The sequence below is a fragment of the Cryobacterium sp. AP27 genome, from assembly GCF_056680495.1.
In genome coordinates this window covers 173,015-399,969 of the sequence record NZ_CM155285.1, presented here as the reverse complement: position 1 = coordinate 399,969, position 226,955 = coordinate 173,015, and the positions used below count along the sequence as shown (strand labels likewise).

Annotated in this window: 215 protein-coding genes, 2 tRNA genes, 2 pseudogenes and 1 riboswitch (1 of these 220 cut by a window edge); of the genes and pseudogenes, 71 read left to right on the top strand and 148 right to left on the bottom strand. The window is 66.2% G+C overall.

Features of this window, described 5'->3' with window-relative positions; translation table 11 throughout:
• A protein-coding gene (locus tag AC1MB9_RS01910) for a C40 family peptidase (RefSeq protein ID WP_479963355.1) crosses the window boundary here: on the bottom strand, positions 1-350 show its 5' portion. The gene continues 340 nt to the left of window position 1, outside the view; the window shows 350 of its 690 coding nt (coding positions 1-350); it begins with the start codon at positions 348-350; the stop codon falls past the left edge of the window.
• Positions 351-787: 437 nt separating this feature from the next.
• Positions 788-1,495, bottom strand: coding sequence for an iron-dependent transcriptional repressor DtxR (locus AC1MB9_RS01905; RefSeq protein WP_479963354.1), 708 nt, complete (start codon positions 1,493-1,495; stop codon positions 788-790).
• A gap of 86 nt (positions 1,496-1,581) precedes the next feature.
• Here AC1MB9_RS01905 and serC point away from each other — a divergent pair, with 86 nt between their 5' ends.
• Both serC and AC1MB9_RS01895 read left to right on the top strand, forming a co-directional pair.
• Positions 1,582-2,700, top strand: a complete 1,119-nt coding sequence (gene serC, locus AC1MB9_RS01900) for a phosphoserine transaminase (RefSeq protein ID WP_479963353.1) — start codon at positions 1,582-1,584, stop codon at positions 2,698-2,700.
• Positions 2,701-2,720: 20 nt separating this feature from the next.
• Positions 2,721-2,957 (top strand): DUF2530 domain-containing protein, encoded by a 237-nt coding sequence (locus tag AC1MB9_RS01895; RefSeq protein WP_479963352.1) that lies wholly within the window; start codon positions 2,721-2,723, stop codon positions 2,955-2,957.
• A gap of 97 nt (positions 2,958-3,054) precedes the next feature.
• On the opposite strand, the gene AC1MB9_RS01890 is transcribed toward AC1MB9_RS01895, so the two are convergent.
• A complete protein-coding gene (locus tag AC1MB9_RS01890) occupies positions 3,055-3,585 on the bottom strand; it encodes a DUF3027 domain-containing protein (RefSeq protein ID WP_479963351.1) in 531 nt (176 codons plus the stop codon).
• Positions 3,578-3,958: a cold-shock protein gene (locus AC1MB9_RS01885; RefSeq protein ID WP_479963350.1), complete on the bottom strand. Its 381-nt coding sequence runs from the start codon at positions 3,956-3,958 to the stop codon at positions 3,578-3,580. The genes AC1MB9_RS01890 and AC1MB9_RS01885 overlap by 8 nt, the downstream gene beginning before the upstream one ends.
• 103 nt (positions 3,959-4,061) lie before the next feature.
• Here AC1MB9_RS01885 and AC1MB9_RS01880 point away from each other — a divergent pair, with 103 nt between their 5' ends.
• From AC1MB9_RS01880 to AC1MB9_RS01870, 3 genes are read left to right on the top strand one after another with little or no spacing between them, the layout of a single operon-like run.
• Positions 4,062-4,334: a hypothetical protein gene (locus AC1MB9_RS01880; protein WP_479963349.1), complete on the top strand. Its 273-nt coding sequence runs from the start codon at positions 4,062-4,064 to the stop codon at positions 4,332-4,334.
• Positions 4,335-4,338: 4 nt separating this feature from the next.
• A complete protein-coding gene (locus tag AC1MB9_RS01875; protein WP_479963348.1) occupies positions 4,339-6,255 on the top strand; it encodes a helicase-associated domain-containing protein in 1,917 nt (638 codons plus the stop codon).
• A 41-nt stretch (positions 6,256-6,296) separates the two neighbouring features.
• Positions 6,297-7,943: a DNA repair helicase XPB gene (locus tag AC1MB9_RS01870; protein WP_479963347.1), complete on the top strand. Its 1,647-nt coding sequence runs from the start codon at positions 6,297-6,299 to the stop codon at positions 7,941-7,943.
• Positions 7,944-7,955: 12 nt separating this feature from the next.
• Here AC1MB9_RS01870 and AC1MB9_RS01865 read toward each other — a convergent pair whose 3' ends face one another.
• Together AC1MB9_RS01865 and folP are read right to left on the bottom strand one after the other, a co-directional pair.
• Entirely contained in the window at positions 7,956-8,687 is a 732-nt protein-coding gene (locus AC1MB9_RS01865) for a pyrimidine reductase family protein (RefSeq protein WP_479963346.1), read from the bottom strand.
• Positions 8,684-9,589 (bottom strand): dihydropteroate synthase, encoded by a 906-nt coding sequence (gene folP, locus AC1MB9_RS01860; protein WP_479963345.1) that lies wholly within the window; start codon positions 9,587-9,589, stop codon positions 8,684-8,686. The genes AC1MB9_RS01865 and folP overlap by 4 nt, the downstream gene beginning before the upstream one ends.
• A gap of 184 nt (positions 9,590-9,773) precedes the next feature.
• Between folP and AC1MB9_RS01855 the strand changes: the two genes are divergently transcribed.
• From AC1MB9_RS01855 to AC1MB9_RS01845, 3 genes are all read left to right on the top strand, one after another.
• Positions 9,774-10,466, top strand: coding sequence for a response regulator transcription factor (locus AC1MB9_RS01855; RefSeq protein WP_092112483.1), 693 nt, complete (start codon positions 9,774-9,776; stop codon positions 10,464-10,466).
• Positions 10,467-10,498: 32 nt separating this feature from the next.
• Positions 10,499-12,187: a sensor histidine kinase gene (locus AC1MB9_RS01850; RefSeq protein WP_479963344.1), complete on the top strand. Its 1,689-nt coding sequence runs from the start codon at positions 10,499-10,501 to the stop codon at positions 12,185-12,187.
• A gap of 117 nt (positions 12,188-12,304) precedes the next feature.
• Complete coding sequence (locus tag AC1MB9_RS01845) at positions 12,305-12,595, top strand: WXG100 family type VII secretion target (RefSeq protein ID WP_479963343.1); 291 nt, start codon at positions 12,305-12,307, stop codon at positions 12,593-12,595.
• A gap of 13 nt (positions 12,596-12,608) precedes the next feature.
• Here AC1MB9_RS01845 and AC1MB9_RS01840 read toward each other — a convergent pair whose 3' ends face one another.
• Positions 12,609-13,814: an ROK family protein gene (locus AC1MB9_RS01840; protein WP_479963342.1), complete on the bottom strand. Its 1,206-nt coding sequence runs from the start codon at positions 13,812-13,814 to the stop codon at positions 12,609-12,611.
• A gap of 108 nt (positions 13,815-13,922) precedes the next feature.
• Between AC1MB9_RS01840 and AC1MB9_RS01835 the strand changes: the two genes are divergently transcribed.
• Positions 13,923-15,617, top strand: a complete 1,695-nt coding sequence (locus tag AC1MB9_RS01835; RefSeq protein ID WP_479963341.1) for a glycoside hydrolase family 13 protein — start codon at positions 13,923-13,925, stop codon at positions 15,615-15,617.
• Between the two features lie 293 nt (positions 15,618-15,910).
• Here AC1MB9_RS01835 and groL read toward each other — a convergent pair whose 3' ends face one another.
• The 5 genes from groL to AC1MB9_RS01810 all read right to left on the bottom strand — a co-directional run bounded on the left by groL (position 15,911) and on the right by AC1MB9_RS01810 (position 20,128).
• On the bottom strand, positions 15,911-17,530 hold the full coding sequence (gene groL, locus AC1MB9_RS01830) for a chaperonin GroEL (RefSeq protein WP_479963340.1): 1,620 nt from the start codon (positions 17,528-17,530) through the stop codon (positions 15,911-15,913).
• A gap of 130 nt (positions 17,531-17,660) precedes the next feature.
• The gene (locus AC1MB9_RS01825; RefSeq protein WP_479963339.1) at positions 17,661-18,713 is read right to left on the bottom strand and encodes a DUF3048 domain-containing protein; all 1,053 of its coding nucleotides are present in this window, start codon (positions 18,711-18,713) and stop codon (positions 17,661-17,663) included.
• A 68-nt stretch (positions 18,714-18,781) separates the two neighbouring features.
• Positions 18,782-18,985 (bottom strand): cold-shock protein, encoded by a 204-nt coding sequence (locus AC1MB9_RS01820; RefSeq protein WP_479963338.1) that lies wholly within the window; start codon positions 18,983-18,985, stop codon positions 18,782-18,784.
• Positions 18,986-19,209: 224 nt separating this feature from the next.
• Positions 19,210-19,803, bottom strand: coding sequence for a LytR C-terminal domain-containing protein (locus AC1MB9_RS01815; protein ID WP_479963337.1), 594 nt, complete (start codon positions 19,801-19,803; stop codon positions 19,210-19,212).
• Positions 19,804-19,840: 37 nt separating this feature from the next.
• Positions 19,841-20,128 (bottom strand): DUF3263 domain-containing protein, encoded by a 288-nt coding sequence (locus AC1MB9_RS01810; protein WP_479963336.1) that lies wholly within the window; start codon positions 20,126-20,128, stop codon positions 19,841-19,843.
• A gap of 222 nt (positions 20,129-20,350) precedes the next feature.
• Between AC1MB9_RS01810 and msrB the strand changes: the two genes are divergently transcribed.
• The 3 genes from msrB to AC1MB9_RS01795 all read left to right on the top strand — a co-directional run bounded on the left by msrB (position 20,351) and on the right by AC1MB9_RS01795 (position 21,602).
• Positions 20,351-20,752 carry a peptide-methionine (R)-S-oxide reductase MsrB gene (gene msrB / locus AC1MB9_RS01805; protein WP_479963335.1) on the top strand — a complete coding sequence of 134 codons (402 nt, stop codon included), beginning with the start codon at positions 20,351-20,353 and terminating at the stop codon, positions 20,750-20,752.
• Positions 20,753-20,754: 2 nt separating this feature from the next.
• Positions 20,755-21,345, top strand: a complete 591-nt coding sequence (locus tag AC1MB9_RS01800; RefSeq protein ID WP_479963334.1) for a nitroreductase family protein — start codon at positions 20,755-20,757, stop codon at positions 21,343-21,345.
• An 80-nt stretch (positions 21,346-21,425) separates the two neighbouring features.
• A complete protein-coding gene (locus AC1MB9_RS01795; RefSeq protein WP_479963333.1) occupies positions 21,426-21,602 on the top strand; it encodes a hypothetical protein in 177 nt (58 codons plus the stop codon).
• Here the strand turns inward: AC1MB9_RS01795 and AC1MB9_RS01790 are convergent.
• Genes AC1MB9_RS01790 through AC1MB9_RS01780 form a run of 3 tightly spaced genes read right to left on the bottom strand, consistent with a single transcriptional unit; the run spans position 21,599 to position 24,652 of the window.
• Complete coding sequence (locus AC1MB9_RS01790) at positions 21,599-22,606, bottom strand: DMT family transporter (RefSeq protein ID WP_479963332.1); 1,008 nt, start codon at positions 22,604-22,606, stop codon at positions 21,599-21,601. The two genes, AC1MB9_RS01795 and AC1MB9_RS01790, sit on opposite strands and share 4 nt — an antisense overlap.
• 42 nt (positions 22,607-22,648) lie before the next feature.
• A complete protein-coding gene (ctlX, locus tag AC1MB9_RS01785) occupies positions 22,649-23,611 on the bottom strand; it encodes a citrulline utilization hydrolase CtlX (protein WP_479963331.1) in 963 nt (320 codons plus the stop codon).
• A gap of 9 nt (positions 23,612-23,620) precedes the next feature.
• Positions 23,621-24,652, bottom strand: coding sequence for an ornithine cyclodeaminase (locus AC1MB9_RS01780; protein WP_479963330.1), 1,032 nt, complete (start codon positions 24,650-24,652; stop codon positions 23,621-23,623).
• Between the two features lie 124 nt (positions 24,653-24,776).
• Here AC1MB9_RS01780 and AC1MB9_RS01775 point away from each other — a divergent pair, with 124 nt between their 5' ends.
• Positions 24,777-25,208 (top strand): Lrp/AsnC family transcriptional regulator, encoded by a 432-nt coding sequence (locus AC1MB9_RS01775; RefSeq protein ID WP_479963329.1) that lies wholly within the window; start codon positions 24,777-24,779, stop codon positions 25,206-25,208.
• Positions 25,209-25,250: 42 nt separating this feature from the next.
• On the opposite strand, the gene AC1MB9_RS01770 is transcribed toward AC1MB9_RS01775, so the two are convergent.
• Positions 25,251-28,082, bottom strand: a complete 2,832-nt coding sequence (locus AC1MB9_RS01770; RefSeq protein ID WP_479964563.1) for a putative bifunctional diguanylate cyclase/phosphodiesterase — start codon at positions 28,080-28,082, stop codon at positions 25,251-25,253.
• Positions 28,083-28,243: 161 nt separating this feature from the next.
• On the opposite strand from AC1MB9_RS01770, the gene AC1MB9_RS01765 reads away from it, so the two are divergent.
• The 12 genes from AC1MB9_RS01765 to AC1MB9_RS01710 all read left to right on the top strand — a co-directional run bounded on the left by AC1MB9_RS01765 (position 28,244) and on the right by AC1MB9_RS01710 (position 52,829).
• Complete coding sequence (locus tag AC1MB9_RS01765) at positions 28,244-28,999, top strand: potassium channel family protein (RefSeq protein WP_479963328.1); 756 nt, start codon at positions 28,244-28,246, stop codon at positions 28,997-28,999.
• A 117-nt stretch (positions 29,000-29,116) separates the two neighbouring features.
• Positions 29,117-36,571, top strand: coding sequence for an SdrD B-like domain-containing protein (locus AC1MB9_RS01760; RefSeq protein WP_479963327.1), 7,455 nt, complete (start codon positions 29,117-29,119; stop codon positions 36,569-36,571).
• Entirely contained in the window at positions 36,568-37,959 is a 1,392-nt protein-coding gene (locus AC1MB9_RS01755) for a multicopper oxidase domain-containing protein (RefSeq protein ID WP_479963326.1), read from the top strand. The genes AC1MB9_RS01760 and AC1MB9_RS01755 overlap by 4 nt, the downstream gene beginning before the upstream one ends.
• A gap of 23 nt (positions 37,960-37,982) precedes the next feature.
• Positions 37,983-39,332 (top strand): multicopper oxidase domain-containing protein, encoded by a 1,350-nt coding sequence (locus tag AC1MB9_RS01750; protein ID WP_479963325.1) that lies wholly within the window; start codon positions 37,983-37,985, stop codon positions 39,330-39,332.
• Between the two features lie 19 nt (positions 39,333-39,351).
• Positions 39,352-42,345, top strand: coding sequence for a multicopper oxidase domain-containing protein (locus AC1MB9_RS01745; protein WP_479963324.1), 2,994 nt, complete (start codon positions 39,352-39,354; stop codon positions 42,343-42,345).
• A 54-nt stretch (positions 42,346-42,399) separates the two neighbouring features.
• Positions 42,400-42,900, top strand: coding sequence for a hypothetical protein (locus AC1MB9_RS01740; RefSeq protein ID WP_479963323.1), 501 nt, complete (start codon positions 42,400-42,402; stop codon positions 42,898-42,900).
• A gap of 29 nt (positions 42,901-42,929) precedes the next feature.
• Positions 42,930-44,786, top strand: a complete 1,857-nt coding sequence (locus AC1MB9_RS01735; RefSeq protein WP_479963322.1) for a copper resistance CopC/CopD family protein — start codon at positions 42,930-42,932, stop codon at positions 44,784-44,786.
• A gap of 14 nt (positions 44,787-44,800) precedes the next feature.
• Positions 44,801-47,821 (top strand): S8 family serine peptidase, encoded by a 3,021-nt coding sequence (locus AC1MB9_RS01730; RefSeq protein WP_479963321.1) that lies wholly within the window; start codon positions 44,801-44,803, stop codon positions 47,819-47,821.
• Positions 47,822-47,951: 130 nt separating this feature from the next.
• Positions 47,952-48,665, top strand: a complete 714-nt coding sequence (locus AC1MB9_RS01725; RefSeq protein WP_479963320.1) for a response regulator — start codon at positions 47,952-47,954, stop codon at positions 48,663-48,665.
• A 16-nt stretch (positions 48,666-48,681) separates the two neighbouring features.
• Positions 48,682-50,115, top strand: a complete 1,434-nt coding sequence (locus AC1MB9_RS01720) for a sensor histidine kinase (RefSeq protein WP_479963319.1) — start codon at positions 48,682-48,684, stop codon at positions 50,113-50,115.
• A gap of 9 nt (positions 50,116-50,124) precedes the next feature.
• Positions 50,125-51,501 carry an FAD-binding oxidoreductase gene (locus tag AC1MB9_RS01715; RefSeq protein WP_479963318.1) on the top strand — a complete coding sequence of 459 codons (1,377 nt, stop codon included), beginning with the start codon at positions 50,125-50,127 and terminating at the stop codon, positions 51,499-51,501.
• Positions 51,498-52,829 carry a class I SAM-dependent methyltransferase gene (locus AC1MB9_RS01710; protein ID WP_479963317.1) on the top strand — a complete coding sequence of 444 codons (1,332 nt, stop codon included), beginning with the start codon at positions 51,498-51,500 and terminating at the stop codon, positions 52,827-52,829. Before AC1MB9_RS01715 ends, AC1MB9_RS01710 begins: the two co-directional genes overlap by 4 nt.
• A gap of 33 nt (positions 52,830-52,862) precedes the next feature.
• Here the strand turns inward: AC1MB9_RS01710 and AC1MB9_RS01705 are convergent.
• Positions 52,863-52,935 (bottom strand) — tRNA-Thr (locus AC1MB9_RS01705).
• An 88-nt stretch (positions 52,936-53,023) separates the two neighbouring features.
• Positions 53,024-53,932: a DsbA family protein gene (locus tag AC1MB9_RS01700; protein WP_479963316.1), complete on the bottom strand. Its 909-nt coding sequence runs from the start codon at positions 53,930-53,932 to the stop codon at positions 53,024-53,026.
• 254 nt (positions 53,933-54,186) lie between these two features.
• Between AC1MB9_RS01700 and AC1MB9_RS01695 the strand changes: the two genes are divergently transcribed.
• Both AC1MB9_RS01695 and AC1MB9_RS01690 read left to right on the top strand, forming a co-directional pair.
• Positions 54,187-55,284, top strand: a complete 1,098-nt coding sequence (locus tag AC1MB9_RS01695) for an ABC transporter ATP-binding protein (RefSeq protein ID WP_479963315.1) — start codon at positions 54,187-54,189, stop codon at positions 55,282-55,284.
• Positions 55,285-55,393: 109 nt separating this feature from the next.
• Entirely contained in the window at positions 55,394-56,737 is a 1,344-nt protein-coding gene (locus AC1MB9_RS01690) for a DUF4032 domain-containing protein (protein ID WP_479963314.1), read from the top strand.
• 87 nt (positions 56,738-56,824) lie between these two features.
• Here AC1MB9_RS01690 and rlmB read toward each other — a convergent pair whose 3' ends face one another.
• From rlmB to AC1MB9_RS01670, 4 genes are all read right to left on the bottom strand, one after another.
• The gene (gene rlmB, locus AC1MB9_RS01685) at positions 56,825-57,958 is read right to left on the bottom strand and encodes a 23S rRNA (guanosine(2251)-2'-O)-methyltransferase RlmB (RefSeq protein WP_479963313.1); all 1,134 of its coding nucleotides are present in this window, start codon (positions 57,956-57,958) and stop codon (positions 56,825-56,827) included.
• Positions 57,958-59,373 carry a cysteine--tRNA ligase gene (gene cysS / locus AC1MB9_RS01680; protein WP_479963312.1) on the bottom strand — a complete coding sequence of 472 codons (1,416 nt, stop codon included), beginning with the start codon at positions 59,371-59,373 and terminating at the stop codon, positions 57,958-57,960. The genes rlmB and cysS overlap by 1 nt, the downstream gene beginning before the upstream one ends.
• Positions 59,370-60,608, bottom strand: a complete 1,239-nt coding sequence (gene ispD / locus AC1MB9_RS01675; RefSeq protein ID WP_479963311.1) for a 2-C-methyl-D-erythritol 4-phosphate cytidylyltransferase — start codon at positions 60,606-60,608, stop codon at positions 59,370-59,372. Before ispD ends, cysS begins: the two co-directional genes overlap by 4 nt.
• A 126-nt stretch (positions 60,609-60,734) precedes the next feature.
• Positions 60,735-61,217 carry a CarD family transcriptional regulator gene (locus AC1MB9_RS01670; protein ID WP_479963310.1) on the bottom strand — a complete coding sequence of 161 codons (483 nt, stop codon included), beginning with the start codon at positions 61,215-61,217 and terminating at the stop codon, positions 60,735-60,737.
• Between the two features lie 178 nt (positions 61,218-61,395).
• Here AC1MB9_RS01670 and AC1MB9_RS01665 point away from each other — a divergent pair, with 178 nt between their 5' ends.
• Positions 61,396-61,947, top strand: coding sequence for a hypothetical protein (locus tag AC1MB9_RS01665; protein ID WP_479963309.1), 552 nt, complete (start codon positions 61,396-61,398; stop codon positions 61,945-61,947).
• Positions 61,948-62,590: 643 nt separating this feature from the next.
• Here AC1MB9_RS01665 and AC1MB9_RS01660 read toward each other — a convergent pair.
• A complete protein-coding gene (locus AC1MB9_RS01660) occupies positions 62,591-63,274 on the bottom strand; it encodes a response regulator (protein ID WP_479963308.1) in 684 nt (227 codons plus the stop codon).
• Between the two features lie 13 nt (positions 63,275-63,287).
• On the bottom strand, positions 63,288-64,457 hold the full coding sequence (locus AC1MB9_RS01655; RefSeq protein WP_479963307.1) for a sensor histidine kinase: 1,170 nt from the start codon (positions 64,455-64,457) through the stop codon (positions 63,288-63,290).
• A 181-nt stretch (positions 64,458-64,638) separates the two neighbouring features.
• On the opposite strand from AC1MB9_RS01655, the gene phoU reads away from it, so the two are divergent.
• Positions 64,639-65,295 (top strand): phosphate signaling complex protein PhoU, encoded by a 657-nt coding sequence (gene phoU, locus AC1MB9_RS01650; protein ID WP_479963306.1) that lies wholly within the window; start codon positions 64,639-64,641, stop codon positions 65,293-65,295.
• Between the two features lie 77 nt (positions 65,296-65,372).
• Here the strand turns inward: phoU and AC1MB9_RS01645 are convergent, their stop codons facing one another.
• The 4 genes from AC1MB9_RS01645 to AC1MB9_RS01630 form a co-directional block, all read right to left on the bottom strand.
• A complete protein-coding gene (locus tag AC1MB9_RS01645; protein ID WP_479963305.1) occupies positions 65,373-66,122 on the bottom strand; it encodes a phosphoglyceromutase in 750 nt (249 codons plus the stop codon).
• A gap of 35 nt (positions 66,123-66,157) precedes the next feature.
• Entirely contained in the window at positions 66,158-67,372 is a 1,215-nt protein-coding gene (gene ygfZ / locus AC1MB9_RS01640) for a CAF17-like 4Fe-4S cluster assembly/insertion protein YgfZ (protein ID WP_479963304.1), read from the bottom strand.
• Between the two features lie 92 nt (positions 67,373-67,464).
• Positions 67,465-68,079, bottom strand: coding sequence for a heme-binding beta-barrel domain-containing protein (locus AC1MB9_RS01635; RefSeq protein ID WP_479963303.1), 615 nt, complete (start codon positions 68,077-68,079; stop codon positions 67,465-67,467).
• 167 nt (positions 68,080-68,246) lie between these two features.
• Positions 68,247-68,510: a hypothetical protein gene (locus tag AC1MB9_RS01630; protein ID WP_479963302.1), complete on the bottom strand. Its 264-nt coding sequence runs from the start codon at positions 68,508-68,510 to the stop codon at positions 68,247-68,249.
• Positions 68,511-68,584: 74 nt separating this feature from the next.
• On the opposite strand from AC1MB9_RS01630, the gene AC1MB9_RS01625 reads away from it, so the two are divergent.
• The 8 genes from AC1MB9_RS01625 to pstB all read left to right on the top strand — a co-directional run bounded on the left by AC1MB9_RS01625 (position 68,585) and on the right by pstB (position 77,503).
• Positions 68,585-69,274, top strand: coding sequence for a response regulator transcription factor (locus tag AC1MB9_RS01625; RefSeq protein ID WP_479963301.1), 690 nt, complete (start codon positions 68,585-68,587; stop codon positions 69,272-69,274).
• Positions 69,249-70,133, top strand: coding sequence for a mycothiol synthase (gene mshD / locus AC1MB9_RS01620; protein ID WP_479963300.1), 885 nt, complete (start codon positions 69,249-69,251; stop codon positions 70,131-70,133). Before AC1MB9_RS01625 ends, mshD begins: the two co-directional genes overlap by 26 nt.
• Positions 70,134-70,189: 56 nt before the next feature.
• The gene (locus AC1MB9_RS01615) at positions 70,190-72,364 is read left to right on the top strand and encodes an RNA degradosome polyphosphate kinase (RefSeq protein WP_479963299.1); all 2,175 of its coding nucleotides are present in this window, start codon (positions 70,190-70,192) and stop codon (positions 72,362-72,364) included.
• Entirely contained in the window at positions 72,361-73,296 is a 936-nt protein-coding gene (locus AC1MB9_RS01610) for an NUDIX hydrolase (RefSeq protein ID WP_479963298.1), read from the top strand. The genes AC1MB9_RS01615 and AC1MB9_RS01610 overlap by 4 nt, the downstream gene beginning before the upstream one ends.
• A 138-nt stretch (positions 73,297-73,434) precedes the next feature.
• Positions 73,435-74,523, top strand: coding sequence for a phosphate ABC transporter substrate-binding protein PstS (pstS, locus tag AC1MB9_RS01605; protein WP_479963297.1), 1,089 nt, complete (start codon positions 73,435-73,437; stop codon positions 74,521-74,523).
• A 135-nt stretch (positions 74,524-74,658) separates the two neighbouring features.
• Positions 74,659-75,603 carry a phosphate ABC transporter permease subunit PstC gene (gene pstC / locus AC1MB9_RS01600; protein ID WP_479963296.1) on the top strand — a complete coding sequence of 315 codons (945 nt, stop codon included), beginning with the start codon at positions 74,659-74,661 and terminating at the stop codon, positions 75,601-75,603.
• Positions 75,603-76,691, top strand: coding sequence for a phosphate ABC transporter permease PstA (gene pstA, locus AC1MB9_RS01595; protein ID WP_479963295.1), 1,089 nt, complete (start codon positions 75,603-75,605; stop codon positions 76,689-76,691). The genes pstC and pstA overlap by 1 nt, the downstream gene beginning before the upstream one ends.
• A gap of 32 nt (positions 76,692-76,723) precedes the next feature.
• Positions 76,724-77,503, top strand: a complete 780-nt coding sequence (gene pstB, locus AC1MB9_RS01590) for a phosphate ABC transporter ATP-binding protein PstB (RefSeq protein ID WP_479963294.1) — start codon at positions 76,724-76,726, stop codon at positions 77,501-77,503.
• Between the two features lie 33 nt (positions 77,504-77,536).
• On the opposite strand, the gene AC1MB9_RS01585 is transcribed toward pstB, so the two are convergent.
• From AC1MB9_RS01585 to AC1MB9_RS01570, 4 genes are all read right to left on the bottom strand, one after another.
• The gene (locus AC1MB9_RS01585) at positions 77,537-78,424 is read right to left on the bottom strand and encodes an aminodeoxychorismate lyase (RefSeq protein ID WP_479963293.1); all 888 of its coding nucleotides are present in this window, start codon (positions 78,422-78,424) and stop codon (positions 77,537-77,539) included.
• A gap of 48 nt (positions 78,425-78,472) precedes the next feature.
• Positions 78,473-79,327 (bottom strand): anti-sigma factor, encoded by an 855-nt coding sequence (locus tag AC1MB9_RS01580; RefSeq protein WP_479963292.1) that lies wholly within the window; start codon positions 79,325-79,327, stop codon positions 78,473-78,475.
• The gene (locus AC1MB9_RS01575; protein ID WP_479963291.1) at positions 79,324-79,908 is read right to left on the bottom strand and encodes a sigma-70 family RNA polymerase sigma factor; all 585 of its coding nucleotides are present in this window, start codon (positions 79,906-79,908) and stop codon (positions 79,324-79,326) included. The genes AC1MB9_RS01580 and AC1MB9_RS01575 overlap by 4 nt, the downstream gene beginning before the upstream one ends.
• 279 nt (positions 79,909-80,187) lie before the next feature.
• Complete coding sequence (locus tag AC1MB9_RS01570) at positions 80,188-80,817, bottom strand: DNA-directed RNA polymerase subunit beta (protein WP_479963290.1); 630 nt, start codon at positions 80,815-80,817, stop codon at positions 80,188-80,190.
• Between the two features lie 147 nt (positions 80,818-80,964).
• Between AC1MB9_RS01570 and AC1MB9_RS01565 the strand changes: the two genes are divergently transcribed.
• Positions 80,965-81,037, top strand: a tRNA-Lys gene (locus tag AC1MB9_RS01565).
• Positions 81,038-81,156: 119 nt separating this feature from the next.
• Positions 81,157-82,824 (top strand): AMP-binding protein, encoded by a 1,668-nt coding sequence (locus tag AC1MB9_RS01560; protein WP_479963289.1) that lies wholly within the window; start codon positions 81,157-81,159, stop codon positions 82,822-82,824.
• On the opposite strand, the gene AC1MB9_RS01555 is transcribed toward AC1MB9_RS01560, so the two are convergent.
• From AC1MB9_RS01555 to AC1MB9_RS01545, 3 genes are read right to left on the bottom strand one after another with little or no spacing between them, the layout of a single operon-like run.
• Positions 82,821-84,119, bottom strand: coding sequence for a DUF445 domain-containing protein (locus AC1MB9_RS01555; RefSeq protein WP_479963288.1), 1,299 nt, complete (start codon positions 84,117-84,119; stop codon positions 82,821-82,823). The genes AC1MB9_RS01560 and AC1MB9_RS01555 overlap by 4 nt on opposite strands.
• Before the next feature lie 4 nt (positions 84,120-84,123).
• On the bottom strand, positions 84,124-85,086 hold the full coding sequence (locus AC1MB9_RS01550; RefSeq protein WP_479963287.1) for an aldose 1-epimerase family protein: 963 nt from the start codon (positions 85,084-85,086) through the stop codon (positions 84,124-84,126).
• A gap of 9 nt (positions 85,087-85,095) precedes the next feature.
• Positions 85,096-85,917, bottom strand: coding sequence for a DeoR/GlpR family DNA-binding transcription regulator (locus tag AC1MB9_RS01545; protein WP_479963286.1), 822 nt, complete (start codon positions 85,915-85,917; stop codon positions 85,096-85,098).
• An 84-nt stretch (positions 85,918-86,001) separates the two neighbouring features.
• On the opposite strand from AC1MB9_RS01545, the gene galT reads away from it, so the two are divergent.
• Both galT and galK read left to right on the top strand, forming a co-directional pair.
• On the top strand, positions 86,002-87,171 hold the full coding sequence (gene galT / locus AC1MB9_RS01540) for a galactose-1-phosphate uridylyltransferase (RefSeq protein WP_479963285.1): 1,170 nt from the start codon (positions 86,002-86,004) through the stop codon (positions 87,169-87,171).
• A 1-nt stretch (position 87,172) separates the two neighbouring features.
• On the top strand, positions 87,173-88,333 hold the full coding sequence (gene galK / locus AC1MB9_RS01535) for a galactokinase (protein WP_479963284.1): 1,161 nt from the start codon (positions 87,173-87,175) through the stop codon (positions 88,331-88,333).
• Between the two features lie 56 nt (positions 88,334-88,389).
• On the opposite strand, the gene AC1MB9_RS01530 is transcribed toward galK, so the two are convergent.
• Positions 88,390-89,883, bottom strand: a complete 1,494-nt coding sequence (locus tag AC1MB9_RS01530) for an HNH endonuclease signature motif containing protein (RefSeq protein ID WP_479963283.1) — start codon at positions 89,881-89,883, stop codon at positions 88,390-88,392.
• Positions 89,884-89,966: 83 nt separating this feature from the next.
• A complete protein-coding gene (locus AC1MB9_RS01525; RefSeq protein WP_479963282.1) occupies positions 89,967-91,244 on the bottom strand; it encodes an alpha-hydroxy acid oxidase in 1,278 nt (425 codons plus the stop codon).
• Between the two features lie 121 nt (positions 91,245-91,365).
• Between AC1MB9_RS01525 and AC1MB9_RS01520 the strand changes: the two genes are divergently transcribed.
• Positions 91,366-93,003 carry a PucR family transcriptional regulator gene (locus AC1MB9_RS01520; protein ID WP_479964562.1) on the top strand — a complete coding sequence of 546 codons (1,638 nt, stop codon included), beginning with the start codon at positions 91,366-91,368 and terminating at the stop codon, positions 93,001-93,003.
• Between the two features lie 5 nt (positions 93,004-93,008).
• On the opposite strand, the gene AC1MB9_RS01515 is transcribed toward AC1MB9_RS01520, so the two are convergent.
• Entirely contained in the window at positions 93,009-93,905 is an 897-nt protein-coding gene (locus AC1MB9_RS01515; RefSeq protein ID WP_479963281.1) for an ABC transporter substrate-binding protein, read from the bottom strand.
• Positions 93,906-94,029: 124 nt separating this feature from the next.
• On the bottom strand, positions 94,030-94,506 hold the full coding sequence (locus tag AC1MB9_RS01510) for a YbaK/EbsC family protein (RefSeq protein WP_479963280.1): 477 nt from the start codon (positions 94,504-94,506) through the stop codon (positions 94,030-94,032).
• Between the two features lie 37 nt (positions 94,507-94,543).
• On the opposite strand from AC1MB9_RS01510, the gene AC1MB9_RS01505 reads away from it, so the two are divergent.
• Positions 94,544-95,083, top strand: coding sequence for a gamma carbonic anhydrase family protein (locus AC1MB9_RS01505; RefSeq protein WP_479963279.1), 540 nt, complete (start codon positions 94,544-94,546; stop codon positions 95,081-95,083).
• 72 nt (positions 95,084-95,155) lie between these two features.
• Here the strand turns inward: AC1MB9_RS01505 and AC1MB9_RS01500 are convergent, their stop codons facing one another.
• From AC1MB9_RS01500 to AC1MB9_RS01460, 9 genes are all read right to left on the bottom strand, one after another.
• Positions 95,156-96,040, bottom strand: coding sequence for a bifunctional methylenetetrahydrofolate dehydrogenase/methenyltetrahydrofolate cyclohydrolase (locus tag AC1MB9_RS01500; RefSeq protein ID WP_479964561.1), 885 nt, complete (start codon positions 96,038-96,040; stop codon positions 95,156-95,158).
• Between the two features lie 123 nt (positions 96,041-96,163).
• Positions 96,164-97,438 (bottom strand): serine hydroxymethyltransferase, encoded by a 1,275-nt coding sequence (glyA, locus tag AC1MB9_RS01495; protein ID WP_479964560.1) that lies wholly within the window; start codon positions 97,436-97,438, stop codon positions 96,164-96,166.
• A gap of 45 nt (positions 97,439-97,483) precedes the next feature.
• Positions 97,484-97,572, bottom strand: a riboswitch (ZMP/ZTP riboswitch).
• 39 nt (positions 97,573-97,611) lie between these two features.
• On the bottom strand, positions 97,612-97,995 hold the full coding sequence (mnhG, locus tag AC1MB9_RS01490) for a monovalent cation/H(+) antiporter subunit G (protein ID WP_479963278.1): 384 nt from the start codon (positions 97,993-97,995) through the stop codon (positions 97,612-97,614).
• Positions 97,992-98,258, bottom strand: a complete 267-nt coding sequence (locus AC1MB9_RS01485) for an MrpF/PhaF family protein (protein ID WP_479963277.1) — start codon at positions 98,256-98,258, stop codon at positions 97,992-97,994. Before AC1MB9_RS01485 ends, mnhG begins: the two co-directional genes overlap by 4 nt.
• Positions 98,255-98,848: a Na+/H+ antiporter subunit E gene (locus AC1MB9_RS01480; RefSeq protein ID WP_479963276.1), complete on the bottom strand. Its 594-nt coding sequence runs from the start codon at positions 98,846-98,848 to the stop codon at positions 98,255-98,257. The genes AC1MB9_RS01485 and AC1MB9_RS01480 overlap by 4 nt, the downstream gene beginning before the upstream one ends.
• On the bottom strand, positions 98,845-100,404 hold the full coding sequence (locus AC1MB9_RS01475) for a Na+/H+ antiporter subunit D (protein WP_479963275.1): 1,560 nt from the start codon (positions 100,402-100,404) through the stop codon (positions 98,845-98,847). The genes AC1MB9_RS01480 and AC1MB9_RS01475 overlap by 4 nt, the downstream gene beginning before the upstream one ends.
• Positions 100,401-100,904 (bottom strand): sodium:proton antiporter, encoded by a 504-nt coding sequence (locus AC1MB9_RS01470; protein ID WP_479963274.1) that lies wholly within the window; start codon positions 100,902-100,904, stop codon positions 100,401-100,403. The genes AC1MB9_RS01475 and AC1MB9_RS01470 overlap by 4 nt, the downstream gene beginning before the upstream one ends.
• Positions 100,901-103,885, bottom strand: a complete 2,985-nt coding sequence (locus AC1MB9_RS01465) for a Na+/H+ antiporter subunit A (RefSeq protein ID WP_479963273.1) — start codon at positions 103,883-103,885, stop codon at positions 100,901-100,903. Before AC1MB9_RS01465 ends, AC1MB9_RS01470 begins: the two co-directional genes overlap by 4 nt.
• Positions 103,886-103,973: 88 nt before the next feature.
• The gene (locus AC1MB9_RS01460; protein ID WP_479963272.1) at positions 103,974-105,248 is read right to left on the bottom strand and encodes an MFS transporter; all 1,275 of its coding nucleotides are present in this window, start codon (positions 105,246-105,248) and stop codon (positions 103,974-103,976) included.
• Between the two features lie 184 nt (positions 105,249-105,432).
• Here AC1MB9_RS01460 and purU point away from each other — a divergent pair, with 184 nt between their 5' ends.
• The 3 genes from purU to AC1MB9_RS01445 are packed head-to-tail and all read left to right on the top strand — an operon-like array spanning position 105,433 to position 107,639.
• Positions 105,433-106,323 (top strand): formyltetrahydrofolate deformylase, encoded by an 891-nt coding sequence (gene purU / locus AC1MB9_RS01455; protein WP_479963271.1) that lies wholly within the window; start codon positions 105,433-105,435, stop codon positions 106,321-106,323.
• Positions 106,324-106,380: 57 nt separating this feature from the next.
• Complete coding sequence (locus AC1MB9_RS01450; protein ID WP_479963270.1) at positions 106,381-106,740, top strand: YrdB family protein; 360 nt, start codon at positions 106,381-106,383, stop codon at positions 106,738-106,740.
• Positions 106,741-106,745: 5 nt separating this feature from the next.
• Positions 106,746-107,639, top strand: a complete 894-nt coding sequence (locus AC1MB9_RS01445) for an amidohydrolase family protein (RefSeq protein ID WP_479963269.1) — start codon at positions 106,746-106,748, stop codon at positions 107,637-107,639.
• Here AC1MB9_RS01445 and AC1MB9_RS01440 read toward each other — a convergent pair.
• The 4 genes from AC1MB9_RS01440 to AC1MB9_RS01425 form a co-directional block, all read right to left on the bottom strand.
• Positions 107,614-108,846 carry an MFS transporter gene (locus AC1MB9_RS01440; protein ID WP_479963268.1) on the bottom strand — a complete coding sequence of 411 codons (1,233 nt, stop codon included), beginning with the start codon at positions 108,844-108,846 and terminating at the stop codon, positions 107,614-107,616. The two genes, AC1MB9_RS01445 and AC1MB9_RS01440, sit on opposite strands and share 26 nt — an antisense overlap.
• 108 nt (positions 108,847-108,954) lie before the next feature.
• Complete coding sequence (locus tag AC1MB9_RS01435) at positions 108,955-112,614, bottom strand: S8 family serine peptidase (protein ID WP_479963267.1); 3,660 nt, start codon at positions 112,612-112,614, stop codon at positions 108,955-108,957.
• A gap of 154 nt (positions 112,615-112,768) precedes the next feature.
• Complete coding sequence (locus AC1MB9_RS01430) at positions 112,769-114,625, bottom strand: heavy metal translocating P-type ATPase (protein ID WP_479963266.1); 1,857 nt, start codon at positions 114,623-114,625, stop codon at positions 112,769-112,771.
• 111 nt (positions 114,626-114,736) lie between these two features.
• Complete coding sequence (locus AC1MB9_RS01425; protein ID WP_479963265.1) at positions 114,737-115,951, bottom strand: NADP-dependent isocitrate dehydrogenase; 1,215 nt, start codon at positions 115,949-115,951, stop codon at positions 114,737-114,739.
• A 170-nt stretch (positions 115,952-116,121) separates the two neighbouring features.
• Here AC1MB9_RS01425 and AC1MB9_RS01420 point away from each other — a divergent pair, with 170 nt between their 5' ends.
• Together AC1MB9_RS01420 and AC1MB9_RS01415 are read left to right on the top strand one after the other, a co-directional pair.
• Positions 116,122-116,574 carry a GNAT family N-acetyltransferase gene (locus AC1MB9_RS01420; protein ID WP_479963264.1) on the top strand — a complete coding sequence of 151 codons (453 nt, stop codon included), beginning with the start codon at positions 116,122-116,124 and terminating at the stop codon, positions 116,572-116,574.
• A gap of 13 nt (positions 116,575-116,587) precedes the next feature.
• Complete coding sequence (locus AC1MB9_RS01415) at positions 116,588-116,908, top strand: MGMT family protein (RefSeq protein WP_479963263.1); 321 nt, start codon at positions 116,588-116,590, stop codon at positions 116,906-116,908.
• A gap of 13 nt (positions 116,909-116,921) precedes the next feature.
• Here the strand turns inward: AC1MB9_RS01415 and AC1MB9_RS01410 are convergent, their stop codons facing one another.
• Together AC1MB9_RS01410 and AC1MB9_RS01405 are read right to left on the bottom strand one after the other, a co-directional pair.
• The gene (locus tag AC1MB9_RS01410) at positions 116,922-118,727 is read right to left on the bottom strand and encodes an ABC transporter ATP-binding protein (protein ID WP_479963262.1); all 1,806 of its coding nucleotides are present in this window, start codon (positions 118,725-118,727) and stop codon (positions 116,922-116,924) included.
• Positions 118,724-120,568, bottom strand: a complete 1,845-nt coding sequence (locus AC1MB9_RS01405) for an ABC transporter ATP-binding protein (protein WP_479963261.1) — start codon at positions 120,566-120,568, stop codon at positions 118,724-118,726. Before AC1MB9_RS01405 ends, AC1MB9_RS01410 begins: the two co-directional genes overlap by 4 nt.
• 508 nt (positions 120,569-121,076) lie before the next feature.
• Between AC1MB9_RS01405 and AC1MB9_RS01400 the strand changes: the two genes are divergently transcribed.
• Positions 121,077-121,766 carry a DedA family protein gene (locus AC1MB9_RS01400; protein WP_479963260.1) on the top strand — a complete coding sequence of 230 codons (690 nt, stop codon included), beginning with the start codon at positions 121,077-121,079 and terminating at the stop codon, positions 121,764-121,766.
• 18 nt (positions 121,767-121,784) lie between these two features.
• Here the strand turns inward: AC1MB9_RS01400 and AC1MB9_RS01395 are convergent, their stop codons facing one another.
• From AC1MB9_RS01395 to sucC, 7 genes are all read right to left on the bottom strand, one after another.
• Positions 121,785-122,681: an SCO6745 family protein gene (locus AC1MB9_RS01395; protein ID WP_479963259.1), complete on the bottom strand. Its 897-nt coding sequence runs from the start codon at positions 122,679-122,681 to the stop codon at positions 121,785-121,787.
• A 223-nt stretch (positions 122,682-122,904) separates the two neighbouring features.
• Positions 122,905-123,984 (bottom strand): Glu/Leu/Phe/Val dehydrogenase dimerization domain-containing protein, encoded by a 1,080-nt coding sequence (locus tag AC1MB9_RS01390; protein WP_479963258.1) that lies wholly within the window; start codon positions 123,982-123,984, stop codon positions 122,905-122,907.
• Between the two features lie 117 nt (positions 123,985-124,101).
• Positions 124,102-125,808: a bifunctional phosphoribosylaminoimidazolecarboxamide formyltransferase/IMP cyclohydrolase gene (gene purH, locus AC1MB9_RS01385; RefSeq protein ID WP_479963257.1), complete on the bottom strand. Its 1,707-nt coding sequence runs from the start codon at positions 125,806-125,808 to the stop codon at positions 124,102-124,104.
• The gene (purN, locus tag AC1MB9_RS01380) at positions 125,805-126,398 is read right to left on the bottom strand and encodes a phosphoribosylglycinamide formyltransferase (RefSeq protein WP_479963256.1); all 594 of its coding nucleotides are present in this window, start codon (positions 126,396-126,398) and stop codon (positions 125,805-125,807) included. Before purN ends, purH begins: the two co-directional genes overlap by 4 nt.
• Before the next feature lie 68 nt (positions 126,399-126,466).
• Complete coding sequence (locus AC1MB9_RS01375; protein WP_479963255.1) at positions 126,467-127,813, bottom strand: cell division protein PerM; 1,347 nt, start codon at positions 127,811-127,813, stop codon at positions 126,467-126,469.
• 142 nt (positions 127,814-127,955) lie between these two features.
• Positions 127,956-128,855: a succinate--CoA ligase subunit alpha gene (gene sucD, locus AC1MB9_RS01370; protein WP_479963254.1), complete on the bottom strand. Its 900-nt coding sequence runs from the start codon at positions 128,853-128,855 to the stop codon at positions 127,956-127,958.
• A gap of 12 nt (positions 128,856-128,867) precedes the next feature.
• The gene (sucC, locus tag AC1MB9_RS01365; protein ID WP_479963253.1) at positions 128,868-130,037 is read right to left on the bottom strand and encodes an ADP-forming succinate--CoA ligase subunit beta; all 1,170 of its coding nucleotides are present in this window, start codon (positions 130,035-130,037) and stop codon (positions 128,868-128,870) included.
• A 235-nt stretch (positions 130,038-130,272) separates the two neighbouring features.
• On the opposite strand from sucC, the gene AC1MB9_RS01360 reads away from it, so the two are divergent.
• A complete protein-coding gene (locus AC1MB9_RS01360; protein WP_479963252.1) occupies positions 130,273-130,983 on the top strand; it encodes a VIT1/CCC1 transporter family protein in 711 nt (236 codons plus the stop codon).
• 18 nt (positions 130,984-131,001) lie between these two features.
• Entirely contained in the window at positions 131,002-131,364 is a 363-nt protein-coding gene (locus tag AC1MB9_RS01355) for a DUF3054 domain-containing protein (RefSeq protein WP_479963251.1), read from the top strand.
• 80 nt (positions 131,365-131,444) lie between these two features.
• Here the strand turns inward: AC1MB9_RS01355 and AC1MB9_RS01350 are convergent, their stop codons facing one another.
• Positions 131,445-131,594 (bottom strand): hypothetical protein, encoded by a 150-nt coding sequence (locus AC1MB9_RS01350; RefSeq protein WP_479963250.1) that lies wholly within the window; start codon positions 131,592-131,594, stop codon positions 131,445-131,447.
• Between the two features lie 176 nt (positions 131,595-131,770).
• Between AC1MB9_RS01350 and AC1MB9_RS01345 the strand changes: the two are divergent.
• Positions 131,771-132,019, top strand: a pseudogene (locus AC1MB9_RS01345) (MarR family transcriptional regulator); the annotation flags it as partial.
• On the opposite strand, the gene AC1MB9_RS01340 reads toward AC1MB9_RS01345, so the two are convergent.
• The 5 genes from AC1MB9_RS01340 to AC1MB9_RS01320 form a co-directional block, all read right to left on the bottom strand.
• Positions 131,917-133,677: a ferredoxin reductase family protein gene (locus AC1MB9_RS01340; RefSeq protein ID WP_479963249.1), complete on the bottom strand. Its 1,761-nt coding sequence runs from the start codon at positions 133,675-133,677 to the stop codon at positions 131,917-131,919. The pseudogene AC1MB9_RS01345 and the gene AC1MB9_RS01340 sit on opposite strands and share 103 nt — an antisense overlap.
• Before the next feature lie 96 nt (positions 133,678-133,773).
• Positions 133,774-133,932, bottom strand: a complete 159-nt coding sequence (locus AC1MB9_RS01335; RefSeq protein ID WP_479963248.1) for a hypothetical protein — start codon at positions 133,930-133,932, stop codon at positions 133,774-133,776.
• Between the two features lie 107 nt (positions 133,933-134,039).
• On the bottom strand, positions 134,040-135,137 hold the full coding sequence (locus tag AC1MB9_RS01330) for an FUSC family protein (protein ID WP_479963247.1): 1,098 nt from the start codon (positions 135,135-135,137) through the stop codon (positions 134,040-134,042).
• Positions 135,138-135,139: 2 nt separating this feature from the next.
• Positions 135,140-137,608, bottom strand: coding sequence for an ATP-dependent helicase (locus tag AC1MB9_RS01325; protein ID WP_479963246.1), 2,469 nt, complete (start codon positions 137,606-137,608; stop codon positions 135,140-135,142).
• A gap of 96 nt (positions 137,609-137,704) precedes the next feature.
• Positions 137,705-138,706, bottom strand: a complete 1,002-nt coding sequence (locus AC1MB9_RS01320) for a glycerophosphodiester phosphodiesterase family protein (protein ID WP_479963245.1) — start codon at positions 138,704-138,706, stop codon at positions 137,705-137,707.
• Positions 138,707-138,742: 36 nt separating this feature from the next.
• Here AC1MB9_RS01320 and AC1MB9_RS01315 point away from each other — a divergent pair, with 36 nt between their 5' ends.
• Together AC1MB9_RS01315 and AC1MB9_RS01310 are read left to right on the top strand one after the other, a co-directional pair.
• The gene (locus AC1MB9_RS01315; RefSeq protein WP_479963244.1) at positions 138,743-139,252 is read left to right on the top strand and encodes a hypothetical protein; all 510 of its coding nucleotides are present in this window, start codon (positions 138,743-138,745) and stop codon (positions 139,250-139,252) included.
• 101 nt (positions 139,253-139,353) lie between these two features.
• Entirely contained in the window at positions 139,354-140,133 is a 780-nt protein-coding gene (locus AC1MB9_RS01310) for a Bax inhibitor-1/YccA family protein (RefSeq protein ID WP_479963243.1), read from the top strand.
• 67 nt (positions 140,134-140,200) lie between these two features.
• On the opposite strand, the gene AC1MB9_RS01305 is transcribed toward AC1MB9_RS01310, so the two are convergent.
• From AC1MB9_RS01305 to AC1MB9_RS01295, 3 genes are all read right to left on the bottom strand, one after another.
• Positions 140,201-141,706: an APC family permease gene (locus AC1MB9_RS01305; protein WP_479963242.1), complete on the bottom strand. Its 1,506-nt coding sequence runs from the start codon at positions 141,704-141,706 to the stop codon at positions 140,201-140,203.
• A 130-nt stretch (positions 141,707-141,836) separates the two neighbouring features.
• A complete protein-coding gene (locus AC1MB9_RS01300; RefSeq protein ID WP_479963241.1) occupies positions 141,837-142,799 on the bottom strand; it encodes an AraC-like ligand-binding domain-containing protein in 963 nt (320 codons plus the stop codon).
• 109 nt (positions 142,800-142,908) lie between these two features.
• Positions 142,909-143,505 carry a TetR/AcrR family transcriptional regulator gene (locus AC1MB9_RS01295; protein ID WP_479963240.1) on the bottom strand — a complete coding sequence of 199 codons (597 nt, stop codon included), beginning with the start codon at positions 143,503-143,505 and terminating at the stop codon, positions 142,909-142,911.
• A gap of 134 nt (positions 143,506-143,639) precedes the next feature.
• On the opposite strand from AC1MB9_RS01295, the gene AC1MB9_RS01290 reads away from it, so the two are divergent.
• Entirely contained in the window at positions 143,640-145,574 is a 1,935-nt protein-coding gene (locus tag AC1MB9_RS01290) for a primary-amine oxidase (protein ID WP_479963239.1), read from the top strand.
• A gap of 31 nt (positions 145,575-145,605) precedes the next feature.
• Positions 145,606-146,232: a DUF5134 domain-containing protein gene (locus AC1MB9_RS01285; RefSeq protein ID WP_479963238.1), complete on the top strand. Its 627-nt coding sequence runs from the start codon at positions 145,606-145,608 to the stop codon at positions 146,230-146,232.
• 70 nt (positions 146,233-146,302) lie between these two features.
• Here AC1MB9_RS01285 and AC1MB9_RS01280 read toward each other — a convergent pair whose 3' ends face one another.
• Positions 146,303-147,712 carry an aldehyde dehydrogenase family protein gene (locus AC1MB9_RS01280; protein WP_479963237.1) on the bottom strand — a complete coding sequence of 470 codons (1,410 nt, stop codon included), beginning with the start codon at positions 147,710-147,712 and terminating at the stop codon, positions 146,303-146,305.
• 167 nt (positions 147,713-147,879) lie between these two features.
• Here AC1MB9_RS01280 and AC1MB9_RS01275 point away from each other — a divergent pair, with 167 nt between their 5' ends.
• Positions 147,880-148,035 (top strand): hypothetical protein, encoded by a 156-nt coding sequence (locus AC1MB9_RS01275; protein ID WP_479963236.1) that lies wholly within the window; start codon positions 147,880-147,882, stop codon positions 148,033-148,035.
• A gap of 107 nt (positions 148,036-148,142) precedes the next feature.
• Here AC1MB9_RS01275 and guaA read toward each other — a convergent pair whose 3' ends face one another.
• From guaA to guaB, 8 genes are all read right to left on the bottom strand, one after another.
• Positions 148,143-149,762: a glutamine-hydrolyzing GMP synthase gene (gene guaA / locus AC1MB9_RS01270; protein ID WP_479963235.1), complete on the bottom strand. Its 1,620-nt coding sequence runs from the start codon at positions 149,760-149,762 to the stop codon at positions 148,143-148,145.
• Positions 149,759-150,211, bottom strand: coding sequence for a DUF3817 domain-containing protein (locus tag AC1MB9_RS01265; protein ID WP_479963234.1), 453 nt, complete (start codon positions 150,209-150,211; stop codon positions 149,759-149,761). The genes guaA and AC1MB9_RS01265 overlap by 4 nt, the downstream gene beginning before the upstream one ends.
• 9 nt (positions 150,212-150,220) lie before the next feature.
• The gene (locus AC1MB9_RS01260) at positions 150,221-151,003 is read right to left on the bottom strand and encodes an SURF1 family protein (protein WP_479963233.1); all 783 of its coding nucleotides are present in this window, start codon (positions 151,001-151,003) and stop codon (positions 150,221-150,223) included.
• A gap of 5 nt (positions 151,004-151,008) precedes the next feature.
• On the bottom strand, positions 151,009-152,493 hold the full coding sequence (locus AC1MB9_RS01255; protein WP_479963232.1) for a cation:proton antiporter: 1,485 nt from the start codon (positions 152,491-152,493) through the stop codon (positions 151,009-151,011).
• Positions 152,494-152,496: 3 nt separating this feature from the next.
• Complete coding sequence (locus AC1MB9_RS01250) at positions 152,497-153,024, bottom strand: cation:proton antiporter regulatory subunit (RefSeq protein ID WP_479963231.1); 528 nt, start codon at positions 153,022-153,024, stop codon at positions 152,497-152,499.
• Positions 153,025-153,362: 338 nt separating this feature from the next.
• Positions 153,363-155,111 carry a glycerol-3-phosphate dehydrogenase/oxidase gene (locus AC1MB9_RS01245; RefSeq protein ID WP_479963230.1) on the bottom strand — a complete coding sequence of 583 codons (1,749 nt, stop codon included), beginning with the start codon at positions 155,109-155,111 and terminating at the stop codon, positions 153,363-153,365.
• A gap of 49 nt (positions 155,112-155,160) precedes the next feature.
• A complete protein-coding gene (locus AC1MB9_RS01240) occupies positions 155,161-156,279 on the bottom strand; it encodes a GuaB3 family IMP dehydrogenase-related protein (protein ID WP_479964559.1) in 1,119 nt (372 codons plus the stop codon).
• 84 nt (positions 156,280-156,363) lie between these two features.
• On the bottom strand, positions 156,364-157,866 hold the full coding sequence (gene guaB, locus AC1MB9_RS01235; RefSeq protein ID WP_479963229.1) for an IMP dehydrogenase: 1,503 nt from the start codon (positions 157,864-157,866) through the stop codon (positions 156,364-156,366).
• 268 nt (positions 157,867-158,134) lie between these two features.
• Between guaB and AC1MB9_RS01230 the strand changes: the two genes are divergently transcribed.
• From AC1MB9_RS01230 to AC1MB9_RS01215, 4 genes are read left to right on the top strand one after another with little or no spacing between them, the layout of a single operon-like run.
• Positions 158,135-159,436 (top strand): branched-chain amino acid ABC transporter permease, encoded by a 1,302-nt coding sequence (locus AC1MB9_RS01230; RefSeq protein ID WP_479963228.1) that lies wholly within the window; start codon positions 158,135-158,137, stop codon positions 159,434-159,436.
• 12 nt (positions 159,437-159,448) lie between these two features.
• Positions 159,449-160,429: a branched-chain amino acid ABC transporter permease gene (locus AC1MB9_RS01225; protein WP_479964558.1), complete on the top strand. Its 981-nt coding sequence runs from the start codon at positions 159,449-159,451 to the stop codon at positions 160,427-160,429.
• A gap of 40 nt (positions 160,430-160,469) precedes the next feature.
• Entirely contained in the window at positions 160,470-161,366 is an 897-nt protein-coding gene (locus AC1MB9_RS01220; RefSeq protein ID WP_479964557.1) for an ABC transporter ATP-binding protein, read from the top strand.
• Positions 161,353-162,120: an ABC transporter ATP-binding protein gene (locus AC1MB9_RS01215; RefSeq protein WP_479963227.1), complete on the top strand. Its 768-nt coding sequence runs from the start codon at positions 161,353-161,355 to the stop codon at positions 162,118-162,120. Before AC1MB9_RS01220 ends, AC1MB9_RS01215 begins: the two co-directional genes overlap by 14 nt.
• 243 nt (positions 162,121-162,363) lie before the next feature.
• Here the strand turns inward: AC1MB9_RS01215 and AC1MB9_RS01210 are convergent, their stop codons facing one another.
• The 4 genes from AC1MB9_RS01210 to groES all read right to left on the bottom strand — a co-directional run bounded on the left by AC1MB9_RS01210 (position 162,364) and on the right by groES (position 165,940).
• A complete protein-coding gene (locus tag AC1MB9_RS01210; protein ID WP_479963226.1) occupies positions 162,364-163,662 on the bottom strand; it encodes an ABC transporter substrate-binding protein in 1,299 nt (432 codons plus the stop codon).
• A gap of 130 nt (positions 163,663-163,792) precedes the next feature.
• Positions 163,793-164,503, bottom strand: coding sequence for an ABC transporter substrate-binding protein (locus AC1MB9_RS01205; protein ID WP_479963225.1), 711 nt, complete (start codon positions 164,501-164,503; stop codon positions 163,793-163,795).
• A 41-nt stretch (positions 164,504-164,544) separates the two neighbouring features.
• The gene (gene rarD, locus AC1MB9_RS01200; protein WP_479963224.1) at positions 164,545-165,507 is read right to left on the bottom strand and encodes an EamA family transporter RarD; all 963 of its coding nucleotides are present in this window, start codon (positions 165,505-165,507) and stop codon (positions 164,545-164,547) included.
• A gap of 136 nt (positions 165,508-165,643) precedes the next feature.
• Complete coding sequence (groES, locus tag AC1MB9_RS01195) at positions 165,644-165,940, bottom strand: co-chaperone GroES (protein ID WP_035840685.1); 297 nt, start codon at positions 165,938-165,940, stop codon at positions 165,644-165,646.
• Positions 165,941-166,070: 130 nt separating this feature from the next.
• On the opposite strand from groES, the gene AC1MB9_RS01190 reads away from it, so the two are divergent.
• Positions 166,071-167,273 carry a class I SAM-dependent methyltransferase gene (locus AC1MB9_RS01190; protein ID WP_479963223.1) on the top strand — a complete coding sequence of 401 codons (1,203 nt, stop codon included), beginning with the start codon at positions 166,071-166,073 and terminating at the stop codon, positions 167,271-167,273.
• A 108-nt stretch (positions 167,274-167,381) separates the two neighbouring features.
• Here AC1MB9_RS01190 and AC1MB9_RS01185 read toward each other — a convergent pair whose 3' ends face one another.
• The 10 genes from AC1MB9_RS01185 to glmS all read right to left on the bottom strand — a co-directional run bounded on the left by AC1MB9_RS01185 (position 167,382) and on the right by glmS (position 174,733).
• The gene (locus AC1MB9_RS01185) at positions 167,382-167,783 is read right to left on the bottom strand and encodes a hypothetical protein (protein ID WP_479963222.1); all 402 of its coding nucleotides are present in this window, start codon (positions 167,781-167,783) and stop codon (positions 167,382-167,384) included.
• A gap of 62 nt (positions 167,784-167,845) precedes the next feature.
• Positions 167,846-168,400 carry a hypothetical protein gene (locus tag AC1MB9_RS01180; RefSeq protein ID WP_479963221.1) on the bottom strand — a complete coding sequence of 185 codons (555 nt, stop codon included), beginning with the start codon at positions 168,398-168,400 and terminating at the stop codon, positions 167,846-167,848.
• Between the two features lie 76 nt (positions 168,401-168,476).
• On the bottom strand, positions 168,477-168,860 hold the full coding sequence (locus AC1MB9_RS01175) for a DUF4190 domain-containing protein (protein WP_479963220.1): 384 nt from the start codon (positions 168,858-168,860) through the stop codon (positions 168,477-168,479).
• A gap of 85 nt (positions 168,861-168,945) precedes the next feature.
• Positions 168,946-170,013: a tRNA (adenosine(37)-N6)-threonylcarbamoyltransferase complex transferase subunit TsaD gene (gene tsaD / locus AC1MB9_RS01170; RefSeq protein ID WP_479963219.1), complete on the bottom strand. Its 1,068-nt coding sequence runs from the start codon at positions 170,011-170,013 to the stop codon at positions 168,946-168,948.
• Position 170,014: 1 nt separating this feature from the next.
• A complete protein-coding gene (gene rimI, locus AC1MB9_RS01165; protein WP_479963218.1) occupies positions 170,015-170,521 on the bottom strand; it encodes a ribosomal protein S18-alanine N-acetyltransferase in 507 nt (168 codons plus the stop codon).
• On the bottom strand, positions 170,522-171,154 hold the full coding sequence (gene tsaB, locus AC1MB9_RS01160; RefSeq protein ID WP_479963217.1) for a tRNA (adenosine(37)-N6)-threonylcarbamoyltransferase complex dimerization subunit type 1 TsaB: 633 nt from the start codon (positions 171,152-171,154) through the stop codon (positions 170,522-170,524). It lies immediately after the preceding gene.
• A gap of 9 nt (positions 171,155-171,163) precedes the next feature.
• Positions 171,164-171,994 carry a sulfite exporter TauE/SafE family protein gene (locus tag AC1MB9_RS01155; protein WP_479963216.1) on the bottom strand — a complete coding sequence of 277 codons (831 nt, stop codon included), beginning with the start codon at positions 171,992-171,994 and terminating at the stop codon, positions 171,164-171,166.
• Between the two features lie 9 nt (positions 171,995-172,003).
• Positions 172,004-172,513: a tRNA (adenosine(37)-N6)-threonylcarbamoyltransferase complex ATPase subunit type 1 TsaE gene (gene tsaE, locus AC1MB9_RS01150; RefSeq protein WP_479963215.1), complete on the bottom strand. Its 510-nt coding sequence runs from the start codon at positions 172,511-172,513 to the stop codon at positions 172,004-172,006.
• A complete protein-coding gene (locus AC1MB9_RS01145; RefSeq protein ID WP_479963214.1) occupies positions 172,510-172,863 on the bottom strand; it encodes a holo-ACP synthase in 354 nt (117 codons plus the stop codon). The genes tsaE and AC1MB9_RS01145 overlap by 4 nt, the downstream gene beginning before the upstream one ends.
• A 19-nt stretch (positions 172,864-172,882) precedes the next feature.
• Positions 172,883-174,733 (bottom strand): glutamine--fructose-6-phosphate transaminase (isomerizing), encoded by a 1,851-nt coding sequence (glmS, locus tag AC1MB9_RS01140; protein WP_479963213.1) that lies wholly within the window; start codon positions 174,731-174,733, stop codon positions 172,883-172,885.
• A gap of 33 nt (positions 174,734-174,766) precedes the next feature.
• Between glmS and coaA the strand changes: the two genes are divergently transcribed.
• Entirely contained in the window at positions 174,767-175,723 is a 957-nt protein-coding gene (coaA, locus tag AC1MB9_RS01135) for a type I pantothenate kinase (protein WP_479963212.1), read from the top strand.
• Positions 175,724-175,772: 49 nt separating this feature from the next.
• On the opposite strand, the gene AC1MB9_RS01130 is transcribed toward coaA, so the two are convergent.
• The 8 genes from AC1MB9_RS01130 to idi are packed head-to-tail and all read right to left on the bottom strand — an operon-like array spanning position 175,773 to position 183,565.
• A complete protein-coding gene (locus AC1MB9_RS01130) occupies positions 175,773-177,941 on the bottom strand; it encodes an MMPL family transporter (protein ID WP_479963211.1) in 2,169 nt (722 codons plus the stop codon).
• Positions 177,942-177,948: 7 nt separating this feature from the next.
• Complete coding sequence (locus tag AC1MB9_RS01125) at positions 177,949-178,833, bottom strand: prenyltransferase (RefSeq protein WP_479963210.1); 885 nt, start codon at positions 178,831-178,833, stop codon at positions 177,949-177,951.
• Positions 178,823-179,152, bottom strand: a complete 330-nt coding sequence (locus tag AC1MB9_RS01120; protein WP_479963209.1) for a lycopene cyclase domain-containing protein — start codon at positions 179,150-179,152, stop codon at positions 178,823-178,825. Before AC1MB9_RS01120 ends, AC1MB9_RS01125 begins: the two co-directional genes overlap by 11 nt.
• Positions 179,149-179,478 (bottom strand): lycopene cyclase domain-containing protein, encoded by a 330-nt coding sequence (locus AC1MB9_RS01115; RefSeq protein WP_479963208.1) that lies wholly within the window; start codon positions 179,476-179,478, stop codon positions 179,149-179,151. Before AC1MB9_RS01115 ends, AC1MB9_RS01120 begins: the two co-directional genes overlap by 4 nt.
• Positions 179,475-181,043, bottom strand: a complete 1,569-nt coding sequence (gene crtI / locus AC1MB9_RS01110; protein ID WP_479963207.1) for a phytoene desaturase family protein — start codon at positions 181,041-181,043, stop codon at positions 179,475-179,477. The genes AC1MB9_RS01115 and crtI overlap by 4 nt, the downstream gene beginning before the upstream one ends.
• A gap of 4 nt (positions 181,044-181,047) precedes the next feature.
• Positions 181,048-181,935: a phytoene/squalene synthase family protein gene (locus tag AC1MB9_RS01105; protein WP_479963206.1), complete on the bottom strand. Its 888-nt coding sequence runs from the start codon at positions 181,933-181,935 to the stop codon at positions 181,048-181,050.
• Positions 181,932-183,002, bottom strand: a complete 1,071-nt coding sequence (locus AC1MB9_RS01100) for a polyprenyl synthetase family protein (RefSeq protein WP_479963205.1) — start codon at positions 183,000-183,002, stop codon at positions 181,932-181,934. The genes AC1MB9_RS01105 and AC1MB9_RS01100 overlap by 4 nt, the downstream gene beginning before the upstream one ends.
• On the bottom strand, positions 183,002-183,565 hold the full coding sequence (gene idi / locus AC1MB9_RS01095; protein ID WP_479963204.1) for an isopentenyl-diphosphate Delta-isomerase: 564 nt from the start codon (positions 183,563-183,565) through the stop codon (positions 183,002-183,004). Before idi ends, AC1MB9_RS01100 begins: the two co-directional genes overlap by 1 nt.
• Before the next feature lie 78 nt (positions 183,566-183,643).
• On the opposite strand from idi, the gene AC1MB9_RS01090 reads away from it, so the two are divergent.
• The gene (locus AC1MB9_RS01090; RefSeq protein WP_479963203.1) at positions 183,644-184,261 is read left to right on the top strand and encodes a MarR family winged helix-turn-helix transcriptional regulator; all 618 of its coding nucleotides are present in this window, start codon (positions 183,644-183,646) and stop codon (positions 184,259-184,261) included.
• Here AC1MB9_RS01090 and AC1MB9_RS01085 read toward each other — a convergent pair.
• The gene (locus tag AC1MB9_RS01085; RefSeq protein WP_479964556.1) at positions 184,258-185,454 is read right to left on the bottom strand and encodes a sensor histidine kinase; all 1,197 of its coding nucleotides are present in this window, start codon (positions 185,452-185,454) and stop codon (positions 184,258-184,260) included. The two genes, AC1MB9_RS01090 and AC1MB9_RS01085, sit on opposite strands and share 4 nt — an antisense overlap.
• The gene (locus AC1MB9_RS01080; protein WP_479963202.1) at positions 185,454-186,125 is read right to left on the bottom strand and encodes a response regulator transcription factor; all 672 of its coding nucleotides are present in this window, start codon (positions 186,123-186,125) and stop codon (positions 185,454-185,456) included. The genes AC1MB9_RS01085 and AC1MB9_RS01080 overlap by 1 nt, the downstream gene beginning before the upstream one ends.
• 97 nt (positions 186,126-186,222) lie before the next feature.
• Between AC1MB9_RS01080 and AC1MB9_RS01075 the strand changes: the two genes are divergently transcribed.
• Genes AC1MB9_RS01075 through AC1MB9_RS01065 form a run of 3 tightly spaced genes read left to right on the top strand, consistent with a single transcriptional unit; the run spans position 186,223 to position 188,785 of the window.
• Positions 186,223-187,635 carry a ferredoxin reductase family protein gene (locus tag AC1MB9_RS01075; RefSeq protein ID WP_479963201.1) on the top strand — a complete coding sequence of 471 codons (1,413 nt, stop codon included), beginning with the start codon at positions 186,223-186,225 and terminating at the stop codon, positions 187,633-187,635.
• Positions 187,632-188,048 carry an FMN-binding protein gene (locus AC1MB9_RS01070; protein WP_479963200.1) on the top strand — a complete coding sequence of 139 codons (417 nt, stop codon included), beginning with the start codon at positions 187,632-187,634 and terminating at the stop codon, positions 188,046-188,048. The genes AC1MB9_RS01075 and AC1MB9_RS01070 overlap by 4 nt, the downstream gene beginning before the upstream one ends.
• A gap of 2 nt (positions 188,049-188,050) precedes the next feature.
• A complete protein-coding gene (locus AC1MB9_RS01065) occupies positions 188,051-188,785 on the top strand; it encodes an FAD:protein FMN transferase (RefSeq protein WP_479963199.1) in 735 nt (244 codons plus the stop codon).
• 7 nt (positions 188,786-188,792) lie between these two features.
• On the opposite strand, the gene AC1MB9_RS01060 is transcribed toward AC1MB9_RS01065, so the two are convergent.
• The 6 genes from AC1MB9_RS01060 to truA all read right to left on the bottom strand — a co-directional run bounded on the left by AC1MB9_RS01060 (position 188,793) and on the right by truA (position 194,256).
• A complete protein-coding gene (locus tag AC1MB9_RS01060) occupies positions 188,793-189,794 on the bottom strand; it encodes an acetamidase/formamidase family protein (protein ID WP_479963198.1) in 1,002 nt (333 codons plus the stop codon).
• A 38-nt stretch (positions 189,795-189,832) separates the two neighbouring features.
• Positions 189,833-190,594, bottom strand: a complete 762-nt coding sequence (locus AC1MB9_RS01055; RefSeq protein WP_479963197.1) for an SDR family NAD(P)-dependent oxidoreductase — start codon at positions 190,592-190,594, stop codon at positions 189,833-189,835.
• Positions 190,595-190,801: 207 nt separating this feature from the next.
• The gene (gene glmM / locus AC1MB9_RS01050) at positions 190,802-192,163 is read right to left on the bottom strand and encodes a phosphoglucosamine mutase (RefSeq protein WP_479963196.1); all 1,362 of its coding nucleotides are present in this window, start codon (positions 192,161-192,163) and stop codon (positions 190,802-190,804) included.
• A gap of 25 nt (positions 192,164-192,188) precedes the next feature.
• Entirely contained in the window at positions 192,189-192,674 is a 486-nt protein-coding gene (rpsI, locus tag AC1MB9_RS01045; RefSeq protein WP_134172593.1) for a 30S ribosomal protein S9, read from the bottom strand.
• A 48-nt stretch (positions 192,675-192,722) separates the two neighbouring features.
• Positions 192,723-193,169, bottom strand: a complete 447-nt coding sequence (gene rplM, locus AC1MB9_RS01040) for a 50S ribosomal protein L13 (protein WP_479963195.1) — start codon at positions 193,167-193,169, stop codon at positions 192,723-192,725.
• A gap of 172 nt (positions 193,170-193,341) precedes the next feature.
• On the bottom strand, positions 193,342-194,256 hold the full coding sequence (gene truA / locus AC1MB9_RS01035) for a tRNA pseudouridine(38-40) synthase TruA (RefSeq protein ID WP_479963194.1): 915 nt from the start codon (positions 194,254-194,256) through the stop codon (positions 193,342-193,344).
• A 76-nt stretch (positions 194,257-194,332) separates the two neighbouring features.
• On the opposite strand from truA, the gene AC1MB9_RS01030 reads away from it, so the two are divergent.
• The 3 genes from AC1MB9_RS01030 to AC1MB9_RS01020 all read left to right on the top strand — a co-directional run bounded on the left by AC1MB9_RS01030 (position 194,333) and on the right by AC1MB9_RS01020 (position 197,272).
• Positions 194,333-196,225 carry an acyltransferase family protein gene (locus AC1MB9_RS01030; RefSeq protein WP_479963193.1) on the top strand — a complete coding sequence of 631 codons (1,893 nt, stop codon included), beginning with the start codon at positions 194,333-194,335 and terminating at the stop codon, positions 196,223-196,225.
• A 143-nt stretch (positions 196,226-196,368) separates the two neighbouring features.
• Entirely contained in the window at positions 196,369-196,971 is a 603-nt protein-coding gene (locus tag AC1MB9_RS01025) for a hypothetical protein (protein ID WP_479963192.1), read from the top strand.
• Positions 196,958-197,272 carry a winged helix-turn-helix domain-containing protein gene (locus tag AC1MB9_RS01020; RefSeq protein WP_479963191.1) on the top strand — a complete coding sequence of 105 codons (315 nt, stop codon included), beginning with the start codon at positions 196,958-196,960 and terminating at the stop codon, positions 197,270-197,272. Before AC1MB9_RS01025 ends, AC1MB9_RS01020 begins: the two co-directional genes overlap by 14 nt.
• Before the next feature lie 52 nt (positions 197,273-197,324).
• Here AC1MB9_RS01020 and AC1MB9_RS01015 read toward each other — a convergent pair whose 3' ends face one another.
• From AC1MB9_RS01015 to AC1MB9_RS00950, 14 genes and pseudogenes are all read right to left on the bottom strand, one after another.
• Positions 197,325-198,365 carry a GNAT family N-acetyltransferase gene (locus AC1MB9_RS01015; RefSeq protein WP_479963190.1) on the bottom strand — a complete coding sequence of 347 codons (1,041 nt, stop codon included), beginning with the start codon at positions 198,363-198,365 and terminating at the stop codon, positions 197,325-197,327.
• An 85-nt stretch (positions 198,366-198,450) separates the two neighbouring features.
• Positions 198,451-199,479, bottom strand: coding sequence for a GNAT family N-acetyltransferase (locus AC1MB9_RS01010; protein WP_479963189.1), 1,029 nt, complete (start codon positions 199,477-199,479; stop codon positions 198,451-198,453).
• A gap of 78 nt (positions 199,480-199,557) precedes the next feature.
• On the bottom strand, positions 199,558-200,079 hold the full coding sequence (rplQ, locus tag AC1MB9_RS01005; protein ID WP_479963188.1) for a 50S ribosomal protein L17: 522 nt from the start codon (positions 200,077-200,079) through the stop codon (positions 199,558-199,560).
• Between the two features lie 49 nt (positions 200,080-200,128).
• A complete protein-coding gene (locus tag AC1MB9_RS01000; protein ID WP_479963187.1) occupies positions 200,129-201,118 on the bottom strand; it encodes a DNA-directed RNA polymerase subunit alpha in 990 nt (329 codons plus the stop codon).
• A gap of 159 nt (positions 201,119-201,277) precedes the next feature.
• Entirely contained in the window at positions 201,278-201,676 is a 399-nt protein-coding gene (rpsK, locus tag AC1MB9_RS00995; protein ID WP_092107270.1) for a 30S ribosomal protein S11, read from the bottom strand.
• Between the two features lie 45 nt (positions 201,677-201,721).
• Entirely contained in the window at positions 201,722-202,096 is a 375-nt protein-coding gene (gene rpsM / locus AC1MB9_RS00990) for a 30S ribosomal protein S13 (protein WP_479963186.1), read from the bottom strand.
• A 146-nt stretch (positions 202,097-202,242) separates the two neighbouring features.
• Entirely contained in the window at positions 202,243-202,356 is a 114-nt protein-coding gene (rpmJ, locus tag AC1MB9_RS00985; RefSeq protein WP_035880836.1) for a 50S ribosomal protein L36, read from the bottom strand.
• Positions 202,357-202,447: 91 nt separating this feature from the next.
• Positions 202,448-202,669 carry a translation initiation factor IF-1 gene (gene infA / locus AC1MB9_RS00980; protein WP_035834638.1) on the bottom strand — a complete coding sequence of 74 codons (222 nt, stop codon included), beginning with the start codon at positions 202,667-202,669 and terminating at the stop codon, positions 202,448-202,450.
• A 130-nt stretch (positions 202,670-202,799) separates the two neighbouring features.
• Entirely contained in the window at positions 202,800-203,948 is a 1,149-nt protein-coding gene (locus AC1MB9_RS00975) for a mannitol-1-phosphate 5-dehydrogenase (protein WP_479963185.1), read from the bottom strand.
• A complete protein-coding gene (locus AC1MB9_RS00970) occupies positions 203,945-204,382 on the bottom strand; it encodes a PTS mannitol transporter subunit IIA (RefSeq protein ID WP_479963184.1) in 438 nt (145 codons plus the stop codon). Before AC1MB9_RS00970 ends, AC1MB9_RS00975 begins: the two co-directional genes overlap by 4 nt.
• Positions 204,379-205,857: a PTS mannitol transporter subunit IIBC gene (locus tag AC1MB9_RS00965; protein WP_479963183.1), complete on the bottom strand. Its 1,479-nt coding sequence runs from the start codon at positions 205,855-205,857 to the stop codon at positions 204,379-204,381. Before AC1MB9_RS00965 ends, AC1MB9_RS00970 begins: the two co-directional genes overlap by 4 nt.
• A complete protein-coding gene (ptsP, locus tag AC1MB9_RS00960; RefSeq protein ID WP_479963182.1) occupies positions 205,854-207,602 on the bottom strand; it encodes a phosphoenolpyruvate--protein phosphotransferase in 1,749 nt (582 codons plus the stop codon). The genes AC1MB9_RS00965 and ptsP overlap by 4 nt, the downstream gene beginning before the upstream one ends.
• 8 nt (positions 207,603-207,610) lie before the next feature.
• Positions 207,611-207,877 (bottom strand): HPr family phosphocarrier protein, encoded by a 267-nt coding sequence (locus tag AC1MB9_RS00955; RefSeq protein WP_479964555.1) that lies wholly within the window; start codon positions 207,875-207,877, stop codon positions 207,611-207,613.
• A 129-nt stretch (positions 207,878-208,006) separates the two neighbouring features.
• Positions 208,007-208,201, bottom strand: a pseudogene (locus AC1MB9_RS00950) (PTS sugar transporter subunit IIB); the annotation flags it as partial.
• A gap of 225 nt (positions 208,202-208,426) precedes the next feature.
• Between AC1MB9_RS00950 and AC1MB9_RS00945 the strand changes: the two are divergent.
• A complete protein-coding gene (locus AC1MB9_RS00945; protein ID WP_479963181.1) occupies positions 208,427-210,358 on the top strand; it encodes a BglG family transcription antiterminator in 1,932 nt (643 codons plus the stop codon).
• Between the two features lie 9 nt (positions 210,359-210,367).
• On the opposite strand, the gene map is transcribed toward AC1MB9_RS00945, so the two are convergent.
• From map to AC1MB9_RS00820, 25 genes are all read right to left on the bottom strand, one after another.
• Positions 210,368-211,198 (bottom strand): type I methionyl aminopeptidase, encoded by an 831-nt coding sequence (map, locus tag AC1MB9_RS00940; protein WP_479963180.1) that lies wholly within the window; start codon positions 211,196-211,198, stop codon positions 210,368-210,370.
• Between the two features lie 35 nt (positions 211,199-211,233).
• The gene (locus AC1MB9_RS00935) at positions 211,234-211,830 is read right to left on the bottom strand and encodes an adenylate kinase (RefSeq protein WP_479963179.1); all 597 of its coding nucleotides are present in this window, start codon (positions 211,828-211,830) and stop codon (positions 211,234-211,236) included.
• Positions 211,827-213,149, bottom strand: coding sequence for a preprotein translocase subunit SecY (secY, locus tag AC1MB9_RS00930; protein WP_479963178.1), 1,323 nt, complete (start codon positions 213,147-213,149; stop codon positions 211,827-211,829). Before secY ends, AC1MB9_RS00935 begins: the two co-directional genes overlap by 4 nt.
• A gap of 115 nt (positions 213,150-213,264) precedes the next feature.
• A complete protein-coding gene (gene rplO / locus AC1MB9_RS00925) occupies positions 213,265-213,837 on the bottom strand; it encodes a 50S ribosomal protein L15 (RefSeq protein ID WP_479963177.1) in 573 nt (190 codons plus the stop codon).
• A complete protein-coding gene (rpmD, locus tag AC1MB9_RS00920; protein ID WP_174775401.1) occupies positions 213,837-214,019 on the bottom strand; it encodes a 50S ribosomal protein L30 in 183 nt (60 codons plus the stop codon). The genes rplO and rpmD overlap by 1 nt, the downstream gene beginning before the upstream one ends.
• Positions 214,019-214,726 carry a 30S ribosomal protein S5 gene (gene rpsE, locus AC1MB9_RS00915; RefSeq protein ID WP_479963176.1) on the bottom strand — a complete coding sequence of 236 codons (708 nt, stop codon included), beginning with the start codon at positions 214,724-214,726 and terminating at the stop codon, positions 214,019-214,021. The genes rpmD and rpsE overlap by 1 nt, the downstream gene beginning before the upstream one ends.
• On the bottom strand, positions 214,723-215,094 hold the full coding sequence (gene rplR / locus AC1MB9_RS00910; protein WP_134172609.1) for a 50S ribosomal protein L18: 372 nt from the start codon (positions 215,092-215,094) through the stop codon (positions 214,723-214,725). The genes rpsE and rplR overlap by 4 nt, the downstream gene beginning before the upstream one ends.
• Before the next feature lie 3 nt (positions 215,095-215,097).
• A complete protein-coding gene (gene rplF / locus AC1MB9_RS00905; protein WP_479963175.1) occupies positions 215,098-215,634 on the bottom strand; it encodes a 50S ribosomal protein L6 in 537 nt (178 codons plus the stop codon).
• Positions 215,635-215,640: 6 nt separating this feature from the next.
• Positions 215,641-216,039 (bottom strand): 30S ribosomal protein S8, encoded by a 399-nt coding sequence (rpsH, locus tag AC1MB9_RS00900; RefSeq protein ID WP_479963174.1) that lies wholly within the window; start codon positions 216,037-216,039, stop codon positions 215,641-215,643.
• A 191-nt stretch (positions 216,040-216,230) separates the two neighbouring features.
• Positions 216,231-216,833, bottom strand: coding sequence for a 50S ribosomal protein L5 (gene rplE, locus AC1MB9_RS00895; RefSeq protein WP_479963173.1), 603 nt, complete (start codon positions 216,831-216,833; stop codon positions 216,231-216,233).
• Positions 216,833-217,192, bottom strand: coding sequence for a 50S ribosomal protein L24 (gene rplX / locus AC1MB9_RS00890; RefSeq protein ID WP_479963172.1), 360 nt, complete (start codon positions 217,190-217,192; stop codon positions 216,833-216,835). The genes rplE and rplX overlap by 1 nt, the downstream gene beginning before the upstream one ends.
• A 2-nt stretch (positions 217,193-217,194) precedes the next feature.
• Complete coding sequence (gene rplN / locus AC1MB9_RS00885) at positions 217,195-217,563, bottom strand: 50S ribosomal protein L14 (protein WP_479963171.1); 369 nt, start codon at positions 217,561-217,563, stop codon at positions 217,195-217,197.
• A gap of 34 nt (positions 217,564-217,597) precedes the next feature.
• Complete coding sequence (rpsQ, locus tag AC1MB9_RS00880; protein ID WP_479963170.1) at positions 217,598-217,897, bottom strand: 30S ribosomal protein S17; 300 nt, start codon at positions 217,895-217,897, stop codon at positions 217,598-217,600.
• A gap of 2 nt (positions 217,898-217,899) precedes the next feature.
• A complete protein-coding gene (gene rpmC, locus AC1MB9_RS00875) occupies positions 217,900-218,244 on the bottom strand; it encodes a 50S ribosomal protein L29 (protein WP_479963169.1) in 345 nt (114 codons plus the stop codon).
• The gene (gene rplP / locus AC1MB9_RS00870; protein WP_479963168.1) at positions 218,244-218,663 is read right to left on the bottom strand and encodes a 50S ribosomal protein L16; all 420 of its coding nucleotides are present in this window, start codon (positions 218,661-218,663) and stop codon (positions 218,244-218,246) included. Before rplP ends, rpmC begins: the two co-directional genes overlap by 1 nt.
• The gene (gene rpsC / locus AC1MB9_RS00865; protein WP_479963167.1) at positions 218,663-219,445 is read right to left on the bottom strand and encodes a 30S ribosomal protein S3; all 783 of its coding nucleotides are present in this window, start codon (positions 219,443-219,445) and stop codon (positions 218,663-218,665) included. Before rpsC ends, rplP begins: the two co-directional genes overlap by 1 nt.
• Positions 219,445-219,810, bottom strand: a complete 366-nt coding sequence (gene rplV, locus AC1MB9_RS00860; RefSeq protein ID WP_035834614.1) for a 50S ribosomal protein L22 — start codon at positions 219,808-219,810, stop codon at positions 219,445-219,447. The genes rpsC and rplV overlap by 1 nt, the downstream gene beginning before the upstream one ends.
• 26 nt (positions 219,811-219,836) lie before the next feature.
• On the bottom strand, positions 219,837-220,118 hold the full coding sequence (rpsS, locus tag AC1MB9_RS00855; protein WP_035834613.1) for a 30S ribosomal protein S19: 282 nt from the start codon (positions 220,116-220,118) through the stop codon (positions 219,837-219,839).
• Positions 220,119-220,127: 9 nt separating this feature from the next.
• Positions 220,128-220,967 carry a 50S ribosomal protein L2 gene (gene rplB, locus AC1MB9_RS00850; RefSeq protein ID WP_479963166.1) on the bottom strand — a complete coding sequence of 280 codons (840 nt, stop codon included), beginning with the start codon at positions 220,965-220,967 and terminating at the stop codon, positions 220,128-220,130.
• Positions 220,968-220,991: 24 nt separating this feature from the next.
• Positions 220,992-221,294, bottom strand: a complete 303-nt coding sequence (gene rplW, locus AC1MB9_RS00845) for a 50S ribosomal protein L23 (RefSeq protein WP_479963165.1) — start codon at positions 221,292-221,294, stop codon at positions 220,992-220,994.
• Positions 221,294-221,944, bottom strand: coding sequence for a 50S ribosomal protein L4 (rplD, locus tag AC1MB9_RS00840; protein WP_479963164.1), 651 nt, complete (start codon positions 221,942-221,944; stop codon positions 221,294-221,296). Before rplD ends, rplW begins: the two co-directional genes overlap by 1 nt.
• Before the next feature lie 5 nt (positions 221,945-221,949).
• Positions 221,950-222,609 (bottom strand): 50S ribosomal protein L3, encoded by a 660-nt coding sequence (rplC, locus tag AC1MB9_RS00835; protein ID WP_479963163.1) that lies wholly within the window; start codon positions 222,607-222,609, stop codon positions 221,950-221,952.
• A gap of 8 nt (positions 222,610-222,617) precedes the next feature.
• A complete protein-coding gene (gene rpsJ, locus AC1MB9_RS00830) occupies positions 222,618-222,926 on the bottom strand; it encodes a 30S ribosomal protein S10 (protein ID WP_035834607.1) in 309 nt (102 codons plus the stop codon).
• Positions 222,927-223,375: 449 nt separating this feature from the next.
• Positions 223,376-225,157: a DUF4012 domain-containing protein gene (locus AC1MB9_RS00825; protein WP_479963162.1), complete on the bottom strand. Its 1,782-nt coding sequence runs from the start codon at positions 225,155-225,157 to the stop codon at positions 223,376-223,378.
• Positions 225,158-225,383: 226 nt separating this feature from the next.
• Positions 225,384-226,874 carry a sugar transferase gene (locus tag AC1MB9_RS00820; protein WP_479963161.1) on the bottom strand — a complete coding sequence of 497 codons (1,491 nt, stop codon included), beginning with the start codon at positions 226,872-226,874 and terminating at the stop codon, positions 225,384-225,386.
• Positions 226,875-226,955: the final 81 nt, after the last annotated feature.

The following is a 226,955-nucleotide window of genomic DNA, read 5'->3' as shown; positions in this document are numbered from 1 at the left end:
GCGGGGTGGTTCGGGCTGGCGAGGTAGTCGGCCGCTGACGGGCCGGTGTAGGCGCTCGCATACGTCACACGCTGCGAGGCGACCTCGATGCGACGGGCCTCCGCGGCCGCGGCCGCAACGACGGCAGCCTCGGCTGCCGCGGCAGCCGCGATTTCCTCGGGGGTCGTGGCAGAGAACCCCTCGCGGGCGACGGTCACGGTGTTGGCCTGGGCGTCGACCTCAACGGCCTGGGCGCCCGACTTGGTGGCCTGAGTCGACGCGGTCGATTCGAAGGTGGCGTCCCGTGAGCCGGGAGCGAAGGCATAGGCGGGCAGGGCCATCGTGGCGACGAGGCCAGAGGCGAGAGTCATGATGACGATGTTGCTGAGGCCACCACGGCGTGAGCGCTTCGGGGCGGCACGGCGGGCGGCGTTCTGCGGGCTGACCGACGTTTCCACTTGTGCCAGGGAATCGGATGTCGGTTTGGTCCCACGCCGGAGCCTTCTCATTCCGAATGCAGTCAAAGTTATCCTCCGACGCCTTGACAACACTAGGTAGTTGCCCCGTCCACTTCGCTCGTCGCGGGTGTGTTCCGCGGCAAGAGACGGGTAGCTGGCGTCTTGCCGAGGGTCCTTCGACCTTCGTCTGGTCTGTGGGACAGCTACGAGATTACGTGACAGCGGTTGGTTTGTCACTCTGAACGACGCTTTTCTAACGAATTGGTAACGAACTCTCAGGTCGAAACCAACGCCCGGCGCACTGTCGGCGCGGCACGGACTCTCCGTCTAGGGGCGCTGGATCGCTGTGATCACGCGAGAGTTACCGGTGTTGTGACGAAGACATGACCGGCAACATCGTTGGGCAATTCGAGGCCGTTTCCGTAACCTTCAACCTTCACCAGAACGTACGACCCGGCGGCCGAAAATTGGGCCGTCGCGCCGGGGAGCACCCCGGACTGTTTGAGCTGCAGCAGAAGCTCCGGGTCGAACTGCACGGGTTCACCGAGGCGACGGATGACCGCGCTCACCGGCTCTGGCGAGCCCGCCACGAGTGTGAGCAGGTTCGTGACGCCGGCCATGAATGCCACTGCCGGCGAATCGCCGAACTCGTCAAGGCCCGGAATCGGGTTGCCGTATGGAGATTCGGTGGGGTGCCCGAGGATCTCGAGGATCTTGCGCTCCACCTGCTCGCTCATCACGTGTTCCCAGCGGCAGGCCTCGTCGTGCACGAACTCCCACTCCAAACCGATCACGTCGCTCAGCAGCCGCTCGGCCAGCCGGTGCTTGCGCATCACATGGACGGCTTTGCTGCGTCCCGCAATGGTGAGCTCGAGGTGGCGATCCCCGGACACGACGACCAGGCCATCGCGTTCCATTCGCGCCACGGTCTGCGAAACGGTGGGGCCGGAGTGACCGAGGCGCTCCGAAATCCGGGCGCGGAGTGGCACGATCTGCTCTTCCTCCAGGTCAAGAATCGTGCGGAGGTACATCTCGGTGGTATCAATCAAGTCAGTCATCCGCAGCCTCTCTTTGGGCCGCTGCACGGCCTTGCCTTCGACGTAACAAGACTACCCGCCGCCGGCGGTGCAACTAGAATCGCCGTATGCCGGACCTGATGATTCCCACTGAACTGCTGCCCCTTGACGGACGATTCGGCTGCGGCCCATCGAAAATCCGTCGCGAACAACTCGATCACCTGATTGGATTCGCGACCGGAATTCTCGGAACGAGCCACCGTCAGCCCCCCGTGAAAGAGCTTGTCGGCCGCGTGCGCGCGGGCCTCGCCGAGCTCTTCGATATTCCTGAAGGCTACGAAGTCGTGCTCGGCAACGGCGGTTCCACCGCGTTCTGGGATTCCGCCGTCTTCTCGCTGATCGAGAAGCGCAGCCAGCACCTGGTGTTCGGCGAATTCGGCGGAAAGTTCGCCAAGGCCGCCGCCGCGCCCTTCCTCGACGCCCCCGACGTGGTGTCCGCAGAGCCCGGTTCTCGCAGTGAAGTCGCGCCACTGGACGGCATTGACGTGTACGCGTGGCCGCAGAACGAGACATCGACCGGTGTGATGGCCCCGGTCACCCGTGTCGTCGCGGACGAAGGCGCCCTCACCGTGATCGACGCCACGAGCGGCGCGGCCGGCATCGATTTCGCGGCCGACCAGGCGGATGTCTATTACTTCGCGCCGCAGAAAAACCTCGCCTCCGACGGTGGCCTGTGGCTGGCCCTCTTCTCCCCCGCCGCACTCGAACGCGTCGAGCGCATCCATGCGAGCGGACGTTACATCCCGGAGTTCCTCAGTCTCAAGAACGCGATCGATAATTCCCGTCTCAACCAGACCCTGAACACACCAGCCCTCAGCACCCTGCTGCTTCTGGAGAGCCAGATCGACTGGATCAACGAGAGCGGCGGACTGCCCTGGGCATCCGCGCGAACGCGGGAATCGTCATCCATCCTCTACGACTGGGCCGACAGCGTCGACTATGCGACTCCCTTCGTGACCGACAGGGCGCACCGCTCGCAGGTCGTCGCAACGATCGACTTCGACGACTCCGTCGACGCCTCGGCCATCAGCCGTACTCTGCGCGCCAACGGCATTCTCGACACCGAGCCGTACCGCAAGCTCGGCCGCAACCAACTGCGCGTGGGCACCTTCACGGCCATCGACCCGAACGATGTTCGTCGGCTCGTGCAGTCCATCGAGCACGTTGTCGGACACCTCGGCGACTAGACAGAGACAGGAGCAGGCCGATGCGATTGTGGTTGAAAGACAGCGAACGCCGGCCTGATCCCCTGCCCGCCAGAGCGGATGCCCGCGCCGCGCTGCTCACCGGCACCGTTGCGTGGCTGCTCGCCCTCGCGGCCGCCCTGATCTGGCGCGACCAGATCACCGAGGCCGGCCGGGCCTGGTGGGTCTGGTGCGCCGTGATCGGCGTGGCGCTGGGCCTTCTCGCCCTGTTGTGGGTGCAGCTGCGGCGGCGCCGCTAGCTCGTCGGTCGGGCGGCACCGCACGCAACCTCGGACATTCTCGCGACACGCCGCATCCCCACGCTGGAGCCGCGGCGTGCCGCATTTAGGTCCGAGGTCAGTGGTCCTCGGTGTCGAAGTCGACGCCGTCCAGGTGATCGTCGTCGAGGTGGTCTGCCTCGTCGTGTTCACCCTCGTCTGATTCCTCATCGTCGGCGTCGTCGTCATCCGATTCGTCGTCATCCGACTCGTCGGCCGTGTCGTCGTCGGAATCTCCCTCGCCGTCAATCAGGCGGTCGGACCACGGGACCCAGTCCGGCGCGGTCAGCGCGTACTCGCCGGGCATCAGCTCGGTCTCCAGCACGGTCGCCGCGGCGTTCTCGTCGATGCGCGCGAGTGACACGGTCCAGTGCCATCCCGGGTAGCCGCTCAGCGTGCAATCGAAGTGCAGCGAAACGACGCGCTCGCCCTCGACCTTGTGCCCGAGCAGTTCGCCGATCGACTCGGCAGGGGTGATCTCCTGCAGCGCCGTACGGGCCAGCTCGACGGCACCGAGAAGCACGTCATCGGCAACGATTGCCGGAGGCGTGGTGCTGTCGGACTGGGCGCGCTCACTCGTCACGGGCAGGGTGGCATCGTCATCAGGCATCCAGTTCTTCTGCAACTTTCCGCAGCATTGCTGCAATCTTGTGGCTGTGCGAGCTTTCCGGATAGCGGCCGCGGCGCAGATTGGCGCCGATCCCGTCCAGCATCTTCACGAGGTCTTCAACAATGATGGCCATGTCGTCGGCCGGTTTGCGATTGATTTTGGAGAGGCTCTGGGGTGCCTCGATCACGCGAACGGAGAGCGCCTGGGCGCCGCGCTTTCCATCGGCAATGCCGAACTCCAGTTTCGTGCCGGCTTTCACCGTCACGCCGGAGGGCAGTGCAGAAGCGTGGAGAAAGACCTCGTGGCCGTCATCAGAAGTGATGAAGCCGAAACCCTTTTCCTCGTCGTAGAACTTGACCTTGCCGGTGGGCATCTGGACCTCGCTGGAGTTAGGGGTGTGTGGGGCGCGCGAAACCGCGCTAGGTGCGGGTCCAGCATATTCCGTTCCAGCTGGTCGCGCCCCGTATCCTTAGAGTGTGACCAATCAAAATTCAGCCTCCACCGGCCGGCTCGAGCGCATCTTGGCGTACATGGTCGCGGGGGTGGTGGGACTCTCGATCTTGTCGTTCATTGCGATCATCGCCGGCACGGCCGCCGGCGCCGGCGCGGATGACGGCTTCAGCAAGGGCCTCTGGCCGTTCCTGTTCGTTCTTCCGCTGTACGGTCTGCCGGTCGCCTTTCTGTTGACCATCGGTCTCATCCTGTTCGTCGGCATGCGTCGCCGCCGCGAGTCCCGGGCAAACGAGTAATCGGATGCTGTCACTCGCCACCCGCCTGCGTGCCCTCGACGACACCACCCTTCGCCGTGCCCTCGAGGTGCGCCGGGTGACTCCGGCGGGCATCCGCGATTTCTTTGACCTTGCCGACGCCCTGCTGGAACCGGGCGCGGTGCAGAAAACCCTCGCTCATCTGGATCGCGCCACGCTCGCCGTCCTCGCCGGCGCCGGCGAGCTCGTTCGGGCCGGCACCGTCGAAGCCGCCCGGCTGAGCGCCATCGACCCCGCCGCGGCCTCGACCGGCACCGTTCCCGCGCCAACGCTCAGCGAGGTCACCGCGCACCTCTGCGACCTGAGCGGCACCGTCGTATCTGCCGAGCAGGTGGCCGCCCGGGCCGCCGAACTCGATGCCATGCTCCTGTGTCGCATCGTCGACGGTCGGCTAAGCCCCTACGACGCCGTCTCGACCCAGCTCCTCGCCTGGCCGACTCAGGGCCTGCCCAGCGCTGTCCAACTGGCATCCGTACCGGCCCCCGTCGATCTCGCCCCGGCCGAGGGGTTCGACATCGCGTTCGCCAACCAGCTCGCCGCCGAGCGCGCCTTCGCGTGCGTGTCCTCCATCGCGGAACTCGTCAGCGAACTGGCCAGGGACCCGGCCAGGGAACTCAGCCGCGGCGGTCTCGGACTGCCCGACACCAAGCGCCTGGCCCTGGTGATGAGTGTCGAGGTGGAGAACGTCCCCATTCTCGTGAGTATCGCGGCCCGAGCCGACCTGATCGCCCACTCCGACGGTTACTGGATGGAAACCGAGACCGGGGAGTCGTGGCTGCTCAGCGCCACCTCCGAGCGCTGGGCCTCCCTCGCGCAGGCCTGGCTCCAGAACGTGCCGAACTCCGTGCGGGACATCCTCCCTCGAGAAGCGGGGGTCGTGTGGGGCGCCGGGTTACGCGGCTTCGTCGATTGGCTGTATCCGGCCGGTGGCGAGTGGATGGCCACCCAGGTCGCCCAGTTCGCCCGCGACGCCGAAATCCTCGGACTCACGGTGCAGGAGGCGACCAGCCGCGCCGGCGCGCACGTGCTCGGCCGCGACCTCGAATCGGCGACCGCCACCATGACCGAATCCCTGCCCTCCGAGGTGGGCGCCGTGTACCTGCAGCACGATCTCTCGATTGTGGCGCCCGGTCCCCTCGCCCCCTCGATCGACGCGCGGCTTCGCTGCCTCGCCGATGTAGAAGGACGGGAGCTGGCGTCGAGTTACCGCATCACCGCGGCATCCGTGAACCGGGCCCTCGCCGCGGGCGAGAATGCGGAGACGCTGCTGACGTTCCTCGGCGCCATTTCTCTCACCGGCATTCCGCAGCCGGTTCAGTACCTGATCGAGGAATCGGCCGCACGGTACGGTCGCGTTCGTGTCGGCAGCCTGCCCACCGGGGCCGCCCCCCTGCACAGCTACGTGTCCTCCCACGATGCCGCGCTCCTGGGAACCATCGCGGTCGACCAGACTCTCTCCGCGCTGGGGCTCGAACGTGACGGCGACCGGCTCATCTCCCGTTTCGCCGCCGACCTCATTTTCTGGGCGCTCAGCGACGCCCGCTACCCGGTGGCGGCCGAAAATGCCGCGGGCGAGATCGTTCACTTGCGCCGTCACCAGATGGCCCGCGTCGTCCCGCAGACACCGGTCGACCCGGCCCAGACCCTGGTCGACAAGCTTCGCGCGAGCGACGGGGGCGAAGTGATGGCGGCGGATGCCTGGCTCGCCCGTCAACTGGATACCGCCATCCGCTCCAAGGCCACGGTGACGGTGAGCATCAGCATGCCCGGCGGCGTTGTCGTGGACTATTTGCTGGAGCCGGCGAGCGTGGGCGGCGGACGCTTTCGGGCGCGCGACCGCCGTGCTGACATTGAGCGCACCCTGCCGATCTCGAGCATTATCAGCATCACTCCTGCACCGTAGCTGTACGGCTTCGACGCCCAACGGGCGTAGGCTTGCTGGCTATGTCTGATGGCCCACTGATCGTCCAAAGTGACCGCACGGTTTTGCTCGAGGTCGCGCACCCTTTCGCGGAGGATGCGCGGCACGATCTCGCCGTTTTCGCTGAACTCGAACGCGCCCCGGAGCACATTCACACCTACCGCATAACCCGGCTCGGTCTGTGGAACGCCCGAGCCGCGGGGCACGATGCCTCGGATATGCTCGCCACGCTCGAGAAGTATTCAAAATTCGCGATCCCGCAAACAGTGGCGGTGGACATCACCGAAACCGTCGGTCGCTACGGTCGCCTCGTGATCGAACGGGACGGCGAGGGCAGCCTCGTGCTGCAGAGCAACGACCAGGCCGTGCTCACCGAAATCGCCGGCGCCAAGCGCATCGCGCCGCTGCTGATCGGCCACCCGTCCACCGACACCTACCTGGTGGAGCCATGGGCGCGCGGGCAGCTCAAGCAGGAGCTGGTGAAGCTCGGCTGGCCCGCCGAAGACCTCGCCGGTTACACGCCTGGAACCCCGCATGAGATCGCCCTGCTCGAAGACGGGTGGGCGCTGCGCGACTACCAGAACAAGGCCGTGTCGAGCTTCTTCGACGGTGGCTCCGGCGTCGTCGTGCTGCCCTGCGGCGCCGGCAAGACACTGGTGGGCGCCGGGGCCATGGCCACCGCCAAGACCAACACGCTCATCCTCGTGACCAACACGGTGTCGGCGCGCCAGTGGCGCGATGAGCTGCTCAAACGCACGACGCTGACCGCGGATGAGATCGGCGAGTACTCGGGGCAGGTGAAAGAGGTCAAGCCGGTCACCATCGCCACCTATCAGATCCTGACCGCCAAGCGGAAGGGCGAGTACGCGCACCTCGAATTGCTGGACGCCATGGACTGGGGCCTCGTGATCTACGACGAGGTGCACCTGTTGCCGGCGCCGGTCTTCAAACTCACCGCCGAGCTGCAGGCCCGTCGTCGACTCGGGCTCACGGCCACCCTCGTACGCGAAGACGGCCGGGAAGGCGACGTGTTCTCGCTGATCGGGCCCAAACGCTTCGACGCGCCGTGGAAGGAGATCGAGGCCCAGGGCTTCATCTCGCCCGCCTCCTGCTTCGAGGTGCGCATCGACCTGCCCCAATCCGAACGGCTCACCTACGCCGCCGCGGCCGATGATGAGCGTTATCGCCTCGCCGCCACGGCGCCGGCCAAACTCGGCGTGGTGCAGGCACTTATCGCCAGGCACGAGGGCGAACGCATCCTCGTGATCGGGCAGTACCTCGACCAGATCGAAGAACTCGCGGCGGTCCTGGACGCGCCGCAGCTCACCGGGGCGACGCCGGTCGACGAACGCGAGCGGCTGTACCAGGCCTTCCGCGTGGGCGAGGTGAAGGTGCTCGTCGTGTCGAAGGTCGCGAACTTCTCCGTCGACCTGCCCGAGGCGACCGTGGCCATCCAGGTGTCGGGTTCTTATGGGTCGCGCCAGGAAGAGGCCCAACGCCTCGGACGGTTGTTGCGTCCTAAGGAGTCGGGTCTTTCTGCGAATTTCTACACGCTCGTCGCCCGCGACACCGTGGACCAGGACTTCGCGCAGAACCGCCAGCGGTTCCTCGCCGAGCAGGGCTACAGCTACACGATCCTCGACTCGCAAAGCCTCCAGGCCGCCGTCTGAGGCTCCTCCGGGCTACTGGGCGGGCGGCGCCGCCCGGTGCCGGCGCACGTAGCGCAGGAAGACCATGTCCCCCGCGGTGAACACATGCCACAACGTCATGGTCCGGCTGGCCTGGGCGTGGCCGTTCGAAATGCGACCGGCGGAGCCGCCCTCCAGCACGGGGCTCACGCTCAGGCACATTTCATCCACGCAGTCGGCCTCGAGTAGCGCACCGAACAGGCTCGGCCCGCCCTCGCACAGGATCTGCGGGTAGCCGCGCACCGACAGAGCGAGCACCATCGCCACCGGGTCGACGGCGTCCTCGCCGCACACGAGCACATCGGCAACGCGGCTGAGGGCGTTCCGGGCGCGCACGGGCGACTGGGCGTGGGTCACGACGAGGGGGCGCACGACCGCATCGGTGAAAATCGGATGCCTCGGGTCCAGATCGAGCCGTCCTGACACGATCGCGATGGGCGGTTGCGGTGCGAGGCCGTGTTCGAGGCGCCAGGCGGCATCCGCCGGTGGCAGGCGCACCCCGCCGTAGCCCTCGGCGCGGACGGTGCCGGCGCCCACCAGGATCACGTCGGTGAGCATGCGGAGGGTGTCGAAAACGAGTTTGTCGTCGGCGTTGTTGAGGCCACCGCTCAGTCCGTCGTGGGTGGACGCGCCATCGATGCTCGCGATGAAATTGACGCGCACGAGCGGCACGCGCCGGTCGGCGACCCGGTGACGCTGGATGAGCTCCGGGCGGGAGAGAATCACTGGTTGTGCCGCAGGTAGGCGGGCCGACGAAAGCCGAGAATGGCCTCCGTCATCCGAGCGGCGTCGACGGCGGCGGTCACGTTGTGCATGCGCACGATGCGCGCCCCCTGCAGGATGCACGCAACCATGGCGGCGAGGGAACCCTCCACGCGATCCCCGCGCTCACGGTCGAGCGTCTCGCCGACGAAGTCCTTGTTGGACACGGCCACGAGGGTGGGCAGTCCGAGTGCGGCAACCTCGTGCAGGCGTCGGGTGATCTCGAGCGAGTGCAGCGTGTTCTTGTTCAGGTCGTGGCCCGGATCGACCACGAGGCGTTCTGTCGGCACGCCGTTGGCCACGGCCCGCTCGACCCTGGCCTGCAGAAAATCGACGACGTCGTGCACGACGTCGTCGTAGGTGGGCGAGGGGAACTGTGTCCGTGGGGCGGCCAGGCTGTGTGTGATCACCAGTGTCGCGTCGCTGTCCGCGACGACGCGGGCCATGGCCGGGTCGTGGAGTCCCGTCGTGTCGTTGATCACATGAGCGCCGGCGCGCAGCGCGGCCAGAGCGACCGTCGGGTGGAAGGTGTCGACGGAAATCACCGTCCCGGTGCCACGCAGCGCTTCAACGACCGGAACGACGCGGCTGATCTCCTCCGCAATCGGCACCGCCGGGCCCGGGGCGAATTTGGCTCCTCCGATGTCGACCCAGTCTGCGCCGTCGTCGATGGCCTTCAGCGCGGCGGCAACGGAGGCGTCGAGGGCGAACGTTGCCCCGCGGTCGTAAAACGAATCGGGTGTGCGGTTGATCACGGCCATGACCGCCACCTCCCGGGAGAAGTCGAAGAGGCGCCCGTTCATCCGGCGCCGCGGCTCGTCGATCTTCGGCAGACGCAGTCCTGTCGCGGTTGTATCGGCGCTCATCGGCTGGCCTCCAGTGTTATTTGTGCCGGTCACGTGTGGCGTCGATCAGCCACCGTCGGGCGACAAAATCGTACCGTGCCATGTTCTCATTCGCGACGGTCCCGAGAACGGCCGTGGTGCGGGCAATCGACCACACACCGTCTACTCACAGGAATCCTTCAGCTAACGCGCAGAGAATGGGGTCATGACTGATGGCCCTCGCATTCTTATTGTTGATGACGAACCGAACATCCGCGACCTGCTCACGACCAGCCTGCGCTTCGCCGGCTTCGCCGTGCGTGCCGTCGGCAACGGCGCCCAGGCGATTTCTGCCGTACTGGAGGAAGAGCCCGACCTCATCATTCTCGACGTGATGTTGCCCGACATGAACGGATTCGGCGTGACGAAACGCCTTCGCAGCGCCGGATACACGGCTCCGATCCTCTTCCTCACCGCGAAGGACGACACGGAAGACAAGATCACCGGCCTCACCGTCGGTGGCGACGACTACGTGACCAAGCCCTTCAGCCTCGACGAGATCGTCGCACGCATCAAGGCGATTCTGCGCCGCACGATGCACGCCGATGAGGACGCCGTCATCCGCGCCGGAGAGCTCACGATGGACCAGGACACGCACGAGGTGCTCGTGGGAACCGAAGCGATTGAGCTGAGCCCCACCGAATTCAAACTGCTGCGTTACCTCATGCTCAACCCGAACCGGGTGCTGTCGAAGGCGCAGATCCTCGATCATGTGTGGGAATACGACTTCAACGGTGATGCCGGAATCGTGGAGTCGTACATCTCCTACCTGCGCCGAAAGGTCGACGTGCACTCGAGCGAGCCACTCATCCAGACCAAGCGCGGCTTCGGATACATGCTCAAGGCGGCCAAGGCGTAGTCCCAGACTTCGTTCTCTAGACTGGAGCTCTCATGCATCAGTCATTGTCCGAACGTTGGAGCCGCACCTCGCTGCGATCCAAGATCACGGGCGTGACCGTGCTCATGCTCACGCTCGGTCTGCTTGTTTCGGGCATCGGCACCATGGCGATGCTGCAGCAGCACGTTGTGGCGCAGGTTGACACCCAGTTGCGCGCCGAAATTCAGACGACGCTCACGTCGTCGTCGTCGTCGGCACTGTCCGAGGGCGGCGCCGAGCTGGTGCCCTCCAGCTATTACGCCGCCCTATACGACGCCGACGGGCGGCTGCTCACACGCACATGGCGAGAGCACGACCACGCCGACCTACCCGTCGTGGGCATGCCGCTCAACCTGGCGCAAACCGCCAAGCTCGACGGACGCACGCAGACCCTGTACGACGCGTCGCACGACACGTCCTTTCTGGCGGTCGCCGTTCCCGTGGTGATCTCACCCAACGGAACCTACGGCACGCTCCTGATGGCCGTGTCCCTGAGGCCCACCGAGAACACCATGGCCACCTACCTCACGATCTTCCTGGGCTTCGGCGCCGGCGTTGTGCTCATCGGGGCCATGCTCACGCGTCTGCTCGTCACGACCACCTTCGCCCCACTGCGCGAAGTTGAGCGCACCGCCGCGGCCATCGCTGACGGTGATTTCAGCCAGCGGCTCGGCGGCGCCACGCCGAACACCGAGGTCGGTCGCCTCAACCGTTCCCTCAACACCATGCTGAATCGCATCGACCGGGCCTTCAAGGACCGTGCCCGCACGATCGATCAGATGCGCCGGTTCGTCGGCGATGCCAGCCATGAGCTGCGTACGCCGCTCGTCTCCGTGCGCGGATACGCCGAGCTCTACAGGATGGGCGCCCTTCAGACGCCCGACGATGTGGCGCAGGCCATGCAGCGAATCGAGAAGGAAGCCATCCGCATGGGCGGCCTCGTCGAAGACCTGCTGGAACTGGCGCGACTGGACGAGACCAAGCCGCTCGCCCTCGCGCCGGTCGACCTGGTTCCGCTCGCCCGCGATGCGGCCCTCGACGCCATGGCCTCCGCCCCGGCGCGCCAGGTCACCGTGGTGACACCGGCGCCGGTCACGATCGCGTCCCCGGAATCCGCAGCCGCAACGTCGTCCGAGCCGTCAACGGCCGGCGTCGCCGACAGCGACACCGCCCACACCACGGGAGCGCTCTCGTTCGCGTCGACGCTGGCACGGCTGCGTACCCGAAAGCCCCGTCGAACGGATGCCCCCGTGCCGCTCGTTGAGGAGGCAGTCGACACGACCGCCGCCGCGGGTGAGATGCCCGCGATCGTCATGGCGGAGGAAAACAAGATCCGCCAGGTGATCACCAACCTGATGGGCAACGCGATGCGTTTCACCGCCGCCGACGGCCCGATCGAACTCGAAGTGTCGGTTGACCCCGTGAACCAGCGCGCATCCATTTCGGTCATCGACCACGGCGAAGGAATCCCCCCACAGGTTCGCGAGAAGATCTTCCAACGATTCTGGCGCGCCGACTCGTCGAGAGCGAGAGAGACCGGCGGCAGCGGGCTCGGCCTCGCGATCGTGGCGGCAATCGTCGCCTCACACAACGGCACCGTTGACATGGTCGAGACCCCGGGCGGCGGCGCGACGTTCCGGGTGTCCCTCCCCCTGGCCGGTAGCCCGAGCGCACCTCAGCTCACAGAGCCCGGCACGGCCTGAGACGACCGGCCCTCCACCGCCCGTGACGGTGGACGGTTGCGCACAAATTACTCGTGCCGCGAGGGGCGGCGGGCATCGTTTCCTATCGTTGAAGCACACCTCAAGGAAAGGAACGTCATGACCAGCTACCAGGTAGACAGCGAGGCACTTGTGTCTGCCGCAAACGCCACCCGCGGCACGATCGGTCGCATCGAGGCCGACGTGATCGGACTGCACGGACAGCTCGTCGGGATCGACGCTGTCTGGTCGGGGCAGGCGTCAGCGGCCTTCCAGGGCGCCGTCGCCAATTGGAAGGCCGTGCAGCAACAGGTCGAAGAATGTCTCTCCGGGCTCAACCAGGCGCTCGGTCTGGCCGGCCAGCAGTATGCCGAGATCGAGCAGGCCAACACCCGGCTCTTCGCGCGATGACCGGGGTCACCGATCAGACGGCCGCAACGTTCAGCTCGAGCGCGTTCGCGTCGACGTAGTCGAGGGCCAGGCGAACGGCACCGACGGCAACGATCGCGTCCCCCAGCGTCGACACGGCCACCCTCGGCGGTGTCGCCGTCCAGCGGGGCAGCTCCCCTTCGATCGCAGCCACGAGCGTGCCGGCGGATGCCGCGACCGCGCCGCCGATGACAACCAGCGTGGGATTGAACATGGTCCCGAACATCGCCACCACCCGGGCCATGCGCAGGGCGATACGGTGCAGAATCGCGCCGGCGACGGCGTCGCCCGCGGCCGCCGCGTGAAACACCATCTCGGCCGTGACGGGGCCGTCCCCGCCTCCCAGCGCCGTCAGGGTGGTCGGGGGCGCCCCACAGGCCACGGCCGCGGTACCCCATAGTCGGGCGAGGCCCGCGATGCCGTCGGCCGTTCCGACTCCGCCAATGAGCTCGAGGCTCCCCACCTCGCCCGCCCCACCGGCGCTCCCGTGCAGGAGCCTCCCGCTCTCCATCAGGCCGGTTCCGATACGCTCACCGGCGAGCATCACGGCCAGGTCGTCGACCCCGGCGCCCACGCCGCACCATCGTTCCGCCAGGGCTGCGAGATTCGCGTCGTTCTCGATCCGCGCCGTCCATCCGAACCGGCTCCACAGTTCCGCCTGCAACCCCATGTCGAAGGCCTCCCAGAACTCCTGGCCGTGGGAGATGACGCCGTCGCGGCTCACCGCCGCGGCAACCCCTACCCCGGCGGCGAGAATCATCCGGTGGGTCAGTCCCGCCGACTCGAGGGCCTCCGACACTGCCCGGTCAATCGTGGCCACGCGTTCGGCAGCGGGCGCCTCGAAGGCGCTGAAGGTCTCCACCGCCTTGCCGAGCCGACATCCCGTGAGGTCGGCCACAAGAACAGTGGTCTTCGCCGCGCCCACATCAATCCCCACGACGGCCCCGGCGCCGTGGTTGAACCGGAAGTGTCGGGCCGGGCGCCCCTTGACACTGTCCGACGTCGAGCGACCACTGCCGACTTCCAGCACCCACCCCAGGCGAATCAGGTCGTCGCAGGCGGCGATCACGGTTGCGCGGGTCAGCCCGGTGTGTGCCATCAGATCCGAGCCGGTCACCACTCCCGCGGCGCGCATGTGGCGGAGGATGACCGTCATGTTCGTGCGCCGCAGCAGTTGGGGACCGGTGGCCGTCAGTTCCATGGAGTCCTTCTTGACGGGCGAAGCCCGTGCTCCGCATAATGAGAGGGCCATATAGATTTAGACTCTATCTCAAAGCCGAGCACGACGCATCACGCAGAGGACTTCGTCATGACCCCCACCGAGCGCGCGCACCTTTCCCGTCCACAAGACGCCGACCGCATGGCCGACCCGAATTGGTGGCGACAGGCGGCGGTCTACCAGATCTATCCGCGCAGCTTCTCCGATTCGAACGGTGACGGCATCGGCGACATGAAGGGCATCACCGCCAAGGTTCCGTATCTCGCGAGCCTCGGCATTGACGCGGTCTGGCTCAGCCCCTTCTACCCCTCGGCACTCGCCGACGGCGGCTACGACGTGGATGACTATCGCGACGTGGATCCGAAACTGGGCACTCTTGCCGATTTCGACGAGATGACGGCGGCCCTGCACGCGAACGGAATCAAACTCATCGCGGACATCGTTCCCAACCACTCCTCGAATCTGCACGAGTGGTTCCAGGAAGCGCTCGCCTCCCCCCGCGGTTCGGCGGCACGCGCCCGGTACATTTTCCGTGAGGGCCGCGGCCCCGGCGGCGATCTGCCCCCCTCCGACTGGACCGGGATGTTCGGCGGAAGCGCGTGGGACCGGATCGAGGAGCCCGACGGCACGCCCGGCCAGTGGTACCTGCACCTCTTCGCCCCCGAACAGCCCGACTGGAACTGGGACAACCGCGAGGTGCGCGACGACTTTCTGAAGACCCTGCGTTTCTGGTCTGACCGCGGCGTCGACGGGTTCCGCGTCGACGTGGCGCATGCCCTCGCGAAGAACCTCACCGAGCCGTTGCCCTCAACCAGCGACCTCACCCTGGAAGGCGAGCAGGTCGACGGCTCGCATCCGTTCTGGGACCGCGATGAGGTGCACGACATTTACACCGAGTGGCGCGCCGTGTTCAACGAGTACACGCCCCCGCGCACCGCTGTTGCCGAGGCATGGGTGCACCCCACTCGCCGTGCGCGTTACGCGAGCACCGGCGGCCTCGGACAGGCATTCAACTTCGACCTGCTGCTGGCCGACTTCGACGCTGCACAATTCCGGGACATCATTACGCTCAATCTCGCGGAGGCCGCGGCGTCCGGCGCCTCGTCCACGTGGGTCTTCTCCAACCACGATGTCGTCCGCCATGCCACCCGCTACGGTCTCCCCATCGGCGATAGCCGTCAGGACGGCAAGGTCTGGGTGCTCTCCGGCGGCGCGGCGCCGGCGCTGGACCGGGATCTCGGAGCTCGCCGCGCCCGTGCGGCCACGCAGCTCATGCTCGCCCTTCCCGGATCCGCCTATCTCTACCAGGGCGAAGAGCTCGGCCTGCACGAAGTCGTCGAGATCCCGGACGCTGACCGTCAGGACCCCGCATTCTTCCGCAACAAGGGCGTTGAGAAGGGCCGCGACGGATGCCGTGTGCCGCTCCCCTGGACCGCCACCGGCGCATCCTTCGGCTTCGGCACCGCAGGAGCGCACCTACCGCAGCCGGCGTGGTTCGCCGATTTCAGCGTGGAGGTGCAGGAGCAGAACCCGGATTCGACGCTGTTCTTCTACCGCCGAGCTCTCGCCCTCCGCCGCGAGCTGCAGGATGAAGAAGACCTCGTGTGGCTCCCGACGGCTAACCCGGACGTGTTGCACTTCGGGCGTCCGGGGGGATGGCACGCGATCACCAACTTCGCCGGAGCGCCCGTCGCGCTGCCCGCGGGCGAGGTGGTGCTCACGAGCGCTCCCCTGCAGGCGGGCCTGCTTCCCGAGAACACCACCGCCTGGGTGATCGCCGACTGACCCGCGCCCACCCTGCCGGCCTGCGCCCACACCCGGCCCCCGCGCCCACACCCGAGGTTCGGGCCCAGCCCCAGCCCCATCCTGCGTGCCGCACCCCGGTGTCGGTCGCTACTTCAGGAGATCCGCTCCCGGGGGCGCCCCACGCCCGCGCCGATCCGCGGCCGGGCGGATGCGCGGCGCCGGATCTCCTGAAGTAGCGACCCCTCGGGCTCGAGCGCCGACACAAAAAATGGGCGCCTCCCGAGGGAGACGCCCATTCTTATCGTGCGGTGCTGCGTGGTGCCGCGGCGGACTTAGAAGTCCATGCCACCGGAGGGGTCGCCGGCCGGAGCCGGGTTCTTCTCGGGCTTGTCGGCGACAACGGCCTCGGTGGTGAGGAACAGACCCGCGATCGACGCTGCGTTGAGCAGCGCGGAGCGGGTGACCTTCACCGGGTCATTGATGCCGGCAGCGAGCATGTCAACGTACTCGCCGGTCGCGGCGTTGAGGCCGAATCCGACGGGCAGGTTGCGTACCTTATCCGCGACAACGCCAGGCTCGAGGCCGGCGTTGAGGGCGATCTGCTTGAGCGGGGCGTCGATGGCGACGCGCACGATGTTCGCGCCCGTTGCCTCGTCGCCGGTCAGCTGAAGCTTCTCGAAGGCGGTCTTGCCGGCCTGGATGAGCGCAACGCCACCACCGGCGACGATGCCCTCTTCGACGGCTGCCTTCGCGTTACGAACGGCGTCCTCGATACGGTGCTTGCGCTCCTTGAGCTCAACCTCCGTCGCGGCGCCGGCCTTGATGACGGCAACGCCGCCGGCAAGCTTGGCGAGACGCTCCTGGAGCTTCTCACGGTCGTAGTCGCTGTCGGTGTTCTCGATCTCGTTGCGGATCTGCTGAACGCGTCCGGCAATTGCCTCGACGTCTCCGGCACCCTCAACGATGGTCGTCTCGTCCTTGGTGATGACGACCTTGCGGGCGTTACCAAGCAGGTCGAGCGTGACGTTCTCGAGCTTGAGGCCGACCTCTTCAGAGATGACCTGTCCACCGGTGAGGATGGCGATGTCCTGAAGCTGGGCCTTGCGACGGTCTCCGAAGCCGGGAGCCTTGACGGCGACCGACTTGAAGATGCCACGGATCTTGTTCACGACGAGCGTGGCCAGAGCCTCGCCGTCGACGTCCTCGGCAATGATGAGGAGCTGCTTGCCGGTCTGGATGACCTTGTCCACGATGGGGAGCAGGTCCTTGATGTTCGAGACCTTGGAGTTGACGATCAGGATGTACGCGTCTTCGAAGACGGCTTCCTGACGGTCGGCGTCGGTCACGAAGTATGCGGAGAGGTAGCCCTTGTCGAAGCGCATGCCCTCGGTGAGCTCAAGCTCGGTGCCGAAGGTGTTCGACTCCTCGACGGTGACAACACCCTCCTTGCCGACCTTGTCGATGGCCTCGGCGATGATCGCGCCGATCTCGGGGTCGCCGGCAGAGATGGATGCGGTTGCCGCGATCTCTTCCTTGGTCTCGACCTCTTTCGCGTTCGCGATGAGCTCGGTGATGACGGCAGCAGTTGCCTTCTCGATGCCGCGCTTGAGGCTGATCGGGTCAGCGCCGGCTGCGACGTTGCGCAGGCCTTCGCGGACGAGAGCCTGGGCGAGCACGGTGGCGGTGGTGGTTCCGTCGCCGGCTACGTCGTCAGTCTTCTTGGCGACCTCCTTGACGAGCTCCGCGCCGATCTTCTCGTACGGGTCGTCGAGCTCGATCTCCTTGGCGATGGAGACGCCGTCGTTGGTGATCGTGGGGGCGCCCCACTTCTTCTCCAGAACGACGTTACGGCCGCGCGGGCCGAGGGTGACCTTGACGGTGTCGGCGAGAATGTTCAGGCCGCGCTCAAGCCCACGACGGGCCTCTTCATTGAATGCAATGATTTTTGCCATATGTGTAACTCGTCCCTCCCGGACGTTCCAAAAACGATGATGGGTTAGCACTCAAACGTGAGAGTGCTAACTAGATTCTGGCACTCTGGGGTCGAGAGTGCAAGCGAACCGGGTGTGGCGAGGGCTCAGCTCACGGCAACAGCTCGAGGGATCCCTGATCGATGGGGACGAGCTCGATCCAGGTATTTCCCGGGGCGAGGCGAATGGTGACCCCGTTGGCATCCACGAAGCGAATGGGATCGTCGCGCGAGTCCTTCACCCAGGTGGCGCTGATGGTCTGTCCCCCGGTCGAAACGGATGCCTCCCCCGAGCCGATCATCATCGTCTTGGGAATGGACCCGTACCGGTGGTCGATCGCCACGCGCAGGGTGAGGACGTTCGTCGACGTGAGCTGCGCGCCGTTTCCGTCCAGGTCGGGTGCACCCTCCTGAGAGCGCAGGTAGGACGCTCCCGCGGCATCCCAGCTCCAACTGGGCGAGCGCACGGTGGAGAATCGCATGTTGATGGCCGAGATGGGGGTGCCGTCCACCATTGCCGAGGAGTCCGCAACGGACGGCGCGTAGCCGAACTGTTGCGGGGGTGCCGGAAGGTCGTTGTGGCGGCTCACCATCTCACTGGCCTCAAGCACCACGTTGTGCGGTGCAGATTTGCTGCTGATTCGCGAGAACAGTCCCGTGGTGTCCTCGTCGAAGCTGGCGTTGAACACGGGCGCGCTGCGGATCATGCCCAGGAAAGCCTGGGCTCCGCCGGAATACGCGGCGATCCCGCCGAAGGGAGACATGATGTCGGGGTCCATCGGACGGATTGACCGCACCGGGCCGATCACGTCGGGGACGTCGGAGTGCCACACGGCCACGTAGCGGGTAATTCCACCCTCGACGAGTTCTTCAAAGACGATATCCGTGCGCTCCAGGCCGATTTGAGGCCGTGCGGCGTCGTGGTTGTCGATCTTGGCCGAGATGGATGGATGCGCGGCCGTCGCGGCGGCCACCTCGGTTCCACGCAATGGGGCGAGCTCAATCGGCGCCGGCTCGACATAGGTTGATTCCCACCCGGACGCGCTCGGAGTGGGTGCGACCGTGGCTGCACTGGAGCACGCGCTGAGGAGCAGCGCCGGAATGATGACCGCGACGATGCGTCCGACTGAGCGGGGACCGGCGGCCGGAATGTTTTTTGCCTTCACCTCGACACACTAACGCCGCCCGACGCTGCGGGCGGCGTTAGTACGGGGTGTGCCCTGGAATAAAACGCTTAGGCCGGACGAACCGATTCGGCCTGGGGCCCCTTGGCCCCGGCGCCGACCTCGAAGCTGACCTGCTGGCCCTCTTCGAGTACCTTGTATCCGCTCATGTCGATGGCAGAGTAGTGAACGAAAACGTCTTGCCCTCCCCCATCGACGGTGATGAAGCCGAAACCCTTTTCAGCGTTAAACCACTTTACGGTTCCGTTCGCCATGTGTTGCTCCTTGGTGCTGTAATTGCGTCGGCGACTGCCCATTGGCCGTACCGGGCCTGCCGCAGAATCTGCGATCGCTTCGCCTGCGCGCCGACCCCTCACTCGACGGGCGTGGTACACGGACAAAACGTTTGACCACCCAGAGCGTAGCGAAGGCACGCCAGAAGAAAAGGGGGTTGACGCGGGGTTCGGCGGCCGGTACGTAGAACGCCTGTTTCTGCGCCCTATGGGATGACGTAGTCGTTTCCGACGACAACGGTCAGGTCGGCGCCGGAGTCGGCGAAATCGTTGGCGAGGAGCGCTTCGGACCCGGGAATCGACTGCACGATTCCGAGCGCGGCTCCCTCGAGCGACGCGTCGGCGTAGTAGACGATGGTGGTCGGCTGATCCTGGGAGTCGGCATTGCCCGTGGTCCCCACGGTCCAGCCGGCCTCCGTCAGCACCTGAGTCGCGGATCCCGCCACGCCGTTGGACGAGGAGCCGTTCAGCACAGCCACAGACAGCTCAGGAGCGACCGTCGCGACCGGTGTCGGCGTCGGAGTCGGAGTCGGAGTCGCTGACTCCGACGGCGTTTCGGACGTCGGCGGTGTTTCGGCGGAGGTCGACGACGGGGTGGTGCCGGGGATGGTGATGTCGAGGCGGTCGTTCAGCGAAAGGATGCCGACGACGCCGGCGCCGATGAGCACGAGCGTCGCGGCCAGCGCCCACCAGAACGCCACCCACCCGCGCCCCTTGCGGCCGGGGGCTCGGTGCGCGCCCACCCGGTGAAGGTCATGCGGAACGTGGTCGAAGCGGTCTTTTGCGTCATGAGTAGGCATCGTGGGTCTGACTCGGTCCTCGGATTGGGGGTACTGACTACTGATCGTATGTGCTGAGGGACCGCCCGGCTCGTGCGGACGCGCGAGCCTCACGCATCCGCTGCAGCCGTTTGATGAGCATCGGGTCGTGGGCAATGGCTCGGGGCGAATCGATCAAGACAGCCAGGAGTTGATAGTAACGGGCCGCTGACAGGGCGAATTCAGCGCGGATGGCTTCTTCCTTGGCCCCGGCACTTCGCCACCATTTCTTCTCGAACGCAAGAATGGCCAGATCTCTCTCGGTCAGTTCCGCCTGGGTGGAAGCGGCTTCACGTGCACCATCCACCTGCTACCTCCGACACGGACCTGCCTCTGTGGCACGGAAAGCGTGCAACACCGCCAATCCTATTCACCGCCGCTGGCCGTTGTCCGAGTTCCCTCGGCCTGCCGCATTTCGGCTGAAAATTCGCCTCGACCTGACGGAATACGGAATTCCACCACCGGTCGGCGAGTTTAGTCTGGGAGTAGAGGCCGCCGGCAGGCGCCTGAGGCAACGAAGGGATTCATCATGGACCACGAGGTCACGAAGTCAGACGCGCAGTGGCGCGAAGAGCTCACTCCTGAGAAGTACGCGGTTCTTCGCGAAGCCGGCACGGAGCGCCCGTGGACCGGTGAATTGCTCGATGAAGCCCGCTCCGGTATTTACACGTGCGGCGCCTGCAACGCCGAACTGTTCAAGAGCGGCACCAAATTCGATTCCGGATGCGGCTGGCCCAGTTTCTACGAGTCCGTGCGCCCGGAAGCTGTTGAGCTCATCGAAGACCGGTCGCTCGGCACCGTGCGCACCGAAGTTCGCTGCGCAGCATGCGGTTCCCACCTCGGACACGTCTTCGATGACGGATTCGGTACCCCCACCGGTGACCGCTATTGCATGAACTCCGTCTCGCTCAACTTCAAGCCCGCCGAATAGCATTGCCCATCGCCGACCCCACGCCGTTGATCGTCGACGGCACGCGTCGCCCCGTGCTTGAGGCCGTGCAAAACCGTCGCTCTCACTCACAGGTGACCGCGATTGCGCCGAGCCACGCCGAGCTGCTGCCGTTCGTCGCCGCGGCCGCGCGAGCGGCCGATCACGCCTCCCTGCGCCCCTGGCGGCTGATCGAGCTGCGTGACGATGCCCGTGACCGTCTCGGACAGGCGTTCGTGGAAGCGGCCGGTCTGACCGGCGATGCGGCGCGCAAGCAGGCGGCCAAGCCGTTGCGGGCCGCCCTTCTGATCGCCGTCGTGGCCTGTCGACGACCGAGTGAGAAGGTCGCGGTTTGGGAGCAGGACGCCGCCGCGGCCGGAGTCGCCCACCTGCTGACCCTGCTGCTCAACGAGGCCGGCTGGGGCGTCATGTGGCGAACCGGCCCCCACACCAGGGCCGAGGCCGTGCACCGCATGCATGGGCTCAGCGAGTCCGAACAGTTGCTCGGCTGGCTCTACGTCGGAGCTGTCCCCGCCGAGTGCAAGCCGGTCCACCGCGCTCCGATCGACGCGAGCGAACACCTCAGTGCGCTGTAGCACCACCCCGCCCGACGCCGGACACACTGGCGTCACCTGAGCGCCTCCGCAGCGTCACTGCGTGATCGTAGCCTGCCGGCGTGAGCGAAAAACGAAACACAATCATGGTTCGGTCCACCGGCGGCCCCGTGCGAGCGGCGCGGCCGCCGACCTCGGCCGCCGACCTCACCCTGCGCGGCCTGTGGCAGCTGGTGGGCGTATACGTGTGGGTGGTTCTGCTGTTCAAGCGGCGGGTACCCGCCCGGCGGTACGACTAGGCCGGCCTCGGGCGGCGGCGGCCGAAGAGCCGCCAGCGAAAGCCGACGATCACCACGGCGGCGAGGGCGAGCATTGATCCGCCGACGGTGGTGACGGTGAGCGGATGCCCCGCCGTGGGCGCAATCACATCGATCGCGAGCGCGCAGAGCAGCTGTCCGGCCACGATGGAAAGTCCGAGGAGGAGCACACCGGTTGTGCGTACGACCATGGTGGCGCCCGCGATGAAAATGCAGCCGATCGCGCCACCAAGGTAGAGCCACGGAGCCGTCGGGAGCGACGTGGGAAAGCCGGCGATGAAACCGTGTACCACCGCGGCGATCACGAGCACGATGGTGCCGGTGAGAAAATTGAGAAACGTGGCGGTGAGGGCGCTGCCGGCCCGGATGCGCACGTGCCCGTTCACGGCCTGCTGCCAGCCCTGTGCGATGCCGGCCGCGAGCGGAAGCCACAGCCACCACAGGGGCACGTCGGTTTTCAGCTGGCCCGACACCGTCCAGGCCACGGCGCACAGGGCAACAACCACCCCAATGATCTTGGTGGCGGTGAGCGGGCGTCGGCCACCGGGCCCGATGCCGAAACGATCCATCAGCAGGCCGCTCACGGTCTGGCCGGCCACGATGGCGACCGTGAAGAGGGCGATTCCGAGCAACGCCGCGGTGAGCCCCTGCGCCAGCACGAAGAACGCGCCGGCGACGCCGCCGGACAGGTGCCACCAGGACAGCTCTGTGGTGCGCACCGCATCCGCGACCTGAACGAGACCCCGTCGACCGGGCGGCCACACCACCATGCCGACACCCAGTATCACCAGCCCCGAGCCGAAGGAGATCACGGCGGCGGAGAACCCGTCTCCAATCCGCAGCCCCAGCTCCCCGTTGACGCGGGACTGCACCGCGTAGAGTGCGCCGATGCCGACGGAGAACAGCACGGCGAGCCACACCGGAAAAGCCGGCCGGGTCGCTGCGACACGATCACTCGGAACGGGGTGCGGCTTGAGCTCTGTCACACGGCCATCCTAGGTGGCCGCGGGCACGACGCTTCCCGTTCGTTAGACGCTGAGCGTGTGCCCCCGTGTTTCGGCGGCGGCTGAAGGGCGCGGAGAGCGCGAATCCAGATGAATACCAGCGATCATGCAGCGCACCGATCCACCCGCACGTTCGATCGTGGGAACAGCGAGGGGAACGACCTGCGTCGACCTTTCGATGGTCGAGAGCTGCTCCGCGGTCAGGGCGGCGAATGCGCGCTGGGACAGCGCGAGGATGCGTCCCTCCGACCCGTGGAGCTCGATGGCATTGCCCACGAAGTCGCGAATCTGCGCCTGGCTGAGGCCGATGACCGCACGACCAGGAGCGGCCAAGCGCGACTCGATTTCCAGCCTGCGGCCGGCCGAGGTGATCATGTCCAGACCGATCAACGCGAAATCCGTGGCAACGCACATCATGACGTTGGTGTGGTAACAGGCCACGCCTGCTTCGTCCACCGCGTCGAAGACCATGGGTTCGTAGCCGAAGTTCGTGCAGAATCTCTCGAGCGCGATCGGGTCGGCCCGGTGCGATCGCGCCACGTAGGCGACCCGGCTCACATGGTCGAGCACCATGGCCCCGGTGCCCTCGAGGTAGATTCCGTCGTGCTCCAGTCCGGAATAATCGATGACATCCTGGACCCGGTAACGCTCCTTGAGCAGCTCGATCACATCCGGCCGGCGTTCGCTGCGTCGATTGGGCGCATACATCGGGTACAGGGCCACGTGCCCACCGGAGTGGGTGGAAAACCAGTTGTTCGGGAAGACACTGTCCGGCGACGCGTCGTGATCGTCGTCGAAGAGGTGCACGGTCACGCCGTGCTCCTGCAGCGTCGCGGCCACCAGCGAGACCTCGTCGTAGGCGCGGCCGGCCATGCCCGTCCCCGGCACGGCGGCGCTCTGAAAGGCATTGTCCGCTTGCGTCTGCGGGTTGGGGTGAAAGTGGTGCGGCCGCACGAGGACGACGGCGCTGGGAGCCTGGGCGGACACGACGCGGCCCTAGACGAGGGCGGGCGTGGCGGCAGTCACGAGTCCGAAGAGGTCCTTCGGGTCCGCGGGGTTGGCGATGAGATCTACCTCGTCGTAGAAGCCCGTGCCGTCGACGGCATCGCGCACGTAGCGCAGCGCCGAGAAATCTTCGATCGCGAAGCCGACGGAATCGAACACGGTGACCTGCTCGTCCGACGTTCGCCCGGCGGAACGTCCTGCCATGACCCGCCACAGCTCGGTGATCGGTGAGTCGGCGTCGAGCTGCTGGATCTCGCCCTCGACGCGAGTCTGCGGCGGGAACTCGACGAAGACGGATGCGCGGCGCAGGATCTCGGCGTCGAGTTCGGTCTTGCCGGGGCAGTCGCCGCCGATGGCGTTCAGGTGCATTCCGGGTTCGATCATGTCATTCGTGACGATGGTGGCGTTGGCCTTGTCGGCCGTGCAGGTGGTGACGATATCGGCTCCGCGAACGGCTTCTCGCGCGCTGCCGGCCACGACGATGTCGAATCCGAGCGGTGCCATGTTGCGCACGAACTTGTCCAGTGCCGCGGGGTCGGTGTCCCAGACGCGGATCTGGGTGATGCCCAGAATCGCGCGGAAGGCCAGGGCCTGGAATTCCGATTGCGTTCCGGCGCCGATGAGGGCCAGCGTGCTGGCATCGCGGCGCGCGAGGAGCTTGGCGACCATGGCGCTGGTCGCGCCGGTCCGCAGCGCGGTCAGCAGCGTCATCTCCGACCAAAACGTCGGGTATCCGTTGGACACGTTCGCAAGCACACCGAAGGCCGTCACGGTCTGGTATCCGCGGCTCGGGTTGAGCGGGTGGCCGTTGACGTACTTGAAGGCGTAGGTGTCACCGTCGCTCGTTGGCATGAGTTCGATCACGCCGGAGTCAGAATGGCTCGGCACGCGCGAGGTCTTGTCGAAGAGTTCCCAGCGCAGAAAGTCGTGTTCCAGGTAGTCGACCATGCCGGTGATGATCGATTCGACGCCCTCCTGGGCGATCCACTTGGTCATGTTTTCCACATCTACGAAGCGCACCATGGGCGCCTCCTTTCCTCGTTACTGCAACGCTATTACCAGGCGATGTGCAGCCACCATGGCTCTTGAGCATCATTTTGCCCAGCAAAACGCGCATTCTAATGAGCCGGGTCATACACTTAGTGTCATGTCGACGCTTGATGATCTGGACCGCCGCCTGCTCGCACTTCTTCGCGTGAACGCGCGGGAATCCGTGGCAAGCCTTGCCCGGCACCTCGACGTGACCCGGTCGACGGTGACCGCACGCCTCGACCGCCTCCAAACCTCGGGAACGGTGGTGGGCTTCTCGGTTCGGGTCAGAGAAGATCGGGACCCGTCCTCCATCCGCGCCATCGCACTCCTCGAAGTTGAGGGCCGAAGCACCGACGCCGTGATTCGCAAACTGCGCGGATTCTCCGAGGTCCACGCCCTGCACACCACAAACGGCGGATGGGATCTGGTGGCGGAACTACGTACCGACACCCTCGGCAACTTCGACGGCCTGCTCGGCCGTATCCGCTCGGTGGACGGCATCGTCAACAGCGAGACCAGCCTGCTGCTCAGCTCGGTGCTGGTCTGATCGGTACGTGTCTGCTCGTGCTCGTGCCGGCGCGACCGCGCGTCAGGGCGCAATGACCGGATCCGGCGCGGGGGCTTCAACCGCGGGCGCCGGGCGACCCAGCAGGTAACCCTGCGCGAGGGAACAGCCGGCTTCGCGCAAGACGTGCAACTGGTCGACAGTCTCCACGCCCTCGGCGATCACGCCGATGTTGAGCTTCTGCGCCAGGGCGAGCAGCGCCTGCACGAGGGCGACGGATGCGGGATCGGGCAGGTCCATGATGAACGATCGGTCGATCTTGATCTGGTCGACGGGCAGCGCCTTGAGCCAGGCAAGGGTGGAGAACCCGGTGCCGAAGTCGTCGAGGGAAATCCGCACCCCGAACTGGCGCAGCTGCGTGAGCCGCTCGATCGTGCCCGGAACGTCGATGAGCGCCCGGCTCTCGATCACCTCCAGAACCAACCGGTCGGGTGACAGCTGACTCCGGCGCAGGGCCGCTCGCACGGTGGGCAGCAGTCGGTCGTCCACGAGGGTCGCGCTCGAGAGGTTGACCGCCACGTGCACGGGGCGGCGACCGTTGTCCGGCCAATTCGCCAGCGCCTCGCAGGCGACTCCGAGCGACCACAGGTCCAGCTCGGCGATCATCCCGGTTTCTTCCGCGAGTGGAAGAAACGCGCCGGGGGCGAGGAGCCCGAGCCGGGGATGCGCCCAGCGGATGAGGGCCTCCACCCCCACAACCTCCCCCGTGTCCGTCACGGACATGTCAACGATCGGCTGGAAGTGCAGTCGCATTTCGTTGCGCTCGAGCGCCGTGGCCAGCTCTTCATGCAGCAGCGGTTCCGGCCCCGTGACCGACACCTCCGTCGACACGGACACCTGATTGCGGCCGAGCCGCTTCGCCGCGTACATGGCCGTATCGGCGGCGACGAGCAGTTGCTCGCCCCGCCCATTGACGCCCGTGTGCAGGGCTACTCCCACGCTCGCCGTTATGCGGAGCCCCTGGCCGGCCAATCGGAAAGGCACATTGAGGCAGTCCACGATTCGTTTCGCCTGGTCGACGGCCCAGGCTTCCCCGGAAACCTCACGAATGACCATGGCGAACTCGTCGCCGCTCAGTCGGCCGATCGTCCCTCCCTCACGGATCTCAACACGCAGTCGCTCGGCGATTTGACGCAGCAACTCGTCCCCCATGCCATGCCCCAGCTTGTCGTTCACGCGCTTGAAGTTGTCGAGATCGCAGAACAGCACCGCCGTGGTCGACTGCGGCCCGCTCTCGGCGAGGGCTTTCTCGAGCGCACCGGTGAACAGCACCCGGTTGGGCAGGCCGGTCAGGGAATCGTGCAGGGACTGGTGCCGCACGGTGGCGAGCAGACGTGCGTTCTCGAGAGCCTTCGCGCCCTGTTGGCTGACTCCTTCAATACGCGCAAGCAGCCCACATTCCCGCTCCAGAGGCACCGGCGTGCACCAGCCGGCGATGGCGATGCCCATGAGCGTGTCGCCGGCGAGGAGTGGCACCGCAATCACGCTCGGCACGCCGATGGCACCGAGGAGACGGGCCAGGGCAGGACTGGCCGCGTCGCTGCTGAGCAGAACCGACTTGTGTTTCGAGAGGATCACGGCGATTTCGGGAGTATCGGCCGCGCGAATCGGCTGCAAAAGAATACTGCGCCCCTCGGCGCCGAGCTGGGAGGTCGCGACGGTTCTCAACACTCCGAGGGCCTGATCCCACATCAGCACCGCGGACAGGTCACAGCCGACAATCTTCGGCAGCGCTGTCGCGATCGCTTCCGATACCTCCTGAACGCTGTCCACCACGGCGAGTTCATGGGCCAGTCCGAGCAGCGCGGATGAGCGGCGGGCCTCACGATTGCTATCCTCCAGCGCCGTGAACAAGTCGAGGGCGGCCGCGGCATGTCCGGCGTAGGCCTCGAAGAGCTCCCGCTCACCGTCCATCGCCTGATGCCCCGGGGCGAACAGCGCAGCAACGAAGCCGTGGCGCTTGCGTGCCGACTCGATGGGAACAAGGACCGCATTGTCGCCGAGGTCGTCCCCGCTCAGGATCCGCTCGGCAAGCCGTTCGGCCTCCTCCGGGGCGATGCCGTGTGATCGCACGACGGGTCGGCCGCTGTCGGCCGGGATCACGAGCAGGTGCGCGGGCGCGAAGACGGCCGAGTCCGCGTGGTCAACGATGCGGGCCAGCATCTCGTCGAGGTCTTCGCTGCCGACCAGGTCGGCCGCGGCGTGCTGCACCTCCTTCACCCGGTGACGAAGGGCACCGAGGGCTTGTTGGGCGGACAAACCCGATTTGCCCGACGACCACCACCAGCGCTCACGCCGCGCCCACGTCACCTCATAGACGCAGGCGGGGAAACCATCCGACTGGCACTCGCGGTGCTCGATCCTGGCTCGCCCGCGCCCGAAGAGCGCGGGTACTGCGGCCAGCAGCCCGCTGGCGTACTGGCAGTCCAACCGGGAATGCGCGTAGCCGTCGTGCAGGCGATACCGGACGACCGCCCGCGACCGTGAGACGTCCACCATTTCCATCGTCGACGTGGTGGTGAACTTGGGCACCATGCCGGGCAGCCGGCGATACGCGGCCGCGGGCGTGGCGAAGGTGGAGAGCAGCTGCAGGAGCACGGACGGAGCACCGCTCGCGGCCGCTGTCGCGCCCAGCTCAAACATGGTGCGCGGGCTATCCAGCACCGTGGTGGTGGCCTCGAAGATGCGGATGCGGGTGGCGTAGCTCACCCAGGATGAGGCCACCAGCAGTTCCTCGGGCGTGCGGTTCACCTCGGCGAGCGCCAAAACATCGTGCACGGCTTGGTCACCGCGATGTGCTCGCACGTACCCGAGCACCAGACTGATCGTGGCACTCGACGTCTCCCGCGGTTCCATCACTGCAATTGTCCTTCGATGCTCGTGTCCGCGGTAAGTGGCGACTAGTCCGTCTCACTCACCATTATCAACGGGTGCGCGCGCAATGATGGGACTTTCCCGGAATGCGTGTCTGGTGCGAAGCGTCGGCACGTCCCGATGCGATCGCCTAGAGTCCTGTAATGACTCAAGAGCGTTGGCAGAAGCATGCCGAATGGCCCCTGTCCATTGCCGCACTGCTCTTTCTGGCGATGTACGCCTGGGAGGTCATTGCAGATCTGAACGGTGCGGCGGCCTCCACCGCCGAATCAATCATCTGGGCCACCTGGGTGATTTTTCTGCTGGATTATCTGGCCAACCTCGCGCTCGCTCCCGAGCGATGGAAATGGTTTCGCGCGCACATTTTCGACCTGCTCGTGGTCGTGCTGCCCATCCTCAGACCGCTCCGCTTGCTGCGACTCGTCCGGCTGTTGAGCATCCTGAAACGAACCGCCGGGGCCGCCGTCCGCGGACAGGTCGTGGTCTACGTCGGCGGAGCGTCAACGTTGCTCGTTTTCGTCGCGGCTCTGACCGTACTGGATGCCGAGCGGTCCGCTCCCGGGTCCAACATCACGGTCTTCGGGGACGCCCTGTGGTGGGCCTTCGTCACGATCACAACAGTGGGCTACGGCGACTTCTCCCCCGTAACGGATGCGGGGCGCCTCATCGCGGCCGGGCTCATGCTCGGGGGAATTGCGCTTCTCGGTGTGGTGACCGCGACCCTCGCCTCGTGGATAGTGGAGCGCGTCGCCCAGCAGGAAGAGGATGCGCAGGTCGCCACCCGCGGTGAGGTCAGGGCGTTGGTCCGCCAAATCGCCGACCTGCAGGATGCCCTCGAACTGCCGGCGCCCTCCGGCGCGACGAAGACCCGCCCGGTTCGGTCGGCGCGGGGGGAATAGCCGGACTCGAAACTCCTGGACCACCCCTAACTTTAGGGACTGAGCATCCCTCACGCGGGGCTTCGTCGACCGGTCGCAGCGGACCACCATTGACTCGTCCAGACGTTGGAGGTCAGCATGCAAGCGACGAGAGACTCATCCGGGGTTCGACTGCCGAAGCGCAAGCTTTGGCAACGGACTGTGCTCGCCGCCGCAGCCATGGCCTTGCCGGTGGCGATGCTCGTCGCCGTGCCCGCGTTACCGGCTCAGGCGGCGACGAGCGACCTGACGCTGAACGTGATCAGCGCCCGCACCGAACCTCTTGCCTTCGCGGGCGCCGGGGTGGTGCAGGGCGCCGCCATCCCGAACTTCACGTACATCATCAACGAGGACAACACCGGATCGACCGCCCAAAGGAGTCCGGCACTCGGCTCGGGATGCGCGGCAGCCGACCCCGGGTACCCGGCCGACTGCGACTGGCCATCCATCAAGGAGGTGCCGCACACCACGAGTCCGATCGTTCGCCAGGGCGACCAGACGGACTTCGTCGGCGGTCTGACCCTGCCGGATGGGCGCTACCTGATCTCCGTGCTCGCCGACGGGTACAAGATCGATGGGGAGCACTTCAGCGTGCCGCTGCCGAACCCGGGTCTGGTCACCGTCGCGCTGCAACCCGACCCGCTGCCCGACTCGACCCTTCGGGCCTTCATCTTCCAGGACAACGCACCGACGAACGGGGCCAACGATCAGGGTGAGCCCGGCCTGTCCGGCTTCGTCGGTCACGTGGCCGATACCTTGGGCGAGCTGCAGACGGATGTGTACGGCAATCCCCTCTGCACCGTCTACGAGGGCGAGGATCCGGATACGCATGTGATCCCTCCCGCCAGCCTGGACGCCGATATGGCGCCGGTGCCGATCGATGGAACCGGCGGTAACTGCGTCAGCGATGCCGACGGCCTCCTGACCATGCCCCACCTCGGCAGCAACCGCTACGCCCTCACGGCTACTCCCCCCGACGGGAAGACCTGGATCCAGACGACGACGCTGGAAGGCAACCACGACTTCGACACCTGGCTCATGGAGGGGAGCACCGGGTATGACACCGAAGCCCTGGTCGCCGGCGAGCCGGTCCCCGGTCCGATCTTCGGCTTCGTCGCGCCCACCAACACCCTGGCCGCCGGCGCGTCCGGGCACATCACGGGCGTCGTCGTCAGCGCCAAGCAGTACACCCCGCCCAAGGGCGGAGACTTCAACTACTGGCTGGGCATGACCGGGAGCAAGATGGGCAAGCCGATCGTCCGGCCATGGCTCTCACTCGCGGACCTGCAGAACGGTGATCAGGCCGTGTGGGTGGGTCAGGGCGACGCAAACGGCGCATTCGACATCTCCGGCGTGCCTGACGGCAACTACACCCTGAGCTGGTGGGACGAGCCGCAGAACTTCTTCCTCAACCTGGTCAACGTGACCGTCAGCAACGGCGAGACGGTGCATATGGGCAACGTGCCTACCAGCGGATGGTGGACCGAGTACGACGGGTACGTCTTCAACGACACCAATCGCAACGGGGTCAAGGACCCAGGCGAGCGGGGCCTGCCCAACTTCACGCTGACCATGCGCAAGCAGGACAACTCCCTGATGGATCGGGGCACGAACGTCGTCACCACCGACAGCACGGGGTACTACAGCTTCGAGAGCGCCTACCCGCTGAGTGAGTGGACCGTCATGGAGAACTACAACGACTCCTTCTACACGACCGGGGTCACCTACCAGGCCGACAACCAGCCGACCCCGACCACCGTCAAGGGTGCCGGCGTCGACGTCAGCGTGCTCAGCATCATCGGCCTCAGCGGCCGGATGGACTGGGGCGTTCACCCCTACGACCCGACCGGGGCCAACGGCATCGATCCCCGCAACGGGGGCATCGTCGGCTCGGTGAGCTACGACACGACCCGCAACGAGCTCGACCCGCAGTACGCCGCCTCGGAGGACTGGCAGCCGGGCGTCGCAGATATTCCGGTTGAGCTGTACGCCACGGTCGACTGCGGCACCACCGCCGACATGGCATGTGGCGGCACCAACGATGCGTTCGAGCTCGCACCAGACGGGTCCCTCGCCACGGGCGACCTGCTGAACACCTACGTCTCGGAACACTGGAGCCGCCCGACCGGGTGCGTGGCCCGTGACGTCGACGGCCTCCCCCTCGTGCACGCGAAAGACAGCCCCGCGAGCTACGACGAGAACGTTCTCGCGCCCACCCAGGAGGGAGGGGGCGAGTGCATCTCAAGCTTCATCCAGGGCGTGCAATTCGGACCCTACCCGACCGATGAGGGTACGCCCGACGTCAACTTCGGTGCGGCCGTTGACGGCAACTACGGCTTCGGTGACGCCTGCACCGGAACGCTCGACGCCACCGACCCGTCCGCCCCGGTGTGCACCGGCGGAACGTTCGAGCCCCTGGGAAGCGGGGACTACCTGGTCCGGCTCGCGATCCCCGAGGACGCCACCGGCGACCCGTTGTACAAGGTGACCGGTGAAGAAGACATCAATATCGGCAACGGTGACCAGATCGTCCCGCAGGTGCCGCCGCCGGCCTGCGCCGGGACGCTCCACACCGTGGACCTGCTCGGTGACTCAACCGACAACTACCCCGAGGTGATCGGCGACAACGACAACGGCGTCCCCACAGGGGTGACCGTGCCGGCCTCGACCCCGGTCGAGAACGCCACCTTCCTCGACATCGGCGGTTCGCCGTACGAAGGTGCTGCGAAGGCGTCCTGCGACACCAAGTTGGTGCGCGTGAACAACGGCAAGTCGATCGTGCCCATGTTCAATATTTTCACCGATGTTCCCGTCCCGTCCCGTCTGCGGGGCCTGATCGTAGACGACATCAACTTCTCCACCGACTCGCGCTCAACGCTGTACGGCGAGAAGACGGGAGTGGCCTTCGCCCCGGTCGGCATCTACGACTTCACCAATCGGCTTGTCACGACCGTCGAGTCCGACTTCAACGGCTCGTACGACGTGCTGCTGCCCTCCACCAACCGCATCAGCTGTCCCACCCCGTCAGGCGTATGCGCCAACATGTACCGCTTCGTGGGCAACGACCCGGGGACCCCCGGCCAGTTGAACGCCAACTACAACCCGCGGTATCGCTCAATAGCGACCGAGTTCGAGGCCTACCCCGGTGTGACCATCCCCACGGACCTTGCCCCGACCCAGGTCGGTGTCTACGTCGGGTCACCGACCACCGGCGTGAACACGGCAGTTGCCTGCACGCTCGACGCGGCGACACCGCAGCTGCTGACCGTCTCGCAGCCGTACGTGACCGCGACAGGAAGCCGCTCGTTCACCATCGCCGGGACCGGCTTCGGGGCCACTCGGGGCGCCGGCCAGGTCACGCTGGGCAACACGACATTGGACGTCACCGCCTGGAACGACACCGCGATTTCCGCCAGCGTGCCTGCCACGACCCCCGTCGGGGCGCAACAGTTGAAGATCACGGCGGGCAACGGCCAGAGCACGGTCAACGGCCTCACCTTCCACGTATTGGGAACCGGGTACAACCCCGCCCGCAGGGAGGTCGGCCCCGGCCACAGCTACCCCACGATTCAGGCCGCGCTCGACGTCGCATTCACCAACAACGGCGACGACCTCGTGATCGTCTACCCGGCACTTCCCACCGCTTCCAACCCCCGCGGGGCCTACTACGAGAACCTGGTGATTGCCTCGCCGGTCAAGCTGCAAGGCGTCGGATCCGGCGGCTTCCAGGGCACCACCTTCCTGCCGGGATCCATCATCGACGCCGGCGCCTTCGGAGGCGACACTGACCTGGCCACGGCCTGGTTCACCAAGGTCGGCGGCCTGACCTGGGACGGCAATCAGGCGGTCAATGACGGCGAAGCCATCTACGTCCTGGCCTCGGCGAACGCCACCACTGCGCCCGGCGCGGCACGTCAATTCACCAGCGGCTTCACCGCATCCATCGACGGCTTCGACATCCGCGGCGGAGATCAGGTGGGCTTCCCGGGCAACATCGACAGCCTCACCGGTGGCCCGACCGGCCTTCCGCCGAACATCACCACGCAGGGCGGGGCGATCTTCGCCAACGCCTACGCGCGGTCCCTGCAGATCACCAACAATGTCGTGCAGAACAACGGAGGCGGCTATGGGACCATCCGTATCGGAACCCCCGACCTGGCCGCACCGAACACCAGCCAGCACAACGAGAACGTCCGGATCGCCAACAACCGAATCATTGCCAACGCCGGCACCAACCTGGCCGGTGGCATCGGCCTCTACGCCGGCTCGGATGGTTACGAGGTGGCCGACAATGACATCTGCGGCAACTTCTCGATGGAGTATGGCGGCGGCCTGAGCGCCTACGGCTTGAGTCCCGGCGGCAAAATCCACCACAACCGGATGTATTTCAATTCCTCGAACGACGAGGGCGGAGCCATCATGATCGCCGGTCAGCTGCCGGCGACGGCCGGCGCCCTCTCGCCTGGCTCCGGTCCGGTTGATATCTACGCCAACCAGATCCAGGCCAACATGGCCAATGACGACGGCGGCGGCATCCGCTTCCTGATGGCGGGCAACTTCCCGATGAATGTCTACAACAACATGATCGTCAACAACGTGTCGACCCACGAGGGCGGCGGTATCGGCATCAACGACACCCCCAACGTGCGGGTCTACAACAACACGATCATGAAGAACCTGACGACGGCGACCGCGGTGACCTCGAACGGCCAACCCGCCCCTGCCGGGCTGTCAACCTCGGCCAACAGCACCCAGCTGCAGGCCACGCTGCCGAGCACCTCGCCGACCTTCAGCAACCCACTTTTGTTCAACAACATCCTCTGGGATAACCGGGCGGGTACCCGAGCCGGCACCACAGTCACAGGAGTCGGCCTGGCCGGCGCCACCGACGTGAACAACTGGGATTTGGGTGTGGCCGACGGAACCGGTGTGCTGGCACCCAGCAACTCGGTCATCCAACAAGACGCCGGAACCCACGCCTATACGACCAGTTCGACGAATAGCTCTGCCGATCCGGCCGTCGTCTCGACCTACGACGTCTCCGTCTCCTTCGCGACCTGGCGTCAGAATCCGGGGTTCGTGGACGCCACGCTGGTGACCCTGGAAGCACCGCCGAACCTCTTGGGTGACTACCGTCTGGCCTCCTGCCCCGCGTCGCCAGCCTGCAACCTCGGCTCGGCCGGTGTCGGCGGCGTGAATGCGCCGGCAACGGACATCGACAACCAGGCTCGTCCGGCCCTGGGAGGCTTCGATAGCGGCGCCGACGAGTTCGGTGCGACCGCACCACCGGCCGGCCAGGACCTGTTCTTCTCCACGGCCGGGAACACCAACCCGCCCGGCGTCGGCGGCACCGCAGACGACGCCGACATCTACAACTGGAACGGCGCCACCTTCACCCGCTCCATCGACGTCACCACCGCGCCCTACAACGTTCCCAACGGTGCCAACGTCGACGGCTTCTCCCGCGTCGACGACACCCACTTCTACGCCTCCTTCACCGGAAACGTCGCCCTGAACGGAATCGGAACAGTGGCCGACGAAGACGTCGTCTACTTCGACGGCACCTCCTGGTCACTGTGGTTCGACGGCAGCGCGCACGGAGTCGGCGGCAACATCGACCTCGGCGCCACCAGCATCGTCGGCAACACCCTGTACTTCTCCACCAACAACAACGCGGTACCTCCGGGTGCAGGTGCAAACGGCAGCGGCGACAACGCCGACGTCTACCGCTGGGACGGCGGCAGCTCCTACACCCGAGTCATGGACGCCACCGCGACACCGTACAACCTGCCCAACAACGGGACGGCCACCGGCCCAACCAACCCCGACGTCGACGGCCTCATCTGGCGCGACGCGACCCACTTCTACCTGTCCTTCAGCAACACGACCACCACCGTTCCCGGCCTGGGCGCCGTGGACGACGAGGACGTGGTCTACTTCGACGGCAGCGCCTGGTCGCTCTACTTCGACGGCGGCGCACAGGGACTGAACACCTCAGCAAACCTCGACCTGGACGCGATCGCGTTCGCCAGCGGAGCCCTGGCCCCGCCACCACCACCGGCCGGCCAGGACCTGTTCTTCTCCACGGCCGGGAACACCAACCCGCCCGGCGTCGGCGGCACCGCAGACGACGCCGACATCTACAACTGGAACGGCGCCACCTTCACCCGCTCCATCGACGTCACCACCGCGCCCTACAACGTTCCCAACGGTGCCAACGTCGACGGCTTCTCCCGCGTCGACGACACCCACTTCTACGCCTCCTTCACCGGAAACGTCGCCCTGAACGGAATCGGAACAGTGGCCGACGAAGACGTCGTCTACTTCGACGGCACCTCCTGGTCACTGTGGTTCGACGGCAGCGCGCACGGAGTCGGCGGCAACATCGACCTCGGCGCCACCAGCATCGTCGGCAACACCCTGTACTTCTCCACCAACAACAACGCGGTACCTCCGGGTGCAGGTGCAAACGGCAGCGGCGACAACGCCGACGTCTACCGCTGGGACGGCGGCAGCTCCTACACCCGAGTCATGGACGCCACCGCGACACCGTACAACCTGCCCAACAACGGGACGGCCACCGGCCCAACCAACCCCGACGTCGACGGCCTCATCTGGCGCGACGCGACCCACTTCTACCTGTCCTTCAGCAACACGACCACCACCGTTCCCGGCCTGGGCGCCGTGGACGACGAGGACGTGGTCTACTTCGACGGCAGCGCCTGGTCGCTCTACTTCGACGGCGGCGCACAGGGACTGAACACCTCAGCAAACCTCGACCTGGACGCGATCGCGTTCGCCAGCGGAGCCCTGGCCCCGCCACCACCACCGGCCGGCCAGGACCTGTTCTTCTCCACGGCCGGGAACACCAACCCGCCCGGCGTCGGCGGCACCGCAGACGACGCCGACATCTACAACTGGAACGGCGCCACCTTCACCCGCTCCATCGACGTCACCACCGCGCCCTACAACGTTCCCAACGGTGCCAACGTCGACGGCTTCGACCGCGTCAACGCCACCCAGTTCTACCTCTCCTTCACCGGCCAGGTGAACGTGCCAGGCATCGGCAACGTACAGGACGAGGACGTCGTCTACTACAACGGCACCTCCTGGTCACTGTTCTTCGACGGCAGCACGCACGGTCTGGGCGGCAACAACAACCTCGACCTCGACGCGATCAACGTCGCCGGGACCACCCTGTACTTCTCCACGCTGGGCAACACGAACCCGCCCGGAGTGACAGGCACCGCCGACGATGCCGACATCTACAGCTGGAACGGCACCGCCTACGCCAGGGTGATCGACGCCAGCACCGCGCCCTACAACCTGCCCGGCAACGCCAACGTCGACGGCTTCGTCCGAATCGATGACACCCACTTCTACCTATCGTTCAGCGCAACGAACACGACCGTACCGGTCCTCGGCGCCGTCCAGGACGAAGACGTCATCTACTACAACGCGGGCGTCTGGTCCGTCTACTTCGATGGCACCGCACACGGGCTCGGTACCAGTGGGAGCCTCCACATCGATGCTTTCGACCTTCCGACCCCATGAACCACTCATCCAGCTCATCCAGCAACGCCACCGACGATCCCAAGGGAGACACGGGAATGATCTTGAACCAGCCCTTCAGCCGGCGTAATCTCCTGAAACTCGCCGGCGGTGCCGTGGCGATCGTCGGCACCGCCGTCTGGGCGGGCACCGTACTGACGCCAGAAGCCGCCGTCGCAGCCCTGGGCGATCCCGACCTCTACCTAGCGGGGACCGACGGGTGGATGTACCTGCCGAAGGAACCGGCCATCCCGCCGTTCCACCCCGACGTCCTCGCGCCGGGTCTGTTGACGACGTACATTTTCGGGTTCCGCAACGTCTCCGGCCTGAGCGACGTGCAGAGGTCGAACCAGAAGAACAAAGCCCAGCACTCCGCTCCGCTGTTCTGGACGAAGCAATTCGACCCGGCCCACCCGGTCGACTTCACGGTGCAGCTGACCAACCTGGGCCTGGCGTTGCGGCCCGACCTGTTCGACGCTCATACCCTCCACTGGCACGGGTTCCGCAACGTGATCCCGTTCTTCGACGGCGAGCCGAGCGGCTCGGTGGCGATACCGACCGGACGTGTCTTCACCTACGTGTACCGGCCGCGCGAGCCCGGGACCTACATGTTCCACTGCCACGTGGAAGATGTTGAGCACGTTCACATGGGCATGACCGGTCTGGTCTTCGTTCGCCCCCTGCAGGACGGCCAGAACATCGGCGGCCACACCAAGTTCATGTACAACGACGGAGACGGTTCGACCGGCTTCGACCGAGAGTTTTCGATGTTCCTCTCTGAGGTGTGGGCCGAGGCGCACTGGGCGGATGCGCACATCCAACTGCCGGAGTGGAGTGATTACCGCGCCGACTTCAGCCTGCTCAACGGGCGGGTCTACCCGGACACCATCGCTCCCAACGCGCCCATCAACGCCGCGGCATCCATCCACGCACTTGCCGTGCAGACCGACGTGAACGGTGATCTGCTCGCCCCTGCGGGTCGCCCTGAGCTGCAATACCAACCGCAGTCCTCGCTCGTGACCTGCAACGCCGGCGAGACGGTCGCGCTGCGGTTCGCCAATCTCGGATTCCGGGAGCAGGCGATGACCCTGGCCGGGATCCGGATGCGCGTGGTCGGCCGCGACGCCACCCCGATGCGCGGGCGCGACGGCACCGATACGTCCTACGAGACCGAGACGATCAACATCGGCCCCGGCGAGAGCTACGATGCGATCTTCACGGCACCGGCGCATACCGGACCTGGTTATGACACCTACATGCTCTACAACCGCAACTACTCCAGGGCGAACAACCTGGCGACGGGCGGGTTCGGCGGCCAGGCCACCGAGATTCGCGTGTATGCGGCGGGCGGCGTAGCCGCGCAGGCCTATCCGAACGACTGGGGGATCTGAGAGCCATGATGAGAGGTAACGCCATGATGCATGGGAAGGCACGCACCCGGGGCTTGAGCCGGGCCGCGCTGCTACTGCTGACACTGATTCTGGTCGGAGCCACGATGACCACCGTCGCCCCGTCGGCGACCGCCGACGCTCCCCCGCGGGTCGGAATCGAATGCACCACCGGCGTCGGCGGCGGTGCCACCAGCCCGATCTTCAACCTGACCACCAAGACCGGATACATCAGCCTTCCCGACGGCAACACCGCATTCATGTGGGGGTACTCCAGCGGGTTCGACTCGTTCCAGCACCCCGGCCCGGTGCTGTGCGTCAACGCCGGCGACACCGTCACGGTGATCTTGCGCAACACCCTGACCGAGGCCGCCTCGATCGTTTTCCCGGGCCAGACCAACGTCCTGGCCAACGGGACGCCGGCCCAACCTCAGCCCACCGGGCCCGGAGCGATCACCTCGCTGACCAATACGGCCGCCGCCGGAGGCGGGACCGTGACGTACAGCTTCGTGGCCGGCAACCCGGGAACGTACCTGTACGAATCTGGGACCAACCCCGAGAAGCAGGTGCGGATGGGACTGTTCGGGGCGCTGATCGTACGCCCGTCGGCCGTGCCGGCGGGCGGAGCCGGTGGCTCGGCCGCGAGCGAGTACGCCTACAACCGGGCGGATAGCCGGTTCAATCCCTCGGAGGAGTTCATGGTTCTCCTGAGCGAGATCGACCCCTACCAGCACCAGGCCGTCGAGAACGGCAAGAGCTTCAACCTGAACAACTACCACCCGCGCTACTGGCTCATCAACGGACGCGGATTCCCCGACAGCATCGCGGACAACGGTGCCAGCTGGCTGCCCGCGCAGCCCTACGGTGCCCTCGCGCAAATCGGCGAGTTTGATCGAAGCGCCGGTGCCGCGGACCAGCCAGGGATGGCCCGCTACCTGAACGTGGGTACCGAGGACTACCCCTTCCACCCGCACGGCAACAACGGCCTGGTCGTGGGCCGGGACGGCCGAGCCCTCGAGGGCCCCACCGGGCAAGACCTGTCGTTCGAGAAGTTCGCCATCAACATCGGGCCGGGCCAGACCTGGGACGTGATCTTCAAATGGTACGACGCAGAGAGTTACTCCCCCTCCAACCCGGTCCCCGTGACGGTGCCGCAGATGGCCAACGAGGAGATCGGAGTCTTTTACAGCGGAAGTCCGTACCTCGGGACCAAGGAGACCCTGCCGCCCGGCATTCAAAGCGTGAACCAGTGCGGGGAGTACTACATCATCTCCCACAACCACGCCCTGTTCCAGATCACGTCCTGGGGCACGAACATGACCGGACCGATCACCTACATGCGGATCGACCCGCCGACGCCCAACAACTGCGGTTGACCAGAAAAGGTAGAGAACCATGACTCACAAGACGAGCATGAAGAAGGCAGCCTCCTCTATCGTGACCGGGCTCTTGGCCGGCGGAGGGCTGGCCGTGCTGGCGGCCCTCCTGCTGCCGGCCACAGCCGCCAGCGGCGCGACCCTGGACTGCACCGCTCCCGGCGACCTGTACACGATTTCCGGAACCACGACGCTGGGGACCCAGTCCGTGAAGGCGTGGGGCTACAGCAGCACCCCGGGCGCCATCCTGAGCCGCCCCGGCGGGCCTACGCTGTGCGTCACCGCCGGCGACACGGTCACGATCACCCTGCACAACACGCTGAACGAGAACACGGCCCTGCTCTTCCAGGGACAGGAGATGGTTCCGGACCGCACCGGCGCAGCACCGGCCGCAACGAAGGCCTACACATTCACGGCCGGTCGGCCCGGCACCTACCTTTACGAAGCGGGGCTGATCCCCAACGGCCAACACCAGGTGGCGATGGGACTCTACGGCGCCCTGATCGTCCGGCCCGCCACGGCCGGACAGGCCTATGACGCGACCACCACGTTTGACGACGAGGCCGTCCTCGTCCTCAGCGAGATCGACCCGACTCTCAACAACGCCACCAACCCCGCGAACTTCGACATGCGCAAGTACGCTCCCCGCTATTCGCTGATCAACGGCAAGACCCACCCGAACACCGACCCCATTGCGGCGACCGCTGCGGGCAACAAGGTCCTGCTGCGGTATGTCAATGCCGGCAACCTGTACCACTCCATGGCGTCGCTCGGCGCCGAACAGAGGGTCATCGCCCTCGACGGCAGCCCGCTGAACCTTGCACGTCACTACGTCGCCGAGACATTCGGCCCGGGGCAGACCGCGGACGCCATCGTCACGACCCCGGCCGCGAATGCCCAGCTGAACCGGGTGGCGATCTACGACAGCAGCCTGCTGCTGCACAACAGCAACATCGCCGGCATCGGCGGGATGCTGACCTTCGTCACGGTCCCCGCCGGCGGTGTCGTCGGATCCGACACCACCGGACCCGTCACCAGTGCCGTCGCCTACGCGACCGGTACCCTGAGCGCCACCATCGACGACACCACCACCGGCGGGGCGAGTATTGGGGGGGCCGAGTACTTCATCGACACCGTCGTCGGCACCGGTCTCGCCATGACGGGCAGCGGCGCGGGCAGCGTGAATGTCACCGCTTCGGTGAGCGTCCCGTCCGGTCAGCACATCGTCTATGTGCGGGGCCAGGACTCCGTCGGCAACCGGGGGGCCTTCAGCTCGGTGCTGGTCTCCGGCGGCGACGCCACCGGTCCCACCACCACGTCCCCGTCGCTGACCCCCGGCGTCACCAATGGTTCGGGCGCCGCGGGAATCGCCCTGCACGCCACCGGGAACGACACGGCCACCGGCGGCTCGAACATCACCGCCGCCGAATACTTCATCGGCGCCGTCGGCGCCGACGCCTCGGGCGCACCGATGACGGTCAACGTCGCCGCACCGATCGCCAGCCTGGATGCGACGATCCCCGCCTCGATCGTGAATGACCTGGCGGAAGGCACCCATCTCGTCTCGATCCACAGCAAGGACGCGTCGGGCAGCTGGGGCGCACCGGTCACGATCAACCTGGCCGTCGACAAGACGGCGCCCACCACGTCCGGCGTCTCGGCAGCACCGACCCCGAACAACGGCGCGCTGGCCTTCAACGGCGGCACCCCCGCGGTTCGGGTGACGGTGGCGACCATGTCCGATCCGACGGTGGCCACGGTCAACAGCACTATCAGCTCGGCCGAAGCGTTCATCGACACGGTCACCGCAATCGGCTCAGGCATCACCGTCAGGGCCACCGATGGCACGTACAACAGCGCCTCCGAGGCGGGTTATTTCGACATCCCGTTGGCCACCGTCGCCCAGCTCACGAACGGCGCTCACACGATTTATGTCCACGCCAAGGACACGGCGGGCAACTGGGGCGCCACCGCGACCACGACCCTGCTGATCGACAAGATCAAACCCGTGGTCACCAACGCCAACGCAACACCCAACCCAACCCTCGGCGCCAGCACGGTCAACCTCACCGCGCAAGCGACCGACAACGCAACAGCGATCAACCGCGCCGAGTGGTTCACCGGCACCGACCCCGGTCTCGGCAACGCCTCGGCGATGACCGTCACCGGGACCGGCCCGTGGACCCTGTCCTCACCTCCGATCGACGTCCGCGGCTGGAGCGAGGGCGCGTACACCCTCACCGTGCGAGCGCGTGACGCGGCCGGCAACTGGAGCGCGAACGCATCCACCACACTCCAGGTACGAGGGCCACTGTTCTTCTCAACCCTCGGAAACACCAACCCGCCCGGCGTCACCGGCACAGCCGATGACGCGGACATCTACAACTGGAACGGCGCCACCTTCACCCGCTCCATCGACGTCACCACCGCGCCCTACAACGTTCCCAACGGTGCCAACGTCGACGGCTTCGACCGCGTCAACGCCACCCAGTTCTACCTCTCCTTCACCGGCCAGGTGAACGTGCCAGGCATCGGCAACGTACAGGACGAGGACGTCGTCTACTACAACGGCACCTCCTGGTCACTGTTCTTCGACGGCAGCACGCACGGTCTGGGCGGCAACAACAACCTCGACCTCGACGCGATCAACGTCGCCGGGACCACCCTGTACTTCTCCACGCTGGGCAACACGAACCCGCCCGGAGTGACAGGCACCGCCGACGATGCCGACATCTACAGCTGGAACGGCACCGCCTACGCCAGGGTGATCGACGCCAGCACCGCGCCCTACAACCTGCCCGGCAACGCCAACGTCGACGGCTTCGTCCGAATCGATGACACCCACTTCTACCTATCGTTCAGCGCAACGAACACGACCGTACCGGTCCTCGGCGCCGTCCAGGACGAAGACGTCATCTATTACAACAACGGCACCTGGTCCGTCTACTTCGACGGCACCGCACACGGCCTCACCACCGACAACCTCGACATCGACGCCTTCGATGTCCCGTAATGATCTCCGCGGGGCGGCCTGCTTCAGGCCGCCTCGCGGAAGGAGGTCGACACCATGATCACCGATACCCCGCGCGAGTTGAACACCGAAGCGGTGAAGAAACGGCCCAACCGCGGCAGATGGGTCGCAATCGGGGTGGTTGCCATCCTGCTTCTCGGGGCGGGGACCGCTCGCGCCTGGTGGCCGGATCAGAAGACCGACGTTCGCGCGGGGACCACACTGGTCACGGCCGAGGGTATGGCGGCTCGCTACGGAATCGACGTCAACCTCATCGGGGTGACGGCGGCGGGTGGGCTGATCGAGTTCCGGTATCAGGTCGTCGACCCCGACAAAGCCGACCGGATGGTTCACGACACCGCCCTGCTTCCCATCGTTGTCGTGGAGGACTCCGGGGCGACCATGGTCATCTCCAGGCCCCACCACGGGGCCGATCCCCAGTTGGGGGGAACGTACTTCTTCTTGTTCGCCAACGCCCACAACGCCATTCGTCCCGGATCACAGGTCACCCTGGTGATGGGTGATGTGAGGCTCGAGCACATTGTGGCCCAGGGATGAACCGCCGCCGGCTCCGGGGCGGGAGCCGCGTGACCGCGATCGTGATCGCCGTCTTCGTCGTACTCCTGTCCGGGGCATCGCCGGCGTGGGCCCACGGTGGGCTCGAGCGCTCCGATCCTCCCGCCGGCGGGATGGTCGCCGTGGGCAAATCCGCCCTCACCCTCTGGTTCACGGAAGCCATCGCCGAAAGCGCCAGCACCTTCGATCTGCAAACCTCCGACGGGGTGATCGTGGCCGTGACGACGTCCGTGTCGGCAACGGACCACGGAGGTGTTGTCCAGATCGCAACGCCACCTCTGGCGAAGGCGACCTATCTACTGGACTGGAGAGTACTCTCCACCGAAGACGGTCACACGTCCAGCGGATCGGTGTTATTCGGCGTCGGGACCCGCCCCTCCGGTGTCGCGGCGGAAGCACAGGGAATCCCGGATGCTCCCGGATTGTTGCTGCGCTGGATCGATCTGACGGCGATCATGCTGGTGATCGGGGCACTGGCCGTCTCCGGCCGTGTCTTCGGTTCGATGGGTGAGCTGGGGATCGCTCCCCGTCGGCGCTCGATTGGGATCGGGGCGCGGGCGGCCGGCGTCGCGGTCATCTCGGGGGCAGCCACCCCGTTTCTGCTCATGCAGCGCGACGGGCGCGGGCTCGCAGCCTGGTTCGACGCGACATGGGCCACCCTGACCGGCACGCCATGGGGCCACCTGTGGCTTGCGCGCGAAATCGCGCTCGTGATCGTGGCCGTCGCGCTGTTCGGGGCGGCCCGTTCCAGCGGCGCCGGCCGGAGGGTGATGATCACCGCCGTCGCCCTGGTGGCTGTGGTGTTCCTGGAGTCGTGGGCCGGCCATGCTTCCACGTTGCCCAGCCGGTCCGCGCTGGCCGCAACGGTCTCCGCCGCCCACCTCGCCGCCGCGGGTATCTGGGTCGGCGGCCTCCTCATCCTTGCCGTCTGCCTGATTCCCGTGATGCGGGAGCACCCGGTCCTTCGCGGTCCACTTCTCGCGTCCGCGTGGCGGGCATTCAGCCCGATGGCGGCGACAGCGGCCGTGGTCGTACTGGCGACGGGACTGTACGAAACGGGGCGACACATCCCTGACTTGCGGTCGGTCGGCTCGACCGTCTACGGCACCGCCGCCGCCGGAAAGCTTGGGCTGTTCCTCGTGGCGCTGATCCTGGCGGGTGTCAACATGCTCCTCGTCAACCCTCGTCTGGGAGCGGCGGCGGCACGTCTTCTGGGCCGGCCCGTGGGTTGGACGCCGGTGCCGTTGCCGTTGCCGTTGCGTCGATTCACCACCGTCGCGGTCGCGGAGGTCCTTGTCCTGATGATCGCGATCGGGACCGCGAGTCTGCTCACCTCGGTTCCCACGGCCACGGAGATTGCCACATCGACGAGGCAGACCGCCCTGCACACGGCCACCGTCGATGGTCTTTTCGTCACCTTCGAGCAGGTGGGGGCCGGGGATGATCAGAGCCGGGTGATCGTTCGGGCGCGTTCGATCGTCAAGCTGGAACAGGCACCCGTCCGTGCGGTCTCGATCGCCCTCGTGGGCCCCCCGGGGGCGACAGCGAACATGTCCCTGGAGCGAGTCGAGCCGGGCCGCTATGAAACTGAGACGGCGAATCCGACTCCCGGCGCCTGGACGGCGTCCGTGTCCCTGCAACGGGACGGCCTTCCGGACGCGGTCACGCAGATCGAATGGACCGTGCCCGCCCCGAGTGCCGACGACATCCGCCCCCTGGAGGTCGTCACGACCGGTTTGGCCATCCTGCTGGTGGCCGCACTGCTCGCTGCCGTGGGCGTGGTCCGCCGACGTCGCGAAAGCGTCATGCGGCTAGCGCTGCACCGCCCCGAAATGGCCCTGAGCGGAAAGAGAGAGAGTCAACGATGAGAAGGATCCTCGCCGTGACCGCGTTGGTCGCCCTGCTGGTGGTCGGTCTCGCCCCGGCGGCGTCGGCCCGAACCACCACGCCATCGAAAGCCGGCGGCATGACTTCCGGCGTTCAGTCGATCCTTGCGTCTCTCCCTTCCAGCGAAATGACGACGGTGGTCGTGATCTTGCGCGACCAGACCGACCTGAAACGAGTTCCCGGCGCTACCCGTGCGGCTCGTCTGAAGGGAACGATCCTGGCACTGAGGGCGAAGGCAAACGCCTCTCAGGTGCCGATCCGAGCTGTGTTGCGCGCCCGGGCGGCCCAGGGCAAGGTCGCCGGGACCACACCTCTCTGGGTCATCAACGGCATCTCGGTGACGGCCACCGCAGACGTCATCCGGGACCTGGCGGCGCGCCCGGACGTCGCGAGCGTCACCCCCGAGCAGATCTCCGTGGTCCCTGCGGTGGCGAACCCGGAACCGAGCATCGCCCAGGTCAGCGCCCCGGCCCTGTGGGATCTGGGCTTGACGGGTCAGGGCGTGGTCGTTGCCAGCCTGGACAGCGGCGTTGACGTGTCGCATCCGGACCTCGCCGGCCGTTGGCGGGGCGGCACAGACAGCTGGTACGACCCTTACGGTGAGCATCCCACAACACCGACCGACCTCTCCGGTCACGGTACAGCGACGACCGGCGCAATCGTCGGCGGAGACGCCGGCGGCTCGAATATCGGGATGGCGCCCGGTGCCACGTGGATCGCCGCCAAGATCTTCAACGATCGGGGCCTGGCAACCGCGACGGCGATTCATCAAGCCTTCCAATGGGTGCTCGACCCCGACGGTGATCCGAATACGCCAGACGCTCCCCAGCTCGTCAACGGGTCCTGGTCGATCGGCGCCGGTCCCGGCTGCGACCTGTCGTTCCAGCTCGACCTGCAGGCGTTGCGCGCGGCCGGGATTCTGCCCGTCTTCGCCGCCGGCAACTACGGTTCCGCTGGTTCGACCAGCGTCAGTCCGGCCAACTACCCGGAAGCCGTGGCCGTGGGCGCGGTCACCGGCACCGATGTGGTCTACTCCGCAAGCAGCCGAGGTCCCTCCACCTGCGGGGCGCGCACCCGGGTCTTCCCGGATCTGGTTGCGCCAGGCGTCAACATCCGTACCACCGATCGGTACGGTCTGTACCAGACGGCCTCTGGCACGTCCATGTCCGCTCCGCAGGCCACCGGAGCGCTGGCGCTGCTGCTCGGCGCCGTCCCGGGGCTTTCCGTCGATCAGGCGCAGGCCGCACTCACCGGCACGGCCCTTGATCTCGGCCCCAGCGGTCCGGACCCCGTGTATGGCAACGGCCGGCTCAGCGTGCCGGCCGCCTACCAGTGGATTCTGGCACAACGGGACTTCGGAGTCGACCTCACCCCGGCGGTGTCGAGTTCGGTCGTCGGGGGGAGCACGACCTACGCAGTCCAGGTCATACGGTCGTACGGATTCAGCGGCGACATATCCTTGTCGTTGTCCGGCCTGGGTGCGGCGCAGGCGGACTGGACATTCACCCCATCGGTCCTGACCGGGAGCTCCGGCACGTCCCAACTGATGATCACCACGTCGGCGTCGGTTCCTGTCGGCACGTACGCCCTGACGGTCACCGCCGCCAGCGGCGCCACGAGCCGGACTGCTTCCGCAACGCTGACAACCACGGCAACCAGCGCCGGCGACTTCACCGGGCCGACGACGACGTCCCCGACCCTGACCCCGAGCTCCACCAACGGTGCGACGGACACTGCTCTGCATGCCACCGGTGACGACACCGCTACCGGGGACTCCGCCATCGCGGCGGCCGAGTACTTCACCGATACCCTCGGCGTCGACGGGGCTGGAACGGCGATGAGCGTCGCCTCCGCCGCATCCATCGCCGGCCTGGATGCCACGATCCCGGCGGCGACGGTGAATGCCCTCGTGAATGGGAGTCATACGATTTATGTCCACGCCAAGGACGCGGCGGGCAACTGGGGCGCCACCGCGACCACGGCCCTGCTGATCGACAAGATCAAGCCGGTGGCCGGCGTCGTCAGCGCTGCCCCCAACCCGACCCAGGGTTCCACCTCGGTGAACCTGACCGCGCAGGCGACGGACAACGTCACGGCCATCACCCGCGCCGAGTGGTTCACCGGCACCGACCCCGGTCTCGGCAACGCCACACCGATGACCGTCACCGGGACCGGCCCCTGGAACCTGTCCTCACCTCTGATCGACGTCCGCAACTGGAACGAAGGCACCTACACCCTCACCGTGCGAGCGCGTGACGCAGCCGGCAACTGGAGCGTGAACGCCTCCACCGTGCTCCAGGTGACGGCGCCGCTGGTCTACTCGACGTTCGGGAACGCCAACCCGCCCGGCGTGATAGCCAACGCCGACGACGCCGACATCTACAGCTGGAACGGCACCGCCCACAGCCGGGCAATCGACGTCAGCGTGACGCCCTATGGCCTGCCGGGCAATGCCAACGTCGACGGCTTCGACCGCGTCAACGCCACCCAGTTCTACCTCTCCTTCACCGGCCAGGTGAACGTGCCAGGCATCGGCAACGTACAGGACGAGGACGTCGTCTACTACAACGGCACCTCCTGGTCACTGTTCTTCGACGGCAGCACGCACGGTCTGGGCGGCAACAACAACCTCGACCTCGACGCGATCAACGTCGCCGGGACCACCCTGTACTTCTCCACGCTGGGCAACACGAACCCGCCCGGAGTGACAGGCACCGCCGACGATGCCGACATCTACAGCTGGAACGGCACCGCCTACGCCAGGGTGATCGACGCCAGCACCGCGCCCTACAACCTGCCCGGCAACGCCAACGTCGACGGCTTCGTCCGAATCGATGACACCCACTTCTACCTATCGTTCAGCGCAACGAACACGACCGTACCGGTCCTCGGCGCCGTCCAGGACGAAGACGTCATCTACTACAACGCGGGCGTCTGGTCCGTCTACTTCGACGGCACCGCACACGGGCTCGGTACCACCGGAAGCCTCGACATCGACGCCTTCGATGTCCCGTAGCGACGTCTGTTCGCATTATCTGAGCGCTCGCGGGTCGCCGTGGTGTGTGATGACACAACTGCACCTATCCAGAAAGGCTAATCTCCGACATACTTCGAACATCATCCATGGTCGGACTAGAGGACAGTCAATGGGCGAACCCGAAGTTGCCCCGGACGTCGAAGACCCGAGTGTCACGTCGGAGCTTCCGAGGCGCGCTGTGCGCGTACTGATTATCGATGACCATACAACGTTCACGGAGCTATTGGCCGGGGCGCTGGATCGCGAGCCGGACCTCCGGAGCGTGGGTTTCGCCGGCAACGCCGAGACCGGTTTCGAGCAGGCCATGGCGCTCAGGCCCGACGTCGTGATCATGGATTATCACCTGCCGGACGGCGACGGCATCTCGGCGGCCGTACGCATTCTGGAGCAGGCCCCCGATACCCGGATTGTGCTGTTGACGGGCGACCCGACCCCTGAATCGTTGATGCGGGCCGCTGCGACAGGCATATGCGCTTTTCTGCCCAAGGACGGTTCCCTCGCGGCGCTGCTTGACGCCCTCCGGCACGCACGGATTGGGGCGATGATGGTGCGCCCCTCCCTGGTAGCGCAACTCGGCGAGGTGCATGTGTCCAAGAGGGAGGACGTGTGGAGCCCGTCCCTCACCCAACGCGAACGGGCGGTGCTGCAACTCATGGCGGAGGGCTACGACGTCGGTTCGAACGCGAGGACGCTCGGGATTTCGCAGAACACCTGCCGCGGCTACGTCAAGTCCATACTCGCCAAGCTCGGTGCCCACACGCAGCTGGAAGCCGTGGTCGCGGCGCGCAAGCTCGATCTACTCGACATGAGGCGGGATGCCTAGGCCGGCGGATCGCCCGATGGAGAGACCCAAACACGACCACGCGTCCGAGGAACGGTCCGAAGTCCGGTCCGCCGTCGGTCGATTCCTGCTCGCGGGGTTCGTCGCTCTCGTCCTCGTCGGCACACCCGCAGCGCTGTGGGTCCGCGCCCAGGCCGAGGCCCATGCCCTGAGCAACGTCATCCTCGTGACGCAGCGACTGGCCGACTATGCGCTTGCCCCGATGATCACCGGTCAGCTTCTGGACGGGGAACCGTCGGCACTGCGCATTCTGGACGAGCGACTCGCTCCCTGGGTGGACAAGGGCACAGTGCTGCGCATCAAAGTCTGGGACGCGGACGGCAGAATTGTCTATTCGGATGTATCGGAGTTGATCGGGAAGCGCTATGAGCTCCCGCAAGGAGGGCCGGCGCTTCTGATCGGCGGTCCGGGAGTCAGCGAGATTGGGAACTCGACCGGATCGGAGCATGCGTTCCAGCCTCTGTCCGGCGACATGGTCGAGGTCTACGTGGGGTCGTTCGCCCCCGAGGGAGCTCCCCTCGTCTTCGAGGCCTACTTCGACGACGACATCGTTCGCGAGGAGCAAACCGCCGTTCTGCTCGACATGGCCCCGGCCTTCCTGCTGGCACTGGGGGTGCTTCAGCTTGCCCAGCTGGTACCGGCCGTGCGGCTGGCACGGAGGATCCAGGCCGGCCAGGCGGCAAGGCGACGCCTCCTCCAGCGGACCATCGATGCGTCGGCCCAGGAACGACGTCGGATCGCACGAGATCTGCACGACGACGTCATCCAGGACCTCGCTGGTCTCTCCTACGCGATGGAGTCTGAGATCAGTCGCGGAAACTCGGACCAGCTCCCCTTGTTCACCCGCGCGCTCGGTCTCCTCCAGCAAAACGTTCGCACTTTGCGGGCGATGACCACCGAGTTGTACACGCTCGACCTCGACGGGCTCGGGTTCCCGGTTGCCCTGTCCCGGATCGCCGACCCGCTGCGCGAGCGGGGCATCAACGTGACCCTCACCCTGCCGGAAAAGTATGACCTGAGCCGCGAGGAATCCGCCGTTCTCTACCGGGTGGCCCGGGAGGTGCTGGCCAACATTCTCAAGCACTCCGCTGCGCGCACCGTGGAGTGCACCCTCGTTGCCGACGGAAACCGATCACTGCTGCGCATCAGCGATGACGGACGAGGGTTCGATCAATCAGCGGGGGCTCCGGAGGGACACCTCGGGCTTCGGATGATGAGAGACACCATGCGTGAAGTCGGCGGGGAATTGGACATCAGTGCGCGCCCCGGCGGGGGAACCGTGGTCAGCGCCAGCCTGCCCCGTTCGGAAGCGGCACGGAGCAGACCGGCACGTGCCGGAACACGCCGACCGGCGGGCGACGTCGCAGGAGTGCACGACACCTTCGATATTTGGTCGGGGCCCGCCGATGCGGTCCCCGTGATCGAGGACTAGCTTGGACGCGTGTCCCCTCCCGCGATCGACGCACTGACCGCTCACGCCGCCGGCGTAGAGCGCCTCCTGGCGAGCTACCGGGCGGTCCCGCCGACGGCATCCGTTCGTCTTGCCAAGCCCACCTCGAATCTGTTCCGATCACGTGCCAAGCCGAAAGTCAGGGGCCTCGACACGTCGGGACTGGTGGGCGTCATCGTGGTCGACCGGGAGGCACTGACCGCGGACGTGGACGGCATGTGCACCTACGAGGATCTCGTCGCCACGACGCTCCCCCTCGGGTTGGTGCCGCTCGTGGTGCCGCAGCTGAGGACGATCACCCTCGGCGGCGCGGTCACCGGCCTCGGGATCGAGTCGACGTCCTTCCGAAACGGTATGCCGCACGAGTCGGTGCTGGAGATGGACGTCCTCACGGGGGCGGGAGAGCTGCTCACCGCTTCGCCCACCGAACACGCGGACCTCTACCGCGCCTTCCCCAACTCGTACGGCACCCTCGGCTACGCGGTGCGCCTGCGAATCGAGTTGGAGCCGGTCGAACCGTTCGTTGCGCTCAGGCACCTACGATTCCACTCGCTCACCGACCTGGTCGCTTCGATGGACGGCATCATCAAGACGGGCGTGGCGGACGGTGCCCGCGTGGATTACCTCGACGGTGTGGTGTTCAGCGCCGAGGAAAGCTACCTCTGCGTTGGCACGCAGACCGCGGCACCCGGCCCGGTGAGCGACTACACCGGACAACAGATCTACTACCGCTCCATCCAGCATGGTGACGGTGTCAAGCAGGACCGGCTCACCATTCACGACTACCTGTGGCGGTGGGACACCGACTGGTTTTGGTGCTCAGAAGCGTTCGGTGCGCAGCATCCGCGGATCCGGCGAATCTGGCCGCGCACGCTTCGGCGCAGCAGCGTCTACTCGAAGCTGATGCGCTACGAACAGAGATTCCATATCGGAGACCGCATCGAACGGCTAGGCGGCCGCCCGGCACGCGAACGCGTCGTGCAGGACGTCGAGGTGCCGATCGAAGGGTGCGCGGAATTCCTGGACTGGTTCCTCGCCACCGTGCCGATCGAGCCCATCTGGTTGTGCCCGCTGCGGTTGCGGGGCGACGGATGGCCGCTCTACCCGCTCCGGCCCCAACAGACCTACGTCAACGTCGGGTTCTGGTCCACGGTGCCGGCGGGATCGGCCGAAGGGCAGACAAACCGGCTGATCGAAGGCAAGGTCAGCGACGTCCACGGACACAAGTCGCTCTATTCCGACTCCTACTACTCCCCCACGCAGTTCGCGGAACTCTACGGCGGCGAGGCTTATCGGCGCGTGAAGACACGATATGACCCCGACGCACGTCTCCTCGACCTTTATGAAAAGGCGGTGCAACGACGATGACAACGTTTCAGGAACATTCGCCGGAGAAGGCGGAAACGACGGGTCGGCTGGGGGCACCGGGGAAGCTCTCTCTCGCGGAGATCCTCGAGATCCTTGCCGGCGGGCGCCTCCCGCTCAGGTTCACCGCATACGACGGGAGTTGCGCCGGTCCGCGCGACGCACCCTTCGGCCTGGAGCTGAAGACGCCGCGAGGCACCACCTATCTGGCCACCGGACGCGGCGATTTGGGCATGGCCCGCGCCTACATCGCCGGTGACCTCGAGATCCATGGCGTGCACCCGGGCGACCCCTACGAACTCCTCAAGTCGCTCACCGGCGATCTAATCTTCACGCTGCCAGCGCCTCGAGTGGCCGCCAACATCATCCGCTCCATCGGCATCACGCACCTAGGCCCGATCTCACCGCCGCCGCAGGAGGTGCCGCCACGATGGCGCCGCGTCGCCGGAGGACTGCGGCATGGGAAGACCCGCGACGCCGAAGCAATCCACCACCACTACGACGTGTCGAACACCTTCTACGAGTGGGTACTGGGGCCGTCGATGACATACACCTGCGCGTGCTACCCGCGGCTCGACGCATCACTGGACGAGGCGCAGCAGAACAAGTACCGGCTGGTATTCGAGAAGCTGCGGCTGAAGCCGGGCGATCGTCTGCTCGATGTCGGGTGCGGCTGGGGCGGCATGGTGCGCTACGCCGCCCGTCGCGGCGTCACCGCCACGGGGGTGACGCTGTCGGAACAGCAAGCCGTGTGGGCGCAGGGCAAAATCGCCGACGAAGAACTCGGCGCCCTGGCCGAGGTACGTTTCGGCGACTACCGGGACATCGTGGAGACCGGCTTCGACGCCGTCTCATCGATCGGGCTGCTCGAGCACATCGGGGTGCGCAATTATGCGTCGTACTTCCAATTTCTGCAATCCAGGATGCGCCCCGGCGGGCTGCTGCTGAACCACTGCATCACCCGGCCGGACAACCAGTCCCGGCCCGCGACCCGCGGGTTCATCGACCGCTATGTCTTCCCTGACGGGGAACTCACCGGCTCCGGCCGCATCATCGGTGTGGCACAGGACGTCGGGTTGGAGGTGCTGCATGAGGAGAACCTCCGTCACCACTACGCGTTGACCCTGCGCGACTGGTGCACCAATCTGGTGGAGCACTGGGATGAAGCGGTCGACGACGTCGGGCTGCAGACCGCGAAGGTGTGGGGACTGTATATGGCCGGGTCACGACTTGCCTTCGAGACTGGTGGGATTCAGCTGCATCAGGTGCTGGCGATCAAACCGGATGACGGCAGCGGTGGTCTGCCGCTTCGCCCGTGGTGGACTCCCTGATTCGCGGGAGTCGACCCGGCTGTCGGGAATCTGGGCCGGCCACGAGACTCGAACTCGTAACCCCCACTTTACAAGAGTGGTGCGCTACCAATTGCGCCAGGCCGGCAAGAGGCATTTCAACCTCAAGCATCCATCCTAGCGGCACCGCACCGGGCCACGGACAACCATCGCGTTTCGTCGCCTCGTGGCACCGGTCAGCCGGCGGGGGCCGGCGTGGGTGTCGACGTCGAGTAGCTCTCGCCGACGGACTGCAGCACGAAGGCCGCGAATTCCTTGGGGTCGGTCAGGCTGCCCTGGTATTGCTTGCCGTCCACCAGCACGGTGGGAGTCTCCGCGATGGCGGTGATGGCGGAATCCGGGATCGGCCCGCTCGTGGCCCGATCTGTGGCCGCGATGACCCAGGACTTGTACGTCTCGTCGGTGATGCACGCGTTGATCTTCGACACGGACGTGCTCACACCCGACGCCGTCACAACGTCCTGGAGCTCGGCGTCGCTGCGCCCTACGGTGTTTTCCTCCGGCTGGTCCTCAAAGAGCGCGGAGTTGAAGGCGTAGAAGTCGTCTGGCGAGTAGTTGGCGACGCACGCGGCGGCGTTGGCCGCGCGCAGCGAGTACTGGCTTCCCGCGGAACGGCCGGTGAGAATTGCGATCGGGTGAATCTCGACCGTCGCGGCTCCCGATTCAACCCACTTGGCGATCTGGTCACCGTTCGTCGTCTCGAACTGGCCGCAGAACGGGCACAGGTAGTCCACGTACACCCGAATGTTCGCCACGGTGCCCGTCGCGTCGGGCTCGGAGGCGATGGGCTTCGCGTCGGGCTCGAGGGCGGTGGTCGTGACGGCCGTGAGCCCCTCGCCGAGGAGGAGTCCGTCGCTCGCCATGTTCGCCGGGCCGGGAACGGCCGGACGGATCGAGCCCATGATGACGAGGGCCACAATCACCACAATCCCGATGGCGGCGACACCGATGCCGCCCTGCAGCAGGATCTTGTTGCGGCGGTCTTTCTTCTTCTGCAGGGCGCGCAGCTGCCTGGCTTTGTCTCTGGCCGCGTCACGTCGCTGGTTCTTCGAAGGACGGTTGTCGTTCGTTCCGCCAATAGTCATAAATGCTCGCTCCGCATAGTGAATGTGTGCCCAGTTTCAATGCTGATGCAGTGCAAATAATACGGCCCCGCACTGTGAGTAAACCACAGGGGCGTCGGGCACCACCCCCAAAAGTGGCTGTACCGGCGGCGTCGCGGACGGATATGCCATACTGAAAAGGTTCGGTGGTTTTTTTTGGACCGTCGAATACACAAAAAATCCTATTCACAACGGATCGTCCGGCACGTACCTGCCGGTGAAGGAGATTAAAAACCATGGCTTCAGTGACCTTTGACAAAGCAACCCGCCTGTACCCGGGTTCCACTCGCCCCGCTGTCGATCAGCTTGACCTTGAGGTCGCTGACGGTGAGTTCCTCGTCCTCGTCGGACCGTCAGGTTGCGGAAAGTCCACCTCGCTCCGCATGCTCGCGGGTCTCGAAGAGGTCAACGACGGCAACATCTTCATCGGTGAGCGCAACGTGACGGATGTCCCGCCGAAAGACCGCGACATCGCCATGGTTTTTCAGAACTACGCCCTGTACCCGCACATGACCGTCGCCGAGAACATGGGCTTCGCGCTCAAGATCGCCGGAATCAACAAGGACGAGCGTGCGACTCGGGTTCTCGAGGCCGCCAAGCTGCTCGACCTGGAGGCGTACCTGAGCCGCAAGCCGAAGGCGCTCTCCGGTGGTCAGCGTCAGCGCGTCGCCATGGGTCGTGCCATCGTGCGTCAGCCCCAGGTGTTCCTCATGGATGAGCCCCTGTCCAACCTTGATGCGAAGCTGCGCGTGCAGACCCGCACGCAGATCGCTAGCCTGCAGCGTCGCCTCGGCGTCACCACGGTCTACGTGACCCACGACCAGACGGAGGCGCTCACCATGGGTGACCGTATCGCCGTTCTGAAAGACGGTGTTCTGCAGCAGGTCGGCTCCCCCCGCGACCTGTACGCCAAGCCGCAGAACGTGTTCGTAGCCGGCTTCATCGGCAGCCCGGCGATGAACCTGTTTCTCGCCGACACCGTCGATGGCGGCGTTAAGTTCGGTACCGCCACGATTCCCGTTCAGCGCGAAACCCTTGCCAGCGTTGTCGGCAAGAAGGTCACCGTGGGCATCCGCCCGGAGGACATCCAGATGTCGTCCACGGCCGGCGAGGGCCTGCAGATCGAGGTCGACCTCGTCGAGGAGCTCGGCGCCGACGGGTATCTGTACGGTCACTCCACCATCGAGGGCAAGCGCACCGACATCGTCGCCCGCGTCGACGGTCGCTCGCACCCCTCGGCCGGCGAGACGGTGTACCTCACCGCCACGCCGAACCACCTGCACGTGTTCGACTCCGAGAGCGGCCTGCGCCTCGGTGGCGCCGTAACCGACTAGGCCCGCGCGGCTCGGTCTGAACAGTGGGTCTCGATCGGCTCAGACGGCGCAGGACTGCGCTGTCTGGGCCGGTCGAGGCCCTTTTTTCTCTAAACGTTAGGCTCGTTTCATGAGCGGTTCCCTCAACATCACGTCAGCCATCGCCGACCCGGCCCTTCTGGACTTGCCCTGGCAGCTCCCGCTGGACGCCTGGCCCAACGACGCCATCGCCTCACTGCCCAAGGGCCTCTCCCGCCACCTCGTGCGATTCGCTCACCTCAGCGGCCGTGTCGTGGCCATCAAGGAGACCACGAGCGAGATGGCGCGCGGCGAGTACGACATGCTTCGCAACCTGCAGGGCCTCGAGGTCCCGTGCGTCGAGCCCGTCGCCGTGATCACCAATCGAACGGATGTGGACGGTCAGCCCCTGAACTCCGTGCTGGTCACCCGGCACCTCAAGTTCTCGCTCCCCTACCGTGCCCTCTACTCGCACACCCTGCGCCCGGACACCGCCACGCGACTCATCGATGCTCTCGCCGTGCTGCTCGTGCGGGTGCACATGGTCGGCTTCTTCTGGGGAGACGTCTCGCTCTCCAACACCCTGTTCCGTCGTGACGCCGGAGCATTCGCCGCGTATCTCGTCGACGCCGAAACGGGTCAGCTGTACGTGGGCGGCCTGTCAAACGGGCAGCGCGAGAATGACCTGGAAATTGCGCGAGTCAACATCGCCGGCGAGCTCATGGACCTGGAAGCGGGCGGCCGCGTGGCAGACGAGCTTGACCCGATTCGGGTGAGCAACGGGATCGTCGCCGCCTACCGGTCGCTCTGGAAGGAACTCACCGGATCCGAGTCGTTCGCAAGCACCGAACGTTGGCGCATCATCCAGCGCGTCGAACGCCTCAACGAACTCGGCTTCGATATCGAAGAACTGACGATCAAAACCGATACCGACGGCACGAAGGTGCGCATCCAGCCGAAGGTCGTCGACGCCGGCCACCACCAGCGTCGCCTGCTGCGACTCACCGGGCTCGACGCCGAGGAGAACCAGGCCCGCCGTCTGCTGAACGACCTCGACTCCTACCGCGCGTCCTACAGCAAGGACGAAGCGGACGAGGACATGGTGGCGCACGAGTGGCTGGTGCGCGTCTTCGAACCCGTCGTGCGAGCCATCCCCACCGAGCTCCGCGGAAAACTCGAACGCGCGGAGGTATTTCACCAGATGCTGGACCACCGCTGGTACATGGCGCAGAACCAGTCTCGCGACATTCCCCTGGCCGAGGCCGTGAGTTCCTACGTGCACGACGTGCTGCAGCATCGACGCGACGAGGCCACCGTGATGGACCCGGCCACGGAGTCGATCACGCTGCCTACCCGGGTGATCCGCGCCAACGCCGCACCGGACGACGAGCCTGACGAAGCCGACGATGCCCATACCGATCCCGACGACGCGACCGACTGGAAGCTCAAGGTCTAGCTGCTCCCCGGCGAGGCGGGGCGCACGACGAAGGGGGTGACGGATGCCGCGGCATCCGTCACCCCCTTCGTCGTGCGCCTGCGGGGTCTAGCCCTGCTTCGCGGCCTTGATCGCAGCGCGCAGTCGAGAAACTTCGTACAGGGTGACGCCGACGGCGATACCCGCGTTGAGCGACTCGGTCGCGGCACTGATCGGGATGGAGACGATCGCGTCGCACGTCTCGGTGACGAGGCGGGACAGCCCCTTGCCCTCGCTGCCGACGACGATCACGATCGGACGTTCGGCGAATCCCTGACCGAGCTCGGGAAGCAGAACGTCGCCGTCGCCGTCGAGGCCGAGCACGAACACGCCCTGTTCCTTGAGCGCCTTGAGCGTCTGCGTGAGGTTGCTGGCCATGGCCACGGGCGTGCGCGCCGCGGCGCCGGCCGAGGTCTTCCAGGCCGAAGCTGTCACGCCCACGGAGCGACGTTGCGGCACGATGACACCGTGTCCGCCGAATGCCGCAGTGGAGCGGATGATCGCACCCAGGTTGCGCGGATCGGTGATTCCGTCGAGGGCCACGAATACCGGCTTGTGCCCGCGGCTGATCGTGAGCTGCAACAGCTCCATCGGGTGCGCGTACTCGTAGGCCGGAACCTTGAGTGCGACACCCTGGTGTACGGAGTCGCGTCCGGCCAGCCGGTCGAGCTCGGGCCGCATGACCTCGAGGATGGGGATGTTGCGGCTGGTGGCCATGAGGAGAACCTCTTTGACCCGCTCGTCCATTTCGATGCGGGACGCGATGTACAGCGTGGTCGCGGGGATCTTGGCGCGGAGCGCCTCAACGACCGAGTTGCGGCCGGTCACGATTTCGTGTTCGTCGACCTGCTTGGCACGGCGGGTGGACGCGCCGCCACCACCGGAATTACCGGTGCTGCGCTGTCCGGGCTGCGAGCCCCCGCGGGGGGTCTGCGGCGCGCCGCGACTCGAGCTACGGGCACCGCCGCGCGGTGCGTTTTCGCTGGTCTCCTTGGCCGGACGCGACGCGAACCCGCCGGACGCGGCGAAGCGGTCCTTGGCGGCCTTCTTCTTGCCGGCGGGGTGGTACGGACGGTCTTCGGCCTTGGGCGTGGGCTTCTTGCCCTCCAGCGCCTGGCGGCCCTGGCCGCCGGAGCCGACCTGGCCGCCGCGGCTGCCCTTGCGCACGGACCCGGTACGGGCCTTGCGGTCTGTGTTCTTCATCAGTCAAAACTCCAATGGGCACCCGAGGGTGTGTCTTCGATGGTTATTCCGGCGGCGACGAGTTCGTCCCGGATACGGTCTGCGGCTTGATAGTCGCGGGTTTCCCTGGCGGTTTCGCGATCCTTGAGCAGGCGCTCAACGAGTGCGGTGAGGGCGACCATGGCGGGCTCATCCGTGGCTACCGACCATTCGGTCGACAGGGGATTGATTCCGAGAACTTCGCTCATGGCGAGCACTTCACCACGGGCGGAAGCCGCCGCGTGCAGGTCTTCGGCGTCGAGCGCCGCATTTCCGGCACGCACGGTGTCATGCAACACCCCGAGCGCCTGGGGCACAGCCAGGTCGTCGTCCATGGCCTCGGCGAATTCCACGGGAACGACGAGTGCACCCGAGCCGGCGAATCGCGTGTCGGCGAGACGGCGGTCGGCACGGTCGAGGAAGCTCTCCACTCGCTCGAGCGCGGCCTCCGCCTCCAGCAGGGCTCCGTCGTGATAGTCGATGGTGGAACGGTAGTGAGCGGCACCGAGGTAGTAGCGCACCACAATGGCGCGGGCCTGGTCGAGCAGTTCCGCGGCGTAAATGGAATTGCCGAGCGACTTGCTCATCTTCTGGCCGTTCACGTGCACGAGGCCGTTGTGCATCCAGTAGCTCGCAAACGGGTCACCGGCCGCCGTGGACTGAGCGAGTTCGTTCTCGTGGTGCGGGAAGCGCAGGTCGAGGCCGCCGCCGTGAATGTCGAACGCGGCACCCAGGTAACGCACCGCCATGGCGGAGCATTCGATGTGCCAGCCCGGTCGGCCGGCTCCCCACGGCGAGTCCCAGGCGGCGGACTCGGGTTCGCCGGCCTTGCGGCCCTTCCACAGGGCGAAGTCGCGCGGGTCACGTTTGGCGCGCGGATCGGCGTCCACCGCCGCTTCCATGTCGCCGTGGCCTTGACGGGTGAGGTCGCCGTACCCGTCCCAACTGGCCGTTTCAAAGTACACATCACCGGACTCATCCTTCGCCGGATAGGCGTGGCCGCGGTCGATGAGCCGGGTGATCAGGTTCTGCATCTCCTGGATGCTCGCCGTCGCCCGCGGTTCGTAGGTGGGCGCGAGGATTCCGAGACGTTGGTAGCCGGCGGTGAACTCGAGTTCGTAGCGATAGGCGAGAGCCCACCACTCCTCCCGCGAGCCCTGCACGTTGACCAGGATCTTGTCGTCGATGTCGGTCACGTTGCGAATGAAGGTGACGTCGAGGCCGCGGTAGGTGAGCCAGCGGCGCAATTGGTCGTACACGAGCGCGCTGCGCAGGTGGCCGATGTGCGGGCTGGACTGCACGGTGGGTCCGCACACGTAGATTCCGGCCTTGCCGGCCTCAATGGGAACGAAGTCGCGGAGGGCCTGGGCCTTGGAATCGTAGAGTCGCATGGTCACACGTCCAAGCTTAGGACAGGCCGCATGACGGCCGGCCGAGCGGGCGGGACGAGCGGCAGGAGCAGGGCCGTCGCGGTCGCCGCGATACCCTCGCCGCGACCGGTGAAACCGAGTGCGTCCGTGGTCGTCGCCGCGATGTTCACGGGTGCCCCAAGCAGGCCGGCGAGCAGTGCCTCCGCTTCGGCCCGTCGGGGCGCGAAGCGGGGGCGGTTGCCGATGATCTGCACCGACACGTTGCCGACCGTGAAGCCGGCCTCGGTGACGAGTCGCAGGGTCTCGATGAGGAAGACGTCGCCGTGGGCGCCGGCGAGCCGGGCATCCGCTGTGCCGAAGGTGCCGCCGATGTCGCCGAGGCCTGCTGCGCCGAGCAGGGCATCGCATACGGCGTGCACGGCCACATCGCCGTCGCTGTGACCGGAGAGTCCGCGCTCCCCCGGCCACTCGAGACCGGCGAGCCAGAGTTCTGCGGTGTCGCTGAAGGCGTGCACGTCGAGGCCGGTCCCGATGCGCGGCGCGGCCATGGCAGGTGCGGCGGGCGAGAGCAGCTGCTCCGCGCGGTCGAGGTCGTCGGGGGTGGTGATCTTGAATGCCAGCGGGGAGCCCGCGATCACGCGCACGGCGTGACCCGCGGCGGCGACGAGCGCCGCGTCGTCCGTTGCCTGATCGGTGAGCGTGTCGTGGGCCGCCACGAGAACGGCGCGCGGGAAGCCCTGCGGCGTTTGCACGGCCGACAACTCGGAACGGTCGACGGTGCCCCGAATGGCAGCGGATGCGTCGACGCGTTTGATCGTGTCGATGACGGGCAGTCCGGGGATCGCCCCGTCCGACGTGGCACGCACGGCGGCCACGATGCGGTCGCACAGCGCCGACGGGGTGAGGGCGCGCGCTGCGTCATGCACGAGCACGATTTCGACGTCGTCGCCGAGGGCCGCGAGTCCGCGGTCCACGGATTGCTGACGGGTTGCCCCGCCGGGGACCACCGTGACCGGGCCCCGCGCCGCGCTGGCCGCGGAGGCGTCGGCGGCGACGGCGCGCGCCTCGCCGAGGCGGTCCTCCGGTGCGACCACAATCACCTGAACGGGCTCCGACATGCCCAGGACGCCGAGGAGCGCGTGCTCCAGCAGGGTGCGGCCCAGAAGATGCACGAATGCCTTGGGATGCGAGTGGCCGAGCCGCGTGCCGTTTCCAGCCGCGACGACAATGACCCCGACTGTGGGAGCGGGTGTTTCATTCATGGCGGAGGCTATCTTCTGGGCGGAACGGACGAGTGGACGAGGCGCCGCCGTGAAGCAACGCAAGCGAACGGCGGCACCTTGCGGTACCGCCGTTCCCAGGGGAAAGTACGTTGGAGTTGTAGGGGCTTACGACGCGAGAACCTCGTCGAGAACGGTCGAGGCCTTCTCTTCATCCGTCTTCTCGGCCAGGGCGAGTTCGCTGATCAGAATCTGACGCGCCTTGGCGAGCATGCGCTTTTCCCCGGCCGACAGGCCGCGATCCTGGTCGCGGCGCCACAGGTCACGAACGACCTCCGAAACCTTGATGACGTCACCGGAGGCAAGTTTTTCGAGGTTTGCCTTGTAGCGACGAGACCAGTTCGTGGGTTCTTCGGTGAACGGCGCGCGCAGCACGTCGAAAACCTTGTCGAGCCCCTCACGACCGATGACGTCGCGAACACCAACGAGATCGACGTTCTCGGCCGGCACCTCGATGGTGAGGTCGCCCTGGGTGACGTTGAGCTTGAGATACAACTTTTCTTCACCCTTGATGATGCGCGTCTTGACCTCTGTGATCACTGCGGCACCGTGGTGGGGATAAACGACGGTTTCGCCAACTTCGAAAAGCATAAATGTGTATCCCTTCAGCAACGTATAGGTTACCACATTGAGTAGTGGTAGGGTGCGGTCGGTTTGCCGGAGGGCGCCGTCCGTCCCGTGCCGGGCGCTATCGCCGCTAAGCTGGACACAAAGCGAATTTTGCAGCACCGAGCCCTTCCGCGCGGTCGCTGCCCGTTGTGGAGGTCTTGTGAGTGCGCGCATCGTTGCATCCGTTGTTATAGCGGCCGGCATCCTGATCGGAACGAGCGCCTGCGGCTTTGGTTCCCCCCAGGCCACGCTCATCCAGTACGACCCCAGTGACGGAGTCAGTGGCGATGTCGGCGACGTCGCCATTCGCAACGCCCTGCTGCTCTCCGAAGACGGCGAACGCGCCAGCCTCCTCGTCACCGCGGTCAACGCCGGCGACACCGCCGAGAGCCTCACGGTGCAGTACGAGGCCAACGGTGAAAAGGTGACCGAGCTCGTGACCCTGCGTGCGAACTCCAGCGTCACGATCGGTGCGAAGGACGAGCCGACGGTGACCCTCGAAAACATCGACACGCCTGCCGGCGAACTGTTCCCCGTGTTCTTCCAGTACGGCGAAGAGACCGGCGTACAGCTGCTTCTCCCCGTGCTCACTGGCGAGCAGCCCGAATACCATGGCTTGCTCCCCGCGGCGGTTCCCGGAACGACCGCCACCGCCATTCCCACCGACGCACCCGCCGAAACCGCCACTCCGACGGAGGCACCGGCTCACTAGGCCACAACCGAGCGGCGCCGCCTCTCCTCCTGGCTGCGGCTCTCCCCGGCGCTCATCCTGCCGGGCGCTGCAGGTCCGCAGGCGGGACGACCGCACTGATTACTCGCGCGCCTCGGCTCGCCGCCCGAGTCGCACCGCCGCCCGAGTCGGGCGGCGGTTTCGTCGCTCCGGACGCATTCTGCGCGTCGCTGTGCCCACCGCGTCGCACCCGACCGCAAGAGACCCTCGAATGGGGGTCGAATTCATGTGCACTTCACGGCATACTCGGGAGCATTACGCCACGAGTCGCCGGGAGCGTGCCCGCCCCGGCGAGAGGAGACCACATGCGATTCACCTGTCCGTATTGCCACTCTGCAGCGCGCCTCACTCCCAATCCGGCTCACGATCGGCGGGCGGATGCTCCCCGTTACGTGCTGGACTCCTCCGGGTGCAGTCGCACCGTTGTGGGACGCGCTCCCACGACCTCGCACGGTAGCGATCGGGTGCGGCCCGGCTCCGACCGGAATCAATCCCGCACGCTAGCGGTTCAGGCGCCGAAGCACCCCTCACGACCGCCCGGCGCGACCGTCGTTGGGACGCCCGCTGGTGCCCGATTTGCGTCACCCGTGCGTCAGCCTCAAGGCCGTCCGAACCTCACCAGAGGCTAGGCCTCGAAGCGATACCCCAGCCCACGCACCGTCACGAGCATCGTCGGCTCGGACGGAGTCGCCTCGATGCGCGACCGGATGCGTTTGATGTGCACGTCGAGCGTCTTCGTATCACCGAAATAGTCCGTTCCCCAGACCCTGTCAATGAGCTGCCCGCGAGTGAGCACGCGGCCCGCGTTACGCAGCAGATACTCGAGCAGCTCAAACTCCTTCAACGGCATATTCACGACCTCACCCGATACGGAGACGGTGTGCCGCTCAATGTCCATGCGTACGGTGCCGGCCTCCAGCGTCGATTCGTCCGCGTCGCCGTCCTGCTCCGTGTGCCGACGCATGACCGCCCGGATACGGGCCAGCAGCTCGCGGGTCGAATAGGGCTTCGTGACATAGTCGTCGGCGCCGAGTTCGAGGCCGACCACAACATCGACCTCTGAGTCCTTGGCCGTGACCATGATGATCGGCACCGTGGAGCGCGTGCGGATTTCTCGGCAGACCTCGGTCCCCGGGATCCCCGGAAGCATCAGGTCGAGCAGAATCAGGTCGGTGCCACTGCGGTCGAACTCGGCGATCGCGCTCGGCCCGTCTTCGGCAACCGTGATTTCGTAACCCTCACGTTCAAGCAGAAAACTCAACGGTTCGCTGAGTGCACTTTCGTCTTCGACCAAAAGGATGCGTGTCACTGGGTGTGTCCTATCACTGAGCGTCGTGCGGCGCCGCAGCGACGCCGTGGATGTCGATTGACTTGGCGGCCGCCGGAAGGCGGATGGTGAAGGTGGATCCCCGCCCGGGCTGGGACCAGAGGCGGATATCGCCGCCGTGGTTTTGTACGACGTGCTTCACGATGGACAGCCCCAGGCCGGTGCCGCCGGTGTGCCGCGAACGCGCCTGGTCCACCCGGAAGAAGCGCTCGAAAACGCGATCAACGTCGCTTTCGGCAATTCCGATGCCCTGGTCGGTCACGGTTATTTCGACGACGTTCTTCTGCTTGCGCACGCCGATTCCCACGCGCGATCCCGGTTGAGAATAGTTGACCGCATTGGACACGAGGTTGTGCACCGCCACGATCAGCAGCTTTTCATCTCCGTATACGAAGGCCCCGGACTTCTTGCCGACGGCAATGGTGATGTTCTCGGCCTCGGCCACGACCCGGCTTTGGTCGACCGCCGCCGCGACGATCTCGTCAACATTCAGGCGCTCCGGCGTCGCGAGCGCGTCCTGCGCCTGGAGGCGCGAGAGCTCGATGATCTCCTGCGTGAGCCGAGCCAGTCGGGCCGATTCGGTCGTCAGCCGGTTGGCGAAGCGACGCACCTGGACCGGTTCGTCGGCCGCCTGGTCGAGCGCCTCGGCCAGCAGCCCGACCGATGCAATCGGGGTCTTGAGCTCGTGGCTGATGTTCGCCACGAAGTCGCGACGCACCTCATCCAGTCGGAAGGACTCCGTACGATCCTCCGCCAGGATGAGCACGTACCGCGTCCCGAGACGCGCCACCCGCACGCGATAGCGCAGGCTCGCGTCGCTGAACGGGCCTCTCGAAAGAACGAGATCCTCGGAAATGGGCTCGCCGGTTCGACGCACACGCCGGGCGAGTTCGACGAGTTCCGCATGCACGAGTTGCGCGTTGTAGACGAGGCCCATCGTGAGGGCCGCGGCCGAGGTCTTGACCACATTGTTGGACGGATCGAGCACAATTCCGGCCGATTCCAGCGCGTCCAGCACCTGGTCGATCCCGTCGGGGACCACCGGGTTAACCACCTCGGCTGCCCGTCGACCGTGGTGCTCGGCCAGCTGCAGCAGCGCTACGAACCCCGCACCGACTCCCAGACCCAGTGCCAGAGACAACAGCACCAGCCATGTCGATTGCATATAGCCAGAATACCGGCGTTTCGCGTCCCATCGGCGCAGCATACGACCGGTGGACCCTGTACTTTAGAAGAAGTTCAGCTCCCCGGCGTCTCCTGTTCACCTTGGTGCGGCAGAATCGGCCGGGGCCAATGCGGGTCTAAGCCAGGGGCGCCCGGCGCCTGAGAAAGGACCACACACACCCATGCGTGAAGTATTTCAATCCGAGCTTGCCGAGGTGCAGTCGCGCCTCGTCGAGATCTCCCGCCTCGTCGCGATCTCGATCGACAAGGCCACCCGTTCGTTCAATGAGTCCGACGTAGGTCTCGCCGAAGAGGCCATCAGCGAAGACGAGAAAATCGACGAGCTCACGGTCGAACTCGACGAGCTCGCCATCACCATCCTGGCCCGCCAGCAGCCGGTCGCCCGCGACTTGCGCATCGTCGTGAGCGCATTGCGGATCAGCGCCTCGCTCGAGCGGATGGGCGATCTGTCCACCCACATCGCGCAGCTGGCCCGCTACCGATTCCCGGACAAGGCGATTCCGAAGGGACTGCGGGGCACCTTCGCCGAAATGGGCGCCCTCGACGTGGTCATCGCCAGGATGCTCACCGAACTGCTCACGAGCGAGGACATGAAACTCGCCGAAACCATTCGCAACGAGGACGACAAGGTTGACGCTCTGCACCTGAGCGTCTTCGAGGCCGTGCTGGGCGAAAGCTGGAATGGTCTCGCGGCGGACACCGTGGATGCCACCCTCGCGAGCCGGTACCACGAACGCTTCGCGGACCACGCGGTGTCGATCGCCAAGAAGGTGCAGTACCTCGGCACCGGCGCCTGGCATCAGGACATCAACGCCTGACCCGCGGGTCACGACAACGAAGGCCCCGTCAACTGGTGACGGGGCCTTCGTTGTGCGCGTTCACGCCATGGTCATGGCTATTTTTTGCCCTGCGCCGCGACGGCGGCGGCACCGGCTGCTGCCGCTGCCGGGTCCAGGTATTCGCCGGGGCCGAGCGGCATGAGGTCCTCGCCGAGCTTGTAGACGAGCGGGATGCCGGTGGGAATGTTGAGTTCGGCGATGTCAGCGTCGCTGATTCCGTCGAGGTGCTTCACGAGCGCGCGCAGCGAATTGCCGTGCGCGGTCACCAGAACGGTCTGGCCGGTGCGCAGGTCGGCGGTGATATCGGACTCCCAGTAGGGGAGCATCCGCTCGACGACGTCTTTCAGACACTCGGTGCGGGGCAGGTCGTCGCCGAGACCCGCGTAGCGCGGGTCCCCTGCCTGTGACCACTCGTTGTCGTCGGCCAGCACGGGCGGCGGGGTATCGAAGGAACGGCGCCACAGCATGAACTGTTCCTGGCCGTACGTTGCGAGGGTCTCGGCCTTGTCGAGTCCCTGCAACGCGCCGTAGTGACGCTCGTTGAGTCGCCAGGAGCGCTTCACCGGGATCCAGAGACGATCGGCCTCTTCGAGAGCCAGGTTGGCGGTCTGGATCGCGCGGCTGAGCAGGCTCGTGTGCTGAACATCGGGCAGCAGGTTGGCCTCGGCCAGCAACTGACCGGCACGCTTGGCTTCGGCGGTTCCCTGCTCGCTGAGGCGAACATCCACCCAGCCGGTGAACAGGTTCTCCTGGTTCCAGGTGCTTTGGCCGTGGCGGAGGAGGATGAGGGTATAGGGAGCAGGCATAAACCCACTCTAGCGAGTGGGCGCGGCCACCCCGATCAGTGCTGCGGAGTTCGTCCGCCGAGACGCGGCAGCCGCGGAATTTCCGCGACGGACCCCGCGCTCTGCGGAACGATAATCTCCTGGGCGGCCGAGATTGACACGTCCTGCGACGAGACATAGAGAGTGGATGCCGCGGGAATCATCCGCTTCACCACGGCGAGTGCGATCGGTCCGAGTTCGTGGTGGATGGCGCTGGACGTGATGCTACCCACGACGACCCGTTCCGCGTCCCGTTCCGCGTTCTCGGAGGCGTCGGCGGAGGCGGGACGACGGCGGTCGGCCTGTACCGCGTCCCCATGCGCGGGCAGCACGCCCTCCGAGCCGTCCAGGTGCAGCATGACGAGGCGGCGCGGCGGGTGGCCGAGGTTGTGCACCTTGGCCACGCTCTCCTGTCCGCGGTAGCACCCCTTCGTCAGGTGAACGGCGGTCCGCAGCCAGTCCAACTCGTGGGGAAGGGTCTTCTCATCACCCTCCGTGGCGCGTCGGGGGCGCCACGCGGCGATGCGCAGCGCCTCGAGGGCGATCATGCCGGCCGGGACGATTCCCGTCGACGGCGATTGCGCGTTCAGCGCCGCCGTGAGCGCCGGAAGTGACGCGCGCGCCACGAGCATCTCGGCCCACCGCCAGGACGCCCCGGGGTGCTCGGGGGTTTCGGCGTATTGGTAACCCCCGCGCGTCACGCCGGTCCACGGGTCCGTCCAGACGAGCGGCACGCCGTTCGGTGCGGCGGCCGGCACGGCGAGGCCGGCCAGCAGCGCTGCGGGGTCTTCCGCCATCGTGCCGACCGTGGCGTAGCTCAGGGTGAAGTCCACGATCTGCACCCGCAGCATGAATTTCATCTTATCGAGGAATGCCTGCAGGCCGGGAAGTTCCGCCGCTTCGACCAGAAGCCACGTCTGCACCCCGTCGTCCATGACCCGGATCGCGTATTCCAGGCGTCCGCTGGGATCAAGGAGGAGCGTCTCCGTGGACTCCCCCGCCGCGAGGCTGCGCAGCTCCTGGCTGGCGATGGAGTTGAGCCACGTGAGCCGATCGGGTCCGGAGACGCCCAGCACACCGTGGTGGGACAGATCGACGAGGGCCCGGCCGGCGACGAGCGAACGCTGCTCGATCATGGGATTGCCGTAGTGGGCCGCAACCCCGGCATCGATGCCGTCGGCCTGGACCGCACCGTCCAAGCCGAGAAGGGGGGAAATCGCTGGGCTGGTCATTGCTTCTCAATTCTGCCCGGATTCCGTCGAACCGGGCGGGTACTGCTTATTGGTGCAAGCGCGACGACGGCTGCGGTATTCCGGAGACGTCGTCAGTCGACGCGTCCCAGGCGCCCGGAGGCGTGCGTGCGCAGCTCCTGCCCGAGAGCGGCGATATCCCACGCCCACAAGAGGTGATTGTCAACGAGTCCGTACATCCGGGTGGCGGCGGAGTATGCCTTGGCGCCCTCGGTACGCACGACGGCATCGGTTGCCAGGTCGATGCGCGGGCCTTTCACCTGGCCGAGGTACAGCTCGGCGACTCCGCCGGGGTGCGCGAGCACGACCTCGATGTTGAACCCACCGTCGGCGTTGCGCAGGGACTCCACCGCATCGGTCGTGGAGTAGGGCCGGTCGTCCAGTCCCGGGAGCAGGCCAGGCCCGGGATCGGCAGAGAGCTGTGGGCGACTGAGACGCCAATACCCGGTTTCCGTGGCGAGCGGCATCTGCTCGCCGCTCTCGGAGCCGTCTTCCGGTTCGAGCCAGGTGTACGAGCTGTAGTTCAGGTAGGGCAGGCCATCGTGGCTGAAACTGACGCGGTGCCCGAACGTGCGGCTGACCGAGTCGTCGCCGACCTGATACTCCAGCACGCCGGAACCCTCCCAGACGCCCAGGAGCCAGGACAGGGGAACAAGTTCGGACGGCAAGCCAACCGGAAGTTCACGCATGGAGGCTACCGCTGCCCCCGGAACAGCTTGAAGACAACCAACCCGGACACCCAGGCGATAGACAGGCTGGCGAGTCCAAGGAGACCCAGGAAAAGGAGTTCAAGTGCGAGCAGCGACATGCCCACAGTCTAGCGGTCGATCCCCCGGCCGCCAGCCGTCGTCGCGGGTCAGGACAGGTGCATCACGGCAAAGACGAGGGTTGCGACGCCGAGCACGACGACCGCGCCCACGATACTCGCCGTCACGCGCACGACGTACCCTTCCTTCTGGCCGGTCGCCAGTTGCAGGGAAAGGGTGACGAGGGTGCAGGCGGCCAGGGTGAGCCCGACCCACGAGAGCTTGTCGCCCGGGGGCGCACCGAATCCGGTGAGGGTAGCGCCGACAACGGCAAGTACCCAGACTGCCGCAATAGATATCCAGTGCCCGCTCACCGTTCCATTCTGCCTTGCTCCAGGCCGATTGCGCGCGCAGGGTAGGCTGAACCCACGATATTGGGAGGCCCCGCTTGCAGCTGTTGATCCTGACCTCGGCGGTCAACACCGACGTTCTCCCGGCCCTGGCGCTCTTGTCCCACGGCACCCGCGTGATCCCGGCGTCCGCCGATCAGCTCATCACCGCCCCCGATTCCGACATCATCCTTGTCGATGCACGCGCCAATCTCGCGGCAGCGAAGTCGCTGTGCCAGGTGCTGCGCAGCACCGGGTTGTCCGTTCCCCTGGTGCTCGTGATCACCGAGGGCGGGCTCGCCGCGGTGAGTCCCGACTGGGGCGTCGATGACGTCGTGCTCGACTCCGCCGGTCCGGCCGAGGTTGATGCGCGCATGCGTCTGAACGCGGGGCGTGTGTCTCGCAACGAACCGTCCCCCACCATTCGCGCGGCCGGCGTCGTCATCGACGAGGCAAGCTATTCGGCCAAGGTGCACGGAAAACCGCTCGACCTCACGTACAAGGAATTCGAGCTGCTGAGGTTTCTGGCGGCGCACCCGTCGCGGGTGTTCACCCGCGAACAGCTGCTCAGCGAGGTGTGGGGCTACGACTATTTCGGCGGCACGCGCACGGTCGACGTGCACGTGCGCCGGCTACGTGCGAAGCTCGGCGACCAGGAGTCACTCATCGGTACCGTGCGAAACGTCGGGTACCGGTTCAACGTGCATGAGGACAATGATGAACGTGTACCCAATTCCACTCAATCCTGAGCCCCTGACGCTCGTGCCGGTCGAGGCAGCGGATGCCGCGGGTCTGGCCGCGTTCCAGGCCGTTTCCGCCGCCGCCCGCGCAATCGACGGGTACGAACCGTTCAATGAGCAGACCCTGTTCGATGTGCGTGCCGGCAAGCGCACGGCGTATTCGCTCTCGGCGGGGCAGGTTGTGGGGGCGGCCGTGGCGGGCGCCGGGGAAGTCGACCTGGTGGTCGCGCCGACCGCTCGGCGCCGGGGCTACGGACGCAGTGCCCTCGCTTCGATGTTGGAGACCGTGGACGGCGAGGTGACCGCGTGGTCGCACGGCGATCACCCCGGCGCGCGGGCCCTCGCCGCTCGCTTCGGCTTCGAGGCCGTTCGCACGTTGCTCGAACTGAGGATGCCCCTGGGGCCGCAGCCGCTGCATCCGTCGCCGGAGAATTTCGTGATTGACACGTTTCGACCCGACACCGACGCCGCCGAATGGGTCGCCCTGAACGCGCACGTCTTCGCGGCGCATCCGGAACAGGGCGGCGTCACCCTGGCCGACCTTACTGACCGACAAGCCGAACACTGGTTCTTCGCCCCGGACTTTCTGGTGGCCCGAGACCGGGGCGGTCGCATGGTCGGCTACAACTGGCTCAAGGTCGAGGGCGATGTGGGCGAAATCTACGTTCTGGGCGTTCATCCCGACACCGCCGGCGCCGGCCTCGGACGCGCGCTGATGCTCGCCGGCCTGGCGCGCCTCTCTGCTCGCGGATGCACGACAGCGTCCCTGTATGTGGAGGCGGACAGCGTGGGGCCCGTTCACCTCTACCGGTCCCTCGGATTCACCGACCACACCGTCGACGTGCAGTACCGGCGCCCGCCCGTTTAAGAAGATGTTCACTCGGATCGTCGTTCGGTCGGGGTGGAAGCTGGAAGGATAGTGAAATGGACGGCGAAATAACTCAGGCGGATTCCGGACTCGGCAGCGACTTTGACGATGACTTCGACCCGCTCTTCGGTAAGAACGATCCGGCGCTCCCCAGCGACCGGTACCTCGACCGTGAACTCAGCTGGTTGGCTTTCAACCGGCGAGTTCTCGAACTCGCAGAAGACCCGGCGCTTCCCGTTCTCGAACGCGCCAACTTTCTCGCAATCTTCGCGAGCAATCTCGACGAGTTCTTCATGGTGCGCGTCGCCGGCCTCAAGCGCCGCATCCTCACCGGTCTGGCCGTGCCCACCAACGTGGGACGCGCCGCGACCGACGTTCTGAGCGACATTTCCACCCAGGCCCATGCGCTACAGACCCGCCACGCGCTCGCCTTCCAGGAACTCGTGCGGCCCGCCCTTGCCGAGTCCGGTGTGGACGTCGTCGATTGGCAGAGCCTCGGCGACGACGACCGCCGGTCGCTGCGCACGTACTTCTCCAACCAGATCTTCCCGGTGCTGATGCCCCTCGCCGTCGACCCGGCGCACCCGTTTCCGTATATCTCCGGGCTGTCACTGAACCTCGCGGTGCGCGTGCGCAATTCCAAGACCGGCAAGCAGGAATTCGCCCGGCTCAAGGTGCCGCCCATGTTGCCCCGGTTTGTGCGCGTCGACCGCAACGAATCCGTCGACCGTCTGCGCTTCATCGCCCTGGAAGACCTCATCGCCAACCAGCTCGGCGATCTCTTCCCCGGGATGGAAATACTCGAGCACCACGTCTTCCGTGTCACCCGCAACGAAGACGTCGAGATCGACGAGGACGAGACCGAGAACCTCATCAAGGCACTCGAGAAGGAGCTGCTGAGACGCCGCTTCGGCCCGCCCATCCGACTCGAGGTCACCGAGGACATGGACGAGGTCACCCTCGGTCTGCTGGTGAGGGAACTCGACGTCACGGAGCAGGAGGTCTATCACCTGCCCGCTCCCCTCGACCTCGGCGGGCTCTTCGACCTGCGCATCGACCGCCCCGACCTGCACTTTCCGAAGCACGTGCCCACCACGGCCGCCGCCCTGTTGCCGGCGGAACCCAACGCCGAGCCCGATATCTTCACCGCCATCGCGCATGGAGACGTTCTGCTGCACCACCCCTACGAGTCATTCGCGACGAGCGTGCAGGCCTTCCTGGAGCAGGCCGCCGCCGACCCGAACGTGCTCGCCATCAAGCAGACCCTGTACCGCACGTCCGGTGACAGCCCCATCGTGGAGGCGCTCATCGCCGCCGCGGATTCCGGCAAGCAGGTGCTCGCCCTCGTGGAGATCAAGGCACGCTTCGACGAGCAGGCCAACATCAGTTGGGCGCGCAAACTCGAAAAGGCCGGCGTGCACGTTGTGTACGGCCTGGTCGGCTTGAAGACACACTGCAAGCTCGCGCTCGTCGTGCGCTACGAGAAGGGTGTGTTGCGTCACTACAGCCACATCGGCACGGGAAACTACAACCCCAAGACCAGCCGCATCTACGAGGACCTCGGCCTGCTCACCGCCGACCCCCAGGTGGGCAAAGACCTCACCCGGCTCTTCAACGAGCTCTCGGGATACGCGATTGAGAAGAAGTTCAAGCGCCTTCTCGTCGCACCGCTGCACCTGCGCAAGGCCCTGCTCAAGCACATCGCGACCGAGACCGACAACGCGCTGTCCGGCGCCACCAGCGGCATCCGGATCAAGGTCAACTCCATGGTCGATGAAGACATCATTGACGCCCTGTACCGGGCGAGCCAGGCCGGGGTGCGCGTGGACGTGTGGGTGCGCGGTATCTGCAGCCTCAAACCCAACGTTCCCGGCATGAGCGAGAACATTCGTGTTCGCTCTATTCTCGGCCGTTACCTCGAGCATTCGCGCATCTTCTCCTTCCACAACCTCGGCGACACGCAGGTGTACATCGGCAGCGCCGACATGATGCACCGCAACCTCGACCGGCGGGTGGAGGCGCTGGTGCGCCTCATCGACCCGGCGCATCAGATGGAGATCGACGGTCTCTTCGAACGAGCCATGAGCGACCGCACCTCGTCGTGGTGGCTCGACGACACCGGTCACTGGACCCGGCACGACCGGGATGCTGCCGGCGCACCGCTCAGCGACATGCAAAACCGCCTGATGCAACAGATCAGCCAGCGCAAACGCCAGGGAATCCGTCGATGAGCGCGGCGGAAATCTTTGCCGCCGGCGCCGTGTGCTGGCGCCTCGTCGACGGCCGAATGCATGTGTTGCTGATTCACCGCACCGTGCACGGCGACGTCACCATTCCCAAGGGCAAGGTCGACCCGGGCGAGTCCCTCCCGCGCACGGCGGTGCGGGAGGTGAAGGAAGAAACCGGTCTCGACGTCGCCCTGGGTGTGCCGCTGGGAATCTCCCACTACGCCATGCCCGACGGGCGCACGAAGATCGTGCACTATTGGGCCGCGGAGATCACCCCCGAGGCGATTCAGCGGTCGACGTTCGTGCCCAACGCTGAGGTGGCCGCGATTGAATGGGTCACCATCAAGAAGGCCCGCACATACCTGAGTTACCCCGCCGACGTGGAGATTCTCGAGGCCTTCTCCGCGCTCGTGGATGCCGGCATCACGCGTACCTTCGCCCTGATCGCGCTCCGCCACGGCAAAGCCGTTCCGCGCAGCGGGCTGGGGACGGACAGCAAGCGCCCGCTCACAACCCGCGGCGTGCTTCAGGCGGCGAGCGTCGCCGACATGATCACCGCCTGGGGGCCGCAGCGCATCATTTCCAGCACGGCGACGCGGTGCATCACCACCGTCGCGCCGCTCGCCGCGGCGACCGGCATCACCGCGAAGCAGACCGAGCTGATCAGTCAGGACGCATTCGAATCCGGTGAAGCGGACCTGCGCACGGTGATCGGCAAACGCGTGCGGTCCCGGAAGACCGCCGTGCTGTGCAGCCACGGCCCCGTTCTTCCCGAGATCATGCGCGAAATCGGCCTGGCGACCGGCAGCACCCCACACGCGGAACTGGCCGACGCCGGGAACCTTGACACCGGAGCGTTCTCCATCGTGCATCTGTCCAGCGAAAACCCCAGTGCCGGGATCATCGCGATCGAGAGGCATTCACCGCGGCCCTAGGCGCTTCCCGTTCATCTGCCGTTCACCGGCAGGATGGCCTCCCGTTAATCGTCCTCCCTATATTCGCTTGAGGGTCGGCACCGACCCGCACCGAGCACTGTTCTGATTTGCACCCGATTTGCCCTGAAAGGGATCCCCGTGAACTTTAAGCGTTTTGGCCGACCCGCGGTCATCGCCGTCGTCGCAGCACTCGCCCTGTCCTCCTGCGCAGCAAACGAAGGCGGATCGGCAGACACCGCCTCCGACAGCACCCTCAGCGGCACCATGAACGCCGGAGGCGCCTCCTCCCAGCAGGCCGCCCAGGAAGCGTGGATCGCCACCTTCCAGACGAACAACCCCGACGTCACCATCAACTACGATCCCTCCGGTTCCGGTGCGGGTCGCGAAGCCTTCATCGCCGGCGGCTCCGCCTTCGCCGGGTCTGACTCCTTCCTGAAAGACGACGAGCTCGCCGGGGAATTCGGTTCCTGCGCCGTCGATACCAAGGCCGTCGACCTTCCCGTCTACATCTCGCCGATCGCCGTGATCTTCAATGTTGAGGGCGTCTCCGACCTCAACATGGACGCCGAGACGCTCGCCAAGATCTTCAAGGGCGATATCACCTCGTGGGACGATGCAGCCATCGTCGCCCTCAACCCGGATGCGACCCTGCCGTCCACCGCGATCACCGCGGTTCACCGCTCGGACGACTCCGGAACCACGAAGAACTTCACGGACTACCTGAACCAGAACGCCCCCGACGTGTGGAGCGAATCCGCGGCAGACCCGTTCCCGTACCAGTCGGGTGAGGGCGCCCAGGGCACCTCCGGAGTCGTCAGCGCCGTGACGAACGGCGTCGGCACCATCGGATACGCCGACGCGTCCCAGGCCGGGGACCTCGGCGTTGCCAAGCTCAAGGTCGGCGACTCCTTCGTGCAGTACTCGGCAGAGGCCGCAGCCGAGGTTGTTGCGGGTTCGCCCGCCGTCGACGGTCGCGAAGCCAACGACCTCGCGCTCAACCTCAACCGCAAGACGACGAATGCGGCCGAGTACCCCCTCGTGCTCGTGAGCTACGCCGTGGTCTGCACCGAATATGCTGACCCGGCCGTCGCCGAGCTCGTCAAGGCCTACGTCGGCTTCATGGCAAGCGCCGAGGGACAGGCCGAGGCCGCCGACAAGGCCGGCGCCGCACCGCTGTCCACCGAGCTGCAGGACAAGGTCGCCGCCGTGATCGAGACCATCAAGTAATACCGCTTCACCAGCTGCCCGGCCGGCCCTCGCATTGCATGCGAGGGCCGTGCCGGGCAAACTGAGGTTATCGGCCGAACCAGTCAGCCGCACCTCTTCGACAGGTTCGACCACAGATTCAGGGAGATGTCCGGCATGACGACCGTAGTTGCCGCCACCACGATCAAGGCCAGACAGCGACCCGGCGACCGAATTTTCTCGGGCGCCTCCGTCGTGGCGGGAAGCCTCATTCTCGCCGTGCTCGCCATGGTCGCGCTTTTCCTGCTCTGGCAGAGCCTGCCCGCGTTCACCGCCCCGGCCGAGGAATTCGGCGGCGACATCACCAACTTCTGGCAATACGTCGGACCGTTCGTCTTCGGCACGCTCTGGTCGGCCGCCCTGGCTCTTCTGATGGCCGTTCCCGTCGCCATCGGCATAGCGCTGTTCATCTCGCACTACGCCCCGCGCAAGCTCGCCCAGGGCCTCGGCTACCTGATCGATCTGCTCGCCGCCGTGCCGTCCGTGGTCTTCGGCCTCTGGGGCATCGGCGTGCTCGCGCCCCTCGTGCAGCCCTTCTATGCGACTCTCGTGGACTGGTTGGGCTGGATGGTGCTGTTCGAAGGGCCGGTCTCTGGAACGGGACGAACCATCTTCACGGTGGCGATCGTGCTCGCCGTGATGATCCTGCCCATCATCACCGCCATCTGCCGTGAGATCTTCCTGCAGACTCCCCTCCTGCACGAGGAGGCCGCGTTGGCGCTCGGTGCCACCCGCTGGGAAATGATCAAGATGGCCGTTCTCCCCTTCGGCCGCGCCGGAATCATCTCCGCCGCGATGCTCGGCCTCGGCCGGGCCCTCGGCGAGACCATGGCCGTGGCCATGGTGCTCTCCCCCAGCCCCCAGGTCATCTTCCAGCTGCTCACCTCCCAGAACCCCACGACGATCGCGGCCAACATCGCTCTGAACTTTCCCGAGTCGCACGGCATTGGCGTCAATATTCTTCTCGCCACCGGCCTCGTGCTCTTCGTGGTCACCCTGATCGTGAATATGGCCGCTCGCGTCGTCATCAACCGCCGTAAGGCATTCTCGGGAGCCAACTGATGAGCAACACCACGGCGGCCCGCCCGTTGACCAATTCCCTCACCGCCGGCAAACTGCCGAGGAATTCACCGATGTGGATGCTGCTCGCGAGCTGGCTTGTCGCGGGCCTCTTCTTCGTCGTGCTGAATATCTCCGGTGCCACCGACGGCTTCAACGTGATCGGGACCATCGTCACCGGCGCGATTGTGTACTGCATCGCCATCTATGTCTTCTCCCGGGCCGTCGAGGGCGGCCGCAAGGCCACGGACCGGCTTGTCACGGCCCTGGTGACCGGTGCGTTCGTCATCGCGCTGATCCCGCTCGTCTCCCTCGTCGGCACGACCGTGATCAACGGCCTCCCGGGGGCCCTCACCCCCACCTTCTTCACCTCGTCCCTGCGCAACGTGGTGGGTGAGGGCGGCGGCGCGCTGCACGCCATCATGGGCACGCTCCTGGTCACCGGCAGCGCAACGCTGATCTCGGTACCCATCGGGCTGCTCGCCGCCATCTACCTCGTGGAATACGGTCGTGGTCGACTCGCGAAGGGCATCACGTTCTTCGTCGATGTCATGACCGGCATCCCCTCCATCGTGGCGGGCCTCTTTGCCTTCGCCCTGTTCTCGTTGATCTTCAACGACCCGGGCATCCGCTTCGGTTTCGGCGGCTCGATTGCCCTCGCCGTGCTCATGATCCCCGTGGTGGTGCGTTCGAGTGAAGAGATGCTCAAGCTCGTTCCGAACGAGCTGCGGGAGGCCGCCTTCGCGCTCGGGGTTCCGAAGTGGCTGACCATTCTCAAGGTCGTGCTGCCGACATCCATCGCCGGGATCGTCACCGGAATCATGCTGTCGATCGCCCGGGTCATCGGTGAAACGGCCCCGCTGCTCATCGTCGCCGGCTTCACATCAAGCATGAACTACGATCTGTTCAGCGAGCGGATGATGACCCTCCCGGTCTTCGTGTACACGCAGTACGCGAACCAGGGAGCCGATTTCCAGGCGTACGTCGACCGGGCGTGGGCCGGGGCGCTCACGCTGATCGTAATCGTGATGGTGCTCAACGGTCTGGCTCGCCTGATCGCCAAGATCTTCTCCCCGAAGTTCAGCCGCTAACTTTTTTCTGTACCAAACCGTGAAAGGGACATATGTCCAAGCGCATTGAAGTTGCCGACCTCAACGTTTACTACAGCAATTTTCTGGCCGTCGAGGGCGTCTCGCTCGTCATTGAGCCGCGCACCGTGACCGCCCTGATCGGACCCAGCGGTTGCGGCAAGTCCACGTTCATCCGGACCCTCAACCGCATGCACGAGGTCATCCCCGGCGCCCGTGTGGAGGGTGAGGTGCTGATCGACGGCAACAACCTCTACGGCCCCGGCGTCGACCCGGTGCTGGTGCGCCGGCAGGTGGGCATGGTGTTCCAGCGCCCGAACCCGTTCCCCACCATGTCGATTCAGGACAATGTGCTCGCCGGTGTGAAACTCAACAACCGTCGCATGAGCAAGAGCGACGCCGACGGACTCACCGAGCAGTCGCTGCGCGGAGCCAACCTGTGGAACGAGGTCAAGGACCGGCTCGATCGCCCCGGTTCCGGGCTGTCCGGCGGCCAGCAGCAGCGCCTGTGCATCGCCCGGGCGATCGCCGTGGCGCCCGACGTGATCCTGATGGACGAGCCGTGCTCGGCGCTGGACCCGATCTCCACCCTCGCCATCGAGGACCTGATCGAAGAGATGAAGGCGCAGTACACGATCGTCATCGTGACGCACAACATGCAGCAGGCATCGCGGGTGTCGGACCGCACCGCGTTCTTCAACATCGCCGGTACGGGCAAACCGGGAAAACTCGTGGAGTACGACGACACCACGACGATCTTCTCCAACCCGCGCGAGCAGTCCACCGAAGACTACGTCTCCGGTCGCTTCGGGTAACCGGTCACGGCGCGCGCCAGGGCCCGGCCGTGCCTACGCGGTGCGGCCGAGCAGGTAGGCGTTGATGGCCGCGGTCAGTTCAGCGTCGGTTCGCATCGCCTGCCCGTCCACGGCCGTCACCGCGACGGCGAGACGCACGCTGGAGACGAGCCAGGCGGCATCCGCGTTCCGCAGCTCGCTGAGCGGCACGTCCCGGTATTCGACCTGCTCGCCCCGCGACTGCAGGTAGTCGAAGAGGCTCTGCTGCGTGGTGCCGTGCAGGATGGCGCCGCTCGGGGCCGGCGTGACGTACGTGCCGCCGGTTCGCAGCACAACGCTCGACGTGGGACCCTCCATCACGTAGCCGTCCGTGGTGACAAAGATGGTGTCGTCGGCGCCGCGGCGCCGGGCTTCCCGCAGCGCGGCCATGTTGATGGCGTAGCTGAGCGTTTTCGCGCCCATGAGCAGCCACGGTGCGCGCTCGGCGACGCCCTTCGGATACCCACGGTCCAGGGTGACGACGCGGACGCCGTTCTCCCGCACCTGCCGAAAATCCGTCGCCGTCGTGGCATGCAGCCATGCGGTGGGCGCCGGCCCGGATTCGACACCGCGGCTGAGCACGAATTTGAGGGCGAGTTCGCCCTCGTGTGGAATCCGGGCGACGGCGTAGGCGATTGCGGCGCGCCACTGCGCCGGGTTCGGCACCGGCAGGTCGCAGATCTCGGCGGAGTTGCGCAGGCGGGCGATGTGCGGCTCCACCTCCTGCGGATGCCCGTTGACGACGCTGAGCGTTTCGAAGATGCCGTCGCCGCGTTGCGTGCTGAGCTCCCCGACCCGTAAGGCAGGAGCGGCCGAATCCATCTCGTGGAACGTATCGTCGAAGGAGCTGCGCGGATCGTCGACGGGGACCGGGTCGATCAGCAGGGTGAAGGGAAGACTCATGTTGCGAGCATAATGTGCCTGCCGATCGACCGGCACGATCGGCGTCCGTTAGGAGCTTTGGAACGCCACAATCGGATCCGTCGTCGGCTGCGTGGAGCCGCCGCGAGGCTCCACCGTGATGCCGACCGTGTCGCCGGCGTGCATTGCACCGTCGAGGACCCGCCACGCGGTTCCACTGCCGGTTGAGTCGAACGTTCCCGCCGGGGCCGCGCCGGCCGCGTTGATGTACCAGAGCTGGTAGTCCTGGTCGTTGCCGAGCGCGGGCAGGTCCTGGACCAGCACGGCGGACCGGCCCAGGGAATTCGACCAGACGAGGGTGGCGGAGTGACCGTCCGATGTGGTGGTCGCGGCCCGCTGGGTGTCGGCGGCCGCGGTGATCTGCACCATACCGGCGGCCTGCTGCTCCACGAACTGGTTGTCGTTGAACGCCTGCCCGGCGAACGTGCCACCGACGAACAGCACGACAGCGGCCGCAGCGGCCAGCAATATCTGGGTCGGGCGCTGGAACCACCGCTTCTGGGCGCGTGCGGCTGCCGTGCCGGCGTGCGGCGAAGGCTCGGCAGCGGCAGCGGGACCTTCGGCAGGTTCCTCGGCAGGTGCGGGAATCGTGGGAACGCTTTGCGGCGGAGGTACAGCGGCGGGCGCAGCCGCCACCGGCGCGAGCTGCGGCGTAGACGCGAGCTTCGCCATGATGCTCGACCGCAGCGCGGCCGAGGGCTGCACGGGCTCTGCGGCAAGCCCCAGCGCCGCGGCCGTCTCGCTCAGCTCGTGCGCTTCGGCCCGAGCCGACGCTGATCTCTCGAGGTACGTCTCGACATCGGCCTTCTCGTCAGCGCTGAGCGCGTTCAGGGCGTACGCGCCGGTGAGGTCAGCGGCGTTGTTGTCTTCGCGGGAGCCGGTCATGACGCCACGCCCAGTTCGTCGCGCAACCGGATCAAGCCGTCGCGTAGTCGGGTTTTGACGGTGCCCAGGGGGATCTCAAGCATGCCGGCGACTTCATTGTGCGTGTATCCGCCGTAGTACGCCAGGCTCACCGCCTGTCGCTGCAGCTGCGTCAGTCTCGACATTGCCTTCTCCACCCTTTCATGTTCGATCCGAACCTCTACGGTTTCGGCAACGTGATCGTAGGCAACCGCGAGGTCGCGGATACCGATCTTGGAATCTCGATCACGCCCCGCTTGCGACGACCGAATTCGGTCGACCGCGCGTCGGTGTGCCATGGTCATGATCCAGGTGGATGCTCCACCACGAGTTGCCTCGTACCGCGTCGCCGTCTGCCAAATCTCCAGAAAGATCTCCTGGGTCACTTCTTCCGACTGCGCATGGTCGATCAGGAGGCGCTTGACCAAGCCAAGCACCCGGGGGGCGACCTGGTCATACAGCTCTCCGAATGCCAATTCGTCGCCCAGCGCCACCCGTGCCAGCAGCTCCTCCTTGGTGAGAGGGTCCACCGACGAGTCGTCGAGGTTTAAATCAGTAGTCATAAGACCAAGCATGTCAGGGTCATTCCCTTTCCATGATGAGGGTTCGGTACCGAGTCCCACATGGATTGGTCAGTGACAGGAGAATTGTCGAGGCAAGCGCGCACAGGTGAGGCCGGGCCGCAGAGCACCTCTCGGCGCGAGGCCGCTCGAAGCGGCGAATAATGGAACCCGGGATTACTGCGGCCCGACCAGGTTCCAGTGTAATCCAAATCCACGAAATCCAAAGTGCGTGCCGGCACCGACAGACACCGGTCAGGTTTCGGGCCGGAGTGCGGAGAACTACTCGAGCGACTCGCTGCGCCACAAGCGGGCGCATGCCGAGAATTCCGCCGCGGTCGTCGAAAACCGGAGGGCGCGGGTGGTCAGCTCCGAGGACCGCGCGGATTCGGTCTGCTCGAAGTCATCGGCCACGCTCGTGCATCCGGTGGCGGTCACCCGGCAATACGCGGCCGCTCTCTCCAGCGCCACCGCAAAGTCGCCGGTGAACATACCGCGCAGGATCTCATCGGCGAGCGCGATGATCTCAACCGGGCCGGTGGGGATGGCCGCCCCCGCGACCACGTGATCGATTGTTCGGGCCAGATCGATGCCGCGCTGATAGAGATAGGCCGTTTCTTCCGGGTCCTGGCGGATCAGCAGCCGAATGAGATAGATCCGCCAGAGCGCGCCCGGCAGGCTTCGCGGGGTTGCCCGGGACCACAGTTCGGCGACCGCGTCGATGCCGTTCTCGTCCGTGTAGGAGACCAGCCGCTCGACCGTGGCCGGGTCCGGATCCGAGCGCACCCGGGTGAGCAGGGCCTGGGCGGTCTCATGGGCGACGCGACTGATCGCGGCGGGATCCTCCCCGCCCTGGAACGCCTCGAATTTGCTTCCGGAGAAGTGTGTGGGTTTGTGGAAATTGTCGGCCAAGGGGTCCTCCCGTCTCTGTGCACTCGTATTGTGGCGCAACTTGGCGCCGTGACTGTCCCGCAAATTGGGGCAAAATGGCGCGGAATCGGCCGCTCTCAACGCTACCCAGAAAAGCGCGCCGCAAATCCACGATAGATTGGTGTTTGCGGGCCTCTAGCTCAGTTGGTAGAGCAAAGGACTTTTAATCCTTGGGTCGTCGGTTCGAGCCCGACGGGGCCCACAAATGTATGTGCGGGAGCTGGGCGCGGGAACGATTGGCCGCGACCCAGCCGAACTTGGTACGGTGCACGTTGTCGGCCCCTGATTCACGGCCGTCCACCGTGATCAAAGGAGATCCCCATGCTGTCGTACTCTCAATCTCCCTCGGACCAGGCGCTGCTGGAGTGCACGATAGGCGATCATTTTGAACGCATGGTGCAACGGTTTCCGCAGCGCGACGCCCTCATCGAGGTCGCCAGCGGCCGCCAATGGACGTACTCCGAGCTGAATTCGGTCATCGACCGGTTCGCCCTGGGACTGCTGGCCCTCGGCATCGAGCGCGGCGACCGGGTGGGCATCTGGTCCCCGAATTGCGCCGAGTGGACCGTGATCCAGTACGCGACCGCCAAGATCGGCGCGATTCTCGTGAATGTGAATCCCGCATTCCGAGTTGTCGAGCTGGAGTATGTGATCCGGCAGTGCGGCATGCGCATGCTCATCTCGGCGCCGTCCGACAAGAACAGCGAATACACCAGCATGGCCCGCGACGCCCTCGCGAGCTGTTCGGAATTGCGCGAACTCGTCTTCATCGGCGACGGTGACATCACGGTCCAGTCCGGCGAGTTCGGTTACGCCACCGTGCTCGACGCCGGCCGGGATCTCTCACCGCTCGATCTACGTGACCGTATGGGGGAACTCAGCTCCGCCGACCCGATCAACCTGCAGTACACATCCGGCACGACGGGTTTCCCCAAGGGCGCCACGCTGACCCACCGCAACATCCTGAACAACGCCTTCTTCATCGGTGAGCTGCTTCATTACACGGAGCACGACCGCGTCGTGCTCCCGGTGCCCTTCTACCACTGCTTCGGCATGGTCATCGGCAACCTGAATATATACGCGCATGGCGCCGCGGCGATCATTCCGGGGCGTGGCTTCACCGCATCCGCTGTTCTGCGTGCGGTGCAGGACCACCGCGGAACCTCGCTCTACGGCGTGCCGACCATGTTCATGGCCGAGCTGGCCCTGCCGGACTTCGGCGACTACGACCTGTCGACCCTGCGAACCGGTGTGATGGCCGGATCCACCTGCCCTGTTGCCGTGATGAATCGGGTGATCGACGAGATGAACATGGTGGATGTGGCCATTTGCTACGGCATGACAGAGACCTCCCCCGTGTCGACGATGACCCACAGTGATGACACGATCGAACGCCGCACCAGCACCGTGGGACGCACCATGCCTCACCTGGAGAACAAGATCGTGGATCCGTTGACCGGACATACCCGCGCACGCGGCGAGATCGGCGAGCTGTGCACGCGGGGGTACAGCGTGATCTCCGGGTACTGGAACGAGCCGGAGAAGACGCGGGAGGCCATCGACGGCGAGGGCTGGATCCACACGGGCGACCTCGCGACGATGGACGCCGATGGCTACATCACGGTCGAGGGGCGAATCAAGGACATGGTCATTCGTGGGGGTGAGAACATCTACCCGCGCGAGATCGAGGAGTTCCTGTTTCGGCACCCGTCCATCCGCGACGTGCAGGTGATCGGTGTTCCCGACGAGAAGTACGGCGAAGAGCTGATGGCGTGCATCATCCTCGAGCCGGGTGTCGACGAGTTGACCGCCGCTGAACTCGCCGAGTTCTGCCACGGACGCCTCGCGCACTTCAAGGTGCCCCGCTTCACCGATATTCGCGAGAGTTTTCCGCTGACCGTCTCGGGGAAGGTACGCAAGATCGACATGCGCGACGAGGCTATCGCACGCCTCGCCGTGAGCGTGGAGTCGGAGCAGACGATCGTCTAGAACAGCGCCGACACGGCGCGCGCGATCGCAAAAATGGCGAGCCCGGCGAGCGCCCCCACGATGGTGCCGTTGATGCGGATGAACTGCAGGTCCCGACCCACCTGCAATTCGATTTTCGCGCTCGTCTCCGCCGAGTCCCACCTTGCAACGGTTTCCTCGATGACGCCGGCGATTTCGTGCCCGTAGTTCTGAACGAGCGTCGTGACCGACTCCACGAGCCACCGGTCGATGCGCGCACCGAGGGCGCCGTCGTGCTCCAGCCGCGAGCCGAAATCGACCAGGGTGTCGCGAATCCCGATGCGCACCGCACTCCCGGGCTCCCCCAGCGCCTCGAGCAGTGACGCCTTCACCGACTCCCAGGTCTCCCCCGCGAATTCGCGCAGCCGAGGGCTGTCGAGCAGCGCCATCTTGAGCGTCTCCACCCGCTGGATCATCACCGGCTCGTGCTGCAGGTCGCTCATGATCTCACCCAGGTAGCGGTCGATGGCGTGCCGCACCGGATGCTCCGGCTGAGCCCGCACGCCCTCCACGAAGGCGATCACCTCGCGGTACGCCCGGTCGTCAACGAGTTTGTCGATGAATCCGGGCATCCAGCTGGGCAGCCGAGCGGACACGGCCCGTCCGAAGGCTTCCGGGTGGGCGCGCAGCCACGCGTCGGCGCGGTCGAGGAGCAGGTCGACGCCGGCATGCTGTTGACCGCTGTCGACGAGCCGTTCCCCGACCCGGCCGAGGCTCGGGCCCCATTCGGGCACCATCAGGTGTTCCCGCGCAAGGGACTCGATCAGGTTTTTGATCGCGTCATCGTCGAGCAGTTCGAGGACGCCGCGCGCCCCGGTGGCCAGTTCATCGGTGAACCGCTCCGCGTTGCGCGGCGCCGCGAGCCAGGAGCCGGCGCGGCGGGAAATGCCCACCGATTCAAGTTTTTCCCGAACCACGGATTCAGCGAGAAAGTTCGTCTCGACGAATTCGCCGAGGCTGGCACCGATCTCGTTCTTGCGGGTGGCGATGATGTTGGTGTGCGGAATGCGCAGTCCGAACGGGTAGCGGAACAGCGCCGTGACGGCAAACCAGTCGGCGATGGCGCCGACCATTCCGCCCTCCGCGGCCGCGCGCACGTAGGCCAGCCACGGGTAGAGGTCCTGCAGGGCAAACGACACCGTGAAGATCACCGCCATGAGCACGAGCAGCCCGCCCGCGAGCCGTTTCATGCCGGTGAGCGCTCGGCTGCGTTTCAGGTCCTGCGGCGACAGGCCGACGGCAGCCGCTTCCCGGGCGGCGCGGGTGGTGGTAATCACCGGCTCAGGACGTGAAACCGGCGTGGCGGATGCCCCAGCGCACGCTCCACGTTTCGCCGGGGGCGAGCCAACGCAGGCCCGCGCCCGAGTTGAAGGCGTCGGCCGGTGCGGTCATCGGCTCGATCGCCACGGCCTGCCCGGTCACGGCCGCGTCGCCGCCCTCGGCGTGGGGGCCGCTTCGGGCGGGGAAGGTCCGCGGTGTGAAAACCTGCACGTAGCGCATGTTCTCGTCGCCCCACAGGGTGAGCGAGCGACCATCGGGGGACGTGAGGGAGTGCTCGCCCCGGCCGCCCGGGGTCGGTACGCCGCCGAAGCCGTCGTCGAGGTCAAGATCTCCGACACGCACGCCCTGACGCAGGTCGAAGCGGGTACCGTCCACGGCGGACTCCCCCACGGGATTCAGGCGATCGTCCACGTCAATGTGCGTCTCGGCGGACACCCGCACCACGAGGTCGCTGGTGGGGACGTCGCCGATCTTCAGGTACGGATGTGCGCCGACGGCGACCGGGGCGTCCGCTTCGCCCGTGTTCTGCAGGGTGTGCGTGACCTCCATCCCGTCTTCGACGAGGGCGTAGGTAACCTCCGTCTCCACCTGGAACGGGTAGCCCGACTGCGCGAATATCGTGGCGCCGAGGGTGACGGCCGAACTTGTGCGCGACACCAGGCGGTAGGGAGCAAAGCGCAGCAAACCGTGGATCGCGTTGGACCGTGCCGGCTCCGTGACGGCGAGCTGATGGTGCACGGCGCCCTGCGACCAGACACCATCGCGGATGCGGTTCGGCCAGGGGACGAGCACAATGCCCGCACCCATCGGCGGCTGCACCTCGGGAGGAAAATACTCCACCAAATCTATGCCGCTCACGGCATACGACCGCAGGCCGGCGGCGACCTCGGTGATCGTCGCCCGCGCGCGTCCATTGGGGCCGTCGGCCATCAGTTCGAATTGTGTTCCCGTTGCTGCTCGCATGGGCCTAGCCTATTCCGGCTGCAGCACCTCGAGACCGGCATCGCGCAGCGCGTCGACGGCGACCGGGTCCGCAGCGGCATCGCTGATGAGCATGTCGAAGGCGCTGACGGCCCCCACCAGACCCAGATGCACCTGGCCGAGTTTGGAGCCGTCGGCCACGACGACGGCTCGCTCCGCCGCAGCGAGCATGAGCGTCTTCACGCCCGCCTCGGGGAGATTGATATTCGTCACGCCCCGATCGACGTCGACCCCGTTGCAGCCGATGAAGGCCAGATCGGCGTGCATCTGGCTAAGCACGGTGCCGGCAAGCGGCTCCACAAGCGAGTGCTGCAACGGTCGCAGGCTACCGCCGGTGACGATGACCGTGAAGCGGGGGATGGCCGCCTCCAGCTCCAGCGCGATGCTGAGCCCATTGGTCACAATGACCACGTCCCGCAACTCGGCCCGCTCGCGCAGCGCCCGGGCAATGGCCAACGTGGTGGTGCCCACATCGAGGATCACGCTCTGCCCGTTCCGTACGAGCGAGGCGGCGAGCACCCCGATCTGTTCCTTGGGCACGACAGATGCCGCGAGCGCCTCCTCGAACGAGAACTCGCGTTCCGGGCGACCGGCCGTTCCGGCGCCGACCGCATGCGCCGGTACGGCGCCGCCGTGCACGCGTCGCGCCCACCCCGCGAGCACCAACGCGTCGAGGTCGGCGCGCGCCGTGACCCCGGACACGGTGAAGGCCTCGCGCAGTTCACTCACGCGCACGAAGCCGCGCTCTGCCAGCAGCGTCTGAATCTGCTCGCGACGCTGGTGTGCGGGAGTGGGCTCTCGGGGAACGGTCATGCCCCATCTTCGCGCACTTGTACTTTCTTTTCAATGCGAAAGCACTAGTTTCGCTTGAGCAAATCGGCTAGCGTGGAAAACGCCATGACAATCCCACACACGAGCGCGGAACGCGCAGCCACTCCCTTCGTCGCCGACGAGGCAATCGCCCGGCATCGGCACTCCCTCGCGGACGGCCGCGACCTGATCTATTTCGACGATCCCGGCACGACCCTGCCGCCCGAGCGGTCCGTGGACACGCGCCCGGCGGAAGCACGACCGGCCACCGCGCGCATGCGCCAGGATCCCCTTAGCGGAGAGTGGGTCTCCATCGCGTCGAACCGCCAGAACCGCGTGTTCCTCCCGCCGGCTCACCTCGACCCGCTCGCGCCGTCGACCCCGGAGAACCCCTCGGAGATTCCAGGCAACTACGACGTGGCCGTGTTCGAGAACAAGTCACCGTCGTTTGGCCCGTTGCTCACGGATACCGAGGCCCCCGCCGGACTCGACGACCTCGCCTCGATCGGCCTGGAGCGCAGCCGCACCTCCGTGGGTCGGTGTGAGGTCGTGTGCTTCAGCCCGGAGCACGAGGGATCCTTCGCGAGCCTCTCGGTCACCCGAGCCCGCACCGTAATCGAGGCCTGGGCCGAACGCACGCATTCCCTGTCGAACATGCGCGGAATCGAGCAGGTCTTCCCGTTTGAGAACCGCGGCGAGGAGATCGGCGTGACCCTGCGGCATCCGCACGGCCAGATCTACAGCTACCCCTACGTGACACCGCGCACGCTGCGCGTGATCGATTCCCTCGAACGCTACGGGCCCACGCTCTTCGCCGACATCCTGGCCAGTGAACAGGAATCGGAACGCGTCATCCTGCGCGGCGCGCACTGGACGGCCTTCGTGCCCTTCGCGGCGCGGTGGCCCGTCGAAGTGCACATGCTGCCCAACCGACAGTTGCCGGATTTCGCGGCGACCACCCTGGCCGAGCGCGACGAGCTCGCGGTGATCTACCGCCGCCTGCTGCGCGGGATCGACGCGATCTATTCGACACCCACCCCGTACATTGCAGCGTGGCACCAGGCCCCGGTCCACGCGCACCGGGACGAGATCCGACTCATGCTCCAGGTCACCAGTCCCCGGCGTGCCGAGGACAAACTCAAGTACCTGGCCGGGTCAGAGGCAGCCATGGGCGCCTGGATCGGCGACGTGGCCCCCGAGAACGCCGCCCGCACCATTCGCGCCGCGGTCGACCGCGCCGACGCCGAGGACGCCTGACATGCCCGATCTGCTCCGCTCCACCCGAACCGGCTTCGAGAGTCGGTTCAACCACGCGCCGGACGGCCTCTGGTCTGCCCCGGGCCGGGTTAATCTGATCGGGGAACACACCGACTACAACGACGGCTTCGTTTTTCCCTTCGCGATAGACCGCCGCACCGTGGTGGCGCTGAGCCTGCGCAGCGATCGCCTGATTCGCGTGGCCAGTTCATTCGCGGAGGAAGCCATCGAGCTCTCCCTCGACGAACTGTTCCCGGAGAACCTGCACGGCTGGTCGGCGTACCCCCTCGGCGTCGCCTGGGCGCTCGGCGGCTTCGGCGCCGATCTCACCGCCGTGTCCGGATTCGAGGTCTACATCGACTCCGACGTTCCGATCGGGGCCGGCCTGTCGTCTTCGGCTGCCATCGAGAGTGCGGTCGCTCTGGCCCTCAACGACAGCTGGCGACTCGATCTCGACCGCCCGACGCTCGCCCGCGTGGGGCAGCTCGCCGAGAACCGCGCGGTCGGTGCTCCCACCGGCATCATGGACCAGTCGGCGTCCCTGCTCGGTCAGGCGGATGCGGCGGTCTTCCTCGATTGCCGGAGCCTGCGCTCCGAGGTCATCCCCCTCGGCTTCGACGCGGCCGATCTCGAACTGGTGATAATCGACACCCATGTGAGCCATTCCCACGCCACCGGCGGGTACTCCGCCCGCCGGGCGTCCTGCGAGGCGGGCGCGGCCGCGCTCGGCAAATCGGCGCTGCGCGATGTGTCCGTGACCGACCTCGCCCACGCCGAGAAGATTCTCGACGACGAGACCTACCGCCGGGTTCGTCACATCGTCACGGAGAACGAGCGTGTGCTCGACACGGTGCGCGTGCTGCGCGAGCTGGGGCCGACCGCGATCGGCCCGCTGCTCGACGCCTCCCACGTGTCCATGCGGGACGATTTCGAAATCTCGGTACCCCAACTGGACCTCGCCGTGGTCACCGCCCGTGAGGCCGGCGCCCTGGGCGCACGCATGACCGGCGGCGGCTTCGGGGGTGCCGCCATCGCCCTCACCCCGCGCGCACTCGTCCCGTCCGTCGAGTCCGCCGTGGAGGCGGCCTTTGCCCTGAACGGCTATTCCGCGCCCACGATGTTCCTCGTGCACGCCGCCCAGGGGGCCGTGCGGGAGAGCTAGCGGTATCCGGCCGGCCCGTTGCTGACAGGGCGGCTCGTGCGACGTCGCGCTCGTCGTCAGGCGGGCGATCGCAGTGGTGACCGTGGCTTCATGGGCGACTGGCTGGCCAGCCGGATCGGCGTGCGGGTGGGGTCGGCGGCCGATGGTGGGATCAGCCCGAAGTCCATTCCGGTATCGGTGACGATGCGAGTGATCTGCCACCCGTCGTTGTGCAGTCGGAGGTGGTCGCGGGCGCAGAGCAGGATGCCGTCATCGAGGTCGGTGCGACCGCCGTCGGCGTCCCAGCCGTTGATGTGGTGGGCTTCACAGTGGCTGGGTGGTCGGTGGCAGTCCGGCCACCGGCACCCACCGTCGCGGAGTGCGAGGGCCGCGCGTTGCGCCGTTGTGAAGAGTCGTTGTTCGCGCCCGACGTCGAGCACGGTGCCGTCCCGCCTGAACAGGACGGGCGTGAAGCCGGCGTTGCATATCGACCGGTCGATCGTGGTCGTCGGGATCGCGCCCGGGGTCCCTTCGATGAACCCGTCTGTCAGAACCAGGTGGCCCGAGGCGCCACGCAGGGGTGTCGGTGCCGGAGCATCTGTCGCAGTGACAACGAGCTTCACCGAGGGGCGAATACGGCCGAACAGGGTGCCGGGGTCGGCGGCCGCGGCGACCTTGATCACCTCGATCAGTGCTTCCGCGGCGATCTGGTCCGTGGAGCGGGGGTCGTCGATGATGCGTTGCGCCCGTTCCTTCTCGCCCTTCTCCACGAAACGCGGTCCGCCGGTGCGGGGACCGGTGATCTGCAGCAGGAAGTCTTTGAAGTAGGCTCCGTTTTCCGGGTCCAATTCGAAGGTGCCGTGCAGCATGCCGTCGGGCTTGTCCCACACCCGCAGGTACTGGCGGGCGCGCATCGCGTCGGCGCGCGAGGCGACACCCGCGGCATCAATCGAGTCCCGGCACTGCCGGGCCGCTCTTGCGGCCTGGTCCGCGTGCCCGGTGTGGCACTGGGCGATGAGGGCGATGACCGCGTCGGTGAGCATCGCCTCCGATACCCCGATCGCCGGTTCGCCGAGGCCCCGGCGGATGGCCGTCGCCGATTCGGTGCTGAGCGTTCCGTCGGTGACCGCGGTGCCCAGCGGCGCGAACCACGGCATGTGCACGTCCACCGGCGGCGCGTCCGGGTGTTCAGCAGTGTGAGCCTCGGCCTGCTTCTCGCGTTCCCGAGCGGTTTCGGCTTCGGCGGCCATGGTGCCGGCCTCGATCAGCCGACGGGCATCCGCCTTCGTGCCCCCGCCGCCACCGCCCAGGGACTGCACGTAGTCCTCGGGACTGGGGTAACCCTTCTTCCGGGCGAGGCCCTCGCGGCCGAGCTGCCAGTCGGAGCGGGCGGCGACGTTCGCCGCCGACAGCGCGAGGTACGTGGCGACCTCGCGGGAGAGCCGGGCAACGGCCCGGTGGGTGTTCTCCGACTCATCGTCGGAGAGCTCCGCGAACGACGCCGCGGATATACCCGACCGGGCCAGGGACCCGGTCAGATCAACGAAAACACCGTCAATGGTGGATGTCATAAATAAAGTCTGACAGTAGCCACCGACACTGAGTCGGGGCCGCGCGTGGCCTCGAACTCGTGACCAGTGGCTCGGGGCGTCGGTCAGACCGCCTCGCGCAGCGCCTCGGATTCTGCCGCCCGTGCCTCGGGCGCCGCCGCGTGCAGGTCGCGCACGATCCCGGCGCCGCGCTGCTGCAATTCGGCGATCGAGGACACGCCCACGAGGGTCATCGTGCGACGCAGCTCCTCGCCCAGGATTTCGATCACCCGGCTCACCCCCGGCGAACCGGCGGCGGCGAGCCCGTAAAGGTAAGGCCGCCCGATCGAGCAGGCATCCGCGCCGAGCGCGAGTGCCTTGACGATGTCGCTGCCCCGCCGGATCCCGGAGTCGACGATCAGCTCGAGGCCGTCACCGACCCGCTGGCGCGATTCCTCGAGCACGTCCATCGGGCTGAGCATGTGGTCGAGCTGGCGCCCGCCGTGGTTACTCAGCTGCACCGCATCGAGGCCGATGTCCTGCGCACGGGCCACGTCGTCGGGGTTGACGCACCCCTTGAGGATGATCTTGCCCGGCCACATCTCACGCAGCGTTTCGAGGTCGGCCCAGCCGCGGCTGGCGTCGGAGTGCCCCAGGACCTGCTGCCACACCGAGGGGGTCACGAGCTCCGCATCCGTTCCGGCCGGATCCAGGTTGGGGAAGCGGATGCCATCGGCGCGCAGAAAATTCATCCACCAGCCCGGCCGCGTCGCAATCCCCAGCAGCGAGGAGAGCGTGAGCGCGGGCGGCGCCGTGAAGCCGTTCTTCTGGTCGCGCTCCCGCGAGCCGAGGGCACGGGTGTCAACGCCGACCAGAAGCGCCCGATACCCCGCGGCCGAGCAGCGGTCGAGCTTCGTCTGCTGGTATCCCCTATCCGAGGAGAGACCGATATTGAACCACCGGTCGAGTCCGGGCGATCCGGCGGCAACGCTCTCCATGGATACCGTGCTCAGTCCCGCCAGGCCGTACGGCACGCCGGCCGCCGCGGCAGCCCGGGCCACGGCCAGTTCGCCTTCGGGGTGGAACAAGCGCGTCGCACCGGTCGGGGTGAGTGTCAGGGGCAGGGCGCTGACCCGACCGAGCACGGTGGTCGTGGTGTCCGGCCCCGTCACGGGACCCCACTGCGGCATGAGGCCCCAGCGGTCGAAAGAATCCCGATTGCGACGCAGCGTCACCTCATCTTCCGAACCGCCGTCCAGGTAGTCGAAGATTCCCGGCGGCAGGGCGCGTTTCGCGGCGGTGCGGTATTCGGCCACGTTGTAGGCGGATGCCAGCACCCGGCGGGACCGGGACAGCACCGGCGTCTGCACCTGAACGAGCTGCCTTACCTCACGAAGTTTCACGAAACGCCTTTCTGTGGTGCCCGGTCCCCGGTTGCGGGGGCCCAGGCCCTGCCGTCCAGCCTAGAATCACTCGACGGCACACACTATGTCTGCCTCGACGAAAATGATGGATCGGATTGTGATGAACTACCAAAAGGAGCCGGAACCGGGGACCGTCGGCCTGCCTCTGTTGGCCGAGGTCTGCCGCTCGTTCGGGCCCGACATTCTCAGCCTCGTCGAGCATTCCGCCGATGAGGGCACGCCCGTCGCGGGCTGTGTGCTCTACGACGGGTTCGCGCCCCCGGCAGCGTTTCCCGGCGCCATCGCCCTGGCGGTGGGACTCGACCTCGCCGATGAGCAGCTGCCGGAACGGCTGCGGGACCTCGCGGGCGCCGGGTACCTCGGCCTCGTCTACAAGCAGCACGGTCGCCCGGACGCCGCGTTGCGCAGCATGGCGCGCGCGAGCGGGGTGGCGCTGCTGCGCGCCTCCGACGCGGTGCCATGGGACCAGCTCACCGAGATCCTCGCGGCCGCCGTGATCCCCCATGGAGAGTCGGCGCGCACCCTCGTCGACATTCCCCCGGGCGACCTGTTCGCGCTGGCGAACACGGTCGCGTCTCTGACCGGGGGCGCCGTGGCCATCGCTGACCCGGACCAGACCGTGTTGGCATACTCAACCCTGCCCGGTCAGCCCATCGACGACACCCGGCGCAATTCCATCCTGCAGCTGCACGTGCCGCACTCTCCACAGAATGATGCGGACTACCGGCGCGTGCACGCCGCGAGGGACGTGGTCAGTGTCGCTCCCGGTCCGCAGTCACTCACCCGATCGGCGGCGGCGATCCGAGCCGGCACGATGGTCCTCGGGTCGCTCTGGCTGATCGACGCCCTGGACGACCACGGCCCCCAGACCGCCCGCCTCCTGCTCGAAGCGGCCAACGTGGCGGCCCTGCACCTGTTGCACCGGCGCACCCACGCGGCATCCGGGCGGGATCGCCAGATCAGCCTGGTGCGGCCGCTCCTGTTCGAACCGGATCGCGCCGAGCTGTCTGCCGCGCAGCTGGGCCTCGCGTGCGAGTCGGTGCGGATCGTGGCGCTCACCGCCGGCGGACCGACCGGTTCCGCCCCCGACACGCTGCAGGCCAGTTTGCTCGTCTTCGACACCGTGCGCACGGCGTGCGCCGTGTGGCTGCCGACGGCGGTCTGTGGCCTAGCCGACAACGTGGTGTACATCGTGCTGCCGCAGTCCGAGACGGCCTCCTTCACCTTTCAGCGTGAGGCTATCCTCCGCATCACCCACCACGCCCGCCGGCTGCATGGTCGGCCTGTCCTCGCCGGGTTCGGCCGAACCACGCCGATCGGTGCCGTTCCGGAGTCGCGAGCCGATGCCGAGGCGGTTCTCGCCGCGCTCCTACGCGACGTTGAGGAGGGACGGGTGCGCGTCGACTCGGACGACATCGTCGCCGACCAGCAGTCCCTCGGACCGAGGCTGCAGTTGCGCCAGATCTGCAAGGACCTGCGCGCCGCCGGGCACCTGCCCGGCGCTGACGCGACCCGGATCAGCGATCACGATTCTCGCAGGAAGACCGCGTTCGCGGAGACGATCCGCACCTATTTGGACTGCGACTCGAATGCGATCGAGACGGCTAGGCGGCTCGGTCTGCACGCCAACACGGTGCGGTACCGATTGTCGAGGGTCGAACCGTTGTTCGGTGTTCGTCTCGACGACCCCGACAGCCGCCTTCATCTCTGGTTGCAGCTCTGGGCGCAGGGCAACTAGCGGGATCAGCCCTGGGCCGCGGCGTTGATCGTGATCGTGTCGAGTCCGCCGGCCGCGACGCCCCAGTTGTCGAGGATCGCCTGGTAGCTGCCGTCGTCGACCAAGGACTGCAGTGCCGCCTGCACCGCCTCGGCCATTCCGGAGTCCTTGGCCACGGCGAACCCGTACGGGGCGACCTCAAAGCTCGTGCCGGCCAGCTGCAGCCGACCTTCGAGCTGGTCGATCGCGTAGAGGGTCACCGGCGAATCGGCGCTGAAGGCCACGGCCTGACCGAGCACCACTGCGTTCGCGGCGGTGTCCTGAGTGTCGTACGGCTTCTTGTCAATCGGCGGCAGGCCGGCGGCGACGCAGGCCGCGCTCTTCGCCGGGATTTCCACCGTGTCCTGGTACGTGGTGGCCTGCACGGCAACCGTGAGTCCGCAGGCGTTGTCGGGAACGACATCCGTTCCCGCCGCGGAGGCCCACTGAATCCCGGCCTCGTAGTAGTTGATGAAGTCGACCTGTTTCTCACGCTCCACGTTGTCGGTGAAGCTGGACGCCCCCACGTCGATGCTGCCGCCCTTGATACCCGGGATGATCGACTCGAAGTTGGCGACGGTGAAGTCGGCGGTGAGGCCCAGCTTGGCGGCAACGGCATCGGAGAGGTCGATGGTCCAACCGATGGGCGTTCCGGCATCGTTCTTGTATTCGTTGGGCGCATAGTTGGGGCTCGTCCCGAAGACGAGGCTTCCCGAGGCGCCCACACCGTCGGGCAGCAGTGCAACGGCGGCGGAATCCGCTTCAATCGTCCCGGCCGAACCGCTCGTGGCCGTGCTGGCCGGTGCCGTCGAGTTGTCGACGCACCCGGAGAGCACGAGGACGGCCGCAGCCGCAAGGACCGGAATGGTGAATCGAACGCGCATAGGAGCTTCCTTCGTCAACGGCGGAACTGTGCCTTAGAGCGAGCCTAGGTTTCCCGCAGCACCGCTGCTATGGATTTTTCCACTAAGGCAAGCGGCCGGTCTTGTGAGAATATGCCAAGCACGCTCAGGGTTCGACCGGGACGGCTTCGCCTCCGGTGAGCGTGAGGAGCTCGGCAAACGTCGTGGGGAACACGGTGTGCGCATGTCCGGCCGCCGCCCAGACCACGTCGAACGCGGCAAGGTCTTGATCGACGAGGGTGCGCAGCGGCGACGGATGCCCGACCGGGGCGACCCCGCCGATCACCTGGCCGGTGGCCGCCTTCACCAGCTCCTTCGACGCGCGGCCGATGCTGCCGCCGAGTCGCTCGCCGAGGAACAGGGTATCCACCCGGTGCGCTCCCGAGGTGAGCACGAGCAGCGGCTCGCCGTCGAGGGTGAAGATCAGGGAATTGGCGATCGCCCCGACCGGGATGCCGAGGGCCGCCGCGGCCGCCACCGCGGTCGACGCCGCCTCGTCGAACCAACGGATCTCCGGGTCGACCCCATGCTCGTGGAGCGCGACGCGCACCCGGTCCACGGCGGGATGCTCGGTATTGACCATGATGCCAGCCTAGGCTGCCGACGCTAGGCTGACGCCTATGACTGCCGATCCCGCCGCACGAATCATCCCCCTGCCCGAAGTTCCCGCGCCTCGCGTGGCCGAATCCGCGTTTGTGGCCCCGGGCGCCGTGCTCGTCGGCAACGTCACCCTCGAGGAGAACGCGAGCGTCTGGTACAACTCGGTGCTGCGCGCCGAACAGGAGCCGATCACGATCGGGCCGAACTCGAACCTTCAGGACAATGTTTCCTGCCACGTCGACGCGGGTTATCCACTCACCGTCGGTCGAAACGTGTCGGTGGGGCACGGCGCCGTGCTGCACGGGTGCACGCTCGAGGACGGCGTGCTCGTGGGCATGTCGGCCACCGTGATGAACGGCGCCGTCATCGGCGCCGGATCCCTGGTCGCCGGCGGCGCGGTCGTGCTCGAGGCCGCGATCATTCCGCCCGGATCTCTCGTGGCGGGCGTGCCGGCGAAGGTGCGCCGCGCCTTGACCGAGGAGGAGATCGCCGGGCTGCTGCACAACGCCGAGGCGTACCTGCGGCACACGGAGCTGCACCGGGCGGCCCTCACCCGGTAACCGCATGCCCGCGCCCGACATGGGTGGCCGGTTACCGAAGCGACCACCCATTTCGGGGGCGGTGGGGTTCCGCTAGGAGAGCAGTGTCTCCTCGGCGGCCTTGACGACGTTGCTCAGCAGCATCGCGCGCGTCATCGGCCCCACTCCACGAGGGTTCGGCGACAGGTGCCCGGCGACACTGGCCACACCCGGGTGCACATCTCCGGTCAACCGGCCCTTGCCCGTGACCTCGTCCTGCACCCGCGTGATTCCGACGTCGAGCACGGCGGCTCCCGGCTTGACCCAGTCCGCCTGGATCAGGTGCGGAACACCCACGGCGGCCACGACGATGTCCGCCCGGCGAACCTCGCCGGCCAGGTCGACCGTGCGCGAATGCGTGAGCGTCACGGTGGCGTCGAGCCCCTTGCGGGTGAAGAGGAGGCCGAGCGGGCGACCGACCGTGAGACCGCGTCCCACGACGACGACCTTCTTGCCCACGATGGGTACATCGTAGCGGCGCAGCAGTTCCACAATCCCGGCGGGTGTGCAGGGCAGCGGGGAACGCAGCTCGCCCTCGATGCCGAGCACCAGGCGACCCAGGTTGGTGGGGTGCAGTCCGTCGGCGTCCTTCGACGGGTCGATGAGCTCGAGCATGGCGTTCTCGTTGTGACCGACGGGCAGGGGCAACTGGATGATGTAGCCGGTCACCTCGCGGCTGGCGTTGAGGTCCTTGATCGCCGCGCGCACATCCGCCGACGTCGCCGAACCGGGCAGGTCGATGCGCAAGGATTCGATGCCGACCTCCGCGCAGTCGCGGTGTTTGCCGGCCACGTACGTTTCGGAGCCGGGGTCGTTGCCGACGAGCAGGGTCGCGAGACCCGGTACCACGCCGTGCGATCGCAGCACGGAAATTCGTTCGACAAGCTCTGATTTGATCTGTGACGCGGTTTTGACCCCGTCGAGGGTGATGGCGACCATCTGGGTTCCTTTGTTCATGTGCACATGGTCACGACGACCCGAGCGGAGATTCCGAGCAATTTCGGGCAGCGGATGTCCGCCGTCCCGCCCCCGGGATCTCCGCCGGCGTGCGGCGGGGTGCGGCTACTGCTGGAGGCCGGAGTACAGCGGGAAGGCCTGCGTGAGCGTAGCCACGCGGGCGCGCAGTGCTGCCTTGTCGGCGCCGGGCTTGAGGGCCTCGGCGATGACGTCGGCGACCTCGGTGAACTCCGCGTCGCCGAAGCCGCGCGTGGCCAGGGCGGGGGTGCCGATGCGCAGCCCGCTCGTAACCATCGGCGGGCGCGGGTCGAACGGAACCGCGTTGCGGTTCACGGTGATGCCCACCTCGTGCAGCGCATCTTCGGCCTGCTGGCCGTTGATCTCCGAGTTGCGCAGGTCGGCGAGCACGAGGTGCACGTCGGTGCCTCCCGTGAGAACGTCGACCCCGTGCGCGCGGGTGTCGTCCGCCATCAGGCGGGCGGCGAGGATGCTGGCACCGCGCAGGGTGCGCTCCTGACGTTCCTTGAACTCCGGCTCGGCGGCAAGCTTGAATGCGGTGGCCTTTGCGGCGATCACGTGCATGAGCGGTCCGCCCTGCTGGCCGGGGAACACATTGGAGTTGAGCTTCTTGGCCAGGGCCATGTCGCGGGAGAGGATGAAGCCCGAGCGCGGTCCGGCGAGCGTCTTGTGCACGGTGCTGGAGACCACGTCGGCGTACGGCACGGGCGAGGGGTGCAGGCCAGCGGCGACAAGGCCGGCGAAGTGAGCCATGTCGACCCAGAGCAGCGCGCCGACCTCGTCGGCGATGGCACGGAACGCTTCGAAGTCGAGGTGGCGCGGGTAGGCGGACCAGCCGGCGATGATGACCTTGGGCTTGTGCTCGAGCGCGGCGTCACGTACCGAGTCCATGTCGACGCGGAACGTCTCCTTGTCGACGCCGTACGCAACCGGGTTGTACAACTTGCCGGAGAAGTTGAGCTTCATGCCGTGGGTGAGGTGACCACCGTGTGCGAGCTCGAGGCCGAGGATGGTGTCGCCGGGAGTGGCAATGGCACTCAGCACGGCGGCGTTGGCCGTGGCACCGGAGTGCGGCTGAACGTTGGCGTATGCGGCGCCGAAGAGGCTCTTGGCGCGGTCGATGGCCAGCTGCTCGGCGACATCGACGTACTCGCAGCCGCCGTAGTAGCGGCGTCCGGGGTATCCCTCGGCGTACTTGTTCGTGAGCACGGAGCCCTGCGACTGCAGCACGGAACGAGGCACGAAGTTCTCGCTGGCGATCATCTCGAGGTAGTCGCGCTGGCGACCGAGTTCCTGCTCGAGTACGGCGGCGATTTCCGGGTCAACGACCTCGAGGGGCTCGTTGAACGTGGACGCCAGCACGTTTGAAGAGGTGGATTCAGGCACGGAGTTCTCCTTAATAAGTGGATGTGCGGCCCAGGCGTGCGGCCACTAACCGTGTCAGTCGCTCCCCGATGGTGACCCATCTTCGTGCTACGCCAGTTGCGACAAGCCGAGCATATCAGCACCGCCCGCGAATGGCACCGGGTTGCCGTTCAGTCCGGCGGCGGCTGCCGGACGATGGCGGCTCCCGGGCTGCCGGGTGCTCCGCGGCCCGCGAGCTCATCCACGATCAACAGGTCAGGGCGCAGGTGCTCCGTGCCGTAGGCGGCCCGTCCCACGAGATGGGCGGCCATCGGCGCGGTGAGCGCCTGGAAGAGCACAATGGCCACGATGAGCGTGACCGTTCCCACGTTGAAGTTGTTGACCGCGACGTCGGTCGTGATCGCCATCAGACCGAAAATTTGCGGTTTCGTGGAGGCGTGGATGCGGCTGAAGACGTCGGGAAAGCGCAGCAGCCCGACCCCGGCCGCGAAACACATGAGCGCCCCGGCCAGCACGAGAACGGCGGTCAGCACGTCGTGAAAAGTGTCGCTCATGTGCTGTCCCTCCCCGGAAGGAACCGGGCGACGCTGAGCGAGCCGAGCACGGCGAACAGGGCAAGCACCAGGAGCACGGGAAGGTTGTCGGTGTGGCGGTTGAGCGCCATTTCGGCGCCGAGCGCGCAGATCACGGTCGCCACGAGCACGTCCGACGCGATGACCCGATCGAGTACCGACGGTCCCCGCACGATGCGGTACACGGCGAGCAGGCCGCCGAGGGCGAACAGGATTCCGGCGATGATCGCCACCGTCTGCATCATGAGGCATGTCCCTTCGTTGTGGCCGAGGCATCCGTAGCCAGCGGGATGACCCCGCGCAGGCGATCGAGGTCCTGGCGTGACCCGACGGCACGAATGATGCGTCGTTCGGTCTCGAGCACCGTCCGGCGGAATCGTTCGAGGCCGGCCGCGCTGTGCACGTTGAGCACGTGCAGGTAGAGGGTCGAGTGCTCACGATCGATGTCGACCACGATGGATCCGGGCACAATCGACGTGGAGACGGCGGTCCAGGTGAGAATCAGGTCGCTGCGGCTGCGCAGGTGCACGGCCAGAATGGCGTTGCTGGTGACGAGGCGTGGGGACAATGCGAGCCCGGCCACCTGCACGGATGCGCGCACAATGTCGATGATCAGGCGCACGACGTACGAGAACACGAACCAGGGGTTCAGGCGGTTGCTCAGCTGCACCGGAACCAGGTAGAACGACACGGACACCAGAACCGCAACGCCCGTGCCGGTGACGAAGTTGAGCCAGGAAAACGAACCCCAGAGCAGCATCCACAGCACAATGAGGCCGGCGATCGCGGGCAGCTGGTTGGCGACGCTGACGAGGCGGCCCTTGCGTGGCGTCATGGTGTTCCGTTCGGGAAGACCGCGTTGATGTACGTCGACGGGTCGGTGATGTTCCCCGCGGCGCGCACGCTGACGTCGAACAGCGGGCCCGCAAACACGGTGAGACTCAGGGTCAGCAGCAACATGGCCGTGGTCGTGCCGACCATGAGCGGTGACACGGTCTTCTTCAGCACCGTACCCTCATCCTCCGGATCTTCCTGCAGCGCGGCGAGGGTGGCGGAGGAGTAGGCGAGAACGTCTTTCCGTGGTCGCCAGAACGCCATGTTCCAGGTGCGAGCGAATGCATACAGGGTGAGCAACGATGTCGCGGCACCGGCCGCGATGACGACCCAGATGATCGCGCCGCCCTCCTGCACCCCGGCCTGGAACAACGCGACCTTGCCGAGAAAACCGGAGAACGGCGGGATCCCGCCGAGGTTGATGGCGCCGACAAAGAACAGCACCGCCACAAACGGCGCCGACTTCAGCAGCCCGCCGAGCCGGGACAGCGACGTTGTCCCGCCGACCCGCTCGATCAGTCCCGCGCACAGGAACAACGTCGTCTGCACCGTGATGTGGTGCACCACATAGAAGATTGTCGCCGCGATGGCGAGGGGCGTGCCGATCGCGATACCGAACAGCATGTAGCCGATGTGGCTCACGAGTGTGAAGGAGAGCAGCCGCTTGATATCGGCCTGTGCGAGTGCCCCGAGAATCCCGACGACCATCGTGAGGCCGGCCAACACCATCAGCAGCATCGAGAACGGCTGATCCGGGAAGAGCAGCGTCTGGGTGCGCAGGATGGCGTAGATGCCCACCTTGGTGAGCAGCCCGGCAAACACCGCCGTCACCGGGGCCGGGGCGGTGGGATAGGAGTCCGGCAACCAGAACGACAGGGGGAAAACGGCCGCCTTCACGCTGAAGGCCAACAGCAGAAGCAACCCGAGAATGAGCTGCACGTCGCCGGGCAGGTTCGGCAGCCGTTCGGCGATGAGCGCCAGGGTCACCGTGCCCGTTGCCCCGTAGATCAGCGCGATCGAGCTCAGGAACAGCAGGGACGACACCAGACTCACCACGATGTACGTGACGCCGGCGCGGATGCGTGCTCCGGTGCCCCCGAGGGTCAGCAGGACGTAGCTTGCCGAGAGCAGCATCTCGAATCCCACGTACATGTTGAACAGGTCCCCCGCGATGAACGCGTTGAACAGACCGGCCGACAACACGAGATACGTGGGGTGGAAGATCGACACGGGTGTCTCGGTATGCCCATCGAGCAGCCCCTGGCCCACGGCAAACAGCAGCACACCGAGCAGCATCAACGCCGACACGAGCAGCATGATCGCGGAAAGCCGGTCGACGACGAGCACAATGCCCCAGGGCGCGTTCCAACCGCCGACGTGCACGACCGCGGGGCCCTCGGTGTCCACCAGCACGAGCAGGATGGCGCTGATCGCGGCGACGGCCACGAGAGCCACCACGCTCACCACAATCTGAGGTTCGCGGCGCTTGCCGAGCCCGAGGGCAATGGCCGCGCCGAGCAGCGGGAGCGCCACGATCAGGGGCACGAGCACGTTCATCGGGTCTCCCCCTCGGTGGATGGGGGAACGACGGTCGGCACAGGCGCACCCGAATCGTCGGTGCCGCGCTCGAACTCGTCGAGCGACTCCTGCACGGCATCCTCATCATCCGCGGATGACCGCAGCGCGGCCTCGCTCGTGGCCGGCACGTCGCCCACATGCTCGTCGCCGAGGTTGTCACCCTCGTCGCCGAGGCGGGCAAGCCACCACGAGCGATAGATGAGGGCGAGCAGCAGCGCGGTGATCCCGAAGTTGATGACAATGGCCGTGAGCATGAGCACCTGGGGAACCGGGTCTGCCATCGATTCGTCGAGGCTTGTGCCCGTGACGATGGGGGCGTTTCCCGGGCGGCCGCTCATGATGAACATCAGCAGGTTCGTCGCGTTTCCCGCCAGCAGGAATCCGATCAGCACCCGGGTGAGGCTGCGTTCCAGCATCACGTACACGCCGGAGGCGTACATGAGCGCCATCAGTACGACGAGGGTCAGGGAAGCATTCATGGTCGCCCCTCCCCTGTCGTCGTCACGGGCGCGGTATCCGTTGTCGTCTCACTGGCGACGAGGCCCGAACCGGGAACGGATGTCTGCAGCTCCGGTCCGAGGTCATCGACCTCGCTCTGCCGGTCGACCTCGCTGCCGAGGCTGCGGAGAATATCGTAGACAAGTCCGATCACCACGAGGTAGACGCCGATGTCGAAGAGGGTGGACGTGCCGAACGACAGTGCCCCGAGCACGGGAACCTCGGCCGTGACGTAGGCAGATTCAAGCGGAATACCGCCGAAGAAGAGCGAGACGATGCTCATTCCCGCGGCCAGGATGATGCCGAGGCCGAGGATTTTTCCGGGGTCGATCGGGGCGGCCTCGCCGAGCTCGTAGCGTCCCCCCGCGATGTAGCGCATCACGAGCGCCAGGCCGGCGATGAGCCCCCCGGCGAATCCTCCGCCCGGCTCGTTGTGCCCCGCGAAGAGCAGGTACAGGGAGACGATGATCGCCGGGTGGAACAGTAGGCGCACGAGCACTTCGATCAGGATCGAGCGGTGCTGGGCGGGGATCTTGCGCCCGGCGACCAGGAACGCCTGCCGTGTGACCGCGTGGCTGTCTCCCGGAACCTCGGGGTCGGCGACGACCTGGCGCCGGTTCCGACCGAGCCGCAACCAGCGGGAATCGGCGAGCCGGGGCACCTCCGCATTGCGGCCGGAGACGAACAAGAGGCTGGCCACACCGGTGGCCACGACGATGAGCACCGCGATTTCGCCCATGGTGTCCCACGCCCGGATGTCCACGAGCATCACGTTCACAATGTTGTGGCCGTGGCCTTCTTCCACGGCCAGGCGTGGGAGCTCGAGGGCGATGCTCGGATCCTGCCGTGCACCGAGCGCGACCACGCCGATCGTGCCCATCACGACCCCCACGAGCGCGCCGATGAGTGCCCGGCGTTTGTGATGCCGGGCCCGGTTGTGCTGGGCGATCTGGGTGGGGAGTCGGCGAAGCACGAGCACGAAGATCACCAGGGTGATCGTTTCCACGAGCGCCTGGGTGAGCGCGAGGTCGGGGGCGCCGTGGAACGCGAAGAGCGCCACGAGGCCGAAGCCGGTCACCCCGGCCAGCAGGACCGCGGTCATCCGCTGCCCCACCCGCGCGGCCATCACGGCGGCGATACCCATGATGAGGGCGATGAGCACCTGTCCCGGGTAGTCCCAGAGCACAATCCCGCCGGGCCAGCTGCGGTTCACCGCGGCTGCGAAGCCGAGGGCGAGAACGAACACGGCGAGGATCGTTCCCAGGTATTGCGGCAGTCCCCCGCGCTGCCCCAGGTAGGTCAGTCGGGCCGCGGCACGGTCGACGGCGCGCACCGTGGTGCCGTAGCCGCGGCCGGCGTCGATCCACGGCGGCACGGCGGCCTGCAGTCGGGCCACGCGTCGGCGCCAGCGGAACAGCGCCACACCCAGAGCCAGCACCACGGCGCTCAGCAGCAACGCGGGTTCGAGGCCGTGCCAGAGCGCAAGGTGATATCCCTCGCTCGAGCTGCCGGCACCGGGAACCGTGTTGGCGTATGGCGCGAGCAGGGGGTCGAGGGTGGACGCGAACAGGCCGAGGGCCACGGTCGCCACGGTGAGTACGGCCGGGGCCAGCAGGGTGTCCCACGGGCTCGGCTCGAGCACGGTCGTTTTCACGGTGGGGCGGGTTCCGAATGCGCCCCAGAAGAAGCGGATGCTGTAAGCCACGGTCAGCACGGACCCGACCGCGGTGCCGACGAGCGCGATCCACCCCCACACGTTGCCGCCGACACCCGCGTCGAGGAGCGAGGTGAACACGGCCTCCTTCGCCACGTAGCCGAACAGCGGGGGGATGCCGGACATGGAGGCCACCGCGACGAGCGCGATGAGCGCGAGGACGGGACTGCTGCGTCCCACGCCGGAGAGTCCTCGCCAGTCGCGCGTGCCCGCGCGATGGTCGATCACGCCCACGACGAGGAACAGGGTCGCCTTGTACAGCGCGTGGGCGAGGAGCAGCGCGGCCCCGGCGAGGGCGGTGTCGCGGGTGTTGAAGCCGACGGCGATCATGAGGAAACCGAGCTGACTCACGGTGCCGTAGGCCAGCAGCAGCTTCAGGTCGTACTGGCGCAGCGATCGCCACGCGCCCACGAGCATGGTCCACACGCCGAGGGTCACGAGAACGGGCAGCCATCCGTCGCTCTCCGCGTATCCCGGGGCGAGCCGGGCCACGATGTAAATCCCGGCCTTGACCATCGCGGCGGCATGCAGGTACGCGCTCACCGGCGTGGGCGCCGCCATGGCCGCGGGCAACCAGAAATGGAACGGCACGAGTGCCGACTTGGACAGCGCACCGACGAGGATCAGCAGCACCCCCCAGGTTCCGAGCGGCCCGGTGACCGGTTCGGCCACGATCACCGCGAGGGACGTGGTGCCGGCGCCGACCGAGATCATGATGACACCCACGAGCATGACGAGCCCGCCGAACGTGGTCACCAGCAGTGCCTGCAGCGCGGCACCTCGGCTCTCCCGTTTGCTCGTGTAGTGCCCGATCAGCAGGTAGGAGAGCACGCTCGTGATCTCCCAGAACATGAACATCACGAGCAGGTCGTCGGCGGTGACGAGGCCGTACATGGTGCCGGCGAAGGCGAGCAGCAGGGCGGCGAACCGGCCGAGTCCCGGCTCGTCGGGAGAGAAGTAGCGAGCGCAGTAGATCAGCACGAGGGCGCCGATACCCGTAACGACGAGGGCCAGCAGCCAGGCGAGCGTGTCAACGCGGAAGGAGAGGCTGATGCCCAGGGCCGGAATCCACGGCATGCTCTGGGCGACGGACCCGCCCGCCGTGACGACGGACGTTTGGGTGAGCGTGTAGGCGAAGGCAGCGGCCGGGAGCAGTGCAATCACGTAGAACACGCGAGTGCCGAGCAGCCGGGTGAGCCGCGGTGTCAGCACAGATAAAACAAGGAAGACGAGCAGGAAAGTCGCCACGCGGCCTCCAGTCTCGTCCAGGGGGGCTGAGGTCTCATTCTAACAGCGCGGAACGGATGTCTTCGGGGCCCGCCGCCCCGAAGCGGGGTCAGGCGCGGTTACGGGAAAGGCGGTCGGTCACGACGACGAGCACGAGGGACAACCCGAGCAGGGCCACATAAACCCACGGGATGACGTTCATGCCCACGCTGTCGAGCAGCAACGCCCCGAGCAACGCCCCACCGCCGATTCCGGCGTTGAATGCGGTGGTGTAGAAGGCACTCGCGGTGTCGCGGATGCGCGACGAGGCGGTGTGCAGCATCCTGGTCTGCAGCAGCGGCGGCAGTGTGCCGAACGCCAGGCCCCAGAGCATGAACGCGGCAATGGCGATCGGCATGGTCACCGCGGTTCCGGGCAGGAGGAGCACGGCAAGCACGGCGACCGAGGCGGCGGCCGCCGTGAGTCCCATCACGAGGCCCAACTGCGGCCGGGGGCCGAAGACCGTGCCCACGAGCAGCAGGCCCACCGCGCCGGCGATGCCGAACGCGAAGAGCATGGCGGGAACATCGGCCACGGTGACGCCCAGCCCCCCGGTGAGGAACGGGGTGACGTAGGTGTAGAAGGTGTAGTGCCCCACCATCGTGAGCGCGGTGATGGCGCAGATCAGGGCGACGGCGGCCGTCGTCGGGTCGCGTCGAGCCTTCGGCGCCTCGGATGCCGGGGCACCCTTCTGCGGCCGCGGGTGCCGCCCCGCGTGGTGCGTCACCCGGGGCACGAACCGCCAGACGAGGAACGCGCCGACGAGCATCAGCACGGCGAGCAGAACGAATGTGGTTCGCCAGCCGAGCAGGTGCCCGGTCATGGTGGCCACGGGCACGCCGAAGATGAAGGCAAGCGTTCCACCGGAAACGGTGATCGACACGGCCCGGCCGATTTGTTCCCTGGGCACAAGGTGCCCGGCGTAGGCTCCGACGACGGACCAGAAGATTCCGTGCGCCATACCGCCGAGCACACGGGACATGACGACGAACTCGTAGCTGGGCGCGATGGCCGTGAGCACGTTGCTGATCGCGAAGATCACGAGCACGGCCACGAGCAGGGTATGGCGGGGGAACCGGCGGGTGAGGTGCGCGAGGCCGGTGCTGGTGGCCACCACGGTGAACGCGAACCAGCTCACGAGCAGCCCGATCTGCGACGGATCGACGGCGAGCGTCGCACTCATTTCGGGCAGCAGCCCGACGGGCATCATCTCGGAGGTGATCGAGAGAAAGACGGCGGCGCCGAGCACGATCAGCCCCACCCACGGGAAGGGCTGGCCCAGCGGGATCACACCGGTGGGCGGTTCCTCGGCACGTTGAACGGGGATGGAAGCGGTAATTGACATAGGAGCGCAATCGACAAGCGGCGGGACTGCTGGTCATGGGCAGTGATATCACTGCGACGGGTGACGAGAGAGCAGAACGGCTGCGCGCCGACGTGCGCGCCCGGGGCCGCGAGTGTGAACGCGACCATTCCCAAGGCTAGCCGACGTGTCGTCACGGGGCCAGTCCCGCCGGTAATCTGGTCGGATGACTTCTTCCCTCCTGCCGGAGCACGCCGATCACCACACCCCCGCCAATCACTGGGTGATCACCCTCGTCTGCGCGGACCAGCCGGGAATTGTGCACGCGGTCAGCGGCGCCATCGTGGAGGCCCACGGCAACATCGTGGAAAGCCAGCAGTTCTCGAGCGACGACACCGGCCGATTCTTCATGCGCCTGCAGGTCGAGTCTCCCGCCGAGCGCGCCGACTTCGATGCGGCCCTCGCTCCGGTGATTTCGCGCTACGCCATGGCATCCGTCATCGATGTCGTCGGTCGCCCCCTACGCACCCTCGTGCTGGCGTCCTCGGCCGCGCACTGCGTGAACGACCTGCTCTTTCGCCAGCGCGGCGGCCAGATCCCGGTGGAGATTCCCCTCGTTCTCAGCAACCACGGCACACTGCGCGACCTCGCGGGCTTCTATGGTGTGCCGTTCGAATCCCGGCCCATCACTGATGCCGCCAGCAAGGCCGCGTTCGAGGCCCGCGTCATCGAGGCGGTCGACGAGCTCGACATTGAACTGGTCGTGCTCGCCCGGTACATGCAGATCCTTTCTCCCAAACTCTGCGAGCAGCTGGCCGGCCGGGCGATCAACATTCACCACTCGTTCCTGCCCGGTTTCAAAGGCGCCAACCCCTACCGGCAGGCGCACGCGCGCGGCGTGAAGCTCATTGGCGCGACCGCGCACTTCGTGACCGGAGACCTCGACGAGGGTCCGATCATCGAGCAGAACGTGGTGCGCGTGGACCATTCCCGCACGCCGTCCGAGCTGGTCGCCATCGGTCAGGACGAGGAGAGTCGCACGCTCACGCAGGCGGTCAAATGGTTCGCGGAGAACCGCGTGCTGCTGGACGGCGCCCGAACAATCATCTTCAAGTAGGCCTTCGGGCGCCGTTCGCGGCGGCGATGCGGCGGGGCCGATCGGTAGAATGGCGAGGTGTCAGAATCTCGCGCGCAGCCGCCCATCGGTCCCAACGACATGCTCCGCTTCGTGCTGGAGCTCTTCACGTTCATCAGCCTGGGCATCTGGGGTTTTCTGGCCTGGCCGTTGCCCTGGCCCGGTGTGCTCGTGGGTATCGCCGCGCCGGCCTTCGCGATTCTCGTCTGGGCGTTGTTCCGCTCCCCCAAGGCCGTCTTCAGGCTCGACCCGTTCGGCAAGGCCTTCGTGGAGATCTGCGTCTTCGGCGCCGCCGCCATCGCCTGGTGGGATCTGGGCCAGCCGGTGATCACGGTGGTCTTCGCCGCTGTTGCGACGGTGAGCGGCATCATCTCCGGCCGCAAGGAACTCGCCGGCTAGTTCTCGTGACGGCCCTCTCCGACACAGGCGTCCCCGCGTGGTGGCAGGCGCTCGGTCTGCCCGGCCTGATCGACATTCACACGCATTTTCTGCCCGACCGAATGCTGCGCCGGGTCTGGGCGCACTTCGACGAGGTCGGCCCGCTTGTCGGGCGCGCCTGGCCGATCGAGTACCGCACCGACCAGGACACCCGGCTGGCCAGCATCCGTTCCCTGGGCGTGCGGCGTTTCACGGCCCTCACCTATGCGCACCGGCCCGGCATGGCCGCCGATCTCACCAACTTCGCCCTGGACCTCGCGGCGCGCGAAGCCGACGTGGTGCCCAGCGCGACGTTCTTCCCCGAGGACGGCGTGCTCAATCAGGTACGCTCGGCCCTCGAGCGCGGCGCCCGAGTGTTCAAGATCCACGCCCAAGTGGGAGGATTCGACCTGCGCGAGCCCCTGCTCGACGAGGTGTGGGGGCTCCTGGCCGACGCCGCCATCCCCGTGGTTATACATGTGGGCAGCGGCCCGGTGCCGCGGCCGGGGTTCACCGGACCGGACAAGCTCGAGGGCGTGCTGCGCCGGCATCCGCTGCTCACGGCCGTGGTGGCGCACATGGGGGCGCCGGAGTACGAGGAATTCCTCGCCCTGGCCGAGCAGTATCCGCGGGTGCACCTCGACACCACGATGGCGTTCACGGATTTCTTTGAGCAGGTCGCGCCCTTCCCGGACCGTCTGTTCGGACGACTCGCCGATGTGGAGGGCCGGGTGGTGCTGGGAAGCGATTTCCCGAACATTCCGTATCCCTACGCGCACCAGCTCGAGGCGCTCGGGCGGCTGCGCGAGCGGGAACCCCGCCTCGACGATGAGTGGCTGCGCCAGGTGTGCTGGTTTACCGGACTGCGACTGCTGGGCTGAGGCCGTCCCTAGGCATCCGCAGGGCATACGCGGATGCCGCGAGCAGGAACAGCGCACCGACCAGGAACGCGAGCGGCAGTGAGACCAGGTCGACGAGCAGCCCCGCTACGAGCGGGCCCGCGATGGCCCCGGCGTCGGCGAACATGCTGAACATGGCGACAGGCCGTCCGCTTCGGGGACCGGCCGCGTCTCCGAGCGCCGCGGCGGGAGCCGTGCCCATGAAGGCGGCCGCCACGCCGTAGAGGCACAGCAGGGCACCGAGGACCCAGATGTTCGGAGCGAACGGCACCGCCATGATCGTGACCGCGGCGAGCGCGAACGCCCCGATGATGGCCGGGCGCCGCCCAACCGTGTCGACGAAGCGGGCGGCCGGGGCGAGGGTGAGGGTCTGGGCGACGGCGGCGCAGGCGAACGCGATTCCGGTCCAGCTGGTCGAGCCGTGCAGAACCTCCACGATGATGACCGGAACGAGGGTGGCGCGGATTCCCAGGGAGGTCCAGCCCTGGGCGAAATTGGCCAGGCACGCCGCCCGGAATCGCGTGTCGCGAAGCACAGTGCGGAAGGGTGTGCGCTGCGCGGCTTCCGAATCGGAGGCGGCGGCCGGGCCGCTTGATCGCAGCAGCACGATGCCGATGGTTCCGGCCACGGCGAGGGTGCCGGCATAGAAGAAGAACGGCGCGGTGAGCGAGATGGTGGCAAGTAGACCGCCGATGGCCGGACCGGCCATGCCGCCGATCAGGAACCCGCCCTGGTAGAAGCCGATGGCACGGGCCCGGATGCCAGGCGGCGTTGACCCGAGCAGCAGAGTCATGGCCGACACGGAGAACAGGGCGGAGCCGATGCCGCCGGCGCCGCGCAGCAGCAGGAGTTGCGGATAGGTGTCGGCTACACCCACGAGTCCGCTGGACACCGCGACAATTCCGATTCCCACGGAGAGGATGGTGCGTTCGCCGGCCCAGTCGATCAGGCGCCCGCAGAACGGGCTCGTGACGAGGCGCATCAGGGCAAAGGCGGAGACCACGGCGCCGACGGCGACGTAGCTCACGCCGAAGCTGCGCACGTAGACCGGGAGCACGGGAACCACGACGCCGAAACCGACCATCACGAAGAAGGCGATCACGCCGAGCACGATCACATCGCGGGGAAGTTTCGGCCGCGGCGCGGCGGCGGCACCCGGGGTGCCGCGTGAGAAACGGCCCGGTCGCATCCCTCCAGCTTATCGCCGAGCGCCCGGAGCCGTGGACGCGCCCGGTATCGGTGGCCGCTACCGTAACCGGCGTAGCGGCGACCGAAACCGAGCGCGTTCAGCGCGCTGCTACCGGGTGACCCGCAACGTCAGCGTCTTGCTGGTCGAACCGGACATCAGATCCGTGCCGGCGTATTCCGCCTGCACCTTGTACCTACCCGACTGAAGGTGAGAGAGCGCGAGGGTTCCCTTGCCCTTCTTGTCGAGCGCGACGGTGTGTGTGGCCGCTCCCACCCGCACCATCACCGTGTCGGCGGTCGCACCGTCGGTTTGCACCGAGACGGTGAGCCGCACGCTCTGCGACGAGCGTATCGTCGACGAGCTCAGCGACAGTTTCGTCGACGACGAGCCCTTCACGACGACCCCGGCCGAGGCGGCCGAGGCCGATTCGAGCCCGCGCTTGTTGGCCGTGACGACCACGGTCAGTGTCTTGCCGACATCCTTCTTGCCGACCTTGTACCTGGTCGTGGTTGCCTTGCGGATGTCGGCCCCGTCCGCCTGCCACTGGTAGCTGTATCTGATCCCCTGCGGGGTCCAGTCACCGTGCTCGGCACGCAGCGTGTGGCCGACCGCTGCCGTGCCCGTGATGGAGGGCAGGACGGTGTTCACGGGGGCGTTCGGTACCGGGGCCGCCCCGGACTTCACCAACACGGCGGTGGTCACCGCGGTGTCGCCGTAGCCGACGATGCCGAGGTAGCTCGTGTCGGGTGTCAGGCCGGCCCAGGAGAGCGTGTAGCTGACCGCGATGCCCTGGTGCCCGGACACGACCGGGGGCGTGGCTGTGAATCCGCCGTCTCCGGCGCCCGAGAGCACCGAGAACGTGGTCACGTCGAAGGCCGTTGTTCCCGAGTACACGAGCGCGAGAACCAGGTACGACCCCGGGGTCGGACCGGCCAGGTCCACGCGCTCGTCGGCCGAGCCGGTGGCCGACTGCCAGCCGGCCACCGGCGTTCCGCCCGGGCCGTCGAGACGATAGACCACCAGATCGAGGTCGCTCGTGTCGTCGATGGCGTCCAGGTCGAACCGGGCCAGCTGCGTGCCCTCCGGCACCTGCACTTCGTAGCTGAACTCGTCGCCCGCCGTGCCGGAGCCCGTGTACGGGCTGGCCGGGTCGGCGGCATTCGGCTGATGCAGCCCGGCCGCGAACCCGCTGAGGTTCAACGCCAGGTCACCGGTCGATCCGGGGGTGATGGACACGTCGACCGAACCGTCCACGCCCGTTCCCTCGACGCTGCCGGGAGCGCTCAGCGTGATCGGTTGAACCGCAATCGGACTGTGAACCACGACTCGGTCGGCGCCGGAGCCGGTCACCCAGTCGAGCGAGCCGGTGGCGAACTGGTCGAGCGGCGCATCCGTCCGACTGAATGTCACCGTGTAGCTCTGTGATTCCCCCGCTCCGCTGAAGGACAGGGCCGACGGCGAGACGACCGCGTCGATGCCCGGGATGGCGACCGGCTGGGCCGTGAATGTACCGCCACGGGTCGATGTGACGGTGCGGGTGATCGTCTCCGGTGCGGTGAGCGCACCGATGGCGATCGAGGCGAGGTTGAGGTTGCTCGGGTCGATCGGGTCGACACCCACGTCGTAGCCGATGCCCTGAATGAAGCCGTACCAGTCCGCGGTTCCGTTGAGGTACAGCAGCCCCGGGTCGAAGAACTTCGTGGGATCCACATGCCCGGCGCCCTGCGCGAACGGGTCGGTCACGGGGTTGTCCGCGGCATCCACCGTGTTGTACGCGCTCGTCATCATCGCGGACTTGATCTCCGCCGGGGTGGCCAGCGGCCGCTCGCCGAGATACAGGGCGGCGAGACCGGCCACGTGCGGGGAGGACATGGACGTGCCGGACAGGAACTGCCAGGTCGGTTCCCCGCCGGCCGGGTTTGCACCGTCGGCGAGAATTGCCACGCCAGGGGCCGTCAGGTCGGGCTTGAGAATGTCGCTGCCGTCGGCGATGACCGGTCCACGGGAGGAGAATCCGGCGATCACCGGGGCGGGCGGGGTATAGCCGGTGGAGTTGCCGGGCGTGAACGTGACTGTGGCGCCGGCCGTCGCCGCGTAGGCGAAGCCGGCTGCCCAGTACGGTCCGTCGAGGTGCACGGTCGGTACCGCGTGCGCGTCGGAGTCGATCGAACTCGACGTGCGGTTCACGAGCAGCATCCCGATTCCGCCGGCGCGCAGCACCTCGGCCGATTTGGAGACCCGGTCGTAGACGCCGCGTTCACAGAACACGATCTTTCCGGCGACCTTGCTCGGATCGAGGGAGTTCGCCGCGCACAGCAATGCGTCCGCCGCCGGGTGACCGGCCACGGCCACCAGGTCCGCGCGAACCAGGCTTCCGCTTGTCGGCGTCGCTCCCGGGGTGCGGTCGAGGCTGATGGATGCCCCGGCGAAGGCCTGCCCGTCGCCGAACGTGGCCGTGGCCTCGTACCCGGGAATGGTGCTCGCAGAAACCGTGGTGATCCACGGCGACGCATTGTCGAGCGTGGAGGCTCCGGGGCCGGAGTTGCCGGCCGAAGCCGCCACGAAGATGCCCGCCGAGGCCGCTCCGAGGAACGCCTGGTCGGTGGGCGAGACGGTCGTGTCGGCCGCGCCGCCGCCGATCGAGAAGTTGAGCACGTCGACGCCGTCGGCCACCGACTGGTCGATGGCGGCGAGCATGTCGGAGGTCGCGCATCCGTCGTCGGTTGACGCCGCAGCATCCGGACCCGACCAGCAGACCTTGTATGCCGCGACCTTCGCCGCGGGCGCTACGCCCGAGATGACCCCGTAGTCGTTGCCCGCGATCGTCACCGGGACCTCGTGGTTGCCGGCCGCGGTGCTCGCCGTGTGCGAACCGTGACCGTCGCCGTCGCGCGGAGAAAGGTACTCGCCCACGGATGCGTCTCCGGTGCGGGAAGCGCCGAAGCCGTTCACGTAGTACCGCGCCCCGACGACCTTGGTGTTGCAGTCGGTCGCGGCGAATTGCACCCCGGCGACGCAGGCACCGGTGAAGACGGAGCCGTCGGCCTTGTCGAACCGCACGGTGCTGCCGTCCAGGTACGGATCGGTGCCCGCGGTCGTGCCCAGCGCCGCACCGGCGAAGGACGGGTTCTCCGGTGCGATGCCGGTGTCGAGTACACCGACGACGACGCCCGCACCGGCGTTCTCGGCGCCACCGACGGCGTTCCACACGCCGTCGGCACCGCTGAGGCCGAGGAAATCCGTGGACGGCGTCGCGGTGATGTGCCGCAGGTCGTCGGGGGTCAGCGATACCACGTCTTTCTGCGCGGCGAGCTGCACGGCCTGTTCGGCGCTCAGCTCCGCCGCGAAACCGTTGAAGGACAGGGTGTACGAGTAGGCGATTGCGGCCTCAACGGAGGCCGCGGCCTTCTTCTGCTTGCCGCTGAGATACTGCGCATAGGTCTCTGACGCCCGACTTTTCGTGTTCAGTTTGGCACCCGCGTTCGGCTTCGTTGCCGAAAAGCCGTTCACTCCGCCGTCATACGTGGCGACGGCGTCATCGGCCAGGGTGACAATGTAGCGACCGGCGGTGAGGTCGGTCAGAGGCTGGGCGAGCCCGGCGCCGAGCTGCGCGCCGAGAGCGGATTGCAGGGGAACGGCGGCGGCCCCTCCGGAACCGACGAGTGCGGCGGCGGAGACGAGTGCAACGGTGAGGCCGGCCGCGGTGATGCCGCGCAGTCGCCTGCCCGGGGTGGGGTGAGGCGTGGGTGGCCTGAGAAAAGAGCTCAAGAGCGTGTCCAATCCGGTTACGTGCGCGGATGGTTGTGCCCCGACGCGGGCACAACTCGACCCGAACATACTCCTCAGATTCGCTTCTGACCAGACATTTTATCCCTGGTGGGGGGACAGAACGGCCCGTGTCCCCATCGATTGGCGGGTCGCGTCAGACGGGCACCCGGGCTGCGGCATCCGCCCGCCCGCCGATGGCGCGCAGGGCATTGAGAATGGTGATGAGGTCGACGACTTCCTGGCTGAGCGCCCCGATGGTGGCCGGGATCACCCCGAACGCGGCCACGACCATCAGGATGATGCTCAGCGCGATGCCGAGCCAGATGCTTTGCAGGGCGACCCGCACGGTGTCCTGACCGATCGCCACCGCCCGCGCGGTGCGCGACACGTCGTCGAGCAGGATCACGACGTCGGCCGATTCGCTCGCCGCCGTCGACCCGCGCGCCCCCATGGCGATGCCCACATCGGCGACCGCGAGCACGGGCGCGTCGTTGACGCCGTCGCCCACCATGATCACGGGCCGGTTCGTGAGCGCGCGCACCGCATCGACCTTGTCGCTGGGCAGGCAGTCCGCCTGCACCCGGCTGATCCCCACCTGGTCCGCGATGTGCTCCGCCGTTTCCCGCGCATCGCCCGTGAGCATGAGCGTCTCGGCGACCCCGAGATCCGCGAGCCGCTCCACCGTGTGACGCGCGTTGTCCCGCACGAGGTCCCTGGCCACGAGCGACCCCGCGAATCGGCCCCCGATCGCCACGTACATGGCGAGCTCACCCCCGCGCAGGCGCGCGGGGGTGGCCTCCGCGGCATGCTCGCGCACGAAGGACAGCTTCCCCACGATCACCTGCCGGCGGCCGATCTCTGCGGTGACGCCGTGCGTGGCTACCTCACTCGCCGTATCTGCGGAGGTGAGGGCGAGGTGCCGTTTGTGCGCCTCGCTGACCACGGATGCCGCGAGCACGTGCGACGAGTACTGCTCCGCCGACGCCGCGAGGGCCAGGATCTCGTTCTCGTCGAAACCGGCCTCAGCCCTCACCTCGGCGATCACCGGGGTGCCCTGCGTGAGGGTGCCGGTCTTGTCGAACACCGCGGTGCGGGCCCGCGCGAGGGTCTCCAGCACGCCGGCACCCTTCACGATGATGCCGTTGCGGGCGGCGCGGCTCATCCCGCCCAGGAACGCCACCGGGGCGGCCAGCAGGAGCGGGCACGGGGTGGCGACCACGAGCACCTCGGCGAACCGAACCGGGTCGCCGGAGAGCGCCCAGGCGAGGCCCGCCAGGCCGAGGGACAGCACGGTGAATGGTATGGCGTAGCGGTCCGCGAGGCGCACGACGGGGGCCTTGCTGTTCGCGGCCTCCTCCACGAGCGCGATGATGCGCTGGAACTGGCTGTCGGCCGCCGTCGCGGTGGCACGAAGGACGACGGCGGTCTGCCCGTTGACGGACCCGCTCAGCACACTGTCGCCGGCGCTTCGTTCCACCGGGAGGCTTTCACCGGTGAGAGAGGACTCGTCGAAGGAGCCACCGGTCGATTGCAGCGTGCCGTCCACCGGAACAATTTCGGCGGGCCGCACGAGCAGGAGGTCGTTCACCGCCACGTCTGTCGCCGGAACATCGGCGACATCCGCCTCGTCGCCGTTCATGCGGTGCGCGACCTGGGGAGCGCGCGTGAGCAGGGCGTTGAGCTCCCGGGTGGCGCGGCCCGCGGCGTAATCTTCGAGGGCGGCACCACCGCTCAGCATGAGCACGATGATGAGCGTTGCCACGTATTCGCCGACCGCGATGGTCGCCATGATGGCCACGATCGCGAGCAGGTCCAGCCCCACGGCGCCGGCCCGCAGCCGCCGCACCATGCCGACGAGTTCAATCACGGCCACCACGAACCCGTATCCGCTGAACAGCCAGCGCACCGCATCCGGCGCCCCGCCCCACCACAGCGCCAGGCCGAGCAGGCCGACGAGCACGGTCGCAACCACGAGGGGGTACCGGCCAACCGAGCCGAGGATGCGTTTCATGCTCAAAGTCTGGCGTGCGGCGGCGAAATTCGCCAGCGCGACCCTCCCGCGCACCGGGCCCGTACATGCAGAAACGGCCCCGACCGGAGTCGGGGCCGTTCGTCGTGCAGGTTAGGCCAGGCGGGCCTTGAGGTTCTCGTCGAGGGAAGCGAGGAACTCTTCCGTCGTCTGGTACGCCTGGTCGGGACCGACGAGGAGCGCGAGGTCCTTGGTCATCTTGCCGCTCTCGACAGTCTTGATGACGACGTCCTCCACGGTGCGTGAAAACTCGATCAGGGCGGGGTTGCCGTCCAGCTGGCCGCGGTGCGCGAGCCCACGGGTCCAGGCGTAGATCGACGCGATCGGGTTGGTCGATGTGGGCTTGCCCTGCTGGTGCTGGCGGTAGTGGCGCGTCACCGTGCCGTGGGCGGCCTCCGCCTCGACGACCTTGCCGTCGGGAGTGGAGAGCACGCTCGTCATCAGGCCGAGCGAACCGAAGCCCTGGGCCACGGTGTCCGACTGCACGTCGCCGTCATAGTTCTTGCAGGCCCAGACGTAGCCGCCCTCCCACTTCATGGCGGATGCGACCATGTCGTCGATCAGGCGGTGCTCGTAGGTGAGACCGGCGGCGTCGTAGCGTTCCTTGAACTCGGCGTCGAAGACTTCCTGGAAGATGTCCTTGAACCGGCCGTCGTAGGCCTTGAGGATGGTGTTCTTGGTGGAGAGGTACACCGGGTAGTTGCGCTGCAAGCCGTAGTTGAGCGAGGCACGGGCGAAGTCGGTGATCGACTTGTCGAGGTTGTACATTCCCATGGCGACGCCGCTGCCGGGCGACTGGAAGACCTCGAACTGCTGCGGTTGGCTGCCGTCCTTCGGTGTGAAGGTCATGCTGAGCGTGCCTTCGCCTTCGAAACGGAAGTTCGTCGCCTTGTACTGGTCGCCGAACGCGTGACGGCCGATGATGATCGGCTTGTTCCAGCCGGGCACGAGGCGCGGGATGTTGGAGATGATGATGGGCTCGCGGAAGATCGTGCCGCCGAGGATGTTACGGATCGTGCCGTTGGGCGATGCCCACATTTTCTTCAGGCCGAATTCCTCGACGCGGGCCTCGTCAGGCGTGATCGTGGCGCACTTGACGCCGACGCCGTGCGTCTGAATGGCGTGGGCCGCGTCGACCGTGATCTGGTCGTCGGTCTCGTCGCGCTTCTGGATCGACAGGTCGTAGTACTCGAGGTCGATATCGAGATACGGGTGAATGAGCGTGTCCTTGATCGCGTGCCAGATGATGCGGGTCATCTCGTCGCCGTCAAGCTCGACAACCGTTCCCTCAACCTTAATCTTCGACAATTAACTCTCCTCTGAAAACATCGGTGACCGATACGGCCACCGTCCAGCTTAGTAGACCCGCCCAATTATCTCGACATCAAGATATATTTGTGGGTTACGAAACCGCGTGATCACCCCCAAATGCCGTCGCGTGTCTACCCGAGGCGGCGGGCAGAGGTTAGATTGAGCATATGGGTGACTTGAGACTGGAAGAACTGTCCGCACGCAACATTGTTGCGGCTAACAACCTGAGCCTGAAGCCCGGCCAGGAGCAATTCATTGCGCCCGTTTCGTATTCCGTCGCGGCATCCGTCATCAACCCCGCTACATCGTGGCAGCGAGTCGTTCTGCTCGACGGCCAGGTCGCCGGGTTCATTCACGGCAACTTCGACCCGGAGTCCGACCATGACGAGTTTCGCGCGTGCATTTGGCGCATCAACGTTGACGCCACCGCTCAGGGCCAGGGTGTGGGCAAGTTCGCTGCCGACGCGCTGGCCGAGGAGGCACGGTCCCGCGGTTTCGAACAGATCACGGTGATTTGGGAACCCGGCGAAGACGGGCCCGAAGCCTTCTTCCACCGGATGGGTTTCACCGACATCGGCCAGACCCAGTACGGCGAGGTCATCGGCGCGCTCAAGCTTTAGTCAACACCGCCCCATGCATTCGGTCCAGGACGACGATTTCGTGTCGCACGTTCTCGGCATTGTTGAGACGATTCCCCCGGGCCGGGTCATGACCTACGGCGATGTCGCGGCGGTGCTCGGGTCGAGAGCGGCCCGCGCCGTGGGGCAGGTCATGGCACGGTACGGCTCCGACATGCCATGGTGGCGGGTCGTGCGCGCCGGCGGGCATCCGCCGATCAAGCATGAGGACCGCGCCCTGGAGCACTACAGCACCGAGGGCACTCCCCTCATGACGAGGTCGGGGACGGCCGCGTATCGTGTCGACTACGCGGCCGCCCGGTGGTTCCCCGCGTAGCGCTCGGTCGGCGCTACACGAGCGACTCGCGCCAGGCGGCGTGCAGACGCGCGAACCGCCCGGTGCCTGCGATGAGGTCATTCGGGGTGCCGTCCTCCACGATCAGTCCGCGCTCCATCACGAGCACACGGTCGGCGATGGCCACGGTCGACAGCCGGTGCGCGATGATCACTGCGGTGCGGTCGCTCAACAGCGTCTGCAACGCCTCCTGAACGAGCCGTTCACTGGGGATGTCCAGCGACGAGGTGGCCTCATCCAGGATGAGGACCGCCGGGTTCGCGAGAAACGCGCGTGCGAACGAGATCAGCTGACGCTGCCCCGCCGAGATGCGCCCACCCCGCTTGTTCACGTCGGTGTCGTAACCGTTCGGCAGCGATTCGATGAACTCGTGGGCGCCGACGGCCCGCGCGGCGGCGGCGATTTCGGTGTGCGTCGCATCCGGTTTGCCGATGGCGATATTGTCGGCGACCGAACCGCTGAACAGATAGGCCTCCTGCGTGACCATGATGATGGCGCGGCGCAGGTCTTTCGGGTGCAGAGCGCGCAGGTCGACGCCATCGAGCAGCACCCGGCCCTCGCTCGGATCGTAGAACCTGCTCATGAGCTTGGCGAGCGTGGATTTGCCCGCGCCCGTTGACCCGACGAGGGCGACGGTCTGTCCGGCCGGAACATTCAGGTCGAAGCGCGGCAGGATCACCCGGTCGGTTTTGTAGGCGAACTGCACGCCGTCGAATCGCACGTTGCCGGACGCCGCGCGCAGGTCGACCGGCGCCACCGGGTCTGGCACACCCGGGCGTTCCTCCAGCACACCGGAGATCTTCTCGAGCGCCGCTGCGGCCGCCTGGTAGGAGTTGTAGAACATCGCCATCTCCTCCATGGGGTCGAAGAAGCGTCGGGTGTAGAGCAGTGTCGCCAGCAGCGCACCGATCGCGAGGCTGCCGTCGACCACCCGAAAGCCACCGACGAGAAGAACCACGGCCACGGTGACATTGCCGATGAGCACGAGCCCGGGGTCGAACACGCCGAACAGCGCTATGACCCGTGCGTTGACGGACCGGTAATCCTCCACGAGGCGGCCGAACTGCTGCTCGTTGCGTTTCTCCTTGCGGAACGCCTTCACGGCTCGAATGCCCGTCATCGTCTCGACGAAGTGCACGATGAGGCTCGCGGAAGCGGTGCGCGACTGACGGAACAGGGTCTGCGAGCGCACCTGAAACCAGCGGGTGAGCAGCGCGAGGGGCAGCAACGCGCCGAACAGCACGAGGCCGCTCGTCCCATCCAGCAGGAACAGGGCGCCGGCGGTGAACGCCATGTACAAGAGCCCCTGCACGAGCTGGTTGATGCCCGAGTCGAGCAGCTCACGCATGGCGTCGAGGTCGCTCGTCTGCCGGGAGATGATTCGCCCCGACGTGTACGACTCGTGAAACTCGAGGCTCAGCTTCTGGGTGTGCAGAAACACCCGCTTGCGCAAGTCGATGAGCACCGCCTGGCTCACCTTCGCCGACAGAATCGTGTACCAGGCGATCAGGACCGCGCCGAGCGTGCCGGTCAGCAGGTAGATGGCACCGGTCACGCCGAGCGGAACCCAGTTCTCATCGAGCACCGCCGGAAGTCCCTTGTCGATCCCGTAGGCGATCAGCGCCGGTCCGGCGACCTGGGCACCCGTCGACGCGACGACCACGAGCATCGCCAGCAGCACCTGGCCGCGCACGGGACCAAGCAGTGAGCCGAGCAGGCGCAGCGAACGTCGCCGCAGGCGGGTGCTCTCGGACCGGGTGAAATCATGGCGTTCCTCACCTGTAACTCCGGTGACGCTCACAGTTTCTCCTCCGCTCTCGCGTTTTCTCGTCGTTCTTCGTCTTCCAGACTGGAGATCACGAAGGTGTAGTGCGCGCTCGTGCGCAACAGCTCGGCATGGGTTCCCACGGCCGTGATGCGTCCGTCCTGCAATAGCGCAACCCGGTCCGCGAGCATCACCGTGGAGGGCCGGTGTGCCACGATCAGCGCGGTGGTCGACACGAGCACCTCGCGCAACGCCCGTTCCACGAGCGACTCCGTGTTCACGTCAAGCGCGGACAGCGGGTCATCGAGGATGAGCACCTTCGGCCGGGCCGCCACCGCCCGCGCGAGAGCCAGGCGCTGGCGCTGGCCGCCCGACAGGCTCATTCCTTCCTCGCCCACCAGGGTGTCGACGCCGTCGGGAAGGTCGTGCACGAATCCGGCCTGCGCGATCTGCAGCGCCTGCTCGAGGGCGGCATCCGCGCCCTCCGACGCGTCCGCGAGGTCCTCGCGTCCCAGCAGCACGTTGTCCCGAACGGATGCCGAGAACAGCGTGGCGTCTTCGAACGCCATCGCGAGGTGGCGGCGCAGATCGTCACGCGGGAGATCGCGCACGTCGACGCCGTCGAGGGTGACTCGCCCTCCCGTCACGTCATACAGACGGGTGGTCAGCGCCGTGAGCGTGGATTTGCCGGAGCCGGTCAGGCCGACGAGGGCCATCGTCTCCCCCGGCTCGAGCACCAGATCGACACCGTTGAGCAGGTCCGGGAACCGTTCGGGAGAATCGAAATAGCGAAAGTGCACATCCTCGAAGGCCAGCCGACCCCGCGGCACGTCGAGCACTATCGGCGCGGCCGGGTCGGTGATCGAGTTGGGCGCATCCATCACGTCGAAGAATCGGTCGGTCGCCGTGCGGGCATCGAAGGTCATCGACAGCAGGAATCCGATCGATTCCACCGGAAAGCGCAGCACGGTCGCCGTGGCGAAGAAGGCCACGAGCTCGCCGGTGCTGAGCTGGCCCTGGCTTGTCAGCCACACCCCGCCCACAAGACCCAGCGCGAAGGCCACGTCGGGGACCAACAGCAACCAGAGCCAGATGCCGGCTATCGCCTTCGCCTTGGCGATTTCGGTGCCGCGCAGGGTCTCGGCCTGCGCGGTGAAATTCTTCAGCGCGAAACTGCCGCGACCGAACGCTTTGAGCACGCGGATGCCGTGCACGGATTCTTCGACCGCCGTCGCGAGATCTCCGGCCTGGTCCTGGCTGCGGCGGGCGATGGAGGAATACTTGTTCTCGAACACGTATCCGTAGACGAACAGCGGGATCGAGCAGGCGACGAAGATGACGCCGAGGATCCAGTTCATCGACACGAGAATGACGACGCCGATCACGATGGTGAGCAGGTTGACCACGATCAACACGAGTCCGAACGAGACCCAGCGACGAATGAGGTTGAGGTCGCTCACGGCGCGTGACAGCAGCTGTCCGCTCGGCCACCGGTCGTGGAATGTCACGGGGAGATCCTGCAGCCGTGCGTAGAGCGCACTTCTCATGTCGGCCTCAATGTGTGTGCCCGGCGTCAGCACGAACCAGCGACGCAGCGCGACCATGATGGCCTCGAGCACGCCGAGGCCGAGCACGATCGACACCGCCGGCCAGATTTGGCTGGGATCACGGTCGGACAGGGGGCCGTCGACGAGTCGCTGCAGAACCTGCGGGATCGCCAGGGCGACGAGACCGGCCAACAGGGCGGCCAGCATCCCCAGGACGATGCGCGGCAGCGCCGGCCGGGCATAGGGGTACAGCCGTCCGAGCGCATGCAGCGTGTTGGTGCGTGGCGCCTCGGCCGGGGATCGGGGTGGGTGGGCAGGTGCTGAGGTCATGTTGGGTCCTGGTCAGGCGGCCTGCTGGCTGCCAATCGTGCGAGTGCGAGTCGACACGCGTCGACGAAGGCAAGAAGTCGGTGGTTTCTCATCGGGTTCGCGGCTGATGTCGGGAACGTTCAGCCGCGGAGGTGAACAGTGGCGGTGGGCGCCGGCAGCGTCATCGGCCGGGTTGGCCCGAGGACCTGTCGGCGACTCTGGTCGCTACCGGGCCGGGCGTGCACTGCCGGTGCGGCGGGCGGAGAGGCGGGCGGAGATGGCGAAGGCACCCGTGGTCGCAGCGCGTGCGAGCGTGAAACGGGTTGTCGTGGTCATGTCGGCCTCCTGAGCGCGTGGTCCTGCTGTGTGCCCCCTTGGTCAGGCAGCCTTTCAGAATACGGGAGCGCCCGCGCAGAGCGCAAGGTCGTGCATCCGCTTTCTGAGGGTGGCCCCCATGAACCGTTAAGGCATGTGAACTACTCTGGTACCCGGGTTCTGGCGCGTCGGCCGGCTCAACGGAAGGACCTTCATGCATCCCATGCTTTTTGGCATCACGTTTCTCGACTCCGAGTGGCTCATCGGCTGGTTCGGATCGTTCGTTCTGATCGGTGTTGCCGCAGTGATTTTCGTCGAGACAGGCTTCATCGTGCTGTCGTTCATGCCCGGGGACTCCCTGCTCTTCACCGTTGGCCTGCTCACCGCCACCGGTGCGGTACCGTTCCCGATCTGGGTCACCGGCATCGTCGTGTTCGTCGCCGCCTTCGCCGGCGACCAGCTCGCCTACTACATCGGGCGCAAGGCCGGCCCCGCTGTGTTCTCCCGCGAGCAGAACCGGTTCTTCAACCCCAAGAACGTGGAGCGCACCAACGCCTTCTTCGAGAAGCACGGCGGTAAGGCCATCATCATGGCGCGCTTCCTCCCCGTCTTCCGCGCCTTCGTTCCGGTCGCGGCCGGCGTGGGCCGCATGCGCTACCGCACGTTTGTCACATTCAACGTGATCGGGGCGTTCGCGTGGGGCGTCGGGCTCACCCTCGTGGGTTATTTCCTCGGCCAGATCGAGTTCGTCGCCGCCTACTCCGAGTACTTCATCATCGGGATCATTCTGCTCTCCGGCATCCCGATCCTCACCGAGCTGAGCAAGGCGGCGCTGGCCAACCGCAAGAGCCGCGGGCGGGCGCCGGTGCCCGACGCCGTCGTCCCCGCCGAACTGCGCGAGTAACCGCGCCGGGCGCCCGACTCAGGCGGGCGCGACGGGAATGGCGGAGGCCTGGGGATCCCGGTCCGGGTCCCAGGGCTGCGGCATGCCGATCGGGTTCGGGAACGGAAAAATCGACCCGCAGGCGAGCGCGATGGGCGCGAGCACGCGGGCGACATCGGCCACGGCCGCGTCGTCGAGGTGTTTCCACGGCGCCAGGGCCAGGCGGTTGGTGAGATCCTCCGCCCGATTCAACGCGGCAATGCCGAGCGGACTCGCGACGCCGTGCGCGGTGAGAAGCCCGCGCTCGCGCAGGTCCTCCGTGCAGGCTCCCCACTGTTCCTCGCTCCAGCCGCGCGCGCGCTTCATCGTGGCGAGGTCGAGGTCGAGGGAGCTGCGCAGCACGATGGTGGACAGTCCGGCGATGTTCTCGGAGACGAGCGCGAGCACATGCCCGTCACCGCGGTGCTCGCGGAGTGTCGCGGCGGTCTGCCACAGCTGACGGTACGGGTCGGCCTCCTCCGGGAGTGCGCGGTTGGCAGCCGCGAGCGGACGCCCGACGGTGTCGACTCCGTCGATGATGCGGGTGAGCATCGACGCGGCATTCGTGACGAGGAGTTCGTCGGGCATCATGTCGCGGAGGGTCTGGGCGGCGCCGAGAGAACGCGCCTCCAGCACCCGCTCGACCGACGCGATCGACCAGGCCGCGGGCAGCGCGCGTTCGACGAGGGCCGGGGCGAATCCGCTGAACATGGCGGTGACCGGAGCGGCCGTGATCGGTCCCAGCGGCGCCGCGCGGCCGGCGAAGTAGCCATCCCAGTAGCGGGTGAGCCCGACACCGGCGAAGTGGTCCCTGGCCTGGGGGGAGAAATAGGTGACGGCGTGAATGGGCTCGAACAGAGTCCACAGCGCCCGTACCAGGTGTTCACGATTGTGCATACGACCTCCTCGTCGTGGCCAGCCTACGGGCTCGCCGCCGCAGGCGCCTGGGCGTTTGCCTGGCCATTCCTCGCGACCGTTGCCAGTTCAGGAGATCGGCGGCGCCGGCGCCCGGCCGCGGCGGAACGACGCGGCCGGGCGGATGCCCCCGGTGCGGATCTCCTGAACTAGGAACACGCCGCGCACGCGAAGGCGCGGAAACGCACGGCCCGGACGGGCGGGGCTAGTTGGCGGCGTCGAGGCGGGCGGAGGCCAGCAGTTCGGCGGCGGCGAGGGTGGTGATGGACTGCTCGTGCGCATCCGTGAAAATCTGCGTCACGACGTCGGCAATCGCGTCAACCCTCGTGGTGATGCTCTTGAGATCGGCATCCGGTTCGCTGGCCATGGCGAGGTACACGACACCGCCGGCGTTGACGACGAAGTCGGGGGCCCAGAGGATGCCGCGGGCGTCGAGTTCGGCCGCGCCTTCCGGACTTTCCAACTGGTTGTTGGCCGCGCCGACGACGCCGAGCACGTTGAGCTCGCCGATCACCGTGGAGGTGAGCACTCCGCCGAGACCGCAGGGCACGAACAGGTCGGCCTGCACGCGGTGGGCTCCGGCGACGGGAACCCACTCGGCGCCGAGCTCGTCGGCCAGTTCCCGCTTGCCGGGGTTGATGTCGGTGACCGTGAGGGTGGCGCCCGCGGCGGCGAGGGCAGTCGCGAGGCGGCCACCGACCTGGCCGAGGCCGGAGATGACAAGGTGGCGGCCGGCGACGTCGCGGCTGCCGTAGAGGGCGTCGAGGGTCGCGAGAATGCTCGCGTAGACGCCCGCAGCGGTCGCGTCGGCGGGTTCGCCGACGCCGCCGCTCGAGGCGGGCAGGCCGCGGACGTGGTCGGTGCGCTCCTGCACGATGGCCATGAGATCGGCGCTTGTTCCCACGTCTTCGGCGGTCATGTACACGCCGCCGAGGCTTTCAATGGCGTCGCCGAGGTCGAGCATCGCGTCGCGCTTCTCGGCGTCGGTCAACACGACCCCCAGCGGGAGGTGAATGACGGACTTGCCGCCGCCGAGGTTGAGGCCGGCAGCGGCGTTCTTGAGCGTCATGGCCTTCGAGAGGCGCAGCGCGTCGGCGACGGCGTCGGTCCAGTCGGGGTACTGCCACATGCGCGCGCCACCGAGGGCCGGGCCCAGCGTGGTGGAGTGCACGGCGACGGTGATCACAAGGCCGGAGCGGGTTCCGGTGGTGATGAGCACACGCTCATGGGTGAACGGAATCGCGGCCAGCGCGTCCAGGGACGGCGAGGGGTGCGTGAGTGTCATCTGTAGTTCTCCTTGGGACCTGGCCTTGTGGGCCGGTTGTCATTGCGCCCAGGTGTGTTGGGCGCAACGACAAGACTAACTCCGCCCGTCGCCGGGCGAAAGGACCCCGCGCGAGTCCTAGTGGAAGAAGTGACGCTCTCCCGTGAAGTACATCGACACGCCGGCCGCGGTGGCCGCGGTGATGACCTCCTCATCGCGAACCGATCCCCCGGGCTGCACGACGGCGGTGACGCCGGCGTCGAGCAGCACCTGCAGGCCGTCGGCGAAGGGGAAGAACGCGTCGGACGCGGCAACCGAACCAGCGGCGCGGTCCGCGGCACGGCTCACGGCGAGGTGGCAGGAATCCACCCGGTTCACCTGGCCCATGCCCACGCCCACGGATGCTCCGCCGTGCGCGAGCAGGATCGCGTTCGACTTCACGGCGCGGCAGGCCTTCCACGCGAATTCCAGATCGGCGCGGGTGGCGGCATCCACCTCGGGGCCGGCCACGAGCGTCCAGCCGGCGGAGCTGAAGTCGTCGAACGTGTCGGTCTCCTGCACGAGGAGTCCGCCCGAGATCTGACGCAGCTCGAGCGAGGACCGCTCGTAGTCGGCGGGCAGCTCCAGCAGGCGGATGTTCTTCTTGGCCGTGAGCACGGTGAGGGCCTCCGGCTCGAACCCGGGAGCCACGAGAACCTCGGTGAAGATGCCGCTGACCGTTTCGGCCATGGCCAGGGTCACCGGACGGTTGGCGGCGATGACGCCGCCGAAGGCACTCATCGGGTCGCAGTCGTGTGCGCGGCGGTGCGCGGAGGCGATCGACTCGGGCGTTTTCGCGCCGGCGACGGCAATGCCGCAGGGGTTGGAATGCTTCACGATGGCCACGGCCGGCTCGGTGAAGTCGTAGGCGGCGCGCACCGCGGCATCCGCGTCGACATAGTTGTTGTACGACATCTCCTTGCCGTGCAGCTGCAGGGCCTGGGCGATGCCCCGGCCACCCTCACCCACGTACAGGGCCGCGGCCTGGTGCGCGTTCTCGCCGTAGCGGAGGATGGAGTCGCGCTCTGCCTCGATGAGGATGCCGTCGGGGAACGGCGAGTCGAGGATGGCGCCGTCTTCGGGTTCCTCGGAAATGTCGTCCTCGAGCGGCTCTCCGCCGAGAAAGTCGGTGTCGTCCTGCCACTGGTCATAGACGTTGTCGGTGAACCAGGCGGAAACGCTCAGGTCGTAGTCGGCGGTGTGCTCGAAGGCGAGGGAGGCGAGCTTCTGGCGCAGGGGCAGCGTCGAGCCGCCGGCTTCGATCGCGGTGATGAGCTCGCCGTAGTTGGCGGGGTCGACGACGATGGCCACGTTGGCGTGGTTCTTGGCGGCGGCGCGCACCAGAGCGGGCCCGCCGATGTCGATCTGCTCGATCACGTCGGCGGGTTTGGCGCCCGACTCGACGGTCTCCACGAACGGGTACAGGTTCACGACAACGAGCTGGAATGCGGCGATTCCGAGGTCGTTGAGCTGGGCCTCGTGCGATTCGAGGCGGAGGTCGGCGAGGATTCCGGCGTGTACGCCAGGGTGCAGGGTCTTCACGCGTCCATCGAGGGATTCGGGGAAACCGGTGACGGCGGACACGTCGGTGACGGGGTGTCCGGCCTCGCGAATCGTGGCGGCGGTTGAGCCGGTCGAGACGATCTCGACGCCGGAGGCGACGAGTGTGGCGGCGAGTTCGAGCAGGCCCGTCTTGTCACTCACGGAGATGAGCGCCCGCTGCACCTTGATGAGGTCTCGTTCGCGGTACAGGCTCGCGGCGGCTGCCGCGTCGGTGCTCTGGCCGGTGTTGGTGTGACCGCTCATGCGTTGGAGTGCTCCTTGAGGTTGACGTGTCCGTTGGCGATATCGAGCACCGTCTGCACCAGCAGGCGCCGCTCGACGATTTTGATGCGATCGTGCAGGGAAGTTTCGCTGTCCTGGGGGTGAACCGGCACGCGTTCCTGCGCGATGATCGGTCCGTCGTCGACACCGTTGTCAACCACAATGATGCTCGCGCCCGTTTCGGGCACTCCGGCCGCCAGGGCGTCACGCACGCCGTGCGCTCCGGGAAACTCGGGGAGGTAGGCCGGATGCGTGTTGATCAGGTTCGGGGAGAGCGCGGCGACCACGCGTGGCGGCAGCAGCCGCATCAGTCCGCTCAGCACCACGAGGTCGGCGTCCCACTGCCCGATCTGGGCGAGCAGTTCATCTCCCCAAGCCGCACGGTCGGTGAACGACGTGAATGGCACGGAGAAGGTGGGGATGCCGAATTCCTCCCCGAGGGCCAGCCCGTCGGCGTCACGATCGGCGCCGATGGCCACGATCCTCGCGGGGTACTCGGCGTCTTCTGACGCCTCGAGTAGGGAACGAAGGTTGGATCCCGCGCCGGAGATCAATACGACCAAAGAAAGCACAGGGTCGAGCTTACCGTTTCGGCGGGCGGGGTGCGGTTCCTCCCGGGCTCCGCCGCCTCGGGTGGGCGCTAGGCGCGGCCTTTCCGGCGCAGCCGCGGCCGCGGAATGCGCGGCACGCGGGCCCGAGGGACGCGCATCCGGCCGCCCGCGAGCATGCCGAGGGCCGCGGCGACACCGATCTCGACGGCCGCGAGGGCGCCGACGAGCAGCGGGTTCGGCCCGACGTCGGACAGGCGTCCGGGGCCGAGCGATCCCGCGGACCACCAGGCGAGAATTCCGAGGATGAGACCGGCGACGACGCCCATTCCGAGCCCACTGAGCACATGCTGCAGGGTACTCCGCGCGGGCATGGCCGAGCTGTCGAGTCGCTGTCGCACAATCACCGCGAACACGAAGCCGATCAGAACCGGAACGAGCAATCCGAGGAATCCCCAGGCGAGCGTCCCCTGCGGGAGCACGCCCAGAATCGGCAGGCCGGGGACCGGCCCGATCAGGGTGCCGGCCGGCGACACGGTGGATCCCACACCGACGGCGATTCCCGGCCCCACGAGCCAGGCCATGGTCCAGATGACGAAGTTGGGGATGAAGGCGAGTTGGGCGAGCGTGATGGTGGCGCCGCCGACGATCCCGGCCTGAATCGCCTCGTAGAGTCCGACGATCGTGGCGTAGTTCATCACCAGCAGCACGAAGAACGTGAGGGCCGCCACCGCGATGATTCCGGCGCCGGCCGCCGCTCCCCCACGCAGCGCCCCCGATATGACGGCGCGGGTGCTCTGCTGCAGTCGCCGGTAACGCTCGCGGATGCCGCGGCTCAGCGGATCGAGGCGGTCGGCGCTCGGGGCGCCGGTCGCGGTGTTCGTTCCCCGCGCGGTGTCCTCACGCACGGCGGCCCAGGCCACGCGGTAGCCGCGGAGGCGGGCTCGCTCCGCCCCGAACAGCACTCCCGCGGCGTACACGAGCGTGGGAAGGACCATCCCCTGAACCGTGGCAGGCATAACCGTGCCGCCCGCGGCGGAGAAGGTGGCGATCGTGGCCATGACGCCGTAGACGAGCACGGCGGAAATGACTCCGGTCCAGCGGTGCGGGGTCTCGGCCGCGCGACGACCGGTGAGTACGCCCAGCAGCACGGTGACCACAGCGAATCCAAGCGGGGCCAGGGTGAGCATGAAGGGGGCATCCGCTCCCGGGAGGCCGAAGGATGCGATCAGGTCGGGACCGAGTTGCACGGTGAGGTCCACACCGTTGCCGAGCAGCCAGATGTCGACGGCGGCCCGCCAGAACACGAACCATTCCACCGCGAGCCCAAAATGGGCAGCCCACAGCACGGTCAGTGGCACGAGGGCGATGCCCACGCCGATGGCGACGACGAGCAGCGCTTCGAGCGCAGCGAGCAGGGCAGTAGTTGTACGGTTCATCCGGATTTCGAGCCTACCGTTCATCCCCGCCTCGTCCTTTCGCCCCACTGTCTCCGGCGCGGCGTGTCGCGGCGGTCACTCACGGCCACGAACGAGGCAGGGCCCGCCGCTCATGCGACGGGCCCTGCCTGAGTGTGCTGTGTTACGCGGAAACCTTGAGCGCGGCGAGTGCCTCGCGCAGCAGGGTCGCGGCCTCGCTCGGCGTCTTGCCGACCTTGACTCCGGCGGCCTCGAGGGCCTCCTTCTTGCCCTGCGCGGTTCCGGCTCCGTCGGAGACGATGGCGCCGGCGTGGCCCATGGTCTTGCCTTCGGGGGCCGTGAAGCCGGCGACGTAGCCGATGACCGGCTTCGTGACGTGCGCCTTGATGTACTCGGCGGCCTTCTCTTCGGCGTCTCCACCGATTTCGCCGATCATGACGATCGCGAGGGTGTCGGGGTCCGCCTCGAACGCCTCAAGGGCGTCGATGTGAGTGGTGCCGATGATCGGGTCGCCACCGATGCCGATCGCGGTGGAGAAACCCAGGTCGCGCAGTTCGTACATCATCTGGTACGTCAGGGTGCCCGACTTCGAGACGAGGCCGACCGGCCCCTTCCCGGTGATGTTCGCGGGGGTGATGCCGACAAGAGCTTCGCCGGGCGTGATGATGCCGGGGCAGTTCGGCCCGATGATGCGGGTCTTGTTGCCCTTGGCCTTGGCGTAGGCCCAGAACTCGGCGGAGTCCTGAACGGGTACGCCCTCGGTGATGATCACGAGCAGGGGAATTTCGGCGTCGATTGCTTCGATGACGGCGTTCTTGGTGAACACCGGCGGTACGAAGATGATCGAAACATCGGCACCCGTCGCGGTGACGGCCTCGGCGACCGTGCCGAACACGGGCAGCTCGACATCGCCGTGCAGCACCGTCGTGCCGGCCTTACGCGCGTTGACGCCACCGACGACCTGGGTACCGGCCTTGAGCATGAGGGCGGTGTGCTTGGTGCCCTCACCTCCGGTGATGCCCTGAACGATGACTTTGGAGTCTTTGTTGAGGAAGATTGACATTCTTTGCGTTCCTTACTTCGCGGCGTTGGCGAGTTCGGCTGCCTTGGCGGCGCCCTCGTCCATGGTGGCGGCCAATGTTACGAGCGGGTGGTTCGCTTCGGCCAGGATGCGCCGGCCTTCGTCAACATTGTTGCCGTCGAGGCGAACCACGAGGGGCTTGTTGGCGGAGGTGCCGAGCTCGGCGAGCGCGCCCACGATGCCCTTGGCGACGGCGTCACACGCGGTGATGCCACCGAACACGTTGACGAAGACCGACTTCACCTGGGCGTCGCCCAGGATGACGTCGAGCCCGGCGGCCATGACCTCGGCAGACGCTCCGCCTCCGATGTCCAGAAAGTTGGCCGGCTTGACGTTGCCGAAGTTCTCGCCGGCGTAGGCGACAACATCGAGCGTCGACATGACCAGGCCAGCACCGTTTCCGATGATGCCCACTTCGCCGTCGAGCTTCACGTAGTTCAGTCCCGCGAGCTTGGCCTTGGCCTCGAGCGGGTCGGCGGCCGCAGCGTCTTCGAGCAGCGCGTGCTTGGGGTGACGGAAATCAGCGTTCTCGTCGATGGTGACCTTGCCGTCCAGCGCGATAATATCGCCCTCTTCGGTCAGGACCAGGGGGTTGACCTCGACCAGCGTCGCGTCTTCGCCGGTGAACACGTCGTAGAGCTTGACGAAGACCGGTGCGACCTTGTCAACGAGCTCGGCGGGGAACTTGGCGTCAATGGCGATCTGCGTCGCGACGGCCAGGTCGATACCGACCGCGGGGTCGACCGCCGTGTAAGCGAGCGCCTCCGGCTTCTCAACGGCGAGGACTTCGATCTCCACACCGCCCTCGTAGCTGGCGAGCGAGAGGTAGGACCGGTTCGATCGGTCGAGCAGCACGGAGAAGTAGAACTCCTGCTTAATGCGGGCTCCGCCGGCGACCATGACGCGGCCGACGGTGTGGCCCTTGATGTCGAGCCCCAGGATGTCGCGGCCAGCGGCCTCGGCATCGTCGGGGGTCTTGGCAACCTTGACGCCGCCGGCCTTGCCGCGGCCGCCAACCTTGACCTGCGCCTTGACGACGACAACGCCGCCCAGCTTCTCGGCCGCCGCGCGCACTTCTGCGGGGGTGTCCGCAATGATGCCCGGCAGAACCGGCACACCGTATTCCTCAAAGAGGTCTCTTGCTTGGTATTCGTAAAGATCCACGCTGCTCTTCCAATCCGCGTCTCAGCAATCACGCTGGTGTTGAGGTTGTTGGTGACAGCAGCCCGTCGCAAATTAGCTCGACATCAAGACATACCGACCATCTGAAACTCTATCGCGTCTCGGGGGTCAAGTCCCACACCCAAGCGGTCCGCCGCGAGGGAATGCCGCGAGCGGCATGTGAAAGGCTAGCCACACCTTGCTGGACCGCGCCACGGCGGAGTGCTTATCTGGTGCTATGACGAATGTGCATCAAGGAGTGGAACCCCATGCCGCCGGCTTGGCGTCGCGTCTGAACTGGCTTCGTGCCGGTGTCCTGGGGGCGAATGACGGCATCGTGTCGGTGGCCGCGCTCGTGGTGGGTGTCGCTGCCGCGACGACCGATTCCGGCGTCATTCTCGTCGCCGGCGTTGCGAGCCTGCTCGCCGGGGCAATTTCGATGGCGCTCGGCGAGTACGTCTCGGTGAGCAGTCAACGGGACTCGGAACGCGCCCTCATCGCCAAGGAGACCTGGGAGCTCGAGAACCAGCCGGAGGAGGAACTCGCCGAACTGGCCGGGTTCTACCAGGCCAAGGGCCTGTCGGCACAGACCGCAGAGCAGGTCGCGGTCGAGCTGACTCAGCACGACGCCCTCGCCGCCCACCTTGAGGTCGAGCTGCACATCGACGCCGAAGACGTCTCGAATCCCTGGCACGCGGCCTTCGCCTCGGCGATCGCATTCACCATCGGTGCGGCGCTGCCGCTCCTGGCCGTCCTGCTCCCGCCTCCCGAGCTCCGCATCGGTGCAACGTTCCTGGCCGTGCTCGTTGCCCTGGTGATCACGGGCTGGCTCAGCGCGTTCCTCGGCAACAGCCCGAAGCCCCGCGCCATCGCCCGCATCGTCATCGGCGGGCTGTTGGCCCTCGCGGTGACCTACCTGATCGGCACGCTCATCGGCGGGACAGTCTGACCCGATTAGGCTGAAAAGATGCTCACCCGCCGCGCCACCGCATTCTTCCTTGTCGACGCCCTGCTCGTCCTGGCGTTCGTTCTCATCGGACGTGCGAGCCACAACGAGGGCGTGCTCGGCACCCTCATCACGTATTGGCCGTTCCTCGCCGGTCTGGTTCTCGGATGGCTGCTCCTGCGCGCGTGGCGGAGCCCGCACCGCATCCGCTTCACCGGCCTCGGCATCTGGGCGGCGACGGTCGTCTTCGGTCTGCTGCTACGGGTTCTGAGCGGCCAGGGCGTGCAGGTGAGCTTCGCTATCGTCACCACGATCGTGCTCGGCGTCTTCCTCCTGGGCGCACGCGCGGTCGCCGCCCTCATTCGCCGCTCCCGTGCGGCCTGACGACCGCTTCTGAACGAACGAAGCTCCATAGGCGCACCGGGTGCCCCGGCCATGGCGTCGTGCGGGACCGAGCGCGTGAACTACGTGTCGCGTGCGGCCCGTGCTTTCATGAGGAGCCCGGCGGCCACAGAGAGCGCCCTGGTCACCCCGCGCAGCTCGGATCGCAGAATCGCGTTCTCGTGCTCGAGCTGGCTGACTCGGGCCTCATCTACGGACGAATCTGAACTCATGGTCTACCCCCAGAACTCAGGTATACCACACGTTCCGTCGGTACGTTTTTGTATTTTTGCCACCGCTGCGTGAGTGTGATGGTCTCCCTGGTGATTTCGTCTCCAAATACTTGAAACAACAACCAAAACCTCAGACTCTTTAGTTGAAACGTCAAGTTAAATGGTAGATTGTTGTCATGTCCGATGAGAGCGTTGCCGAACCGCGTTGGCTGAACGACGACGAACGAACGGCATGGTTGCGCCTGATCGCGGTGACCATGCTGTTGCCCAACCGTTTGGAGGCCGAACTCAAGCGAGACGCGGGCCTGAGCCACTTCGAGTACTACGTGCTCGCCATGATCTCCGAGAACGCGGCCAGGTCGCTGCCTCTCACGGAGCTCGCGTCGCGAACGAACGCTTCGCTCTCCCGTCTGTCACACGTGCTGGCCCGCCTCGAACAGCAGGGATTCCTCACACGGTGCGCCTCGAAAAGGGATGCGCGCGCCTCCGTCGCCACGCTCACGGACACGGGTTGGGCGAAGGTCGTCGCCAGCGCGCCGGGGCACGTCGAGGAGGTGCGCACCGTCGTTTTCGACGCGCTCAACGCCCGCCAGGTCGCGCAACTCAGCGACATCTGTGGTCGCCTGCTGACCACGCTCGACCCCGTCCACCGCCTGCTCGGCCCCGAGTGAGCCCCTCGCCTAGATCCCGGCCACGTCCAGGGCCGACTGCAGCGACTGCAGGTAGCCGCTGCTCGTGTAGGTCGCGCCGCTGACGCTGTGCACGTTCGCTGACTGGGCCGAGAGTACTTCGGAGCGCAGAATGGGTGCGGCGTAATTTTCCCGGCCCGCGCCGCGTCGGCGGGAAGCCAGTCGCTGCTGCCCGGGGCCCGTGAGCCGGCAATGATGCGCAGCTGCGCCCCGCGCACCCGGCACAGGTCGGTCATTTCGTCCACCAGGTAGGTGTCGCCGACCTGATGGGACCGCAGGATCACCGTCGCGTCGCCCGGGGCGAACGACACCGTCTCCAACAGCGACCGGATCGGCGCGACCCCGATGCCGGCCGCAATCAGCACCACACGAGGCGAGGTGCGGGCGCTCTCGGTGAAGAGCCCGTACGGGCCTTCAAAGCTGACCCTGACTCCCCGGCGCAGCCCGGGCAGTTCGGCCGAGGCGTCGCCGAGTGCGCGCACGGTGATGCGCAGCGATCGACCGTTGGGTGCCGCCGACAGCGAAAACGGATGTGCCTGCCACCACAAACCCCGGGACCAGAACCGCCAGATGAAGAACTGACCCGACGTCGCACGCAGTTGGTCCAGGCGGCGCCCGGTGAGACTGAGCGACACGACGCCCGGCGCGACGTGGTCGATGCGATCGACGGTCAGCCCATGCCGCAGCGAGCGCCAGACCGGCAGCACGACGCGGAACAACACGATCGAGCCGGCGACGGCCAGGTAGAGCGCGAGCCAGTAGTAGTGCGCGATGGTGCCACCGGCCAACAGCGCCCCCACGCTCAGCTGGTGCGGAATGGCCACGAGCACCGCGGCGTATGCCAGCAGGTGCACGGCGTGCCAGGCCTCGTACCGAAACTTGCGGCGCACAACCACGAGACTGGTCCCCACCACCAGAATCAGGAGCCCGACGCCGACGAACGCGAGCGGCATGTCCGGCAGGGTTGTCAGCATGCTCCACGTTTCGGCGAACACATTGATGTTTTCAAGTAGGGCGTACCCGGTGACCAGCAGGCCCGCGTGGGCGAGGATCAGGAACAGCGCCGGCTTGCCGAGCGACTGGTGCAGGGCCATTGCTCGGTCGTGCCCGAACGCGCGGTCGATCGGGGGGAGGCGCGCAGCCAGGACCAGCATGATCAGCAGCAGGTCTGTGCCGACCAGCCCGGCGAGAATTCCCAGGGACGTGAAAGAGTCGGCGGCGGTCGCGAACCGTGCGGCGCCTCCGTCGGAGAGGAAGATCGCGATGACGACGGCGACCGAGGTAATACTGACGACCTGGAGCCGGTCGGCCTGGCGCATCCGCCTGGGGTATGCCGGGTGCACCGGACGCGCCCGTGCGCCGGAGGCGCGGTACGTTCGGGTGTCGATGTTCATAGGTAGAGCATCGAACCGTCAGCAATGGACGGGCTATCGATAGCCTGTGAGCACCCTGCGAATTGACGCGGCCCGGTTCAACCCCGGGAGGCGCCGTTAATACTCGTCGTCGGGCGCGAGGCCTACCTCACGCGCGTCGGCGTCGAAGCCCTCGTCGTCGGTTTCGGCGACGCCGAAGTCGAGGTCATCGACCGCCGCGCCGATGTCTTCAACGACACGATCGTCGTCGTTCCAGAATTCATCGCTGTCGCTCATGGTCATACCTCCTCTAGCCGAAAACCGGCCTTGCGCGGGCCACGCTACCCCGGCTGTTCACACCCGACAAGGGGGTTGCCGCAGAGCGCCGGTGGCGGCGTGCTGGCCTACGAGGGCTGCCGTTTGCGGCGGGTGGCTGCCTGCGCGAGCAGCACGATTACGAGGGCAAGCCCGCCGCCGAGCGTGGTCTCGACCACCCGGTCCACGAGCAGCGCGAGCACCGGCACCGGGCTCGCGAGGTGCACCACGCTGAGCGCGAGCGGCGTGACGAACAGCAACGCGGCACCGTAGTGGCGCCCGATGAGCATTTCGGCCCCGAACTGGCCGACGGCGATCACGGCGATGAGAACAATCACCGACGGACCGGGAAGCAACACGAGCCCGGCGATCACGACTCCAAGCGCGGTCCCGATGATGCGGTGGAACGCGCGCGACACCGAGTGGGCGGCACCCGGCGGCGGCAGCACGGCCACGACGCTCACCACCGCCCAATACGGATGCCCGATGCCGGCCACCAGGGCCAGGCCGCCGGCGAGCAGGGCACCCGCCACGTTCTGCGCGACCGAGAGCCATACCGTACGTTCCCGGTACGCGGTGGGACGCACGAGCGCGCCGTGCAACAAGCTCTTGAACAGGGCGTCGGATCGTTCACCCGCCAGGCGGCGCAGCAACCACCCCGACATTGTGAGCCCCCAGGCAAAGGTGGCGGCGCCGACCGCAACCAGGAACCGCGGCCAGAACTCGTCGCCGGGGGTGGGCAGCTGCGCGACGACGGCGTAGCCGAAGACGAAGAACACCGGCGTGGCCGGGAAGAGACCGGCGGCCGACGCCACGACGATGCTCGCTGTCAGAACAGCCACAAGACCCAACGTGAGCACGAGCAGCGGGGCCTGCACGACCGCGAGCACGAGGCCGAACGTGATGAACAGCAGCATGAGCAGCGCCGCCACGGTGACCGTGCGCATGCGTACCCGGTACGGTTCGTTACGGCCGAAGAGTGAGGTCATGGCACCGAACGCCGCGTATGCGGCCCAGTCAAGGTGGTCGGTGAGCAACAGCACGACCAGCGGCAGGGATACGGCGAGCGCCGCCCGCGACGCCACCTCAAAGTGAAAGGCGCGCAGTGACCGGGCCCACTGGGCGAGGGTCTCCGGGGTTCGGCGGTGGGCGGATTCGCCCGGGCCGGGAATGACCGGGAGATGCACCGCTAAATTTTCTCGATGGGCGCGATCTTGATCAGCAGCTTCTTCGCCCCCGAAGTGTCGAAGTGCACGTGGGCGATGCGTTTGGTGCCTTCACCGGTCACTTGGTTCACCAGTCCTTCGCCGAAATCGTGATGGCGGATGCGGTCGCCCTCCACAAGCTCGAGGCTTCCGTTGTCGCGCACGGTTCCGGTTATGGTGTTGGCCCATGCGGTCTTCGGTTTGGGCGGCGCCGGCGGAAGCCCGGCCTGGTCCTTGCTGCGGCCGCCGAATCCGCCGCCGAAGCCGTCGCGGCGGGCGTTGAGGGCGCGCGGCTGCGTGCCACCGCGGCTGTTCGCCATGCCCGGTGACTGTTTCCAGTCGATGAGGTCGGCCGGTATCTCCTGCAGGTAACGGCTCGGCATCGCCACGTTGATGTCGCCGAACTGCGCTCGCGTCATGGCGAGGGAAAGGTAGAGGCGCTTGCGGGCGCGGGTGATGCCCACGTAGAAGAGTCGACGTTCCTCGGCGGGACCGCCGGGTTCGTTGGCGGACATCTGGTGCGGCAGCAGCCCCTCCTCGACCCCGGTGAGGAACACGGCGTCGTATTCGAGGCCCTTCGCCGTGTGCAGGGTCATAAGCGACACCGTGCCCGAGACGTCATCGAGGTCATCGGCGGCAGCCACGAGCGACACCTGGGTGAGAAAGTCGACGAGGCCGCCGTCGGGGTTGTCCTTGTTGAAGTCCTTGGTCTGCGCGACGAGTTCCTCAATGTTCTCGGCGCGAGCCTCGTCTTGCGGGTCGCGGCTCTGGCGCAGCACCGACAGCAGTCCGCTGCCCTCCAGCAGAAGCTCGAGCACCTCCGACACATTCGACGAGCCGGCCGGGTTCTCCGGGTCGAGAGTGAGCGCGGCGGAGTCGAGCAGTTCGGACAGCGCGAGGATGGCGCCCGTCACCTTGGGGCCGAGCCCGAGGGCACTGCAGTTGCGCATGGCCTGCCGGAACGTGAGGCCATTGTCATCGGCGAAGCTTGAGATCGCTGTCTCGGTGGCCGGGCCGATGCCGCGCTTGGGGGTGTTGAGGATGCGGCGCAGGGCCAATTCGTCGACCGGGTTGGCGACCGAGATGAGGTACGCGAGGGCGTCTTTGATTTCGGCCCGCTCGTAGAATTTGGTGCCGCCGACCACCCGGTACGGAGTGGCCGACCGCACCAGGATTTCTTCGAGGGCGCGGGTCTGCGCGTTCGTGCGGTAGAACACGGCCATGTCGCGGTAGGCCATACCGGCCGAGTGCAGCGCCTCAATCTCGTCCGAGACGAACTGTGCCTCGTCGTGCCCGGAGTACGCGGTGAAGCCGGTGATCTTCTCGCCGTCGCCGCCCGCGCTCCACAGCTTCTTCTCCTTGCGGTCGAAGTTGTGGCCGATGACGGCGTTCGCCGCGCTCAGGATGTTCTGGGTGGAGCGGTAGTTCTGCTCGAGCAGAATGACCCTCGCGCCCGGGAAATCCTGTTCGAAGCCGCTGATGTTGCGGGTGTCCGCGCCGCGGAAGGCGTAAATGGACTGGTCGGAGTCGCCCACGACGGTGAGCGAGGCGCCGGGAATCGCGCCGGTGGCGTCGCGCAGGCCGCGCACATGCACGCCGTCTCGGTCCATTTCCTCCGCGAGCTCAGGCGCGACGGGGCGGGTGAGTTCACGGATGAGCGCGTACTGGGCGTGGTTGGTGTCCTGGTACTCGTCGACCAGCAGGTGCCGGAATCGGCGCCGGTAGAGCGCGGCGACCTTGGGGAACGCGCGGAACAGGTACACCGTCTCACCGATGAGGTCGTCGAAGTCGAGGGCGCTCGCGGCGCGCAACCGGCTCGCGTACTGGCGAAAAATCTCTACGAACATGACCTCTTGCGGGTCGCTCATGTTGGCGTTGCGGGCGTACGAGTCGGCATCCGCCAACTCGTTCTTGAACTTGGAGATCTTCGCCGACACGTTGCCGGGCGTGAAACCGAGAGTATCGGCGCCGAGCGATTTGATGATGCGCTTGAGAGTGACCTTGCTGTCGGCGGAGTCGTAGATGCTGAAGGTCTTGGAGAGCCCAACGCTTTCGGCTTCGCGGCGGAGGATGCGCACGCACGAGGAGTGGAACGTGGAGATCCACATGCCCTCCGAACCCTGACCGAGGATGGAGTGCACCCGTTCGCGCATTTCGGCGGCGGCCTTATTGGTGAAGGTGATGGCGAGGATCTGGCTCGGCCACGCGTCCCGGGTTTCGAGCAGGCTCGCCACCCGGCGGGTGAGCACGCTCGTCTTGCCCGAGCCGGCGCCCGCGATGATGAGCAGTGCCTGGCCTCGGTACTCCACGGCCTCACGCTGTTCGGGGTTGAGCCCGTCGAGCAGCGGGCTCGTGCGTTCCGAACCGGTCGCACCGCCCAGCGCGGGGTGACCGGGGGCACCCACGATGATCGGCGTGGACGAAGGTGTGGGGCGGGAGGAAGGCGTCGTCATGTCAGAGTCAATTCTAGGCGATGGCTCCGACACGCACCGGGGAGCCGGGGCAGACAGACGCCGGCCGACCAACCGGCCCGGGAACGACCGCGCCGGTCACGCGAGCGTGTCGCGAACATGCACCGCGAGGTCGGGGTGATCCGCGAAGACTCCGTCGATTCCGCTGCCCAGAATCGTGCGAAATTCCTGCTGCCAGTCGCCCCAGTGCGCGCCGTGCGCGCCACGCCGCGAGCCCCGAGCCAGAAACCGGTTCTCGGGGCGCAGCGTCCAGCAGAACGCCCGGAGCCCCGCCGCGTGCACCTCATCGACGAGGGTCGTGGCGCCGGAGACCTGCCCATCGGCATCCGAGTTCAAGATGAGGGACTTGTGCACGCTCACGCCGTGCACCGTCTCCCGAAGGCCGGCCAGGCCGGCGGGGGTGAGGTACTCGGCATAGGGCGTGGCTGAGTCGCCGTGGCGGGCGATCTCGTCGTGCGGCTGACCCTCGTTTTCCAGCAGAAAGATACGATCGCCCTGGATGCCGCGCTCGGCCAGTCGGGTCAACACGTCGACCTCGAAGCTCTCGGTCACCAGCCGGCCGTCGTTCCAGCCGGCGGCCTCGACCTCGGCGGCGAACAACTCATCGAGCGGAAGCCCGATCGAGCCGAAATAGGTGGCGTGCTTGATCTCCGCCACGACGGCGAGGGATCGCAGTACGCGGTCGGCCGCGTCGTCGACCAGCGCGAACAGGTCACTCAAGCGCAGAATCGGCTGTTCCCCGTCGAAGCTCGCATTGCTGCGCCGGGTGTTCGGCATGCGTTCGCGGGTGCGCAGCGTCGACAGTTCCTCCCAGGTGAAGTCTTCGGTGAACCAGCCGGTGAGGCGGGTGCCGTCGATGAGTTTCTCGGTACGGCGGCCGGCGAATTCAGGCCGGTCAGCGACATCCGTGGTGCCGGAAATCTCGTTCTCGTGCCGCACGACGAGAACGCCGTCGAGGGTCGCGACGATGTCGGGTTCGACCGCGTCGGCACCGAGCTTGAACGCGAGGTCGTAGGCCGCCCGAGTGTGCTCGGGGCGGTGACCGCTGGCCCCGCGGTGTCCGATGACCAACGTGTGCATGCATCAAGGCTAGCCGCCACCTGCCAGAATCGATGTGTGACCACTTGGACAGACCCTGCGCTCGCTCTGCCGCACGGGTGGCGACGCTCGCCCGCGCGACTGTCGACGGGACTGGTGCTCGTATTCGCGGGTGTGGGAGCCACCAGCCTGTCCAGCACCTACGGCCTGTGGTTCCTGGCCATCGGCCCGCTCGTGCAGGGAATCGGATGGATGCTGCTGCCCGGCTCGCTATGGCGTCGTCTGCTTGTGCTGCTCCCCTGCCTGCTCGCCGGCCTGGTCCTGCTGGGCGGCCTGGAATTTGTGGGGGCCTTCACGGTTCTGCTCGCCGGCTGGCTTCTCGTGCGCCGCCGCGCGCCGGCCACGTACGTCACCCTTCTGCTGCCGGTCGCGGCGAGTCTGGGCGTGAAGACGGAGCTGGCACAGTATGACCAGAATCTGCTGGCACTCTTCGTGTGCACCATCGCCACCATCGCCGGAGCGTGGCTGTCCGCGTGGCTTCAGAAGTGGTTGTGCGCTCGCACCGAACTGCGCGCGGCCACCGGCTAAGCCGCTGGTCCCCAGCACTTTCCATGCCGGTTCGGATAGGTTGGATGCAAGCTCATTCCTGGGCGCCCCCTACACCACAGCTGATTGCGAGTCCGTACCCCATGGCATCCTCCAACCCCGCTTTCTCCCGCAACGCCGCGTTCGGCGCTCCGGGCGCACTGGCGTCGTCGAAGGCTCTTTCCGATAACGACCTGCAGACGATGTACGACCAGCCGTCGGCTGGTTCGCAGAACACCGACCGGATGACTTACGAAGACACGATCCGCAAGACGGGCATCGCCTTCGCCGTGCTCATCGTCGCGGCGGCCGTGGGCTGGATGATCCCCATCCTGCTGATCCCCGGCGCCATCGCCGGGCTCGTTCTCGGGCTGGTCAACACGTTCAAGAAGGAGCCCTCGCCGGGCCTGATCCTCGCGTTCGCCGGAGCCCAGGGGCTCTTCGTCGGCGGCATCTCGGTCGTGCTGAACACCCAGTACGACGGCGTTGTCACCCAGGCGGTGCTGGCCACCCTCGTGGTCGTCGGGGTGACCCTGGCACTGTTCCGCAGCGGCAAGATTCGCGCGTCGAAGAAGGTCACGAAGATCTTCACGATCGCCATGGTCGGCTATGCCGCGTTCTCGCTGATCAACTTCTTCCTCACCATGGCTGGTGTCGGCGGACAGTTCGGCCTGCGCGGCGGAACCTTTGGAATCATCATCGGCCTGCTCGCCGTTGTGCTGGCCGCGTACTCCCTCGTGCTCGATTTCGACTTCGTGCAGAAGGGCGTCAACAATCGTGCTCCCAGCAAGTACGGCTGGTCCGCTGCGTTCGGCATCGTGCTGACCGTCGTGTGGCTCTACGTGGAGCTGCTGCGCATCTTCTCGATCCTGCGCGGCGAGTAGCACCACAGAAGCGGGGTCGGTCCACCTGGACCGGCCCCGCTTCTGTGTACCCACACCTATCGAAGTGTCACGACAGGACGTCCTTGACCAGCGTCTCGTTCTCGCTTTTGGACAGTGCCGACCAGAGATACCCCACCGCCAGAAGAACGAACGGCAGGCTCACGAGCACCAGGCCCATCGGGCTCAGCCCCCACGGTGTCACGGTCGGGTCGACACCCTCGGCGACGGTGCCGGCGAGCAGCCCGAAGCGACTCATCAACAGGTACTCGCCGATGAGGAGTCCCGACGCGGCCAGAACCGGCGCGATCACGGTCTGGAACAGGTTTTCCGATCCCCGATTGCGGCGGAAGTAGACGATGACCGCGATGCAGACCAGGATCTCAATCAGCACGATGGCGACCACGGCGAGCCCGCTGAACCAGTAGAAGAGGTTGAGCACCGGGTCAAGCTGGAAGATCGCGAACGTGAGGATGACCAGGCCGGTGAAGGCCGAGGTCACGAGCGATGCCGCACTGGGCGCCCCGCGCTTGTTGACGCGGCTGAGCGGCCGAGGCAACGCCCCGCCGCGGCCGAGGGCGAAGAGATACCGGCCGGCGGCGTTCTGGAAGGCCAGCAGCCCGGCGAACAGGCTCGACAACACGAGGATGCTCATGATTGTCGCCATCCACGGGCCCACGTACTGGGTCGCGAGGCCGAACAGCACAGCGGCCGGATCGGCCAGCGGAGCTCCGTCGAGACTCGACATCTCGACCGTTCTCTCCACCACGGTGGAGGCACCGAGCCCGGTGACCATGGCGAACGCCGTCAGGGCGAACAGAACTGTGATCACGCCGACAGCAAGGTAGGTCGCCCGCGGCACGACCGTCTTCGGATCCTTCGATTCCTCGCCGTAGATGGCCGTGGCCTCGAAGCCGATGAACGATGCGAAGGCGAACGCGAATGCGATACCCGCCGAGCCCGCGAGCCCACCGGCGATGATCGCGCCCGGGCTGAAGGATGCCGCGAAGTTGAGTCCTTCCGGGCCCCCGTCGATGAGGATCGCGACCGCCGTGACGATCAGTGCGGCAAGTTCGAGCAGCATGAGCAGTCCGAGCACCTTGGCCCCGACATCCACGCTGAGCAGGGAGAGCAGGGTGACGACGCCCCAGGCCAGGAGCGTCCACGCCCACCAGGGGAGCAGCCCGACCTGGGCGGAGAGCAGCCCCCCGAAGAAGCCGTAGATGGCCAGCTGAATGGCCAGGTACGCGAGGATCGACACAAAGGCCGAGGCGCTGCCGAGGTGCTTGCCGAGCCCGCGGCCGATGTAGGCGAAGAATGCGCCGGCGTTGGTGACGCGCTGGCTCATGGCGGCATAGCCCACACTGAAGAGCAGAAGCGTCAGGCCGACGGCGAGATAGGCGCCGGGGGCACCGGCACCGTTGCCGAGAACGATCGCGACGGGGACGGCGCCGGTCATGCCCACGAGCGGGGCCGCGGCGGCAACCACGAAGAAGACAATACCGATGACGCCCAGGCGCCCGGTGCGCAGGGACGTTGATGATTCGGACGGTGGCGTGGTGCGGGTGTTTGTCATGGGTGCTCCTCGTTGAGCGGCTCCCGGACACGGGAACCAGTACTTAGACTCTGGTAGAAAATCCCGTCACGCACTTGGCGTTGCGGGAACGAAACTTGACGTAGAGCGAAGCCTCACGTCGGGGACCGGGTTATCCGCGCCGGTAGGAGGTGGGCGGTTCGCCGAAAGCCGCCCGAAATATGCGACTGAAGTGAGCGGCGTCCAGGAAGCCCCACCGTGCCGCAATGGCCCCGACGGAGCGGTCGGCCAGGATCGGGTCGCGTAGGTCGCGGCGGCAGCGCTCCAGTCTCCGGCGCCGGATCCAGCTCGACACCGTGGTGTCCGCCTCATGGAACACGCTGTGCAGGTGCCGCGTGGAAATGAAGTGCGCTGCCGCGATACCGGCCGGAGACAGCTCCGGGTCCCCCAGCTCGGCTTCGATGTATTTGCGGATGCCGGCGAGCATGTCGGCGTGGGTGCCCGGCACCGGTTGGCGGCGAATGCTGAGTTCGTTCTCGAACATCGTGGCGATCAGGTCGACGGCGTTGTACGCCAGCCGGTGGCCGGTCGCGCCGGACAGCGCCTCGAGATTCTCGACGAGTTGCACCATGAACGGGCTGATCATCCGCCCGAGACCCACGTCGCCGGCCATCCGAACGGCGGTGAGCTGGGCGACGGAATCGACCGGGAGGTCGAGCGCATCGTGGGGAAACATGAGCACGAGCGTGCGAAAATCCTGCTCGAAGGCGAGGGTGTACGGCCGATTCGTGTCGTACACGGCGATGTCACCGGGGCGCAGCGTCGCCTCCCGGTTGTCCTGCACCAGGATGCCGTGACCGGACAATTGCAGGTTGAGTTTGAAGTACTGCCGCTGGGACCGGGCGATCAGTGCCGGCGTGCGCAGCACCTGGTGGCCGGTTGCCGTCACCTCCACGATCGACAGCTCGTCGAGCACCCTCGCGCGGAGAGTGCCGCTGAAGTCCTCGGCTTCCGAACGCACGTCAAGCGGCACGAAGGAGTCGGAGACCAGCGTACGCCAGTGCGCAAACGTGTCGGCTTGGGCGGTGCGCACAGGCTCGAAGTCTCCACCGATGGTGGCGGATTCGATCGCCATTTTCACGGGAGCTCCTTTGCCGGTCTGCAGACACGCATTGACAGCAACATAGTCGCGATCGCGGCGATTGTCACTTATTTTCAACACGCGTCGAAAAAAAGGATGGCCGTCAGTCGCCCGAGGCCAACAGTTTCAGGTAGCCGTCCAGCTGGTTGATCAGCCGCTCCGGCGAATGTTCGGCCGGGGTGAGCAAAGCCGTGATCTGTGCCCCGAGCACGACCGTCATCAGATGCCCGACGATGTCGTCATCCGCTACCACGGTGTGGACTTCCCCGGCCTCCCGCGCCTGCGTGAGACACGTTTGCAGCGCCCGACGCCACTCCAGCATCGCGCCGTCATGCAGGTTTGCCTTGGCCGGGTCCGTGAGCGCCCGCTGCCAGAACGGGATGACGATCCGCGCCTCGTTGATGCGGGTGTCGTCGAGTGGGAGGATCTCGTGGCAATAGGCGCGCAGGGCGACGAGGCCGGTCGTGCCCGCCGTGGCTTCGAGCATCCGTTGGCTGGTCTGGGCGAAGACATGACCGAAGGCGGACGAGAGCAGGTCGTCTTTGGTGGGGAAGTACGGTTTGAGCGCGCCATTGGCGAATCCGGCCTCCGTCGCAATCTGACGCATGGTGGTGCCCTCGATACCGTGCCGGGCGATGATGCGCCAGGTAGCTTCGACCAGTGCGGTGCGGCGCTGGTCGTGGTTGACAACCTTCGGCATGGTGTCCTTTCTGCGGCTGTCCGCCGACGGTCCAGGCAAATGAATGCTTGCCTTCAGAGCTTACTGAGGCCTATTCTTCTACAACCATAGAAAAATACGTGAATTCGGCCTACGACAGCCCGGAAAGGGTACCCATGACCTCCGCATCCCTTGTCACTCCCCCCACGACGACCGCGGCGGGAGCGTACGCGCTCCCAACGGCCGCCGAGGTCCTCCAGGTCCGAACGGTGCTCTCCGAGGCGGGCCTGCTCGGCGACAGCATCCGGGTCGCGTACCTCGGGCTCCTCGACCCCCCGCGCGGTGCAGAGAACCTCACGGCCGACCGCCGCTTTCGAGTCTTCCTGCACGACCTCTCCGGCACCGCACCGACGGACGTCACCGTGTCCGCGACCCACGAAACCGTGGAATCCATCGTGTCCCTCGACACGTCGACGACCGGCGAGCTGCCGGTCCTTGAGGAGGAATTCGGGAGCGTCGAAGAGCTACTCTCCCAGGACGAGCGCTGGCTCGCGGCGTTGGCCGCCCGAGACCTCGATGTGGCAACCGTGCGGGTCGCCCCGCTGTCCGCCGGCGTCTTCGAGTACCCGGAGGAGAAGGGGCGGCGCATTCTTCGCGGTCTCGCCTTCGTACAAAATTTTCCCGAGGACAGCGCCTGGGCGCATCCGGTCGACGGCCTGGTGGCCTACGTCGACGTCGTCGGCAAGACCGTCGACCAGGTCATTGACTACGGCGTCATCCCCATCCCGGCCGAGCACGGCAACTACACAGACCCCACACTCACCGGGCCGCTGCGGGACACCCTCAAACCCATCAGCATCACGCAGCCGGAGGGCCCGAGCTTCTCGGTGACGGGGGGCAACCACATCGAGTGGGAGAAGTGGAGCCTCGACGTGGGCTTTGACGTGCGCGAAGGTGTCGTGCTGCACAACATCGGTTTCGACGACGCCGGGGTGCGGCGCCCGATCATCCGTCGCGCCTCCATCGCCGAAATGGTCGTCCCCTACGGCGACCCGGCGCCGGTGCGATCCTGGCAGAACTACTTCGACACCGGCGAGTACCTGGTCGGCCAGTACGCCAACTCGCTCGAACTCGGCTGCGATTGCCTCGGAGACATCACTTATCTGAGCCCGGTGATCACCGACGGCTTCGGAAACCCGCGGGAGATCCGCAACGGCATCTGCATGCACGAAGAGGACTGGGGCATCCTGGCCAAGCACACCGATCTGTGGAGCGGCATCGACTACACGAGGCGTAATCGCCGCCTGGTGATTTCCTTCTTCACCACGGTGGGCAACTACGACTACGGCTTCTACTGGTACCTGTACCTCGACGGCACGATCGAGTTCGAGGCGAAGGCCACCGGCGTCGTGTTCACGAGCGCGTACCCGGGAAAGGGCTACCCGTACGCCTCCGAATTGGCCCCGGGCCTCGGCGCGCCCTTCCACCAGCATCTGTTCAGCGCCCGGCTCGACATGTGCGTCGACGGGCCGGGCAACCGGGTCGAAGAAGAGGAAGCCGTGCGTGTGCCCATGGGCGCGGGAAACGAACGCGGAAACGCGTTCTCGCGCAAACGCACCCTGCTGGCGCGGGAATCCGACGCCGTCCGCGAGGCGGACATGCGCAGCGGGCGCACCTGGCTCATCTCCAACCCGAACAGCCTCAACCGTTTGGGCGAAGCCGTCGGCTACAAGCTCTACCCCGAGGGACAGCCGACTCTGCTCGCAGACCCGGACTCCTCGGTGGCCAGGCGTGCCGCGTTCGCCACGAAGGACCTGTGGGTCACCCGCTTCGCCGAGACGGAGCGCTACCCCACCGGTGATTTCGTCAACCAGCACGCCGGTGGGGCCGGACTGCCGGAGTACATGAAGCAGGACAGGGACATCGACGGCCAGGACATCGTCGTGTGGCACACGTTCGGCCTCACGCACTATCCCCGCGTCGAGGATTGGCCGATCATGCCGGTCGACACGGCGGGGTTCAAGCTCCGGCCCGAGGGATTCTTCGACCGCAGCCCCGTGCTCGATGTTCCGGCGAACGCGCCGGCCGACGAGGGTCACTGCGCGTGCTGAGTAACCGCTAGCACCGGGGCTCGAGGCCGCGATGGTTGACAATGCTGTTCTCCGTGCCGCGGTGTCAGTGCTGTTGCTGGCGGCGCTGGCCTATTCACTGGTGCGCGCCGCCGGCGGCGCGTCGCGGTATTCCCGCGTCGACTTCGGGCTGAAGTCCCTGATGTCGGGCACCATGCTGGCCATGTTGTCCGGGGCGAACTGGCCCGTGGGTCCCACCGTCGTGGTCTTCGCCGCGGCCGCCTGGTGGTTCGCAATCCAGGCTACGGCGCATCCCTCGTCCCGCGCCGGCTGCGCGGGGCGGGCGTGCCGCGCCACCTGCGTGTACCACGGCATGATGATGGCGGCCACGGCGTTCATGGCGGCCTCCATGCTCCCGGTCGGCGCGGTCGCGCCCGCGGCGAGCGCCGTGGCGGCCACCGGCCGTGAGCTGACCGGCGCCCACGCGCAGCACGGCACCGGGTGGAGTCTGCCCGTGGGCGGGTTGACGTTCGACCCGGGCCTGCTCGGCGCGGTGTTCTTCGCGGTCGCCGGCGGCTGGTGGGCGATACGTCTCATTCGGTCTGCCCGCACCGATCACGACGGCAGGGGTCTTCACCGTGCCGATCTGGCCGCGGAACTTGCCGGTGCCGCGGCGATGGTGGTGATGTTCGCCGCGTAGCCAGACACGCATAGCCAAGCAGAGGGCCGGAACCGGTTTCCCGGTTCCGGCCCTCTGCTAGTGCCCTGTCTTAGCCGTTGATCACCTGCGGCACGCCCAGCGCCTTGAGACCGTCGACGCCGAACTCGAGTCCGTAGCCGGACTGCTTCGAGCCACCGAACGGGATCATCGGGTGCACACCGCCGTGCGAGTTGATCCACACGGTTCCGGTCTCCATGCGTGCGGCGACCTCACGGGCCTTCGTCACGTCGGCGGACCAGACGGAGCCGCCGAGCCCGACGTCCACGCCGTTCGCCATGGCGATGGCCTCGTCGATGCTGCTGTAGCGGATGATCGGCAACGCGGGCCCGAACTGTTCCTCGGCCACCAGGGGGTTGTCATTGTCGATATCGGCGATGAGCGTGGTCGGGTAGAAGAATCCGGGTGCTCCGTCCACGGGGTTGCCGCCGAGAAGCACTCGGGCACCGGATGCCTTCGCCGCGTCGACGAGGCCGGCGACAATGTCGAACTGCGCCTTGTTCTGCAGCGGGCCGAGCAGGTTGTTCTCGTCGACCCCCACACCCATCGGAATGGCTGCGGCGACCGCGGTCAGGGCCGTGCACACGTCCTCGTAAATATCGTCGTGCACATAGAGGCGCTTGAGCGCAGCGCAGGTCTGACCGGTGTTGATGAAGGCTCCCCAGAACAGGCCCTCGGCGATCGCGGCCGGGTCGGCGTCCGGCAGCACGATTCCGGCGTCGTTGCCGCCGAGCTCGAGTGTGAGGCGCTTGACCGTGTCGGCGGAGCTGCGGATGATGGCCTTGCCGGTCGCGGTCGATCCGGTGAACATGACCTTGCCGATGTCGGGGTGTGAGGACAGGCGCGCGCCGACCTCACGGTCGCCGCACACGACGGTGACCAGGCCCTCCGGGAGCACCTGGTTCATCACCGCGACCAGCGCGAGGACGCTCAGCGGGGTGTATTCCGACGGCTTGACGACGACGGCGTTACCCATCCGCAGCGCCGGGGCGATCTGCCAGATCGTGATCATCATCGGCCAGTTCCACGGGCCGATCGCGCCGACCACGCCGATCGGGCGATAGTGCATCACGGCGTGGGTGGAATCGTCATCGACGACGACCTGGGCCTCCAGCGGCGTGGCCGCGGCGGTACGCAGCCATGCGGAGGCCCCGCCCACCTCGAAGCGGGCGTTGGGACCGTTCAGGGGCTTGCCCTGTTCCCGGGAAAGGAGCTCGGCCAGCGGCTCGGCCGCCGCGTCGATGGCGTCGGCCACCCGCATGAGGGTTTCGCTGCGGGCCGCGTGCCCGAGCGCCGCCCAGGCCGGCTGTGCCGCCGCGGCGGCCGCAACCGCTCGGTCGAGGTCATCGACGGTGTGAATGGGGGCAGAGCCGACCACGTCCCCGGTAGCAGGATCGAGAATATCTCTCGTCGGTCCTGACGTTGGCGTGATCGTCGCGAGAAGGCTCTCGAAGCTGTTCATGTGTCCTCCACAGTGAGTCCGGTAGTGTTCTCCCACCGTAGCCACGGCCCCCGGGCATCCACTTGCACATGCGCGCGCGGCGGTTGCCCGTCGCCGCACGATCCGCTCAGCGGCCACATTTCCGTGCAGGGTGAAAGACCGCCCGCAATCGGTGCTTAGCTAGAAGCATGAGCCTCTTGCACCTGCCCGCGTTTCTCTCCACAGAGATCGCCGGGAACACCGGCACGGTCGGCTACATCATCAGCGGCGTCATCACCGTTGCGGCGCTGGCCGGGATCGTCTTCATCGCGGTGCGCCGCTGGCTCCGCTCCCCCAAAGACTGACCCTGCGCCAGCTCATGCGCTCGAAAGCGGCTCAGGCGGCTGTAATTTCCGGCGCCTGAGCCGCTTTCGGGCGCACCTGCGGCGCGAGTGACGTCGTCAGCGCGACTTCACTCCCATTCGATCGTGCCCGGCGGCTTCGACGTGACGTCGAGAACGACGCGGTTCACGCCGTCCACCTCGTTGGTGATCCGGTTGGAGATCTTCGCCAGCAGGTCGTACGGCAGGCGGGTCCAATCGGCGGTCATGGCGTCTTCGCTCGACACCGGGCGCAGCACGATCGGGTGTCCGTAGGTGCGTCCGTCACCCTGCACGCCCACGGAGCGCACGTCTGCGAGCAGAACCACCGGGCACTGCCAGATCTCGCGGTCGAGACCGGCGGCGGTCAGCTCGAAGCGCACAATCGCATCCGCCTGGCGCAGCAGGTCGAGTCGCTCCTGGTTGATCGAACCCACGATACGGATGCCCAGGCCGGGTCCGGGGAACGGCTGACGCTGCACGATTTCTGCCGGCAGGCCCAGCTCGGCGCCGATGGCACGAACCTCGTCCTTGAACAGGGTGCGCAGCGGTTCGACCAGTTCGAACTTGAGGTCGTCCGGCAGTCCGCCGACGTTGTGGTGGCTCTTGATATTGGCCGTGCCGCTGCCGCCGCCAGATTCGACGACGTCGGGGTACAGGGTGCCCTGCACGAGGAACGCGATCGGATCCCCGTCGACTTCCTTGGACTCAAGCACAAGCTCGGCCTGGGCCTGCTCGAAGGTGCGAATGAACTCGCGGCCGATGATCTTACGCTTGGTCTCCGGGTCACTCACGCCCTCGAGCGCGTCCAGGAACTGCTGACGCACGTCGACGGTCACCAGGCGGATGCCGGTGGCCTTCACGTAGTCTTCTTCCACCTGGCGGCGCTCGTCCTGGCGCAGCAGACCGTGGTCGACGAACACGCACACGAGCTGGTCGCCGATGGCCTTGTGCACGAGGGCGGCGGCCACGGCGGAGTCGACTCCGCCGGAGAGACCGCAGATGACCTTGCCGGTACCGACCTGGGCCCGGATCTTGGCAACCTGCTCGGCGATGACGTTGCCGCTGTTCCAGTCCGCGGGTATCCCGGCGGCGCGGTGCAGGAAGTTCTCCAGCACGTGCTGGCCGTTTTCGGAGTGCCGGACTTCGGGGTGCCACTGCACGCCGTAGAGCCCGCGCTCGTCGTTCGCGAATGCGGCGACCGGTGTGGAATCGGACGAGGCGAGCACCGTGAATCCGGCCGGGGCGGTGGCGACAGAGTCGCCGTGGCTCATCCAGACCGTCTGGGCGGTGGGCTGGTCGGAGAGCAGCACGTTGTCGCCGTTGCTCACGGTGACCGGCGTCGAGCCGTACTCGCGGGCTCCGGTGTGGGCGACGGTGCCGCCGAGGGCGGTCGCCATCACCTGAAATCCGTAGCAAATGCCCAGCACGGGAATGCCGAGGTCGAAGATGTCGGCATCGAAGCTGGGAGCACCCTCGGCGTAGACGCTCGACGGTCCGCCGCTCAGCACGATGCCGAGCGGGTTCTTCGCCTTGATCTCGGCGGCCGTGATGGTGTGCGCCACGATCTCCGAATACACGGATGCCTCACGCACGCGGCGGGCGATCAGCTGCGCGTACTGCGCGCCGAAATCCACGACCAGCACCGGGCGGTCGATGCCCGACGGGATGGCGGGCGCCGCAGCATCCGTCGTTGTCTCAGTGATACTCATGAACGGGCCTGAGCCTTATCTGCAGCGAGGGCTGCGGTCTTCGCGTCGTTCTCGGCGAGGAAACGCTTGACCGTGCGGGTGAACGGGCCCTCGAGAAAGAACGACAGGGTGGGGATGATGCCGCCGAGGGCCACGAGCGCCAGACGCCACAGGGGCCAGCGCATCATGCTCCACAGGCGGAAGTCGGCGAACAGGTACAGCACGTAGAACCAGCCGTGCATAATCAGGATGGCGGTACTCACGTTGACGGCGGCCACGGTTCCCCGGGGAACCAGCGCGAGAAAACCGTTCACGCCGTTCATCTCGACCTCGTAGCCGTAGATGAATTTGGCGATCACCTCGGCGCAGAGCAGCAGCAGGAACACCCCGGTGATGATGGAGGCAACCTGGTAGAGCCGGAGCGCGCCGGGAATCTTGGGAATATCGGCGGGCTTGGGTAAACGAGGCATGCTCTGATTCTACGTGCCGGAGGTGAGAGCTTCCGCAGCGGCCTTCGCGGCCTCCTCGGCGTCTTCCTGCTCACGCTCGACGGCGTCGCGCACGAGGCGGACCCAGATGAACACGGCGAATCCCGCGAAGACGACCCACTCGATCGCGTAGAAGATGTTGAGCCAGTTGAGGGAGGCTTCGATCTCCGGAACCGGGGAGTCGATCGCGGCGAGGCCGGCCGGTGCGACGGAGTCCACAATGTATCCGGTGTACACGGGCTGGTCGGTGAAATCGGCCCACAGGTTGATGAGCGCCGACGGGGCGACGGTCGTCTGCACGCTGGACGGCCCGTCGGCATCGGGCAGTTCAGGAGCCTCGCCGGGCAGAAAGCGACCCGTCAGTGTGACCCTGGTGGCGGCATCCTGACCGAGCTCGTTCAGCACGGCGCGCGCCTCGGCCTCGTCGGCCGCCCAACCGCGCGCCACCGCGATGTGGTTGGACTCCGGCGTGGTCACATAGTGGCTCACGACCCAGTACCCCAGCTCGCCGCCGTTGAAGCGTTGACTGATCAGCTGCTCGTCACCGGGAACGACGGTCGCCTCAAACGTCACCATCTGTCCGGTCGACAGCTGGCTCGACGCGCGACCGGGCTGCACCACATTCGTGAGCGGCTGCACGACCTCGGTTGACCGTTCCACAACCACGCCGGATTCGATCGCCCGAGCGAGCTGCCAGTGTCCCAGCACGGCGAAGCCCGCCGCAATCGTCAGCGCCAGAAGCAGCGCGAGAACCCACCGGGGGCGCCTCATCATCTCGATCACGTGTAGTCACCCGTTCGTGGTTCTGGTGCCGGTTTGTCCGCGGAACCCGCGTCCGGTGTCCCTCCGTGCGGTTTCGGACGATTCGGGTGGGGCCGGTCGTCGGCGAATTCGAGCATGGCGTTCATCGCCAGGTCGAGGGAGTCGGTCCCGGATGCCGGGGCCCGGCTGGTGCCGCGGGTGACAATGTGCGTGTCGTCCGGGTCGTCGTGCGCGCGCGCTTCTTCCCGCGCCTCCGCGGCCTGTTCGGCCGTCGCGGCCTCGACGAGGGCGATCTCCTCGTCCAGCATGGGATTGCGCAGGCGTCGGCGATGGGTCGTGCGACCTCGGCGGAGCAGCGCCCCGATCTTCTCCGAGTTGGCCGCGAACATCGGCCCGAGGATGGCCATCACCAGCACGTAGAGCCCGGCGAAGGGTTGCAGTCGTGCATCCAACCCGGCGCTCACGCTGAGCGTCGCCAGAATCAGGGTGAATTCCCCGCGGTTCACGAAGATCGCCGCGGTGTTGAGCGCCTCCCGCGGGCCCATCTTGTGCAGCCAGGCGAGCAGTGCCCCGGTACCGAGACTCAATACGAAGGTCATGCCGACCGCGATCACCACGATCGGAATGACCGAACCGAATTCGGCGATGTTGAGCGCGAGACCGAAGTTGAGAAAGAAGAACGCGGCGAAGATATCGCGCAGCGGCACGGCCACGCGTTCGATCTTGGCGCGGTAGCTGCTCGCGCCGAGCACGACGCCGATCAGGAACGCACCGATCGCATCCGTGACCCCGATGATCTCGCCGATTCCGGCGAAGAGCACGACAAGACCGAAGAACAAGATGGTGAACAGCTCATCGTCCTTCGTGCGCACGAGCCGGGACACGACGCGGCCGCCCCAGCGTGCGAGCGAGAACATGACCACCAGGAAGAGGAACGCGATCGACAGTTGCAGCACGATCGGCCACACCTCGGTTTTACCGCTCAGCACGACGGAGACGATGGAGAGGTAGATGGCGATGAAAATGTCGCCGACGACGGTGACGCCGAGGATCATCGGCGTTTCCTTGTTCGCGAGTCGGCGCAGCTCGATGAGGAGTTTCGTGATGATGGCGCTCGACGACGTGCCGGTCATGCCGGCGATCACCAGGGCCTCCCGCGGGCCCCATCCCACGAGCATCCCGAAGACGTAGCCGGCGCCCATGTTGATGAGCACCCAGGAACCGCCGGAGATGAGCAGGGTCTTCGCGTTTCCGAAGAATTCCTCCTGATCGAATTCGAGCCCGAGGCTGAACAGCAAAAGAATGAGCCCGAAGACGGCGATCAGCTCGATGTCGGCTGACTGAAAATCAAGCGGGAAAAAGGCACTGTACGGGCTCGCGAGCAGCCCGACGATCATGTAAATCGGGATCGACGGAAGACCGACGACTTTGCCCAGCCGACCGAGGATATACGCGACGACGAGCAGGGTGCCGAGCGTGATGAGATCTTCGCCCAAGTGCATCGGCTAGCCTCCGGGCGGCGCGTTGACGGTCGTGGTCTTGAGTGCACCGGTGCGGAAGAAGGCAAACGCCTTGGCGACCTTTTCGGGGGATCCGGCGACGACGAGGGTATCGCCGGGGAACACCTTGAAGTCTGCGGCCGGCGCCGGATTGGCCGACTCGCCGCGGACCACGGCGACGACGGTGAGTCCGGCGATGCCGCGATCGGCGGGGTTGCCGAGGGGTTGACCGGCGATGTGGTCTTCGTAGTCCACGGTGAACCAGTCGATGCTGAGGCCGGGGATCTGATCGAGCGCGGTGAGCGATTCGGTGATCTGTGTGCCACCGAGCAGCTCGGCCAGGGTATGCGCCTCGTCCTCGCTCAGGCGCAGGGACACCTTCTCGGCGTCGGGGCCGCCCTCGTCATCCGCGAAGGTGATGAGGTCGCTGTGGCCGGAGCGGTGGGCGATGACGCCGACCTTTCCGCCGTCATCCGTGATGAAGGTGTGCAGCACACCAACGCCCGGGAGTTTGACCCGCCGAACATCAACCATGGTTAGAACTCCTGAGGCTTAAGGATGGTTTTCTCATTCTACCGGGGACGCCCAGACCCACTCCCGCGGCCACCCGCCGCCCGCCGCCGCGCCCGATTTCGGTGCGGGCTCTTGCGGTCAGCACCCACCCTCCGGTGTTCTCACACCATTCAGCGGCGGCCCTGTGGGGTTTGGCACGAAACCTGGCCGGCTTCGGCGCATTTCTGCACGCCGACGGCATCCCACGTGCTCGATGACCGCGCGGCCGCGCCCGGTTTGGGTGCTCGCCACGCCGGTTCCCGTAGCGGCCACCGACATCGGGGGTGGTGACCGCCGAACGGGCGGGACAAATCGGCGCGCTACTGGGTGGCGGAGGTGATGTCGGGAGCCGCGAGCCGCACACGGTCGGCGGACTCGTCGTCGGGCTCTTCCTGGGACGCACGCTCGGCGGCGACCCGGGTGAGGTAGACGGTGATCTCGCGTTCCGTCTGCTCCTCATCCCAGCCGAGCACCCCGGCCATCAGCCGCGCGGCGACGGGGGCAGCGGAGACACCGCGATCCCACGCCTCGATGGAAATGCGGGTGCGCCGCGCCAGGACATCATCGAGGTGCAGCGCTCCCTCGTGTGAGGCGGCGTAGACGATCTCGGCCGCAATGTAGTCGTCGGCACCGGGCATGGGCTCGGTGAGCGAGGCGTCCGCACGAATCAGGTCCAGCAGTTCGTCGGTGAGGGTGCCGTACCGGTTGAGCAGGTGCTCGACGCGTACGGTGTGCAGGCCGAAGGCCCGCGCGATCTTGCGACGCTTGTTCCAGGCGGCCTGATACCCCTCGGCGCCGAGCAACGGGATATCGTGGGTCGTCGACGCGGGAATCTTGCCGTCGAGCGCATCCACGGCGGCATTGACGGCGTCTTTCGCCATGATGCGATACGTGGTCCACTTGCCGCCGGCGATCACCACCAGCCCGGGCACGGAGTGCCCGACGAGGTGTTCGCGGGAGAGCTTGGAGGTCTGGTCGGATTCGCCGGCGAGGAGCGGGCGCAGTCCGGCGAACACTCCCTCGACGTCTTCGCGGGTGAGTGGCACCCTCAGCACGGTGTTGACGTGCTCGAGGATGTAGTCGATGTCGGCCGCCGTCGCCGCCGGGTGCGCCTTGTCCAGGTGCCAGTCGGTGTCGGTGGTGCCGATGAGCCAGTGCCGGCCCCAGGGAATGACGAAGAGCACGCTCTTCTCGGTGCGAAGCAGCAGGCCCATGGCCGACTGGAAGCGATCCCGCGGCACCAGCAGATGCACTCCCTTAGACGCACGCACCTTGAACGTTCCGCGTTCGCCGACCATGCGCTGCGTGTCATCGGTCCACACGCCCGTGGCGTTCACCACCTGCTTCGCGCGCACGTCGAAACGTTCACCGGTTTGCAGGTCGTGCGCGTGCACGCCCACGACGCGCTCACCGACCTTGATGAAACCCTCGACCCGTACCCGACTCGCCGCGTGGGCGCCGTAGAACGATGCGGTGCGCACGAGCGACGCAACGTAGCGGGCGTCATCGACCTGCGCGTCGTAGTAGGTGATGCCGCCCACAAGCGCGTCGTTGGCGAGGCTGGGCATGAGCCTCTGCACCTGCCGCTTGGAGAGGTGGCGGTGGTGCGGCACCCCGGGCGCACGCCCACCCATATACGAGAACACGTCGTAGAGCAGCATGCCCGCACCGACGTAGAACCGCTCGGTGAAACGCTTGTTCAGCGGGTACAGAAAACGCACGGGCTTCACGAGGTGCGGGGCGAGCCGCTGCAGCAGCAATCCACGTTCCGTGAGCGCCTCGCGAACCAGTCGAAAGTCGAGCTGTTCCAAGTAACGGATGCCGCCATGCACGAGTTTGGACGACCGGCTCGACGTTCCCGACGACCAGTCCCTCGCCTCAAGGATCCCGACGCTCAGCCCGCGGGTCACCGCGTCCATCGCACAACCCGCACCGACGATGCCGCCGCCGACAACCAGAATGTCGAGTTCTCGGGACTTCAGCTTCTCGAGCGCCGCATCGCGTTCCTCCGGGCCCAGCCTGGTGGACCGAGTCACTGACTTACGTGGGACCGAGTTCTGCGAGGCCATGTGCGACTCCTGTTCAAAGAGATGCGGGACAACTGCGTCACAACCGACGTTACTTCACCGGGTACGGCGCGACAACCACCTCGACGCGCTGGAACTCCTTCAGGTCCGAGTAACCGGTCGTGGCCATGGAGCGCCGTAGTGCGCCCACGAGGTTGGCCGTGCCGTCGGCGCTCGGGGCCGGTCCGTAGAGAATTTCTTCCAGCGGCGCCACCGTGCCCACCTCGACGCGCCGACCGCGCGGGAGCTGCGGGTGGTGTGCCTCCGCACCCCAGTGGAAGCCGCCGCCGGGGGCATCCGTCGCCCGGGCGAGGGCGGTGCCGAGCATCACGGCGTCGGCACCGCAGGCGATGGCCTTCACGATGTCGCCGGAGGTTCCCAGTCCGCCGTCGGCGATGACGTGCACATAGCGGCCACCGGACTCGTCCATGTAGTCGCGACGAGCGCCGGCAACGTCGGCTACGGCCGTGGCCATCGGAGCGTGGATGCCGAGGGTTGCGCGGGTGGTGGAGGCCGCTCCCCCACCGAAGCCGACGAGCACGCCGGCCGCGCCGGTGCGCATGAGGTGCAGCGCCGCGGTGTAGGTGGCGGCGCCGCCCACGATCACGGGCACGTCGAGTTCGTAGATGAACTTCTTGAGGTTGAGGGGTTCCTGGGTCTGCGACACGTGCTCCGCCGACACCGTGGTGCCGCGGATGACGAACAGGTCGACGCCGGCGGCGACAACGGTTTCGTACAGCTCCTGGGTGCGCTGCGGCGACAGGGCACCGGCCACGGTGACGCCGCCGGCGCGGATCTCGGCCAGACGTGCGGTCACAAGTTCGGGCTTGATCGGGGCCGAGTACATCTCCTGGAGTCGCGCGGTCGCCTGCGACTCCGGCAGACGACGGATCTCGGCGAGCAGCGGTTCCGGGTCGTCGTGACGGGTCCAGAGGCCTTCGAGGTCGAGAACGCCGACACCGCCGAGCTGCCCCATTTTGATGGCTGTCGCGGGAGACACGACGGAGTCCATCGGCGCGGCGAGCACCGGGATCGCAAACTGATACGCATCGATCGACCAGGAGACAGAAATGTCTTCCGGGTCTCGGGTGCGCCGACTCGGCACCACCGCAATGTCGTCGAAGGCGTATACGCGGCGAGCGCGCTTGGAACGGCCGATCTCGATTTCCATACTCACCCCATCAGCTTAGGTGCAGCCACAGACACGTGTTGCCCCGCCCGACGTTCACGGGCGAGGCAACAGGTTCAACGAGGCCTAGCGGCGGTAGTTCGGCGCCTCCACGACGATCTGCACGTCGTGCGGGTGCGATTCCTTCAGGCCGGCCGAGGTGATGCGCACGAACTTGCCCTGCGCCTTGAGCTCGGCGATGGTGCGCGCACCGACGTAGAACATCGACTGCCGCAGGCCGCCGATGAGCTGATACGCCACCGCGGACAGCGACCCGCGGTAGGGCACCTGGCCCTCGATGCCCTCGGGGATGAGCTTGTCGTCACTGGGGACATCCGCCTGGAAGTAGCGGTCCTTCGAATACGACGTCTTCGTCCCGCGGGTCTGCAACGCACCGAGCGACCCCATGCCGCGGTACGACTTGAACTGCTTGCCGTTGACGAACGCGAGCTCCCCGGGGCTTTCATCGCAGCCGGCGAGCAGCGAGCCGAGCATCACGGTGTCGGCGCCGGCCACGAGGGCCTTCGCGATGTCACCCGAGTACTGCAGTCCGCCATCGGCGATCACCGGGATGCCGGTCTCCCGGGCAGCCAGGGAAGCCTGGTAGACGGCCGTGACCTGGGGAACGCCCACGCCGGCCACAATGCGGGTGGTGCAGATGGATCCGGGGCCCACACCCACCTTGATCGCGTCCGCACCGGCGTCGATGAGCGCCTGGGCGCCGGAGCGTGTGCCCACGTTTCCGCCGATCACGTCGACATCGGCGAAAGCCTTGTCGCTCTTCAGGCGACGGATGATGTCGAGCACGCCGGAGCTGTCGCCGTTGGCCGTGTCGACCACGAGCACGTCAACACCGGCCTCGAGCAGCGCGGTCGCCCGCTGCCACGCATCGCCGAAGAAGCCGATGGCCGCGCCGACGCGCAGACGCCCGTTGTCGTCCTTGGTGGCGAGGGGGTATTCCTCGCTCTTGTCGAAGTCCTTCACCGTGATGAGCCCGGTGAGTTTGCCGGCCGCGTCGATCAGGGGGAGTTTCTCGATCTTGTGCTTGGCGAAGATCGCGAGTGCGTCTTCGGGCGGCATGCCGACCTTGCCCGTGATGAGCGTCGAGGTGGTCATCACGTCGCGCACGCGGGTGGTGCGCTTCTCGTCCCTGGGCACGAAGCGCATGTCGCGGTTGGTGATGAGACCGACGAGCACTCCCTCACCGTCGACCACGGGGAGGCCGCTGATCCGGAACTGCCCGCAGAGGGCGTCAACCTCCGCCACGGTGGCATCGGGCGAAGTTGTTACCGGATTGGTAATCATGCCGGATTCGCTGCGTTTGACGAGGTCGACCTGCTCGGCCTGGTCGCCGATGGAGAGGTTGCGGTGCAGGATTCCCAGGCCACCCTCACGAGCCATCGCAATCGCCATGCGGGTCTCGGTGACCGTGTCCATGGCGCTCGACAGCAGGGGCGTGGCGACATTGATTCGCTTCGTGAGGCGCGACATTGTCACTGCCTCACTGGGAATCACGTCGGTGTGGCCCGGCAGGAGCAGAACATCGTCGTAGGTAAGACCGATGAAACCGAACGGATCTGGCTGATCCATGAAACCTCTTAACTCGTGTGTGCACGCATTACTTGTCTCGAAAAATGACCCCGCCCGCGCGCTGCACTGGGCTGAAAGCGGTTCCTCAATGTTAAGCGTGTTTAGGTCCCGCGCATTCCTCCGAGCGCACTACGGAAACAAACTCGGGGCGCCGGTGCCTGACTTCGAAACATTTACGACATAATCGGCAGGTACCGTCAACAACGTTGTTGGCAGTGAGACTCGGCGCCCGCCGGCTACAGGCTGTCGGCGCCCCCATGGAGGTCCAGTGAAACCCACTGACACGGCTCGCAGAATTACACCTCGGATACTCATCGTGCTCCTCGGCGTACTCTTCGCGGCCCTCACCCTGTCCACCCTCACAGCGGCCCCGGCTCATGCCGATGAGGTCGGCACCGAGTACGATTTCGCCTTCGCCGGCAACGTGCAATTCAACGGCGAGGCCCTGGAGGGCGTGCTCATTTCGCTCAAGGGCGCCGGGTACGAGGCCGAGGTCGAGACCGACGCCGAGGGTAAATGGCGGATCGGCGTGCCTGAGCGCGCCGAGTACACCATCACCCTCGACGAGGACACGCTCCCCGACGGGATCGCCATCGTGAAGGAATCCCAGATCAAGGCGGAGTTCGGACAAACCAAGTTCAAGTCGGTGAACTTCTTCCTCGGACAGGCGGAGCGGAACACGGTCAGCTTCTTTGACCAATTCCTGAACCGGGCGGTGAACGGCCTCAACTTCGGCCTCCTGCTGGCGCTGGCGGCCATCGGCCTGTCGCTGATTTTCGGCACCACCGGGCTGAGCAACTTCGCCCACGCCGAACTCGTCACCTTCGGCGCCCTGATGACGCTGGTCTTTTCGGTGAACTTCGCGCTCCCCATCTGGCTCGCGATCATCATCGCGATCGTGCTGAGCGCCGGTCTCGGCTGGGGACTCGATGCGGTCATCTGGAAACCGCTGCGTCGCAAGGGCGTGGCGCTGGTTCCCCTGATGATCGTGAGCATTGGTCTCTCGCTGGCCCTGCGCTACCTGTACCAGTACTTCTTCGGCGGTTCGACCAGTCAGCTGCCCGGTTCCGGTGGGGCCGACCTCAAATTCGGGCCCGTGTCACTGTCGGTGATCGACATGGCGAGCATGGGAATCAGCATCGTCGTGCTGCTGCTCGTTGCCTTCTTCCTGCTGCGCACCCGCATCGGCAAGGCGACGCGTGCGGTTTCCGACAACCCCAGCCTGGCATCGGCGAGTGGCATCGACGTGGACGGCGTCATCAAGATCGTCTGGGTGTCCGGAGCGGCCCTCGCCGGGCTCAGCGGCGTGCTGTGGGCCTACTTCCGACCCGGCGTCAGCTGGGACATGGGCTTCCAACTTCTGCTGCTCGTCTTCGCGGCCGTCACCCTGGGTGGCCTGGGCACCGCGTTCGGGGCCCTGATCGGCTCCATCATCGTCGGCTTGTTCGTTGAGCTGTCGACGTTGTGGCTTCCGTCCGACATGAAGTACGTCGGCGCGCTCGTGATTCTGATCCTGGTGCTGCTGTTTCGGCCTCAAGGCATCATGGGTCGCAAAGAGAGAATTGGTTAAGGGGCAACGATGATCGACTGGCAAGCAATCTTTGGCAACGCAGCCGTCGAGCTGCTCAGCCCGACGACCGCGGCGTACGCGCTCGCGGCCCTGGGCCTCGCAGTCCACTTCGGATACACCGGACTCCTGAACTTCGGCCAGGCCGGCTTCATGGCCCTCGGCGCCTACGGGTACGCGATTTCGATCCTGACCTTCGGGTTCCCCGTCTGGGGCGCCTTCCTGGTCGGTGTCGGGGCATCCGTCATCTTCGCCCTGATCCTGGGAATTCCCACCCTGCGGTTGCGGGCGGACTACCTGGCGATCGTGACGATCGCATCCGCGGAAATCGTGCGATTGCTGTTCACGACGAACACCTTCGCCTCGGTCACCGGTTCGGCCAACGGCCTCAGCGGCTACAAGAACGAATTCGCGGCGCTCAACCCGCTGCCCGCGGGTTCATACGGCTTCGGCCCGTTCGAGAACAACGCCTACGACACCTGGCTGCGCCTTGTGGCCTGGACGATCGTGATCGTGGCCTGCCTGCTCGTCTGGCAGCTCATGCGCAGCCCCTGGGGACGCGTCATCAAGGGCATCCGCGAAGACGAGGATGCCGTGCGTGCGCTCGGCAAAAACGTCTACGCGTACAAAATGCAGTCGCTCGTCATCGGCGGCGTCTTCGGTACGATCGCCGGCATGATCTTCGCCCTGCCGCGGGCCGTGGTGCCGTCGAATTACCAGACGACGCTGACGTTCTTCATCTACGCGATCCTGCTGCTCGGTGGCGCCGCGACCATCCTCGGCCCGGTGATCGGGTCGATGATCTTCTGGGTGCTCTTGTCCTTCTTCTCCGGGTTCATGGCCCGGGCGGTGGAGGCGGGCTGGTTGCCCTTCATGACCAATGTTCAAGCCGGCCAGTTGCGCTTCATCCTGGTGGGGGTCGCGATTATGCTGATAGTCATATTCAGACCGCAAGGCATCTTCGGCAATAAGAAGGAGTTGGCCTTTGTCCGATAACGGTGTTCCCGCAAACAACGCCCCGGATGACGTACAAGTCATCCCGTCGACCAAGCCGGTGAAGTCCACCGACCTGCACATCGGGGAGGCGGTCCCGGGCTGCCAGAAACGCGATCCGATCCTCGTCGCCGATCACGTGCGACGCAGCTTCGGCGGCCTGACCGCCGTTGATGTCGCCCACATCGAGATTCCGCGCGGCGCGATCACGGCCCTGATCGGGCCCAACGGCGCCGGGAAGACGACCCTGTTCAACCTGTTGACCGGGTTCGACAAGCCGGACAGCGGAAAGTGGACGTTCGAGGGCCGGTCGCTGGCCGGACTGCCCGCATTCAAGGTCGCCCGCCTGGGCCAGATTCGCACCTTCCAGCTCACCAAGGCGCTCGGCCTGCTGACGGTGATGGACAACATGCTGCTCGGCGCGAAGGGGCAGATCGGCGAGGACCTGTTCCGCTCAATGTTCCCATTCCTGTGGCGTCGACAGGAGGCTGCCAACGAGATCAAGGCCGCCGAGCTGCTGACGCGTTTCAAGCTGTTCGAAAAGAAGGACGACTACGCCGCGAGCCTGTCGGGCGGGCAGCGCAAGCTCCTGGAAATGGCGCGGGCGCTGATGAGTGACCCCACCCTGGTGATGCTCGACGAACCAATGGCCGGCGTGAACCCTGCCCTCACCCAGTCACTGCTTGACCACGTGCTGAACCTCAAGGCGCAGGGCATGACCGTTCTCTTCGTCGAACACGACATGCAAATGGTGCGCCACATCGCCGACTGGGTGATTGTGATGGCAGAGGGCAAGGTCGTCGCGGAGGGCGACCCCCATGAGGTCATGCGCAATCAGGTCGTGATCGACGCTTACCTGGGCCAGCACCACGATGAAGACATCGGCGAGGACCAGGAACACGTTTCAGCCATGAAGGAGTTGCTCGATGACGAACGTTAGTCCCAGCGCCACCCCCGCCGCAGCCCCTGAGCGCGACAAGGTGGTCGAAGTCCGCAACGTCACCGCCGGGTATGTCACCGGGGTGAACATCCTCAATTCCTGCTCACTCACTGCCTACGACGGCGAGCTCATCGGCATCATCGGGCCGAACGGCGCGGGAAAATCCACGCTGCTGAAGGCGATCTTCGGTCTGGTGAAGGTGCGCGAGGGTGAGATCATGCTGCGCGGCAAAGACATCACCAACCAGAAGGCGAACAAGCTCGTCTCCCAGGGCGTGGGTTTCGTGCCGCAGTCCAACAACGTCTTCCCGACCCTCACCATTCGAGAAAACCTGGAAATGGGCATTTACCAGAGGCCGAAGGGCCTCATGGAGCGGCTCGAGTACGTGACCGAGATCTTCCCGGAACTGGGCAAAAGGATGTCCCAGCGAGCGGGATCGCTCTCGGGCGGCGAGCGGCAGATGGTCGCCATGAGCCGCGCGCTCATGATGGGCCCGCACGTCATGCTCCTCGACGAGCCCTCGGCGGGCCTGTCGCCCGTGCGACAGGACGAGGCGTTCCTGCGCGTGAAGGAAATCAACAAGGCCGGAGTCACGACGATCATGGTCGAGCAGAACGCCCAGCGCTGCCTGCAGATCTGCGACCGCGGGTACGTGCTCGATCAGGGCAAGGATGCCTATACCGGCACCGGTCGCGAATTGCTCAACGACCCCAAGGTCATCGGCCTGTATCTGGGCACCCTCGGCCAGGACTAGCTCCTCCCGTTGCACAGAAGCGGCGCCCGGCCTCCTTGGCCGGGCGCCGCTTCTGTGCGCCCGCACGCGCCCCGTGGAGCCTTCCGACGCCGGCACCGCGCCCGAAGCCGGTCGTCGCTACGGTAACGGGCGTAGCGACCACCCAGACCGGGGGCGGCCGCGGGGAACGGCGGGACGCGCATCCGTGCACGCAGAAGGGCCCCGACCGAAGCCGGGGCCCTTCTGCGCTGTGTTGCGCTACAGCTAGTTGATGCGGCTGTAGGTGTTGTCGTCCGCGTACTCGTAGATTCCGATGGTAGCCTCGGTCGGGTCGCCGTGCTCATCGAAGGTGACCGGCCCGGAGAAGCCGTCGTAGTCGATCTGCTCACCGTTGGCGAGTGCCTCGGCACCGGCCGCGAAGTCGGTGACCTTGACCCCGTCGCCGGTTCCACCAGAAATCTGGCGGAGGTGGTCGGCGATCGAGCGGCCGGAGACGTCGTTGGCCGCATAGGCGGCCAGGGCGATCAGGACCACGGCATCGTAGGATTCCGCGGCGTAGCTGTAGTCGGTCAGCGACGCATCGATCTCAAGCAGGCGATCCGTGAAGTCGCCGAGGCCGCCGACGTCGAGGCCGGGAAGGGTTCCCTTGGCGCCGGTGACGGTGCCGGGGGCGAAGTCAGCGCTGTAGTCCTTGAGATTGCCGTCAACGAAGTACAGCTTGTCGCCCGGGAAGCCGGTGCCGGTGAGTGCCGGAACGATGACCTTGGACTGGTCGAAGGTGATCAACACGATCGCGTCAGGAGCCTGCGCGGTGACGTCGGAGATCTGAGCGTCGAAGTTGGAGTCGCCCTCGTTGAACAGGGACTCCGCAACGACTTCACCACCGGCAGCCTCAAACGCGGCCTTGGTCGTTTCCGCCAGGCCGGTGCCGTAGGCGTCGTTGAGCACGATCATGCCGAGGGTGGCGTTTCCGTCGGCGGCGATCTGGTTGCCGAGCACTTCACCCTGGAGCAGGTCCGAGGGTGCGGCGCGCCAGTAGAGGTCGTCATCGGGGTAGTCGGTGAAGTCGGCCGACGTGTTGGCCGGGGAGAACTGCACGACGCCGGCGCCGGTGATCTTGTCGATCACGGTCTTGGAGACGCCCGAGGAGGCCGCTCCGACAATGGCCGAGACATCCTGCGAGAGGAGGTCGGTCACCGAGACGGTTGCGGTGTCGGTCTGGGTGTCTCCGGAGTCGCGGAAGATCGCTTCGACGTTCAGGCCGAGTCCGGCGTCATTGATGTCGTTCACGGCCAGCTGCACAGCGGCTTCCTCCGGCGGGCCGAGGAAGGCCAGCGCGCCACTCTGCGGGAGAATGGTGCCGATTTTCAGGGTGAGGTCGCGGTCGCCGGCCTCAATTTCCTTGAAGTCGCCGCTCGCCGTGGGGTTACCGTCGCCGGCAGGCGTGTCGGTGCCACCGGAGCTGCATCCGGTGAGCAGCAGCGCACTCACTCCAACCATGGCAATTCCGGTGACTACTGCACGAACCGACCGGGAGGCCGGGGCCTTCGCGAATACGCTCATGTTGCTCCTTGGGTATCGGAAAAAACAAACGATCACGGCACCCATTTGACTGCCGTTGAGCCACAGTATTGAATCCGCCGACCCGATAACCACCATCTTCGGCTCCTGAGCGCGTTATGGAGCCAAATCGTTACGATTGGCGGCCGGTCAGTCCCTGATACTCAATCTGCAAGCCCGCGTCCAAGGCGAGCACGCATTCGCCCCACGACGTGCACACTGCCGACCCCTGGCGCACCCTCACCCAGCCCGCCTCCAGCGACGCTGCCCCGTCGTCTCCGGTCGCCATCGCGGCGAGCGCGGTGGCGATGACGCCGTCGTAGGCTTCCGCCGCTCCCGCCGTGTCGGTCAGGCCCGGATCGGCCACGGTCAGGCGTGCGCCGAAGTCCGCGCTGACCGCGAGGGGAGTGCCGCCGTTCACGAGGTCATTCAGCGAGAGCAGCGCCGCGGGAGCGACGGATGCCGCCAGTTCGGGCCTTGCCGCGGTCTGAGCGTCCCACAGCACCGCATCCACGGCCCGGTCGATCAGGTTCGTGAAGTTCGCCGCTTCATCCCCCGCCGAATTACGATGGATGAGCTGCACCGGCTGGCCGAGCACGCCGCCCTGGGCGGCGATCTCCCGTGCGGCTATTTCTGATCCGGCCACCTGGGCGGCGCCGCCGGCCGCGTTGTCTCCGGTTGACGGAAACAGGGTGCCGATGCGCAGCACGCCGTCACCGGTGGGAACCACCGGCGCGGGCGTCGGGGCGGCAGTCGCGGGCACCGGCACGGGTTCCGAGCACCCCCCGAGGGTGGTGACGAGCGCTGCGGCCAGGAGCGCGGCAAGAAGGGCGGGGCGGGGCATCGGAGTCCAATCGGATGGTGTTCCCCGAGCGTAGCCTCGGATCAGACCAGTTCGAGGGACGCTCGCCGGGCAGTCCGGCCGGAAGCGATCATGTCCACAGTGAGAACGATGAGCGCAACCCACACCAGGGAGAATCCCACCCAGCGTTCAGGGGGCATCGGTTCCTTCAGGATGACGACACCCACGAGAAATTGCAGCACCGGCGCCGCGAACTGGATCAGCCCCAGTACGGTGAGGGGCAGTCGGCGCGCCGCGGCAGCAAACAGCAGGAGGGGAACCGCGGTCACCACACCGGCCGCGAGCAGACCCAGGGTATGCGCCGTAGACACCGTTCCGAACGTGAGGCCGGACAGGCTCCCGACGACCACGAGCTGGATGATGGCCACGGGGGCCACCCACGCCGTCTCCAGGGTGAGTCCGGTGACCGCGTCGACGCGCGGGCCCACCCGCTTCTTCATCAGGCCGTAAAAGCCGAAAGAGAAGGCCAGCACGAGCGAGATCCACGGAAGCGTACCGTAGCCGACGGTGAGCACAATCACCGCGACGAGGCTGATGGCGACGGCTATCCACTGGATGCGACGCAACCGTTCCCGCAAGATGAGCACGCCGAGCAGCACGGTGACGATGGGGTTGATGAAGTATCCGAGTGCAGCCTCGACCACGTGACCGGTCATGGCGGCAAACACGTAGGTCTGCCAGTTCACGAAGATGAGCAGCCCGGCGAGACCCATGGTGAACATCACCCGGCGCTGGCGCAGCACGGCGCGAAGCGCGCCCCATTTGCGCGTGGCGGTGAGCAGCACGAGGCAGAACACGAGGGAGAAGAGCACCCGCCAGGCGACGACCTCGAACGCTCCCGTGGGAGTGAGGAGCAGGAAATACAGGGGAAGCATTCCCCAGAGGCCGTAGGCGAGAAAACCGAACAGCAGTCCACGAGTGTGGTCAGAGCGCGACGTGCCGACAGCAGTGGCCGACACGGTCGGGCTCGGCGGAGCATCCGTCATTGAAAATTCCTGTCTACAACTCTGCCAACGTTCATCGCACCCGGTGTTGCCACATTGGAATGTAACGCCGGGGAACACAAAAAAACTCCCGGATGGCAAGGCCATCCGGGAGTTCTTGTCGTACGGGTGAAACTACTTAGCGAACAACGACGGCGAGAACGTCGCGAGCCGACAGAACGAGAAGGTCGTCGCCACCGAACTTCACTTCGGTTCCGCCGTACTTGGAGTAGAGCACCTTGTCGCCGACGGCGATGTCGAGGGGGACGCGGTTGCCCTTGTCGTCGATGCGGCCGGGGCCGACAGCAACAACTTCACCCTCCTGGGGCTTTTCCTTGGCGGTGTCAGGGATGACGAGTCCTGAAGCGGTCGTCTGCTCTGCGTCGACCTGCTTGATGACGATGCGATCCTCGAGCGGCTTGATGGAGACCGACACGGTTGACCTCTTTCTTTACGAAGATATGGGTTAGCAGACTCACAACGAGAGTGCTAAATCGAGCTTAGGGTGCATCTGGCACTCACGCAACGTGAGTGCCAGATGCGGGCGCGATTGATAGGTTTGTTCAATGGAACGCACCGAGCTCGTCGAGCTGCTTTCGCCCGAGGGTTTACGCCTGCTCGATTCCCTTCCGCGCTACGACACCATCGACGTCGTGCGGGCGGTGAGCGAGCTGCGCAAGGCCGGCCATGCCGCCGGCCTGGTGGCTGCGGCGTTGAGCCAGGCGCGGCTGCGCGCGAAGGCCGGATCCAAGTTCGGTGATTTCGCCAGCCGTATGCTCTTCACCGAGGCCGGACTCGAGCAAGCCACGCGCCTGCGTGTCGCCGCGCTGCACGCCGGTCGTTTCGCCGCGCTTGGCGCGGGCACGGATCGGCCTCCTCGCATCGTCGACCTCGGGTGCGGCATCGGCGGGGACGCCATGGCCATGGCCGCCATCGACCTCGACGTCACGGCCGTTGACGCCGACGAGGTGACGGCGACCGTGGCGAGCTACAACCTTGCGCCCTTTCCCCAGGCGAGCGTGGTGCACTCCCCCGCCGAAGAGGTCGACCTGGACGGCTTCGACGCGGCCTGGCTCGACCCGGCGCGCCGCACGAGCGGGCACAGCAACACCTCGCGCCTCACCCGCCCAGACGACTACTCCCCCTCCCTCGACTGGGCCTTCGCCCTGGCCCAGCGAATGCCGGTGGGCGTGAAACTCGGTCCGGGCCACGACCGCGACCTGATCCCGTCCGAGGCAGAGGCACAGTGGGTGTCCGTTGACGGCCAGCTCGTGGAGATGGGGCTCTGGTTCGGCGCGCTCGCCCGGGAGGGCATCCGTCGTTCCGCGCTGCTGTTGACGTCGAGCGGCGTCGTCGAGATGACCGCGGGCGGCGACAGCGAGGACGCCCCGGTGGGCGACCTCGGCGGCTACGTCTACGAGCCGGACGGTGCCGTCATCCGGGCGCGCCTGATCGGTGACCTCGCCCGCACCCTCGGCGCCGAAATGCTCAGCGAGGGCATCGCGTACCTCACGGCGCCCGCACTCGTGCAGACCCCGTTTGCGAGCGCGTTCCGAGTGCTCGAGGTGCTGCCGGTCGACGAGAAGAAGCTGCGCCTGGCACTGCAGGAACGCCACATCGGCACGCTCGAGATCAAAAAACGCGGAGTGGACGTGGACCCGGCCGCCCTCCGTACCCGGCTGAAGCTCAAGGGGCCGGAATCGGCGACCCTGATCCTCACGCGCGCGGCCGGGCATCGGGTCGCGCTGCTCGTGGAGCGCGTGCGCTGACCGCGCTCCCCTGCACGGCACACGGAGGCCCTCGGAGGTTTTCGTGACACGCCGCATTCCCAGCGCGCGGATGCGGCGTGGCGAGTCCGAGTCAACGTGCCCGGCGGTTCAGCCCAGAACGACCTGAGTGACGTACAGGAACCAGAACACGGCGAGCAGGATGCCGCCGAGGCCGGTCAGGAGGCCGCTGAGCCAGAAGACCTTCGCCCGGTACTCGACGGTGCGGGCGATCAGGGCCAGGATCACGGCGGTCACCGAGACAAAGATGCCCCACACGCCGATGATCCCGAGCAGCAAACCCAGCAGTCCGCAGACCAGGGCCGCGATGGACAGCCGGCGGCGGGTCGTGTGCGCGTGCATTTCCGCGTCGGTGTAGACATACGGAACCCACTCGGTGGGCGCGGTCACGGTCGATTCCCAGGCCAGTTCGCTGCCGGGGGGCGCCGGCGGACGAGTGTGGTCCAGCCGAACGTCGTCGTCGGCGTCAGCGTCGCGGTGCGCTCCGCTCATTGCAGTCCTCCGTGATACCAGGGGCCGGCGGGCCACCCCGTTGGGGGTGACCCGCCAGCGGATCAATAACCGTTATACGCGTTGCCGGCGGCGAAGAGCAGACCCCACAGCACGAGGCTGAGGATCATCAGGCCGATACCCACGAAGCCGGTGATGATTCCGGTCAGCCAGAATCCGCGTGCGGCCGGTTCCCGCTTCTTGCCGAGGAAACCGAGAACGACTCCGGCAGCCGGGAAGAGCAGACCGAGAAATCCTCCGACGAACGGAATGATGGCGATCGGCGAGCCGATGACGCCGATGGTGCCCGCGATCATGGCGAGGATGCTGAGCATCGGCTGCTTCCTGGCCGGCGCGGCCGCGTAGGGGTCCGACGCGTAGGGGTTCGCCGGGGCGCCGTAGGCGGGCGGCGGGGTGGCGGGGCCGCCGGCCGACGGAGGGGTCGGCGCTCCGTAGCTGGGCGGCGGGGTGGGCGCCGCGTAGCTCGGCGCCGGCGGCGGCGTGGGCGGCGTGGGCGCGGACGGCGGCGCGACCGGAGGAACGCTCGGCACCTGCGGTACGTCGGGAACGTCGGGAACGTCGGGAACGTCGGGAACCTGCGGGGTAGTCGGATCACTCATGGAGTTCGTTCCTTTCGAAATGGTGCGGGCGCTGCCGGCGTTGGTGCCGAACGTTGCGGGCTGGTTCCCAGCCGCGCTACAGGTCGCGGAAGATCTCCGGGTTCATCGCAACGCCGCTGCTGATCAGCGCAATGACCACGATAACGGTGATGATTCCGGCGAGGATGCCGACGTAGCCGAGCACCACACCGGCGATTGCGAAGCCTCGGCCCTTCTCGCCGGTCTTCTTGATCTGTGACAGGGCGATGTGCCCACAGATGACCGCGGCGAGAGACACCACGAATGCGCTGACGAACGACACGATCGCGAGCACGTTGAAGGTCTCGGGGCCCGGGCCGGTCGGCGCTGCGTAACCTGTCGGAGCCTGCTGCGCATACACGGGTGCCGGCTGGGCCTGGTAGGCGGACGCGGGGGGCGGTGTCGGTTCGGCCGGAGGCACGTTATTGGTGGAATCTGACATGTGAGAACTCCTCAAAACAACTGACGGGGGGGCGCTTCCCCCAGAATATCCCGCAGCTGAGAATATAGCTTGGTGAGACGGGGTTTTATGCTTGGATGTCGCTGACCGGGAGGGTGGAATCCGCCCCGAAATCCAGCGACGACGGCTCGTGCCCGGCCATGATCAGCTGGGCTCCGAGCGCGGCGATCATGGCGCCGTTGTCGGTGCAGAGCGACAGTGGGGGTACCCGCAAGACGATGCCGGCGGCTTCCGTTCTCTCGGCGGCAACCTCACGCAACCGTCGGTTGGCGATCACCCCACCGCCGAGCAGCAGCCGGGGCACGTCGTAGGCGACACAGGCGGCCACGGCCTTGGTGAGCAGAATATCGACGACGGCCTCCCGAAAGCTCGCCGCAACATCGTTGATCGGCACCGGCTTTCCGGCATCTTCGTGCTGTTCCACCCAGCGGGCCACGGATGTCTTCAGTCCCGAGAAGGAGAAGTCGTAGCGGTGCTGCGCCATGTCCTTGGGCTTGCTCAGTCCGCGCGGAAAGCGGATGGCGTTCGGGTCGCCGGTGAGAGCGGCCGCGTCGATCTGCGGGCCGCCCGGATACGGCATGCCGAGCACCCGCGCGACCTTGTCGAAGGCCTCCCCCGCGGCATCGTCGATGGTTTCGCCGAGAAGTTCGACGTCGCCGGTCAGGTCGCGCACGAGCAGCAGGGAGGTGTGACCGCCGGAGACGAGCAGCGCAATCGTCGGGTATTCGAGGGGTTCATCCGCGCTGTGGGCTCCGGTGCGCAGGAGGTCTGCTCCCACGTGCCCGACGAGGTGATTGACCGCATAAATCGGCTTGTCCAGCGCGACGGCGAGGGCCTTAGCGGCGCCGACGCCCACCATGAGGGCGCCCGAGAGCCCGGGTCCGCTCGTAACGGCGATCGCATCCACGTCGTCGAGGCGAATTCCGGCCTCGGCCACGGCGGCGGTGATGGCCGGCACGAGCTCGTCGAGGTGGGCCCTGGCGGCGACCTCCGGGACGACGCCGCCGTATCGGGCGTGCTCGTCCATGGAACTGGCGATGGTGTTGGAAAGCAGGCGCGTGCCACGGACGATGCCGATGCCGGTCTCATCGCACGAGGTTTCGATGCCGAGCACGAGGGGATCTGTTCGGTTCATGTCAGGCCTCGCTTGCGTCGGGGGTGGTGGCGAGCGCCGCCCGCGGCGCCGGGATGTTCAGGCGCATCACGAGCGCGTCAACATTGTCGGGCTGGTAGTAGCCGCGCCGCACGCCGAGTTCGTCGAAACCGAGGGAACGATACAGCCCCTGAGCCGACGGGTTGTCGGCACGCACCTCCAGGAACACCTGCCGGGCACCGCGGGCGCTCGCCTCGGCGATGAGCCGCAGCATGAGCACCCGGCCGAGGCCATGCCCGCGGGCGTCGTCCGCCACGCCGATGGTCTGAATGTCGCCCTCGGCCGCGCCCTGCGGCGCGAGCAGGCCGGCATACGCCTGGATCCGCGTGGGGTCGTCCGGCGGAAACGCCACGAGGTAGTAGCAGGCCGGGTCGGCCACGTCGCGGGCCATCATCTCGCTCGACCAGGCATCGTTCTCGAAAATTCCGGTTTCGAGCACCATGATCGCCGGCACGTCGGCAGAGGTTGCCCGGCGCAACTGCCAGGTCACTCAGCTCACCCGCTTGCGGCCGTTGGGCAGGGTCACATCGGGCGAACGCAGGTAGAGCGGGGCGTCGGCGGCGAACGACGATCCGGCGGCGAAAGACAACTCGGCGACGAGTCCGAGGTCGCCGGCCGAGACGGTGGCCGCGTCCAGGCGCGGTACGCCGGCGTGCTCGAACGATGCTTCGAGCAGTTCAGCGGGCTTGGCGAGACCGGGCGTGCCCATGCGGCGGGGCAGCCCTTCGGCATCCGCGTCGCTGTAGGCCGACCAGTACACCTCGCGGCGGCGGGCGTCGGTGACCACGAGCAGCGGCCCCTGATGACCGGTGCGGTACGCGTTGAAGGCGATCGCGTCGTGACTGACAACCGGGACGAGGGGTATGCCGACGCCCAGCGCGAAGACGCGGGCGGCCGCGATGCCGACGCGCAGGCCGGTGAACGGCCCGGGGCCCATGCCGCCGACGATGCCGGACAGGTCGCTCGCGGAGACTCCGGCTTCGGCGAGGCATTCCTGGATCAGGCGGCCGATGACCTCGGCGTGGCGCATGGTGTCGCGTTCGGCGCGTTCGCTGATCACGCCACGGTCGAGGTCGACGACGGCGACGCTCGTGCCGGCTGAGGTATCAATGGCGAGAAGCACTCGTCAAGACTATACGCGCGGCGCGCGGTCCCGGCGCTGGGCCCGCACGGCCTTAACGGCGAGCTGCAGCGCCGCGACGACGAGCAGCACCGCGAAGAGGATGCTCGACACCTGCGGGGTCATCAGCAGGGCGAGCGTAACGCCGGGAACGGATGCCGCCACGGCCGCGATCCCGACCACGACGCCGTCGCGCAGATCGACCAGGTGACCGCGCAGGTTGGCGATGGTACCCACCAGGCCGGTGGGGATGAGCACGAGCAGTGACGTGCCCTTGGCAATGAGGTCGCTCGCCCCGAAGACGGCCACGAGCGCCGGCACCGCGATGACTCCGCCGCCGATGCCGAACAGCCCCGAGGCGATGCCCATGATCAGGCCGAGTGCCAGGTAGCCGAACACGACGGCAACGCTCAGGTCGACCGGCCCGACGCGCTCGGGGATGAGGAGCAGCATGCGCACGGCGACGAGAAGCATCAGCAGGATGAACATCCAACGCAGCCAGACGAGCGGGATGCGGCGCAGCAGCATGCTGCCGATCACGGCCCCGATCACCGCACCCGCCGCGATGATGCCACCGGCCACAAGGTCGATCTGGTCGTTGGCGAGGTAGGCCAGCGACCCCACGAGGGCCGTGGGGATGATGGCCACAAGCGAGGTCGCCCCGGCGCGGCGCTGGTCCATGTGCGCGAACGTGATCAGCAGCGGAACCATGATGATGCCGCCCCCGACGCCGAACGCGCCGGAGAGCAGACCGCCGATCAGGCCGATGATCGCGAGCGCAATCCAGTAGCGGGGGCCCTTGCGGGGGGACGTGAGATCCGTCGACGTGCTGGGGGCAACCATGGGTTCAGCCTAGGCGTCGGGCCAGCCTGCGGACCGCCACCGCGGCCCATGGCCGGTGAGCGTGATGATGCGGGGTTCGTCGAGGTCGAGGTCAGGGTCGTCGCCGGTGGCGGCATCCGGGTGGACTGCCGATGCGCCCGTCGGCCGTTCGATGTCGATGTCGAGCCAGGAGTCGGTGATGCCGTCCAGCATGCCGCGGCCCCATTCGACCACGACGATCGACCGTGCGAAGTCGATATCGAGGTCGTCGAGTTCGAGGGCGCTGCCGAGTCGGTAGGCGTCGACGTGCACGAGCGGCGGGCCGCCCACGGTGCTCGGATGCGTGCGGGCGAGCACGAAGGTGGGACTCGTCACGGCGCCGCGCACGTGGAGGCCTTCCCCAAGCCCGCGGGTGAGGGTGGTCTTGCCGGCGCCGAGCGGGCCCGTGAGCACCACGAGATCCCCGGCGCGCAGGCGTGAGCCGAGTTCGATCCCGAACCGGTGCATCGCCTCCGGGGTTTCGGCGGTGATGACGCTCATGCGCCCTCGGCGACGACGAAGGCGCACGCGACACCGGCGTCGTGGGTCATCGTGACGTGCAGGCTCGTGATGCCCCTGGCGTGCAGGAGGGTTTCGAGCGGGCCGTGCAGCACGAAGCCGGGGTTGCCATGCGCGTCGGAGACGATTTCCATGTCCTGCCAGGTGACTCCCCCGCTGTCACCGAGGGCTTTGATGAGCGCCTCCTTGGCGGCGAAGCGAGCCGCGAGGGAGTGCACGGGCAGACTGCGCTCCCCCTCGGCGAAGAGCCTCGGGATGAGTCCGGGGGTTCGTTCGACCTGGCGCGTGAAACGCGCCAGGTCGACGATGTCGACGCCGATACCTCGGATCATGTGTGGTCTGCTCGGGCGGTTATTCGACCGTGACCGACTTCGCGAGGTTGCGTGGCTGGTCCACGTCGAGGCCCTTCGCGATGGCCAGTTCCATGGCGAACATCTGCAACGGAACCACGGCGAGCAGCGGCTCGAACAGCGGCGCCGCGAGCGGAATGTGAATGACGGTATCGGCGAACGGCAGCACGGCCGCATCGCCGACCTCGGCGATGGCGATGATGCGGGCGCCGCGGGCGCGGATCTCCTGAATGTTGGAGACGACCTTCGGGTGCAGGTGCGCGGATCCGCGGGGGCTCGGGACCACCACGAACACCGGCTGGCCGGGCTCGATCAGGGCGATCGGACCGTGCTTGAGCTCGCCGGCGGCGAAGCCCTCCGCGTGGATGTAGGCCAGCTCCTTGAGCTTGAGTGCCCCCTCGAGGGCGATGGGGAAGCCCACGTGGCGGCCGAGGAACAGCACGGCACGGGTGTCACTCATCCAGCGGGCCAGCTGGCGCACCGCGTCCTCGACGCCGAGAACGGTGGCGAGCTTCTCGGGAATGGCCTGCAGTTCGGCGACCTGCACTGCTTGCTCTGACGCGCTGAGGCTGCCCCGCACACGAGCCAGGTGCAGCGCGAAGAGGTACAGCGCCGAGATCTGTGCGACGAAGGCCTTGGTCGACGCCACGGCGACTTCGGGGCCCGCGTGCGTGTAGATCACGGCGTCGGACTCGCGCGGGATGGTGGCGCCCTGCGTGTTGCAGATGGAGATGGTCTTGGCGCCGAGGGACATCGCGTACTTGACGGCCATGAGCGTGTCCATGGTTTCGCCGGACTGGCTGATCGAGATCACGAGGGTGTCAGCGGAGAGCACGGGGTCGCGGTAGCGGAACTCGTGACTGAGTTCCACGTCCACGGGCACCTGTGCCCACTTCTCTATGGCGTACTTCGCGGTCTGGCCGGCGTACGCCGCCGTGCCGCAGGCGATGATGACGATACGGCGGATGCCGGCAAGCACGTCGTCGCCGAAGGCCGTGAGTTCGGGAACCTCGACGTGGCCGTCGTGCACGCGCCCGCGCAGGGTGTTGGCGACGGCGTCGGGCTGCTCGGACACTTCCTTGGCCATGAAGCTGGACCATCCGCCCTTTTCCGACGCGGAGGCGTCCCAGGCGATGTCGAACTCTTCGGTTTTCACCGGGACGCCGTCGAAGTCCGTCACGGTAACGCTCGTGGGGGTGATGGTCACGATCTGGTCCTGGCCGATGGCCACGGCCCGGCGCGTGTATTCGACGAATGCGGCCACATCGGAGCCGAGGAAGTTCTCGCCGTCGCCGAGCCCGATCACGAGCGGGGAGTTGCGGCGGGCGCCCACGACGATGCCCGGCTGGTCCTTGTGCACGGCGAGAAGCGTGAAGGCTCCGTCGAGGCGGGCGACAACGGCGCGGAAGGCCTCGGCGAGATCGCCGACGCGCTGGTATTCGCGGCCGAGCAGCACGGAGGCCACCTCGGTGTCGGTTTCGCTCAGGAAGCTGAAGCCTTCGGCGAGCAGTTCGTCACGCAGCGGCGCGAAGTTCTCGATGATGCCGTTGTGGATGAGGGCGAGCTTGTCGTTGTCGCCCAGATGCGGGTGCGCATTCCCGTCGGTGGGACCACCGTGGGTGGCCCAGCGCGTGTGTCCGATCCCCGTACGCCCGTTCGCGATCGGGTGCGCCGCCAGCTCGTTGGAGAGCACGGCAAGCTTGCCCGCGCGCTTCACGGTATTGAGATCGCCGTTGTCGGCGATCACGGCGATGCCCGCCGAGTCGTACCCCCGATACTCAAGCCTGCGCAGACCGCCCAGAAGGACCTCGACGCTTTTACTGTCTCCGACATAACCCACGATTCCGCACATAGCGTTGATTTTAGTCGGACTAAGCTTGGGCAAATGTCCGATCCGATGTTCAGCGCGCGTAACAACGGTCACGCGACCCCCTTCGTGGAACTCGACCGGGCAGATTGGGCGGCCCTCGCGCCCACCACCAAGTTGCCTCTGAGTGAGACGGAACTCGTACAACTGCGCGGTCTCGGCGAGCCGCTCGACCTCAGCGAGGTGACGGATGTCTACCTTCCGCTCAGCCGGCTGCTGAATTTGTACGCCGCCGGAGCCCGCCAGTTGCACCGCGCCACGAGCGATTTTCTCGGCGAACGGGCGCAGCGCACGCCCTTCGTGATCGGGATCGCCGGATCCGTTGCCGTCGGTAAATCCACGACGGCCCGTCTGCTGCGCGAGATGCTGGCACGGTGGGACGATACCCCCCGCGTGGAGCTCGTCACCACGGACGGTTTTCTGTTTCCGAACGCGGAATTGGCCCGTCGCGGTCTGATGGAACGCAAGGGTTTTCCGGAGGCGTATGATCGCCGGGCGCTGTTGCGCTTCGTGAGCGCCATTAAAAGCGGCGCGACCGAGGTGCGGGCTCCGTTCTACTCACACCTCACCTATGACATCGTGCCCGACGCGCAGATCGTGGTACGGCAGCCCGACATTCTCATCGTCGAAGGCCTCAACGTGCTGCAGCCGCCCGCGGCCGGCCACGGGCTCGCGGTCGGCGATCTCTTCGACTTCACGATCTATGTGGATGCCCGCACCCAGGACATCGCCCGGTGGTACGAAGAACGTTTCCTTAAGCTGCAGCGCGGAGCCTTCGCCAACCCGAAGTCGTATTTTCACCGTTATGCCTCACTCACCGAAGATGAGGCCAGGGCGCGGGCGCGCGGCATCTGGAAAAGCATCAACGAACCCAACCTTCTGCAGAATATTCGCCCGACGCGGTCGCGCGCCACGCTTGTGCTGCGGAAGGACCCCACGCACCTGGTCTCCACGGTGCTCGTGCGCAAGGTCTGACTCGATGCGTCCGGTCGACCCCCAGCAGGTCAACCGGACGCCGGGATCTCTACCGGAGCATGTCCCGGCCGAGTCGCGACGGCCACCAGATGGCCCGACCGATGTCGTACGACAGGGCCGGCACCAGCAGGGAACGCACGATGACGGTGTCCAGGAGCACACCGAACGCCACGATGAACGCGATCTGCACCAGGAACAGGATCGGGATCACGGCCAACGCCGCGAAGGTTGCCGCCAGCACAACACCGGCGGACGTGATGACGCTGCCGGTCATGGCCAGGCCGCGCAGGATTCCGGGTCTCGTGCCGATACGCATCGTCTCCTCCCGCACCCTGGTCATCAGGAAAATGTTGTAGTCCACGCCGAGGGCCACCAGGAAGACGAACCCGAACAGCGGCACCGTTGCATCCGCTCCCGGAAACTGGAACACGTGGTTGAACACGATGGCCGAGACGCCGAGGGCGGCCGCGTAGGAGACGACCACGCTCGCCACCAGCAAAACCGGGGCCACAATCGAGCGCAGCAGCAGCATGAGGATCACCAGGATCACCAGCAGCACGATGGGAATGATCTTGACGAGGTCGCTTTGCGCCGTCGTGTTGGTGTCCAGCGCGATCGCCGTCACGCCGCCGACCAGCACACCGGCATCGGTCTGCGGGAGGTCGTCCCGGAGGGTGCGCACGACGCCTTCGGCCGTCTGGGAATCGGCCTGTGAGGACAGCACCGCGTTGATCAGCACCTGTCCGTCCCTGACCACCGGCTCGGCCGGGGCCCCTGGACCGGTATTGCCGGTGTAGATCGCGGCCGAACTGACGCCGTCGGCCGATTCGACGGCCGACAGCATGGCATCCGCGTTGGTCTGCTCGGTCACGATGACGACGGGGCTCCCGGCGCCGCTGGGGAAGTGTTCGGCGGCCACTTTCTGGCCATCGACGGCTTCAGACTGGGTGAGGATGATGTCGGTCTGCGCCACCCCGTTTGCCTGCAGTTGCAGCAGGCCAAGCGAACAGGCCACGAGCAGCAGCACGGAGGCGACCCAGGTGACGCGCGGTCGACGCGCGACGAGTCCGCCGACCCGCTTCCACAGACCGGTCACCCCCTGCAGCCCGTCGAAGGCCGCGACCGCCGCGTGGCGGGCCGGCGCCTCGTCGGCGACCACCCGCGGCCGGAACGGCCAGAAGGCGACGCGCCCGAAGAGGACCAGCAGAACCGGCAGGAGAGTCAGCGAGGCGAAGAGCGAGAAGACGATACCGATCGCGGCGATGGGCCCCAGGCTGCGGTTCGAGTTGAGATCGGAGAACAACAGGCAGAGCAGGGCGATGATCACGGTCGCCCCCGACGCCGCGATCGGTTCGAGGGCGGCCCGCCACGCCCGCGCCATGGCCGCCCATTTGGATTCGACCTGCCGGAGAGCTTCCCTGTACCGCGCCACCAGCAGCAGGGAATAGTCGGTGGCCGCGCCGATCACGAGGATGGACAGGATGCCCTGGCTCTGCCCGCTCAGCTGGATCCAGCCCCAGCTGGCGAACGCGTACACCAGCAGGATCGCGGCCGACAGCGCAAAGACGGACGTGAACAGCACGAGAAACGGCAGCACGATGGAACGGTAGACCAGCAGCAGGATAAGGAAGACGGCGCCGGCCGCGACCAGGAGCAGGAGGCCGTCGATTCCGGCGAACGCGGCGACCAGATCCGCGGTGAGACCCGCCGGACCGGTGACGTAGGCGCTCGTCGTCGCGGTCGTTGACGTGTCGGCGACGGCGCGGAGATCGGCGACGACCGCGTCCACCTCGTCGGTGTCGCTGATCGGCACAATGAATTCCACGGCCATGCCGTCTTCCGACGGAATCGGTCCGATCACCGAGGGAACGCCAGGGGCCGGTGCCTCCTGTACGCCGGTGACGTCACCGAGCTGCACCGCAACGTCGGCGTAGGACGCCAGGTCGGCGGGGGCAATCGTCGTGTCGGAGACGAAGAGCACAATCGCGGGGATCGCGTCGGAGTCCGTGAATTTCTGCGCCACCTCGTTCACCCGGGTGGATTCGGCGCTGGCCGGGAGGAACGCTGCCTGATCGTTGCTCGACACGGAGGAGAGCTTGCCGAAGGTGGGGCCGCCGAAGCTGGCGGCCACCAGCCAGACGATCAGGAGAACGGCCGGAAGCACGATGCGCAGCCAGCGTGGAGGGTTCCAGTCGCGGCGTCGAGTTTGATCCGTCATGGCGTGGTCAGGCCCTTTCAAGTGAATATGCGATCAGCAGCATGGTGATGAGAAAGCCCATCGAGTAGTTGATCCAGAGGAAGCGTCTCCAGCCGCGGTTGGCCGACTCGGATTCTGCGTCGGAGACAGAGCGGAACGGAAATGCCGTGGCAATGTAGGGCAGCACCAGCAGGGCGGCGAGCGGCCCCGGCCATGCCGTCGGGAGCATCAGCACACCGGCGGCGGCCCAGGCCGCCATCGCGAAGCGCACCGTCCAGCGGGCACCGATGACGGTGGCCACCGAGTGGATGCCGCCCGACCGGTCGGGCATCACATCCTGCACGGCACCGAACGCGTGGCTGGCCATTCCCCAGAGGAAGAAGGCCGCCAACAGCAGCACGAGCTGAGGCGTCGCAGTCGCCCCGGCGAGCACGAGTCCGTACACGGCCGGAGAGACGAAGTGCGTGCTGGAGGTGATCGAGTCCAGAAAGGGCTTCTCCTTGAAGCGCAGTCCCGGAACGGAATATGCGGCGACCATGAAGAGGCTGAGGGCCAGAACCAGCCAGGACAGCGGATTGCCAAGGACGACCAGCAGGACGATGAAGGGAACGGTGGTGAGTACCGCGACCCACAGGATCAACCGATGATCGGTGCGTTGGAGCACGGCCCCCTCGAGGCCGCCCTTGCGGGGATTGGCGAGGTCGGATTCGTAGTCGAAGACGTCGTTGATGCCGTACATCGCGAGGTTGTAGGGCACCAGAAAGAAGAGCGTGCCGATGACGAGCGCCGCATCAATTTCGTGGCCGGTCAAGTAGTAGGCGGCTGCGAAGGGAAAGGCGGTGTTGATCCAGCTGACCGGACGCGAGGCCAGGAGCAGGGCGCCGATGAACTGGCGTGAACGGTTAGCGGTCATGTGCTTGTCGCCCCCCGACGAGAAGCCACAGCGCCGGGAGCAGGATCAACCCGGCCAGCGGGTAGGCGAAGTCCTCCAGCGGGGCGACGCCGATCAGAAGACCGGACGTGACCGAGGCGGAATAGGCCATCAAGCCCGTGCGAATCATCACGTTGTCGAAGACGGCGGTGAGGATCATCACGACCGTCCCGGACATGAGGACGGGCAGCCACCACCGCGCGACGAGGGCTCGTCGCGACGCCCCGCGCGCGAGCAGCGCGGCCAGCAGCACCGCCGCGGCGACGGCGACGAAGATCAGGCTCAACCAGGCATAGGTCATGATCGACGCTCCCTGGTGCGGCGCCCGGCCAGTTCGACACCGGCGACGAGCACCATGATCAGGTAGCAGAGGAACGCGAGGAAGAAGGGTTCTTCGAGCGGCAGTTCCGGCGACAGGAGAATGCCGGTCATGAAGCTCGTTTCGCCGCGGAAGAATATTCCCAGGTGGATGCCCAGCAGGTCCCAGACCAGGAAGAACGCGACGCCGATGATCAGCACGGCCGCCGCTCGCGGCGCATCCTTCCAGAAGAAGAGCCCATAGCGCCGGTCGATCAGCACCATGCAGCCGATCACGACAACAAGAATTATCAGGTAGCTGAGGCTCACAGTGGCTCCGGCAACGCTCGCGTGCTGGTGTCCCCGCGAAGCTGCTTGATCACAAGTTCGGCGCTGATCAGGCACATCGGCAGGCCGATGCCGGGCACCGTCGTGCCGCCCGCGTAGAACAGTCCCTGCACTTTGCCGGAGACGTTCTTTCCACGCAGGAAGGCGCTCTGCCGCAGGGTGTGTGCGGGTCCGAGTGCGCTGCCCTTCCACGAGTTCAGGTCCTGCTCGAAATCCGCCGGTCCCATGGTGCGCCGCACCACGATGCGCTCGGCGAGGTCGGGAATGCCGGCCCACGTGGCGATCTGATCGATGACCGTATCGGCCACGGCCTCCACGGCCCGATCGCCGGCGCCGTTCACCCCGCCGGCACCGATAGTCGGGTCGGCCGGTACCGGGACGAGAACGAAGAGGTTCTCATGACCGGCCGGCGCCACCTGGCCATCCGTTGCGCTCGGACGGCAGACGTAGATGGATGCGGGGTCGGGGACCGAGGTCGGTTGGGCGAAGATGCGGCCGAAGTTGTCGGCCCAGTCCTCGGTGAAGAACAGGCTGTGGTGAGCCAGTTGCGGCACGGGGCCACGCACGCCGAGGAAAACGAGGACGGCTCCGGGCCCGGCGACCTTGGTCTGCCACCACTTCTCCGGATACGTGCGCAGCGCCTCAGGCAGCAGCTCGGTTTCGGTGTGGTGCAGGTCAGCGGCCGACACCACGACATCCGCGGCGACGTGCCGCGGAATTCCGTCGGCATCCGTGTAGCGCACGCCCGTCACGACGGTGCGTCCGCCGGTCTCTTTCGTGGAAATCGCGGTCGCGCGTGCCTCGGTCACGATGTCGACGCCCTCGCCGGCGGCCAGGCGCGCGATCGCCGCGATGACCTCGGCGAAGCCGCCCGATGGGTAGTAGACACCGTCTTCGAGGTCCAGGTGACTCATCAGGTGATACAGGCTCGGTGTCATCGACGGGGCCGATCCGAGGAAGACGGCGGGATATCCCAGAATCTGCCGCAACCGGTTGTCGGTGAACGAGCGGGCCACGAAGCGATCGAGCGGCTGGAGCAGCAGCCGGGTGAGCCGAACGGTTCGCTTCATCACATCCGCCACCAGGAGGGTTCGGAATGAGGCGAAGGTGCTGTACAGAAAACGGCGGACGGCGACCGTATAGGTATCTCGTGCGGAGTCGAGGTAGCGATCGAGGGCGGCCGCGGCGCCCGGTTCGATCCGCTCGAAGGAGTCCAGGTTCGCGTCCCGGTCGGCCGTGATGTCGACGGAGTCGGCGTGGTTCTCGAAAAACACCCGGTACCCGGGGTCCAGTCGGGTCAGCGTGAGCTGCTCAGCGCTGCTGGTGCCCAGCAGACGAAAGAAGTGGTCGAAGACCTCGGGCATCAGGTACCACGAGGGCCCCGTGTCGAAGCGGAATCCGTCGCGTTCCCAGCTGCCCGCCCGGCCGCCGAGGTCCGTGCGCGCTTCCAGCAACGTGACGCCGTATCCGTCGCGCGCCAGCAGTGCGGCGGTGGCCAATCCCGCGATGCCGCCGCCGATGACGACTGCCGTTTTCGTGGTACTCACCGGGTCAACGCGCCCGTCCGTGCGTCGTGGCGGCCAGCACGATCGCGAGCTTCCCGGCGTTGGGCACACGGATGCGCGCCGTCAGCAGATCTGCCGCCGGGGTGGCGCGCACACGCTGCGTCAACGCGGCGAAGAGTCCGTGGGCCGCCCTGACCGCGAGTCGGCACGTCTGCGGCAGTTCGGGAATGACCGCGGCGGCCGCGTCGAGGTCGGACTCGATGTCGGCGATCACCTCGAGTTTCTGCGCTTCGGTCAGGTGATCGGGATCGAGGTGGGGGAAGTAGTTTCGGCCCAGGTCGATCCAGTCGGCGCGGAGGTCGCGCAGAAAATTGATCTTCTGGAAGGCAGATCCGAGCCGGCGCGCACCGCTCTCCAGCCGTTCGCGTTGCTGGGAATCGCAGGGCACGCCGAAGAGGAACGCCTTCAGGCACATGAGTCCGATGACCTCTGCCGACCCGTATATGTACTCGCGCACCCCCTCGGCCGTGAAGCCTGCGGGATCGAGGTCGCGTCGCATGGAGGCGAAGAAGGGGCGCGTCAGCTCGGTTCCGAATCCGAGGGCGCGGGCCGTGACGGCGAAGGAGTGCACGGTGAGGTTGGTGCTGTATCCGCTGTCCAGGGTGCGCTCGGTTTCGGTTTCGAGCGCATCCAACAGGGCACGCTGCGCGTCAACGTCCAGTCCGGCCGCCGCGGCTGCCCCGTCGACGACCTCGTCGGCGATGCGCACGAGGCCGTAGATGTCTTCAATGTGCGGCCTGATCTGCGGGCTCAACAGCCGGGTGGCCATGCCGAAGGAGGTCGAGTATTCGCGGATGATTCCGGCCGAGCTGTTGTGCGCGGCCCGGGAGTACAGGCCGAGGCCGCCGGCGGCATCCGTTCGTTGAATGGTCATGCGGCTCGGTCGCACGCTTTCTGCGCGACTTCCTCGAGTTGTCGGCGCAGGCCGGTGGGGATGGCCGGAGAGTCAATCGCCGCCATGGCCAGCTGTGCGTAGTCGGTGATCAGGGTCTCGATGAAGTCGCGGGCGCCGCTGCTTTCGAGAATCTGCCGCACCCGCGTCGCATCGGCCGAGGTGATGTCGGAGTGCGCGAGAATGCTCGCCAGCTCATCGGTCGCGCTGCGCTGCAACGCGTAGCACATCAGCAGCGTCATCTTTCCTTCGCGCAGGTCGCTCGTGGAGCTTTTTCCCGTCTCGTCTTCGACGCCGAAGACGCCCAGAATATCGTCACGCAGCTGGAATGCGATGCCGATGTTGCGGCCGAATTCGCTCAGGCCACGTACGGTCTCCGCGCTCGCGTCGGCCAGTATGGCACCGGCCTGCAGCGGAGCCTGGAAGGAATAGTGCGCGGTTTTCCACTGCGTCATGGACACCACGTCGGAGAGCACCGGAATCTGCACGCTGGTGCTGAAGGCGACGTCGGCGAGTTCGCCGGCCGCGGTGACGAACAGGCACTCCTCGAGCAGGTCCAGCAGCGCCAGTCGCTTGTGCTCGACGACACTCAACCGGGCCACCTGCGCCTGCGCCGCCTGGATGAGCAGGTCACCGGCCAGGATGGCGGAGGCCTCCCCCCACGTCGCCGCGGATCTCGCGCTCACGCCCCGAGCGGACGCCTGCGCGGAAAACGTGCCGAGCAGGTTGGGCTGTCCGCGCCGCATCGTGTCACCGTCGATCACGTCATCGTGCAGCAGGAAGGCGGTGTGCAGCAGCTCGAAGGCCATGGCGACAGCCACGGCATCGTCCTGGCTGTCTCCACCCAGTGCCGCGTACGTGTTCAGCACGAGGGCCGGCCGGAATTTCTTGCCGCCCTCGCTCGAATGCCGAGCGGCCGCCCAGAGTTCGGCATATTGGCCGCCCAGCGTGGCGGCCCGCAGCTCTTTCGCGTCGAAGAAGTCGGCGAGGCGCGTCGTCACCTCGGTGATATGAGTGGATGCGGTGAACAGGGATACGCGGGGGGTCATCACAGCACGTCCTCTCGTCGGGCGCCGGAGCCGCCCAGCAACGCCAGCTCCTTCGCCTGCAACACCAGCCACGGGCTGAACGCCCACGGGGTCAAGCGGATCGACCGGCCGAGGCCGAGGGGATCGACCCAACGGTGGTCCATCACTTCGTCGGAACGCGCACGCACGGGGCCGAGAGCCGACGCGACATAGACCGGGCAGACCTCGTTCTCCACGATTCCGGAGGCATCCGTTGCCCGATACCGAAAGTCCCGAAGCGCCAGGTGCACACCCGACAACTGCAGCCCCACTTCGTAGGCTGCCCGGCGGTGTACCGCGTCGAGGCCGGGCTCCCCCGGCTGCGGGTGTCCACAGAACGAGTTCGTCCACACTCCCGGCCATGCCCGCTTCGTCAGCGCGCGTCGTGTCACCAGCACTTCGCCGGCATCGTTGAGCACGTGGCAGGAGAATGCGAGATGCAGGGGCGTGTCGACCCCGTGCACGGTGGCTTTGGGTGCAACGCCGACGGGCGTGCCGTCTGCGTTCAACAGAACGACCTCTTCCACTTCGGTCGTGACTGGCATCGCACCTCCTCTGATGATTAAGCTAGTCTAGCAAGTAAATAGATTGGAAAGCATCACGTTCAGTCATATAATACTCGTATGACCGCATCGCACAACAGGCCTTCCCCGGCCGCCGACAGGATGCTTGACCCACGCGTCATCGATCCCCATCAGGATCTCGTGGACTACTCGACCATGGGCGAAGCCGAAATTGCCCAGGTCACGCAAGTGCTGGTGGGCATGCGCCGGTGGCGCGAATCGGAAGAGGCCCTGAGCTTCAAATCGAGGAACCACATGCGGTTGAACGAAAACGATATGAAGGCACTCCGTTTTCTGGTCGTGTCACAGAACCAAAACGTCGTGGCCACCCCCGGTGCCCTCGCCGAACATCTGAGCATCTCGAGCGCATCAACGACCAAGCTGCTGGACCGGCTCGCAGCCGGCGGCCACGTCGAACGTCAGCCTCACCCCACCGACCGACGCGCGTTGATGATCACCATCACCAAACGAACCCACGAACAGGTGCGGGAGACGGTGGGCCGCACGCATGCGCTGCGTTTCGAGGCCGTCGCCCGCCTCACGCCCGCGGAACGCGACGTCGTCATCCGCTTCTTGAACGACCTCAGCCGCACCCCCGGCGAGGTGGACGACGCAGCGGATGCGGACGGAGCCACCCTGCCCGGCCCTCCCCGAACCGCGGCGCGGCAGGGCAACTAGCCCAGCGGCAATTCGATGTGCACGATCCCGCCCGGCCGGTCGGTGACCACCTCGACCCGTCCGCCGTACCGGGCGACGACGTCGGACACAAGTGCCAGCCCGAGCCCATAGTGCCGCGAATTCTCGGTGACGGGACGACGTGACGAGAAGCGTTCGAACGGTCGGGTATCGACCGGAAACCCCGGGCCGTCGTCGCTGACTTCGACGGTGATGAGACGGGGAGCCCCGGTGATCGTGATCGCCACAGTACTAACGGCGTGATCGAGTGCGTTCGAGAGGAGCGCGAGATATACGCGGCGCAGGGGCGGCTCGACGGCACGGATCAACGCCGGTTCCCCAGAATGCGTCACGTCGACCACGATCCCGCGGTCGCGCGCGGCAGCCGCGACGCTCCCGACGGCGTCGTCGGCCAGTTGACCCAGATCAACGTCGACCAGGCCGACGTCCCGCGTATCGGCCGCCACGAGGAGATCCTCGACGATTCCGGTCAACGCCTTCGTATCCTTTTCCACGGCGGCCACCTCCGCCGCGATCGTGCCGTCGCGATCGTCGCGTGGCAGGGCGCGCCGAAGCATTTGCACGCGGGTACTCAGCAACGTCAGCGGAGTGCGCAGCTCGTGGCTGGCATCGGCGACGAATCTGCGCTGTAACGCGAGGGCTTCGATCAGCGGCCTCATGGCCCGCCGCGACAGCAGGTAACCGGCCCCGCCGGCCGCGACCGCGCCCACGATTCCGGCGACTATCAGCGACCACAGCAGGCGATTGATCTCTTCGTGCGCTTCCCGTCGGTCGATGGCGACCTGGACGGTGACCCCCTGGTCGGCACGGGTTCTCACGCTGTAGGACGTGCCCTCGGATTCCGCAACGGAATCGATGGTCGTGCGGGTCGAGGTGACCTCCCGAAGCGCGTCCAGATCGGGCAATCCCTCGGGCAGCGCTTGACCTGATGACACGTGTCCGTCCCGCATCGTGATCACGTACGTGCCGGGGGCCGCTTCGTCGCCGCGAAGGTCCTGCCCGGCGCTGGTCAGGGCACGATTGGTCGACTCGGCGATGCTCGTCGACACGAGCACAAAGGCGACCACCCCCACGAGGGCGACGATCGCAACGATGAGCGCCGAGAATTGCAGCGCCAGACGCAACGATGTTCGACGCAGAAGGCGTTCATCGGCGGTGAGCCGGCGACGAACCATCACGGTCCCCCCAGGCGGTAGCCGATTCCGCGAATAGTGGTGATACATCCGCGGCCGAGCTTGCGACGCAGGTAGTGCACGTAGGTGTCTACAACGCCGATGTCTTCCGCGTCGGGGAAAACCCGGCGCAGCAGTGTCTCGCGTTCAAAGACCTGCGATGGTTCACGGGACAGTTCTCCCAACAAGTCGGCCTCACGCTCGGACAGGGCCACATTCTCACCGCCGGCCAGCCGCACGCGACGGGATTCGGTATCGAAGGCGGACCCGCCCGGCAGCCGGATCGTTGCGGCTGCGGCGCGGTGGCGGCGCAGCAGTGCGCGCACCCTGGCGAGGAGCTCGTCGACATCGAATGGTTTGGCCAGGTAGTCCTCGGCACCGCGGTCGAGCCCGTCGACCCGATCCGCGGGGTTGCCGAGCGCGGAGAGAATCAGGGTGGGCGTCTCGATCCCGGCGGCGCGGAGCTTGCCGAGCACATCGAGGCCATCGATCAGTGGCAGTCCGCGGTCGAGGACCACGGCGTCCCACTCCTCCGTGAGCGCGAGATGGAGCGCGCGCTGCCCGTCCCTGGCCGTGCTGACGTGATATCCCTCGCCCGTGAAGAGGGTCTTGAGCATGCGCAGTAACTCCGCGTCGTCTTCGACGACGAGGAGACGGTGGTGGGTCTGCGGCATAGACAAAGTATAGGGAGGCGCGCCGGCTAAGAATTCTGGAAGAAATGTGGACGATCGTGGAGAACGCAGACACCCGTCTTGAGAAACGAGCCCCGATATGTCTCTCCGAACGCAACCCGTCCGGCGGTTCACGCCCGACCGGATCGACCGCACCCGGCGTGCCGCGTCCCGTCGCCGGGCGCGCGCCGCCGACCTGCTCTTCGTCGCCTGCAGCACCTCGGTGGCGATCGCGGTTGGCCTGTATCTGGCCTACGGCGGTCTCGCCACCGTCACCGACGCATCCTCCATGATCACCGCCGCGGGGATCGTGACCGGTCTGGTGGGAACCGACCTGATTCTCGTCATGCTCGTGCTCGCCGCCCGGATCCCGCTCATCGACCGCGTGGTCGGCCAGGACAAGGCCATGGCCTTTCATCGCCGGCTCGGCAAGCCCGCCCTCTACCTGATCCTCGCCCACGGCATTTTGCTCACCACGGGTTACGCCATGGCCGACGGCCAGTCCGTGGTCGCGGAGACCGTGACGTTATTCAACGCGCCGGACGTCGCCTTGGCCTACCTCGGTCTCGGCCTGCTGGTGACCGTCGTCGTCACCTCCGTGGTCGCGGTGCGGCGCCGGTTCTCGTACGAGGCGTGGCATCTCATTCATCTGCTCAGCTACGCTGCCGTGCTGGTGGCCGTTCCGCACCAGCTCAGTGCCGGCGCCGTGCTGGCCGACGGAACCTGGCAGCGCGTCTATTGGCTGGGTCTCTACGTGCTCGCCTTCGGCTCGATCGGCGTGTTCCGGTTCATTGTTCCCATGGTCCGAAGCGCCCGGCACGACATTCGCGTCGCCGCAATGGAACAGATCGCCCCCGGGGTCGTTTCCATCCATTTGACCGGCCGCGACCTCGACCGGCTGCGCACCAGGGGCGGGCAGTACGCGATCTGGCGCTTCTGGACCGGGTCCACATGGTGGCACGCTCACCCGATTTCCTTCTCCGCCGTGCCCACGAATGGCACGGCCCGTATCACCGTTCGGGATCTCGGTCGCGGCAGTCGCGCTCTGGGCCGGGTGCGCCCGGGAACCCGAGTGTCGATTGAGGGGCCCTACGGGGTGTTCACGGATGCGCACCGTTCCGCGCCGAGACTGGCCGTCATCGCGGCGGGGATCGGGATCACCCCGATCCGCTCGTTGCTCGAGGATTCGTCGCTACGGCCGGGAGAGGCCACCGTGATCCTCCGCGGGACCGACGATTCCCAGCGCTACCTCTGGGACGAAATCGGCTCCCTGGCCGGTATGCGCGGCAGCACGGTCCACACCATGATGGGAGCGCGGCCGCCGGGCCTCGCCACCTGGATGTCGGCCGAGGCGCTCGGCCGCGGAGTCACGATCAGCAGTGCGTTGCCGCATCTGCTGAATTCTGACCTGTACATCTGCGGGCCGCAGGCCTGGACCGACCTGGTCGTGCGGGATGCTCTCGCGGCAGGACTGCCCTCAGCCCAACTCCACGTGGAAAGGTTTGACTGGTGAGACGCCGCGCAATCGCCCTGAGCCTCCTGACCTCATCCGTAGTGCTGGCCGCCGGCTACCAGTTGGGCGCACAGGTCCATGCTCTCGACGGGGTGGCCTCCCGAAGTGCGGCAACCGCTTCGTCGTCGTCTGCCGCTGCCGGGACGTTCACCGGCACGAGCGAACAGACCCGGTTCGGGAACGTGCAGGTACAGATCACGGTCGCGAACGGCACAATCTCAGACGTGACTGCTCTGCAACTCACGAACGCGGATCAGAGATCCGTGTCGATCAGCAATCGCGCTGCCCCGGTGCTCCGCGACGAGGTGCTGGCCGCTCAGTCCGCGAACGTGCAGAGTGTCTCGGGAGCGACGTATACCAGTAGCGGCTACCTCGGCTCCCTGCAATCGGCGCTCGACCAGGCGGGGATCTGAGAATGGGCGTGCACGTGTTTTCCACGATGGGAACCGTGGTGAGCATCCGCTTTGCCGGAGACACCCCCGGCAGTGCACTCCTCGCCGGCGTGGAGCGTGAGTTTCACATCGTCGACGAGCGGTTCAGCCTGTATCGTTCCGACTCCGAGATCAGCCGCGTGGCGCGCGGCGAGCTGCCCCTCATGGCGACAGGTGAGCGGTTTCGCCAGACATATGCGCGGGCGCTCCAGTGGCGTGGACTGACGAACGATGCGTTCACGCCGCACCGGCCGGACGGGGTTATTGATCTCTCCGGCCTGGTGAAGGCCGATGCCATCGACGCCGCAGCGTTGGTTCTCGAGTCGGGCGGAGCGATGAACTGGGTGATGAACGCCGGCGGTGATGTGCTCGCCTGCGGCCGTTTCGCCGGGGAACCCTGGAGCGTCGGCATCGTCGACCCCGATGATCGCTCAGCCGTTCTGGGGGCGGTGAACCTCACGCCCGAACGACGGGCGATGGCGACATCCGGAACGGCGGAACGCGGCGAGCACATCTGGCGCAGCGATCGCATAAGCCGGTATCGGCAGGTGACCGTGCTGGCCGACGACATCGTGACCGCCGATGTTCTGGCGACCGCGGTTCTGGCCGGAGGCGAAGAGGCTCGCGACGACGTTCTCGCGCGGTTCGACGTGGATATGCTGACCGTCGATGCTGCCGGCGGGCTGACCGCGACACCCCGGTTCCGTTCCGCGCACTGACGCCCGCTCACTCCAGCGTGCGCGCTCGGGCGCGCAGTTCGCGGTGCATCCCGTCGAAAGCCTGACCGGTCGGGAAGTAGGACTTGCGTACCTTTACGACGACGCTGTAGTTCGGGTCGACCACGTTCGCGATCGGGGCTTCGGCGACCTGGCTGAGCAGCTGGTAGGCATCCATTTCGTGCAGGTCGAACATTTCGGAGAGCCAGTGGATCATTTCGAGTTGGGCGATGCGCCAGGAGTCCTCCATCGGGCGTGAGGACCCGACCACCATCCAGTAGTCGTCGTTCTCCAGCCTGGGCCAGAGCGGTGCGTTCCCGGCGATCAACTCGACCACGATCACCGAGTTCATGGCGCCCTCCACGGCCGTGCCGCAGGCCTCCCCTTCACCCTGACGGTAGTGTCCGTCGCCGATGGACAGCAGGGCGCCCTCGACGTTCACGCCGAGATAGACGGTCGTTCCCGCACGCATTTCGGGGGTGTCCATGTTGCCACCGAAGCGCTCGGGCACGAGGGACGAGCGCACCTCACCGCCGGACGGCGCCACGCCGACGGTGCCGAGCATGGGCACCAACGGCAGGGCCACCTCGAAATTGCCGAAGCGGGACTGGAACCCGACCGTGCCCGCCACGGAATCCACTTCGTAGATCCAGGTGGCCTCCGGCAGGGCCGGCTGCAGCATGGCCGTGCGGTCGGTGCCTGTCATTCCACCGAAGAAGGGAATCGTGGCGGATGCGCCCCAGTTCCGTGCCGGGCTCAGACTCACGATGTGCACGGCGAGCGTGTCGCCCGGCTGTGCACCGACAATGTAGAACGGTCCGGTTTGCGGGTTGAGGTAGCGCACATCGAGTTTCGCGCTCGCCCGGTCGTCGACCGAGCGCAGGGCATGGTTGTAGGCATCCTCTGACCACAGCGCGAGCACCGTTCCCGGGCGAACGCGCATGGCGGGCGCCGCGCCGCCGAAGGTGTAGACAAACTGCGAACGTTCGGGGGTGAACTCAATTCTCTCCACGTCGATACCTTTCGTCGGGCCGCGGGCGGGCGCGGGGCTCAGAACTGAATGCCTCGGGTGAGCGCCCCGTCAATCAGCAGGTTCGTGCCGGTCGTGCGACTCGACACCGGGCTGGACAGGAAGACGACCCCGGATGCGATGTCCTGCGGCGTTCCCATTCGACCCGTGGGGTTCAGTCCCAGTGCAAAGGAATACAGCTCGGGATTTCCGGTCTCGATGCCGGCCCACACGCCGCCGGGCTCGTACGTGTTTCCCGGGGACACCGTATTGGCGCGGATGCCCGTCTTCGCGAGCTGAAACGCCAAGCCCGCAATGTAGCCGATGATCGCGGTCTTGATCGTGCCGTAGGGGCCGGACGCGAAGTCGGCCTCGCGCCCCGACACGCTGGAAATGGCGATAATTGACGCCGCGTCGCTGCGTTCCAGGTAGGGCATGGCGGCCTTCACGAGGTTGACCGTTCCCATCAGGTCGACGTCGAAGGACTCGACCCAGTTTTCCGGGGTATCCGGAATCGCGAGAGCGCTGACGTTCGCGACGATCATGTCGATGCCACCGAACGTTTTCGCGGACTCGTCGACCCACGCCGTGAGGGCCCCGGCATCGCGCACGTTCAGGACGGAACCCCTGACCGTGCTCGGGCTGTCGGCGAACACCGCCTCGCAGGCAACGACCTCTTCGGGGCTGCGGGCACAAAACGCCACATTCGCGCCCTCGGCAACGAATGTTTCCACGACTGCGCGGCCGATGCCCTTGGTTCCACCGGTGACGAGTGCGGTCTTCCCTGCAATTTTGAGGTCCATGCCGTCGTCCTGCTGAGCCGCCGCCGTTTGGTCAAGGGGCCGGTGTCAGATCGTGGCCGCACCGTCGTCCCTAGTTCAGGAGATCCGGACGGCGGCATCCGCTCTGCCGCGTCTTTCCGGGGCCGGCAAACACCACCGCGACCGGATGTCCTGAACCAGCGACCAGAACGGCCAGAACGGTCCGGGACAGGGCGGCGGTGCCGGCTGCTAGTTGGCGAGGCGCTCGAGAACGATTGCGGCCAGCTGGTGGGCGAGACGATCGGCCGTGGGCTGATCGGCGGCCTCGACCATGACGCGAACCATCGGCTCGGTGCCGGAGGGACGCAACAGAACACGACCGGTCTCGCCGAGCTCTGCTTCGGCGGCGACCACGGCTTGCGCGATCACGTCGTCCGAGACCAGAGCCGAACGGTCAACACCACGCACGTTCACCAGGATCTGCGGGAAGACGGTCATCACCGAGGCGAGCTCGGCAATGGTCTTGCCGGTGCGGGCCATTTCGGCGACGAGGTGCAACCCGGTGAGGATGCCGTCGCCGGTCGTGGCGAACTTGGTCATGATCACGTGCCCGGACTGCTCGCCACCCAGGGAATAGCCGTGGGCGTTGAGTTCCTCCAGCACGTAACGGTCGCCGACCTTGGTCTGCACCATCGTGATGTCGTTGTCGGCCATGGCCTTGCGCAGGCCCAGGTTGCTCATGACGGTGGCGACGAGCGTGCGGTCCTTCAGCACACCCCGCTCCGCCATCGACACGGCGAGAATGGCCATGATCTGGTCGCCGTCGATGACGTTACCGTCGCGGTCCACGGCCAGGCAGCGATCTGCGTCGCCGTCGTGGGCGATGCCGATATCGGCCCCGTGCTCGAGCACGGCCTTGGCGAGATTGTCGAGGTGGGTTGAGCCGACGCCGTCGTTGATGTTGAGACCGTCGGGATCGGCGCCGATCACCGTGAGGCGGGCGCCGGCATCCGTGAACACCTGCGGGGACACGCCGGCGGCCGCACCGTGGGCGCAGTCGAGCACAACGTGAATACCGTCGAGGCGGTGGGGAAGAGTACCGAGCAGGTGCACGACGTAACGGTCTTCGGCGTCGGCGAACCGGCGGATGCGACCGACGTCGCCACCGATGGGCATGAGCGTGTCGCGACCGATGTAGGACTCGATACGGTCCTCGACGTCGTCGGGAAGTTTGGTTCCGCCGAAGGCGAAGATTTTGATGCCGTTGTCGGGCGCTTCGTTGTGCGAGGCGGAAATCATCACACCGAAGTCAGCGCCGATGTCGGCGATCAGAAAGGCGGCGGCCGGCGTGGGAAGCACCCCGGCATCGAGAACGTCGACGCCGCTGCTGGCCAGTCCGGCCGAGACTGCGGCCGTCAAAAATTCTCCGGAGATGCGGGGGTCGCGAGCGACCACGGCAACGGGCCGGCGACCCTCGGCGAGGCGTGCCTTGGCACGACGACCGGTTGTCAGTACTGCTGCGCTGGCCTGGGAAAGGCTCAGGGCCAGGCCAGCCGTGAGATCACGGTTGGCCAGGCCCCGAACACCGTCCGTGCCGAATAGGCGAGACATAAAGTCCTGTATTCGACGTAGGGGGTTAGCGCTTAGAGAACTGAGGTGCCTTACGGGCCTTCTTGAGTCCGGCCTTCTTGCGCTCCTTGACACGAGCGTCGCGGCTCAGGAAGCCGTTCTTCTTGAGGATCGCGCGGTTGTTCTCTTCGTCGATCAGGTTGAGCGAACGAGCGATGCCGAGGCGAAGCGCGCCAGCCTGGCCCGAGGGGCCACCACCGGTGATGCGAGCGATGACATCGTACGAGCCGAGAAGGTCAAGAACCTTGAACGGGTCGTTGATGAGCTGCTGGTGCAGCTTGTTGGGGAAGTAATCGGCGAACTCGCGGCCGTTCACAACGATGGTTCCGGAGCCGGGGACGATGCGCACGCGGGCAATGGCCTGCTTGCGACGGCCCACGGCTGCGCCGGGAACGTTGAGGACGGCGCGGGGCGCCTTGGCTGCGGTCTCCGCGGGAGTCTCGGTCGAGTAGCTCTCGGGAGTTGCGTCTATCTGGTCTGCGATCTGCGCCACGATGGGTTGAATCCTTTTTCTTAGAGTTGAGAAGTCTGGGGGTCGGCGCTACTGCGCGACCTGGCCAAGGGTGTACGGCTTGGGCTGCTGAGCGGAGTGCGGGTGCTCGGGGCCTGCGTAGACCTTGAGCTTCGTCAGCTGTGTACGGCCGAGCGAGTTCTTCGGCAGCATGCCGCGAATCGCCTTCTCAACCGCACGCGTGGGGTGCTTCTCAAGCATCTCGGAGTAGTTGGTTGCCGTGAGGCCGCCCGGGTAACCGGAGTGGCGGTAAGCAATCTTGAGGTCGAGCTTCTTGCCCGTCAAAGCGATCTTGTCCGCGTTCACGATGATGACGAAGTCGCCACCGTCCATGTGCGGGGAGAAGGTTGCCTTGTGCTTGCCGCGCAGCAGGATTGCCGCGTGGCTGGCCAGACGTCCGAGAACGATATCGGTGGCATCGATGACAACCCAGTCGTGCTGGAGTTCGCTTGCCTTGGGGGTGTAAGTGCGCGTCACTGTTGTGCTGCTTTCTTTTTTTCGAACGGAGGTGTTCGTGAATCCCGCTCCGGGCGTGTTTTCGTGATGAAAACACTGTCGATGGAGGGCTCACGTTCGCATGTCGCGCTGCAACGCGCAGACATCAAGGGTCAACACTACTCGCCCGGCTACCCTGGTGCAAGTCGGGGGGCTACAGCACCGGCAGGGCGCGCCGGTTGCGGGTCTCCACGGCGCGCATGGCCAGCTCGGCGTCTTCGGGATAACCGACGTCGACGAGGGTGAGCCCCTCGGGAGGCATCACCTTGAACTCCACGATGCGGGAGCGGTCAATATGCAGGTTCACGAGTCGCGCGGCGTCGAGCTTCCTTTCTCCCACCGCGACGCAGGCCCCCACCAGGGCACGAACCATGCTGTGACAGAACGCGTCGGCGGTGAGCGTGGCGATGAGCACCCCCACCTCGTCCCGGCGCCAGCGAAAGTCCTGCAGGGTGCGAATGGTCGTGGCGCCCGGGCGAGGCTTGCAGTACGCGGCGAAGTCATGCAGTCCCACGAGGTTGGCCGCACCGGCATCCATCAGGTCGACGTCCAACTTTCCCGGATGCCATGTGGTGCGCAGGCGCTGCTGCGGGTCCCGCAGCGCGTGCAGGTCGGAGATGCGGTACTCATACCGGCGCCACAGAGCGGAGAAACGGGCATCGAAACTCGTGGGAACCACGATGGCGCTCCGCACCACGATGTCGGGCTGAGTCACGAGCACTCCGCTGAGGCGGCGCTGCACGGCGACGGCGAGGGGAATCGGCGGGCGATCGCCGGTGCCGCGTTTCACCCGCACGAGAGAATCGGCCTGCTCGGGCGTGAGATCGAAGTGGGCCACCTGTCCCCTGGCGTGCACACCGGCATCCGTGCGCCCGGCCACGATCAGGGTCGGATGCGGCTGGTACTTTCGCAGGATCGTCGCCAGTCCATCTTCAACCTGACCCTGCACGGTGCGGAAGCCCGGCTGGCGCGCCCAGCCGGCGAAATCCGTACCGTCATAGGCGATGTCGAGCCTGATCCGCGTGGTCGTCGGCCAGGGCGGGCCGCTACGTGGCGCAGGAAGATTCACAGGGTTCAGCCTAGGCCGCTTATGTAGGGTTGTTGTTGAAGCCGATACCTGGCCTGAGTCGATTGACTCCGCGATCATGAACACCACGCACCCCACGCAGACCGCCCTGGTCGCCTCTCCCCCCGCGGGCACGGGTCTCGATCTTCCCCGGTCCACGACTCGCCTGGCCGGACTTGACGGCCTTCGCGCGATCGCCGTGATCGCCGTGATCGTCTACCATTTCTTCCCCGAACTCTTGCCCGGCGGTTTCGTCGGCGTGGACATCTTCTTTGTGATCAGCGGCTTTCTGATCACGGGTCTGCTGGTGTCTGAGCGCACGCGCACCGGGCGGGTGTCGCTGCGGAGCTTCTGGCAGCGCCGGGCACGTCGGCTCGTCCCTCCGCTGGTGCCGCTGCTGCTCGTCTGTTCCACGGCCGCCTGGGTCATCGGCGGCGACGTTCTTGTGGGCCTCGGCGGTCAGCTGCTCGGGGCGGTGACGTTCGGCTACAACTGGGTGTCGATTGCCGGGGACGCGAGTTACTTTGCGGTCGATCAGCCCGAGTTGTTCCGCAATCTCTGGTCGCTGGCAGTGGAAGAGCAGTTCTACGTGATCTGGCCGTTGCTGCTGCTCGCCGTCCTGTTGCTCAAGCGGCCATGGATGCGCCTCGCTCTGGTGGCCGTGCTCGCCGCGGCGTCGATGTTCTGGATGGCCGGGTTGTACCAGCCGGGGACCGACCCGACCCGCGTGTACTACGGTTCGGACACGCACAGTTTCGGGCTGTTCACCGGGGCGACGCTCGCCTTGCTGCTGCGACGCCCCGCCGGGCTGCGCAACGAATTGCCCCGTCTGCGCCCATGGTTGGGCTGCGCCGCTCTGCTGGGTATTGCCGCTGCCGCGATCTGGCTGCCGGAGAATGGCACCGCCACGTACCGCGGCGGACTCGCCGCGGTGAGCCTGCTCACGGCCGTGGCCATTTGGGCCGGCATGAGTGGCGGCCGCTTCGGTCGCCTGCTCGACGCGCCGCCGTTGCGGTACATCGGCGAACGCTCCTACGGCATCTACCTCTGGCATTGGCCGGTACTCGTGCTCCTGCAGGTGGCTCTGCCGGGAGAACCGTCCGCGTGGCGGGTCGCACTCATCGGGGTGCTCGCCGGCGCGATCACTCTCACCGCGTCCATCGCGTCGTATCGCTGGTTGGAGCAACCGGTGCGGCGGGACGGGGTGCGTGGCGGCATCCGCCGCGTGGCCCTGGCCTGGCAGCTGCGGCCGCCGCGCGGGCGTGCACTCGTGGGGGCTCTCGTCGCCGCCCTGGTCCTCACCTCCGGGGGAACCGCCGCCGCCCTCGTCACCGCGCCGGCCGCTGCGACAGCCCAACTCGAGATCGAACGTGGGCAGCAGGCCCTGGACGCCGCGAAGGACGCCGCCGCACGTGAGGCGGCCTCGGCGCCCACCCCGCTGCCGGGCGGCGATCTGATCACGGCCGTCGGGGACTCCGTCATGCTCGCCTCGGCAGCCGAGCTGCAGACCAGCTTCCCCGGGATTTCCATCGACGCCGCCGTCTCCCGCGGCATGTATTCCGCTGCCGGCATATTGACGAAACTTCGGCACGCGGGCACGCTGCGCCCCGTGGTCGTCGTCGGCCTGGGAACCAATGGCCCGATCACCCGAGATGAACTGAAGGCGATCGAGAGCGCCATCGGCCCGGATCGCAAGCTCATCCTCGTGAACGCCTACGCCGAACGGGATTGGACGACGGGCGTCAACGCATCGCTGGCCGATTTTTGCGCCCGGCATCGACTGGTGGAACTGGCCAACTGGCATGACGCCATCGCGCCGCGCACCGAGTTGCTGGCCGGCGATGGCGTGCATCCCGGCAGTGAGGGCGGGCAGGTGTATGCGGATGCCGTGACCGCGGCCCTGCAGCGACTCGCCGAGCTGCCGCCGTTGCGTCTACCGGGCGAGAACCGCCTGCTCCCCGCGGCCCTGTAGCGCGACGACACGTGCGGGGTTCTTTCCGGGTGTAACGTCGACGGGCCGCGCAGCCCTCCACGCGGTCTGCGCCGCAAACTAGTTGACAGCTCTGTCGCTCCAGGGTTAAGGTTGGCCAAACAAACCAGTTTGAGGAGAAGGCAATGCAACGGATGCAGCTGAAGGCGGCGGCAGCGAACTACACCTACCTGCGAGGCCTGTTTTTCATCCCCCTGGGTCTACTGCCGATCATCAGCGCGTTAGGGAACACGGGCTGGGGCCCGTTACAGAACACCTGGGTGTTCTTGGCGGTCGTGGGTCTGGTCGGTATCGCTTGCGTCCCGATCAACAATTTCTATAACAAGCACTACGGCAGGCTTCATCCCACCGCGGGGCAACAGGCCCGAGCCGCTGTTGCGGTCGCCCTCGCTATCGCCGTAGTCGTGGCGGGTTCGGCCCTGCTGCGAAGCCGCGCGGGCTGGTCGCTGAACCTCCCGGTCAACACGACCGCGGTGACGCTGTCCGTAGCTGTGTTCATCGCCTACGCAGCCGGTCGCACGCTCAAGGCGCACCACCTGGCTATTTGGGGGACCGTTTTGGTGGCGGGGGCGGTCCCGTTGTGGGACGGGCCGGATCCGAGCAACATTGGCCTGGCCATTGTGGGGGTGGCGCTGATGGTCAATGGCGTCTTCGACCATCTGCTCTTCCTCCGCATCTTCGGCGCTCCCGTGGGTCTCGATCGCACAGACGACAATGCCCGGGCCTAAGCCCGAGCCCGGGCTGGATCGCCTGGTTCATGAGCCCGGCCGGCTGGCGATCCTGACCGTCCTCTCCTCGGTGACCGATGCCGACTTCACTTTTTTGCAGCGCGCGACCGGGCTGACCAAGGGCAACCTTTCCAGCCATCTCACCAAGCTCGAGGTAGCGGGGTTGGTCGCAATCGAGAAGCGGTTTGTGCGCAAGAAGCCGAACACGAACATCGCCCTGACACCCGTCGGCAGGGCGCGGATCGCGCAGCACTGGGAGCAACTCGACCAGCTCAGGAGCCTCTCGAAACGCTTGCCATGATCGCCCGCGGAACCGGCCGGGAGCACGACACCGCCCGACGGAATCTGTCGGTCTAGTATTCGAGCGTGAAGACGAGCTCGCGGTGGGCGGCGGCAAATCCCATTCCCGAGTACAGGGCAACGGCACCCGTGGGGCTGTCGGTGTCGACGTCGAGAGTTGCGCGTTCGTGCCCGGCCGCTCGACTCGCGGTCAGGTGTGCGGCCAGAAGAGCCTGCGCGATGTGGTTTCCGCGCCAGTCGCGGAGCACACCCACGAGCTCGATGTAGCTGCTGCTGAAGCCGGCGCCGGCCCAGTCGGCCTCATTCACCGTGCTGAGCAGGTAGCCGGCGACGTGTTCGCGCCCGTCGTCACCCGTTCCGTACACCACGAACGAGAGGTCGGGGCGGAACACCTTGGCGTCGGTGAACGAGGCCCAGCTCTCGTCGCTGATCGGCTGGCTCGACCAATGGTCTGCAAACGCCTCGTCGTGCGCAGCGTGCACGTCCGCCGACATGTGGGCAGAGTACGGCGCGAGGCGGATGCCTTCGGCCAGCTCGAATGACCGTATCGGGTCGGCGAGCACCCGTTCCAACTCCACGAAATAGCGCGCGACGGTCAGTCCCGCACGCTTCAGAAGTTGGGCGTTCTGCGGAGCCCGCTCGTCGGCGTAGGCCTGGATCCACCCCGGGAGTGTCTTCTCCGACGAGGCGAGCTGCTGCCTCGCGCGTCCGAGCTGCCAGTCGAGCAACTGGCGCCCGATGCCCCTGGCCCGCCATTCGGGGTGGACGCCGCCGGCGAGGGTGGACTGCACGAGCGTGCGCTGGCGCGGCGAGACCATGACCAGTCCGTGGGCAACGAGTCCGTCGGCGGAGAACCCGAGCAGGGAGTCGGCGACCGCATCGAAGTGGGAGAAGCCGAAGTTCTCCGCGACCTCCTCGCGGGTGGCGAGGAAGTTCGGATGGTCGACCCGTCCGATGTCTCGCAGAAGGTCCCAGATCTCGTCAACGTCGTCGATGGTGGCCGAGCGCCAGAGGGCGACATCGGCATGCTCGGGCAGGGCGAGTTCGAGCGGAGCGGACACTCGTTCGCTCAGTGGACGCACAGTTTCAACCATGCACCCAGCCTAAGCCTCCGCGCCCAGCAGGCTCGCGCCCTGCAGCGTGCCGCAAGTCGGCACGCTGAGTCGCCACGGGGGGGACCTAGAACTGCAGGGTGTAGGCCATCTTGCGGTGCGCGGCGTGGAAGCCCATGCCCGTGTAAAGGCCCAGCGCCCCGGTGGGACTATCGGAATCCACGGCGAGCGTCACCCGGTCGTGGCCGAGCGCTCGCCCGGCCTCCAGCTGCGCCGCAAGCAGTGACTGGGCGATGTGCCGGCCGCGCCATCCGCTTGTCACGCCCACGAGGTCGATGTAGCTGCCCGTGAACCCCTGGGTCTTCCAGACGTTCTCGTTCGCGGTGGAGAGCACAAAGCCCACAACCTCGGCGCCTGCCCATGCCACGAACGACAGGTCCGGTCGAAACCAGCGCCCGCCCACGAACGCCGCCCAATTCTCATCACTCATCGGCTGGCTGGCCCAGTGGTCCATGAACGCATCGTCCCTCGCCACGTGCACCTGCGCGGAATCGTCGGGGGTGTACGCGGCAATGCGGATGCCGTCGGCCGGCTCCACCGGCCGCACCGGCTCCTCCAGGGGTCGCTCCAACGACAGGAAGTAGCGGGTGAGGTCGAGCCCGCCGCGCTCGAAGAGGCGGGCGCTCTGCGGCGCGCGTTCGTCGGCGTAGGCGAAGATCCAGCCGGGAAGCATCTTGGACGAGGAGGCGAGCTGCTGCTTTGCGCGCCCGATCTGCCAGGCCAGCAGTTCGCGGCCCATCCCCCGGCCCCGGAGTTCGGGGTGTACGCCGCCGATCAGAATGGACCGGACGAGGGTCTCCTGGCGCGGAGGGAAGAGCACCATTCCGTTGGCGACAATGCGTCCGTCGGCCTGCACGCCCACGAGGGAATCAAGGTCGGCGTTCACGTGGGAGTAGCCGAAGTCCGCGGCAATGGCGCCGCGGGTGGTGAGGTAGTTCGGGTGATCAACCCGACCCATCGCCTCCCGCAACTGCCAGATGCCGTCGATATCCGCTTCGGTGGCGGCGCGCCACTCGGCCACGTCGGAATGCGCCGGCAGGTCAAGCCGTGCCGTCGCGGTCACTCGTTCGTTCAGGGGCCGCAGGGTCTTCGTCATGGAACAACCCTATGCCTCGGCGGGGGGCATAAAAAAAGGGGCCCGACCGAAGTCGGGCCCCTCCTGTGAAACGTGTTACTACTTGGCGTCCGTGGTGTCCGCGTCAGCAGCAGCGTCAGCGTCAGCCTCGACGGGAGCCTCAACGGGCTCCTCGACGGCAGCGTCAGCAACAACCTCTTCGACGACGACGGGCTTCTCAGCCGTCACCGTGGAGGTCTTGGAGTGCTTGACCTTGGGCGTTACCGGCTCAAGAACGAGTTCCATCTGAACCATCGACGCGTTGTCACCCTTGCGGAATCCGAGCTTCGTGATGCGGGTGTAACCGCCCTGACGCTCGTTCACCTGCGGGGCGATGACCGCGAACAGCTCGTGCACGACGGACTTGTCGGAGATCGTCGCGAGAACGCGACGACGGGCGTGCAGGTCACCGCGCTTGGCAAACTGCACCATGCGCTCGGCGAGCGGACGCAGGCGCTTGGCGCGCGTCTCGGTCGTCTTGATCGACTTGTGCGTGAACAGGGCAGCAGCCAGGTTCGCAAGCATGAGGCGCTCGTGCGCCGGGCCGCCACCGAGACGGGGCCCCTTTGTGGGCTTAGGCATTGTTATTCTCCAGTATCAAAAAATCGAAAGGCAGTCGCGAAGACGAGCCTTAGTTGGTCTCTTCTTCGTAGCCGCTGTAGAAGTGCGCTCCGTCGAATCCGGGAACCGAATCCTTCAGGGACAGGCCGAGCTCAACGAGCTTGTCCTTTACCTCGTCAACCGACTTCTGTCCGAAGTTGCGGATGTTCATCAGCTGGGTCTCCGAGAGGGCGACCAGTTCGCTGACGTTGTTGATGCCTTCACGCTTGAGGCAGTTGTACGAACGAACCGACAGGTCCAGGTCTTCGATCGGAATCGACAACTCGGTCGAGAGCACGGCGTCAACCGGCGCGGGGCCGATCTCGATGCCCTCGGCTGCGGTGTTGAGCTCGCGGGCCAGACCGAACAGTTCGGTCAGCGTACGACCGGACGATGCGATGGCGTCGCGAGGCGTGATCGCGGACTTGGTCTCCACGTCGACGACGAGGCGGTCGAAGTCGGTACGCTCACCGGCGCGAGTTGCCTCGACACGGTAGGTCACCTTGAGGACGGGCGAGTAGATCGAGTCGACCGGAATCTGGCCGGCCTCGGAGAACTCACTGCGGTTCTGGGCGGATGACACGTAGCCACGGCCACGCTCAATGGTCAGTTCAAGTTCGAACTTGGCATTGTCGTTGAGGGTTGCGATGACCAGCTCGGGGTTGTGAACCTCGACCCCGGCCGGAGCCGAGATGTCAGCGGCGGTAACCTGGCCGGCACCCTGCTTGCGCAGGTATGCGGTGATGGGCTCGTCGTGCTCGCTCGAGACGACGAGGCCCTTGATGTTCAGGATGATTTCGGTGACATCTTCTTTTACACCGGGAACGGTGCTGAACTCGTGCAGCACGCCATCGATACGGATGCTGGTAACAGCAGCGCCCGGGATCGAGGAGAGCAGGGTGCGGCGGAGCGAGTTCCCGAGGGTGTAACCGAAACCAGGTTCGAGCGGCTCGATGATGAACCGGGACCGGAACTCCGAGATGTTCTCTTCGGTGAGCGTGGGACGCTGTGCAATAAGCACTGTTAATTCCTTTCGGCGAAGTGTCCGCTATATGACACTTGCAATGACGTGTTTACAAATTCTGAAAGGGTCGAAGCCGGGCGCCCGGTAAGAAACCCGACGCCCAGCCTGAGGTTGAACGGGCTCATCTGGAACGATGAGCCCTTTCAGCACAAGGAATTAAACGCGACGACGCTTCGGCGGGCGGCAACCATTGTGCGCCTGAGGAGTGACGTCGTTGATCGAGCCGACCTCGAGGCCAGCGGCCTGAAGTGAACGGATCGCGGTTTCGCGTCCCGATCCGGGGCCCTTGACGAAGACGTCAACCTTCTTCATACCGTGCTCCTGAGCCTGGCGCGCGGCCGACTCTGCAGCGAGCTGTGCGGCGAAAGGGGTCGACTTACGCGAACCCTTGAAGCCAACCTGGCCCGAAGAGGCCCAGCTGATGACGGCACCAGTGGTGTCGGTGATCGAAACGATCGTGTTGTTGAAGGTGCTCTTGATGTGGGCCTGGCCCACAGCAACGTTCTTCTTCTCTTTCTTACGCGGCTTCCGTACTGCCGACTTGGGTTGTGCCATGAATTTCTCCTGAATCCTAAAGGCGAGCGCGGGCTAGGCCGGGGCCTAGCGCGACTTCTTCTTGCCGGCTACGGTGCGCTTCGGGCCCTTGCGGGTGCGAGCGTTGGTCTTGGTGCGCTGTCCACGCACGGGCAGGCCCTTGCGGTGACGGATTCCCTCGTAGCTGCCAATCTCGACCTTGCGGCGGATGTCAGCGGCAACCTCACGGCGGAGGTCACCCTCAACCTTGAAGGTTACTTCGATGTAGTCACGGAGCAGGACGAGCTGGTCGTCGCTCAAATCCTTGACTCGGATGTTTCCATCGATGGCGGTGTCGGCGAGGGTCTTTACAGCCCTCGTGCGGCCAACACCGTAAATGTAAGTCAATGCAACTTCCACGCGCTTATCGCGCGGAATGTCAACGCCGGCTAGACGTGCCATTGTGTCTCCTGTTAATGATTGGAGGTCTGTAGCAGTTCCTGTACATCGGCCTCCAACCGATGGTGTCGCCCCTCGGGGTTCCCGGAACTGCTATCGATATTTAGTTACTAGGCAGAACATCAACCGACTCGCTGAGCCGATTGAGACTAACCCTGGCGCTGCTTGTGACGCGGGTTGTCGCAAATGACCATCACATTGCCGTTACGGCGGATGACCTTGCACTTCTCACAGATCTTCTTGACGCTGGGCTTAACCTTCATGGTGATTCCTTCTAGTCGCTGTCTTCGTGCCGAGTCTCGGTGATCGTGTCTCTACGATCGGGCCGGGACCGGCCGTTACTTACAGCATCCGTTACTTGTAGCGGTAGACGATCCGGCCTCGGGTCAGATCGTAAGGGCTCAACTCAACGATCACGCGGTCCTCTGGAAGGATGCGGATGTAGTGCTGACGCATCTTGCCCGAGATGTGGGCAAGTACTCTGTGGCCGTTGGACAGCTCAACGCGAAACATCGCGTTGGGCAGAGCTTCGACTACCGCGCCCTCGATTTCGATGACACCGTCTTTTTTGGCCATAGCCTCACTGTCGCTCTTTGTATTGATTGCTGGTCATGCGTGGATGTGGTGTTCGGACACGCCGCAATTGACGTTACCGGACACCAAGGGTCAATCTTATGGTACGAACTTGCCTTTTGGCAATTCAGTCCTATAATCCTTGGGCGCGCCGCACCTCGAGGAGCACGTGTTCGTACAGCGGATGCGCCGCGTCGAGGCCGCAGACCTGCTGCACGACGTGCTCCGCGCTCTCGGCCCGCAACATCCGCTGCAACGTGGCACTCTGCTCGTCATCCGCAACCGAAAAGCGCAGGGCGGCCCCGATGGCTGCGAGCAGCGCCACGGGCGTCACGCCCCCCTCGGCGATCTCCGCCGCCGGGCCGATGAAGCGCTCATTGCGGCTGAGCTTGCGCATCGGCTGCCGCCCCACCCGCTCGACGGTGTCGAGCAGGGCGGGGTTGCTGAACCGGGTGAGGATCTTCTCCCGGTAGGAGCGCTGGGCGTCGACGTCGAGACCGTGCTTGTCCACCAGCAGCGCCGAGGTCTCTTCGAGCACGCTGCGAACGGCCTTCACGACGGAGGGCACATCGAGCGCCTCGGCGATGGTGGTCACACCGGCCTGACTGCCGAAATACGCGATGGTCGCGTGTCCGGTGTTCACGGTGAAGAGCTTGCGCTCGATGTAGGGCTCGAGGTTGTCCACGAAGGTCGCGCCGGGAATGACGGGAACCTCGTCGCCGAAAGCACCACGCTCGATGACCCACTCGTAGAAGGCCTCCACCGTTACTGTGAGGCCGGCGTCGGCTGCCTGGTTCGGCACGATACGGTCGACGGCGGTGTTGGCAAACGCGGCGCGCGCCGACACCGCGGGCCAGTCGGCTCCGGTCACGTGGCTGCGCACGTTCTCGGCGAGCAGATCCGTGGCGTTGATGGCGTTCTCGCAGGCCATCACGGCCACACGAGGGAGCGACGCGGACCGACGGGCCAGACCGGCCGCGATGACCGGAGCCACGAACTTGAGAATGTTCGGGCCAACGGCTGTTGTGACGACGTCGGCCGTGGCAATCTCGTCGATCAACGCTTGCGTATCGGTGGCGCTGTTGATGGCGCGAAACCCCTGCACGGTGTGTTGCCTGGCCCCCTCCCCCATCTCGTGCACTTCGTAGCTGGGAGCCGCGTGCAGCGCATCGATAAGAGCCGAATTCACATCGGCGAAGACAACCTCGTACCCGGCGTCATGCAGCAGGAGACCGACGAAACCGCGTCCGATGTTGCCTGCGCCGAAGTGAATGGCTTTCATTCTGCGTTGACCTCCTCAAGCAGGGCAAAGATGTCCTCTGCCGAACCGGCATCGACGAGTTTTTGTACCTCGTCCTGATCGGAGAACACGATGGCGATCTTCGACAGAATCTCCAGGTGCTCGTTGTTCAGACCGGCGATGGCCACCGCGAACCGCACCGGCTGGCCGTTCCAGTCGATCGGGTCCGTGTAGCGCACGAGCGAGAGCGCCGAACGAAGGATGGATTCCTTTGCGTCGTTGGTGCCGTGCGGGATGGCCAGGCCGTTGCCCATGAACGTGGAAACGGATGCTTCCCGTTCAAACATGGACGCCACATAGTCCTCGTTCACGGCGCCTGATGTGACCAGCAGCGCACCGGCCTCACGAATAGCCTCATCCCGGGTGCGGGCCGTTCCGGCCGCGATCACGTTTCGAGGTTCGAGGATTTGGCTCATGAGGTGACTCCTTCATTCTTCTGGGTTTCCAGCAGGCCGACGATGTCATCGTACTTCGGGCTGTTCATGAAATTGTCGACCGAGACGTGCATGGAGTCGGGTGACATTGTGCGTGCCCGGTCCGTCAGGTCCTGGTGGGTGATGACGAGGTCGGCGCTGCCGTCGAGGTTCGCGATCGACTGGTTGACCACGGTGATGCCGTCAATGCCGGCCTTCTTGACCTTGTTGCGCAATACGGATGCGCCCATGGCGCTGGAGCCCATACCGGCGTCGCACGCGAACACGATGTTGTGCACAGGGCGGCTGTCGGAAGCGGCCGCGCCGGCGCCGGCGAGTCCGCCGAGGACGCTGCTGGACTTGCCCTTGAGCGTCTCCGTTTTGGCGACGGCACCGGTGAGGTCTCCGTCGAGGCCGCTGGCGATGTCGCGCTTACGGCTGGACCGCAGAATGACCGCGGCGATCAGGAACGACACCGTTGCGGCGCCGATCACGGACAGGATGACGCCGACGTAGCTGTCCGACGACGTCTGCAGGAGCACGGCGAAGATACTGCCTGGTGAGGCGGGCGCGCGCAGGCCGGTGCCGAATGCAACGTTGATCGCAACGCCCGTCATGCCGCCGCCGATGGCCGCAAGGATGAGCATCGGCTTCATGAGCACGTAGGGGAAGTAGATCTCGTGGATGCCACCGAGGAACTGGATGATGATCGCTCCGGGCGCGCTGGCCCGGGCCAGGCCCAGACCGAAGAACGTGAAGGCGAGCAGGATACCGAGGCCGGGGCCGGGGTTCGCTTCGATCAGGAACAGCAGGGACTTGCCGGATTCGGCCACCTGCTGCACGCCGATCGGCGTGAACACGCCGTGGTTGATGGCGTTGTTGAGGAACAGCACCTTGCCGGGCTCCACCAGGATGCTCGCGAGCGGCAACAGGTTGTTGGTGACGAGCCAGTTGACGCCGGCTTCGAGCGCGGAACTGAACGCGGTCACAACCGGGGCGATACCGAAGAACGCACCAAACGCGAGGATCGCGCCGAGGATTCCGGCGGAGAAGTTGTCGATCAGCATCTCGAAGCCGGGCTTGACCTTGCCGGCCCACAGGCTATCGAGCTTCTTGAGCAGGTAGGCCGAGAGCGGGCCGACGAGCATGGCGCCGATGAACATCGGGATCTCACTGCCGACGATGACACCCATGGTGGCGATCGTGGCGATGACGCCTCCGCGGACGCCGTAGACCATCCGGCCGCCGGTGTTGGCGATGAGCAGTGGGAGCAGGTACACGATCATCGGGCCGACCATCAGGGCGGCCGTTTCGTTCGGGGTCCAGCCGGTCGGGATGAAGAACGCCGTGATGAGGCCCCATGCGATGAATGCCGCGATGTTGGGCATGATCATTCCGCTGAGGAACGTGCCGAAGCGCTGCACATGCACGCGGGCTCCCCCGCTTGTGTTTCGTGTGTCAGTTGACGTCGTCGTCATTTCAGTGCCTTTCTCGGGTGTGCTGCTGAGGGTGCTGCGAGGTGGGTGTTGCTGTTTTCTTCAGAAACGTGCAGGTTTGTTGGGTTCGCGGCGGCCGCGGTGACGAGCTGGCGAGCGGATGCGGCGTCGTCGGCCCCGAGGGCTATCCGCGCGAAGGCGACGGCCTGCTCCCGCGTGAACTGCGCGAGCGTGGCGCGCACGTCGGCGAGGCCGGACGCCGACATGGACAGGCTTGTGGCGCCCAGGCCGACGAGGACCACAGCCAGCAGCGGGTCGGCCGCGGCCTCGCCGCACACGCCCACCGGTTTGCCGAGGGCGGATCCGGCGGCGCCGACCTCACCGACCAGGCGCAGAACGGCGGGGTTCCACGGATCCTGGAATCCGGCGACGGTGCCGAGCATCCGGTCTGCGGCAAGCGTGTACTGGGTGAGGTCGTTCGTTCCGATGGACGCGAAGTCGGCGTGCGCGAGGATCCGATCGGCCAGCAGGGCCGCGGAGGGGACCTCCACCATGACCCCGGCGGTGCGCAGCCCCAGTTCGCGGGCGACGGCGACGAAGTATTTCGTCTCCTCGACGGTGGCGACCATCGGGGCCATCACCCACAGTTCGGCGTCGGTCGCGGCATCCGCGTGGGCGAGGGCCGTGAGCTGGTCGCGAAGGATGTTCTCCGACGCGCGCAGTGCCCGCAGGCCGCGGAGCCCGAGCGCCGGGTTCTCCTCGCGTGCATCGTTAAGAAAGGCCAGCGGCTTGTCGGCCCCGGCATCGAGGGCGCGAACGACCACCTTCTTGCCCTGGAAGGCGCGCAGCATCCGCTCGTACTGAGCCGCCTGCTCGGCAACGGTCGGCGCGGTCACCGAGTCGAGGAACAGGAACTCGGTGCGGAACAGCCCAACGCCCTCGGCGCCGAGGGCCACAGCCTGCTCGGCACCGTCGGCGGAGCCGAGGTTGGCGAGCAGCGGAATCGGCGACCCATCGGCGAGGCGACCCGGCGTGGTGGGAGCCTGAGCGAGTGCGGCACGGGCCGCGATGCGGGCCTGCGCGTCGGCGAGCTGTTCGGGCGTCGGCCGTGCAATGACGACTCCGTTGGCGGCATCCAGGATCACCTCGGTACCCTCATCGAGGTCGGCGGCGAGCGTCGCGCCAACGAGGGCGACGATGGATTTCTCTCGCGCCAGAATCGCTGTGTGCGAGGTGGGTCCACCGTCGATGGTCACGAGGCCGAGCACCTTGTCGAGGTCGAGCGTTGCCGTGTCGGCAGGGGCGAGGTCACGGGCGACAAGAATGAACGGATGTCCGGGGTCGGGCACCCCGGGCGCCGCCACGCCGGAGAGGCTCGCGATGACCCGGCGGGACACATCGTCGAGGTCCCCGGCGCGCTCCGCCATGTACCCGCCGAGTTCGGTGAGCATGTCGCGGAAGGCGGCGAAGGCTTCGAAGACGGCACGTTCGGCGGTGGCTCCGGCCGCCATCCGCACGACGACGTCATCGACGACGGTGGGGTCCTCCGCCATCATGGCCTGCGCCTCCAGCACCTCACCGGCGGTGCCGCCGGCGCGTTCACCGCGGGCGGTCAGGTCGACGGCAACACTGCGCAAGGCCTGGGTCGCCCGCACGCCTTCCTCCTGCGGGGTGAGGGCGCTCGCGGCAGCGGTGGGTTCGGGCAGGGGTTCCGTCATGCGAACGATGCGTCCCACGGCGATGCCGCGGCCGATGCCGATTCCCGCAATTTCGGTGAGCGTGTCCATGGGGTGCCTTATGCGTCGTGGTCCGTGAGCAGCAGCCCGGCGAGTTCGTCGAGGACGCTCTCCGCGTTGTCACCCTCGGTCGCGAGTGTCACCTCGTCGCCGTGGTTGATGCCGAGGGAGATGACCCCGAGGATGCTGGCGGCGTTGGCGCTCTTCCCACCGGTCTTCGTGATGGTGACCGGGGTTCCGGCGGCGGCGGCGGCCTGGCTGAAGAGTTTCGCGGGGCGGGCGTGCAGGCCGTGGGTGGAACCGATCTGGACTGTTCGTTCGAGCATGGCGGGGCCTTTCATTTCGTGCGTGAGGTCGTGGTCAAGGGCAAGGTTGAGGGCTGCCTCGCCGTCGCGTGCGGCGAAGACGGAGGCGGGCAGCAGCCGGGCGCGAACTCCCAACAGGCCGGCCTGCCTGCGGATGGCCTCGAACCTCTCGGCGAGGTGCGGGCCGACGAGCAGAACATCCGTCGCCGGCATGGTGTCGGCGAGATCGGATTCGCTTCCGGCGGTCACGTGAACGTCGAGGCCGCGGTGGGCTGCCGTGCGGCGCACGCGCAGCGCGACGAAGGTGCTCGACGCACCGGCACCACAGACAACGTGAATCCTCATTGATTCGCCCCTTCTCGGCTCACTTTAGGCTCCTCCCAGTGTGAGCCAACCCCCTTAAAGCGGCCACCAGACACTTTTCCGCTCCCCCGGAAGCGGTCCTCCCGTGTCGCACCGAATCCGGTGCCTTGGCGGAATAGGTGACTACGATCGGGAGTATGGGAGTAGCAGCAGGCAGGGACGCACAATGCGGCTCCATAGCCGGGCAGCGCGCGGCGGATCTGAACAATGAGTAGCAAGCAGACGCGCATGCTCGACTACCTGGTGCGCTCTCCCGGCTGGGTGACCGCGTCCGAACTTGCCGATATCCTCGGCGTCACGCCACGCAGCGTGCGCAGCTACGTCACGAACGTGAAGGCTGCTGCGCATCCGCTGCCCTTGGTCGAGTCTGGTCCGGCCGGCTACCGGCTGAACCGCGACGCGTACGCCGCTTTCCGCTCGGCGCAACCGCTGCGGCCCGCGGACGCCGATACGCCGCAGAGCCGCCTGTACCAACTCGTGCGACGCCTCACCGACGGGGACCGTGGAATCGACGTGTACGAGCTCGCGGCGGACATGTTCGTGAGCGATTCAACGACGGAGGCAGACCTCGGGCGCGTTCGCGCGTTGCTGCCCGAGTCCGGCCTGACGCTGTCCCGCCAGGGCAGCGTCGTTACGCTCATCGGGTCTGAAAACGACCGCCGCAAACTTCTCAGCCGCATGTTCAGGGACGAGAGCAAGCGCGGCCTGCTGGAACTCGCCGCCATCCAGCAAGAGTTCGCCTCGGAGAGCCTTGAGGCATTCAAAACGGACCTCATTTCGATGCTCGACACCCAGGGCTATTTCGTCAATGAATTCGGTACCAACAATGTGCTCTTGCACGTGGCGATTGCCGTGGATCGGGTCGGCAAGCGGGCCGGTCCCGACCCGGCGTCGGTCTCCCCCGCAGCGCTGCCCACGTCGATCAACGCCGACATGACCTCCGCATTGGCCGGGCTCATCGCGACTCACTTTGCCGTGGCGCTCGACGAGGTCGACATCGCCTATCTGGTTGCCCTGCTCAAGACCCGCGTCGTGACGCCCGGGAACGCTCAGCCCCCGGAGATCTTCGCTCAGGCGTTCGCCCGCGCCGACGACCTGGCCGTGGTACGCCAGATCGTCAGCCAGGCCAGCGAGGAGTATCTCGTAGACCTCGCCGACGAGGAGTTCATCACCCGCCTCACCCTGCATGTGCGCAACCTCATCGACCGCGCGCAGCAAAGCGAATACTCACGCAATCCGCTCACGCGGTCGATCAAGACCTCATATCCGATGACCTACGAACTCGCCGTCTTCATCGCCAGCGAACTGCAGCGGCACGAGCAAATCCTGATCAACGATGATGAGATCGCCTACATCGCCATGCACGTGGGATCCCACCTGGAGCAGCAGGCCAACACCGTGGAGCGGGTCACGTGTGTGATCGTGTGCCCGAACTATTACACGATGCACGTGCAGCTGAGGCAGCGCATCGAGCGGGTGCTCGGAGACGACCTCACCGTCGTGGCCCAGATTACCCGAAGCGATGTGCATTGGGACGAGCTGCGGGCCGATCTCGTGCTCACGACCATTGAACCTCCCGTACCGTCAGCTGCCGTCATCGTCATCCAGCCCTTCCTCACCGAGGGCGACATCGACCGCATCCGTCAGGCCGCCATGAGGGTTCGCCGTCACCGTCGCCGGGCCCAGATCAAGGACGATCTGCTGCAGTTCTTCGATGAATCGCTGTTCCTGCGCAACTTCTATGCGGCCGATGAAGAGAGCATGATCCGCGAGCTCGGCGGCCGCATGGTGCGTCAGGGTGTGATCGACGAGGCTCACGTCGACGGCGTCCTCGAGCGTGAGCGGATGTCGTCGACCGCGTTCACCGACAACCTCGCGGTGCCGCACGCCATGGCGATGACCGCAAAACGCACGTCCATCGCGATCGTGATCAACGATTCTCCGATGGACTGGGGCGACAGTCGGGTCACGGTGGTGGCCCTGATCGCGTTCAGCGCCGCCGGCCGGTCGTCGTTCCAGTCAGTCTTCGATCAGTTCGTCGAGGTCTTCGCCGAACGAACCGACGTTCAGCACCTGATCAGACGCTCGGTGGACTTTCCGTCGTTCATCGACGCCCTGGTGCAGCTGATGGACAAGTAGCCCGTCGCCTCAGGGGATCGGAACGGGAACAATGCCGAACTGGGCGAGACCCGCGGCGCCGCCGTCTTCGGCGGTGAGTACCCAGATGCCGTCCTGGTGCACGGCGATGCTGTGTTCCCAGTGGGCGGCGGCGAGGCCGTCGGTGGTGGCGATGGTCCAGTCGTCGGGACGTACCGTCGTGTCGATCGACCCCATGACGACCATCGGTTCAATGGCGACGACGAGCCCTGGCTTGATCGCCGGGCCGCGGGTGCGCACGCGGTAGTTGAAGACGGGCGGGTCCTCGTGCATCGCTTCTCCGATGCCGTGCCCCACGTAGTCAGTCAGGATCCCGTAGGAACCCTGACTCTCCACATAGTCTTCGATCGCGTCGCCGACCTCGTTGAGCCACCGGCCGGTCGCCAGGACGGCAATACCGTGCCACAGCGACTGCTCCGTGACGTCCGACAGCTTCTGGCGCTCGGCCACCACGTCGGGGCGTTCGGGGTCCGGGATGACGACGCTGAACGCCGCATCGCCGTTCCACCCCTCAATGATGGCGCCGCTGTCAACCGACACGATGTCGCCGGGAACGAGGACTCGCCCGCCGGGGATGCCGTGCACGACCTCCTCGTTGACCGATGCGCACACCGTGTGGTTGTAGCCCTCTTCGAGCTGGAAATTGGATTTTCCGCCGAGCGCAACGATGGCGGCCTCCGCCGCGGCATCCAGGTCAAGGGTAGTGGCGCCGGGAACGGCAGCCGCCCGGGCCGCGGCGAGCGATGCCGCCGTGGCCCGGCCGGGAGCGACCATCAGTCGCAGCTGGGCCGGGGTTTTGTATATTGAGCGACGAAAGCTCACAGGTTCCTACAGACTAGCTACGACGGTGTCGCAGCCTATTCGATGGTGTTGACGGCGTGCAGTCCCCGGTCGGCCAGGGCCGTGAGGATCCGGTCGGTCACAACATTCACGGCGCCGAGGCCGTCGATGGTGATGACGAGGCCGCGTGCGTTGTACACGTCGATCAGCGGGGCGGTCTGCTCCGCGTAGACGCCGAGGCGGTGACGGATGACGTCGGCGGTGTCGTCGGCGCGTCCCTGCTCTTCGGCGCGCTTCAGCAGCCGGGAGACGACCTCATCGGTGTCGGCCGTGATCAGCACAACGGCGTCGAGCCTGGTGCCCTCGGCCTCGAGCAGACGGTCGAGCTCCGCGACCTGGTCAGTTGTGCGCGGGTACCCGTCGAGCAGGAATCCGGCGGCAGCGTCGGCTTCCTCGAGGCGGTCCTTCACGATGGCGTTGGTCAGCGAGTCGGGAACGTACGCCCCGGCGTCGATGAACGCTTTCACCTGCAGTCCGAGATCGGTCTCGTTCTTCACATTGAACCGGAAGATGTCTCCGGTCGAGACGGCCGGAACGTCAAAGGTCTCGGCCAGACGCGTGGCCTGCGTGCCTTTGCCCGCGCCGGGCGGACCAATCAAGAGCAGTCGAGTCATTTAAGGAGCCCCTCGTAATGTCGCTGTTGCAGTTGCGAGTCGATCTGTTTGACCGTCTCGAGCCCGACGCCGACGACGATCAGAATACTCGCGCCACCGAACGGGAAGTTCTGGTCCGCTCCGATTACCGAGAAGGCAACGAGCGGTAGCAGTGCGATCAGGCCGAGGTAGATCGATCCCGGAAGCGTGATGCGGGTCAGCACGAAGTCGAGGTACTCGGCCGTCGGCCGTCCGGCACGGATGCCGGGGATGAATCCGCCATACTTCTTCATGTTGTCGGCGACTTCTTCGGGGTTGAACGTGATGGCCACGTAGAAGTAGGTGAAGCCGATGATGAGGAGGAAGTACATCGCCATGTAGAGCGGGTGATCGCCCTGCGTGAGGTTGTTCGTGATCCAGATCACCCAGGGCGCCGGCGACTGGCCCGCGGGGGCCTGGTTGAACTGGGCGATGAGCGCGGGCAGGTACAGCAGGGAGGAGGCGAAGATCACCGGGATGACGCCGGCCATGTTGACCTTGATCGGGATGTACGTGTTGTTACCGCCGTAGGTACGTCGCCCGACCATGCGCTTGGCATACTGCACGGGAATGCGCCGCTGGGACTGTTCAACGAACACCACCGCAGCGACGACCAGAAGTCCTACCGCGAGCACGAGGAACAGAACGTCGAGGCCCTGCGCGGTGCCGATGGCGGTGAGCGACGTCGGGAAGAGCGCTGCGATTGAAACGAAAATCATCAGCGACATGCCGTTGCCCACACCACGTTCGGTGACGAGCTCACCCATCCACATGATCACGCCGGTACCGGCCGTCATCGTGATGACCATCAGCATGATGGCGTACCAGGCGTCGTTGGTGATCAACTGCGTGCACTCGGTGCTGGCGGATGTCCCGAAGAGGGCGCCGCTGCGTGCCACGGTGATGAGCGTGGTCGACTGCAGGATACCGAGGGCAATGGTGAGGTACCGGGTGTACTGGGTCAGAGTGCTCTGACCGGAGGCACCCTCTTTATAGAGGGTGTCGAAGTGGGGAATGACCACGCGCAGCAGCTGCACGATGATCGAGGCCGTGATGTACGGCATGATGCCGAGTGCAAACACGGACAGTTTGAGCAGCGCGCCACCGCTGAACAGGTTCACCAGCTCATAGAGGCCGCTGGTGCCCTGGTTGGCTGCAAGACAGGCCTGCACGTTGCCGAAGTCCACGAAGGGGGCAGGGATGAACGAGCCCAGTCGGAACAAGGCAATAATGCCCAGGGTGAAGCCGATCTTCTTTCGAAGATCAGGCGTGCGGAAAATCCGCGCAATGGCGCTAAACAACAAAGGCCTCCAGTTTGTAACCGTAAAACGAGCTTAACGCAGATCGAGCCTGTCGAAAGCCACCAACGATTCTCGATTGGTGGCCCCGACAGGCTCGACGTGTGCGTCTAGGGAATTACTTTACAGATCCACCAGCGGCGACGATCTTCTGCAGTGCGGAGCCAGAGACCTTGTCGACCGATACGGTCAGCTTAACTGTAAGTTCACCGTTACCGAGAACCTTGACTTTCTCGTTGTCCCGGACTGCGCCCTTGGCGACCAGGCCGGCGATGGTGACATCTCCGCCGGTCGGGTACAGCTCTTCGAGACGCTCCAGGTTTACAACCTGGTACTCGACCCGGAACGGGTTCTTGAATCCACGCAGTTTCGGAGTGCGCATGTGCAGAGGCATCTGCCCACCCTCGAAGCCGATACGCACGTTGTAGCGCGCCTTCGTACCCTTGGTTCCACGACCCGCGGTCTTACCCTTGGATCCTTCACCACGGCCTACGCGCTGGCGGGCCTTCTTTGCTCCGGGAGCCGGGCGAAGGTGGTGTACCTTCAGCACGTGCTCGCGGGGCGCGGTCGGCTCGGCCTTGACTGCGGCAGCAGCGGCGGGCGCCTTCTTTGCGGCAGCCTTGGGAGCCGCCGCCTTCTTCGTGGCGGGCTTGTCGGCTACCGTTTTGGTAGCTTCCTTCTCGTCAGCCATTAGTCAATCTCCTCGACCTTCACGAGGTGAGCGACGGTGTTGACGTAGCCACGGTTCTGCGAGTTGTCCTCGCGGATCGTGACGGCGCCAATGCGTCGGAGACCCAGGCTGCGAAGCGTGTCGCGCTGGTTCTGCTTCTCACTAATTTTGGACTTGATCTGGGTGATCCTCAGCTGAGCCATCACTCACCTGCCTTTGCTTTTGCTGCAGCGGCTGCAGCGGCATCGGCACGAAGGAAACGGGCCGGGGCCACGTCCTCGTATGCGAGGCCGCGGCGAGCCGCAACCGCACGCGGCTCTTCGAGCTGGTGCAGTGCCTCCACCGTGGCGTGCACGATGTTGATGGTGTTCGACGAACCGAGCGACTTGCTCAGAACGTCGTGGATGCCGGCGCACTCCAGTACGGCGCGCACCGGGCCACCGGCGATAACGCCGGTACCTGCTGCGGCCGGACGAAGCAGAACAACGCCTGCTGCGGCCTCACCCTGAACGGGGTGCGGGATGGTCAGACCAACGCGAGGAACGCGGAAGAAGTTCTTCTTCGCTTCGTCGACGCCCTTGGAGATAGCGGTCGGCACCTCGCGGGCCTTGCCGTATCCAACGCCGACCAGTCCGTTGCCGTCTCCGACGACGACGAGAGCGGTGAAGCTGAAGCGACGACCACCCTTGACGACCTTGGAAACACGGTTGATGGTGACGACGCGCTCCAGGAACTGGCTCTTGTCGGCATCGCGGCTACCGCGGTCCTTGTTCGGGTTGCGCTCACGGCCACCACGACGAGCCTCGCGAGGCTCGTTCTGTGCGGGTGCCGTTGAAGCAGCGGTTTCCACCGGTGCTTCGGCGACTGCAGCGGGTGCAGTTGTTTCGGTCTTGCTGGTTTCAGTGCTCACAGGTTCAATCCACCCTCTCGAGCTCCATCAGCGATGGCTGCGACGCGTCCCGCGTACTTGCTGCCACCACGGTCAAATACAACGGACTCGATCCCGGCGGCTTTCGCGCGCTCAGCAACAAGTTCGCCGACCTTGCGGGCCTTGGCGGTCTTGTCACCATCGAAGGTGCGCATGTCAGTCTCGAGAGTGGATGCCGACGCGAGGGTGAAACCCTTGCTGTCGTCAACGACCTGGACGAATACGTGGCGTGCTGAACGCGTGACGACGAGGCGCGGGCGAAGCGCCGTACCCTCGACCTTCTTGCGCAGACGTGTGTGCCTGCGTCCGCGGGCAGCAGATTTGCTCTTGCCTCTAGTTCCCAGTCCCATGGCTTACTTACCACTCTTTCCGGCCTTGCGGCGAACAATCTCGCCGGCGTAACGCACACCCTTGCCCTTGTAAGGCTCAGGCTTGCGAATTTTACGAATGTTGGCGGCGACCTCGCCGACAGCCTGCTTGTCGATTCCGCTGACCGTGAGCTTGTTGACGCTCTCGACGGTCAAAACGATTCCGACGGGGGGCTCGACGATCACCGGGTGCGAGAAGCCGAGGGCGAACTCAACGGAGGTGCCCTTCTGCGCTGCGCGGTAACCGGTACCGACGATTTCGAGGCCCTTGGTGTAACCAACGGTTACGCCAATGATCTGGTTGTTGATCAGGGTACGAGTCAGACCGTGCAGCGAACGCGAAACGCGCTCGTCGTTCGGACGGATGACGAGTACGTGACCGTCCTCGATCTTGACCTCGATGGGCTTGGCGACGACGAGTGCGAGCTCGCCCTTCGGGCCCTTGACGGAGACGGCCTGGCCGTCAGCCTCAACCGTGACCCCAGCGGGGATCGGGATGGGCAATCTTCCAATACGTGACATTCTCGGTTACCACACGTAGGCGAGTACTTCTCCGCCTACGCCCTTCTTCTCAGCCTGGCGGTCGGTGAGCAGACCGCTGGAGGTGGACAGGATGGCAACGCCGAGGCCACCGAGAACCATAGGGATCTCAGCTGACTTTGCGTACACGCGAAGCCCGGGCTTGGAAACCCGCTTGATACCCACGATGGAACGCTCACGGTTCGGACCGAACTTCAGGTCGAGCGTGAGGGTCTGGCCAACGCGAGCATCGGTTACGGTCCAGGCTGAAATGTAGCCCTGGGCCTTGAGGATGTCTGCGATGTGCGCTTTCAATTTGCTGTTCGGCATCGACACTGTGTCGTGGTACGCCGAGTTAGCGTTGCGCAGTCTGGTCAGCATGTCTGCGACCGGATCTGTCATTGTCATTTTGTGGTGCCTTTCTCGCCTGGTTTCGCCCACCCGTTACACGGATGACGACCTGTGGTGGTGAGGGGGCCGGTCGAATGACCGGCCCCCGTGGGTGAAGTTATTGCGCTGGACCTGAAGTCCTCAACACTGTTGAGGTCCTTACTAAGCGCAAGCTCCCAACACTAGCCGAAATTGACTAGTTGTGCTGGCTACTTGGTTTCAGCCGACTTGAACGGGAAGCCGAGCGCCTTGAGCAGCGCGCGACCCTCGTCGTTGTTCTTGGCGGTCGTCACAACAGTGATGTCCATACCGCGAATACGGTCGATGCGGTCCTGATCGATCTCGTGGAACATAACCTGTTCCGTGAGACCGAAGGTGTAGTTTCCGTTGCCGTCGAACTGCTTGTCCGAGAGGCCGCGGAAGTCGCGGATACGCGGAAGAGCGAGGCTCAGCGTGCGGTCGAGGAACTCCCACATGCGGTCGCCACGAAGGGTGACGTGCGCGCCGATGGGCTGGCCCTCACGCAGTTTGAACTGCGCGATCGACTTGCGAGCCTTGGTGACCTGCGGCTTCTGGCCGGTGATCTTGGTGAGGTCAGAAACCGCACCATCCATCACCTTGCCGTCGCGCGCTGCTTCTCCGACACCCATGTTGACAACGATCTTCGTCAGCGTGGGGATGCGGTGAACATTGGTGAATCCAAGGTCAGCGGAAAGCTGAGCGCGAATTTCGCTCGTGTACTTCTGCTTGAGCCGCGGCTGGATTTTGCCAGCCGGAGCCGCAGCTTCTGTTGCTACTGCGGAGTCAGTCATTAGAGGTCCTTACCCGACTTCTTGGCGTAACGAACGCGGACAGTCTTGGTGACGCCGTCCTTCGTTACCTCTTCGGTGCGGAAGCCGACGCGTGTCGGCTTCTTGGTCTCCGGGTCGACGATCGCAACGTTGGACACGTGAACAGCTGCCTCGAACGTCTCGATGCCGCCGGTCTTGGTGCCGCGCTGGGTCTGGCCAACGCGAACGTGCTTGGTCACGAAGTTGATGCCCTCAACGAGGACACGGTTCTTCTCGACGTCGACAGAGATGATCTTGCCCTGCTTGCCTTTGTCGCCTCCGCGAGCCTGGCTACGGCCGGTGATGACCTGGACGAGGTCGCCCTTTTTGATTCTGGCCATGATTAAATAACCTCCGGTGCCAGCGAGATGATCTTCATGAACTTCTTGTCGCGAAGCTCGCGACCGACCGGTCCGAAGATTCGGGTGCCGCGGGGGTCACCGTCAGCCTTCAAGATCACTGCAGCGTTCTCATCGAACTTGATGTACGAACCGTCTGAACGACGGGTCTCCTTCTTGGTGCGAACGATGACAGCTTTGACGATGTCACCCTTCTTGACGTTGCCGCCCGGGATGGCGTCCTTGACCGTGGCGACGATGACGTCGCCGAGTCCGGCGTAACGACGGCCGGAGCCTCCGAGAACGCGGATGGTCAGGAGTTCCTTGGCGCCGGAGTTGTCGGCAACCTTGACGCGTGATTCTTGCTGAAGCATTTGTTACTCCTCTGTAGTCAAGTAAGCGCGGGGCTTACTTGGCCTTCTCAAGAATCTCGACCAGGCGCCAGCGCTTGGAAGCGCTGAGCGGCCGGGTCTCACTGATCAGGACCAGGTCACCGATGCCGGCAATGTTGCCCTCATCGTGTGCCTTCAGCTTGGACGTACGGCGGATGACCTTGCCGTACAGCGGGTGCTTTACGCGGTCTTCGACCACGACAATGATGGTTTTATTCATCTTGTCGCTGGTCACGTAGCCGCGCAGCGTCTTGCGGTAACCGCGCACGAGAGCTTCAGTCTCGGCTGCGACGACCTTATCGTCAGTCTTCGCCATGACTAGGCCTCCTTCGTGTCGACGGTCTCGGCTGCAGCGTCGTCGGTGGACTCCACTGCGGCCTTGGCCTTCTTGGTCTTCTTCTCTGCCTTGTCAGCCTTGGCCGGAGCCGGGGCTGCAACGGGAGTGGCACGAATGCCGAGCTCACGTTCGCGCAGAACGGTGTAGATGCGAGCGATGTCGCGCTTCACGGCGCGCAGGCGGCCGTGGCTTTCGAGCTGGCCGGTAGCCGACTGGAAGCGCAGGTTGAACAGCTCTTCCTTCGCCTTCTTCAGCTCGTCGAACAGTCGCTCATTTTCAAAGGTGTCGAGCTCGACTGGGGCGAGCTCCTTGGTTCCGATCGCCATTATGCGTCGCCCTCCTCGCGCTTGATGATGCGTGCCTTGAGGGGCAGCTTGTGAATAGCGCGGGTCAGCGCTTCGCGGGCAACGGCGTCGGTGACACCGCTGAGCTCGAAGAGAACGCGACCCGGCTTGACGTTGGCAACCCACCACTCGACAGAACCCTTACCGGAACCCATGCGGGTTTCGGCCGGCTTCTTGGTGAGCGGGCGGTCGGGGTAGATGTTGATCCACACCTTTCCGCCACGCTTGATGTGACGCGTCATGGCGATACGAGCGGACTCGATCTGACGGTTGGTCACATATGCGGGGCTCATCGCCTGGATACCGTACTCACCGAACGACACCGTCGTGCCACCAGTTGCCTGGCCGGAACGGCCGGGGTGGTGCTGCTTGCGGTGCTTGACTCTGCGTGGAATCAACATTATTTAGCCTCAACTCCTGCTGCGACCGGTGCTGCAGCTGCTGCAGTTGCCGGAGCATCTACGCGGGGCGCACGGCGCGGTCGGTCGTCACGACGCTCGGGGCGGGACGACTTAGCGTTGGCCTGCTCGCGAGCGAGTTCCTTGTTGGTGATGTCGCCCTTGTAGATCCAGACCTTCACGCCGATACGGCCGAAGGTGGTCTTGGCTTCGTAGAAGCCGTAGTCGATGTTCGCACGAAGCGTGTGCAGCGGCACACGGCCTTCGCGGTAGAACTCCGAACGGCTCATCTCAGCGCCACCGAGACGACCGGAAACCTGGATGCGAACACCCTTGGCTCCGGCGCGCTGGGCGCCCTGCATGCCCTTACGCATCGCGCGGCGGAAAGCCACACGAGCGGAGAGCTGCTCGGCGATGCCCTGGGCGACAAGCTGTGCATCCTGCTCGGGGTTCTTGACCTCGAGGATGTTCAGCTGGATCTGCTTGGCGGTGAGCTTCTCGAGGTCGGAGCGGATGCGCTCGGCTTCCGCGCCGCGGCGACCAATCACAATGCCCGGACGGGCGGTGTGAATGTCAACGCGAACACGATCGCGAGTGCGCTCGATCTCGATGCGAGAAACGCCGGCACGGTCGAGGCTCTTGCCCAACAGGCTGCGGATCTTGACGTCTTCTGCAACAAAGTCAGCGTAACGCTGACCGGGCTTCGTGCTGTCAGAGAACCAACGCGACACGTGGTCGGTCGTGATTCCCAGACGGAAGCCATAGGGGTTTACTTTCTGACCCATTACTTCGTACCCTCCTCAGGAGTGGTGAGCACAACCGTGATGTGGCTGGTGCGCTTCTTGATTTCGAAAGCGCGACCCTGTGCGCGAGCCTGGAAACGCTTGAGGGTCGTGCCCTCGTCAACGAATGCCCGACTGATGAACAGGTCCTGCTCGTCCAGATACGTGTTCGCAGCATCTGCCTTGACCCGGGCGTTGGCGATGGCCGAGGCCACCAGCTTGTACACCGGATCGCTCGCACCCTGGGGTGCGAACTTCAGAATGCCCAGCGCTTCATGCGCCTGCTTGCCGCGAATCAAGTTGACGACGCGACGAGCCTTCTGGGGGGTAACGCGGATGTGACGCACGCGTGCGATCGACTCCACCATTTCTTCTCCTCCTTCACGTCCCCGCGTTAGCGGCGACGGCCCTTCTTGTCGTCCTTCACGTGTCCACGGAAGGTGCGCGTGGGGGCGAACTCACCGAGTTTGTGCCCAACCATGCTCTCGGTGACGAACACCGGGATGTGCTTGCGACCGTCGTGCACTGCGATGGTGTGCCCGAGCATGTCGGGGATGATCATCGAGCGGCGCGACCAGGTCTTGATAACGTTCTTGCTCTTGGCTTCGTTCGCCGTGACTACCTTGCGGAGCAGGTGGTCGTCAACGAATGGGCCTTTCTTAAGACTGCGTGGCATCGTCTACTCCTACTTACGCTTCTTGCCGACGGTGCGGCGACGAACGATGAGCTTGTCGCTTTCCTTATTCGGGTGGCGGGTGCGCCCTTCCTTCTGGCCCCACGGGGTGACCGGGTGACGTCCACCGGACGTCTTACCCTCTCCACCACCGTGCGGGTGGTCGACCGGGTTCATGGCTACACCACGAACAGTCGGGCGAACGCCTTTCCAGCGCATACGGCCGGCCTTGCCCCAGTTGATGTTCGACTGCTCGGCGTTGCCGACCTCGCCGATCGTCGCACGGCAGCGAGCATCCACGTTGCGGATTTCACCGGAGGGCAGACGCAGCTGGGCGTAGACACCTTCCTTGGCCACAAGGCGAACGGATGCACCGGCTGAGCGGGCCATCTTGGCGCCACCACCCGGACGCAGCTCGATCATGTGCACGATGGTACCGGTGGGGATGTTCTTCAACGGCAGGTTGTTACCGGGCTTGATGTCAGCCCCGGCACCAGACTCGACGATGTCGCCCTGGCTCAGCTTGTTCGGCGCGACGATGTAACGCTTCGTGCCGTCAACGAAGTGCAGGAGCGCGATACGCGCCGTGCGGTTGGGGTCGTACTCGATTTCGGCAACGCGAGCGTTGACGCCATCTTTGTCGTTGCGCTTGAAGTCGATCACACGGTACTGGCGCTTGTGGCCACCACCGATGTGACGCGTCGTGATGCGCCCCTGGTTGTTACGTCCACCCGTCTTGGAAAGCGGTCGCAGAAGCGACTTTTCCGGGGTGGAGCGAGTGATTTCCGCGAAGTCGGCAACGGATGAACCGCGACGACCCGGGGTCGTGGGCTTGTACTTACGAATAGCCATTTCTGTTCCTCTTGTCCGCGCCGCTTAGCCGACGGCCGTGAAGATGTCGATGGAGCCGGACTTGAGCGTGACAATGGCACGCTTGGTGTCCTTGCGCTTGCCCATTCCGAACTTGGTGCGGCGTGTCTTGCCCACGCGGTTCAAGGTGTTGATCGAAGCGACCTCTACCTTGAAGATGGACTCGATCGCGAGCTTGATCTCCGTCTTGTTCGAGCGGGGATCAACGATGAAGGTGTACTTGCCCTCGTCGATCAGGCCGTAGCTCTTCTCAGAGACGACCGGAGAGATGATGATGTCGCGGGGGTCCTTGTTAATCGCGGTAGCCATTATGCGGACACCTCTTCCTTCTTGGTCTTGCTCGCCACGAATGCGTCGAACGCGCCCTTGGTGAAGACAATGTCGTCGGAGACGAGCACGTCGTAGGCGTTGAGCTGGTCCCACGAGAGGATGTGAACCGTCGGGAGGTTGCGAATGCTGCGCAACGTCATCTCGTCGGTGCGTTCCAAGATGACCAGCACGTGCTTGCTGCTGGCGATCTGCGTGAGCAGGGCCTGAGCCGTCTTCGTGTTGGGAATCTCGGCGCTGAACAGCGACTCAACGATGTGCAGGCGGCCGCCGCGTGCGCGGTCGGACAGTGCACCCTTGAGGGCTGCGGCGATCATCTTTTTCGGGGTGCGCTGGTCATAGCTGCGAGGCGTCGGTCCGTGGACGATGCCACCACCGGTCATCTGAGGAGCGCGGATCGAGCCCTGACGAGCGCGACCGGTTCCTTTCTGCTTGAACGGCTTGCGCCCTGCACCGGAAACTTCTCCACGGCGCTTGACCTTGGAGGTTCCCTGACGTGCGGCAGCGAGCTGCGCGACAACGACCTGGTGGATGAGCGGGATGTTGGTCGCGACGTCGAAGAGTTCGGCGGGCAGCTCAGCAGAGCCGGCCTTCGCGCCCTTGGCGTCGAGGATGTCGAGTGCGGTAGTCATATTAACTACGCTCCCTTCACTGCGTTGCGGACGAATACGAGTCGGCCACGAGCACCGGGTACGGCGCCCTTGACGAGCATGACGCCCTTATCGGCGTCAACCGAGTACACCTTGAGGTTCAGCACGGTAACGCGCTCGCCACCCATACGACCGGCCATGCGCATGCCCTTGAAGACACGGCTGGGGGTCGAGGAAGCACCGATGGAACCGGGCTTGCGGTGGTTACGGTGCGAACCGTGAGAAGCGGAGACACCCTTGAAGTTGTGACGCTTCATAACACCGGCGAAACCCTTGCCCTTGCTGGTGCCCATGACGTCAACCTTGGTTCCGGCAACGAACACACCGTCAACGGTGAGCTCCTGCCCGAGGGCGTAGTCAGCGGCATCCGCAGTGCGGAGTTCCGTGATGTGACGGCGCGGCGTGACGCCGGCCTTGTCGAAGTGGCCCGCAAGCGGCTTGGTGATCTTGCGCGGGTCGATGGCACCGGCGGCGAGCTGAACGCCGTTGTATCCGTCGACGGACTTGGTACGGATCTGCGTGACAACGTTCGGCGCGATCTCGATGACGGTAACGGGAACAAGCTTGTTGTTCTCGTCCCACACCTGAGTCATGCCGAGCTTCTTGCCGAGGAGACCCTTGGTGGTCTTGGTATCTGCGTATGACATCGCGGGCCCTAGAGCTTGATCTCGATGTTGACGTCTGCCGGAAGGTCGAGGCGCATAAGCGAGTCGACGGCCTTCGGCGTCGGGTCAATGATGTCGATCAGACGCTTGTGGGTGCGCATTTCAAAGTGCTCCCGGCTGTCCTTGTACTTGTGAGGAGAACGGATGACACACACCACGTTCTTCTCGGTCGGAAGCGGCACGGGGCCGACGACCGTAGCGCCCGCGCGGGTCACTGTGTCGACGATCTTGCGTGCCGATATGTCGATGACCTCGTGGTCATACGACTTAAGTCGAATGCGGATCTTCTGTCCCGCCATGTCGAACTCTCTCTCTGTTGAGGCGTCTTACATACAAGAGCGCATTAGTCTCAGGTTGCATTGGACGCCGTAGTAGCACTGCTGCTGTCGCACCACTGTTCATATGTCAATTTCGACCCACGCCGAATCAATCGGCCCGAGCCGATCAACGCCGGCTCCCAGAGCAGAACCTGGGGAACAGCGTGACGAACCACACCGTTCAAACGTTGATTTAGGCTTCGTTCTGCTACCCACGGCCTAGCCTGAGCGCCCGATTCCCGCTAAGGGACGCGAACGCGGCTATGCACTGCCTGGTAGTGATCCCGGGCCGCGCTGACGCGACACCCGAAAATGCTGAACTAGATGAGTCTGCCACATAGTTGCCGTTTCATGCAACCCGGGCGTGTCGCGGTGCGCGAGTCAGTTGACGCGTGTCGGGTTTCCGATGCTGTCAGAGCATTTGCGCGCCATCAACGAGCGGCCGCGGTCGCGCAATCCAACGTCGAAACCTCGATCGGCGTGGGGTACGCGAGCGGCGTGACCAGAGCGTTCAGTTCTCTGTGCCCCGGCTCGCCCGCAACGATGTCAAAGGTGACGTTGAGAGTCTGCTGCGGCGCAATCGTCACGCGTTCGCGCACCACCGGGTTGTTCGCGTCATGGAAATCACTGAAGTCGATGGCTTCTCCATCGACACGCACGGCGCTGATCGTCGACCCGGGCGGGGCGTAGGCGAGCAGGTCAATGCGGATGTTCCCGGCCCTGACGCCCTCGCTGCCATCTCCCAAGATGTAGTAGGTCAGCCCCGGCACTTGTTCGGGTGTGAGGATGTTGGTGACGTCGGTGCTGACGCGGTAGGTTTCGAGCTCATCCGTGCCACACGAGGCCTGGCTGAGGGTCACCTTCTGCTTCAGGTAGTACGTCATCTTGGATCCGATGGCATCTTGGGTGTAAAGGCCGATGCGCTCGGTGGTGGCGTCGCTGACCGGCAACGCGCCGTTCAGGTTGCCTTCTGCGATCAACGCGGTTTCGCTCTCATTGGTGCTCCAGAGCATGAAACGCCGCTCATCGGCCGCTTGCATCAGGCCCTTCGCGAGCTCCTTCGTGTCAGCGCCGCCGCCCATCAGAGTGCCGAAGACCCCGTCGACCACCTGAGCGAAAAACGCGCCCTGCGCATCTCGCGATGCCTGGGTTTTACCGGGGTAGCGCTGATACACCTCGTTCAGAAGGAGCGACACAGCATTTTCGGCCGTGAGCACGTCGCCCGAGGGAAGGGAAATGGGGCCGCTGGCGCGCAGCAGATAGCTCATCGCGACCGGATCAATGGAGATGACCCCGTCAATTTCTTCATCAAACGTGTCTCGCCACATCGCCTGAACCACACCTGCCGCCGACGCGAAGTCAGGCCGCACCGTGGAGTTGAGAATGGAGGTGCCGAAGCCGAGCGCGTAGAGCTCATCGACGCCGTCCGGAACAGGCACTATCGACTCGGGAAATTTCTCAAAAACCTCACCGCCTACCGGTGTTCCCATGCTTACCCTTCCGGCATCGACGGTGACGGGAACGATGGCTCCGGGGATTCCGCCCAGGCTCCGGGCTTCGGCGTTGTTCTGAAAGAGCACCACATAGTTGCGGGGTCCTTCCGAGCCCAGGGCCGGAAGCACGACGGGTACAATCCTCTGCACCTCGTGCAGAGCGGGCGTCAGGGTGGCGAGAAGCTCAGCCATTGTCGACTTCGCGTCGGTCAGCTGCGAGATCGTGTCGGCCGTGTCGATGTCGCCGACGGCAGTCTCCGCTGCGTCGAGCGCCCCCGACGCCACGGCGACGTCGGGCAGCACGCCCGCAATCAAGGCCAAATCGAGACCACCGTCAACGGGTGTGAGCCCGCCGTCCATCAACGTGCCGGCTACCCGCATGAGCGGCGGAATCGCATCGGTCACGATGTCATCGGTGATCGCGGCTAACTCGCGCACCGCGGTGAGGTTCGATCCCACGACGGGCGTGTGCTCGGCTGTCGTCCAGACCACGTCACTCGTCAGGGCGCGCGCTTCAGCGACCCGAGGGGTGATGTCGTCCAGCGTCTTCTGCGCGGCAACGACGTCTTGGGCGAGCAGTTGGTCTTTGAGCTGGCTGACCAGGGGCACGGAGGCCTCCAGCTGGTTCTTAGCCTGCAGTCCGCGAATCCCGAGCCAGGCCCCCGCAGCGATCACTAACACCAGGAGCACGACCGGAACCCAGAACCACCACCGCTTCATCAGCGGTTTCCGCCGCTTCTTCTGGGCGCGGGTGTTTCGGCGGGACTCGCTTGCGTGTGGCATGTAACCAATCAGGTGGATCAATCGTCTGCTGAGAGCGACTATACGAAGATGGGCGGGCCCCACGTAGTATCAGCGACCGCCCGGAGGAATTCCCCATAAGGACCTTACCGGCAGCTGCCCCCGACAATCGACGGGAGCAGTGTGGCGCCCTGGTGGCGCCGCCCTAAACGGCTCCGTCTGGGCGGATGACAGCACGAAAGGTGCGCCACAGAATCATGATGTCGGCAGTCAGCGACCAGTTCTCAACGTAATACAGGTCAAGTCGAATGCTGTCTTCCCAGTTCAGATTCGAACGCCCACTGACCTGCCAGAGGCCGCTCATGCCCGGCTTCATGATGAGCCGTCGGTGAGCTGCGTCGTCGTACAGTGCCACTTCCGCGGCCCGCTGCGGGCGTGGGCCGACGAGGCTCATGTGACCCAACAGCACATTGAACAGCTGGGGCAGCTCATCGAGTGAATACTTACGGATGAACCGCCCGACTGGCGTGATGCGCGGGTCGTTGGTCACCTTGAACAGCGGTTTGTCAGATTTGCCCTGGGCGTCGAGCAGGCTTTCCAGCTGGTCGTCGGCGTCTTGCGTCATCGATCTAAACTTCAGCATTCCAAACGCGGCACCTGTCCGGCCGACTCGCACCTGGCGGTAGATGATGTCGCCGGGGCTTGATCTCTTCACGGCGATGGCCACGCCAATAAGTACGGGCGAACTCAGCAGTATCAGCAGCGACGACGTCACGATGTCGAAGGTTCGTTTGGTCCAGCGCTTGACCCCTTCAAACGCCGGGTAGCTCACGTGGATGAGCGGCAGCCCGGCCACAGGGCGCGCATGGATGCGCGGACCGGCGACGTCGGTAAGTGCAGGTGCCACGATCAGCTCAATGTCGCGCGCGTCCAGCTCCCAGCCAACCCGCCGCATCACGGCGGGGTTGATCTCGTCGGCCCCCGTGAGAATCACCGTGTCGGCCTGAGAGTCGTCTACCGCTTGCAGCAGGTCGTCGTAGCCCCCGAGAATCGGTATCCCGTGGATCGGCCCCTTGTGCGTGGTCCCCACCTCGCTGAGCGCACCGACCAGAAGCATGCCCGACCCGGGGGTGCGCATGATCGTCTTAGCAACGTGTGTGGCCTTCTGGCGCTCCCCCAGCAGCAGCGCCCGTGACAGATAGCCACCGGCGGCCTGACGCTTGCGCAGCCACTGGCGCCAACTCCAGCGAGACAACAGCAGCACCACAAGCCCCGCCGGCAGGGCGGTCAAGAAGTATCCGCGCGCCACTTCGACGTTGAGGAGATAAGCGATGATGGCGAAGAAGCCAAACAAGCGAATGGTCGCATCTGCCGCTCTCTTGTATTCGAGAGTGCCACTGCCGACAACCTTGTGATCTCGCGTCGCAAACACATCGAGCATCAGCATCCAGACGACGACCAGAACGATGGAAACCGTGAAATAGCTTGCGCGAAGGTCGAGGCGGCCTTCAGCTCTGAGCTCGACCGGCGCGAAGCCGAACCACAGCAGTTGAGAGCCGAACACCGCACAGGTCACGACAACGGCGTCGGTAATGAAGAGGCGTACCGCGAACGCCCTCTGCCATGAATCGCGTCGCGTTGCGCCTACTGTGCGCCGATCGGTTACTGCCACGCTGTGTTCCCCCTGTTGCTGCAAGTCGCCTGCTCCTCACACCGGTGAAGTTGGCGACTCATTCGTTCCTCATGAAATGCGGAGCTTGAAAGCCCTCCCGGGATA

Bases quoted from the DNA above. Each gene is read 5' to 3' on its own strand.
- AC1MB9_RS01905 (WP_479963354.1), bottom strand. From the start codon at position 1,495: ATGACTGACTTGATTGATACCACCGAGATGTACCTCCGCACGATTCTT.
- serC (WP_479963353.1), top strand. From the start codon at position 1,582: ATGCCGGACCTGATGATTCCCACTGAACTGCTGCCCCTTGACGGACGA.
- AC1MB9_RS01895 (WP_479963352.1), top strand. From the start codon at position 2,721: ATGCGATTGTGGTTGAAAGACAGCGAACGCCGGCCTGATCCCCTGCCC.
- AC1MB9_RS01890 (WP_479963351.1), bottom strand. From the start codon at position 3,585: ATGCCTGATGACGATGCCACCCTGCCCGTGACGAGTGAGCGCGCCCAG.
- AC1MB9_RS01885 (WP_479963350.1), bottom strand. From the start codon at position 3,958: ATGCCCACCGGCAAGGTCAAGTTCTACGACGAGGAAAAGGGTTTCGGC.
- AC1MB9_RS01875 (WP_479963348.1), top strand. From the start codon at position 4,339: ATGCTGTCACTCGCCACCCGCCTGCGTGCCCTCGACGACACCACCCTT.
- AC1MB9_RS01870 (WP_479963347.1), top strand. From the start codon at position 6,297: ATGTCTGATGGCCCACTGATCGTCCAAAGTGACCGCACGGTTTTGCTC.
- folP (WP_479963345.1), bottom strand. From the start codon at position 9,589: ATGAGCGCCGATACAACCGCGACAGGACTGCGTCTGCCGAAGATCGAC.
- AC1MB9_RS01855 (WP_092112483.1), top strand. From the start codon at position 9,774: ATGACTGATGGCCCTCGCATTCTTATTGTTGATGACGAACCGAACATC.
- AC1MB9_RS01850 (WP_479963344.1), top strand. From the start codon at position 10,499: ATGCATCAGTCATTGTCCGAACGTTGGAGCCGCACCTCGCTGCGATCC.
- AC1MB9_RS01845 (WP_479963343.1), top strand. From the start codon at position 12,305: ATGACCAGCTACCAGGTAGACAGCGAGGCACTTGTGTCTGCCGCAAAC.
- AC1MB9_RS01840 (WP_479963342.1), bottom strand. From the start codon at position 13,814: ATGGAACTGACGGCCACCGGTCCCCAACTGCTGCGGCGCACGAACATG.
- AC1MB9_RS01835 (WP_479963341.1), top strand. From the start codon at position 13,923: ATGACCCCCACCGAGCGCGCGCACCTTTCCCGTCCACAAGACGCCGAC.
- groL (WP_479963340.1), bottom strand. From the start codon at position 17,530: ATGGCAAAAATCATTGCATTCAATGAAGAGGCCCGTCGTGGGCTTGAG.
- AC1MB9_RS01820 (WP_479963338.1), bottom strand. From the start codon at position 18,985: ATGGCGAACGGAACCGTAAAGTGGTTTAACGCTGAAAAGGGTTTCGGC.
- AC1MB9_RS01815 (WP_479963337.1), bottom strand. From the start codon at position 19,803: ATGCCTACTCATGACGCAAAAGACCGCTTCGACCACGTTCCGCATGAC.
- msrB (WP_479963335.1), top strand. From the start codon at position 20,351: ATGGACCACGAGGTCACGAAGTCAGACGCGCAGTGGCGCGAAGAGCTC.
- AC1MB9_RS01780 (WP_479963330.1), bottom strand. From the start codon at position 24,652: ATGGTGCGCTTCGTAGATGTGGAAAACATGACCAAGTGGATCGCCCAG.
- AC1MB9_RS01775 (WP_479963329.1), top strand. From the start codon at position 24,777: ATGTCGACGCTTGATGATCTGGACCGCCGCCTGCTCGCACTTCTTCGC.
- AC1MB9_RS01770 (WP_479964563.1), bottom strand. From the start codon at position 28,082: ATGGAACCGCGGGAGACGTCGAGTGCCACGATCAGTCTGGTGCTCGGG.
- AC1MB9_RS01765 (WP_479963328.1), top strand. From the start codon at position 28,244: ATGACTCAAGAGCGTTGGCAGAAGCATGCCGAATGGCCCCTGTCCATT.
- AC1MB9_RS01760 (WP_479963327.1), top strand. From the start codon at position 29,117: ATGCAAGCGACGAGAGACTCATCCGGGGTTCGACTGCCGAAGCGCAAG.
- AC1MB9_RS01755 (WP_479963326.1), top strand. From the start codon at position 36,568: ATGAACCACTCATCCAGCTCATCCAGCAACGCCACCGACGATCCCAAG.
- AC1MB9_RS01750 (WP_479963325.1), top strand. From the start codon at position 37,983: ATGATGCATGGGAAGGCACGCACCCGGGGCTTGAGCCGGGCCGCGCTG.
- AC1MB9_RS01745 (WP_479963324.1), top strand. From the start codon at position 39,352: ATGACTCACAAGACGAGCATGAAGAAGGCAGCCTCCTCTATCGTGACC.
- AC1MB9_RS01740 (WP_479963323.1), top strand. From the start codon at position 42,400: ATGATCACCGATACCCCGCGCGAGTTGAACACCGAAGCGGTGAAGAAA.
- AC1MB9_RS01725 (WP_479963320.1), top strand. From the start codon at position 47,952: ATGGGCGAACCCGAAGTTGCCCCGGACGTCGAAGACCCGAGTGTCACG.
- AC1MB9_RS01720 (WP_479963319.1), top strand. From the start codon at position 48,682: ATGGAGAGACCCAAACACGACCACGCGTCCGAGGAACGGTCCGAAGTC.
- AC1MB9_RS01710 (WP_479963317.1), top strand. From the start codon at position 51,498: ATGACAACGTTTCAGGAACATTCGCCGGAGAAGGCGGAAACGACGGGT.
- AC1MB9_RS01700 (WP_479963316.1), bottom strand. From the start codon at position 53,932: ATGACTATTGGCGGAACGAACGACAACCGTCCTTCGAAGAACCAGCGA.
- AC1MB9_RS01695 (WP_479963315.1), top strand. From the start codon at position 54,187: ATGGCTTCAGTGACCTTTGACAAAGCAACCCGCCTGTACCCGGGTTCC.
- AC1MB9_RS01690 (WP_479963314.1), top strand. From the start codon at position 55,394: ATGAGCGGTTCCCTCAACATCACGTCAGCCATCGCCGACCCGGCCCTT.
- rlmB (WP_479963313.1), bottom strand. From the start codon at position 57,958: ATGAAGAACACAGACCGCAAGGCCCGTACCGGGTCCGTGCGCAAGGGC.
- ispD (WP_479963311.1), bottom strand. From the start codon at position 60,608: ATGAATGAAACACCCGCTCCCACAGTCGGGGTCATTGTCGTCGCGGCT.
- AC1MB9_RS01670 (WP_479963310.1), bottom strand. From the start codon at position 61,217: ATGCTTTTCGAAGTTGGCGAAACCGTCGTTTATCCCCACCACGGTGCC.
- AC1MB9_RS01655 (WP_479963307.1), bottom strand. From the start codon at position 64,457: ATGCAATCGACATGGCTGGTGCTGTTGTCTCTGGCACTGGGTCTGGGA.
- phoU (WP_479963306.1), top strand. From the start codon at position 64,639: ATGCGTGAAGTATTTCAATCCGAGCTTGCCGAGGTGCAGTCGCGCCTC.
- AC1MB9_RS01645 (WP_479963305.1), bottom strand. From the start codon at position 66,122: ATGCCTGCTCCCTATACCCTCATCCTCCTCCGCCACGGCCAAAGCACC.
- ygfZ (WP_479963304.1), bottom strand. From the start codon at position 67,372: ATGACCAGCCCAGCGATTTCCCCCCTTCTCGGCTTGGACGGTGCGGTC.
- AC1MB9_RS01635 (WP_479963303.1), bottom strand. From the start codon at position 68,079: ATGCGTGAACTTCCGGTTGGCTTGCCGTCCGAACTTGTTCCCCTGTCC.
- AC1MB9_RS01615 (WP_479963299.1), top strand. From the start codon at position 70,190: ATGGACGGCGAAATAACTCAGGCGGATTCCGGACTCGGCAGCGACTTT.
- AC1MB9_RS01610 (WP_479963298.1), top strand. From the start codon at position 72,361: ATGAGCGCGGCGGAAATCTTTGCCGCCGGCGCCGTGTGCTGGCGCCTC.
- pstC (WP_479963296.1), top strand. From the start codon at position 74,659: ATGACGACCGTAGTTGCCGCCACCACGATCAAGGCCAGACAGCGACCC.
- pstA (WP_479963295.1), top strand. From the start codon at position 75,603: ATGAGCAACACCACGGCGGCCCGCCCGTTGACCAATTCCCTCACCGCC.
- pstB (WP_479963294.1), top strand. From the start codon at position 76,724: ATGTCCAAGCGCATTGAAGTTGCCGACCTCAACGTTTACTACAGCAAT.
- AC1MB9_RS01585 (WP_479963293.1), bottom strand. From the start codon at position 78,424: ATGAGTCTTCCCTTCACCCTGCTGATCGACCCGGTCCCCGTCGACGAT.
- AC1MB9_RS01580 (WP_479963292.1), bottom strand. From the start codon at position 79,327: ATGACCGGCTCCCGCGAAGACAACAACGCCGCTGACCTCACCGGCGCG.
- AC1MB9_RS01575 (WP_479963291.1), bottom strand. From the start codon at position 79,908: ATGACTACTGATTTAAACCTCGACGACTCGTCGGTGGACCCTCTCACC.
- AC1MB9_RS01560 (WP_479963289.1), top strand. From the start codon at position 81,157: ATGCTGTCGTACTCTCAATCTCCCTCGGACCAGGCGCTGCTGGAGTGC.
- AC1MB9_RS01550 (WP_479963287.1), bottom strand. From the start codon at position 85,086: ATGCGAGCAGCAACGGGAACACAATTCGAACTGATGGCCGACGGCCCC.
- AC1MB9_RS01545 (WP_479963286.1), bottom strand. From the start codon at position 85,917: ATGACCGTTCCCCGAGAGCCCACTCCCGCACACCAGCGTCGCGAGCAG.
- galT (WP_479963285.1), top strand. From the start codon at position 86,002: ATGACAATCCCACACACGAGCGCGGAACGCGCAGCCACTCCCTTCGTC.
- galK (WP_479963284.1), top strand. From the start codon at position 87,173: ATGCCCGATCTGCTCCGCTCCACCCGAACCGGCTTCGAGAGTCGGTTC.
- AC1MB9_RS01530 (WP_479963283.1), bottom strand. From the start codon at position 89,883: ATGACATCCACCATTGACGGTGTTTTCGTTGATCTGACCGGGTCCCTG.
- AC1MB9_RS01520 (WP_479964562.1), top strand. From the start codon at position 91,366: ATGAACTACCAAAAGGAGCCGGAACCGGGGACCGTCGGCCTGCCTCTG.
- AC1MB9_RS01515 (WP_479963281.1), bottom strand. From the start codon at position 93,905: ATGCGCGTTCGATTCACCATTCCGGTCCTTGCGGCTGCGGCCGTCCTC.
- AC1MB9_RS01510 (WP_479963280.1), bottom strand. From the start codon at position 94,506: ATGGTCAATACCGAGCATCCCGCCGTGGACCGGGTGCGCGTCGCGCTC.
- AC1MB9_RS01505 (WP_479963279.1), top strand. From the start codon at position 94,544: ATGACTGCCGATCCCGCCGCACGAATCATCCCCCTGCCCGAAGTTCCC.
- AC1MB9_RS01500 (WP_479964561.1), bottom strand. From the start codon at position 96,040: ATGGTCGCCATCACCCTCGACGGGGTCAAAACCGCGTCACAGATCAAA.
- mnhG (WP_479963278.1), bottom strand. From the start codon at position 97,995: ATGAGCGACACTTTTCACGACGTGCTGACCGCCGTTCTCGTGCTGGCC.
- AC1MB9_RS01485 (WP_479963277.1), bottom strand. From the start codon at position 98,258: ATGATGCAGACGGTGGCGATCATCGCCGGAATCCTGTTCGCCCTCGGC.
- AC1MB9_RS01480 (WP_479963276.1), bottom strand. From the start codon at position 98,848: ATGACGCCACGCAAGGGCCGCCTCGTCAGCGTCGCCAACCAGCTGCCC.
- AC1MB9_RS01475 (WP_479963275.1), bottom strand. From the start codon at position 100,404: ATGAACGTGCTCGTGCCCCTGATCGTGGCGCTCCCGCTGCTCGGCGCG.
- AC1MB9_RS01470 (WP_479963274.1), bottom strand. From the start codon at position 100,904: ATGAATGCTTCCCTGACCCTCGTCGTACTGATGGCGCTCATGTACGCC.
- AC1MB9_RS01460 (WP_479963272.1), bottom strand. From the start codon at position 105,248: ATGTCAATTACCGCTTCCATCCCCGTTCAACGTGCCGAGGAACCGCCC.
- purU (WP_479963271.1), top strand. From the start codon at position 105,433: ATGACTTCTTCCCTCCTGCCGGAGCACGCCGATCACCACACCCCCGCC.
- AC1MB9_RS01440 (WP_479963268.1), bottom strand. From the start codon at position 108,846: ATGCGACCGGGCCGTTTCTCACGCGGCACCCCGGGTGCCGCCGCCGCG.
- AC1MB9_RS01430 (WP_479963266.1), bottom strand. From the start codon at position 114,625: ATGAAACGCATCCTCGGCTCGGTTGGCCGGTACCCCCTCGTGGTTGCG.
- AC1MB9_RS01420 (WP_479963264.1), top strand. From the start codon at position 116,122: ATGGGTGACTTGAGACTGGAAGAACTGTCCGCACGCAACATTGTTGCG.
- AC1MB9_RS01415 (WP_479963263.1), top strand. From the start codon at position 116,588: ATGCATTCGGTCCAGGACGACGATTTCGTGTCGCACGTTCTCGGCATT.
- AC1MB9_RS01405 (WP_479963261.1), bottom strand. From the start codon at position 120,568: ATGACCTCAGCACCTGCCCACCCACCCCGATCCCCGGCCGAGGCGCCA.
- AC1MB9_RS01400 (WP_479963260.1), top strand. From the start codon at position 121,077: ATGCATCCCATGCTTTTTGGCATCACGTTTCTCGACTCCGAGTGGCTC.
- AC1MB9_RS01395 (WP_479963259.1), bottom strand. From the start codon at position 122,681: ATGCACAATCGTGAACACCTGGTACGGGCGCTGTGGACTCTGTTCGAG.
- AC1MB9_RS01390 (WP_479963258.1), bottom strand. From the start codon at position 123,984: ATGACACTCACGCACCCCTCGCCGTCCCTGGACGCGCTGGCCGCGATT.
- purH (WP_479963257.1), bottom strand. From the start codon at position 125,808: ATGAGCGGTCACACCAACACCGGCCAGAGCACCGACGCGGCAGCCGCC.
- AC1MB9_RS01375 (WP_479963255.1), bottom strand. From the start codon at position 127,813: ATGAACCGTACAACTACTGCCCTGCTCGCTGCGCTCGAAGCGCTGCTC.
- sucD (WP_479963254.1), bottom strand. From the start codon at position 128,855: ATGTCAATCTTCCTCAACAAAGACTCCAAAGTCATCGTTCAGGGCATC.
- AC1MB9_RS01360 (WP_479963252.1), top strand. From the start codon at position 130,273: ATGACGAATGTGCATCAAGGAGTGGAACCCCATGCCGCCGGCTTGGCG.
- AC1MB9_RS01355 (WP_479963251.1), top strand. From the start codon at position 131,002: ATGCTCACCCGCCGCGCCACCGCATTCTTCCTTGTCGACGCCCTGCTC.
- AC1MB9_RS01350 (WP_479963250.1), bottom strand. From the start codon at position 131,594: ATGAGTTCAGATTCGTCCGTAGATGAGGCCCGAGTCAGCCAGCTCGAG.
- AC1MB9_RS01340 (WP_479963249.1), bottom strand. From the start codon at position 133,677: ATGAACATCGACACCCGAACGTACCGCGCCTCCGGCGCACGGGCGCGT.
- AC1MB9_RS01335 (WP_479963248.1), bottom strand. From the start codon at position 133,932: ATGAGCGACAGCGATGAATTCTGGAACGACGACGATCGTGTCGTTGAA.
- AC1MB9_RS01325 (WP_479963246.1), bottom strand. From the start codon at position 137,608: ATGACGACGCCTTCCTCCCGCCCCACACCTTCGTCCACGCCGATCATC.
- AC1MB9_RS01320 (WP_479963245.1), bottom strand. From the start codon at position 138,706: ATGCACACGTTGGTCATCGGACACCGCGGGGCCAGCGGTCACCGCCCC.
- AC1MB9_RS01310 (WP_479963243.1), top strand. From the start codon at position 139,354: ATGGCATCCTCCAACCCCGCTTTCTCCCGCAACGCCGCGTTCGGCGCT.
- AC1MB9_RS01305 (WP_479963242.1), bottom strand. From the start codon at position 141,706: ATGACAAACACCCGCACCACGCCACCGTCCGAATCATCAACGTCCCTG.
- AC1MB9_RS01300 (WP_479963241.1), bottom strand. From the start codon at position 142,799: ATGGCGATCGAATCCGCCACCATCGGTGGAGACTTCGAGCCTGTGCGC.
- AC1MB9_RS01295 (WP_479963240.1), bottom strand. From the start codon at position 143,505: ATGCCGAAGGTTGTCAACCACGACCAGCGCCGCACCGCACTGGTCGAA.
- AC1MB9_RS01290 (WP_479963239.1), top strand. From the start codon at position 143,640: ATGACCTCCGCATCCCTTGTCACTCCCCCCACGACGACCGCGGCGGGA.
- AC1MB9_RS01285 (WP_479963238.1), top strand. From the start codon at position 145,606: ATGGTTGACAATGCTGTTCTCCGTGCCGCGGTGTCAGTGCTGTTGCTG.
- AC1MB9_RS01280 (WP_479963237.1), bottom strand. From the start codon at position 147,712: ATGAACAGCTTCGAGAGCCTTCTCGCGACGATCACGCCAACGTCAGGA.
- AC1MB9_RS01275 (WP_479963236.1), top strand. From the start codon at position 147,880: ATGAGCCTCTTGCACCTGCCCGCGTTTCTCTCCACAGAGATCGCCGGG.
- guaA (WP_479963235.1), bottom strand. From the start codon at position 149,762: ATGAGTATCACTGAGACAACGACGGATGCTGCGGCGCCCGCCATCCCG.
- AC1MB9_RS01265 (WP_479963234.1), bottom strand. From the start codon at position 150,211: ATGCCTCGTTTACCCAAGCCCGCCGATATTCCCAAGATTCCCGGCGCG.
- AC1MB9_RS01260 (WP_479963233.1), bottom strand. From the start codon at position 151,003: ATGATGAGGCGCCCCCGGTGGGTTCTCGCGCTGCTTCTGGCGCTGACG.
- AC1MB9_RS01255 (WP_479963232.1), bottom strand. From the start codon at position 152,493: ATGCACTTGGGCGAAGATCTCATCACGCTCGGCACCCTGCTCGTCGTC.
- AC1MB9_RS01250 (WP_479963231.1), bottom strand. From the start codon at position 153,024: ATGGTTGATGTTCGGCGGGTCAAACTCCCGGGCGTTGGTGTGCTGCAC.
- AC1MB9_RS01245 (WP_479963230.1), bottom strand. From the start codon at position 155,111: ATGGCCTCGCAGAACTCGGTCCCACGTAAGTCAGTGACTCGGTCCACC.
- AC1MB9_RS01240 (WP_479964559.1), bottom strand. From the start codon at position 156,279: ATGGAAATCGAGATCGGCCGTTCCAAGCGCGCTCGCCGCGTATACGCC.
- guaB (WP_479963229.1), bottom strand. From the start codon at position 157,866: ATGGATCAGCCAGATCCGTTCGGTTTCATCGGTCTTACCTACGACGAT.
- AC1MB9_RS01215 (WP_479963227.1), top strand. From the start codon at position 161,353: ATGACGAACGTTAGTCCCAGCGCCACCCCCGCCGCAGCCCCTGAGCGC.
- AC1MB9_RS01210 (WP_479963226.1), bottom strand. From the start codon at position 163,662: ATGAGCGTATTCGCGAAGGCCCCGGCCTCCCGGTCGGTTCGTGCAGTA.
- AC1MB9_RS01205 (WP_479963225.1), bottom strand. From the start codon at position 164,503: ATGCCCCGCCCCGCCCTTCTTGCCGCGCTCCTGGCCGCAGCGCTCGTC.
- rarD (WP_479963224.1), bottom strand. From the start codon at position 165,507: ATGACGGATGCTCCGCCGAGCCCGACCGTGTCGGCCACTGCTGTCGGC.
- AC1MB9_RS01190 (WP_479963223.1), top strand. From the start codon at position 166,071: ATGGAACGCACCGAGCTCGTCGAGCTGCTTTCGCCCGAGGGTTTACGC.
- AC1MB9_RS01185 (WP_479963222.1), bottom strand. From the start codon at position 167,783: ATGAGCGGAGCGCACCGCGACGCTGACGCCGACGACGACGTTCGGCTG.
- AC1MB9_RS01180 (WP_479963221.1), bottom strand. From the start codon at position 168,400: ATGAGTGATCCGACTACCCCGCAGGTTCCCGACGTTCCCGACGTTCCC.
- AC1MB9_RS01175 (WP_479963220.1), bottom strand. From the start codon at position 168,860: ATGTCAGATTCCACCAATAACGTGCCTCCGGCCGAACCGACACCGCCC.
- tsaD (WP_479963219.1), bottom strand. From the start codon at position 170,013: ATGAACCGAACAGATCCCCTCGTGCTCGGCATCGAAACCTCGTGCGAT.
- AC1MB9_RS01155 (WP_479963216.1), bottom strand. From the start codon at position 171,994: ATGGTTGCCCCCAGCACGTCGACGGATCTCACGTCCCCCCGCAAGGGC.
- tsaE (WP_479963215.1), bottom strand. From the start codon at position 172,513: ATGAGCGTCATCACCGCCGAAACCCCGGAGGCGATGCACCGGTTCGGG.
- AC1MB9_RS01145 (WP_479963214.1), bottom strand. From the start codon at position 172,863: ATGATCCGAGGTATCGGCGTCGACATCGTCGACCTGGCGCGTTTCACG.
- glmS (WP_479963213.1), bottom strand. From the start codon at position 174,733: ATGTGCGGAATCGTGGGTTATGTCGGAGACAGTAAAAGCGTCGAGGTC.
- coaA (WP_479963212.1), top strand. From the start codon at position 174,767: ATGTCCGATCCGATGTTCAGCGCGCGTAACAACGGTCACGCGACCCCC.
- AC1MB9_RS01130 (WP_479963211.1), bottom strand. From the start codon at position 177,941: ATGACGGATCAAACTCGACGCCGCGACTGGAACCCTCCACGCTGGCTG.
- AC1MB9_RS01125 (WP_479963210.1), bottom strand. From the start codon at position 178,833: ATGACCGCTAACCGTTCACGCCAGTTCATCGGCGCCCTGCTCCTGGCC.
- AC1MB9_RS01120 (WP_479963209.1), bottom strand. From the start codon at position 179,152: ATGACCTATGCCTGGTTGAGCCTGATCTTCGTCGCCGTCGCCGCGGCG.
- AC1MB9_RS01105 (WP_479963206.1), bottom strand. From the start codon at position 181,935: ATGACCATTCAACGAACGGATGCCGCCGGCGGCCTCGGCCTGTACTCC.
- AC1MB9_RS01100 (WP_479963205.1), bottom strand. From the start codon at position 183,002: ATGACCCCCCGCGTATCCCTGTTCACCGCATCCACTCATATCACCGAG.
- idi (WP_479963204.1), bottom strand. From the start codon at position 183,565: ATGCCAGTCACGACCGAAGTGGAAGAGGTCGTTCTGTTGAACGCAGAC.
- AC1MB9_RS01090 (WP_479963203.1), top strand. From the start codon at position 183,644: ATGACCGCATCGCACAACAGGCCTTCCCCGGCCGCCGACAGGATGCTT.
- AC1MB9_RS01085 (WP_479964556.1), bottom strand. From the start codon at position 185,454: ATGGTTCGTCGCCGGCTCACCGCCGATGAACGCCTTCTGCGTCGAACA.
- AC1MB9_RS01080 (WP_479963202.1), bottom strand. From the start codon at position 186,125: ATGCCGCAGACCCACCACCGTCTCCTCGTCGTCGAAGACGACGCGGAG.
- AC1MB9_RS01075 (WP_479963201.1), top strand. From the start codon at position 186,223: ATGTCTCTCCGAACGCAACCCGTCCGGCGGTTCACGCCCGACCGGATC.
- AC1MB9_RS01065 (WP_479963199.1), top strand. From the start codon at position 188,051: ATGGGCGTGCACGTGTTTTCCACGATGGGAACCGTGGTGAGCATCCGC.
- AC1MB9_RS01055 (WP_479963197.1), bottom strand. From the start codon at position 190,594: ATGGACCTCAAAATTGCAGGGAAGACCGCACTCGTCACCGGTGGAACC.
- glmM (WP_479963196.1), bottom strand. From the start codon at position 192,163: ATGTCTCGCCTATTCGGCACGGACGGTGTTCGGGGCCTGGCCAACCGT.
- AC1MB9_RS01030 (WP_479963193.1), top strand. From the start codon at position 194,333: ATGAACACCACGCACCCCACGCAGACCGCCCTGGTCGCCTCTCCCCCC.
- AC1MB9_RS01025 (WP_479963192.1), top strand. From the start codon at position 196,369: ATGCAACGGATGCAGCTGAAGGCGGCGGCAGCGAACTACACCTACCTG.
- AC1MB9_RS01020 (WP_479963191.1), top strand. From the start codon at position 196,958: ATGCCCGGGCCTAAGCCCGAGCCCGGGCTGGATCGCCTGGTTCATGAG.
- AC1MB9_RS01015 (WP_479963190.1), bottom strand. From the start codon at position 198,365: ATGGTTGAAACTGTGCGTCCACTGAGCGAACGAGTGTCCGCTCCGCTC.
- AC1MB9_RS01010 (WP_479963189.1), bottom strand. From the start codon at position 199,479: ATGACGAAGACCCTGCGGCCCCTGAACGAACGAGTGACCGCGACGGCA.
- rplQ (WP_479963188.1), bottom strand. From the start codon at position 200,079: ATGCCTAAGCCCACAAAGGGGCCCCGTCTCGGTGGCGGCCCGGCGCAC.
- rpsK (WP_092107270.1), bottom strand. From the start codon at position 201,676: ATGGCACAACCCAAGTCGGCAGTACGGAAGCCGCGTAAGAAAGAGAAG.
- rpsM (WP_479963186.1), bottom strand. From the start codon at position 202,096: ATGGCACGTCTAGCCGGCGTTGACATTCCGCGCGATAAGCGCGTGGAA.
- rpmJ (WP_035880836.1), bottom strand. From the start codon at position 202,356: ATGAAGGTTAAGCCCAGCGTCAAGAAGATCTGTGAGAAGTGCAAGGTC.
- infA (WP_035834638.1), bottom strand. From the start codon at position 202,669: ATGGCCAAAAAAGACGGTGTCATCGAAATCGAGGGCGCGGTAGTCGAA.
- AC1MB9_RS00975 (WP_479963185.1), bottom strand. From the start codon at position 203,948: ATGAAAGCCATTCACTTCGGCGCAGGCAACATCGGACGCGGTTTCGTC.
- AC1MB9_RS00970 (WP_479963184.1), bottom strand. From the start codon at position 204,382: ATGAGCCAAATCCTCGAACCTCGAAACGTGATCGCGGCCGGAACGGCC.
- AC1MB9_RS00965 (WP_479963183.1), bottom strand. From the start codon at position 205,857: ATGACGACGACGTCAACTGACACACGAAACACAAGCGGGGGAGCCCGC.
- ptsP (WP_479963182.1), bottom strand. From the start codon at position 207,602: ATGGACACGCTCACCGAAATTGCGGGAATCGGCATCGGCCGCGGCATC.
- AC1MB9_RS00955 (WP_479964555.1), bottom strand. From the start codon at position 207,877: ATGCTCGAACGAACAGTCCAGATCGGTTCCACCCACGGCCTGCACGCC.
- AC1MB9_RS00945 (WP_479963181.1), top strand. From the start codon at position 208,427: ATGAGTAGCAAGCAGACGCGCATGCTCGACTACCTGGTGCGCTCTCCC.
- AC1MB9_RS00935 (WP_479963179.1), bottom strand. From the start codon at position 211,830: ATGACTCGACTGCTCTTGATTGGTCCGCCCGGCGCGGGCAAAGGCACG.
- rplO (WP_479963177.1), bottom strand. From the start codon at position 213,837: ATGGCTGACGAGAAGGAAGCTACCAAAACGGTAGCCGACAAGCCCGCC.
- rpmD (WP_174775401.1), bottom strand. From the start codon at position 214,019: ATGGCTCAGCTGAGGATCACCCAGATCAAGTCCAAAATTAGTGAGAAG.
- rplR (WP_134172609.1), bottom strand. From the start codon at position 215,094: ATGGGACTGGGAACTAGAGGCAAGAGCAAATCTGCTGCCCGCGGACGC.
- rplF (WP_479963175.1), bottom strand. From the start codon at position 215,634: ATGTCACGTATTGGAAGATTGCCCATCCCGATCCCCGCTGGGGTCACG.
- rpsH (WP_479963174.1), bottom strand. From the start codon at position 216,039: ATGACAATGACAGATCCGGTCGCAGACATGCTGACCAGACTGCGCAAC.
- rplE (WP_479963173.1), bottom strand. From the start codon at position 216,833: ATGACTGACTCCGCAGTAGCAACAGAAGCTGCGGCTCCGGCTGGCAAA.
- rplX (WP_479963172.1), bottom strand. From the start codon at position 217,192: ATGGCCAGAATCAAAAAGGGCGACCTCGTCCAGGTCATCACCGGCCGT.
- rplN (WP_479963171.1), bottom strand. From the start codon at position 217,563: ATGCTTCAGCAAGAATCACGCGTCAAGGTTGCCGACAACTCCGGCGCC.
- rpsQ (WP_479963170.1), bottom strand. From the start codon at position 217,897: ATGGCGAAGACTGACGATAAGGTCGTCGCAGCCGAGACTGAAGCTCTC.
- rpmC (WP_479963169.1), bottom strand. From the start codon at position 218,244: ATGGCGATCGGAACCAAGGAGCTCGCCCCAGTCGAGCTCGACACCTTT.
- rplP (WP_479963168.1), bottom strand. From the start codon at position 218,663: ATGTTGATTCCACGCAGAGTCAAGCACCGCAAGCAGCACCACCCCGGC.
- rpsC (WP_479963167.1), bottom strand. From the start codon at position 219,445: ATGGGTCAGAAAGTAAACCCCTATGGCTTCCGTCTGGGAATCACGACC.
- rplV (WP_035834614.1), bottom strand. From the start codon at position 219,810: ATGGTGGAGTCGATCGCACGCGTGCGTCACATCCGCGTTACCCCCCAG.
- rpsS (WP_035834613.1), bottom strand. From the start codon at position 220,118: ATGCCACGCAGTCTTAAGAAAGGCCCATTCGTTGACGACCACCTGCTC.
- rplB (WP_479963166.1), bottom strand. From the start codon at position 220,967: ATGGCTATTCGTAAGTACAAGCCCACGACCCCGGGTCGTCGCGGTTCA.
- rplW (WP_479963165.1), bottom strand. From the start codon at position 221,294: ATGGCTACCGCGATTAACAAGGACCCCCGCGACATCATCATCTCTCCG.
- rplD (WP_479963164.1), bottom strand. From the start codon at position 221,944: ATGACTACCGCACTCGACATCCTCGACGCCAAGGGCGCGAAGGCCGGC.
- rplC (WP_479963163.1), bottom strand. From the start codon at position 222,609: ATGTCATACGCAGATACCAAGACCACCAAGGGTCTCCTCGGCAAGAAG.
- rpsJ (WP_035834607.1), bottom strand. From the start codon at position 222,926: ATGGCGGGACAGAAGATCCGCATTCGACTTAAGTCGTATGACCACGAG.
- AC1MB9_RS00825 (WP_479963162.1), bottom strand. From the start codon at position 225,157: ATGAAGCGGTGGTGGTTCTGGGTTCCGGTCGTGCTCCTGGTGTTAGTG.